The organism is Plesiomonas sp. PI-19, assembly GCF_021368255.1.
Lineage (GTDB): Bacteria > Pseudomonadota > Gammaproteobacteria > Enterobacterales > CAMTGL01 > Plesiomonas > Plesiomonas shigelloides.
The window spans coordinates 115,344-346,029 of record NZ_JAJNMQ010000001.1 but is presented as its reverse complement, the minus strand read 5'-3'; the positions used below and the strand labels follow the sequence as shown (position 1 = coordinate 346,029).

At 53.7% G+C, this 230,686-nt stretch carries 197 protein-coding genes, 13 tRNA genes and 1 riboswitch (2 of these 211 only partly in view); of the genes, 92 read left to right on the top strand and 118 right to left on the bottom strand.

What is annotated here, in order from left to right; genetic code table 11:
• The 7 genes from cdsA to rpsB form a co-directional block, all read right to left on the bottom strand.
• A protein-coding gene (gene cdsA / locus LQ901_RS01590) for a phosphatidate cytidylyltransferase (RefSeq protein ID WP_112865635.1) crosses the window boundary here: on the bottom strand, window positions 1-653 show its 5' portion. Its footprint begins 202 nt before the window's first position; 653 of the gene's 855 nt are visible here — the first part of the coding sequence; the start codon lies at window positions 651-653; the stop codon falls past the left edge of the window.
• 34 nt (window positions 654-687) lie between these two features.
• Complete coding sequence (gene ispU / locus LQ901_RS01585) at window positions 688-1,434, bottom strand: (2E,6E)-farnesyl-diphosphate-specific ditrans,polycis-undecaprenyl-diphosphate synthase (protein WP_039045874.1); 747 nt, start codon at window positions 1,432-1,434, stop codon at window positions 688-690.
• 288 nt (window positions 1,435-1,722) lie between these two features.
• Window positions 1,723-2,913, bottom strand: a complete 1,191-nt coding sequence (ispC, locus tag LQ901_RS01580; protein WP_064978510.1) for a 1-deoxy-D-xylulose-5-phosphate reductoisomerase — start codon at window positions 2,911-2,913, stop codon at window positions 1,723-1,725.
• 238 nt (window positions 2,914-3,151) lie between these two features.
• The gene (frr, locus tag LQ901_RS01575; RefSeq protein ID WP_010864530.1) at window positions 3,152-3,709 is read right to left on the bottom strand and encodes a ribosome recycling factor; all 558 of its coding nucleotides are present in this window, start codon (window positions 3,707-3,709) and stop codon (window positions 3,152-3,154) included.
• Between the two features lie 85 nt (window positions 3,710-3,794).
• Window positions 3,795-4,517, bottom strand: coding sequence for a UMP kinase (gene pyrH, locus LQ901_RS01570; protein ID WP_010864531.1), 723 nt, complete (start codon window positions 4,515-4,517; stop codon window positions 3,795-3,797).
• Window positions 4,518-4,663: 146 nt separating this feature from the next.
• A complete protein-coding gene (tsf, locus tag LQ901_RS01565) occupies window positions 4,664-5,518 on the bottom strand; it encodes a translation elongation factor Ts (RefSeq protein ID WP_010864532.1) in 855 nt (284 codons plus the stop codon).
• Window positions 5,519-5,647: 129 nt separating this feature from the next.
• A complete protein-coding gene (rpsB, locus tag LQ901_RS01560) occupies window positions 5,648-6,373 on the bottom strand; it encodes a 30S ribosomal protein S2 (RefSeq protein WP_010864533.1) in 726 nt (241 codons plus the stop codon).
• A 315-nt stretch (window positions 6,374-6,688) separates the two neighbouring features.
• Between rpsB and map the strand changes: the two genes are divergently transcribed.
• The 4 genes from map to LQ901_RS01540 all read left to right on the top strand — a co-directional run bounded on the left by map (window position 6,689) and on the right by LQ901_RS01540 (window position 11,765).
• The gene (map, locus tag LQ901_RS01555; protein WP_010864534.1) at window positions 6,689-7,474 is read left to right on the top strand and encodes a type I methionyl aminopeptidase; all 786 of its coding nucleotides are present in this window, start codon (window positions 6,689-6,691) and stop codon (window positions 7,472-7,474) included.
• Window positions 7,475-7,567: 93 nt separating this feature from the next.
• Complete coding sequence (gene glnD, locus LQ901_RS01550; protein ID WP_152135713.1) at window positions 7,568-10,189, top strand: bifunctional uridylyltransferase/uridylyl-removing protein GlnD; 2,622 nt, start codon at window positions 7,568-7,570, stop codon at window positions 10,187-10,189.
• Window positions 10,190-10,286: 97 nt separating this feature from the next.
• Window positions 10,287-11,111: a 2,3,4,5-tetrahydropyridine-2,6-dicarboxylate N-succinyltransferase gene (gene dapD / locus LQ901_RS01545; protein ID WP_010864536.1), complete on the top strand. Its 825-nt coding sequence runs from the start codon at window positions 10,287-10,289 to the stop codon at window positions 11,109-11,111.
• Between the two features lie 234 nt (window positions 11,112-11,345).
• On the top strand, window positions 11,346-11,765 hold the full coding sequence (locus LQ901_RS01540; RefSeq protein WP_039045872.1) for a DUF3461 family protein: 420 nt from the start codon (window positions 11,346-11,348) through the stop codon (window positions 11,763-11,765).
• Between the two features lie 101 nt (window positions 11,766-11,866).
• On the opposite strand, the gene speB is transcribed toward LQ901_RS01540, so the two are convergent.
• A complete protein-coding gene (speB, locus tag LQ901_RS01535) occupies window positions 11,867-12,787 on the bottom strand; it encodes an agmatinase (protein WP_010864538.1) in 921 nt (306 codons plus the stop codon).
• Window positions 12,788-12,878: 91 nt separating this feature from the next.
• Window positions 12,879-14,777 carry a biosynthetic arginine decarboxylase gene (gene speA, locus LQ901_RS01530; RefSeq protein WP_010864539.1) on the bottom strand — a complete coding sequence of 633 codons (1,899 nt, stop codon included), beginning with the start codon at window positions 14,775-14,777 and terminating at the stop codon, window positions 12,879-12,881.
• 996 nt (window positions 14,778-15,773) lie between these two features.
• On the opposite strand from speA, the gene metK reads away from it, so the two are divergent.
• From metK to endA, 3 genes are all read left to right on the top strand, one after another.
• Window positions 15,774-16,928, top strand: a complete 1,155-nt coding sequence (gene metK, locus LQ901_RS01525; protein WP_010864540.1) for a methionine adenosyltransferase — start codon at window positions 15,774-15,776, stop codon at window positions 16,926-16,928.
• Between the two features lie 214 nt (window positions 16,929-17,142).
• Window positions 17,143-17,751 (top strand): SprT family zinc-dependent metalloprotease, encoded by a 609-nt coding sequence (locus LQ901_RS01520; RefSeq protein WP_233671926.1) that lies wholly within the window; start codon window positions 17,143-17,145, stop codon window positions 17,749-17,751.
• 90 nt (window positions 17,752-17,841) lie between these two features.
• Window positions 17,842-18,570: a deoxyribonuclease I gene (gene endA / locus LQ901_RS01515; protein WP_152136896.1), complete on the top strand. Its 729-nt coding sequence runs from the start codon at window positions 17,842-17,844 to the stop codon at window positions 18,568-18,570.
• Window positions 18,571-18,697: 127 nt separating this feature from the next.
• Here endA and LQ901_RS01510 read toward each other — a convergent pair whose 3' ends face one another.
• The 4 genes from LQ901_RS01510 to LQ901_RS01495 are packed head-to-tail and all read right to left on the bottom strand — an operon-like array spanning window position 18,698 to window position 22,123.
• Window positions 18,698-20,362, bottom strand: coding sequence for an FUSC family protein (locus LQ901_RS01510; RefSeq protein WP_152136895.1), 1,665 nt, complete (start codon window positions 20,360-20,362; stop codon window positions 18,698-18,700).
• 3 nt (window positions 20,363-20,365) lie between these two features.
• A complete protein-coding gene (locus tag LQ901_RS01505) occupies window positions 20,366-21,373 on the bottom strand; it encodes an HlyD family secretion protein (RefSeq protein ID WP_152136894.1) in 1,008 nt (335 codons plus the stop codon).
• 31 nt (window positions 21,374-21,404) lie between these two features.
• The gene (locus tag LQ901_RS01500; RefSeq protein WP_152136893.1) at window positions 21,405-21,614 is read right to left on the bottom strand and encodes a DUF1656 domain-containing protein; all 210 of its coding nucleotides are present in this window, start codon (window positions 21,612-21,614) and stop codon (window positions 21,405-21,407) included.
• The gene (locus LQ901_RS01495) at window positions 21,611-22,123 is read right to left on the bottom strand and encodes a MarR family winged helix-turn-helix transcriptional regulator (protein ID WP_010864546.1); all 513 of its coding nucleotides are present in this window, start codon (window positions 22,121-22,123) and stop codon (window positions 21,611-21,613) included. Before LQ901_RS01495 ends, LQ901_RS01500 begins: the two co-directional genes overlap by 4 nt.
• 181 nt (window positions 22,124-22,304) lie before the next feature.
• Here LQ901_RS01495 and rsmE point away from each other — a divergent pair, with 181 nt between their 5' ends.
• The 4 genes from rsmE (at window position 22,305) to ruvX (ending at window position 25,223) form a co-directional block, all read left to right on the top strand.
• Window positions 22,305-23,039, top strand: coding sequence for a 16S rRNA (uracil(1498)-N(3))-methyltransferase (gene rsmE / locus LQ901_RS01490; RefSeq protein ID WP_010864547.1), 735 nt, complete (start codon window positions 22,305-22,307; stop codon window positions 23,037-23,039).
• Between the two features lie 9 nt (window positions 23,040-23,048).
• A complete protein-coding gene (gene gshB / locus LQ901_RS01485; protein ID WP_084976508.1) occupies window positions 23,049-24,002 on the top strand; it encodes a glutathione synthase in 954 nt (317 codons plus the stop codon).
• A 213-nt stretch (window positions 24,003-24,215) separates the two neighbouring features.
• Window positions 24,216-24,779 carry a YqgE/AlgH family protein gene (locus LQ901_RS01480; RefSeq protein ID WP_152135716.1) on the top strand — a complete coding sequence of 188 codons (564 nt, stop codon included), beginning with the start codon at window positions 24,216-24,218 and terminating at the stop codon, window positions 24,777-24,779.
• Window positions 24,780-24,803: 24 nt separating this feature from the next.
• Window positions 24,804-25,223, top strand: coding sequence for a Holliday junction resolvase RuvX (gene ruvX, locus LQ901_RS01475; RefSeq protein ID WP_010864551.1), 420 nt, complete (start codon window positions 24,804-24,806; stop codon window positions 25,221-25,223).
• Window positions 25,224-25,239: 16 nt separating this feature from the next.
• Here ruvX and npr read toward each other — a convergent pair whose 3' ends face one another.
• The 3 genes from npr to LQ901_RS01460 form a co-directional block, all read right to left on the bottom strand.
• On the bottom strand, window positions 25,240-25,515 hold the full coding sequence (gene npr, locus LQ901_RS01470; RefSeq protein WP_010864552.1) for a PTS phosphocarrier protein NPr: 276 nt from the start codon (window positions 25,513-25,515) through the stop codon (window positions 25,240-25,242).
• Window positions 25,516-25,751: 236 nt separating this feature from the next.
• Complete coding sequence (locus tag LQ901_RS01465) at window positions 25,752-26,861, bottom strand: PilT/PilU family type 4a pilus ATPase (protein ID WP_010864553.1); 1,110 nt, start codon at window positions 26,859-26,861, stop codon at window positions 25,752-25,754.
• Complete coding sequence (locus LQ901_RS01460) at window positions 26,845-27,945, bottom strand: type IV pilus twitching motility protein PilT (RefSeq protein WP_152117714.1); 1,101 nt, start codon at window positions 27,943-27,945, stop codon at window positions 26,845-26,847. Before LQ901_RS01460 ends, LQ901_RS01465 begins: the two co-directional genes overlap by 17 nt.
• Before the next feature lie 22 nt (window positions 27,946-27,967).
• Here LQ901_RS01460 and LQ901_RS01455 point away from each other — a divergent pair, with 22 nt between their 5' ends.
• The 7 genes from LQ901_RS01455 (at window position 27,968) to hemW (ending at window position 32,964) form a co-directional block, all read left to right on the top strand.
• On the top strand, window positions 27,968-28,675 hold the full coding sequence (locus LQ901_RS01455; RefSeq protein WP_233671925.1) for a YggS family pyridoxal phosphate-dependent enzyme: 708 nt from the start codon (window positions 27,968-27,970) through the stop codon (window positions 28,673-28,675).
• An 82-nt stretch (window positions 28,676-28,757) separates the two neighbouring features.
• On the top strand, window positions 28,758-29,576 hold the full coding sequence (gene proC / locus LQ901_RS01450; protein WP_152136891.1) for a pyrroline-5-carboxylate reductase: 819 nt from the start codon (window positions 28,758-28,760) through the stop codon (window positions 29,574-29,576).
• Between the two features lie 28 nt (window positions 29,577-29,604).
• Window positions 29,605-30,159 carry a YggT family protein gene (locus tag LQ901_RS01445; RefSeq protein WP_010864557.1) on the top strand — a complete coding sequence of 185 codons (555 nt, stop codon included), beginning with the start codon at window positions 29,605-29,607 and terminating at the stop codon, window positions 30,157-30,159.
• Between the two features lie 11 nt (window positions 30,160-30,170).
• Entirely contained in the window at window positions 30,171-30,458 is a 288-nt protein-coding gene (gene yggU, locus LQ901_RS01440; protein WP_152106355.1) for a DUF167 family protein YggU, read from the top strand.
• A 68-nt stretch (window positions 30,459-30,526) separates the two neighbouring features.
• Window positions 30,527-31,030 carry a DUF4426 domain-containing protein gene (locus LQ901_RS01435; RefSeq protein ID WP_152117715.1) on the top strand — a complete coding sequence of 168 codons (504 nt, stop codon included), beginning with the start codon at window positions 30,527-30,529 and terminating at the stop codon, window positions 31,028-31,030.
• A gap of 193 nt (window positions 31,031-31,223) precedes the next feature.
• Complete coding sequence (locus LQ901_RS01430) at window positions 31,224-31,829, top strand: XTP/dITP diphosphatase (protein ID WP_152107026.1); 606 nt, start codon at window positions 31,224-31,226, stop codon at window positions 31,827-31,829.
• Complete coding sequence (gene hemW, locus LQ901_RS01425; RefSeq protein ID WP_152106346.1) at window positions 31,822-32,964, top strand: radical SAM family heme chaperone HemW; 1,143 nt, start codon at window positions 31,822-31,824, stop codon at window positions 32,962-32,964. The genes LQ901_RS01430 and hemW overlap by 8 nt, the downstream gene beginning before the upstream one ends.
• Before the next feature lie 103 nt (window positions 32,965-33,067).
• Here hemW and LQ901_RS01420 read toward each other — a convergent pair whose 3' ends face one another.
• Window positions 33,068-33,361 (bottom strand): hypothetical protein, encoded by a 294-nt coding sequence (locus tag LQ901_RS01420; RefSeq protein ID WP_010864562.1) that lies wholly within the window; start codon window positions 33,359-33,361, stop codon window positions 33,068-33,070.
• Between LQ901_RS01420 and LQ901_RS01415 the strand changes: the two genes are divergently transcribed.
• Window positions 33,360-33,773, top strand: a complete 414-nt coding sequence (locus tag LQ901_RS01415) for a hypothetical protein (RefSeq protein WP_233671924.1) — start codon at window positions 33,360-33,362, stop codon at window positions 33,771-33,773. The two genes, LQ901_RS01420 and LQ901_RS01415, sit on opposite strands and share 2 nt — an antisense overlap.
• Here LQ901_RS01415 and LQ901_RS01410 read toward each other — a convergent pair.
• The 4 genes from LQ901_RS01410 to trmB form a co-directional block, all read right to left on the bottom strand.
• The gene (locus tag LQ901_RS01410) at window positions 33,759-34,496 is read right to left on the bottom strand and encodes a DUF2884 family protein (protein WP_233671923.1); all 738 of its coding nucleotides are present in this window, start codon (window positions 34,494-34,496) and stop codon (window positions 33,759-33,761) included. The genes LQ901_RS01415 and LQ901_RS01410 overlap by 15 nt on opposite strands.
• A 67-nt stretch (window positions 34,497-34,563) precedes the next feature.
• A complete protein-coding gene (gene glsB, locus LQ901_RS01405; protein ID WP_039045862.1) occupies window positions 34,564-35,484 on the bottom strand; it encodes a glutaminase B in 921 nt (306 codons plus the stop codon).
• A 198-nt stretch (window positions 35,485-35,682) separates the two neighbouring features.
• Complete coding sequence (locus LQ901_RS01400) at window positions 35,683-36,009, bottom strand: YggL family protein (RefSeq protein WP_010864565.1); 327 nt, start codon at window positions 36,007-36,009, stop codon at window positions 35,683-35,685.
• On the bottom strand, window positions 36,009-36,725 hold the full coding sequence (gene trmB / locus LQ901_RS01395) for a tRNA (guanosine(46)-N7)-methyltransferase TrmB (protein WP_010864566.1): 717 nt from the start codon (window positions 36,723-36,725) through the stop codon (window positions 36,009-36,011). Before trmB ends, LQ901_RS01400 begins: the two co-directional genes overlap by 1 nt.
• A 188-nt stretch (window positions 36,726-36,913) precedes the next feature.
• On the opposite strand from trmB, the gene mutY reads away from it, so the two are divergent.
• The 4 genes from mutY (at window position 36,914) to LQ901_RS01375 (ending at window position 39,755) form a co-directional block, all read left to right on the top strand.
• Entirely contained in the window at window positions 36,914-37,999 is a 1,086-nt protein-coding gene (gene mutY, locus LQ901_RS01390) for an A/G-specific adenine glycosylase (RefSeq protein WP_233672381.1), read from the top strand.
• The gene (locus LQ901_RS01385) at window positions 37,996-38,268 is read left to right on the top strand and encodes an oxidative damage protection protein (protein ID WP_010864568.1); all 273 of its coding nucleotides are present in this window, start codon (window positions 37,996-37,998) and stop codon (window positions 38,266-38,268) included. Before mutY ends, LQ901_RS01385 begins: the two co-directional genes overlap by 4 nt.
• Before the next feature lie 55 nt (window positions 38,269-38,323).
• On the top strand, window positions 38,324-39,403 hold the full coding sequence (gene mltC / locus LQ901_RS01380; protein WP_047708176.1) for a membrane-bound lytic murein transglycosylase MltC: 1,080 nt from the start codon (window positions 38,324-38,326) through the stop codon (window positions 39,401-39,403).
• Window positions 39,404-39,679: 276 nt separating this feature from the next.
• Window positions 39,680-39,755, top strand: a tRNA-Asn gene (locus tag LQ901_RS01375).
• A gap of 403 nt (window positions 39,756-40,158) precedes the next feature.
• Here LQ901_RS01375 and LQ901_RS01370 read toward each other — a convergent pair.
• Complete coding sequence (locus tag LQ901_RS01370) at window positions 40,159-40,422, bottom strand: hypothetical protein (protein ID WP_233671922.1); 264 nt, start codon at window positions 40,420-40,422, stop codon at window positions 40,159-40,161.
• 87 nt (window positions 40,423-40,509) lie between these two features.
• Here LQ901_RS01370 and LQ901_RS01365 point away from each other — a divergent pair, with 87 nt between their 5' ends.
• The 9 genes from LQ901_RS01365 to LQ901_RS01325 all read left to right on the top strand — a co-directional run bounded on the left by LQ901_RS01365 (window position 40,510) and on the right by LQ901_RS01325 (window position 44,668).
• Window positions 40,510-40,923 carry a C40 family peptidase gene (locus tag LQ901_RS01365; RefSeq protein WP_052021631.1) on the top strand — a complete coding sequence of 138 codons (414 nt, stop codon included), beginning with the start codon at window positions 40,510-40,512 and terminating at the stop codon, window positions 40,921-40,923.
• Window positions 40,924-41,077: 154 nt separating this feature from the next.
• Window positions 41,078-41,153, top strand: a tRNA-Phe gene (locus tag LQ901_RS01360).
• A 37-nt stretch (window positions 41,154-41,190) separates the two neighbouring features.
• A tRNA-Asn gene (locus LQ901_RS01355) sits at window positions 41,191-41,266 on the top strand.
• Between the two features lie 110 nt (window positions 41,267-41,376).
• A complete protein-coding gene (locus LQ901_RS01350; protein WP_036769987.1) occupies window positions 41,377-42,570 on the top strand; it encodes a membrane protein in 1,194 nt (397 codons plus the stop codon).
• Between the two features lie 336 nt (window positions 42,571-42,906).
• Entirely contained in the window at window positions 42,907-44,091 is a 1,185-nt protein-coding gene (locus LQ901_RS01345; RefSeq protein ID WP_010864574.1) for a NupC/NupG family nucleoside CNT transporter, read from the top strand.
• A 111-nt stretch (window positions 44,092-44,202) separates the two neighbouring features.
• Window positions 44,203-44,278, top strand: a tRNA-Phe gene (locus LQ901_RS01340).
• Between the two features lie 81 nt (window positions 44,279-44,359).
• Window positions 44,360-44,435 (top strand) — tRNA-Asn (locus LQ901_RS01335).
• A gap of 38 nt (window positions 44,436-44,473) precedes the next feature.
• Window positions 44,474-44,549 (top strand) — tRNA-Phe (locus tag LQ901_RS01330).
• A gap of 43 nt (window positions 44,550-44,592) precedes the next feature.
• A tRNA-Asn gene (locus tag LQ901_RS01325) sits at window positions 44,593-44,668 on the top strand.
• Between the two features lie 289 nt (window positions 44,669-44,957).
• Here LQ901_RS01325 and LQ901_RS01320 read toward each other — a convergent pair.
• The gene (locus LQ901_RS01320; RefSeq protein WP_064978172.1) at window positions 44,958-46,340 is read right to left on the bottom strand and encodes an amidohydrolase family protein; all 1,383 of its coding nucleotides are present in this window, start codon (window positions 46,338-46,340) and stop codon (window positions 44,958-44,960) included.
• Window positions 46,341-46,901: 561 nt separating this feature from the next.
• Here LQ901_RS01320 and yfcC point away from each other — a divergent pair.
• The 7 genes from yfcC (at window position 46,902) to LQ901_RS01285 (ending at window position 54,470) form a co-directional block, all read left to right on the top strand.
• Window positions 46,902-48,377, top strand: a complete 1,476-nt coding sequence (yfcC, locus tag LQ901_RS01315) for a putative basic amino acid antiporter YfcC (RefSeq protein ID WP_010864576.1) — start codon at window positions 46,902-46,904, stop codon at window positions 48,375-48,377.
• A gap of 102 nt (window positions 48,378-48,479) precedes the next feature.
• Window positions 48,480-49,544: a succinylglutamate desuccinylase/aspartoacylase family protein gene (locus tag LQ901_RS01310; protein ID WP_197665209.1), complete on the top strand. Its 1,065-nt coding sequence runs from the start codon at window positions 48,480-48,482 to the stop codon at window positions 49,542-49,544.
• A 750-nt stretch (window positions 49,545-50,294) separates the two neighbouring features.
• Window positions 50,295-51,641, top strand: coding sequence for a histidine-histamine antiporter (gene hdcC / locus LQ901_RS01305; protein ID WP_152135722.1), 1,347 nt, complete (start codon window positions 50,295-50,297; stop codon window positions 51,639-51,641).
• 33 nt (window positions 51,642-51,674) lie between these two features.
• Complete coding sequence (locus tag LQ901_RS01300) at window positions 51,675-52,811, top strand: histidine decarboxylase (RefSeq protein WP_064978174.1); 1,137 nt, start codon at window positions 51,675-51,677, stop codon at window positions 52,809-52,811.
• A gap of 93 nt (window positions 52,812-52,904) precedes the next feature.
• Window positions 52,905-54,158, top strand: a complete 1,254-nt coding sequence (gene hisS / locus LQ901_RS01295) for a histidine--tRNA ligase (RefSeq protein WP_064978175.1) — start codon at window positions 52,905-52,907, stop codon at window positions 54,156-54,158.
• Between the two features lie 143 nt (window positions 54,159-54,301).
• Window positions 54,302-54,377, top strand: a tRNA-Phe gene (locus tag LQ901_RS01290).
• A 17-nt stretch (window positions 54,378-54,394) separates the two neighbouring features.
• A tRNA-Thr gene (locus LQ901_RS01285) sits at window positions 54,395-54,470 on the top strand.
• A 157-nt stretch (window positions 54,471-54,627) separates the two neighbouring features.
• Here LQ901_RS01285 and LQ901_RS01280 read toward each other — a convergent pair.
• From LQ901_RS01280 to LQ901_RS01245, 9 genes are all read right to left on the bottom strand, one after another.
• Window positions 54,628-54,939, bottom strand: a complete 312-nt coding sequence (locus tag LQ901_RS01280; protein WP_039045894.1) for a GIY-YIG nuclease family protein — start codon at window positions 54,937-54,939, stop codon at window positions 54,628-54,630.
• Window positions 54,940-55,249: 310 nt separating this feature from the next.
• Entirely contained in the window at window positions 55,250-56,629 is a 1,380-nt protein-coding gene (gene potE / locus LQ901_RS01275; protein WP_081995635.1) for a putrescine-ornithine antiporter, read from the bottom strand.
• A 146-nt stretch (window positions 56,630-56,775) separates the two neighbouring features.
• Window positions 56,776-58,938 carry an ornithine decarboxylase SpeF gene (speF, locus tag LQ901_RS01270; protein ID WP_233671921.1) on the bottom strand — a complete coding sequence of 721 codons (2,163 nt, stop codon included), beginning with the start codon at window positions 58,936-58,938 and terminating at the stop codon, window positions 56,776-56,778.
• A gap of 601 nt (window positions 58,939-59,539) precedes the next feature.
• Complete coding sequence (gene speFL / locus LQ901_RS16850) at window positions 59,540-59,641, bottom strand: leader peptide SpeFL (protein WP_071596488.1); 102 nt, start codon at window positions 59,639-59,641, stop codon at window positions 59,540-59,542.
• A 340-nt stretch (window positions 59,642-59,981) separates the two neighbouring features.
• Window positions 59,982-61,586, bottom strand: coding sequence for an ABC transporter substrate-binding protein (locus LQ901_RS01265; protein ID WP_233671920.1), 1,605 nt, complete (start codon window positions 61,584-61,586; stop codon window positions 59,982-59,984).
• A 199-nt stretch (window positions 61,587-61,785) separates the two neighbouring features.
• Window positions 61,786-64,908: an efflux RND transporter permease subunit gene (locus LQ901_RS01260; protein WP_152135725.1), complete on the bottom strand. Its 3,123-nt coding sequence runs from the start codon at window positions 64,906-64,908 to the stop codon at window positions 61,786-61,788.
• On the bottom strand, window positions 64,905-66,008 hold the full coding sequence (locus LQ901_RS01255) for an efflux RND transporter periplasmic adaptor subunit (protein WP_152135726.1): 1,104 nt from the start codon (window positions 66,006-66,008) through the stop codon (window positions 64,905-64,907). Before LQ901_RS01255 ends, LQ901_RS01260 begins: the two co-directional genes overlap by 4 nt.
• Before the next feature lie 106 nt (window positions 66,009-66,114).
• Entirely contained in the window at window positions 66,115-66,621 is a 507-nt protein-coding gene (locus tag LQ901_RS01250; RefSeq protein WP_010864587.1) for a GNAT family N-acetyltransferase, read from the bottom strand.
• Window positions 66,615-67,136: an SCP2 domain-containing protein gene (locus tag LQ901_RS01245; RefSeq protein WP_039045858.1), complete on the bottom strand. Its 522-nt coding sequence runs from the start codon at window positions 67,134-67,136 to the stop codon at window positions 66,615-66,617. Before LQ901_RS01245 ends, LQ901_RS01250 begins: the two co-directional genes overlap by 7 nt.
• Before the next feature lie 306 nt (window positions 67,137-67,442).
• On the opposite strand from LQ901_RS01245, the gene LQ901_RS01240 reads away from it, so the two are divergent.
• The 3 genes from LQ901_RS01240 to LQ901_RS01230 all read left to right on the top strand — a co-directional run bounded on the left by LQ901_RS01240 (window position 67,443) and on the right by LQ901_RS01230 (window position 71,471).
• Entirely contained in the window at window positions 67,443-69,476 is a 2,034-nt protein-coding gene (locus LQ901_RS01240; protein ID WP_233671919.1) for a bifunctional diguanylate cyclase/phosphodiesterase, read from the top strand.
• 106 nt (window positions 69,477-69,582) lie between these two features.
• Window positions 69,583-70,578 (top strand): peptidase U32 family protein, encoded by a 996-nt coding sequence (locus LQ901_RS01235; RefSeq protein WP_010864590.1) that lies wholly within the window; start codon window positions 69,583-69,585, stop codon window positions 70,576-70,578.
• Window positions 70,579-70,592: 14 nt separating this feature from the next.
• The gene (locus LQ901_RS01230) at window positions 70,593-71,471 is read left to right on the top strand and encodes a U32 family peptidase (RefSeq protein WP_010864591.1); all 879 of its coding nucleotides are present in this window, start codon (window positions 70,593-70,595) and stop codon (window positions 71,469-71,471) included.
• Window positions 71,472-71,618: 147 nt separating this feature from the next.
• Here LQ901_RS01230 and LQ901_RS01225 read toward each other — a convergent pair whose 3' ends face one another.
• From LQ901_RS01225 to rlmE, 16 genes are all read right to left on the bottom strand, one after another.
• Window positions 71,619-73,547, bottom strand: a complete 1,929-nt coding sequence (locus LQ901_RS01225; RefSeq protein WP_010864592.1) for a DEAD/DEAH family ATP-dependent RNA helicase — start codon at window positions 73,545-73,547, stop codon at window positions 71,619-71,621.
• Between the two features lie 156 nt (window positions 73,548-73,703).
• Window positions 73,704-74,582, bottom strand: a complete 879-nt coding sequence (nlpI, locus tag LQ901_RS01220) for a lipoprotein NlpI (RefSeq protein ID WP_010864593.1) — start codon at window positions 74,580-74,582, stop codon at window positions 73,704-73,706.
• 101 nt (window positions 74,583-74,683) lie between these two features.
• Complete coding sequence (pnp, locus tag LQ901_RS01215) at window positions 74,684-76,798, bottom strand: polyribonucleotide nucleotidyltransferase (RefSeq protein ID WP_010864594.1); 2,115 nt, start codon at window positions 76,796-76,798, stop codon at window positions 74,684-74,686.
• A gap of 448 nt (window positions 76,799-77,246) precedes the next feature.
• Window positions 77,247-77,516 carry a 30S ribosomal protein S15 gene (rpsO, locus tag LQ901_RS01210; RefSeq protein WP_010864595.1) on the bottom strand — a complete coding sequence of 90 codons (270 nt, stop codon included), beginning with the start codon at window positions 77,514-77,516 and terminating at the stop codon, window positions 77,247-77,249.
• Between the two features lie 160 nt (window positions 77,517-77,676).
• Entirely contained in the window at window positions 77,677-78,612 is a 936-nt protein-coding gene (gene truB / locus LQ901_RS01205; RefSeq protein ID WP_039045856.1) for a tRNA pseudouridine(55) synthase TruB, read from the bottom strand.
• Window positions 78,612-79,022: a 30S ribosome-binding factor RbfA gene (gene rbfA, locus LQ901_RS01200; RefSeq protein WP_010864597.1), complete on the bottom strand. Its 411-nt coding sequence runs from the start codon at window positions 79,020-79,022 to the stop codon at window positions 78,612-78,614. Before rbfA ends, truB begins: the two co-directional genes overlap by 1 nt.
• Window positions 79,023-79,106: 84 nt before the next feature.
• Window positions 79,107-81,821, bottom strand: coding sequence for a translation initiation factor IF-2 (gene infB, locus LQ901_RS01195; RefSeq protein ID WP_010864598.1), 2,715 nt, complete (start codon window positions 81,819-81,821; stop codon window positions 79,107-79,109).
• A gap of 25 nt (window positions 81,822-81,846) precedes the next feature.
• A complete protein-coding gene (gene nusA, locus LQ901_RS01190; RefSeq protein ID WP_039045855.1) occupies window positions 81,847-83,340 on the bottom strand; it encodes a transcription termination factor NusA in 1,494 nt (497 codons plus the stop codon).
• A gap of 21 nt (window positions 83,341-83,361) precedes the next feature.
• Complete coding sequence (rimP, locus tag LQ901_RS01185; RefSeq protein ID WP_071849703.1) at window positions 83,362-83,817, bottom strand: ribosome maturation factor RimP; 456 nt, start codon at window positions 83,815-83,817, stop codon at window positions 83,362-83,364.
• A 223-nt stretch (window positions 83,818-84,040) separates the two neighbouring features.
• Window positions 84,041-84,117, bottom strand: a tRNA-Met gene (locus tag LQ901_RS01180).
• Window positions 84,118-84,180: 63 nt separating this feature from the next.
• Window positions 84,181-84,269: transfer RNA gene (locus tag LQ901_RS01175), tRNA-Leu, on the bottom strand.
• A gap of 14 nt (window positions 84,270-84,283) precedes the next feature.
• Window positions 84,284-84,628, bottom strand: coding sequence for a preprotein translocase subunit SecG (gene secG / locus LQ901_RS01170; protein ID WP_010864601.1), 345 nt, complete (start codon window positions 84,626-84,628; stop codon window positions 84,284-84,286).
• Between the two features lie 242 nt (window positions 84,629-84,870).
• Window positions 84,871-86,208 carry a phosphoglucosamine mutase gene (gene glmM / locus LQ901_RS01165; protein WP_047707976.1) on the bottom strand — a complete coding sequence of 446 codons (1,338 nt, stop codon included), beginning with the start codon at window positions 86,206-86,208 and terminating at the stop codon, window positions 84,871-84,873.
• Between the two features lie 12 nt (window positions 86,209-86,220).
• The gene (gene folP / locus LQ901_RS01160) at window positions 86,221-87,051 is read right to left on the bottom strand and encodes a dihydropteroate synthase (RefSeq protein ID WP_064978179.1); all 831 of its coding nucleotides are present in this window, start codon (window positions 87,049-87,051) and stop codon (window positions 86,221-86,223) included.
• Window positions 87,052-87,141: 90 nt separating this feature from the next.
• Complete coding sequence (gene ftsH / locus LQ901_RS01155; protein WP_152135727.1) at window positions 87,142-89,184, bottom strand: ATP-dependent zinc metalloprotease FtsH; 2,043 nt, start codon at window positions 89,182-89,184, stop codon at window positions 87,142-87,144.
• 46 nt (window positions 89,185-89,230) lie between these two features.
• The gene (gene rlmE / locus LQ901_RS01150) at window positions 89,231-89,860 is read right to left on the bottom strand and encodes a 23S rRNA (uridine(2552)-2'-O)-methyltransferase RlmE (protein ID WP_010864605.1); all 630 of its coding nucleotides are present in this window, start codon (window positions 89,858-89,860) and stop codon (window positions 89,231-89,233) included.
• Window positions 89,861-89,972: 112 nt separating this feature from the next.
• On the opposite strand from rlmE, the gene yhbY reads away from it, so the two are divergent.
• Window positions 89,973-90,266: a ribosome assembly RNA-binding protein YhbY gene (yhbY, locus tag LQ901_RS01145; RefSeq protein ID WP_010864606.1), complete on the top strand. Its 294-nt coding sequence runs from the start codon at window positions 89,973-89,975 to the stop codon at window positions 90,264-90,266.
• A gap of 201 nt (window positions 90,267-90,467) precedes the next feature.
• On the opposite strand, the gene greA is transcribed toward yhbY, so the two are convergent.
• Complete coding sequence (gene greA / locus LQ901_RS01140; protein WP_010864607.1) at window positions 90,468-90,944, bottom strand: transcription elongation factor GreA; 477 nt, start codon at window positions 90,942-90,944, stop codon at window positions 90,468-90,470.
• Window positions 90,945-91,163: 219 nt separating this feature from the next.
• Between greA and dacB the strand changes: the two genes are divergently transcribed.
• Window positions 91,164-92,594 (top strand): serine-type D-Ala-D-Ala carboxypeptidase, encoded by a 1,431-nt coding sequence (gene dacB / locus LQ901_RS01135; protein WP_039045851.1) that lies wholly within the window; start codon window positions 91,164-91,166, stop codon window positions 92,592-92,594.
• A gap of 290 nt (window positions 92,595-92,884) precedes the next feature.
• On the opposite strand, the gene carB is transcribed toward dacB, so the two are convergent.
• From carB to murJ, 10 genes are all read right to left on the bottom strand, one after another.
• Complete coding sequence (carB, locus tag LQ901_RS01130) at window positions 92,885-96,103, bottom strand: carbamoyl-phosphate synthase large subunit (RefSeq protein WP_010864609.1); 3,219 nt, start codon at window positions 96,101-96,103, stop codon at window positions 92,885-92,887.
• A 29-nt stretch (window positions 96,104-96,132) separates the two neighbouring features.
• On the bottom strand, window positions 96,133-97,293 hold the full coding sequence (carA, locus tag LQ901_RS01125; RefSeq protein WP_036770580.1) for a glutamine-hydrolyzing carbamoyl-phosphate synthase small subunit: 1,161 nt from the start codon (window positions 97,291-97,293) through the stop codon (window positions 96,133-96,135).
• A gap of 43 nt (window positions 97,294-97,336) precedes the next feature.
• Window positions 97,337-97,531 (bottom strand): hypothetical protein, encoded by a 195-nt coding sequence (locus LQ901_RS01120; RefSeq protein WP_152136883.1) that lies wholly within the window; start codon window positions 97,529-97,531, stop codon window positions 97,337-97,339.
• Between the two features lie 207 nt (window positions 97,532-97,738).
• The gene (gene dapB, locus LQ901_RS01115) at window positions 97,739-98,548 is read right to left on the bottom strand and encodes a 4-hydroxy-tetrahydrodipicolinate reductase (RefSeq protein WP_152136882.1); all 810 of its coding nucleotides are present in this window, start codon (window positions 98,546-98,548) and stop codon (window positions 97,739-97,741) included.
• Between the two features lie 88 nt (window positions 98,549-98,636).
• On the bottom strand, window positions 98,637-99,581 hold the full coding sequence (ispH, locus tag LQ901_RS01110) for a 4-hydroxy-3-methylbut-2-enyl diphosphate reductase (RefSeq protein WP_010864613.1): 945 nt from the start codon (window positions 99,579-99,581) through the stop codon (window positions 98,637-98,639).
• Between the two features lie 11 nt (window positions 99,582-99,592).
• Complete coding sequence (gene fkpB / locus LQ901_RS01105) at window positions 99,593-100,039, bottom strand: FKBP-type peptidyl-prolyl cis-trans isomerase (RefSeq protein ID WP_039045891.1); 447 nt, start codon at window positions 100,037-100,039, stop codon at window positions 99,593-99,595.
• Between the two features lie 235 nt (window positions 100,040-100,274).
• Window positions 100,275-100,796 (bottom strand): signal peptidase II, encoded by a 522-nt coding sequence (gene lspA, locus LQ901_RS01100; protein ID WP_152136881.1) that lies wholly within the window; start codon window positions 100,794-100,796, stop codon window positions 100,275-100,277.
• Window positions 100,796-103,606, bottom strand: a complete 2,811-nt coding sequence (gene ileS / locus LQ901_RS01095) for an isoleucine--tRNA ligase (protein ID WP_152136880.1) — start codon at window positions 103,604-103,606, stop codon at window positions 100,796-100,798. The genes lspA and ileS overlap by 1 nt, the downstream gene beginning before the upstream one ends.
• Window positions 103,607-103,643: 37 nt before the next feature.
• Window positions 103,644-104,582 (bottom strand): bifunctional riboflavin kinase/FAD synthetase, encoded by a 939-nt coding sequence (ribF, locus tag LQ901_RS01090; protein WP_010864617.1) that lies wholly within the window; start codon window positions 104,580-104,582, stop codon window positions 103,644-103,646.
• A gap of 67 nt (window positions 104,583-104,649) precedes the next feature.
• Complete coding sequence (gene murJ / locus LQ901_RS01085) at window positions 104,650-106,233, bottom strand: murein biosynthesis integral membrane protein MurJ (protein WP_047707983.1); 1,584 nt, start codon at window positions 106,231-106,233, stop codon at window positions 104,650-104,652.
• A 210-nt stretch (window positions 106,234-106,443) separates the two neighbouring features.
• Here murJ and rpsT point away from each other — a divergent pair, with 210 nt between their 5' ends.
• On the top strand, window positions 106,444-106,704 hold the full coding sequence (gene rpsT / locus LQ901_RS01080) for a 30S ribosomal protein S20 (RefSeq protein WP_010864619.1): 261 nt from the start codon (window positions 106,444-106,446) through the stop codon (window positions 106,702-106,704).
• 474 nt (window positions 106,705-107,178) lie between these two features.
• On the opposite strand, the gene LQ901_RS01075 is transcribed toward rpsT, so the two are convergent.
• From LQ901_RS01075 to nhaA, 3 genes are all read right to left on the bottom strand, one after another.
• Window positions 107,179-107,559 (bottom strand): helix-turn-helix transcriptional regulator, encoded by a 381-nt coding sequence (locus tag LQ901_RS01075; RefSeq protein ID WP_081632920.1) that lies wholly within the window; start codon window positions 107,557-107,559, stop codon window positions 107,179-107,181.
• A 60-nt stretch (window positions 107,560-107,619) separates the two neighbouring features.
• A complete protein-coding gene (nhaR, locus tag LQ901_RS01070) occupies window positions 107,620-108,537 on the bottom strand; it encodes a transcriptional activator NhaR (protein ID WP_010864621.1) in 918 nt (305 codons plus the stop codon).
• A 90-nt stretch (window positions 108,538-108,627) separates the two neighbouring features.
• A complete protein-coding gene (gene nhaA / locus LQ901_RS01065; RefSeq protein ID WP_010864622.1) occupies window positions 108,628-109,797 on the bottom strand; it encodes a Na+/H+ antiporter NhaA in 1,170 nt (389 codons plus the stop codon).
• 307 nt (window positions 109,798-110,104) lie between these two features.
• Here nhaA and LQ901_RS01060 point away from each other — a divergent pair, with 307 nt between their 5' ends.
• A complete protein-coding gene (locus tag LQ901_RS01060) occupies window positions 110,105-111,256 on the top strand; it encodes a Na/Pi symporter (RefSeq protein ID WP_010864623.1) in 1,152 nt (383 codons plus the stop codon).
• Between the two features lie 316 nt (window positions 111,257-111,572).
• Here the strand turns inward: LQ901_RS01060 and thyA are convergent, their stop codons facing one another.
• The 5 genes from thyA to rppH form a co-directional block, all read right to left on the bottom strand.
• Entirely contained in the window at window positions 111,573-112,367 is a 795-nt protein-coding gene (gene thyA / locus LQ901_RS01055) for a thymidylate synthase (protein ID WP_010864624.1), read from the bottom strand.
• Window position 112,368: 1 nt separating this feature from the next.
• Window positions 112,369-113,178, bottom strand: coding sequence for a prolipoprotein diacylglyceryl transferase (lgt, locus tag LQ901_RS01050; RefSeq protein ID WP_039045843.1), 810 nt, complete (start codon window positions 113,176-113,178; stop codon window positions 112,369-112,371).
• 7 nt (window positions 113,179-113,185) lie between these two features.
• Window positions 113,186-113,974: a sulfite exporter TauE/SafE family protein gene (locus LQ901_RS01045; RefSeq protein ID WP_039045842.1), complete on the bottom strand. Its 789-nt coding sequence runs from the start codon at window positions 113,972-113,974 to the stop codon at window positions 113,186-113,188.
• Between the two features lie 71 nt (window positions 113,975-114,045).
• Window positions 114,046-116,310 (bottom strand): phosphoenolpyruvate--protein phosphotransferase, encoded by a 2,265-nt coding sequence (gene ptsP / locus LQ901_RS01040; RefSeq protein ID WP_039045841.1) that lies wholly within the window; start codon window positions 116,308-116,310, stop codon window positions 114,046-114,048.
• Between the two features lie 7 nt (window positions 116,311-116,317).
• On the bottom strand, window positions 116,318-116,848 hold the full coding sequence (gene rppH, locus LQ901_RS01035; protein ID WP_064978190.1) for an RNA pyrophosphohydrolase: 531 nt from the start codon (window positions 116,846-116,848) through the stop codon (window positions 116,318-116,320).
• A 781-nt stretch (window positions 116,849-117,629) separates the two neighbouring features.
• Between rppH and mutH the strand changes: the two genes are divergently transcribed.
• The 4 genes from mutH to LQ901_RS01015 all read left to right on the top strand — a co-directional run bounded on the left by mutH (window position 117,630) and on the right by LQ901_RS01015 (window position 121,430).
• On the top strand, window positions 117,630-118,319 hold the full coding sequence (gene mutH, locus LQ901_RS01030; protein WP_039045840.1) for a DNA mismatch repair endonuclease MutH: 690 nt from the start codon (window positions 117,630-117,632) through the stop codon (window positions 118,317-118,319).
• 132 nt (window positions 118,320-118,451) lie between these two features.
• On the top strand, window positions 118,452-119,195 hold the full coding sequence (locus LQ901_RS01025) for a TerC family protein (RefSeq protein ID WP_010864630.1): 744 nt from the start codon (window positions 118,452-118,454) through the stop codon (window positions 119,193-119,195).
• A gap of 87 nt (window positions 119,196-119,282) precedes the next feature.
• Window positions 119,283-120,317 (top strand): NADP(H)-dependent aldo-keto reductase, encoded by a 1,035-nt coding sequence (locus LQ901_RS01020; protein ID WP_152136879.1) that lies wholly within the window; start codon window positions 119,283-119,285, stop codon window positions 120,315-120,317.
• A 639-nt stretch (window positions 120,318-120,956) separates the two neighbouring features.
• Window positions 120,957-121,430: a Dps family protein gene (locus LQ901_RS01015; protein ID WP_010864632.1), complete on the top strand. Its 474-nt coding sequence runs from the start codon at window positions 120,957-120,959 to the stop codon at window positions 121,428-121,430.
• Between the two features lie 129 nt (window positions 121,431-121,559).
• Here the strand turns inward: LQ901_RS01015 and LQ901_RS01010 are convergent, their stop codons facing one another.
• The gene (locus LQ901_RS01010) at window positions 121,560-122,819 is read right to left on the bottom strand and encodes a dicarboxylate/amino acid:cation symporter (protein WP_152136878.1); all 1,260 of its coding nucleotides are present in this window, start codon (window positions 122,817-122,819) and stop codon (window positions 121,560-121,562) included.
• A gap of 475 nt (window positions 122,820-123,294) precedes the next feature.
• On the opposite strand from LQ901_RS01010, the gene nrfB reads away from it, so the two are divergent.
• From nrfB to LQ901_RS00995, 3 genes are read left to right on the top strand one after another with little or no spacing between them, the layout of a single operon-like run.
• The gene (gene nrfB, locus LQ901_RS01005) at window positions 123,295-125,514 is read left to right on the top strand and encodes a cyclic di-3',5'-guanylate-activated glycosyltransferase NrfB (RefSeq protein ID WP_233671918.1); all 2,220 of its coding nucleotides are present in this window, start codon (window positions 123,295-123,297) and stop codon (window positions 125,512-125,514) included.
• Window positions 125,514-128,510 carry a tetratricopeptide repeat protein gene (locus tag LQ901_RS01000; protein WP_233671917.1) on the top strand — a complete coding sequence of 999 codons (2,997 nt, stop codon included), beginning with the start codon at window positions 125,514-125,516 and terminating at the stop codon, window positions 128,508-128,510. The genes nrfB and LQ901_RS01000 overlap by 1 nt, the downstream gene beginning before the upstream one ends.
• Entirely contained in the window at window positions 128,507-129,448 is a 942-nt protein-coding gene (locus LQ901_RS00995; RefSeq protein WP_233671916.1) for a DUF4434 domain-containing protein, read from the top strand. Before LQ901_RS01000 ends, LQ901_RS00995 begins: the two co-directional genes overlap by 4 nt.
• Before the next feature lie 122 nt (window positions 129,449-129,570).
• On the opposite strand, the gene LQ901_RS00990 is transcribed toward LQ901_RS00995, so the two are convergent.
• On the bottom strand, window positions 129,571-129,909 hold the full coding sequence (locus LQ901_RS00990; RefSeq protein WP_010864637.1) for a cystatin domain-containing protein: 339 nt from the start codon (window positions 129,907-129,909) through the stop codon (window positions 129,571-129,573).
• A 37-nt stretch (window positions 129,910-129,946) separates the two neighbouring features.
• Here LQ901_RS00990 and LQ901_RS00985 point away from each other — a divergent pair, with 37 nt between their 5' ends.
• Window positions 129,947-130,189, top strand: coding sequence for a hypothetical protein (locus tag LQ901_RS00985; RefSeq protein WP_139799907.1), 243 nt, complete (start codon window positions 129,947-129,949; stop codon window positions 130,187-130,189).
• A gap of 577 nt (window positions 130,190-130,766) precedes the next feature.
• On the opposite strand, the gene LQ901_RS00980 is transcribed toward LQ901_RS00985, so the two are convergent.
• The 7 genes from LQ901_RS00980 to xerD form a co-directional block, all read right to left on the bottom strand.
• Complete coding sequence (locus tag LQ901_RS00980; protein ID WP_010864638.1) at window positions 130,767-130,979, bottom strand: cold-shock protein; 213 nt, start codon at window positions 130,977-130,979, stop codon at window positions 130,767-130,769.
• Window positions 130,980-131,563: 584 nt separating this feature from the next.
• Window positions 131,564-131,637: transfer RNA gene (locus LQ901_RS00975), tRNA-Gly, on the bottom strand.
• 264 nt (window positions 131,638-131,901) lie between these two features.
• The gene (lysS, locus tag LQ901_RS00970) at window positions 131,902-133,416 is read right to left on the bottom strand and encodes a lysine--tRNA ligase (RefSeq protein ID WP_010864639.1); all 1,515 of its coding nucleotides are present in this window, start codon (window positions 133,414-133,416) and stop codon (window positions 131,902-131,904) included.
• A 9-nt stretch (window positions 133,417-133,425) separates the two neighbouring features.
• Window positions 133,426-134,524 (bottom strand): peptide chain release factor 2 gene (gene prfB, locus LQ901_RS00965; RefSeq protein ID WP_106911789.1). Its coding sequence is split into 2 segments (ribosomal slippage): window positions 133,426-134,448 and window positions 134,450-134,524, totalling 1,098 coding nucleotides; the frame shifts between segments, so codons are not numbered across the junction.
• A gap of 86 nt (window positions 134,525-134,610) precedes the next feature.
• Entirely contained in the window at window positions 134,611-136,338 is a 1,728-nt protein-coding gene (recJ, locus tag LQ901_RS00960; protein WP_233671915.1) for a single-stranded-DNA-specific exonuclease RecJ, read from the bottom strand.
• Between the two features lie 114 nt (window positions 136,339-136,452).
• Entirely contained in the window at window positions 136,453-137,151 is a 699-nt protein-coding gene (gene dsbC / locus LQ901_RS00955; protein WP_112866566.1) for a bifunctional protein-disulfide isomerase/oxidoreductase DsbC, read from the bottom strand.
• A 55-nt stretch (window positions 137,152-137,206) separates the two neighbouring features.
• Entirely contained in the window at window positions 137,207-138,118 is a 912-nt protein-coding gene (gene xerD, locus LQ901_RS00950) for a site-specific tyrosine recombinase XerD (RefSeq protein WP_010864643.1), read from the bottom strand.
• 106 nt (window positions 138,119-138,224) lie between these two features.
• Between xerD and fldB the strand changes: the two genes are divergently transcribed.
• Entirely contained in the window at window positions 138,225-138,755 is a 531-nt protein-coding gene (fldB, locus tag LQ901_RS00945; RefSeq protein ID WP_152135733.1) for a flavodoxin FldB, read from the top strand.
• Between the two features lie 76 nt (window positions 138,756-138,831).
• On the opposite strand, the gene brnQ is transcribed toward fldB, so the two are convergent.
• Together brnQ and LQ901_RS00935 are read right to left on the bottom strand one after the other, a co-directional pair.
• Window positions 138,832-140,142 carry a branched-chain amino acid transport system II carrier protein gene (gene brnQ / locus LQ901_RS00940; protein ID WP_010864645.1) on the bottom strand — a complete coding sequence of 437 codons (1,311 nt, stop codon included), beginning with the start codon at window positions 140,140-140,142 and terminating at the stop codon, window positions 138,832-138,834.
• A 278-nt stretch (window positions 140,143-140,420) separates the two neighbouring features.
• Window positions 140,421-141,209 carry a tRNA1(Val) (adenine(37)-N6)-methyltransferase gene (locus tag LQ901_RS00935; RefSeq protein WP_152135734.1) on the bottom strand — a complete coding sequence of 263 codons (789 nt, stop codon included), beginning with the start codon at window positions 141,207-141,209 and terminating at the stop codon, window positions 140,421-140,423.
• Between the two features lie 114 nt (window positions 141,210-141,323).
• On the opposite strand from LQ901_RS00935, the gene srmB reads away from it, so the two are divergent.
• A complete protein-coding gene (gene srmB / locus LQ901_RS00930; protein ID WP_081995565.1) occupies window positions 141,324-142,736 on the top strand; it encodes an ATP-dependent RNA helicase SrmB in 1,413 nt (470 codons plus the stop codon).
• Between the two features lie 136 nt (window positions 142,737-142,872).
• Here srmB and yaaA read toward each other — a convergent pair whose 3' ends face one another.
• The gene (yaaA, locus tag LQ901_RS00925) at window positions 142,873-143,649 is read right to left on the bottom strand and encodes a peroxide stress protein YaaA (protein ID WP_084976465.1); all 777 of its coding nucleotides are present in this window, start codon (window positions 143,647-143,649) and stop codon (window positions 142,873-142,875) included.
• Window positions 143,650-143,818: 169 nt separating this feature from the next.
• Window positions 143,819-145,264 carry a sodium:alanine symporter family protein gene (locus tag LQ901_RS00920; RefSeq protein ID WP_036770007.1) on the bottom strand — a complete coding sequence of 482 codons (1,446 nt, stop codon included), beginning with the start codon at window positions 145,262-145,264 and terminating at the stop codon, window positions 143,819-143,821.
• Between the two features lie 492 nt (window positions 145,265-145,756).
• On the opposite strand from LQ901_RS00920, the gene tal reads away from it, so the two are divergent.
• Both tal and LQ901_RS00910 read left to right on the top strand, forming a co-directional pair.
• Window positions 145,757-146,710, top strand: coding sequence for a transaldolase (gene tal / locus LQ901_RS00915; protein ID WP_010864650.1), 954 nt, complete (start codon window positions 145,757-145,759; stop codon window positions 146,708-146,710).
• A 190-nt stretch (window positions 146,711-146,900) separates the two neighbouring features.
• On the top strand, window positions 146,901-147,080 hold the full coding sequence (locus LQ901_RS00910; RefSeq protein ID WP_010864651.1) for a DUF3545 family protein: 180 nt from the start codon (window positions 146,901-146,903) through the stop codon (window positions 147,078-147,080).
• A 91-nt stretch (window positions 147,081-147,171) separates the two neighbouring features.
• Here the strand turns inward: LQ901_RS00910 and LQ901_RS00905 are convergent, their stop codons facing one another.
• On the bottom strand, window positions 147,172-147,885 hold the full coding sequence (locus LQ901_RS00905) for a hemerythrin domain-containing protein (RefSeq protein ID WP_233671914.1): 714 nt from the start codon (window positions 147,883-147,885) through the stop codon (window positions 147,172-147,174).
• Between the two features lie 116 nt (window positions 147,886-148,001).
• Window positions 148,002-148,679, bottom strand: a complete 678-nt coding sequence (gene ung, locus LQ901_RS00900; protein ID WP_036770009.1) for a uracil-DNA glycosylase — start codon at window positions 148,677-148,679, stop codon at window positions 148,002-148,004.
• Window positions 148,680-148,866: 187 nt separating this feature from the next.
• Between ung and LQ901_RS00895 the strand changes: the two genes are divergently transcribed.
• The 4 genes from LQ901_RS00895 (at window position 148,867) to LQ901_RS00880 (ending at window position 152,350) form a co-directional block, all read left to right on the top strand.
• The gene (locus LQ901_RS00895) at window positions 148,867-149,181 is read left to right on the top strand and encodes a hypothetical protein (protein ID WP_010864654.1); all 315 of its coding nucleotides are present in this window, start codon (window positions 148,867-148,869) and stop codon (window positions 149,179-149,181) included.
• Window positions 149,182-149,370: 189 nt separating this feature from the next.
• Window positions 149,371-149,754 carry an autonomous glycyl radical cofactor GrcA gene (gene grcA / locus LQ901_RS00890; protein ID WP_010864655.1) on the top strand — a complete coding sequence of 128 codons (384 nt, stop codon included), beginning with the start codon at window positions 149,371-149,373 and terminating at the stop codon, window positions 149,752-149,754.
• A 228-nt stretch (window positions 149,755-149,982) separates the two neighbouring features.
• Entirely contained in the window at window positions 149,983-151,158 is a 1,176-nt protein-coding gene (locus LQ901_RS00885; RefSeq protein ID WP_039045833.1) for a dicarboxylate/amino acid:cation symporter, read from the top strand.
• Window positions 151,159-151,180: 22 nt separating this feature from the next.
• The gene (locus LQ901_RS00880) at window positions 151,181-152,350 is read left to right on the top strand and encodes an SPOR domain-containing protein (protein ID WP_152135737.1); all 1,170 of its coding nucleotides are present in this window, start codon (window positions 151,181-151,183) and stop codon (window positions 152,348-152,350) included.
• A 238-nt stretch (window positions 152,351-152,588) separates the two neighbouring features.
• On the opposite strand, the gene thrC is transcribed toward LQ901_RS00880, so the two are convergent.
• The 4 genes from thrC to LQ901_RS00860 all read right to left on the bottom strand — a co-directional run bounded on the left by thrC (window position 152,589) and on the right by LQ901_RS00860 (window position 158,561).
• Entirely contained in the window at window positions 152,589-153,872 is a 1,284-nt protein-coding gene (gene thrC / locus LQ901_RS00875; RefSeq protein ID WP_010864658.1) for a threonine synthase, read from the bottom strand.
• 3 nt (window positions 153,873-153,875) lie between these two features.
• Window positions 153,876-154,823, bottom strand: coding sequence for a homoserine kinase (thrB, locus tag LQ901_RS00870; protein ID WP_010864659.1), 948 nt, complete (start codon window positions 154,821-154,823; stop codon window positions 153,876-153,878).
• A gap of 1 nt (window position 154,824) precedes the next feature.
• The gene (gene thrA / locus LQ901_RS00865; RefSeq protein WP_152128674.1) at window positions 154,825-157,284 is read right to left on the bottom strand and encodes a bifunctional aspartate kinase/homoserine dehydrogenase I; all 2,460 of its coding nucleotides are present in this window, start codon (window positions 157,282-157,284) and stop codon (window positions 154,825-154,827) included.
• Window positions 157,285-157,862: 578 nt separating this feature from the next.
• Window positions 157,863-158,561 carry a tRNA/rRNA methyltransferase gene (locus LQ901_RS00860; RefSeq protein ID WP_116546219.1) on the bottom strand — a complete coding sequence of 233 codons (699 nt, stop codon included), beginning with the start codon at window positions 158,559-158,561 and terminating at the stop codon, window positions 157,863-157,865.
• Window positions 158,562-158,783: 222 nt separating this feature from the next.
• Between LQ901_RS00860 and aceK the strand changes: the two genes are divergently transcribed.
• Window positions 158,784-160,526 carry a bifunctional isocitrate dehydrogenase kinase/phosphatase gene (aceK, locus tag LQ901_RS00855; RefSeq protein WP_064978205.1) on the top strand — a complete coding sequence of 581 codons (1,743 nt, stop codon included), beginning with the start codon at window positions 158,784-158,786 and terminating at the stop codon, window positions 160,524-160,526.
• A 128-nt stretch (window positions 160,527-160,654) separates the two neighbouring features.
• On the top strand, window positions 160,655-161,251 hold the full coding sequence (locus LQ901_RS00850; RefSeq protein ID WP_133240545.1) for a hypothetical protein: 597 nt from the start codon (window positions 160,655-160,657) through the stop codon (window positions 161,249-161,251).
• A 131-nt stretch (window positions 161,252-161,382) separates the two neighbouring features.
• Here the strand turns inward: LQ901_RS00850 and LQ901_RS00845 are convergent, their stop codons facing one another.
• Window positions 161,383-161,922 carry a putative 4-hydroxy-4-methyl-2-oxoglutarate aldolase gene (locus LQ901_RS00845; RefSeq protein ID WP_064978206.1) on the bottom strand — a complete coding sequence of 180 codons (540 nt, stop codon included), beginning with the start codon at window positions 161,920-161,922 and terminating at the stop codon, window positions 161,383-161,385.
• 507 nt (window positions 161,923-162,429) lie between these two features.
• On the opposite strand from LQ901_RS00845, the gene arcA reads away from it, so the two are divergent.
• Window positions 162,430-163,146 (top strand): two-component system response regulator ArcA, encoded by a 717-nt coding sequence (arcA, locus tag LQ901_RS00840; protein WP_010864665.1) that lies wholly within the window; start codon window positions 162,430-162,432, stop codon window positions 163,144-163,146.
• A gap of 170 nt (window positions 163,147-163,316) precedes the next feature.
• Here arcA and arcB read toward each other — a convergent pair whose 3' ends face one another.
• Genes arcB through LQ901_RS00825 form a run of 3 tightly spaced genes read right to left on the bottom strand, consistent with a single transcriptional unit; the run spans window position 163,317 to window position 167,851 of the window.
• Window positions 163,317-165,698: an aerobic respiration two-component sensor histidine kinase ArcB gene (gene arcB, locus LQ901_RS00835; RefSeq protein ID WP_064978208.1), complete on the bottom strand. Its 2,382-nt coding sequence runs from the start codon at window positions 165,696-165,698 to the stop codon at window positions 163,317-163,319.
• Window positions 165,699-165,741: 43 nt separating this feature from the next.
• Window positions 165,742-166,869, bottom strand: a complete 1,128-nt coding sequence (locus LQ901_RS00830; protein WP_233671913.1) for a diguanylate cyclase domain-containing protein — start codon at window positions 166,867-166,869, stop codon at window positions 165,742-165,744.
• 55 nt (window positions 166,870-166,924) lie between these two features.
• Window positions 166,925-167,851: a TIGR01212 family radical SAM protein gene (locus LQ901_RS00825; RefSeq protein ID WP_047706795.1), complete on the bottom strand. Its 927-nt coding sequence runs from the start codon at window positions 167,849-167,851 to the stop codon at window positions 166,925-166,927.
• 596 nt (window positions 167,852-168,447) lie between these two features.
• Between LQ901_RS00825 and gltB the strand changes: the two genes are divergently transcribed.
• The 7 genes from gltB (at window position 168,448) to LQ901_RS00790 (ending at window position 178,124) form a co-directional block, all read left to right on the top strand.
• A complete protein-coding gene (gene gltB, locus LQ901_RS00820; RefSeq protein ID WP_233671912.1) occupies window positions 168,448-172,914 on the top strand; it encodes a glutamate synthase large subunit in 4,467 nt (1,488 codons plus the stop codon).
• Between the two features lie 17 nt (window positions 172,915-172,931).
• Window positions 172,932-174,347, top strand: a complete 1,416-nt coding sequence (locus tag LQ901_RS00815) for an FAD-dependent oxidoreductase (RefSeq protein WP_233671911.1) — start codon at window positions 172,932-172,934, stop codon at window positions 174,345-174,347.
• Between the two features lie 329 nt (window positions 174,348-174,676).
• Window positions 174,677-175,375, top strand: coding sequence for a 5'-methylthioadenosine/S-adenosylhomocysteine nucleosidase (gene mtnN, locus LQ901_RS00810; RefSeq protein WP_233671910.1), 699 nt, complete (start codon window positions 174,677-174,679; stop codon window positions 175,373-175,375).
• A 21-nt stretch (window positions 175,376-175,396) separates the two neighbouring features.
• Entirely contained in the window at window positions 175,397-176,356 is a 960-nt protein-coding gene (locus LQ901_RS00805) for a cobalamin biosynthesis protein (protein WP_064978212.1), read from the top strand.
• Window positions 176,353-177,195 carry a vitamin B12 ABC transporter substrate-binding protein BtuF gene (gene btuF, locus LQ901_RS00800; RefSeq protein ID WP_233671909.1) on the top strand — a complete coding sequence of 281 codons (843 nt, stop codon included), beginning with the start codon at window positions 176,353-176,355 and terminating at the stop codon, window positions 177,193-177,195. The genes LQ901_RS00805 and btuF overlap by 4 nt, the downstream gene beginning before the upstream one ends.
• 88 nt (window positions 177,196-177,283) lie before the next feature.
• Complete coding sequence (locus LQ901_RS00795; protein ID WP_010864674.1) at window positions 177,284-177,889, top strand: TRIC cation channel family protein; 606 nt, start codon at window positions 177,284-177,286, stop codon at window positions 177,887-177,889.
• Window positions 177,890-178,048: 159 nt separating this feature from the next.
• Window positions 178,049-178,124: transfer RNA gene (locus LQ901_RS00790), tRNA-Ile, on the top strand.
• Between the two features lie 77 nt (window positions 178,125-178,201).
• Here LQ901_RS00790 and cra read toward each other — a convergent pair.
• A complete protein-coding gene (gene cra, locus LQ901_RS00785) occupies window positions 178,202-179,239 on the bottom strand; it encodes a catabolite repressor/activator (protein WP_036770611.1) in 1,038 nt (345 codons plus the stop codon).
• A gap of 282 nt (window positions 179,240-179,521) precedes the next feature.
• On the opposite strand from cra, the gene LQ901_RS00780 reads away from it, so the two are divergent.
• Complete coding sequence (locus LQ901_RS00780) at window positions 179,522-180,208, top strand: GntR family transcriptional regulator (protein WP_010864680.1); 687 nt, start codon at window positions 179,522-179,524, stop codon at window positions 180,206-180,208.
• A gap of 86 nt (window positions 180,209-180,294) precedes the next feature.
• On the opposite strand, the gene ilvN is transcribed toward LQ901_RS00780, so the two are convergent.
• The 5 genes from ilvN to LQ901_RS00755 all read right to left on the bottom strand — a co-directional run bounded on the left by ilvN (window position 180,295) and on the right by LQ901_RS00755 (window position 186,504).
• Entirely contained in the window at window positions 180,295-180,789 is a 495-nt protein-coding gene (gene ilvN, locus LQ901_RS00775; RefSeq protein WP_010864681.1) for an acetolactate synthase small subunit, read from the bottom strand.
• Window positions 180,789-182,513: an acetolactate synthase 3 large subunit gene (gene ilvI, locus LQ901_RS00770; protein ID WP_152114138.1), complete on the bottom strand. Its 1,725-nt coding sequence runs from the start codon at window positions 182,511-182,513 to the stop codon at window positions 180,789-180,791. The genes ilvN and ilvI overlap by 1 nt, the downstream gene beginning before the upstream one ends.
• A 400-nt stretch (window positions 182,514-182,913) precedes the next feature.
• The gene (locus LQ901_RS00765; RefSeq protein ID WP_255697956.1) at window positions 182,914-184,698 is read right to left on the bottom strand and encodes a long-chain fatty acid--CoA ligase; all 1,785 of its coding nucleotides are present in this window, start codon (window positions 184,696-184,698) and stop codon (window positions 182,914-182,916) included.
• A gap of 178 nt (window positions 184,699-184,876) precedes the next feature.
• Window positions 184,877-185,983 carry an MJ1255/VC2487 family glycosyltransferase gene (locus LQ901_RS00760; RefSeq protein WP_233671908.1) on the bottom strand — a complete coding sequence of 369 codons (1,107 nt, stop codon included), beginning with the start codon at window positions 185,981-185,983 and terminating at the stop codon, window positions 184,877-184,879.
• A complete protein-coding gene (locus LQ901_RS00755; RefSeq protein ID WP_152110009.1) occupies window positions 185,980-186,504 on the bottom strand; it encodes a phosphatase PAP2 family protein in 525 nt (174 codons plus the stop codon). The genes LQ901_RS00760 and LQ901_RS00755 overlap by 4 nt, the downstream gene beginning before the upstream one ends.
• A 467-nt stretch (window positions 186,505-186,971) precedes the next feature.
• Between LQ901_RS00755 and leuA the strand changes: the two genes are divergently transcribed.
• The 4 genes from leuA to leuD are packed head-to-tail and all read left to right on the top strand — an operon-like array spanning window position 186,972 to window position 191,696.
• Window positions 186,972-188,540 carry a 2-isopropylmalate synthase gene (leuA, locus tag LQ901_RS00750; protein WP_010864686.1) on the top strand — a complete coding sequence of 523 codons (1,569 nt, stop codon included), beginning with the start codon at window positions 186,972-186,974 and terminating at the stop codon, window positions 188,538-188,540.
• 8 nt (window positions 188,541-188,548) lie between these two features.
• Window positions 188,549-189,646 carry a 3-isopropylmalate dehydrogenase gene (gene leuB / locus LQ901_RS00745; protein ID WP_233671907.1) on the top strand — a complete coding sequence of 366 codons (1,098 nt, stop codon included), beginning with the start codon at window positions 188,549-188,551 and terminating at the stop codon, window positions 189,644-189,646.
• Window positions 189,647-189,657: 11 nt separating this feature from the next.
• Window positions 189,658-191,067 (top strand): 3-isopropylmalate dehydratase large subunit, encoded by a 1,410-nt coding sequence (gene leuC, locus LQ901_RS00740; protein WP_233671906.1) that lies wholly within the window; start codon window positions 189,658-189,660, stop codon window positions 191,065-191,067.
• Between the two features lie 14 nt (window positions 191,068-191,081).
• Complete coding sequence (leuD, locus tag LQ901_RS00735; protein ID WP_010864689.1) at window positions 191,082-191,696, top strand: 3-isopropylmalate dehydratase small subunit; 615 nt, start codon at window positions 191,082-191,084, stop codon at window positions 191,694-191,696.
• A gap of 125 nt (window positions 191,697-191,821) precedes the next feature.
• On the opposite strand, the gene LQ901_RS00730 is transcribed toward leuD, so the two are convergent.
• Entirely contained in the window at window positions 191,822-192,136 is a 315-nt protein-coding gene (locus tag LQ901_RS00730; RefSeq protein WP_010864690.1) for an SMR family transporter, read from the bottom strand.
• Window positions 192,136-192,486, bottom strand: a complete 351-nt coding sequence (locus LQ901_RS00725; protein ID WP_010864691.1) for an SMR family transporter — start codon at window positions 192,484-192,486, stop codon at window positions 192,136-192,138. Before LQ901_RS00725 ends, LQ901_RS00730 begins: the two co-directional genes overlap by 1 nt.
• A gap of 179 nt (window positions 192,487-192,665) precedes the next feature.
• Here LQ901_RS00725 and LQ901_RS00720 point away from each other — a divergent pair, with 179 nt between their 5' ends.
• Complete coding sequence (locus tag LQ901_RS00720) at window positions 192,666-193,547, top strand: LysR family transcriptional regulator (RefSeq protein ID WP_010864692.1); 882 nt, start codon at window positions 192,666-192,668, stop codon at window positions 193,545-193,547.
• On the opposite strand, the gene LQ901_RS00715 is transcribed toward LQ901_RS00720, so the two are convergent.
• The 5 genes from LQ901_RS00715 to rapA all read right to left on the bottom strand — a co-directional run bounded on the left by LQ901_RS00715 (window position 193,536) and on the right by rapA (window position 199,872).
• Window positions 193,536-194,126, bottom strand: coding sequence for a cytochrome b/b6 domain-containing protein (locus LQ901_RS00715; protein ID WP_112866589.1), 591 nt, complete (start codon window positions 194,124-194,126; stop codon window positions 193,536-193,538). The two genes, LQ901_RS00720 and LQ901_RS00715, sit on opposite strands and share 12 nt — an antisense overlap.
• A 288-nt stretch (window positions 194,127-194,414) precedes the next feature.
• Window positions 194,415-194,885 (bottom strand): Dps family protein, encoded by a 471-nt coding sequence (locus LQ901_RS00710; RefSeq protein WP_152137956.1) that lies wholly within the window; start codon window positions 194,883-194,885, stop codon window positions 194,415-194,417.
• A gap of 366 nt (window positions 194,886-195,251) precedes the next feature.
• Complete coding sequence (locus tag LQ901_RS00705; protein ID WP_207541846.1) at window positions 195,252-196,160, bottom strand: manganese-dependent inorganic pyrophosphatase; 909 nt, start codon at window positions 196,158-196,160, stop codon at window positions 195,252-195,254.
• Between the two features lie 28 nt (window positions 196,161-196,188).
• Complete coding sequence (gene rluA, locus LQ901_RS00700) at window positions 196,189-196,938, bottom strand: bifunctional tRNA pseudouridine(32) synthase/23S rRNA pseudouridine(746) synthase RluA (protein ID WP_071596491.1); 750 nt, start codon at window positions 196,936-196,938, stop codon at window positions 196,189-196,191.
• A 21-nt stretch (window positions 196,939-196,959) separates the two neighbouring features.
• Window positions 196,960-199,872: an RNA polymerase-associated protein RapA gene (gene rapA / locus LQ901_RS00695; RefSeq protein ID WP_010864697.1), complete on the bottom strand. Its 2,913-nt coding sequence runs from the start codon at window positions 199,870-199,872 to the stop codon at window positions 196,960-196,962.
• A gap of 234 nt (window positions 199,873-200,106) precedes the next feature.
• On the opposite strand from rapA, the gene LQ901_RS00690 reads away from it, so the two are divergent.
• Both LQ901_RS00690 and LQ901_RS00685 read left to right on the top strand, forming a co-directional pair.
• Window positions 200,107-201,486: a PhoH family protein gene (locus LQ901_RS00690; RefSeq protein ID WP_106911766.1), complete on the top strand. Its 1,380-nt coding sequence runs from the start codon at window positions 200,107-200,109 to the stop codon at window positions 201,484-201,486.
• Window positions 201,487-201,717: 231 nt separating this feature from the next.
• The gene (locus tag LQ901_RS00685; protein WP_152135747.1) at window positions 201,718-202,485 is read left to right on the top strand and encodes a DedA family protein; all 768 of its coding nucleotides are present in this window, start codon (window positions 201,718-201,720) and stop codon (window positions 202,483-202,485) included.
• 177 nt (window positions 202,486-202,662) lie between these two features.
• Here LQ901_RS00685 and thiQ read toward each other — a convergent pair whose 3' ends face one another.
• Genes thiQ through thiB form a run of 3 tightly spaced genes read right to left on the bottom strand, consistent with a single transcriptional unit; the run spans window position 202,663 to window position 205,980 of the window.
• Window positions 202,663-203,370: a thiamine ABC transporter ATP-binding protein ThiQ gene (gene thiQ / locus LQ901_RS00680; RefSeq protein ID WP_152135748.1), complete on the bottom strand. Its 708-nt coding sequence runs from the start codon at window positions 203,368-203,370 to the stop codon at window positions 202,663-202,665.
• On the bottom strand, window positions 203,354-205,027 hold the full coding sequence (thiP, locus tag LQ901_RS00675; protein WP_064978221.1) for a thiamine/thiamine pyrophosphate ABC transporter permease: 1,674 nt from the start codon (window positions 205,025-205,027) through the stop codon (window positions 203,354-203,356). Before thiP ends, thiQ begins: the two co-directional genes overlap by 17 nt.
• A complete protein-coding gene (gene thiB, locus LQ901_RS00670; protein WP_064978518.1) occupies window positions 205,003-205,980 on the bottom strand; it encodes a thiamine ABC transporter substrate binding subunit in 978 nt (325 codons plus the stop codon). The genes thiP and thiB overlap by 25 nt, the downstream gene beginning before the upstream one ends.
• A 167-nt stretch (window positions 205,981-206,147) precedes the next feature.
• Window positions 206,148-206,238: riboswitch (TPP riboswitch) on the bottom strand.
• 215 nt (window positions 206,239-206,453) lie between these two features.
• Here thiB and LQ901_RS00665 point away from each other — a divergent pair.
• A complete protein-coding gene (locus LQ901_RS00665; RefSeq protein ID WP_152135749.1) occupies window positions 206,454-207,212 on the top strand; it encodes an enoyl-CoA hydratase in 759 nt (252 codons plus the stop codon).
• A gap of 347 nt (window positions 207,213-207,559) precedes the next feature.
• Window positions 207,560-209,770, top strand: coding sequence for a GGDEF domain-containing protein (locus LQ901_RS00660; RefSeq protein WP_233671905.1), 2,211 nt, complete (start codon window positions 207,560-207,562; stop codon window positions 209,768-209,770).
• 112 nt (window positions 209,771-209,882) lie between these two features.
• On the opposite strand, the gene djlA is transcribed toward LQ901_RS00660, so the two are convergent.
• Window positions 209,883-210,704, bottom strand: a complete 822-nt coding sequence (djlA, locus tag LQ901_RS00655; RefSeq protein ID WP_010864707.1) for a co-chaperone DjlA — start codon at window positions 210,702-210,704, stop codon at window positions 209,883-209,885.
• Window positions 210,705-210,934: 230 nt separating this feature from the next.
• Here djlA and lptD point away from each other — a divergent pair, with 230 nt between their 5' ends.
• From lptD to apaH, 6 genes are all read left to right on the top strand, one after another.
• Window positions 210,935-213,259, top strand: coding sequence for an LPS assembly protein LptD (gene lptD / locus LQ901_RS00650; RefSeq protein ID WP_064978224.1), 2,325 nt, complete (start codon window positions 210,935-210,937; stop codon window positions 213,257-213,259).
• Between the two features lie 62 nt (window positions 213,260-213,321).
• A complete protein-coding gene (gene surA / locus LQ901_RS00645) occupies window positions 213,322-214,623 on the top strand; it encodes a peptidylprolyl isomerase SurA (protein ID WP_039045763.1) in 1,302 nt (433 codons plus the stop codon).
• 71 nt (window positions 214,624-214,694) lie between these two features.
• Window positions 214,695-215,690: a 4-hydroxythreonine-4-phosphate dehydrogenase PdxA gene (pdxA, locus tag LQ901_RS00640; protein WP_064978225.1), complete on the top strand. Its 996-nt coding sequence runs from the start codon at window positions 214,695-214,697 to the stop codon at window positions 215,688-215,690.
• Window positions 215,687-216,523: a 16S rRNA (adenine(1518)-N(6)/adenine(1519)-N(6))-dimethyltransferase RsmA gene (rsmA, locus tag LQ901_RS00635; protein ID WP_010864711.1), complete on the top strand. Its 837-nt coding sequence runs from the start codon at window positions 215,687-215,689 to the stop codon at window positions 216,521-216,523. Before pdxA ends, rsmA begins: the two co-directional genes overlap by 4 nt.
• A 27-nt stretch (window positions 216,524-216,550) precedes the next feature.
• Window positions 216,551-216,943 carry a Co2+/Mg2+ efflux protein ApaG gene (gene apaG / locus LQ901_RS00630; protein ID WP_010864712.1) on the top strand — a complete coding sequence of 131 codons (393 nt, stop codon included), beginning with the start codon at window positions 216,551-216,553 and terminating at the stop codon, window positions 216,941-216,943.
• Window positions 216,944-216,949: 6 nt separating this feature from the next.
• A complete protein-coding gene (gene apaH, locus LQ901_RS00625) occupies window positions 216,950-217,780 on the top strand; it encodes a bis(5'-nucleosyl)-tetraphosphatase (symmetrical) ApaH (RefSeq protein ID WP_047706726.1) in 831 nt (276 codons plus the stop codon).
• Window positions 217,781-217,862: 82 nt separating this feature from the next.
• On the opposite strand, the gene folA is transcribed toward apaH, so the two are convergent.
• The 7 genes from folA to rplU all read right to left on the bottom strand — a co-directional run bounded on the left by folA (window position 217,863) and on the right by rplU (window position 222,668).
• Window positions 217,863-218,354 (bottom strand): type 3 dihydrofolate reductase, encoded by a 492-nt coding sequence (gene folA, locus LQ901_RS00620; protein ID WP_064978226.1) that lies wholly within the window; start codon window positions 218,352-218,354, stop codon window positions 217,863-217,865.
• A 75-nt stretch (window positions 218,355-218,429) separates the two neighbouring features.
• The gene (locus LQ901_RS00615) at window positions 218,430-218,894 is read right to left on the bottom strand and encodes a threonine/serine exporter family protein (protein ID WP_036770028.1); all 465 of its coding nucleotides are present in this window, start codon (window positions 218,892-218,894) and stop codon (window positions 218,430-218,432) included.
• On the bottom strand, window positions 218,891-219,673 hold the full coding sequence (locus tag LQ901_RS00610) for a threonine/serine exporter ThrE family protein (RefSeq protein WP_010864716.1): 783 nt from the start codon (window positions 219,671-219,673) through the stop codon (window positions 218,891-218,893). The genes LQ901_RS00615 and LQ901_RS00610 overlap by 4 nt, the downstream gene beginning before the upstream one ends.
• Before the next feature lie 165 nt (window positions 219,674-219,838).
• Window positions 219,839-221,020, bottom strand: a complete 1,182-nt coding sequence (gene cgtA / locus LQ901_RS00605) for an Obg family GTPase CgtA (RefSeq protein ID WP_010864717.1) — start codon at window positions 221,018-221,020, stop codon at window positions 219,839-219,841.
• 29 nt (window positions 221,021-221,049) lie between these two features.
• Window positions 221,050-222,003 carry a DMT family transporter gene (locus LQ901_RS00600; RefSeq protein ID WP_039045759.1) on the bottom strand — a complete coding sequence of 318 codons (954 nt, stop codon included), beginning with the start codon at window positions 222,001-222,003 and terminating at the stop codon, window positions 221,050-221,052.
• Between the two features lie 77 nt (window positions 222,004-222,080).
• Window positions 222,081-222,338 carry a 50S ribosomal protein L27 gene (rpmA, locus tag LQ901_RS00595; RefSeq protein WP_010864719.1) on the bottom strand — a complete coding sequence of 86 codons (258 nt, stop codon included), beginning with the start codon at window positions 222,336-222,338 and terminating at the stop codon, window positions 222,081-222,083.
• A gap of 18 nt (window positions 222,339-222,356) precedes the next feature.
• Window positions 222,357-222,668, bottom strand: a complete 312-nt coding sequence (gene rplU / locus LQ901_RS00590; RefSeq protein WP_010864720.1) for a 50S ribosomal protein L21 — start codon at window positions 222,666-222,668, stop codon at window positions 222,357-222,359.
• Between the two features lie 261 nt (window positions 222,669-222,929).
• On the opposite strand from rplU, the gene ispB reads away from it, so the two are divergent.
• Window positions 222,930-223,898, top strand: coding sequence for an octaprenyl diphosphate synthase (gene ispB, locus LQ901_RS00585; RefSeq protein WP_010864721.1), 969 nt, complete (start codon window positions 222,930-222,932; stop codon window positions 223,896-223,898).
• Window positions 223,899-224,114: 216 nt separating this feature from the next.
• On the opposite strand, the gene mdh is transcribed toward ispB, so the two are convergent.
• Together mdh and LQ901_RS00575 are read right to left on the bottom strand one after the other, a co-directional pair.
• Window positions 224,115-225,056 (bottom strand): malate dehydrogenase, encoded by a 942-nt coding sequence (gene mdh / locus LQ901_RS00580; RefSeq protein WP_064978227.1) that lies wholly within the window; start codon window positions 225,054-225,056, stop codon window positions 224,115-224,117.
• A 142-nt stretch (window positions 225,057-225,198) separates the two neighbouring features.
• Window positions 225,199-225,966, bottom strand: coding sequence for a transporter substrate-binding domain-containing protein (locus LQ901_RS00575; protein WP_233671904.1), 768 nt, complete (start codon window positions 225,964-225,966; stop codon window positions 225,199-225,201).
• Between the two features lie 98 nt (window positions 225,967-226,064).
• On the opposite strand from LQ901_RS00575, the gene argR reads away from it, so the two are divergent.
• Together argR and LQ901_RS00565 are read left to right on the top strand one after the other, a co-directional pair.
• A complete protein-coding gene (argR, locus tag LQ901_RS00570) occupies window positions 226,065-226,538 on the top strand; it encodes a transcriptional regulator ArgR (RefSeq protein ID WP_010864724.1) in 474 nt (157 codons plus the stop codon).
• A 123-nt stretch (window positions 226,539-226,661) separates the two neighbouring features.
• Window positions 226,662-227,108 (top strand): universal stress protein, encoded by a 447-nt coding sequence (locus tag LQ901_RS00565; RefSeq protein ID WP_233671903.1) that lies wholly within the window; start codon window positions 226,662-226,664, stop codon window positions 227,106-227,108.
• 127 nt (window positions 227,109-227,235) lie between these two features.
• Here the strand turns inward: LQ901_RS00565 and LQ901_RS00560 are convergent, their stop codons facing one another.
• Together LQ901_RS00560 and mpl are read right to left on the bottom strand one after the other, a co-directional pair.
• Entirely contained in the window at window positions 227,236-228,693 is a 1,458-nt protein-coding gene (locus LQ901_RS00560) for a TrkH family potassium uptake protein (RefSeq protein ID WP_010864726.1), read from the bottom strand.
• A 252-nt stretch (window positions 228,694-228,945) separates the two neighbouring features.
• Window positions 228,946-230,310 carry a UDP-N-acetylmuramate:L-alanyl-gamma-D-glutamyl-meso-diaminopimelate ligase gene (mpl, locus tag LQ901_RS00555; protein WP_064978228.1) on the bottom strand — a complete coding sequence of 455 codons (1,365 nt, stop codon included), beginning with the start codon at window positions 230,308-230,310 and terminating at the stop codon, window positions 228,946-228,948.
• 180 nt (window positions 230,311-230,490) lie between these two features.
• Here mpl and fbp point away from each other — a divergent pair, with 180 nt between their 5' ends.
• Window positions 230,491-230,686 carry the 5' end (the start) of a class 1 fructose-bisphosphatase gene (gene fbp / locus LQ901_RS00550; protein WP_010864728.1) on the top strand. The gene runs 821 nt beyond the window's last position, so the window shows 196 of its 1,017 coding nt (coding positions 1-196); the start codon lies at window positions 230,491-230,493; its stop codon lies off the right edge, out of view.

Here is a 230,686-nt window from a genome sequence, read left to right as displayed (position 1 = left end):
CCGGCTTGCAGTGGCGAGAAGTGATCGAACACCACCGCAATCACGGCAGATGTTGTCAGGCCGCCAATCACGCCTTCCCAAGTCTTCGCTGGGGACACTTTCGGTGCTAGCTTGTGCTTACCAAAGGCCTTACCGGTAAAGTACGCCCCCGAGTCAGCGCCCCAGATCAGGAACAGCAGATACAAAATCCACACAGCCCCAAAAGAGCTGTCTACGCTGTACGAGTACATGCGCAGCACAATTAAGCCCCAGAAAAACGGCACCAGCGTCAGCAAACCGAAGAGAACTTTCAACCGTTTGGCGTTATGCCACCATTTAGCCGAACTCGGGTAGCCGAGCACTAACCCCAAGGCCAGCAGCCACCACAACGGGGCAATAATCAGCACCGTCTGGATAAAGGTGTTTTGCAATAGAATCGAGGTATCCTGCACCGGCACTGCCAGTAAGGAGGCGCCCAAGCCCAAACCACAAATCACCGCGATACCCGCGCGTACAGCTTTATTTTCAAAGCCAGCCAACAATGCCCACTCCCAGGCTGCCAGCATACTCAACGCCAGCGCCAGCAAGGCAAAATGCAGCGGCGACAGTAAAAATAAGCCTGCAATGACTAAAGGAACCAAAATCAGTGCAGTAATAATACGTTGCTTGAGCAATGAAACCTCCTAAGCTCTACTCATCCGCCGTTGCTCAACGGCCGTTGTCGCCAGTACCACCAAAACGTCTGTCGCGACAGACAAAGGATGAAACAGCACGGTCAAATTCTTGTTCATCAAAATCTGGCCATAGCACCTCAGAAAAGTAGAACTCGGCATAGGCTATCTGCCACAACAAAAAGTTGCTGATCCTATGCTCGCCACTGGTTCTGATGACCAAGTCTACTGGAGGTTGATCCCCCATGCATATCACCTTACTGAGCAAGGTTTCGTCGATATCATCAGTGTGAAGTTTACCCTCTTGTACTTGGGCAGCAATCTGCCGAGTGGCTTGTACGATATCCCAGCGCCCACCATAGTTAGCTGCCACATTTAACACCAAACCGGTGTTGTTGGCGGTGAGCGCTTCCACACTGGCGATGCGCTCTTGTAACCGGGTGCTGAAACGGGAGATGTCACCGATAATCCGCAGGCGGATATTATTCTTGTGCAGGCTCTTAGCTTCATTATCGAGTGCGCGCATAAATAATTCCATGAGCGCGGAAACTTCCTGCTCAGGACGGCGCCAGTTTTCACTGCTAAATGCGTACAAGGTCAAGGATTGGATATGGTTGCGGGCGGCATAACTGACTGAACGGCGTACAGCTTTAACACCTGCTTTATGTCCAAAAATCCGCATTTTGCCTTGTTGCTTGGCCCAGCGTCCGTTGCCATCCATGATAATAGCAACGTGTTTAGGCATTTGTTCGGCTGTAAATGCTTGCGGTTGCGGCTCTGCCATAGGTGTCTAAGTCATTCCTGTCAAAGTCTTACTGCGCTTTTTGCTCCGCGGCGCCAGTGGCTGCCCGCGAAATTCTGGCCGGCGTCGAGGGCCGGATCGTAAAAAAGCCGTGTTAACACACGGCCTTGCGCAATCTCTTTTTTGCCTTTCTTACTTTTTGTTCGCGATCACTGTGTTATTTACGACCAACGTCAAAACGTGACCGAGAAAAAGCGACAGCTTAAAACATCACTATATCACTTCGTGAATAGCGGAACAAACCTGCCGTCGCGCCGCGGCAGGCCGCATTTAACACGCAGTGATCTGCTGCGCGGCGCACGCGCGGGCGCGGCGGTCAATCTCTAGGACATCCTCAACCGAGGTAGGTTCCGGTAACGTCAGCGTATCCAGCACCTGTCGGTTCACGGTGGCAATCTGGGTAAAGCCGATTTGCCCCTGCAAAAAGGCCTCAACACTGATTTCGTTAGCCGCATTCAAGGCGGTCGTCGCCATCTGCCCCTGCTGGCATGCTTCGATAGCCAATTGCAGGCACGGGTAGCGGTTAAAGTCAGGTTGCTCAAAGCTCAGGCCCGATAAGCGGAAAAAGTCGAGCGGCGCTACACCGGTTTGAATACGCTCAGGATACGCCATCGCATGGCCAATTGGGGTGCGCATATCGGGATTGCCCATCTGCGCAACCACACTGCCATCGCTAAAACGCACCATCGAATGGATGATCGACTGCGGGTGGATAATCACTTCCATCTGCTCGGCACTGGCGTTAAACAGCCAGCGCGCTTCGATGTACTCCAGCCCTTTGTTCATCATGGTGGCCGAGTCCACCGAGATTTTGCGCCCCATGGACCAATTAGGATGGGCGCAGGCTTGCGCCGGTGTCAGCGCAGCAAACTCGCTCAGTGGCGTAGTGCGAAATGGCCCGCCAGAGCCGGTCAAGACGATTTTATCGACCCCCGCCGCAGCCAGATCGCAAAAGCCCAGCTCACGCTGCACATTTTCAGGCAAGCACTGAAATATCGCGTTATGTTCGCTATCCACCGGCAGCAACTGCGCCTGATGACGCTGCACTTCCTGCAAGAACAGGCGACCACAAGTGACCAGCGCTTCTTTGTTGGCCAGCAAAATCCGCTTACCTGCGCGAATCGCGGCCAGAGTTGGCAGCAGGCCCGAGGCGCCGACAATGGCCGCCATCACCTGATGGGCTTCTTCTTGCGCGGCCACCGCCAACACGCCCGCTTCACCACTGAGCACTTCAGTGTGGCAGCCGTGCTGTTGCAGTTGTGCACGCACAGCCGCTGCAGCATCGGCATCGGCCATCGCCGCCAGACGGGGGCGAAATTGCAGACATTGCTGCACCATGACGCTGACATTACGACCCGCGGCCAACCCGACCACCGAGAAACGCTGCGGATTACGTGCCGCGACATCAAGAGTGCTGACACCGATAGAGCCGGTGGAGCCCAAAACGCTTAAATTCACCATCAGTTGATTACTCATGATCTGCTTGGTATCACTTGCTGGGAGCTGGATAACATCGTTGCCAATCTGCCGAGATGAACCGCAGGGTTAGCGGTTAGCAGTATGTTTGAAAGTCGATGACTTACACGGCGGGTTAAAATGATACGGCGAATACCGCAAGGTTAATAGTGTTTAACACCAAAATCTGACGCATCCATAAAACAAAAGCGTCGCCGAGGCGACGCTTTTCTGCGCGAGGAGATTAAAACTCCATCAGCTCTTTTTCTTTCTCAGCCAGCGCTTCGTCCACTTTTTTCACCATCAAATCGGTGATTTTCTGGATTTCGTCCTGTGAACGACGCTCGTCGTCTTCGCTGATTTCTTTGTCTTTCAGCAACGCTTTGATCTTGTCGTTCGCATCACGGCGTACGTTACGTACCGACACACGACCTTGCTCAGCTTCAGCACGCACGATCTTGATCAGATCTTTACGACGCTCTTCGGTCAGCGGTGGCAACGGAACACGGATAGTCGCGCCGGCGGAGCTTGGGTTCAGACCCAGATCAGAAGTCAGAATGGCTTTTTCTACTGCGGCACCGATGCTACGGTCAAACACAGTGATCGCCAGGGTACGGGCGTCTTCCGCAACCACGTTGGCCAGCTGGCGCAGCGGAGTTGGTGAGCCGTAATATTCAACGGTGATCCCTTCCAGCAGGCTAGGATGCGCACGGCCGGTACGGATTTTGGAAATATGGTTATTGAATGCTTCTACGCATTTTTCCATGCGCACTTGCGCATCTTGCTTGATTGCGTTGATCACGATGTAACCCTTCAATTCTGCTAGTGAACAGGTGGTAAGATACCGCGCTTTGCCCCTTTGAGGCAAAAACTTAACGTGGGCAATATCAGGAAATTACTGTGCCTTCACGTTCACCCATTACCACTCGGCGCAGTGCACCTGGTTTGTTCATGTTAAAGACACGGATTGGCATACCGTGGTCACGCGCCAAGGTAAAGGCGGCCAGATCCATCACTTTCAATTCTTTTTCCAGTACTTCCTGATAGCTCAGGGTTTCGTACAGGACTGCATCCGGGTTTTTCGCCGGATCATCGGTAAACACACCGTCAACCTTGGTGGCTTTCAGCACCACATCGGCTTCAATCTCGATACCGCGCAGGCAAGCGGCAGAGTCAGTGGTGAAGAACGGGTTACCGGTACCGGCAGCGAAAATCACTACTCGGCCGTTACGCAGCAGACTGATGGCCTCAGCCCAGCTGTAGTTGTCACACACGCCGTTCAATGGAATGGCTGACATCAGACGGGTATTTACATACGCGCGGTGCAGCGCATCACGCATAGCCAGACCGTTCATCACGGTTGCCAGCATGCCCATATGGTCACCGACCACACGGTTCATCCCCGCTTTCGCCAGACCCGCGCCACGGAACAGGTTACCACCGCCGATAACGACACCAACCTGAACGCCGAGCTCGACCAACTCTTTAATTTCTTGAGCCATGCGATCGAGGATACTCGGGTCAATACCAAATCCTTCTGCGCCCTGAAGAGCTTCTCCACTCAGTTTCAAAAGAATACGTTGATATGCCGGTTTTGCATTGGTGGTCATGGTTTTCCTTCCTGACACGCTGTGGATGAATAGTCTGACGGATATAAAGACGCGGCTTACGCCGCATTACTAGCAATTATATGCCGGTAATTAAAACTGAACCGCAGATATCCGCGGTTCAGTGGGGTTCTCATGTAAAGAGAGAATTAATGCTTAGCCATCGCCGCTACTTCAGCAGCAAAGTCAGCTTCAACTTTCTCGATACCTTCACCTACTTCGAAACGTACAAAGCTAACTACGTTTGCACCTTTCTCTTTCAGCAGATCGCCAACAGACTTAGAAGGGTCCATTACGAAGGCCTGACCGTACAGAGACACTTCGCCGGTGAACTTCTTCATGCGGCCTTCAACCATTTTCTCAACGATTTCACGTGGCTTGCCAGATTGCATACCGATTTCAACCTGGATTTCGCGCTCGTGAGCAACAACGTCAGCTGGAACGTCTTCTGGCTTCACGTACTCTGGCTTGCTAGCAGCGATGTGCATAGCGATGTGCTTGATCAGTTCTTCGTCAGCACCGGTAGCGGCAACTACAACACCGATCTTAGCACCGTGCAGGTAGGTACCTACTTGCTCGCCTTCAACGATGGTTACACGACGGATGTTGATGTTTTCGCCGATCTTAGCAACCAGGTTGGTACGGGTTTCTTCGAACTTCGCTTGCAGAGCAGCGATGTCAGCGATGCGCTCAGCCAGAGCAGCTTCAACCACTTCTTCGCCGAATGCTTTGAAGCCAGCATCTTTAGCAACGAAGTCAGTTTCGCAGTTCAGTTCAACGATAGCGGCAACTTTGTTGTCAGCGCTAACTTTAACCAGAATCACACCTTCAGCAGCAACACGGCCAGCTTTTTTAGCCGCTTTGGCTTGACCGTTTTTACGCATGTTGTCGATTGCCAGCTCGATGTCGCCGTTAGCTTCAACCAGAGCTTTTTTACATTCCATCATGCCTGCAGCGGTACGCTCACGCAGTTCTTTTACCAGAGCAGCGGTAATTTCTGCCATCGTATTATCCTCGGTTATCTCGGGGGAGATCATAAAAAACAGGGGCCTCATCGGCCCCTGCTAACCATATCAGTCTAGTATCTGACGTGTACTATCTGGTTAATAAGGGCTCTGTTCGAGCGGGCCTTATTACTCGGCTTCTACGAAGCCTTCTTCAGCCTGAGCAACCAGATCCTGGCCACGGCCTTCGCGAATTGCAGTCGCTGCGGCAGACAGGTACAGTTGAACAGCGCGGATGGCGTCGTCGTTACCAGGGATGATGAAGTCTACGCCATCTGGATCAGAGTTGGTATCAACGATAGAGAATACTGGGATACCCAGGTTGTTCGCTTCAGTGATAGCGATGTGCTCGTGATCAGCATCGATAACGAAGATAGCATCAGGCAAACCGCCCATGTCTTTGATACCACCCAGGCTCTTCTCCAGCTTTTCCAGCTCACGAGTGCGCATCAGCGCTTCTTTCTTGGTCAGCTTGTCGAAGGTACCGTCTTGAGATTGGGTTTCCAGATCTTTCAGACGCTTGATGGATTGACGAACGGTTTTCCAGTTGGTCAGCATACCGCCTAACCAACGGTGGTTTACATAGAACTGATCGCAGCCGTGTGCAGCTTCTTTAACTGCATCGCTTGCAGCGCGCTTAGTACCAACAAACAGAACCTTGCCTTTACGGGCAGCGATTTTGCTCAGCTCAGCCAGAGCTTCGTTGAACATTGGTACAGTTTTCTCAAGGTTGATGATGTGTACTTTGTTACGCGCACCGAAGATGAATGGCTTCATCTTTGGGTTCCAGTAACGGGTCTGGTGACCGAAGTGTACACCGGCCTTGAGCATGTCGCGCATGGAAACAGTTGCCATGAGTTTTTCCTCAGAAAATAAATTGGGGTTAAGCCTCCACGTATCCCCTGCAACCGACTCTATCTCTCCATAAAGGGAAAACAGAGCACCCCGGAGCACGGTGTCGATACGTGTGTGATATTTCACATGAGTTCTTTAGGCGTTCCGGGTCAAAACTGACAATTCCGGAATCCGGCGCGCTTTATACCATAATTTAGCCGCGGACTCCAGATTCAATTGCTTTTTGTTGAGATTGGTTTTCAACTCGGGTAGCGCCCTGTTACCATACTCCCAGACTCTGATGCCGCCCGCGCGGCGAATACCGGAAAATTATTTATGGCTATTACAATCAAAACCGCAGACGAAATCGAAAAAATGCGCGTTGCCGGCCGTCTGGCGGCGGAAGTGCTGGAGATGATCGAACCGCACGTGAAAGCGGGCGTGACCACCGGTGAACTGGATAAAATCTGCCACGACTACATCGTCAATGTGCAGCAAGCAGTTCCAGCACCACTGAACTACCACGGCTTCCCGAAATCCACCTGCATTTCAGTGAATGAAGTGGTGTGCCACGGCATTCCTGGTGAGAAAGTGCTGAAAGACGGCGATATCGTTAACTTCGATATTACAGTGATTAAAGATGGCTATCACGGCGATACGTCTAAGATGATCATCGTCGGTAAACCGACAATTTTGGGTGAGCGCCTGTGCCGCATCACGCAAGAGAGCCTGTATCTGTCACTGAAAATGGTGAAACCGGGTGTGCGTCTGCGCGAAATCGGTAAAGCCATCCAAAAATTTGCCGAAGCTGAAGGCTTTTCTATCGTGCGTGAATACTGCGGCCACGGGATTGGTGCGGAATTCCACGAAGAGCCACAAGTGCTGCACTACGATGCCGATGACGGCGGCGTGATCCTGCGTGAAGGCATGACCTTTACCATTGAGCCGATGATCAACGCCGGTAAGCGTCAAGTACGCCTGATGGGCGATGGCTGGACGGTCAAAACCAAAGACCGCAGCCTGTCTGCGCAGTACGAGCACACCATTTTGGTTACCGCCGACGGTTGCGAGATCCTGACTCTGCGCAGCGACGAAAGTCTGCCGCGCGTGCTGCATAACTAAATTGCCGACGCGCCAATTTATGCTTTACAAAGCCGGAGATTTCCGGCTTTTTTTACATCTGTGATCTCGTGTTTTGCGGCCAAGGAACGTCTGATGCCCCACCTTCTGAACGATGCATGGCAAGACGCCGGTATGCAGTTGCCGGCGATGAAACTTATCCTCGAACAGCAGCGCCAGCGTATGGCGGACGATTTTGCCGCTGGCCGTCCGGTGGCCAACTTGGTCGCCGAGCGCACCGCCTTTATCGATACCCTATTGTGCCACCTGTGGCAGCAATTTGGTCTGGCAGAGAATCCGGCATTAACCTTAGTCGCCGTCGGCGGTTATGGCCGAGGGGAGTTACACCCACTTTCCGATATCGATCTGCTGATTTTAACCGCGCAGCCGGTCGATGAAGCACTGGCAGCGCACATCGGGCAGTTCATCACCCTGCTCTGGGATTTGCGTCTGACCGTCGGCCACAGTGTGCGCACTTTGCAAGAGTGTCTGGATGAGGGCTTGCACGATCTCACGGTCGCCACTAATTTGCTCGAATCGCGCTGGTTATGCGGCAATCCGGCGCTGTGCGATCGCTTACAGCAACATGTGTTCGCCGATGATTTTTGGCCATCGCCGGAGTTTTTCCGCGCCAAACAGCAAGAGCAGCGTGAACGGCACGCCCGCTATCATGGCACCAGCTACAACCTAGAGCCGGATATCAAAACCAGCCCTGGTGGCCTGCGCGATATCCATACTTTGAGTTGGGTGGCGCGTCGTCACTTCGGTGCGGCCAGCTTAGATGAAATGACCCGCTTTGGTTTTCTCACCGATGCCGAATACCACGAACTACTCGAATGTCAGGAGTTTTTGTGGAAGGTGCGTTTTGCGCTGCACTTAAGCCTCACCCGCTACGATAACCGTCTGTTGTTTGATCGCCAGTTTACCGTCGCCCAAATGCTCGGCTACCAAGGTGAACGCAACCAGCCAGTCGAGCGGATGATGAAAGATTTCTACCGCACCTTGCACCGGGTGCGTGAGCTCAATGAGATGCTGCTGCAACTGTTTGACGAAGCCATTTTGTCGCTCAGTGCCAATGAAAAGCCGCAACCGCTTGATGAGCACTTCCAACTGCGCGGTAATCGGATTGATGTGTGCGATCCACAGCACTTCATTACCCATCCAGAAACCATTCTTGATCTGTTTTTGCATCTGGCGCGCAATCGCCAAATCAGTGGGATCTACTCCACCACCTTGCGCCAATTGCGCTTTGCGCGGCGTAACTTACAAGGCTACCTGTGCGATAACCCGGCAGCGCGTGCACGCTTTGTTGCCCTGCTAGCTCAGCCGGGCGCCATTGCGCGAGCTTTTTTGCCAATGCACCATCACGGCGTACTGGCCGCCTACTTGCCGCAGTGGAGCCAGATTGTCGGCCAGATGCAGTTTGATCTGTTTCATGCCTACACCGTGGATGAGCACACCATTCGCGTGCTGCTAAAGCTGGAAAGCTTTGCCGATGAGCCGCAGCGCCAGCAACATCCCTTGTGTGTAGAGCTCTTCCCGCGCTTGCCTTCGCGTGAGCTGATTTTACTCAGCGCCCTATTCCACGATATCGCCAAAGGGCGCGGCGGCGATCACTCGCAATTGGGCAGCCACGATGCCTACCAATTTTGTCGCTTACATGGCTATGGCGAAGCTGATGCGCGTTTGGTGGCATGGTTAGTGGAGCATCATTTGCTGATGTCAGTCACCGCCCAGCGCCGAGATATTCATGACCCTGAAGTGGTGCGCACCTTTGCCGGTGAAGTGCGCCATGAAGAGCACCTGAACTACCTATTGTGTCTGACGGTCGCCGATATCTGCGCCACCAATGAAACCCTGTGGAACAGTTGGAAGCAGACGCTGCTGCGCGAGCTTTACTTCGCCACCGAGCGTCAACTGCGCCAAGGGTTAGAGAATGGGCTGGATGTACGCATTCGGATCCGCCACAACCGCGAGCAAGCGCTGGCGCTGCTGCGCATGGAAAATACCGATGAAACGGCGCTGCAAGCACTGTGGCAACGCTGTCGCGCCGATTACTTCCTGCGCCATACGCCGCGCCAGCTAGCCTGGCATGCCAAGGCCCTACTCAACGCGCCGCAAGAGCAGACCCAAGTTCTGGTCAGCCGCCATGCCAGCCGTGGCGGCACTGAGATTTTTATCTATTGCCCAGATCAACCGCGGCTGTTTGCCACCGTGGCCGGAGAGTTGGATCGGCGCAATCTCAGCATCCACGATGCGCAGATCATTACCAGTCGCGATGGCTACGCCCTCGATACCTTTGTGGTGCTGGAGCCAGATGGCTCACCGCTGGCTCCCGATCGTCACGACAGCTTGCGCCACGCGCTGGAAAAAGCCCTCAGCGAGCCAGATTGTCCGCAGCAGCGTACGCGCCGCCCTTCGCCGCGCTTGCGCCACTTCAGCGTACCGACCGAGATCAGTTTCCTACCAGCGCGTGGCAATAAGCGCACCCTGATGGAATTGGTCGCGCTCGATACCCCCGGCTTGCTCGCCCAAGTGGGCGCTGTGCTGGCCGATACCGGCGTGTCACTACGCGGCGCAAAAATCACCACCATCGGCGAGCGCGTGGAAGACTTATTTATCTTAAGCGATCACGAGCGCAAGCCGCTGGATGCAGCAACCTGCGAGGATTTACGCCAGCGCCTGATCGCCGCGCTCAACCAGAGCGAAAAAGTGTGATACAACTACAGGATTATTGATTTCGCTGGCTCACGGATTGACATATCCGGGCCAGCTTCAGCATGTGTTTACGGACTCAACTCAGACAGGATGAAGCATGAATCATTTGCAGACCATTATTGAACAGGCCTTTGAAGATCGCGCCCAGATCACGCCGGCCAATGCCACTGCCGAGCTGCGCACTGCGGTCGCTCAGGTGATTGACCTGCTGGATCACGGCAAACTGCGCGTGGCCGAGAAGATTGACGGTGAGTGGGTTACCCACCAATGGCTGAAAAAAGCGGTTCTGCTCTCGTTTCGCATCAACGAAAACCAAGTCATTGATGGCGCCGAAACCCGCTATTTTGACAAAGCGCCACTGAAATTTGCCGAATACGATCAGGCACGCTTCGAGCAAGAAGGCATGCGTGTGGTGCCTTCGGCCACCGTACGTAAAGGCGCGCACATTGCACGCAATACCGTGCTGATGCCATCTTACGTCAACATCGGTGCATTTGTGGATGAAGGCACCATGGTGGATACCTGGGCCACCGTTGGCTCATGTGCGCAAATCGGTAAGAACGTACACCTGTCCGGCGGTGTCGGCATCGGTGGCGTACTGGAGCCGTTGCAAGCCAATCCGACCATCATCGAAGATAACTGCTTTATCGGCGCGCGCTCTGAAGTGGTGGAAGGCGTGATAGTGGAAGAAGGCTCGGTGATCTCCATGGGCGTATTTATCGGCCAGAGCACCCGCATTTATGACCGCGAAACCGGTGAAATCCATTATGGCCGCGTTCCAGCCGGCTCGGTCGTGGTTTCTGGCAGCCTGCCTTCGAAGTGTGGCAAGTACAGCCTGTACTGCGCGGTGATCGTGAAGAAAGTCGACGCCAAAACCCGCAGTAAAGTGGGTATCAACGAGCTGCTGCGCAGCATCGACTAAATCTTGCCTACGCTCGCGTCATCTTTTTCTAAACCCGGCTGGTCCGGGTTTTTCTTTTTTGTCGTCCGCATCCTAGTCCCCCACCCGCTCACTATCACGTCAAAGCGGCGTTGATAACATCGTGATTACCTTTTTTCAGCATTCATTTTCCTTAACAGGATCACAGCAAAAAAAGTGCTACTGACGCATGCTGTTTGGTATGGATGACTGATAAAAAACAAAACGGTGCGTTTTATGTACGAGAATCTGAAAAAGCTTGGAATTACCCATCCGCACGAGATTGACCGTTACAGCCTGCGGCAGGAAGCTGACTTCGATATTCTGAAAATCTATTTTCAGAAAGAAAAAGGCGAGTTTTTTGCCAAAAGCGTCAAATTCAAATATCCACGTCCGCATAAAACCCTACCGGTCGATGGCCAGCCAGCGCACTATCAAGCGGTCAGTGAAATTAATCCGAATCTGCGTTTTTTGCTCGATGAATTAGAGCATGTCACCGGTAATAGCAGCACGAGCTTAACCAGCGCAGGGCGGACCTTGAGTGAAGCGGAATTGAAGCAAAAAATTCTGGGTGATTTGCGCCACCTAGAAAAAGTGGTGGCCAATAAGATTGCGGAAATTGAGGCCGATCTGGAGAAACTAACCGCGCAGCGCTAGTGGCTTATTGCGCTACAGCGCTACAGTGTGGCGCAAGACATCCCACCTCAAACAAAAAGCCCCGTCTAGACGGGGCTTTTTTCAGTCTCGCAAAAGCGTGATTACTCGCCTTTGTTCGCCGCTTGAACGTACAGCATTTCCAGCGCCAGAGTAGCAGCAGCCAGAGAAGTCATCTCAGCGTGGTCGTACGCTGGGGAAACTTCTACTACGTCCATACCCACGATGTTCAGACCTTGCAGGCCACGAACAATCTTCAGAGCGCGGTCAGAAGTGATACCACCGATAACTGGAGTACCAGTGCCTGGTGCGTGTGCTGGATCCAGACAGTCGATATCGAAAGTCAGGTATACCGGCATATCGCCCACGATGGATTTGATCTGAGCCACAACATCTTCCACAGTGCGATCATTCACTTGTGGCGCATCCAGTACGGTGAAGCCGTTGTCACGGTCATACTCGGTACGGATACCGATCTGTACGGATTTAGTTGGGTCGATCAGACCTTCTTTCGGCGCTGTGTAGAACATAGTGCCGTGGTCGAACTCTGCACCCCAAGCATAGGTATCAGTGTGCGCATCGAAGTGGATCAGCGCCATTTTACCGAAATGCTTCGCGTGAGCGCGCAGCAGTGGCAGAGTGACGAAGTGGTCACCACCGAAAGTCAGGCAACGCTTACCCGCGGCCAGCAGTTTCTCAGTGTGCGCCTGCAGGGTTTCGCTCATGTCACGGGCATCACCGAAGTTGAATACCACGTCACCACAGTCAACCACTTTCAGACGGTCACGGAAATCGAAGTTCCATGGGAAGCGGTTATGTTCCCACGCCAGATTGGTGGAAACTTGACGCATTGCACCTGCACCGTGGCGGGCACCCGCACGGCCAGAGGTTGCCATATCAAATGGAACACCAGTAATCACCCAATCGGCATCGCTGTCATATGGCATAAAGTTCAATGGCAGACGCAGGAAACCGAACGCGTTGGAAACCAGAGACATATCTGGTTTATTACCCAGGGTGCTCATAAATACCTCAACTTAAAAAGAACAGTGCGCCACGATCCCATCGCGGCTGGCAACCGTGGATTCTAATGGCAGGCAAGCCTGCCATCCAGCATTAAATTTCTTCTAAATATGTATAACCGTAAAGACCTGCTTCCAATTCCGTCAAGTAGGCTGCTTGCTCCTCTTCTGGCAAGCCAGACGCCGCCACTTGTTCGCGGTAACGGGTCAGTAAGGTTTCCGGCTCCAGACGCACGTATTCCAGCATGCCAGCCACGGTGTCACCGTCGCTGGAGGCATACACTTCCACGTCACCGTTGTCGAAAACCTGCACATCCATGCTGGCGGTATCACCAAACAGGTTGTGCATGTTGCCCAAGATTTCCTGATACGCGCCAACCATGAAAAAGCCCAGCAGCGGAGGATTTTCTGGATCGTACTCTGGCATCGGCATGGTGGTTTCCACCCCATCGCCATCAATGTATTGATCGATGGCGCCATCGGAGTCACAGGTGATATCCAGCAGCACGGCGCGGCGAGTTGGCGCTTCGTTCAGGTGCTCCAAAGGCAGCACAGGGAACAGTTGGTCAATCCCCCACGCATCAGGCATCGATTGGAACAGTGAGAAGTTGACGTACAGCTTGTCGGCCAAACGCTCTTGCAGCTCATCAATCACCGGACGGTGCGCACGGTTATTCGGGCTCAACAGCTCGTTAATCTTGATGCACAGCGCCAGATGCAACTGCTCGGCATAGGCACGCTGCGCCAGATTAAGGACGCCGACAGAATACTGGGTGTGCACGTCAGACAGGTCAAACTGGCTTTCGTGCAGCCACGCGCGCAAAGAGCGCTTATCGCGCGACTGGCACAGCTCCTGCCAGGTTTCCCACATGCTATGCAGCACGCGCGGCGCATCGGCCGCCGGCGGCAATGGCTCGCTCGGGTCATGACGCTCAATGCCAATCACGTTAGACACCAGCACCGCATGGTGCGCGGTAGTCGCACGGCCTGACTCAGTGATGATCAAAGGATGCGGCAAATTGTTCTGACGGCAGGCCTCACCGATGCCCCACACCACGGTGCTGGCATATTCGTTCAGGCCGTAGTTGACCGAGCAATCGGATTGGGTACGGGTGCCCTCGTAATCCACGCCCAGACCACCGCCGACATCGAAGCACTGGATGTTAACGCCCAGCTTGTGCAGCTCAACATAAAAACGCGCACTCTCACGCACTCCGGTGGCCACATCGCGGATGTTGCCGAGCTGAGAGCCAAGGTGGAAGTGCAGCAACTGCAAGCTCTCAAGGCTGCCGGCACTGCGCAACATCTCGACCAATGTCAGCACTTGCTCTGCGGATAAACCAAACTTGGACTTCTCACCACCGGAGGACTGCCATTTACCCGAGCCTTGCGACGCCAGACGCGCACGCACGCCCAGACGTGGGGTGACATTCAGCTTACGCGCTTCTTCCAACACCAACTGGATTTCCGACAGCTTCTCAATCACCAGATAGACTTTGTGACCCAGCTTTTCGCCAATCAGCGCAGTACGCACGTATTCACGATCTTTATAGCCATTACACACAATCAGGCTACGAGTCAGACCGGCATGCCCCAGCACGGCCATCAATTCGGCTTTCGAGCCGGCTTCCAGCCCCAACGGCTCACCGGCATGCACCAGTGATTCAATCACGCGACGATGCTGGTTAACTTTAATTGGGTACACCAGCATGTAATTGTTTTCATAACCGAAATCTTTGCGCGCACGTTTGAACGCCGCGTTAATCGAACGCAGGCGGTGTTGCAAAATTTGCGGGAAGCAGAACAGAGTCGGCATCTGCTGACCTTCGCTTTGCAGCTGGCGCACCAAATCGGCCAGATCAACGCGCGCTTCCGGACGCTCAGGGTTCGGGCACACCGTAATGTGACCTAGTTCATTCACATCAAAATAGCCACCGCCCCAGTGAGCGACGTTATAAGTACGGAGCGCTTTACCTGCGGTACGGCTAGGCATCGTATTTTCCTCATTTTGATGTGGGGCAACATAACTGCCGGTGGCAACCGGGCGTTCAACCAAAATATCTGTCATTGCGGTATTCCTGATCATGGCATGACAGTGGGACGGCATCCAGCGTGGCTGATGATAAGTTAACCAACACTGGGACGGTTCGGGGCAGTTTCCCCGTCAATTACTTCAACACCATGATTGCTGCGCTAGCGCTGATACCACGAACTGCTCACAGGGCAGATGATGACCAATCCGGTGCCTGTGATGCGGTGCAAGTACCGTACTGAGCCGATGAGGCTGAAAGGCCTATTCGCGCAGACTATTAGCAAATCAATACAAGGTGTTAAACGTAAGCGAAGCAAAACTCAGTACGCCAACATTCAGATATCTGGCTGTCAGACATCAGAAAGTAAGCGGCAATGAGCTCAAATACGACTGGCGCTGGGCATCGGCCTCGATAACAGCCTAAGAGCACAGCGGGACATAACAGGAGAATGAACGGTGCGCGCACGGGACGCGAAAGGACGGATGTGGCCGTTGTGGCCGGAAAACAGAGAAAAAGACATGTTACAGGTTCTCCATCTCCCCTTGGATGCATCTGAATCTCAGGTCCCAAGGGTTAAAAACCACCTCTTGCTTACGCATTTGGTTAATGAAAATAAAAGGGGTTTTGCCAACCTGGGATTCAGCAAGGCCAACTGCGCCGTCATGCAATCAGTGACATGGCGAGTGACATGACTGATGGACACGCTAGGCGGGCCGGGCTACTCCGTCCGGATGCGCGGCGAGTTATACCGGTAATTGTAACAAAATGCAAAGCTGAATTTTGCTGAAAATGCCACCGCAATCACAAGAAACGATTTGCAAAAAAATTTGCTGGCAATAGCAAGTGCGGGAAATTAGAATAGCCGTCCAGATGTGGATACATCCACAAGCAATCGGTTTGTGGATATATCTACAAAGTAGATTTTTATTTGATTGATTTTCGGAGCTTGGCATCCCATGACAAGACACCTGTTCACTTCAGAATCCGTTTCTGAAGGGCATCCTGATAAAATTGCTGACCAGATTTCCGACGCCGTACTGGACGCCATTCTGAAGCAAGATCCTAAAGCACGCGTGGCTTGTGAAACCTACGTGAAGACCGGTATGGTGCTGGTTGGTGGCGAAATCACCACCACCGCCTGGGTCGATATCGAAGAGCTGGCGCGTAAGACCGTCTGCGACATCGGTTACACCAGCTCACAAATGGGCTTTGACGCCAACTCTTGTGCGGTACTGAGCGCGATCGGTAAGCAATCTCCAGATATCAACCAAGGTGTTGACCGTAAAGATCCTCTGGAGCAAGGTGCGGGCGACCAAGGTCTGATGTTTGGTTACGCAACCAACGAAACTGACGTGCTGATGCCAGCGCCAATCACTTATGCGCACCGTCTGATGGAGCGCCAAGCACAAGTACGTAAAGACGGCACGCTGCCGTGGCTGCGTCCAGATGCGAAGAGCCAGGTGACCTTCAAGTACGAAGATCACAAGATTGTCGGTATCGATGCAGTGGTGCTGTCTACTCAGCACAGCGAGTCTATCGGTCACAAAGAGCTGCAAGAAGCGGTGATGGAAACCATCATCAAACCTGTGCTGCCAACCGAGTGGCTGTCCAAAGAGACCAAGTACTTCATCAACCCAACTGGCCGTTTCGTTATCGGTGGTCCTATGGGTGACTGCGGTCTGACCGGTCGTAAGATCATCGTAGATACCTACGGTGGTGCGGCGCGTCATGGTGGTGGTGCATTCTCGGGTAAAGACCCATCAAAAGTTGACCGCTCTGCAGCCTATGCGGCGCGTTATGTGGCGAAAAACATCGTGGCGGCCGGTCTGGCAGATCGCTGTGAGATCCAAGTGTCTTACGCCATCGGTGTCGCAGAGCCAACCTCTATCATGGTGGAAACCTTCGGTACCGCTAAAGTTGAGCAAGAGCTGCTGAACTCACTGGTACGTGAATTCTTCGACCTGCGTCCTTACGGTCTGATCAAGATGCTGGATCTGATCCAGCCAATCTATCAGAAGACTGCTGCCTACGGTCACTTTGGCCGTGAAGAGTTCCCGTGGGAAGCCACTGACAAAGCCGCGGCTCTGCGTGAAGCGGCCGGTCTGAAATAAGACCTCGGTCAGTCAGCCGCCACGCGAGTGATCTGCACAAAAAAACCGGGCTCAGCCCGGTTTTTTTATGTCTTTTTTATATCTTTTGGCCGTCTTGTTATCGTTAAGCACCTGTTTGCCTCCCTGCGTTACGGTTTGCACTGGCAGCCGGCTTTGGTCACAATGCCTCGCTCACCCTCCACTCTTGATTGGAAGTAACCCACCGAACTGACTTATGCCTAGCCCTCGACTGCCTACCACCTTACAACAAGAAGTCATGCAGTGCCTCCGCCATTATCTGGCCATGGCCGCTGACCACTTTGACAGCCCTTTTCCTGAGCCGCGAGTCAGCTATCGCCAGCGTGGGATGAGCGCCGGCAGCGCGCATTTGCAGCTCGGTGAAATTCGCCTCAATCCGGTTTTGCTGCAAGAAAACGGCAGTGCCTTTATCCAAGAAGTGATCCCCCATGAATTGGCGCATTTGCTGGTCTATTGGCTCTGTTGTCAGCCGATTTCACCGGCACTTAGCGCGCAGTTACCGGCCGCGTGGCGCAAACGGCGTAGCCGTATTGCCCCGCACGGCGCCGAATGGAGCTGGCTGATGGAAACGGTGCTGGGTCGTCCGGCACGGCGCACTCACCGCTTTGATGTCAGCAGCGTGCGTGGACGCACGGTGGCCTATCAGTGTGCCTGTCAGCAGCACGCACTCAGTATTCGCCGACATAATCGGGTGCTGCGCGGTGAAAGCCGTTATCTGTGCCGTCAGTGTCAGCAGGAGCTAAAACCGCTCGCACTAGCCACAACAACGACTACCGAAGAAAAGACAGAGGGAAATGCCAGCTAAGGGCACTCTGGCATTCATTACACAAAGTTTCTATTTCAGGTCTGGTCAATTACACTAATCAGTATGTTTGAACCACTGATTTCAACCACTATGTCTTTTTCTTTTGCTCGCCGCTCCGCCATCTGGCTGCTGTTACCGACCCTATTAGTGCCAGCCCTACCGGCCCTGGCCGCGGCGCCACAAAACTTTTCCCAAGCGAAAGCCGCTGGGGTAAAAATCGTGAAACAAAATCCAGTGACCTTTTACTGCGCCGCCCCCATTCGCTTTGAAGGCAAAAAAATGGTGCCGGAGCTGGATGCGATTGGCTATCAAGTACGTAAAAACGCTAACCGTGCCAACCGCATTGAGTGGGAGCACGTGGTACCAGCGTGGGAATTTGGTCATCAGTTGCAGTGCTGGCAACAAGGTGGACGCAAAGCCTGTGGTGAAGATGGCCGTTTCCGCAAAATGGAGTCTGACCTGCACAACTTGCAACCGGCCATCGGTGAGGTCAATGGTGATCGCAGCAACTTCCAGTATTCACAGTGGAATGGCGGTGAAGGCCAATATGGTAACTGTGAGATGAAGGTCGACTTTAAAGGCAAACGTGCCGAGCCACCAGCACGCGCGCGCGGCGCCATTGCCCGTACCTACTTCTACATGCGGGATAATTACGATTTGCGTCTGTCACGCCAACAAACTCAACTGTTTACCGCTTGGGACAAAACCTATCCGGTGACCGCGTGGGAATGTAAGCGCGATGGGCTGGTCGCCGGTATTCAAGGCAACCATAATCCGTATGTGCAGCAAGCCTGTGCGAAAGCCGGTCTGAAAGACTGACGAGTGCATATTGCTGGTCACAACACCGATAAAAAACGGGAGCCTAGGCTCCCGTTTTTGTACTTGCGAACATTAAACGCTGCGATGTCAGCCTGCGCGTATCGCTTAGCATCCTAGCGATATGCGTTTACTGGCGATGTGCCGTGACCGACTCGGTACGTTTGCTGTAGCTCCACTGCTGACAGGTGGCCATCAGCAGCGGCAATTGCGCCAGCTTAGCCTGCCAATTGGCCTGTTTGTTTTTCGGCAAACGGCCATACAGCGCCAGAATGATATCGGTGCGCCGCTCCATCTGCGCCGCCTTACGCGTCATATCGGTCTGGTACGGCTGCAACATCCAATGCCGCCATTCACGCTGCCACACCGCAAAGTGATTCCTCAGCCGTTGCTCGGTATCGTCCGGTAGCAAGATATGCTGCGCCACCGGAAATAACAGCCCCACCCCTAAACACGCCCAACACATCACGAAAAAGCGCTGCACATACAGCTCACTGGGGATGTAGTTGCTCGAGCCGGAGTTAATCATCACTGACATCAGCGAGCCGACCACCGCCAAGGTGCGGTTCGAGCCGTGCAGTAACCACGCCAACGGCAAGTACACCGCCACCAGCATGATGATCAGCGCATCATCGGAGCCCAACTGCGGCAAGACAAACACGAAGATCGGAAACAACACCAGGCTACCGATGAACAGCGGCAACATGAACAAGCGGGTCGGAACTTTCTCGGCATACTGCGACATCAACAGCGACACCGTGGCCAACAGCACCACCAGATTGCCACCCGGCCAGCCGGTGTAATGCCAAATCTGCAAGCTCGCCGCGCACACGCCGCCAATCACCAGTGCGCTCAGCAACGGTGAGTCCGTTCCGGCCTGAAACAGTCGATTTTGCCACTGCCAGCGCAACATGCTTTTCGAGCAGCTATGTCCGGCCTGCAACTGCTGAGCGTCTTGCTGCATCAACGACAATAACGAGCCACTGCGTAGTGCCGACGGCGGCACTGGTAATACCGCGCCCTCACTCAAGGCAGCGATCAGCGCGCGCACCCATTCCAGCTCGGCCGGCGTCGGCTGCGGGCATTTGACGCGCCATGCATACAGATGCCGCGCCAGCAGCTCCACGCCGTACAGACTGCCAATCGCTTTTCGCTGCGGATCGTGCAACACATGGTAGTCACCGTAGTTACGCGACAGGCGAAAGCGCAGCATGCGCAACTGTCCAAGCAAGCCAAAAAAGTGGCCCGGCAATGCCTCGGGGCTCGCATCCAGCCAGCCCTGTAACGAGCGCAATAGCGCTTGTTGCTGCTCCTGATGGCTACGCCCCACCTCCAGCGGCCACAAGATATGCAGCACATAGATGGTCGTCGCACCGATAAACACACAACCGATACGATCGACCATTACGCTGAACGATCCCATTGGGTTCAAAATGCCGTAGCACAGCATCACCAGCAGCCCCACCAGCACCCAGCGCCAGAAATCTTGCCAAGCAAAGTGGGTCAAGCTGGCATAGGCCAGCACAAATGCGCTCAGGCCACACAGGACAATCAACTGCTCTGGGCGCTGCACAAAGTGCCAGATCAGGAAAAAGCCCCACAGCACGCCGAGCACGGTGCCGGCAATCCGCTGCCACCAGCGCATCTGCGCTTCGCCGACCGTACCGGCCTCGACCATCAACACGCTGGTCGGTGCCCACAACGGGTTGTGCATCCCCAGCCCCATGGCAATAAACAGGCTGAGGATAATGGCCACCGTCAGGCGCAGCGAGCGCCAAAAACGTAACCGATTCATGGCTTACTGTGCCTGCAAGTTAACGGTAGCGGTCAGCCCGGGCAGGATTTCCATGTCGGCAGGACGCTGATCGAGCAATATTTTCACTGGAATATTCTGCGCCAAACGAACCCAGTCGAACACTTTCGGTAAGTTCGGGATCAGGCTGCTACCGCTGCCCATATCCTGTGGGTCAAGCGCACGGCCAATACTATCCACATGGCCGCGCAAGACTCGGTTCTGGTACGCCATCAGCGTAACCTGTGCCGGCATGCCGGCGCGGATATTGCCCAAATCGGTTTCTGAGAATGCCCCTTCCACCCACATATGCTCCGCATCCACTTGCGCGATCACCGGCTTGCCCACTTGGGCAAAATCACCACTGTGGATATTTACCGATGACACATAACCATCGGCCACCGCGTACAAACTGGTTCTATCCAGATCTAACTGCGCTTTTTCGAGCGCCACTCTGGCAGCGCGCAGCAAGGTGTTATTGGCTCCCGCACTGCCGAGCTGCGCATGCGCTTGTGCCAGCTTGCTCTGCGCCGCTTGCACATCCGAACGCGCCACATTCACATCGCGCTGCGCTTGATCATAAGTGCTTTGCGATAAGGTTTTTTGCTGCCATAAACGCTGCACCCGCGACATCTCTTTGACCGCATACTCATAGCGCGTTTGCGCGGCGGTGACATTGGCTTGCGCGCTTTTGACCTCTTCTTCTAATTGGCTGACTTGTTGCTGGGCACTGGCCAGATCCACGGTGGCTTTATCCACCGCTAACTGGTACGGACGCGGATCAATGCGCAGTAACAATTGCCCTTTTTTCACCGGCTGGTTATCGCTAACCACCACGTCCACAATAGCGCCGCTGACTTGTGGCGCCAGGGCAATAATATTGGCCCGTACCACCGCATGCCGGGTTTGCGGCGAGCGTTGGTGATATTTAAACGCCCCAGCAATCACCAGCAGTGCGGCGAACATAACTCCAAGGGATAACAGTACCTTACGGCGACGAGGATCGACTGACATATTCTTCTTAAACTTATCGTTAATTATACTTTTAGTGATACATCAGGCTTAACAGCGCCAATACACCACAACCGCTGAGCCACACCACTAAACGTGGATGCCATAATTTGGCTAGCCAGCCACGCCGGGCGGTAAACCGCAACACCAGCGAGACGAAGATAAACGCCAGTAACCCCAGCACCACCAGACGCGGGATGTAGACATCAAACAGCACTACATCTTGCGACAAAAACGTACTCATGCTTGCTCATTGACTCCGCTTAACTCTCGTTCTATACCGAGTTGTACTCGACGCAGCTGTGCCACCACCGCACTGAACTGCGTGGTTTCAAATTCCGTTAACCCTCGGTCAACCCGCTGTAGGTATAACGGCAATTCTCGGCGCATAAATTCGGCACCTGCCGGTGTCAGCTGTACATACACCGAACGCCGATCCTCAGGATTAATCCGGCGCGCCACCATGCCTTGCTGTTCCAGAATATCGAGCTGCTTACTGATAGAAGCTCGCGCCACCCCCAGAGCCTCAGCCAGAACACTCGGTAATAACGACTGCTCTGGGCTGACAAACAACATGCGCAAAATATAAAAACGACCTACCTGCAAGCCGGATAATTCCGCTATCTGCAACAAGCCACAGCGCAACTTATCGATCTCTTCAAAAAAATCGATCGAAAGGCGAATACGCTCCAAATCCAAGTCCGGTAAATGCTGTTCGCAATAGGCCAAAGTCAGCCGGTGCTGGGTAGACATACTGTAATCTCCGAAATTCTACTCTTGAAATCCTTTGAAGTTGATCACAATTGTAATTAGCTAGCTAACTAATTACCAGCCAAATTACCGTCTATTCGAAAACCCGATGCAAAGCAGCAGGAACTATTCAGGCATGGTAAGATGTTATGCATTAAAACTTTTTCAATGACGACACTGACCTATGCGCATTCCTCGTATTTATCACCCTGAACCACTGACTGTTGGCCAGCTGGTAACCCTGAGTGACGATGCGGCCAACCACGTGGGCCGGGTATTACGCATGACCGCGGACGATGAACTGGATCTGTTTGATGGCAGCAACCAAGTTTTTCGAGCGCGGATCACTGAAAGCAGCAAACGTCAGGTGACGGCCACCGTCACCGAAGCGAGCGAAGACAACCGTGAATCACCACTGCGCATCCATTTAGGGCAAGTGATTTCCCGTGGCGATAAGATGGAGTTCACCATTCAAAAATCGGTCGAACTCGGCGTCACCGAAATCACCCCGCTGATTTCAGAACGTTGTGGGGTTCGCCTCGATGCTGAGCGGATGGAGAAAAAAATCCAGCAGTGGCAAAAAATTGCAGTGGCCGCTTGTGAGCAGTGCGGACGCAACGCCGTGCCAGTGATCCGCCCAGCGATGAAGCTGGAAAACTGGTGCGCCGAAAACGATGGCAGCCTGAAGCTGAACCTGCATCCACGCGCGCGCTACAGCATCAATACACTGCCAACACTGCCGCCAGAAGGCGTGCGCCTGTTGATTGGTCCGGAAGGCGGTCTATCCGCAGAAGAAATTGCGATGACTGAGCAATATGCCTTTACTGAAATTCTGCTCGGTCCACGGGTCTTACGCACCGAAACCGCTGCATTGACCGCGATCACCGCATTACAAGTTCGCTTCGGCGATCTGGGCTAAGGAGTTTTTATGATCAAGTTGGGTATCGTGATGGATCCGATTGCATCCATCAACATCAAGAAAGATTCCAGTTTTGCCATGTTGCAAGAAGCGCAAAAGCGCGGCTATGAACTGCACTATATGGAAATGGCAGACCTGTATCTGGATAGCGGTGAAGCTAAGGCCCGTACACGCCTGCTGAACGTGCATGATGACAAGCAGCACTGGTTCAGCTTCGCGAGCGAGCAACATATGCCACTGGCCGATCTGGATGTGATCCTGATGCGTAAAGACCCGCCGTTTGATACCGAATACATCTACGCGACTTACATTCTGGAGCGCGCCGAGGAAGCCGGTACTCTGATCGTCAACAAGCCGCAAAGTCTGCGTGACTGTAACGAAAAGCTGTTTACCGCGTGGTTCTCCGATCTAACGCCAACCACTCTGGTAACCCGTAGCGCCGAGCGTATCCGCGCGTTCCACCAGCAGCATGGCGATATCATCCTCAAGCCGCTCGACGGCATGGGTGGCACCTCGATTTTCCGCATCAAAGCCGGCGATCCAAACCTATCGGTGATCATCGAAACCCTGACCGGTTATCAGCAGCATTTTTGTATGGCGCAGACCTTTATTCCGGCCATTACCGAAGGCGATAAACGCATTTTGGTGGTCGACGGTGAGCCGGTGCCATACTGCTTGGCGCGTATTCCGCAAAAAGGCGAAACTCGTGGTAACTTGGCCGCCGGTGGTCGCGGTGAAGCGCGTCCACTGAGCGAATCGGATTGGGCGATTGCTCGCGCCGTAGCGCCAGTGCTTAAGCAAAAAGGGCTGATTTTTGTCGGACTGGATGTGATTGGCGATAAGCTGACTGAAATCAACGTCACTAGCCCAACCTGCATCCGCGAAATCGAAGCCGCGTTCCCAGTTTCGATCACCGGTATGCTGATGGATGCCATCGAAAGCCGTTTAGGTAAACGCGCCTAAACTTGCTCAGCCGGCTTAACCGGCTGGCCGGATAGGGGAAAATTGCCGCATGATGCTTTTCTTCCCCTATCCGGCGCTATACTGCCATCAGATCTCCCGCCAGCGGGCGTGACGACAGCCCCACAAGGCTGGCATACTTGTCCACCTCGCTCCGCGGCCTTACGGCAGCGGTCCTGATTTTCGTGACTATCAACCTGGTGATTCCGACCTACCATGAACTTGCAAAACCATTTCCTCGTGGCCATGCCGGGCATGCAGGATCCGTTCTTTAAACGTTCGGTGGTGTATATCTGTGAACACACCGCGACTGACGGTGCTATGGGCATCACCCTGACTCGTCCGTCGGAAATGACGCTGGAAGAGATGCTGGCGCAGATAGAGATCACGCCAGAGCCGCGCGATCCAGCTATTCGCCTGAACCGTCCGGTATTGGCTGGTGGCCCGATCGCCAATGATCGCGGGTTTGTGCTGCACACCCCCAGAGATCAATTTGGCGCGAGCTTGCAGCTGACCTCCGATGTGATGATCACCACGTCGCGCGATATTTTAGAAACCCTCGGCACGCCTAATCAGCCTAAGCAAGTCTTGGTCGCGCTGGGTTATGCCGGCTGGGAAAAAGATCAGCTGGAAGAAGAGATCAAAGCCAACGCGTGGCTGACGGTGGAAGCCGATCCGGACATTTTGTTTAACACCCCGATCAATGAGCGCTGGCAAGCTGCCGCGCGCAAGCTGGGCATCGATATCCGCCAGATAGCACCACATGCTGGCCATGCTTAATTTTGTCTACGTGAGCCCGTATCTATGAGTCGAACCATGATGGCCTTTGATTTCGGCACCAAAAGTATCGGTGTCGCCATCGGGCAAGAAATTACCGCCACCGCGCGCCCTATCGCCTCGCTCAAAGCGCGCGATGGGATCCCAGACTGGGAGCAACTGCAAAAGCTGCTCAACGAGTGGAAACCGGATCTGGTGGTGGTCGGCCTGCCGCTGAATATGGACGGCACCGAGCAACCGGTCACCGCCTGTGCGCGCAAATTTGCCAATCGTCTGCAAGGGCGCTTTGGGCAAAAGGTCGTGCTGCACGATGAGCGCCTGTCTACCGTAGAAGCCCGTTCACATCTGTTTGCCAGCGGTGGTTTCCGTGCGCTGGACAAAGGCCGCGTCGATGCGGCCTCTGCCTGCGTGATTCTGGAAAGTTGGTTCGAGCAGAATTTGGGGTAATGAGGATTGAGGAGGATCAGACCTCCTCATCAAACCCACTTTCAAACAGCGCCACTACCGCTGCCATCGCTTCTTTTTCTTGTGGCCCGTCGACCTGCACGCTGATCTGCCCGCCTTGCGCGGATTCCAGCATCAACATGGCAATAATGCTGTTGGCCTCCGCTTCGGTACCCGCGGCGTTACGCAGTACAACCCGCGCATCAAACTTTTGTACCAGCTCAAACAGCATCATAGCCGGGCGCGCATGCATGCCCAGCTTGTTTCTGACCTCAACCGAGGTTTGCAACGTCATAGCCACTCCTACTTCGCCCACCAATAGGCCATAAAGACAACACGCCCCGCTTTGGCCAGCAAAACGGGGCGCAGTCATGTCACAGACATCATCAGCCGGTAACGATACACAATATCTCAGCACAGTGCTTACAGCGCGCATGTGCGTCTTGGCTTTATCTTAGCGCAGGGCAAGCTCACTGGCGAGATGCGCTGTCATACCGCTAGCAAGCCCTCCGCGCTCAACATCCTTTGGCATTAGCTTAAATCCACCGTCACATCATCGAAGGTGTTTGGTGAGAACGGTTCATCCCCGCTACTGCGGATCCGCAAACGCAAATCATTGGCCGACTCCGCATAATGCAGCGCATCGGTATAGCTAATCAGCCCGCGCCGATACAAACCATACAGCGATTGGTCAAACGTACACATGCCAATCTCGCTGTTACTGGCCATCACGTCACGCAGCTCATACAACTGATTTTTACGCAGCAAATCGGTCACGCGCGGCGTGTTGATCAAAATCTCGTGCACCAGCAAACGGCGCCCTGGGGTGATCCCCGGCACCAGCTGCTGCCCGATAATGGCGCGCAAGTTGTTGGATAAATCAAACAAGAAAGCTTCGCGGCTGCCTTCAGGGATCATGTGTACCATCCGCTCCAGCGCTTGGCTGGCGTTATTGGCGTGCAAGGTGGCGATACACAGATGGCCGGTTTCGGAAAAGCCAATCGCATGTTGCAGCGTATCGCGGGTGCGGATCTCACCGACCTGAATCACATCCGGAGCTTGGCGCAGCGCGTTACGCAAGGCGACTTCATAGCTTTCGGTATCCATGCCCACTTCACGCTGAGTGATCAAACAGCGTTTATGCGGATGGATAAATTCAATTGGGTCTTCCACCGTCAGAATATGCGAATGGTCAAACTCGTTGCGATAGCCGAGCATCGCTGCCAGCGTGGTGGTTTTCCCGCTGCCGGTAGCGCCGACCACCAAAATCAAACCTTTGCGCGTCATCGCCAGCTCACCGGTTAACATCGGTAAGCCCAGCTCTTCAATGGTCGGAATATCGGTACGAATATGACGGATCACCATGCCCGGCAATTCACGCTGCCAAAAACCGGAGACCCGAAAACGGGCAAACGGACGCACCAGCGCCATGTTGCCCTCTTTTTGCTGACAAAACTGTAAGAAGCGCTCGGCGCCCATCGCCTGCGCCACCAGCTCGGTGACCGTTTCAATCGACAGCGCCTCACCTAGTGGGTGCAGCTCATGATTGATGCGCAGCTGCGCGGGCACATCGACCGAAACATACAGATCCGACGCCTGCTGGCGCAGCATCTCCTGCAATAACTCATCCAGCGAAACCATAGCCCATCGCTCCTGCACCGGTGCCACCCGCGGCATTGCCGTTTTGGATCCCGCCATCCATCAACGAGTTCATCTTGCGCTGCGCCTCTTCGTAGCTAACCACGCCCTGACTGGTCAGCACATTCAGCGCCTGCTCCAGCGTCTGCATGCCTTGGCGCGAGCTGGTCTGCAAAATCGAATAGATCTGGTGAATTTTATCTTCACGGATCAAGTTACGAATGGCTGGCGTTCCCAGCATGATCTCGTGCGCCGCCACACGTCCGCCGCCTTCTTTACGCAGCAATACTTGCGAGATAACCGCTTTGAGCGATTCAGACAGCATCGAGCGCACCATGTCTTTTTCCGCGCCGGGGAACACATCCACAATACGGTCAATAGTTTTGGCCGCCGAGCTGGTGTGCAGGGTGCCAAACACCAAGTGGCCAGTTTCGGCGGCAGTCAGTGCTAGACGAATGGTTTCCAGATCGCGCAGCTCACCCACCAGAATCACATCGGGGTCTTCACGCAGCGCCGAGCGCAGTGCATTATTAAAACTGTGGGTATGCCGATGCACCTCACGCTGGTTAATCAGGCACTTGTTACTGGTGTGGATAAATTCGATCGGATCTTCAATGGTCAGAATGTGGTGATGCATGTGCTGATTGACATAATTGAGCATCGCCGCCAAGGTGGTCGACTTCCCCGAGCCGGTCGGGCCGGTGACCAATACCAGTCCACGCGGCTGCATGGCAATATTCCGAAACACTTCCGGTGCGTTTAACTGCTCCAGTGTTGGTATATCTGTAGGTATGGTACGCAGTGCCGCCGAAATTCCCCGTTGCTGCTGATAAGCATTAACCCGGAAACGGCCAACCCCGTTCAGTTCGAACGAAAAGTCCAGTTCCATCTCAGTTTCAAAGTCACGGCGCTGAACATCGTTCATAATGTCATACACCAGACGGCGCACTTCACGGCCATCCAGGACCGGCATATTGACCCGACGCACTTCCCCGTCGACGCGGATCAGCGGTGGGTTACCGGCAGATAGGTGCAGATCCGAGGCATTATGTTTTACACTAAAAGCCAACAGTTCTGTTATGTCCATTTAAGTCCCTTAAAACAACGACATGCAAAGTATTAAAGAGAACCTACACGCGATTAAGCAACAAATCGCCGACGCCACTGCAAAATGCGAGCGAGCTCCTGAATCCGTTACACTGCTGGCGGTGAGCAAAACCAAACCTGTGAGTGCGGTTCAGGAAGCCATCGAGGCCGGTCAACGCGCCTTTGGTGAAAACTATGTGCAAGAAGGGGTGGATAAAATCCAGCATTTTGCCACCACGCCGTATGCCGCCGAGCTGGAATGGCACTTTATCGGCCCACTGCAAAGCAACAAAAGCCGACTGGTTGCCGAGCACTTTGATTGGATGCACACGGTCGATCGCTTGAAGATCGCCCAGCGTCTCAATGAACAGCGCCCAGCGGATAAAGCGCCGCTGAACGTACTGATTCAGGTCAAAGTCAGCAGCGAAGAGAGCAAATCCGGTATCGATGCCAGCGAAGTACTCGCCTTGGCCGATCAGATTGCCCACTTACCGCAGCTACGTTTGCGTGGATTGATGACCATTCCCCAAGAAAGTCACGATTACGCAACCCAATATGCGGACTTTGCCAAGCTGACCGCGGTATTTGAGCAGCTCAAGCAAACCCATCCAGAAATTGATACCCTATCCATGGGGATGACCGGTGACATGAGCGCCGCAATTGCCGCCGGCAGCACTATGGTGCGCATCGGTACCGCCATTTTTGGCGCGCGCGATTACGGTCAGCACTGAGTTTCGCATTACGCTGACTCACGGCTGACACAAGTTACTGACAACGCGTTCAGGTTATGGAGCGACAACAAAAGAGATGAATATGGAGCAGCGTAAAATTACCTTTATCGGTGCCGGTAACATGGCGCAAGCGATCATCGCCGGTTTGTTACGTGCAGGCTATCCTGCGCCGCTGATCTGCGCCACTAACCGCACGGCAGAAACCCGCCATGCGCTGGCTGATCGCTTTGGGATCCATACCTCCGCCGATAACCTGAGCGCCGCCGCCGAAGCTGATGTCATCGTGCTCGGTGTTAAACCGCAAAATATGGCCGACACTCTGGCGCCGCTGGCGCCGCTGAATTGGCACGGCAAACTGGTGATCTCTCTGGCCGCCGGCATTTCCGTGGCGCGGTTACAGCAATTGCTGTCTGGCGCGCCACAGATTATTCGCGTGATGCCCAATACCCCAGCGCTACTGGGCGAAGGCATGAGCGGGCTGTTTGCCGCGCCAGCGGTGAATCAAGCCGATCGCCAATTTGCCGATACCCTGCTCAGTGCCGTAGGCAAAACCTGCTGGCTCGCGGCGGAAAGTGACATTAATGGCGTGATCGCCGCCTCAGGCAGTGCGCCGGCCTATTTCTTCTTGTTTATGGAAGCGATGCAAGCCGAAGCGCAGCGCCAAGGTTTTAGCGCCGATACCGCGCGTGCGCTGGTGCAGCAAGCCGCGCTCGGCGCCGCGCGCATGGTGGTGGAAAACCCGCACACCTCATTGCCAGAGCTGCGTGCACAAGTCACCTCCAAAGGCGGTACCACGGCAGAAGCTATCCGTGTGTTCAATGAGGAACATTTGCCAGAAATGGTTGCCAAAGCCATGCAAGCCGCGGTACAACGCGCACAGGAAATGGAAAAACTGTTTTAATCCTTTTATTTAACCGCAAGGCGTCATAATGCAATCACTGACTTTTTTGCTGAGTACTGTTATCGACCTGTATGTCTTCGTCCTGCTGTTGCGGGTATGGATGCAGGCTGCCCGTGCCGATTTTTACAACCCGTTCTCTCAGTTCGTGGTTAAAGCCACACAGCCGGTGGTTGCGCCGCTCCGTCGTCTGATCCCAGGCTTTGGCGGCTGGGATATCGCCACCATTTTGCTGGTGTTGGTGATCCAAATTATCAAATTCCCACTGCTGGCGATGGTGCAAACCGGCGCAGCATTCTGGAGCTTGGGTTACATTCTGTTAGGCGTGCTGGCGACCTTGAAAGCCGCCGGTAAGATGATCTTCTGGGTACTGCTGATCCGCGCCCTGCTGAGCTGGGTGAGCCAAGGCCGCAGCCCGATGGACTATGTGCTGTATCAGCTGACGGAGCCGATGCTGGCACCACTGCGCCGTATTCTGCCACCGATGGGCGGTTTGGATCTGTCCGTAATGCTGCTGTCTATCATCCTGATTGCCCTGAACTATTTGGGCGCGGATCTGTTCGGCTTCATGTGGATGCAGCTGTGAATCAGGACAACATGGCCGTTAGCCGTACCGAAGAGGCGCTGTTATTGCGCCTCTACATCCAACCCAAAGCCAGCCGCGATCAAATCGTTGGCCTGCATGGGGATGAGCTGAAAGTGGCGATCACCGCGCCACCGGTAGACGGACAAGCCAACGCGCATTTGACCAAGTTTCTGGCCAAACAGTTTCGTGTCGCCAAGGGCAATGTCTGCATCGAAAAAGGCGAGCTCGGACGGCACAAATATGTGCGCATCGAGCACCCGCAGCAAATCCCCGCGACTGTGCAAGCCCTGCTAAACTAACAACACCACGGATCATCGCTATCACCGTATGCTCTGAGGTGGTCATTCTCGGTTTCAAGGAGGAAACCATGCTTGCGTCTACCCACCATTGCGCTCATGCTTTGCTACGCCGTATTGCGCTGACTTGGCCATCAGTATCCCTGCGCGCTCTTGTCACGCTGTTGCTCGGCACTGTATTGCTGCTCAGTGCGCCAGCGGGCGCCGAACAATTACAGACCCTCGGTAATCTGGAAATCCACTACAGTGTTTTCCCGTCCACCATGCTAACGCCTGAGATAGCCAGCCGTAATGGCCTGACACGCAGTAACTACCGCGCCATACTGACCGTAACCGCACTGGATGCCAGCGTGGCCGGTAAACCGGCGGTAGATATCAACCTCAGCGGCCAAGCGCAAAACCTGATCGGTAACACCCGCCAACTGAGCTTTAAAGCGGTGCAAGAAGGCAGCGCCCGTTATTATTTAGCGGAAGTGCCTATCGTAAACGAAGAAACCTATCGCTTTACCTTAGATATTCAGTCCAAAACCGCCTCGGGCACCGTGCGTTTTCAGCAGACGTTTTATACTGACTAAGCGTGTTTGAATAACCTTAGCTGCATAACCTTGGCAGAATAAGCCCCATTCCCCATACGCGCCGGTCGTGCCCCGCGCAGGCGCGTATTTCATCCTCAACGTTTGGCTTCAAGACGCGCGCCACTGGCACCCAGCAGCCAAGCGCGCTACCATCTCGCCCACTGAAACTGATTTGATACAGGCGGATGACGTGATGCAAAAAGCACAACAAAAAGTGGTTTTAGCCACCGGCAATAAAGGCAAAGTGCGTGAGATGGCAGACTTGCTGGCCGCGTTTGGACTGAACGTAGTCGCACAAAGCGAATTTGGGATCGACTCTGCCGAAGAAACCGGCCTGACCTTTATCGAAAACGCGATCCTCAAAGCCCGTCATGCCAGCCGCCTGACCGGTTTGCCAGCCATCGCGGATGACTCCGGTCTGTCGGTGGACTGCCTCGGCGGCGCACCGGGCCTGTATTCCGCGCGCTATGCCGGAGAAAACGCCAGCGATGAAGAGAACCTGCAAAAGCTGCTGACTGCGATGCAAGACATTCCCGACGCTGAGCGCCGCGCCCGTTTTCACTGCGTGCTGGTATACTTACGCCATGCCGAAGATCCAACGCCGATCGTTTGTCACGGCCAGTGGGAAGGAATGATCACCCGCGCCCCAGCTGGACAAGGCGGCTTTGGCTACGATCCGATTTTCTTCGTGCCGGAGCTGGGTTGCACCTCAGCCGAGCTGACCGCCGAGCACAAAAAGGCTGTCTCGCACCGCGCACAAGCACTGAAAAAATTACAGGACGCCATGACGCATGCTTGAGTTACCTCCGCTCAGTTTGTACATCCATATTCCGTGGTGCGTGCAAAAATGCCCGTACTGCGATTTTAACTCGCATGCACTCAAGCAAGGGCTACCTGAGCAAGAGTATATCGGCCATCTGCTGAATGACTTGGAAGCTGACCTGCCGCTGACCAGTGGTCGCGAGATCAGTACCATCTTCATCGGTGGCGGTACGCCGAGTCTGTTCTCCGCTGAAGGGATGCAGCAACTGCTCGATGGTGTGCGGGCGCGTATTGCGGTAGCCGCCGATGCGGAGATCACTATGGAGGCTAACCCCGGCACCGTGGAAGCCGACCGCTTCACCGGCTATCAACAAGCCGGTATCAACCGCATCTCAATTGGCGTGCAGAGCTTTGCCGCCGACAAGCTGCAGCGCTTAGGGCGTATTCACGGGCCGCAAGAAGCGGTGCGCGCCGCCGAGTTAGCCACCGGTTTGGGTCTGCGCAGCTTCAATTTGGATTTGATGCACGGCCTGCCGGAGCAAAGCCTAGAAGAAGCGCTGGCCGATTTGCGCCAAGCCATCGCCCTCGCCCCGCCACATCTGTCGTGGTATCAGCTGACTATCGAGCCGAACACCTTGTTTAACTCGCGCCCGCCAGTGCTGCCAGATGAAGATATGTTGTGGCTGATCTTCTCCGAAGGGCACAAACTGCTGACCGAAGCCGGTTATGAGCAGTACGAAATCTCAGCCTATGCTCGCCCAGGTTACCAATGCCAACATAACCTCAACTACTGGCGTTTTGGCGATTATCTGGGGATTGGTTGCGGCGCACACGGCAAGCTGAGTTTTACCGATGGCCGCATTCTGCGCACGGTAAAAACCCGCCATCCGAAGGGCTATTTGCAAGGGCGTTATACCGATAATCACAGCGAAGTGGCGTTGGACGACCGACCATTCGAGTTCTTTATGAACCGTTTTCGGTTGCTAGAGCCAGCTCCGCGCGCCGATTTCCCACGCTTTACCGGCTTAAGCGAAGAGAGTATTCGTCCGGCCATCGAGCAAGCGCTACGTGCCGGTTACATCGAAGAAACCACCACGCATTGGCAGCTGACGGAACACGGCAAATTGTTCCTCAACTCCTTGTTGGAACTATTCATTACGCTCGATACATAAGAGAAAAGAGAAAAGAGAAAAGAGAAAAGAGAAAAGACAAAGCCCGGAGCCTCCCCGCACGGCGAGACTCCGAGCTTTTTCAAATTATGCAATCACGGCTAACTCAGAGCGACGGCACCCGACGCCAACGACTATTGAGCTCCGGTAACTTCTCCAGCCCTTGGCCATACAAGGATAACAGTAACGGCCAGCCTAACACCGCTACCGCCACCAGCGGGCTCCACTGCCAGCAATACATCGCCCCGACCATCGCCGGCAACGCAAACCAGCGCGGCAAAAACACAATCAGCGCAATGGCCGCCACATAAGACACACTCCAGCCGCCCAGCAAATCGCCAATCGCATACACCGACACCAACGCCAGCACTGCATTAATCGCCAGATACACCATCGCCATGCCCAGACTCCTTTCCGTTCATTACGCCCACATCGACGCCACCAATAACCATGTTATTTATATGGCTTTAATTGAATCGTGTCAGCTAAAGGCCGTAAACACAAGCGAAGCCGCCCGATTACAGCTAAGTGACAGTCTAAAATGTGACCAAAAACAGAAATGCAGAGTGGTAGCCGCCCGTTACGCCAGCACACTGGCGCCACGCTACATGCCAAGAGAGCATGCAGAAGAAAGCGCTAAAAAAGATAAAAAGAGAGACAAAGGGAAAGGGAAAGGGAAAAACAGGAGCGCAGGAAATCTCCTCGGCAATTCCACGGCGGCGGCAGCCAGCATTTGGCCGCCGCCGCCGGTAAGCTATAACAGATTAGCGATACGCTATGGGAAGATTAACGTGAGCTTACTGCGGCAGTAACTGCTCCAGTTTTTGCTGCTGCTGTTGCAAACGCCCTAAGGTATGACAAGCTTCAGTGCCTAAGCGGCGAAAGCCCTGCTCCTGACTTTTCCACTCGGCAGACAGCGCATTACGTAAGCTGGCTACCTGCGCCAACATCGCTTTGAGCTGACTGGCGGCATCGCCTTCACTTTGTCGGCTACTCAACTCCTGCAAGCCTTGCTGCAATATTTCGCCCAGTTTTTGCTGCACCAAACGCTCGGTTTCTTGCTGCTGGGCAGGCAATGCATCCGCGAGAACTGCCAGTCCACCGTTTTGATGCACCACCACTTTATCCAGTCGCGCCGTCAGCAATGCGTGCAGATCGCGCAGCTGCGCACGCACCTTACTGTTTCCCCCTAGCTGGCGGATCACCACATCATCGAGGCCTTGCTGCGCCTGCTGTAACTGCTGATGCGCCTGTTTATCCAGCGCCGGCAACTCTCGACGTAATTGCTGCTGCAGCGCAAATGCCTGCTGCTGAGCGGCCAGATCCAATGTTAATGGCTGCTGATTACGGCTCACCTCACCTTCTTTGCTGATGCGCAGCTGCGTGGTTTTGCCCTGCAACTCCACCGCCTCTGGAGTCAGGTAGATATTCTGGTTCAACGTGTACGGACAAGTCTCCGCCGCCAACACTGGCAGGGTCATCACACCGCCCACCATCGCCATCAGTAGCGCGACTAACATCGGTTTTGCTCTCATCGTTGTTCCTCGTTATTTTCCGCGCCACATTTGTCTGCGTGCTAACAACTTTGATTAAATACCCGGATTAAAAAATCGAGCGTCCTAAGCGCTGCGATAACAGCTCCAACGCTGAGATCCCCGCCAGCGAGTTGCCGTTTACATCCAGCGCTGGTGACCATACGGCGATGCTCATCTCACCTGGAATAACCGCCACAATGCCGCCACCGACACCGGATTTCCCCGGCATCCCAACGCGATAAGCAAACTCACCGGCGCCATCATACAAGCCACAAGTGGCCAGCAGCGCATTAATCTGCCGCGTTTGGCGACTGGAGATCACCGGCTCGAGCGCGCACAGAGACTGGCCGTGATTGGCCAGATAGGAAAAGGCGCGCGCCAACTCGGTGCAACTCATCTTGATAGCGCAGTAGTGGAAATAGGTTTGCAGTACGTCAGTCACATCATTATGGAAGTTACCGAACGATTTCATCAAATAAGCAATCGCCGCATTACGCGCCGAATGGTCAAACTCTGAACGCGCTACCACGCTGTCATAACCGATATCTGCCTGACACGCCAGTTGGCGCACCAGATCCAGCATCCGCTGTTTCGGCGCACTCAAGCGCGTTTGCAGCATGTCGCACACCACCAGCGCACCAGCATTGATAAACGGATTGCGTGGTTTTCCACGTTCAAGCTCAATTTGCACCAACGAGTTAAACGGCTGACCGGACGGCTCTTTGCCAACGCGCTGCCAAATCTCCTCTTCCGAGTAACGCGTTAACGCCAGCGTCAAGGTTAAAACTTTCGAGATTGACTGAATAGAAAAACGCTCCTGCGCATCACCAGCTTGATAGACAGTGCCATCATTCATGCACACCGCAATACCGAGCCGCTCCGCCGGCACACTGGCCAACGCTGGAATATAATCGGCCACTTTACCGCGACTGATTTGCGGGCGGACCTCTGCCAGAATCTCCTCCAGCAATGCGTTACTCAATATCACTGTCTTTTATCCTTACACCTAGATGTGCTGCCGGCTCGCAGGGCAAAACAAAAATTTCACGCCAAAAAAAACGGGCTCCGAGGGAGCCCGTTTCAGAGTGCAGATTCACTGAACTACATCATCCGATAACCTGCTACTACCCGACCACATCGAATTATCTCGAATGGGGCCAGATTATAGCGAAGTCAGCGCGGGGAATTAATCCCACCAGACGTCCAGCAGTGGGCTAACTTCAACTTCCAGCAGCCCTTGCTTCTCAGCCCATGCTTGAACCAGCGCACGGTGCTCATCAGTACATTTACCCACTTGCTGCAGCACCACCAGACCTTCCCAGTACAGGTAGCCGCTGCCGTCGTAGGACAGGCCATTTGGCTCAATCACTTCGGCGATAAAGGCATCCAGCGCGGCATCGATTTGCTCAGCACTGGTTCCTTCAGGAAACTGCCAATTAACGGTAAAGCCCAGTTCCTGAAACTCATCCACATGCAGCTTTTTACGCAGACGCGCACTACGGTGTTTTGCCATTACTCAGTCCTCTCGAACATCAGGTCCCACACGCCGTGCCCTAAACGGTGGCCACGCTGCTCAAATTTGGTCAGCGGACGGTGTTCAGGACGCGGCATAAAATCATTGCTAGCAGACAGGTTACGGTAACCTGGCGCAGCTTGCATTACTTCCAGCATATGCTCGGCGTAATTTTCCCAGTCGGTGGCCATATGGAACACACCACCGATTTTCAGTTTCACGCGCAGCTGCTCGGCAAACGGCAGCTGAACAATACGGCGTTTATGGTGACGCGCCTTATGCCACGGATCGGGGAAGAACAGTTGTACGGTGCTCAGCGAGCCATCCGCAATCATCTTCTCCAGCACTTCGATAGCGTCATGGCACATCACGCGCAAATTAGTCACGCCCGCTTCATGTGCCGAAGACAGGCAAGCACCCACACCCGGGGTGTGCACTTCAATACCAAGGAAGTTTTTCTCCGGTGCGTTTTTCGCCATTTCCACCAGCGATGCGCCCATACCAAAGCCGATCTCGAGCACCACCGGTGCTTCGCGGCCAAACAGCGCGGTAAAATCCAGCACCTGCTCTTGAAAATCTACGCCCATCTGCTCCCAGTAGTTCTCCAGTGCCAACTCCTGACCTTTGGTCAGTCGGCCCTGACGGCGTACAAAGCTGCGGATCTTACGCAGATAGCGGCCTTCTTCATCAAACTCTGGAATGGTAACCTCACCCATGGTCATACCCTGCTGAATTCATCGTCAATCAATCTTAATAGAAGGCGCATTATGCAAAGATGGCCCAACATAGCAAGCAGGATAGCACCGAAAGCCATGGTGAATGGCGATTCCCTTGCCGATTATCCGGTTTACAGCCTGCCAAGGCTGTGATGCAATCACGCTTCCTGCAATTACCCGAGTCAGTTATGCCAACCGCGCACTTCCCTGCAGCTGCCTTTTCCGAGGCCGTGTTGACCTGGTATCACGCCTTTGGTCGCAAGACCTTGCCGTGGCAGCGCCAGAAAACGCCGTATACCGTCTGGTTATCCGAAGTCATGCTGCAACAAACGCAGGTGGCCACGGTGATCCCGTATTTTGAGCGCTTTATGCAGCACTTCCCCACGGTCACCGATTTAGCGGCCGCGCCACTGGATCAAGTATTACACCTGTGGACCGGACTCGGCTACTACGCCCGTGCCCGCAACCTGCATAAAACCGCACAAATTGTTGCCGAGCAGTATCAGGGCGAGTTCCCGACCGATTTTGATGCCATTTGTGCCTTACCGGGGATTGGCCGCTCCACCGCAGGTGCCATCTTGTCGCTTTCGCTGGGTCTGCACTATCCTATCTTGGACGGTAACGTGAAGCGGGTCTTAGCGCGCAGTTATCGCGTCGCCGGCTGGCCGGGGCAAAAGGCGGTCGAAAATCGGCTGTGGGATATCAGCGCCAAGGTCACGCCGCAAGAAGGCGTGCAGTATTTCAATCAAGCGATGATGGATTTAGGCGCGCTGGTGTGCACCCGCAGTAAACCCAAATGCTCGCTCTGCCCGCTGGCACATGGCTGTGAAGCCTATGCCCACGCCGATTGGCAATCATTTCCCGGCAAAAAGCCTAAGCAGACGCTGCCGGAAAAAGAGGGCTACTTTATTTTGTGGTCGCCACCGGCCGAACTGCCCGATGCGCAGGTCTGGCTAGAGCAGCGACCACCCAGTGGATTGTGGGGCGGCTTATTCTGCTTTCCCCAATTTGCGACCCGCAGCGAAGCGGAACAATGGCTGGCCCAGCATGGTCTGACGGTACGTCGTCAATTAACGGCGTTTCGCCATACCTTCAGCCACTTCCATCTGGATATTATTCCGCTGTTGGTGGTGGGCGAATCCCATCACTGCATGGATGAAGGGCACGGTCTCTGGTATAACTTAGCCCGACCACAAGCTGTCGGACTGGCTGCACCGGTAGAGCGCCTATTGCGCTTGCTACCGGAGGAATTATCTAGCGAGGAATCACGATGAGTCGCACCGTATTTTGCGCCCGCCTGAAAAAAGAAGGCGCTGGACTGGCGTTTCAACTCTACCCAGGAGAGCTGGGTAAACGCATTTATGACCACATCAGCCAAGAAGCTTGGCAAGAGTGGCAAAGCAAGCAGACCATGCTGATCAACGAAAAAAAATTGAACATGATGAATCCAGAACATCGTAAATTCTTGGAGCAGGAGATGGAGAAGTTCCTGTTCGAAGGGCAAGATGTTCAGATCGAAGGCTACACTCCACCGAGTGAATAATATTCCATCTATTACCGAAGTGCTGCTGGCGCTTCGGTATGTATTGCCCTGACTTATGAAGAAAAAACTCACTTGGTGTGTGATCCTGCCTCTACTGGCTGCCTGTGCCAGTAAACCAAAGGAAGATCCTTCGCTATACGTTAAAGATACCAACGGCTTCGATATTTTGATGGGCCAGTTTTCGGCCAATATCGAAGATCTATGGGGTCTGAACGAGATGCTGGTTGCCAGCCGCAAAGACTATGTAAAGTACACCGATCGTTACTACACCCGCAGTCATATCGACTTTGAAAACGGGATGGTGACGGTGGAAACTATCGCCACCCAAAACCCGCTGGATAAGTTGCGTAATGCCATGGTGCATACCCTGTTGATGGGCGACGATCCAAACGGGATCGATCTGTTCTCCGACAGCGATGTGCCTTTTAGCAAGCATCCGTTTTTAGCCGGACAAGTGGTGGATGAGCAGAAAAAAGCCATCACCAACCAGATCCAAGCCGGTCGTTTTGCCGATTATCTGTTGCAAACCAAGCTGAAAAGTCGCCAAATCGGTGGCCGTACGGTGTGGTATGTCGATATTCCGATGATCGCTAACCACCTGAATTATCGCGCCAAGAAATACCTCCACATCGTGCGTAAAGCGTCACGTAACTACAATGTGGATGAGAGCCTGATCTTGGCCATCATGCAGGTGGAATCGAGCTTTAACCCGTATGCGGTCAGCTCGGCCAATGCGCTGGGCCTGATGCAGGTGGTGCAGCACACCGCCGGACGCGATGTGTATAATCTGGTCAAAAATAAAGACGGCACGCCAAGCCGTGATTATCTGTTTGATCCAGAAAAGAATATTGATACCGGTACGGCTTACTTGCATATTTTGCAGACCAACTATCTGGCCAATATTCGCAATCCGGTTTCCCGTCGCTATGCCATGATTTCGGCCTATAACGGTGGTGCTGGGGCGGTGCTGCGGATCTTCTCGCAAGATAAGCAAAAAGCGGTGGATATCATCAACAGTATGTCGCCGGATGAGCTGTACAACGTGCTGACAACTCGCCACCCTTCGGCACAAGCTCGTCATTATCTGTACAAGGTGAATACCGCGCAGCGTAACTATCGCGGCCGGATAGTCTAACCATCTTACTTAGCCATCAGGCTTAGCGGTAGCCACCGCGAAGCCTGAGCCTGCGTATCGAACTAAGGTTTACCGAACCCAAGGTTTACCGAGATCTGGTTTCGGCTACGCAGGCGCTTAAGCGCGATGAGATGCTCAGTGCAGAAATTATGCGCTAATGACTAAAAAGCAGTCAAACGCATGCCGATAGCGATAAAAAAGTGTCATTGACCGTTGACTCTGGCGAAAAAATCCGTTTAATAGCACTCCATTAGGCAGACACGTCTGCTACGCAATTCCTCTGTAGTTCAGTCGGTAGAACGGCGGACTGTTAATCCGTATGTCACTGGTTCGAGTCCAGTCAGAGGAGCCAAATTCGAAAGCCCTGCTCAATGAGCGGGGCTTTTTGCTATCTGCGGTTTATTGATTGGTTTATACGTTATTAACCCTCAGCGCCCTACTCTCAACTCTCTTGGCAAACCTTCAACTTTGCCCTCTTGGCTTCGCTATCACTGGGTAATAAATCTGCGCTCTGTCGGTTTTTATTCCAAATGCGTCTGCACACACACATTTTATGAAACTTTTTGACTAAGACATGTTCTGACATCTTACGTTGCCCTTTGTATGCCGAATCGGTATCCGTCACTGCATGAAGTGGCTGACACCGTATACCGTCCGGCAGGAACTCACCAGATAGTATTATGATGAGCTTCACTACCGCAGCTTTGCTGCGTCCCATATTGTTTTTTTTGTTTTTGTTTGGCTGCTCGCTGCCTTTAAGCTGCTACGCCGCGCATCATCAACGCGCGACGGGCCACCATCAGCTGACGCATCGTAAGCGCAAAGCGCGCCAGCAAAAACCCACACACCGGCATACACCGTCGCGCCAACACGCCAAGGCAACGCACGCGCCAGTGCTTACGCATGCACATTCGCATGTCTCGCATTCTGCGCATACCGTTCAGCATTCCCATACGCACACTGGGCATCACGCGCAGACCAACGCCACGCATCACTCTAATCACTCTCACCGCCGACATGCGGAGAAACACCTAGCCAGATCTGCCCATCTGAAACATCATCTGCGTAAACACATCGATAAGATTCGTATCGCCAAACGGCTAGTAGTGCGTAAAGCGATTCGCCAACTGGGGAAACCCTATGTGTATGGCGGCAGTTCACCGCGTACCGGTTTTGACTGCAGCGGCTTGGTCTACTTTATTTATGACAAGATGTTCACCCCGCACCTGCCGCGCACCGCGAACAACATGTTCCATATGCGCAGCGCCAGCCGAGTACGGCGCGGGCAATTAGAAACCGGCGATCTGGTGTTCTTCCATATCCATAGCCCGCAGCACAGCCACGCAGACCATGTGGGGATCTATTTGGGCAATAATCGCTTTATTGAAGCGCCGCATACCGGCAGCCGCATTCGCATCAGTCATCTGGATAATGATTACTGGCGTAAACACTATCTGGGCGCGCGTCGCTTGCTGGAAACGGCCAAAATCAGTTTGCCGCCGCAGCTGCATTGGGAGTAAGCCGTAAGGCCGCTAAGCAGGGCGAGCAACGCACCAGCCATTGACCGGTAAGCAAGGGCAACAGTGCTGTTTTTTACAGCACCCGATAATGGACGCTGATTTTTGTACTTGCTATCTGCCCTACTTCATGGCTTAATACGTCCCGCATTGCGCTGCCCGGATAGCTCAGTCGGTAGAGCAGGGGATTGAAAATCCCCGTGTCCGTGGTTCGATTCCGCGTCCGGGCACCATCGCCTTTTCGATGGTCGAGTGCATGCCACAATCAATTCCTCTGTAGTTCAGTCGGTAGAACGGCGGACTGTTAATCCGTATGTCACTGGTTCGAGTCCAGTCAGAGGAGCCAAATTCGAAAGCCCTGCTCATTGAGCGGGGCTTTTTTGTTGCGTCTATTGGTTGCCGCCAGCCCTGCGAAAGCGTTATCCTTCCCGCCTTAAAATCAACCAGAGATGTGATATGACTACGCAAATACCCGACGACAGCAAAATCCTTCAAAAATTAAGAATAAAACAGTGGGTTGAACCGGTATTAGTCTTATCTATTCTCGGCGTGTTGTTCAGCTATCTGGGTAACCAGATGGGGCTGTCGGCCATGGTGAACACCATTTTCAACACCGCCCACCAACTGCTGCTCAATACCGTGCTGTTCATTATGGGGATCACGGTACTTTCTGGCGCATTAAGCCAACTGCTGAGCGAGTTCGGTGTGATCCGCTTGCTGGAAGTGCTGCTCGCGCCATTGATGCGCCCAATCTATCGGCTGCCGGGACGCTGTGCGCTGGCCGGTCTGATGACCTTTTTCTCCGATAACCCCGCGGTGATTAGCCTAGCCAAAGACGCGCGTTTTCGTCGTGGCTTGCGCCCATGGCAGCTGATCTCGCTAACCAACTTCGGTACCGCCTTTGGCATGGGGCTGATTGTGGTGACCTTTATGGCCACCCTACAGTTAGGCCCTGAGCACAATACGGTGCGTGCCGCCCTGCTCGGTCTGGCCGGTGCGCTGATTGGCTCCGTCGTAACCACCCGCTTAATGCAGCGCATGGTGCGCCCACTGGTCGGTGATGAGCCGTTAGACTGCCAACAGCCAGAAGCCTCCGAGTTGGAGCAGTTTCAGGTGAGTCACGAAGAAAACAGCGAGAATACGCCAGTATGGCTGCGTATTTTGAACTCGCTGCTGGATGGCGGTAAATCGGGGGTCGAGCTTGGCATGGCGGTGATCCCAGGGGTGTTGATCATCAGCACCTTTGTGATGCTACTGACCTTTGGCCCAGGGCCTGAAGGCTACACCGGCGCAGCCTTCCAAGGGGTGGCGCTGCTGCCAGCTCTGGCGGCTAAAGCAGGCTTTGTGTTTGATTTCCTGTTTGGCTTTAAGCACCCAGAATTGGTGGCCTTCCCGGCAACCTCGCTCGGCGCGGTGGGCGCGGCCATGTCATTGGTGCCGCCGTTTATCAGCAAAGGGCTGATCACTGGTAATGAAATTGCGGTCTTCACTGCGATGGGAATGTGCTGGAGTGGTTTTCTCAGCACCCATACCGCGATGCTGGATGCGCTGGGCTATCGCTCGCTGACTTCACGCGCCATTGCCGCACACACCGTGGGCGGTTTAGTGGCCGGGATCAGTGCTCACCAGCTGTTTGTCCTGTTCGGCTAATGCGCTAAGCATTACCTCAATATACGATGACGCCCGACTCGCATTGCCGTTGCGAGCCGGGCGTTTTTGTTTGTGACCTTGAGCCTTCATACCGCATTCAACGCAAGTTCAAGCCGAGCGTGAAACGCATTCGGCCATCACGGATTGATAAAATTGCCAGATATCTGGCCAAACTTTCCCAGTTAAGCGCTATTTTTCACCGCTTGAATAGCCTTTGTCCGTGAGCTAACGCCATTCAAATGTAAGCATTCGTATTTTTGTAATACACTTCAAACTATAAATTCGACAATCCAGTATCTTGCTTCTCGTTTTGTGAGCCGACTCGGTATTTCATGTATGAAAATTATTCATTTTGTTCTAGGACTTGTTGTGGTCTTCGCCTTGGCTCTGCTGGCGAGCAAGGATCGTAAGAAGATAAAACTGCGTTACATCGCGCAGCTCATCGTCATCGAGCTGTTCCTGTCCTACTTCTTGCTGCACTCTTCAGTCGGCTTGAGCCTCGTCACTGGGCTGTCGGACGTCTTTAACAAACTGCTGGAATATGCCGGCGACGGAACCAACTTTGTGTTCGGCGGCCTGCTGAATAAAGGCGAGTTCAGCTTCTTCTTGCTGGTGCTGATGCCGATTGTGTTTATCTCGGTGCTGATCGGTATTTTGCAGCATATCCGCGTACTGCCGGTGGTGATCCGCTTTATTGGCTTAGTGCTGTCTAAGGTCAACGGCATGGGCAAGATTGAGTCGTTTAACGCCATCAGTGCCATGATCATCGGCCAATCGGAAAACTTCATCGCGTATAAAAACGTGCTGCATCGCATCTCTGAGCGCCGGATGTACACCATGGCGGCGACGGCAATGTCGACGGTTTCCATGTCTATCGTGGGCTCGTACATGCAGCTGATCGAACCACGCTATGTGGTAGCGGCGCTGATCTTAAACATGTTCAGTACCTTTATCGTGCTGTCGATCATCAACCCGTATGACAGCGAAGCCGAAGACGATCTGACCAATATCGAAACCGACGAGCACAAGCTGACCTTCTTTGAAATGCTGGGCGAATACATTCTGGCAGGCTTTAAAGTGGCGGTGATTGTTGCGGCGATGCTGATTGGTTTTATCGCGCTGATCTCGATGATTAACCATATCTTCAGCGCCCTGTTCGGTATTAGCTTCCAAGACACCTTGGGCTACCTGTTCTACCCTGTAGCATGGCTGATGGGCATTCCACACGCCGAAGCGCTGCATGCCGGTAGCATCATGGCCACCAAGCTGGTCACCAACGAGTTTGTGGCGATGATGGAGCTGAAAAAACAAGCGGCGACCTTAAGTGCTCACACCGTTGGAGTTATCTCCATTTTCCTGGTCTCTTTTGCCAATTTCAGTTCAATCGGCATTATTGCCGGCGCAGTGAAAGGTTTAGATGAAGAGCGCGGCAATATGGTGTCACGCTTTGGCCTGCGCCTGCTGTACGGCTCAACCTTAGTCAGCGTGTTGTCAGCTCTGGTTGCAGGTTTAATGCTATAAAATAACCATTTAGCTGAAAAATGAGTCAAACGGGCGTATTCTGACGGATTTATTGCAAAAGGGTGTTGACTCAGCTGCCCAAAACCCGTTTAATACGCCCCACAACGCGCTGCCCGGATAGCTCAGTCGGTAGAGCAGGGGATTGAAAATCCCCGTGTCCGTGGTTCGATTCCGCGTCCGGGCACCACTTCTCTTTGTCACTCAGTGAACTGTAGAAATGGTGGCTTGATAAGGCAACGTGTTGCGCTGTGTAAGCAGCAAGAACAATTCCTCCTTAGTTCAGTCGGTAGAACGGCGGACTGTTAATCCGTATGTCGCTGGTTCAAGTCCAGCAGGAGGAGCCAAATTAACGTCGAGTTAATTGAGTTAAAGCGTTTGGTGTGCCCGGATAGCTCAGTCGGTAGAGCAGGGGATTGAAAATCCCCGTGTCCGTGGTTCGATTCCGCGTCCGGGCACCATCTTTAATCTCGTATAACATTATCTCGGTGTGAACAATTCAATTCCTCTGTAGTTCAGTCGGTAGAACGGCGGACTGTTAATCCGTATGTCACTGGTTCGAGTCCAGTCAGAGGAGCCATACAAAAAAAGCCCTGCTCATTGAGCGGGGCTTTTTTCTTTGTACTTCTGTTCGTGACCTGTTTGTCCCCTTCCCTTTGCCTGTTCCCTGTTCATTATTGAATGGTAAATAGTGAATGTTGAAAACCTTCACTCTGCCACCGCTCTAGCGCAGTTCTACCGTAATGAAGCACAATTAACGTTGAGCGCAAAAAGGGACAACCATAGCGCGATCAGCCGATAAAAAAATGGCGTGTTGCCACGCCATCTCGGGTTAACCCACAATACCGCACGCCGTGAGGCGCAGTGGCTTAATCCATACTTTTGGCTTTTTGCGCCAAACCACGGGCGAACTCAGCAATATCAGCTTCAATCGCTTTCATCTGCTGACGATTTTGCTCGATGTCATAGGTTTTCAGCTGCTTGTCTTCTACCACAATGCGGCCATTGATAATGGTGGTATCCACATTGGCTGGATTGGCTTGGAACACCAAGGTGGCGAACGCATCATAGTTCGGCATCATGTTTGGTGAGCGGGTTTCGACCACAATCACATCCGCCAGTTTACCCGCTTCCAGCGAGCCCACTTTGTCGGCCATATTCAGTGCCTGCGCGCCGCCGATAGTGGCCATGCGTACCACCACATCTGGAGTCATGATGGTGCGATCTTGATATTTCAAACGCTGCATGTTGCTGGCGTAACTTAAGGTGCGGAATAGATCGACCTGATTGGAGCTCATCGGGCCATCGGTGCCTAAGCCGACTTTCACGCCTTTATTCAGCATCTCATAAGCGCGGGCAATACCGGTCGCGCCTTTGGCATTGGCCATTGGGTTGTAAGCCACCGCCGCACCACGCGCTTTGATCAAATCCAGATCGCCATCTTGCAGATGGATGGCGTGCGCCAGCAGTACGCGCTCATTAAGCACGCCAATCTCATCCATATACTCCACCACCGATTTATCGGTCAGCTTCAGGCGTTTGTCTTCATCATCAAACTCGCCCACATGGATCATCACCGGCACTTGGTATTCTTTGGCCAGTGCGGTGATCTGCTGCATTTTCTCTTTTGATACGGTGTACGGTGCGTGCGGCGCAAAGGCCGGCGTGATCAGCTCATCATTCTGATAGGCTTTAATCACGTTGACCGCATAGTCGATCCCGCCATACGGCTCTTTGGCATCCACCACCGGGAATTTGATCACCGTTTCCCCGAGTACCGCGCGAATGCCGACTGCTTTGCTGGCCTTGGCCATTTCATCAATGTGGTAGTACATGTCAGCATAAGTGGTCACGCCGGACATTGCCATATCAATGCTACCGTGCACGGTGGCTTTATAGATCAGATCGCGGCTGAGTTTTTCCCCTTCCAGCGGGAAGAAGTAAGCAAACAGACGGTTTTTGATCCCCTCTTCCCCTAGCCCACGAAAAGCCACCATCGGGATATGGTTATGGGTGTTAATCATCCCAGGCATGATGATGCCTTCTTCAGCATCAATCACTTTGGCGGCGCGATAACGCTCCAGCAACTTAGCATCGCCGACCGACACGATTTTGTTATCGCGGATCACCACCACACCGTTATCAATCACGGTGTTGTTCTGATCCATCGTCAGCACAGTACCGTTTTTGATAATAATGCTGGCCGCTTCGCGCGGCTCGCTCAGTGAGCTACAACCCGCTAACGCTAACATGCTGAGTAATATTGTTTTTTTAAAGTAATGTTTCACCACTGCACCTATCCATCTTCTTCACAAGCGATAAAGGTTGCCGAAATTCGGCGCGGCCATGGTAAGCAAATCAGGCTGGGAATACACAGAGCGGTGGTGGAAGCGTTGCCAAGATCTCTTTTTGGCCGGCTTTCCGCATACATATCGGTAGCCTCGATACTTGCCACCGATATAAAGAAAACTTGTTGTTGTGTTTTTACAGAGTCAGCCGCGCCTAGCGAAAAGCCACAAACCGGCAGCGAAAACGTGCATAGCCCGCCAGCCTCAAACCTCATCAATTCATACAATTTGGCAGCAAAATGGTTATAAATTACGCCGTAATTTTACAGGTGTGAATTTTATCCTGTTATGGCGATATTTTATGCTTTACGGCTGAAATAGAGTTGCCGTAGTATGCAAAACGCAAACGTATGCAAAAAGAGAACATTTCCATTCATAGATATTACGATAGCAACAGGGTAAGTTGAATTCATGAGCACGCCATCCTCCACCACTCAGCTCAAGGCCGCACCAAACCGCTGGCAGATGCCAGATACACTGGTGATTATTTTCTTTGTCGGCCTGTTGGCTGCGGCTCTCACCTACTTTATTCCGGTAGGTGCTTTTCAGGATCAAACCGTACATTACGTACTGGACGGCGTGGAAAAGACCCGCAAAGTGGTTAACCCCGACTCGTTCTCTTACGTGATGGATGCCGCCGGCGCGCCGGAGTACAAACGCATTGCGCTATTTGCCACCGGCGATGATGTCGGCCTGCTGAACTTCCCATTTGAAGGGCTGGTATCCGGCGACAAGTGGGGCTCGGCGATTGGCGTGATCATGTTCATGCTGGTGATCGGCGGCGCGTTTGGCATTGTGATGCGTACCGGCACCATCGATAACGGGATTTTGCGCCTGATCGACAAAACCAAAGGCAACGAACTGCTGTTTATTCCGGTGATGTTTACCCTGTTCTCATTGGGCGGTGCGGTATTCGGAATGGGCGAAGAGGCGATTGCCTTTGCCATTATTATCGCGCCATTGATGGTGCGCTTAGGTTACGACAGCATCACCACCGTGATGGTGACCTATGTGGCGACCCAGATTGGTTTTGCGACTTCGTGGATGAACCCGTTTAGTGTGGCCATCGCGCAAGGCATTGCCGGTATTCCGGTGCTGTCAGGTGCCAGTGTGCGTATCGGGCTGTGGTGCCTGTTTACGCTGGTCGGCATCGCCTTCACCATGCAATACGCAATGCGGATTCGTAAAAACCCTGAGCTTTCGTACAGCCGCCGCACCGATGCGCACTTTCGTAGCCAAACCGCCGATCTGCAAAACAGTCGTTTCGGTTTAGGCGATGTACTGGTACTGCTGACCGTGCTGGCCGTTACCGTGTGGGTGATCTGGGGCGTAGTGGTGCATGCTTGGTACATCCCCGAGATTGCGACTCAGTTCTTTACCATGGGTCTGGTCGCCGGTTTGATTGGCGTGGTTTTCCGCCTCAATAACATGACCTTGAACGATATCGCTTCGGCGTTTCGTGATGGCGCGGCGGTGATGATCGCCCCTGCGCTGTTGGTCGGTTTTGCCAAAGGGGTGTTGCTGCTGGTAGGTAGCGGCGGTACAGGGGAACCTAGCGTGCTGAACAGCATTTTGCACAGTGCCTCGGGCCTGATTGGTGGCGTACATGACTCGCTGGCCGCGTGGTTTATGTTTACCTTCCAATCCATCTTCAACTTCTTTGTGACCTCGGGCTCCGGTCAAGCCGCGCTGACCATGCCGCTGATGGCGCCGTTGGGCGATCTGGTGGGGGTAAGCCGTCAGGTCTCCGTACTGGCATTCCAGCTCGGTGATGGCTTTACCAACGTGATTGTGCCGACCTCGGCGTCCTTGATGGGCACACTGGGAGTCTGCCGTGTGGATTGGGGTGATTGGGCGCGCTTCTGCTGGCGCTTTATGCTGCTGCTGTTTGTACTGGCCAGTAGCGTTGTGGTGATCGCGCAGCTGTTTGGCTACCACTGATCCAACACGTTCTCTCGGCGCTGACCACAATATCAGCGCCCGTTTTTCGCGGGATGCCTAAGATGGCGTCCCGATTCTATTTTATGCTACGGGGATTATTGTATGTCCGTGAACACTGCTGCGGCCGCTCTGCCGACCACTGACACGCCCATGACCAACGCGCCAATGGCGACCTGCTTTACCGAAGATCGCATTGATGGCAAAGCGGTCGTCAGCCATCTCAATAGCGCCGATCTGCCGACCGGCCGTCATCTGTTCTACTTTCGTCCGCAAGACATGGCCAGCGGTCAGGGCTGGTATGTGCCGGTAAGCGTAATTCAAGGCGCGCGTCCGGGTAAGCGCCTGCTGATCACCTCAGGCGTGCACGGCGATGAGCTCAACGGCGTTTTGTGTGTGCAGCAACTGATGCGCGAGCTGGACCCGGCTCAAATCAGCGGTACCATCACGCTGGTCTCCGGCATGAACGTTCCGGGGATCTTAGCCGGTAGTCGCGATTTTATCCCCAGCGATCCGGATGCCTCGCCGGTCAACCTCAACCGTCTGTTCCCGGGCGATGCCAATCACCCAACTGCTGCCGGTCGCTATTTGAATGCGCTGTGGCAGCACCTACTGACCCCGAACGCCGATTTCACTCTCGATCTGCACACTCAGACCCGCGGCGCGGAATACCCGCTGTATGTGTTTGCCGATTACCGCATCGATGCCTGCGTGCGTATGGCGCACCTGATGGCGCCGGATTGCATTTTGGACGATCCGGGCGATGCCGGCGTGCTGGAAACCGAATGGAACCGTCGTAACGTGCCTTGTATCACCGTGGAAGTTGGTACCGCCAAGCGCTACCAACCGGCGATGGTGAGTCGCACGCTGCAGGGCATTTACAACATCCTGCGCGACCAAGGCATGCTAGAAGGCAACGTGATTGCGCCAGCCGCTGCGCCGGTGGAAGGCAAAGCCACCACCACCTTACGCGCTAAGCGCAGTGGCTACGCGCTCCCGCAAGTCATTCTCGGCCAGCAAGTGGTCGCTGGACAGTTACTGGCTATCCAGTGGAATGCATTTGGCGAAGAGATTGAGCGCTATCATGCGCCGTGCGCCGGTTATGTGCTGAGTATCAATAGCGATCCGCTACGCGAAAGCGGCAGCTTGCTGGTGCGCTTGCTGCACTAAAATTAGTTAGAAATATTAGTTAGGCATGAGTGAAGCTCATCTCATCTGACATATTTCGTCTCGCGACCGCGATATTGGTGTCAGGAGCTTCCGTTGGTGTTGCATGCCCTGCGTGGCAGGCAACACCAAGACCGCACCCACTGCACTCCGCTAATTCCCTCTCTTTCGTGCACAATTCTCTGCCCTTCCTACTCCTTGTCATCAATTTCCTCACCATCAACCACCAAAACTGAAATATCCCCCTTTCTGCGCCTATTTATTTTCCATGTCTTTCTGTGTCGTTTTATTTCTCTCGCCATCGCAATTAGCATAAAAAATCAAAATTAACGCAGTGAATGCATAATTAATGCATGTTAGTCGCATGATTAATGGGCCTGCGCCATTTTGCGATCTAAATCACAAAACTTATTTGTATGACGATTATTATTAGGAACAGGTAGCTTGTATTTGTTAAGTCTATTTTGGAACAAAAGATGGAACTTCTCAGTATTAATCAAAGCTGGTCAACTTACAGATTAAATCTCATCATTACCACCTATGGTAATGACTCTGATTACGCCTACTGCATCTCTAGCCTCTCTTGCTAATTCAAAAGCTATTTCTCTAATAGCTTTTATCCCATACAGCACAAATTTATCTTTTCATATCTATTGATCCGTGCGGCCTTATTACGTCTGTAAATTGGCTCACCGTTATCGATGGAATAAATTTGCGCACCCATAAAATCACAATTTAATCCAGGGAATAACAATGTCTGATATGAGTGTATCTCAGGCACACAAAATAGGTGTGCTCGCACTAACGTTAGTGACTGCATCAAACATGATGGGATCGGGTGTATTTATGCTGCCGACCAACTTGGCCGGTATCGGCTCCATTTCAATTTATGGTTGGCTAATTACCATTATCGGCGTAATGTCACTGGCACTGGTATTTGCCAAAACCAGTTTAATCAATCCGAAAGATGGCGGCATTGTGGCGTATGCGAATGATGCGTTTGGCCCATTTATTGGTTTTCAAAGCACCATTTGCTATTGGATTAGTGCTTGGATTGGTAACGTTGCCTTACTGGTTGCCGGTGTTGGTTATTTAAGTTTCTTCTTCCCCGAATTAAAAGACCCTACTATTGGTAGTGTTACCGCCATCTGTATTCTGTGGGCCTTTATTGCCCTCGCCAGCTTCGGTGCTAATGTGGCGACTAAAGCACAATCATTTACTGCCTTGTGTGGTCTGATTGTTATTCTGGGTGTTGGCTTAGTCGGTTGGGCTTGGTTTAACCCACAAACTTATTCCCAAGTTTATAACGGCACCGGTGGTAGCAATATGCATGCGATCTTATCCGCAGCATCGATTGCACTGTGGGGCTTCTTGGGGGTTGAATCAGCGGTGGTCGCCTCTGGCCAAGTTAAAGATCCAGAGAAAACCGTGCCGAAAGCCACTGTGTATGGGTTATTAATTACCTCCGTATGCTATGTCGGTAGCTGCGCAGTGATTATGGGTATTGTTCCTCACGAAGTATTAATTAAATCCCCTGCGCCATTTGCCGCTGCTGCTCAATATATGTTTGGCCCAATGGCCGGTAATATTGCATCAGCCTTAAGTATCATTGCCTGCTTTGGCTCTATCTCTGGCTGGTTAATCTTACAATCTGAAGCGCCAAAAGCCGGTGCCAAATCAGGGCTGTTCCCGAAATTCTTTGGTGAGGTGAATAAAAACAACGTGCCGATGAAGAGCTTGATCTTCACCGGTGTGCTGATGAGCATTGTGCTACTGATGACCGCGTCACCTAACCTGGCTGACCAATTCCAGATCATTATCTTGATGTCGGTATTCGCCTCACTGCTGCCGTACATGTACGCCATCATTGCTCTGCCAATCATCATGGCCGCCAAGAAACTGGATACTGGCCGTAAATTCTATGTTTATGCGCTACTGACCGCACTCGGTATGGTCTATTCCATCTTCGCGCTGCTGGGCTCCGGTAATGACTCCATCTTCTGGGGTGTTGTCATGCTGCTGTGCACTATTCCTCTGTACTCCTTTGTCGCGGCCAAAAAAGCGCACGCGGGGAAAGTGGTTGTTAACGCAGATATCTAATTCAGTTCTGAATCTAATAAGAGAGTAATTAAAATGACTTTATCTATCGAAAACCAAAACAAACTGGACGCTTTCTGGGCTCACTGTGTTAAAAATCAATATTTCAATATCGGCTACCCAGAATCTGCTGATTTTGATTACACCAATTTAGAACGTTTCCTGCGTTTCTCGCTCAATAACTGTGGTGACTGGGCTGAGTATTGCAACTACTTGCTAAACTCTTTTGACTTTGAAAAAGAAGTTATCGAGTATTTTGCTGATTTATTCAAAATCCCATTTGAAGATTCTTGGGGCTATGTCACCAACGGTGGTACTGAAGGTAATATGTTTGGTTGCTATCTGGCGCGCGAACTGTACCCGAACAGCACCCTGTATTACTCCAAAGACACCCACTACTCTGTAGCCAAAATTGTTAAGTTGCTGCGCATTAAATCTCAGGTTGTCGAATCACAAGACAATGGTGAAATCGACTATGACGATTTAATTGCCAAAATCAAAGCGGATGGAGAAAAACACCCGATTATCTTTGCCAACGTTGGCACTACCGTAAAAGGTGCCATTGATGATATCGCCGAAATCCAAAAACGGATCGCCGCATTAGGTATCAAACGTGAAGATTATTATATTCACGCAGACGCCGCATTAAGTGGGATGATTTTGCCATTCGTTGATCATCCACAAGCGTTTACTTTCGCCGACGGTATCGACTCAATTGGGGTGTCCGGCCACAAAATGATTGGTTCACCCATTCCATGCGGTATTGTGATTGCCAAAAAGAAAAATGTGGATCAAATCTCCGTAGAAATTGATTACATCGCGGCTCACGATAAAACCATTACCGGCTCACGTAATGGCCATACTCCACTGATGATGTGGGAAGCCATTAATAGCCACACCTTTACCGAATGGAAACAACGCATCACCCGTTGTATGGAGCTGGCAGAATATGCGGTGCAGCAATTCCAAAAAGCCGGTGTCAATGCTTGGCGGAATAAGAACTCCATTACCGTGGTGTTCCCATGTCCATCTGAAGACGTTTGGAAAAAACATTGTCTGGCCATTTCTAACGGTCTGGCGCACATGGTGGTTTCCGCTCACCATCTGACCCATGAAAGTATTGATAGCCTGATCAATGATGTGATTGCTGATGAAACCCAGCAAGTAGCGTAATTCACTCCCTCTAGCCAAGGCTGCGTGTCAGAAATGTCACGCAGCCTTTTATGTATCACCGTCTGAATAAGATGAGATAAGGAGTATCGAATAATGCAATTTCAATCGATTCGCGGCATGAAAGATATATTGCCCAGCGAAACACCGCAGTGGCAATGGGTGGAAGCAACCCTGCGCACTATTATGCGCCGTTACAGCTACCAAGAAATACGCTTGCCGATCTTAGAGCCGATTGAGCTCTTTCAACGCGCGGTGGGCGCGGCGACCGATATCGTCGCCAAAGAGATGTACGATTTTACTGATAAGTCTGGCGAACACATCACCCTGCGCCCTGAAGGCACCAGTGGCTGTGTACGTTCGATTATCGAAAATGACTTGTGCTACCACACCACACAGCGCCTGTGGTACCAAGGGCCGATGTTCCGCTATGAACGGCCGCAAAAAGGCCGTTTGCGCCAGTTTAACCAGTTTGGCGTCGAAACCTTTGGTATGGCGGGGCCGGAGATCGACAGCGAGCTGATCTTGCTCTCCCATGACATCTTCACCGCGCTAGGGATTGCGCAGCATGTACGGCTAGAAATCAACTCACTAGGCACCCCAGAAGAGCGTGCCGAACACCGCGCCGCACTGGTCAGCTACTTTGAGCAGCACCGCGAGTTACTCGACGACGACAGCCTGATCCGCCTCGATAAGAATCCGCTACGGATTCTCGATAGCAAAAACCCCGACATGCAAGGCATGCTGGAAGATGCGCCGCAACTGCTCGATTACTTAAGCGCCGAGTCGCGCCAGCATTTTCACTCTGTCTGCGCGACCTTAGAGCGCGCCGGTATTGCCTATACCATCAACCCACGCTTAGTGCGCGGCTTGGATTACTACACCCGCACCGTATTTGAATGGATCACCGATAAGCTCGGCGCCCAAAGCACGGTCTGCGGTGGTGGGCGCTATGATGGCTTGGTCAATTTGTTCTGTAGCTATCAGCTGCCGGCCTCCGGTTTTGCCATCGGCATCGAGCGTTTACTGCTGCTGCTCGACACCTTAGCGCTGCCAGCGCCCGCGCCAACACACCCGAAAATATGCTTCACTTGTGAAGACCCAGCACTGCTCAGCCAAATGCTGTTACTCGGCCATCAGCTGCACGCCTTGCTACCCGATTGCGAACTGCGCCATGACTATTCCGCCACCAAGCTGAAAAAACAGCATCAACGGGCCATCAAGGAGCACGCCAACATCATCCTGACCCTCAATGACGCCACCTCCTTAAGTATTTGGGTGCTGGCCAGCAATCAGAAAGCCACGATTTCACCACACGATCTGCATCACCTGCTGGCGTATCTTGGCTAAACGCTCGCCGCGCTAGAGCGTCAATGTACGTGCATTACGGGCAAAAAAACGCCACAAGAACACTATTTAATCAAACAGTTCGGGTAATTTCGCATATCGCTTGACTCTATAACGCGATTTTCGTTTAATACGCAGCACGAGCTGCCCGGATAGCTCAGTCGGTAGAGCAGGGGATTGAAAATCCCCGTGTCCGTGGTTCGATTCCGCGTCCGGGCACCACAGAATTTAAGATTTACGCTGGCTTAGCTCAGTAGGTAGAGCAACTGACTTGTAATCAGTAGGTCATCAGTTCGATTCCGATAGCCAGCACCATATAAGAAAGCCTCCGAATTTTCGGAGGCTTTTTTGTTATTGGCGTTATGAGCTTACCCATTTTCCTTTTTCATCTCGTTATCCTTCGCCGCCTTCTGCTCTATTTTTTTCGTTACTTCCCTTACGCACGAATCAGCAACCCAACACCGCGGCAGCTTCAAGTAGGAAGGGCATACTCCGATTCAAGCTGCGCCTGTAACTCAGCAAATAGCATCGGTGAGTTAATCAACGCCTCTTTGCGTGCTTTACGCCAGCGCTTAAGGCGATACTCCAGTTTTAGCGCCACACTGTGCGCGCCCACTTGCTGCTGCCACACTAGCGCCAACGGCCCTTTGCCGCGCAAAGCACGTGCCCCTTTGCCGTTCACATGCTGGCTAAAGCGGCGCGCCACATCGGTACTGATGCCGGTATATAGCCGCCCATCGGCCATCCGCACCATATACAGCCACCAGCAAGACGCCGCTGGCAGTGCTGCACTGAGCGCAGGCGAAGCCTCAACCAGCGCGCTCCCCGCAGTTAGCGGGTCAGAATCATCGGGGCAAGGCGACAGGGAATATTCAAAGGATGACACAGCGTTTCTCTTATCCGGCTTAAGTATGAGGGAGCTGCTGAGCATTGTGGCAAAAGTCGACCATTGGCGCACACAATAAAAAAGACCTGCATAAAACAGCAGGCATAAAAAAACAGGAGCCGCCGCGAAGCGTGCTCCTGTCCAAACCCGCCGCACCTGGAGAAAATAGGCAGGGCGAAATAGTGTATTGAATCTTGCTGTCGCGCGGTTACGCGGAAGTCACCGCACCGCTATTTTGCGCTGATGCATCACTATCGGTGTTGCTAGTTGCCATCTCGATAGCCGGCTGAATCTCGAAACGATCAGCGATAAAGCCATACAGAGTCCAACCGAAGAAGGTCGCAATCGCACCCCACATCATCGCCAGCTCACCGGATCCATACAGCGCATAGAAGCTGTAGATCGCACCGATGAAGGCAATAACGTTGGCAAAGCGCGCCTTAGAGGCCGGGATTTTTGCCAAACGCTGCATGATAAATACCGCCGCCATCGACAGGATATACGGGATCAGGTTGGTCACCACCGCCAAGTTTACCAAGATCTCAAACTGCTTGATCAGCGATGGACTGATGGTCATCAGCGCCAAACCAGTTTGGATCACGGTCAGCAAGATCATACCCTTAACTGGCGCATCGGCCTTGGTGACTTTGGAGAACAGTTTCGGGAAGTAGCCTTGGTCTGCAGAGCTCTTGAACACTTGCGCGATGGTGAACTGCCAGCCCAACAGAGAGCCAACACAAGCCAGCACCGCCAGTGCAGTTACAATCTTACCGACCATTGGGTTAAACATGTACGAGAAAGCCAGACCGAACGGCGCTGAAGAAGCCGCTAAATCAGCGTTTGGCAGCATACCGGCAATCACGTTAGTAGAAATGATATAGATAACTGCAGCCGCCAAGGTACCGCCCATCACCGCGATCGGCACGTTTTTCTCTGGGTTTTCTACCGCATCGGAGTTAGCACAGGCAGATTCTAGACCCAAGAACGCCCACAAGGTCATGGAGATAGACGCACCCACCGCTTCGAAGAATGGCTTATCGTGTGGGTTCCACGCCGCAGTATAGGTACTGCCGTTAAACCAGAACCAACCGATTACAGACACCCCCACGACTGGGATGATCACGCCCCACACGGTAACACCACTGATTCGACCGGTGATTTTCGCGCCGCCAAAGTTAGCCACTGTAGAGATCCACAGCACCGCGATAGTCGCAATACAGATCCCGACTGGACTTAAGGTCACGCCAAACAACTCAGTACCGTAGCCCACCGCGGTGATAGCAATCGCCACGTTAGCAATCAGCAACGACACCGCATAGGTGTAGTTCGCCATGAAGTTACCAGACTTACCGAAGGCATACTCAGCATAGCCGCCCATACCGCCACTTTTACGGCTCAGCATCCCGCACTTGGCAAAGGCGAACGCCAACGCCATCGAACCACAAGCGGTTACCAGCCATGACAGAATCGAAATGGTACCAACCTGTGCCAATTTGGCCGGCAGCATAATAATGCCCGAACCCATCATGTTCACAGCGGTCAGGATGGTTAATTGCACCACCCCCATCTTATTATTTTGTTTGCTCATAATACTGACTCTCAGGTAATACCCCGCCAAGGCAACAGCACACGCCATTGCCGAGGTAGGATTTGAAGAGTGAAGATTCTGAAGGGATTACCGGTCTGTGCCGGTAATCCGTGCACCTTACTTAGTACATCTCCCCTGACGACGGCTTACTGTTTCATTACATAGCCGTACGCACGTTTAGTACCGTCGTCCTCTTCTTGGATGTAGACACCTTGCAGTTCAGGCGAGAAGCCTGGCAGCAGGTTGATGCCCTCTTCGAGCGCCAGGAAGTAACGCTGTACCGCACCGCCCCACACTTCGCCTGGAACAACACACAGAACTCCAGGTGGATATGGCAGTGCACCTTCCGCCGCGATACGGCCTTCGGCCTTGCAAAGCGGAACCAGCTCCACGTTGCCGCGGATAAACTCAATGTTGGCATCCTGCGGGTTCATTACCGCTTTCGGGAAGTGAGCTTGACGGAACATCTCTTTTTGCAGCTGTTTCACATCATAGCTGACGTACAGGTTATGCATCTCCTGACACAGTTGACGAATAGTATAACCGCGATAACGAGCCTCGTTACTCCGATACACATTCGGCAACACTTCACTTAATGGAGCATCTTCTGCTACATAGCGCTCAAAACGTGCAATTTGTGCAATAAGGTGTTGCAACTTAGCCATATCTTCTGCTGGAGTCAGCAAGAAGAGAATAGAGTTCAAGTCACACTTCTCTGGAATGATGCCGTTTTCACGCAGGAAGTTCGCCAAAATGGTGGCTGGGATACCAAATTCAGTATATTCCCCCGTAGCAGCATCAATGCCCGGTGTTGTAAGCATAAACTTACAAGGGTCAACAAAGTATTGATGTTCTTGATAGCCTTCAAAGCCATGCCACTTCTCACTCGGCACGAAATTGAAGAAGCGCAGATCATTAGCCATCACCTCGGTATCGTGATCCTGCCATTTACGGCCATCCACGGTAACCGGTACGAACGGTTTGATCATGCTGCAAGTTTCCAGCAGCAATTTACGCGCTTCGATACCGTTTTTAACGCATTCCATCCACAGACGACGACCGCTTTCGCCTTCGTGCATCTTGGCGTTCACATCCAGCGCCGCAAACAGAGGGTAGAACGGGCTGGTAGAGGCGTGCATCATGAAGGCATTGTTAAAGCGTTTGTGGTTGCAATAACGGTCTTGGCCCTTGATGTGGCTGTCTTTTTTGTGAATTTGTGAGGTCTGAGAGAAGCCAGCTTGTTGCTTGTGCACAGACTGGGTCACGATGATGCCTGGGTCGTTTTCGTTCAGATCCAGCAGCAGCGGTGAACAGTCTTTCATCATTGGGATGAACTGCTCGTAACCTACCCATGCAGAGTCAAACAGGATGTAGTCACACAGGTGACCAATCTTATCCACCACTTGACGAGCGTTATAGATAGTACCGTCGTAAGTACCCAGCTGAATGATGGCTAAACGGAACGGACGTTTGGCCTTGGCTTTTTCTGGCGCAACTTTGCGGATTTCATCACGCAGGTATTTTTCGCTAAAGCAGTGCGCATCGATACCACCGATGAAACCAAATGGGTTACGGGCCGTTTCCAGATACACAGGGGTCGCACCGGCTTGCAACAGCGCACCATGGTGGTTGGATTTGTGGTTGTTACGGTCAAACAGCACCAAGTCACCACGAGCCAGCAGCGCGTTAGTGGCTACCTTGTTGGATGCAGAAGTCCCGTTCAGAACGAAGTAGGTTTTATCCGCGTTATACACTTTAGCGGCGTGTTTTTGCGCGTCGCATGGTGCACCTTCGTGGATCAGCAGGTCACCCAGTTTCACGTCGGCGTTACACATATCCGCACGGAACAGCGTTTCACCGAAGAACTCGAAGAATTGACGACCGGCAGGATGCTTACGGAAGAATTGACCACCTTGGTGACCCGGGCAAGCGAAGGTTGAGTTACCCATTTCCACATATTGCTTCAAGGTATTGAAGAATGGTGGCAGCAGGTTCTCTTCATAACGCTGCGCCGCAGACTCCAGTTGCTTACCGTAGAAGTCAGTATTCTCACCACACAGCTCGAACACCCCGGTCAGCTGTGGCAGCACCTCAGCAGACAGCTCTTCTTCACAGCACACCGCTGCAAAAGTCGGGATAGACAGGCCGGTCGCGTGGATTTTATCCAGAATACCGTCGTGGATGTCTTGAACAGAAACTACGATGGCCGCGATATCAGAGAAATCGGTGGTATGAACATTCGTAATTTCACGTTCCGTGTCGAAACAGGATAACACACTGTCACTGGCAGCTATTTTTAAAGTTTTCATGGCAACATTATCTCTATTTATTAAAAATGACATTGTTAAATTTAGGGTATGACGCAGCATGTTCGGTAAATAACATCTACCAAATAATCGTTACGGATATATTCCGATTATTGTTTACCGAGCCACGCGGTATTACGTTGCGATGTAGTCTTATTTTTGGCGTAAGAAATCCCGCAGTAATAAATAGGTTTATTACTGGACTGGTTTCAGTATGAAATTTTTACGCACTGTACTACAAACGCAATTAAACGTATGTCTTTTTAAAAGGCCAACTCCATAAACACCCCTTTATGGAACTACTTTTAATATCAACTAAAATTTAATTTTACGTATTATGTACACAGGCAGCAGATCACCGTGCGGATGAACCTATTTGTGCTGTATAAATTGTGTTATCAACGACAAGCCACTTCAGTTGTGATGCGACACCCAGCCCGAAGCAACGCGTTCAGGAGGTTAGTCTTAGGACAGACTGGCAGTCTGACCGGTACACACTGAGAGTAACTTTACTCCGGGCGAAAATGTCACGTTGACCTTTCCATGCCGGGTAATAGACGATGACACACCACAAACAGGCAGCAGCCACCGGATGAAGGCAGGATTATCTATAGTAGAAGAAAGCAAAAGAAAAATAGCTACGGTAGATAGGCATCATCAGATGTCTGGTCCGCCGAATATGTTTCATTATTGACAAGCCTTTCATTTCCAATCTCCCTTGCCATATTTGGCTATCTTCTTCTGGAAATAATATCTATAAATAATGGTGTATTGCATGAGGAATATATTACGCCTCGCAGTTGCAATTAACATGACACAGATCATCTTTCAAAATCAAGCCTAATTGATTTTGTATTACATGTGATTGCAGTCACGAATTGCGCATAGCGATTCACGAAGCCATTTATAATCAATAAGATAGCCGACACTTCATGGCGCGGATATTTATATATCGCAAAGCTAACACATATATGGAAATAGTTTTGTTATTAAATTAATCGTTGGAGGTAAAGAATATAACTTTACCTCCAAATTAATACAATTATTTAACCTTCGATCAAATACAAATTTTTACTTAACACAATGCCTCGCGGACTGATTTGCGGTAGCCCTTGCAAGGTGGCACTGACTAACCGTGTTTTAGTGTCATGGAATACCGGCACCAACGGTGTTGACTTGAGTAACAGCTCTTCGGCGCGGCGATACAGCACACCACGCTGATCGGCATCTGCCGATTGCGCCTGATCCAAGATCAAATCAAACTCTTTGTTGCAATAACCGCTAAGGTTCGACGGGTTATAGCAGCGAAAATCATTCAACAGCGCAGAGGGCTCGTTGTAGTCGCCATAAATATAGGTGCCGACCACATCATAGTGATTGGTATAGCGGCTGGCGCGAAACGCTGGATCGGTCAAACGATTCATCTCGACCTTCACCCCAATCACCTTCCACATTGAGGCCACGGTGTTGGCTAAACGCTCCTGCTCATCGTCATCGCGATATGACAGGGCAATTTGCAGCGGTTTTTCAGCGCTAAAACCGGCCGCTTCCAGCAACTTGCGCGCCTGATCTTGACGCATACGCAGCGGCTCACTGGCAAACTCCGCCGTCACCGGCAGGTATTGCGGTACATTATCGGGGATCACGGTGTAGGCCGGCTTCACCAACTGTCCGCTTAAGGTATCGGTGATCAGCTCACGGTTAACCGCCATCGACAGCGCTTGGCGAATATTGTTATCCACCAGCGGCGGACGGCGGTTGTTCAAACTGAACTGGTACAGCCCGAGCAGGTTAAACGCCCGCAGCGACTCCGGCACACTGTTCTGAATACGGCGATACTGACTGCCCGGCACATTGTCGGTCATGTGCAGGTTACCCTGCTCGATACGCGGAATATCGCTCTGGGCAAAACGCTGCGGCAAATACACCACTTTGGCCAGCACCGTATGGGCGTTGTCCCAGTAGTGGGCATTTTTCATCAGCTGTAACTGCTTACCGACCGTCCACTCTTCCAGCATGAAAGCGCCGTTACTGACCAATGGCCCAGCCGGATAAGCAATGCCTTGTTGCACCAGATGCGATGGCGCAGGCATAAACGATGGCAGTGAAAGCATCGACATAAAAAACGGCATCGGCTTATCAAAGGTCACTTGCAGCACCTTCGGCTCCAGTGCCGAGACGCCCAGTTTTTCTGGATTCAGCTTGCCTTTACCAATCAGCTCGGCATTGGCGACTCCCGCCTCGGCCAGATAATTGCGGTTACTGATGCGCAGCTTCGGGTTCACCGCCCGTTGCCAGCCCAAGACAAAATCCTGCGCCAAAACCGGCTGACCATCCGACCAGCGCGCGGCATCACGCAGCCAGAAGGTGATCGATTTGCCATCCGCCGAGGCTTCCCAACGCTCAGCCTGTGCCGGGATAATGGTGCCGTTATCATCTTCTTGCACCAGTCCTTCAAACAGATCCGACAGTACCGCCTGAGTGGCAAAATCCGCGTCTACCGTATTGGGATCTAACTGCTGCGGATCTTGGCCGTTTGCCCGCACCAACACCTGCTCACTGGCCAACGGCATCCCCAACGGCACTTCCGCCGCCTGGGTACATAACGACAGCGCCAACAGGCCCCATCCCCAACCACTCTTTCCCTGCATGACCACACTCCCCCCTGAAAAACCCTATTTTAAGAAGCGACCAGAGGTTAAGCGCCCGTAATTGCTCTGTTTTGGAGCTGCCTTACACATTCTTGCAACGTGTGCAGCCGCACGCTGACCAATAAAAAAGCCTGCTCGGAAAAGCAGGCTTTTTATCCCTCTAACTCAGCATCGCGTCAGTGGCGAGTTTTGAGCGCGGTTAAGGCAGCCGCCCTTTTTCACCGGCCAATTCGGCCAGCTCATCATCGGCCAACGCCTGCTCCAAACGGCGCGAAGCATCATCCGGTGAGCCGGTGCGCCGCGCCAGTAACGCGTACATGGCCGGTACGATATACAGCGTCAGCACCAACGCGATCGCCATGCCGAACACCACCACAATACCGATCGCCTGTCGCCCTTCGGCACCTGCACCAAAGGCGAAGATGAGCGGGATCCCACCAATAATCGCGGTCAGCGCCGTCATCATGATCGGGCGAAAACGGGTTTCCGCCGCATTCAAAATCGCCTCAGCAAAGCTTTGACCGGCATCGCGCAGCTGATTGGTAAACTCCACCAGCAAGATCCCGTTTTTGGTCACCAATCCCACCAGCATGATCATGCCAAGCTGGCTGTAGATATTAAGCGACATCCCAGTAACCCACAGGCCAAACAGGCCACCGGCTACCCCTAGCGGTACGGTCAGCATCACCACCAACGGGTGAACGAAGCTTTCAAATTGCGCCGCCAGCAGCAGATAAACCACCACCATCGCCATGCCGAAAGCAAACAGGATATTGCCCTGATTGGTGCGGTACTCCAGTGACTCGCCCTTGTAGTCAACAATCGCTTGTGCCGGTAACAAGGTGCGCGCTTGCGTATCGAGGAAGTCCAGTGCTTGTCCTAAGTCATACCCCGGCGCCAAGTTGGCGGACAAGGTGATCGACTTATTACGGTTGTAGTGATAATAGGTAGAAGCTGAAGCCTTCTCCTGACCATTAATCAACGTCGATACCGACACCAGCTGCCCATTTTTGGCACGCAGATAAATCTGCGCCAAGTCTTCCGCGCCTCGGAAGTTTTGCTTCAGGCCGCGCAGATAGACATCGTACTCTTCGCCGTCTTTGGCGAAGGTGGTGACATCACTGCCGCCGAGTACGGTTTGCAAGGTGCTGGCAATATCCGCCACCGGGATCCCCAGCTGGTTGGCCAGCGCACGATCCACATCCAGCATTAACTCCGGCGTGGTTTCGCGGTAATCGATATCGATATCGGTCAGCCCTGGGTTTTCACGGGCAGCTTTGAGCAGAGTATCCATCCACTGTTTGAGCTGCTCGTAATCCGGTCCGCCCAACACAAACTGTACCGGATTATCGGAGCTGCCACGCAAGCTGGATGGCAAAATCGGTACAATCCGCATCCCCGGTAAATCGGCCGTCGCTTTGGCAATAAAGCCGACTAAATCGGAGGCTTTCTGACTACGCTCTTCCCACGGTTTTAAGGTGATCATCGCCATACCGGAGTTCACCGCCCCACCAAACCCAGGAGTTCGCACCGTGATATTTTCCGCCACACCTTGCTTTAACAGCGGCTGCAAACGGCGCTCCAGCTCCAGCATGTTACGCTGCATCAGCTCTGGGCCTGCCCCTTCAGCCGCGCGGGTCATGATAAAGATGCTACCGCGGTCTTCTTTTGGCGTCAGCGCCTGCGGGATCTGCTGATACAGCAGATAGCTCGCACCGAGCAGCGCCACCAGCACCAATGGTGCCCACAGAGGGCGACGCTGAGTCACTTGCAGCGAACGACGATACAGCGCCGCAGCCGTGGTCACCAGATTGCCAAAGGCACGCGTCAGGCGGTTTTGCGGCATTTCAGAGCGCAACAAGCGCGCGCACATCACCGGCGTTAAGGTCAGTGCTATCACACTGGAGAACACCACTGCGGCGCTAAGCAGCATGGCAAATTCCGCGAAAATACGTCCCACAGTGCCGGTTAAAAACAGCACCGGCACAAACACCGCCACCAGCACCGCGGTGGTGGCGACCACGGCAAAGCCGACCTCACGGGTACCATGCCACGCCGCCGCCAGCGGCGAGCGCCCCATTTCCAGATGCCGGTGCACGTTTTCTAGCACCACAATCGCATCATCCACCACCAGCCCGATGGCCAACACCAGCGCCATCAAGGTGATCAGGTTGATGGAAAAACCGAACACCAATGCGGAGATAAAAGCCGCCACTAGCGACACCGGCACCGTAATCGTCGGGATCAAGGTGGCGCGCGGACTGCCCAAGAACAGATAAATCGTCAGCACCACCAGACCGGCGGTGATCGCCAAGGTGTTGTACACCTCATCAATGGCGCTTTCGATGAACTGGGCACTTTCATAACCGATGCTGATCGACACCCCTTGCGGCAGGTTCTGACGCAGGTTATCCAGCTCAGCCTTCACACGATGAGTCACATCCACGGTGTTGGACTGAGATTGGCGCACGATGCCCAGCCCCACCACGTTTTCACCATTGGCGCGATACAACGAATCGTTATCGCGCGCGCCCTCTTCGAGGGTTGCCACATCGCCCAGATAGACTGGCTCGCCGTCGGTGCTACGCACCACGATGCGCGAGAAATCTTCGGCGGAGTTAAAGCTGCGGGTGATCCGCGCCGACATCTGCAAATCAGCGGTACGCAGCTCACCGGCAGGTTGTTCGACGTTCTCTTTACGCAGGGCGCTGTTGATATCCGCCACAGTCACCCCACGCGCCGCCATCGCCGCCGGATCAAGACGAATATTCATCACCAGCGAGCGATAGCCGGACATGTTCACTGAGCTCACGCCATCAATCAGCAGCAGACGCTTTTCCAGTACTTCGGTGGCATAGCGCGACAACGCGACGGGGTCTAGCGTCGAACCCGCCAGCGTGATCCACATGATCACATCGTCGTTGTTACCGGACTTGGACACCACCGGCGGATCGGCATCGTCCGGCAGCTTACGCGTGGCGCGCGATACCGCTTCGCGCACGTCGTTGGCAGCGGAGTCCAGATCGCGGTCAGCGTCAAATTCAACATTGATGCTAGAACGGCCATAGCGCGAGCTCGACTGAATCGAGCTCAAGCCAGACAGCCCAGAAAGCTGGTCTTCGAGCACCTTGGTGACCTGACTTTCCATCACCGCCGCCGAGGTGCCGCTGTAAGAGGTACTGATGGAGATCACCGGCTTTTCGGTCTCCGGCATCTCACGCACTTCCAAACGCTGGAAAGACACCAGACCAAACACCAGCATCAGCAAACTGATCACCACCGCCAGTACCGGACGGCGTAATGATACGTCGGCCAAAATCATGGCAGCACCTTCCCGCTGGTATCCTTATTGGTTGCAGCCGGCGCCGATACGGCGGCCTTCGCTCCCGCCATCGGTAATGCCTGAACCGCCACGCCCGGACGCAGTTTGACCGTACCGTCAACCACCAACTGATCACCGGCGCGTAAACCGTCAGCTACGGCAACTTGGTCATCGTAAATGCGCTCAATGCGAATCGGCTTTTGTACTGCTTTCCCGTCTTCCACCACAAACACATAGCGCTGCTCACCTTGGAACAGCAACGCCCGCGATGGGATCAGCGGCAATTTGCGGGTATCTAATTGCAACTCGGCTTTCACCAACATGCCCGGCCGCAATAAATGCTGCGGGTTTTCAAACCGGATCCGCACCTTGCCGTTAAGGGTGATGTTATCCAAACGAATATCTTTGTGTGCCACCACGCCAGAGAACACCTCTCCCGGCAGCGCATCGGTGGTGGCCGAAACCGGCGAGCCAATGCTGAGCTGAGATAAAAACTTCTCCGGCACGCTGATATCCAGCGTCATCTGCGACAGGTCATCCAGTGAAGTAATGGCGGTATCTTTTTTGATCAACTGCCCCGGCGTCAGGGTATACAGGCCAACCTCACCGCTAAACGGCGCCACAATGCGGTAGTTATCCACGGTAGCCTGCGCCGAAGCGACTTTAGCCTTGGCGATCGCCACCGCCGCGCGCTGCGATTCCAGCTCAGTGTTCGATACCGCTTTCACCTTGGCCAAACGTGACAGCTCCTGCAGCTTACGCTCGGCATCGGTAGCTGTGGCACGCGCTTCGGCTAACGCCGCCTGCGCCTGTGCATCATCGAGCTGCAACAACACCTGACCTTGCTGTACCGGGCCACTTTGCGGCATGTTCACCCGTACTAGATTGGCTTCCACCTGAGACTGCAAGGTGATCCCTTGGCGGGCAATCAGGCTGCCGACCAGGGGCAATTTACGGCTCAGCACCGCCTCTTCCACCGGTTGGACGCCCACACTTACGGCCTTCACGGCCTGCGCATCAGGTTTCCCCTGCGCCAGCGCCGTACTGCTTAGCCAGCCCAGCATCAGGGCCACACTGCAACGAACAACGATACCTGTCATGAATTGAAGATCTCAGAGCACACAAAAAGAAATAGAGGTGACAGTCTAACGCCTGTCACCTCTATTTTGTGTCAAGTTATGTAAACCTTGTGCAAATAAAATCGTGCTACAAGTGGCTAAACGGCTCCGCATAATTGACCGCCTGCACCGGCGCTTGTGGCGCTTGGAAACTGTCCAGTTTCAGCAGTTGGAAAGCGCTTTGATACTCTGACCACGGGCAAGGCGCGACATCCGCACTGACCGGCGCAAAACCAAAGCGCGCGTAATAGCGTGGGTCACCCAGCACGACCGCCGCCGCATAGCCAAACTCATTCAGGCTATTAAGCCCCTCTTGCACCAGCGCTTGGCCAATGCCTTGCCCCTGATAGGCCGGATCCACGGCCAGTGGTGCTAACGCCACCCACTGGTAATCGTTGCCATCTAACAGCAGCGGGCTAAACGCCAGATAACCAATGCACTGACCTTCATCATCCACCGCCACCAGCGACAACGTCAACTGGCCGGCTTCACGCAGCGCCTGAACCAACTCGGCTTCCGCCGGAGAAGGAAAAGCGCGGTTAAGTAACTGAGCGACCGGTTGGGCATCCACCGGAATTTCAACGCGAATCAGCATGATGTTATCGCCTGAGTGTTCGCAGCCGGCTGAGCAGCCAGCCCTTTTTGAATAAACTGCGCCAGCTGTTGCAACAGCGCCTGTAACGGTTTTGGCATCTGCTCCATATCCAAAGCATCGAGCAGGTTTTTCACATACAGCCCAAGTTCGGTGTCACCCTCAATGGTCAACCGACGCTGGAAAAACAGCGTATCGGGATCTTCCACACGGGCCGCAATCAAGATCAGCTCATTGGTGTTACCCCGGAAAATCACATCCGGTTGGGCCTGCTTGGCCACCACCAACTGCGCATTTTGCACACTGACAAACCAGCTCAGGTTCAGATCCGGCACCTCGACTTGCAACCAGCGATGCTGCAGAAAATCCAGCTCGCCATCTTCCATCGCCTGACGGAACATCCAGCCCAGCAGTTGCTCCAGCGCCTGCTTTTGTACCCCAAATGGGACCCACTGCAGCGGCATGCGCAAAAAGCGCGGGGCCTCTTTAACCAGTCGTGCCTGTAATTGCGTCAGCACCTTGAACCTCTCTCCTCGCGTGAACTCGACTGGCCGTCAGCCAGTATCGTATCTTTTTAAACCAATCTCTGAGTGTATCCCAGCCAACGCTTCGGGATAACGGCCTGCGTCAAGAAAGTTGAAGTTTCGCAGCATGTCACGATATTGGCATTTATGCCCTTCCCTATTGGCGGTTCACATATTAATTTATTCGCGAAAATGCCGCTAAGTAATAAATAAGACAAAAAACTATAAACGTGACACCCGGCTAGAGAACCACTTTTTTGATGATTGCCGCCAAAGCTTGGCACTTGGGGATGATTTTACATGCTGCTTTCAACGTTGACGGCGGAACTCGCCCAGCTAACCCAGTACAGCTCGTTCATGTTTGCTGTATTCGATGCCAATTTGCGCCTGCAGATGGCCAATGAGCAGTTTTACCGCACCCTCGGCCTGACACCTGATGGCCAACTGCAAAAACCGCTAGCGCGCCTGTTACCGCGCGAACTGTACCAATCCATGCATCCGTATCTGGTGCGGGCGGCGACCGGGGCCACCGTACAAGGCGAAGTGATGCTGCAAGCCGCACTGCCAAACAGCTACCATTTTTGCATCACGCCGGTGCTCGGCCAACAGACGCACAACGAAGGCCAACTGTGTGGCTATCTGTTCCAAGGCGCGGATGTCACCGAAAAGCACCAGTTGCTCGATAGCCTGCAAGAGACGCAGCGCTACTGCCAAAATCTGATCTCCATGCTGGATGACGGATTTTGCATTCTGGAAGATGGCATCATTGTCTCTGCTAACGAGTCCACTGCGCGCATTCTTGGCGTTACCAATTCCCAGCAATTGCTCGGAAAGCCATTGCAGGAGTTTTTGCGCGACCCACACTCCGGCAACATCCCTGAGCAGCTGCACCAGCAGCTGAGCCACTGTCAGCAACATATTCTGAATACCGCGCCCGCAGTGGGCCAGCGTAAACGCATCAGTTTGCAATCGATGCCGATCACCGCGATGGGAAATCCGGCGCAAATGGTGATTATGCGCAGCGACAATCGCCTGCCAGACGACCTGCAACAGCGCGATCCGCTGACCGGCTTGCTCAATCGCCACAGCACCTTGCGCCAGTTGCAAAGCATGATCCGCGCCAATATCCCGCTGTCGATGCTGTATCTGGATCTGGATAACTTCAAGAATATCAACGACTCGTTAGGCCATCATGTCGGTGACAAGGTGCTGATCGAAATCGCCTCGCGTCTACGCAGTCACCTTCCCGAAAATGCCATCTTGGGCTATTTTGGTGGCGATGAGTTCGGCATCATCCTCCCGAACACTAGCCAAGATGCGGCCAAACAGTATGGCCACAGCCTGATCCGCGCGATTAAAAACCCACTCGATCTGCAACAGGTGCGCAAACAGCTCTCCTGCTCAATTGGCTGCGTGGTCTTCCCCGGTGATGGCCACGAAGCGCACCATCTGCTGCAGCACGCCGATACCGCCATGTATGATGCCAAAGCGCAAGGGCGTAACCGGCTGGCCTGCTACCAACCGCAGATGAATCGCGAAGCGCGCTTACGTCTGTGGCTGGAAGTGGAGCTGCAAAAAGCGCTGAGCAAAAGCGAGCTGGATGTCTATTTCCAACCGAAAGTGAATACCCGCGATTTTCGCCTGATTGGTATGGAAGCGTTAGTACGCTGGAAACATCCCACCGAAGGCTTTATCAGCCCCGCACGCTTTATTCCGGTCGCGGAAAAAGCCGGCCTGATTGACTGGCTTGGCCGCGTAGTGATGGAAAAAGTGTTTGCCACCGTGCAGCGCTGGCTCAAACAAGGGCTCAATCCCGGTCAGGTGTCGATCAACTTATCGCCGCAGCAATTTGCCAACCCAGGTCTGCTCAACGAAGTGCTGGCGTTACAACAGCACTACCAGATCCCGCCTGGGCGCATCATTTTAGAGATCACCGAAAACGCGGTGATGACCGATCAAGAGCATGCCGCACGGTTACTGCAAGAGCTACGCGCCCAAGGCTTTGTGCTGTCGATTGATGATTTTGGTACCGGATATTCCTCGCTCTCCTATCTGGCCAATTTCCCGTTTGATGAGCTGAAAATCGACCGCAGCTTTATCCTCGATATTCTGCATAATCCCAAACAAGTGGCGATTGTCGAGAGCATCATCAATCTGGGCAAATCGCTCAATATGCACGTGATCATGGAAGGGGTGGAAACTCACGAAGAGGCCACCTTGATTGCCGGTCTAAACTGCGATGGCATTCAGGGCTACCACTTCTTCAAACCAATGCCGGTCAAGGAGATCGAGCAACTGCTGCGCCCCAGCATGAAGACGGCGGCCAGCGGTTAACCGAACGGAAAAATGCGCGTGCTTACTGCGGCATATCAACATTATGCGCGGATAAAGCACGTAATATCGCGTTTTTACTCCGTTAGATTCAACAGGATAACGCAATATGGAATTGCTTTGCCCCGCAGGTAACCTGCCTGCTCTCAAAGCGGCAGTCGATAACGGCGCAGATGCGGTATATATCGGCTTCAAGGATGACACCAATGCCCGGCACTTTGCCGGTCTCAACTTTACCGAACGCAAGCTGGATGAAGCAGTAAGCTACATCCGCCGCCACCAGCGTAAGCTGCATGTGGCCATCAACACCTTTGCCCATCCTGACGGCTTCGCGCGCTGGCAGCGTGCGGTCGACATGGCGGCGCAAATGGGTGCCGATGCCCTGATCTTGGCCGATTTGGCGATGCTGGACTATGCCGCGCGCCGCTATCCGCACATTGAGCGCCATGTCTCCGTGCAAGCCTCGGCCACCAACAGCGAAGCGATCCGCTTCTACCAACAAGAATTTGATGTCGCCCGCGTGGTACTACCGCGCGTGCTCTCTATCCATCAGGTTAAACAGCTGGCGCGCAGCAGCAGCGTGCCGCTCGAAGTGTTTGCCTTTGGCAGCCTGTGCATCATGGCCGAAGGGCGTTGCTATCTGTCGTCCTACCTCACTGGCGAATCGCCAAATACTGTGGGTGCCTGTTCACCGGCTCGCTTTGTGCGCTGGCAACAAACCGAGCAGGGCCTCGAGTGCCGGCTGAACGATGTGCTGATTGACCGCTACGCCGATCACGAGCATGCCGGTTATCCAACCCTGTGCAAAGGCCGCTACCAAAGTGAAGGCGCACCGTTCCATGCCTTGGAAGAGCCGACCAGCTTAAATACACTCGATCTGCTGCCGGAGCTGTTTGCCGCCAACATTGCGTCTGTGAAAATTGAAGGTCGCCAACGCAGCCCGGCGTATGTCAGCCAGATCACAAAAGTGTGGCGTCAGGCAATTGACCGCTATCAAGCCGATCCGAGCAACTTCCGTCCAGAGCCGGCGTGGATGCAAGCGCTCGACGCCGTCTCGGAAGGTCGCCAAACGACCCTCGGCGCGTATCACCGCAAATGGCAGTAAAGGAGAGCCGACCGATGAAATATGCCTTAGGCCCTGTGTTGTACTTCTGGCCCAAAGCTCAAATGGAAGCCTTTTATCAGGCGGCCAGTCAGTCGGATGCCGACATCATTTATCTGGGCGAAACCGTCTGCAGCAAGCGCCGTGAGCTGAAATTCGCTGATTGGCTGGAGCTGGCGCGTATGCTGTCGGCCACCGGCAAAGAAGTGGTGCTCTCCACCATGGCGCTGCTGGAAGCCCCTTCCGAAATCACCCAACTGCGGCGCTTGGTCGACAATGGCGAGTTTCGTATCGAAGCCAATGATCTGGCTGGGGTCACACTGGCTGCCGAACGGCAACTGCCCTTTGTGGCCGGTCCTGCGCTCAATTGCTATAACGCCCATACCTTGAAAATATTGCAGCAAAAAGGGATGCAGCGTTGGTGCATGCCGGTAGAGCTGTCACGCGATTGGCTGTGCAACTTACTGACCCAATGTGACGAGCTCGGGATCCGCGATAAATTCGAGGTGGAAGTGTTCAGCTATGGCTATCTGCCGCTGGCTTACTCGGCACGCTGCTTTACTGCGCGCGCGGAGAATTTGCCAAAAGATGAATGCGCCACCTGCTGCATCAATTACCCAAATGGCCGCCAGATCTACTCACAAGAGCAGCAAAAAGTCTTTACCCTGAACGGGATCCAGACCCAAAGCGGCTACTGCTACAACCTCGGTAATGAACTGCAAGCGATGCATGGGCTGGTCGACAGTGTCCGCCTCTCGCCGCTGGGGCTAGATACCTTGGACATGCTGCGCCGTTTTCGCGCCAATGAACAAGGTCGTCAACCGCTGGCCTTAGCGCAAGCCCAGGAGTGCAACGGCTACTGGAAAGCCTTAGCCGGTTTAGTACTGCAAGAGTAAACGTAGCTCACTGCTTGCCGCCTGATCGCCACTGACGTTGTGATCTGATACTAGGCATAAAAAAAGCCCGTCACAGTGACGGGCTTTTTTATTTCTCGAACCTTACGGCGCTAGCCTTAGCGATGCATCGCTTAGACTGAGCAGCACTTAGTCTTGGCTGCGCTCGCGACGCTCACGACGCTCGCCGCTGTGGCTACGCTCACCGCTACGACGCTCACCGTTGCCGAAGCTACCGCGTGGACGGTCACCGCCTTCACGACGTGGACGATCACTGCCTTCACGGCGTGGACGATCACCACCTTCACGACGCGGACGATCACCGCCTTCGCGACGTGGACGATCACCACCTTCACGACGCTCTGGACGTGGAGACGCTTCACCCACCAGTTGCATACGGATTGGTTTGTTCAGAATGCGGGTACGGGTAAAGTGATCCAGCATGTCAGACGGCATACCACGTGGCAGTTCCACAGTAGAGTGGCTGTCAAACAGCTTGATGTTACCGATGTAACGGCTGCTCAGATCGCCTTCGTTGGCAATCGCGCCCACGATATGACGAACTTCCACGCCATCATCACGACCCACTTCCAGACGGTAAACGTCCATTGGGCCCACATCACGACGCTCACGACGCTCTGGACGATCGCCATCACGACGTGGACGATCATCACGACGACCATCACGGCTGTCACGACGGTCACGACCACCGCGCTCATCACGGTCACGGAATTCACGACGTGGACGACGCTCAATCACCGGATCTGCAGGCAGGATCAGTTTACGATCGCCTTGCGCCATCATCAGCAGCGCAGCAGCCAGATCCGCTGGATCTTGCTCTTCGCCCATCAGACCATTCAGCAGCTCACGGTAAGCGGCCAGATCGTGGTTTTCCAGTTGCAGCGCAATCTTAGACTTGAACTGCTCGATGCGGCGTTGTGCCAGCAGCGCGTTAGTCGGCAGATCCACTTCTGGAATGCTCACGTTCATGGTGCGCTCAACGTTACGCAGCAGACGACGCTCACGCGGCTCGACGAACAGCAGCGCACGACCGCTACGGCCCGCACGACCAGTACGACCGATACGGTGTACGTAAGACTCGGCATCCAATGGGATGTCGTAGTTTACAACCAGGCTGATACGCTCAACGTCCAGACCACGCGCCGCAACGTCAGTCGCAATCAGGATATCCAGACGACCGTTACGCAGGCGCTCCAGAGTTTGCTCACGCAGTGGCTGAGTCATGTCGCCGTTCAGCGCAGCACAGCTGTAGCCGTTACGCTCCAGCACTTCTGCCACATCCAGCGTTGCAGTACGAGTACGCACGAAGATGATAGCAGCATCAAAATCTTCCGCTTCCAGGAAACGTACCAGTGCATCATTTTTGCTCATGCCATACACGGTCCAGTAGTTCTGGGCAATGTTTGGCGTGGTGCGCACGGCAGCCTGAATCTTCACTTCTTGCGGATCACGCATGAAGCGGCGGGTAATACGACGGATTGGATCCGGCATAGTCGCGGAGAACAGCGCGGTCTGATGATCTTCCGGCAGTTCAGCCATAATGGTTTCAACGTCTTCGATGAAGCCCATGCGCAGCATTTCGTCTGCTTCGTCCAGAACCAGACCTTTCAGACCGGACAGATCCAGCGTACCACGCTTGATGTGATCCAGCAGACGACCTGGTGTACCTACCACAACCTGTGGGCCCTGACGCAGAGCACGCAGCTGGATGTCATAACGCTGGCCACCGTACAGGGCCAGAACACGCAGACCGCTCATGTGCTTGGAAAAATCACCGAATGCCTCGGATACCTGCACGGCCAGCTCACGAGTAGGAGCCAGAACCAGTACCTGAGGACGGGCTACTTCAGGCTGAATACGGGTTAACATCGGCAACGCAAAGGCCGCTGTTTTGCCGCTACCGGTTTGTGCCATGCCCAGAACATCACGGCCTTCCAGCAGGTGAGGGATACACGCAGCCTGAATTGGCGACGGTTTTTCATAGCCCATGCTCTCGATGGCGGTGAGGATCGGGGTCGGCAAACCCAGTTCAGCAAAAGTAGTCTCTAATTCAGCCATGACGTAGTCTCAATATAAAAAACGGGCGCCAGTCTACCTGAATTGGCGAGAAAATGCGCGAAGATTTTCAGCCAAAAATGTGAACTGACGCAATCACAATGACAAGACGAGCTTTGCCATTACCGGACGGTAATGGCAAAAACTCATAAATTTTAATTAGTTGGCTTCTGACGTGTCGCCTTGTCCCAGCAGGGACAGTTCCAGCATGGCATAACGGTGTTCGACAAAGTTATGCACATTATTGGCCATCGTCAGTTTAAAAAGGGATACCGCACCATCGACATCCCCCTTGCTTAGATAGCGTTTGCCCAAGTAGAAGTAAGCTTCACTTAGGTGCTCTGCCAGAGACGTGTTATCGGTGGAGTTATCCTGCAAACGACGCATAAATTCGGCTTCGGACATATCACCCAAGTACAGGGCAACGATGTTCCAGCCGACATTATCACGGCTTGCGGCGTTGTAACGCTGCCGCAGCGCCTTGAGCGCCTCATCCTTGTTCAACTCGCTTTCCGTCAAGTATAACCATAGCACCCGATACGGGTCATCGGGATCATCTTGATAGAAATTGAGCAGATCTTCTTGGGCCAGCTTATAGCGGCCACCGTAGTACAAGGCTATACCCCGGTTTAACAGGGCATAGCGATATTCAGGATCCAATTCCAGCACTGAATCGAACGCCTCATAGGCGGCATCATACTGGCCTGACTGGGTAAAATATACCCCCAGGTAGTTGAAAACCTCTGGCATATCCTGACGCAAGGCCAGAGCCTGAGTGAAATCATTACGTGCCAGCGCCTGCAGACCGAGGCTGTCATACAACACGCCCCGCTCATACAGCAACTGAGCGCGTTCTCCATCACTAAGCGCCCGACTGGAGAGAATCTGCTCCATCCGGGCCAGCATGACTTCCTGTTGCAGGCTGGGTTGCAATGGTATTGCCAGTACGGCACTCTGACGCCAGTCATAGCTTGTGCTGCTACATCCGGTCAGCAACACCACCATTACACCGCATACCCAGCGCGAGAATGGGTTCATTTCCAACTCCTGACCGCAAAAATCGGGGAGGCATCCGGCCCCCCGATGCTTTTACGAGATTGGCCTGTGCGATCTTGGCCGCAACGCGTCATCAAGCGGTATTATTCAGCCGCAGGTTGTTGCTCTGCGCCTTCAGAAGCCATCGCTTCTTTGATGCTCAGACGGATACGACCTTGACGGTCTACTTCCAGTACTTTCACGCGCACTTCCTGACCCAGTTGCAGGTAGTCAGAAACTTTCTCTACACGCTTATCGGTAATCTGAGAGATGTGTACCAGACCTTCTTTAGTACCCACCACAGAGACAAACGCACCGAAGTCAACAATACGGGTAACTTTACCAGTATAAATGCGATTGACTTCAACATCAGCAGTAATTTGCTCAATGCGCTCAATTGCTTTCTTCGCGGCATCGCCATCAGCAGAGGCAATCTTGATAGTACCGTCATCTTCGATTTCGATGGTGGTACCGGTTTCTTCGGTCAGCGCACGGATCACCGCACCACCTTTACCGATCACGTCCTTGATCTTCTCAGGATTGATCTTGATGGTGTGGATACGTGGCGCGAACTCGGAGATATCGTTACGTGGAGTATGGATCGCTTCTTCCATCACGTTCAGGATGTGCATACGCGCACCCTTCGCTTGGTTCAACGCGATCTGCATGATCTCACGGGTGATACCTTCGATCTTGATATCCATCTGCAGCGCAGTCACACCAGTACGGGTACCGGCTACTTTAAAGTCCATGTCACCCAGGTGGTCTTCGTCACCCAGAATGTCAGACAGAACTACAAAACGCTCGCCTTCTTTCACCAGACCCATAGCGATACCCGCTACAGAGGCTTTCACTGGTACGCCCGCATCCATCAGTGCCAGAGAAGCACCACACACGGAAGCCATGGAAGAAGAACCGTTGGATTCAGTGATTTCAGATACCACACGTACAGTGTACGGGAATTCCGCTGCGCTTGGCATTACCGCTGCCACACCACGCTTCGCCAGACGGCCGTGGCCAATTTCGCGACGCTTCGGTGAACCCATCATACCGGTTTCACCCACAGAGTATGGTGGGAAGTTGTAGTGCAGCAAGAAGCGATCGGTACGCTCACCGGTCAGCTCATCGATAGTCTGAGCATCACGCTCAGTACCCAGAGTCGCAGTTACCAGCGCCTGAGTTTCACCACGGGTGAACAGTGCAGAGCCGTGAGTACGTGGCAGCACGCCAGTACGGACGTCCAGCGCACGCACCATGTCTGGTTCACGACCATCGATACGTGGCGCACCGCTCAGGATGTTGTCACGTACCACACGGTACTCCAGCTCGCCCAGCAGATCGCTGATTTCGCCTTCGTCCAGTGATTCGTCTTCCGCCAGCAGCGCAGCAGTCACGTCAGCTTTAATCGCTGCCACTTGCTCGTAACGTACTTGCTTTTCTTTGATGTGGTACGCTTCGGTGATACGGGCCGCTGCCAGTTCCGCGATGCGAGACTGCAGAGTTTCGTTCACTGGCTCTGCGCTCCATTCCCACTTAGGAATGTTGGCTTCAGCAGCAAACGCTTTAATGTTCTCAATCACCACTTGTTGCTGATCGTGGCCAAATACCACCGCACCCAGCATCTGATCTTCGGTCAGGATGTCCGCTTCGGACTCAACCATCAGAACGGCGTTTTCAGTACCGGCAACCACCAGATCCAGACGGCTTTCAGCCAACTCTGCAGTCGTTGGGTTCAGTACATACTGATCATTGATGTAACCGACACGGGCAGCACCAATTGGGCCATTGAATGGAATACCAGACAGGGTCAGCGCAGCAGAAGCACCGATCATCGCCACGATATCCGGGCTAACTTGTGGGTTCACAGACACCACAGTCGCCACAACTTGTACCTCGTTCAGGAAACCTTCCGGGAACAGAGGACGGATTGGACGGTCAATCAGACGTGCAGTCAGGGTTTCGCCTTCAGACGGACGGCCTTCACGCTTGAAGAAACCACCTGGAATACGACCCGCAGCGTAAGTACGCTCTTGGTAGTTTACAGTCAGTGGGAAGAAGTCTTGACCTGGTTTGGTCTCTTTTTTACCCACAACGGTAACGAAAACGCAGGTATCATCCATGCTAGCCATCACGGCTGCAGTGGCCTGGCGCCCCATAACACCGGTTTCCAGTGTCACGGTATGCTGACCATACTTAAATTTACGTACGATAGGATTCACGTGTTTATCCTTCCAATAAATATCGACTGTCTAATGCGCTTCTGAGTATATCGAATAACCACTCATTACGCTTAGCCCTATCACCGTAATTGTTGAAAATACCCGCATTCTCGCGACTAACGGCAAACCACTGTCGACCAGTAACTTCCCGTTAGCCGCGCGAACTCATGCGCTGTATTGTCGTGCTCCGTTCAAGGAGCCATCACGGTGTGTGTATCAGACTCTCACTTCACTGACTATTCTGTCATATTTTTATGGTTACATGACATGTGTAATTTCACGTTGCCGATCATCACGACAGTGAATACTCACGCGCATGCATACATTATTCAATGTGGCCATCGCGGTGAGATAGCGGCATACACGAACTATGCCCAGAGTAGTTGGCGAGAGTAAGGCTGATAGAAGAAAGGGGCCATGCGGCCCCTTTCCTGAATCTCGCCAATAATTAGCGACGCAGACCCAGACGTGCAATCAGAGCAGTGTAACGCTCAGCATTTTTACGCTTCAGGTAGTCCAGCAGCTTACGACGCTGGGAAACCATGCGCAGCAGACCGCGACGACCGTGGTGGTCTTTTTTGTGCTCAGCAAAGTGACCTTGCAGGTGGTTGATCTGAGCAGTCAGCAGGGCTACCTGAACTTCGGTAGAACCAGTATCTTTCTCATCACGGCCAAATTCAGCAACGATTTTTGCAACAGCTTCAGTGCTTAGAGACATTGTGCGCTCCTAAAAGCATTAAGTTCATAAAACGCGGCGCCGATCTCTAATTCAGCACCGCAATAAGACTCGGCATTCTAACGGTAGCCGACCGGCAAAGCAAGATAACACCGCCAGTGGACGGCGAATATTTCTCCGCCCACGGCCAGCTGCGCAATGCTTACAGCACCATCATCCGACGCGGAGCCACGCGGCCCTGATCATCGATTTCGCCGAGGCCAAAAAAGACCTGCTCATCACCTTCGGTCATGCGAACCAGACCAGACGCTGGCGCGCCACTGACTTGTACCGCCTGCCCCAGCTTGGCATAACCGGCAACCACTGACGGCATGTTCACTTGTGGCAGATGTTGCACCGCGGTGTCGGCCGGTAACAGCAGTGGGTCTAACTCGATGCTCGGTGAAATGTCTTCCGCGCGCGCTTTTTCCAGTAAGGCTTCCACCTGCTCCAATGTCACCATACGCTCCATCGGATAGGTGGCAACAGCCAGACGGCGCAGGTAAATCACATGCGCACCACAGCCTAAACGCTCGCCCAGATCATCGACGATAGTGCGAATGTAGGTGCCTTTTGAGCAGTGAACTTCCAGCTCAACTTCATCACCTTCAAAGCGGATCAGCGTCAGCTCGTACACGGTAATCGGACGCGACTCGCGCGGCACTTCAATGCCTTGACGAGCATATTCGTACAGCGGCTTGCCTTCGTATTTCAGCGCCGAATACATGGACGGGATCTGCTGCAGATCGCCACGAAAATGGGTCAAGGCTTCATCCAGTTGCTCTGCGGTGACCTGCACCGGACGCTCTTGGATCACTTCACCATCCGAGTCGGAGGTGTCGGTACGCTGACCGAGTTTCGCAATCACGCGATAGCGCTTGTCAGAATCCAGCAGATACTGGGAAAACTTGGTCGCCTCACCTAGGCAAATCGGCAGCATGCCGGTCGCCAACGGATCCAGCGCTCCGGTATGACCGGCCTTGTTGGCGTTGTACAGACGTTTTACTTTCTGCAGCGCATCGTTCGAGGTGATGCCTTGAGGTTTATCCAGCAACAAAATGCCGTGTACATCACGACCGCGGCGGCGTGGACGAGACATCAGGCCTTCTCCTCGCTGTTGTCGCTATCGTCGGCGGCATTTTGCTGGCGCGCCTGATCGTCACGGATCACGCTGCTCACTAGGTTAGACATACGCATACCTTCGGTCAGCGAGCGGTCATATTCAAAGCGCAACTCCGGCACAATGCGCAGACGCATCGCTTTACCCACCAGAGTACGGATATAACCGGTCGATTCACGCAGTGATTTCAGACCGCTATCGATAGCATCTTGATCATCAAACAGGAAGGTAACAAAGATCTTGGCATACGCCAGATCGCGGGACACTTCCACACCGGATACGGTCACCATACCGATCTGCGGGTTCTTCACCTCACGTTGCAGAATCACGGCGATCTCTTTTTGCAGCTCTTGCGCCACGCGCTTACTGCGGCTGAACTCTTTTGCCATGGTACTATCCTCCAAGACAGATTGGGGGGCACAAGCCCCCCAATGGTGTATCAATACGACCGGTGAAGGTCTGTTGCCGCCAACTTAATCAATGGTACGTTGAACTTCAACGATTTCGTACACTTCGATCATGTCGCCGACGCGAACATCGTTGTAGTTCTTAACGCCGATACCACATTCCATGCCGTTACGCACTTCGCTAACGTCATCTTTGAAGCGGCGCAGAGATTCCAGCTCGCCTTCATAGATAACCACGTTGTCACGCAGAACGCGGATTGGGTTATGACGCTTCACGGTACCCTCGGTCACCATACAACCGGCAATCGCACCAATCTTCGGTGACTTGAACACGTCACGAACTTCGGCCAGACCGATGATCTCCTGCTTGAACTCTGGAGCCAGCATGCCGCTCATGGCCTGCTTCACTTCATCAATCAGCTGGTAGATTACTGAGTAATAGCGCAGATCCAGGTTTTCAGCGTCAATTACGCGGCGCGCAGTCGCATCGGCACGTACGTTGAAGCCCACCAGAATCGCGTTGGATGCTGCAGCCAGAGTTGCGTCGGTTTCGGTGATACCACCCACACCGGAGCCCACGATCTTCACTTTCACTTCGTCGGTAGACAGCTTGATCAGGGAGTCGCAGATAGCTTCTACGGAACCTTGAACGTCTGCTTTCAGAACGATGTTCAGCTCAGATACGTCGCCTTCAGCCATGTTAGCGAACATGTTTTCCAGTTTCGCTTTCTGCTGACGTGCCAGTTTGACATCACGGAACTTGCCTTGACGATACAGCGCCACTTCACGGGCTTTCTTCTCGTCACGCACCACGGTCACTTCGTCACCCGCTGCCGGCACACCGGACAGACCCAGAATTTCTACTGGGATGGATGGACCCGCATCGGTGGTCTCACGACCCAGCTCATCACGCATTGCACGTACGCGGCCATATTCAAAGCCACACAGTACGATGTCACCCTTATGCAGGGTACCGTCTTGAACCAGAACGGTAGCAACTGGGCCACGGCCCTTATCCAGATAGGATTCGATCACGACACCGCTCGCCATACCATCACGTACAGCTTTCAGCTCCAGCACTTCAGATTGCAGCAGGATAGCATCCAGCAGCTCATCGATGCCCTGACCGGTCTTCGCCGATACGTGAACGAACTGGCAATCACCACCCCAATCTTCGGACATTACGCCGTATTGAGACAGCTCTTGTTTCACGCGATCTGGGTTCGCTGCATCTTTATCGATCTTGTTCACCGCGACCACAAGAGGTACGCCGGCAGCACGGGCGTGCTGAATAGCTTCGATAGTTTGTGGCATCACGCCATCGTCAGCTGCAACCACCAGAACAACGATATCGGTCGCCTTCGCACCACGTGCACGCATTGAAGTAAATGCGGCGTGGCCTGGGGTATCCAGGAAGGTGATCATGCCGTTATCGGTTTCTACGTGGTAAGCACCGATATGCTGGGTAATACCACCGGCTTCACCGGCTGCCACTTTGGCAGAACGGATGTAGTCCAGCAAAGAGGTTTTACCGTGGTCAACGTGACCCATGATGGTCACAACCGGCGCACGTGGTTCACGTACTGCATCGGTGTCACGGTCATTCATGACGGCCTCTTCCAGCTCGTTTTCACGACGCAGGATAACTTTGTGGCCCATCTCTTCGGCAACCAGTTGTGCGGTTTCCTGATCAATCACTTGGTTGATGGTGGCCATAGCGCCCATACGCATCATCACTTTGATGACTTCGGAGCCTTTTACCGCCATCTTCGCGGCTAGATCACCCACAGTGATGGTTTCACCAATCACAACATCACGGTTCACAGGCTGTGCTGGCTTGTTAAAGCCATGCTGCTGCAGAGAGCTCTTACGCTTCAGCTTGCCGCCTTTACCGCGACGCGCTTCTTCGCGCTCAGCCTTAGACTCAGAGACTTTGCCTTTCTTGGTTGCTTTTGCTTTTCCGCCACGGCTGCGGCCGCGGGATTCTTCACGACGATCATCTTCGTCTTCCGCTTCACGTGCATAACGTGAGGTAGTGACATGATAATCGGCGCTGGTTTCTTCGGTGGTAGTCGTCTCGACGGGTGCCGTCGTGAGTTCGTTCTGTTCTGCCATCTTACGAGCCTCTTCTGCCATACGCTTTGCGTTTTCTTCGGCTTTGCGTCGTGCAGCCTCTTCCGCTTTACGTTTCAGTTCTGCGGCCTCGGCTTCGCGCTTCGCCTTCTCTTCGGCAGCACGCTTAGCTTTATCTTCCGCTTCACGTTGGGACGCAATCGTCGCCTCACGTTTCGCTGTATCCTCTGCGTCTCGTTTAGCTTTTTCTTCCGCTTCGCGTTTAGCTTTTTCTTCTGCCGCACGTTTCGCTGCCTCTTCAGCTTCACGGCGAGCTAACTCTTCTGCCTCACGTTTAGCCAATTCCTCTTGTGCTAAACGGGCAGCCTCTTCTGCCGCCTGAGCGTCAGCATTCTGCTGCTCCTGCGGGTCACGTTTTACATAAGTACGTTTCTTACGTACCTCAACCTGAACGGATTTACTCTTACCGCCGGTCGTTGGCACACTTAACGTGCTTCGGGTTTTGCGTTGCAAAGTCAGTTTGCTCGGCGCTGCGGCACCATCGCCGCCATGTTCACGGTTCAGATGCGCCAGCAGGGCTTCTTTTTCCTGCTGGCTGACGCTGTCGGCAGCGCTCTTAGTGATGCCCGCACTCGCAAACTGTTGCAGCAAACGATCAACCGGGGTCTGAATTTCTTCGGCCAGAGATTTTACGGTTACTTCAGTCATGCTGCTCCTTCCTGTTGCGGTTTAATTAGGCTTCGTTGCCAAACCAACAAATATTACGTGCGGCCATGATCAGCTCGCCCGCTTTATCTTCATCCAGACCGTCGATATTAGCCAGGTCATCAATACCTTGCTCGGCTAACTCTTCCAGCGTAGTCACACCACGAGCGGCCAGTTTGAACGCCATCTGACGCTCTAAGCCTGGCAGTGCCAGCAGGTCTTCTGCCGGCTCAGCGCCGTCCAGAGACTCTTCTTTGGCCAGCGCCAGCGTGGTCAGTGCCGCTTTGGCACGGTTACGCAGAGCTTCAACGATCTCTTCATCCAGACCATCGATGTCCAGCAGTTCATTCACTGGAACGTAAGCCAGTTCTTCCAATGTGGAGAAGCCTTCTTCCACCAGAACTTGGGCAAACTCTTCATCAACATCCAAATGCTTGGTAAACAGTTCGATAGCCGCCGACGCTTCAGCTTGGTGCTTAGCCGCCAGATCGGTCTCGGTCATCACATTCAGGTTCCAGCCAGTCAGCTGGGAAGCCAGACGCACGTTCTGGCCATTACGACCAATTGCTTGAGCCAGGTTAGAGGCTTCAACGGCGATATCCATGCTGTGAGAATCTTCATCCATCACGATAGATGCTACATCAGCTGGCGCCATGGCGTTAATCACGAACTGCGCTGGATTATCATCCCACAGCACGATATCAACACGCTCACCGCCCAGCTCACCGGATACGGCCTGAACACGCGCACCACGCATACCCACGCAAGCACCCACTGGGTCAATACGCTTGTCATTGCTCTTCACCGCAATCTTGGCTCGTGAGCCTGGGTCGCGGGCCGCGGCTTTGATTTCAATCAGCTCTTCGCCAATTTCAGGCACTTCAATGCGGAACAGCTCAACCAGCATCTCCGGCTTGGAGCGGGTCACGAACAGCTGCGCACCGCGCGCTTCTGGACGTACTGCATACAGTACACCACGGATACGGTCGCCAGGACGGAAGTTTTCACGTGGCAGCATGTCTTCACGCGCCAGCATGGCTTCAGCATTGTTACCCAGATCCAGGATAATGCTGTCACGGTTTACCTTCTTGGCCACACCGGTGATGATCTCACCTTCTTGCTCGCGGAATTGATCCACAACCATCGCACGCTCAGCTTCGCGCACTTTCTGCACGATAACCTGCTTCGCGGTTTGGGTGGTGATACGGTCGAAAGTCACAGATTCAATCTGGTCTTCAACGAAGTCACCCACTTGCAGAGCTGGGTTTTCTTCCAGCAGACGAGCGGCTTCCAGTTCCATTTCACGCGTTGGTTGAGTCACTTCTTCAACCACGGTCCAACGGCGGAAGGTGTCAAAGTCACCCGTGCGGCGATCGATGCAGACGCGTACGTCTACTTCGTATTCGTATTTTTTCTTGGTGGCAGTCGCCAGTGCAATTTCCAGCGCTTCGAAGATTTTCTCGCGTGGCAGCGCTTTTTCGTTGGAAACGGCTTCAACGACAGCCAGAATCTCTTTGTTCATCTCAGGTGCCTCATCCAGACCTTAAAACTTTGGTACCAGGTTCGCTTTCTGGATGTTGCTCAGTGCGAACACTTCATTCTTACCATCAACAGTAATGGTGATCATCTCGCCGTCAACGCCGGCAATGATCCCTTTCCAATTGCGACGATTTTGAATCGCCATGCGCAGCACAAAGCTGACTTCTTCACCGATAAAACGGGTGTAATGTGCGGCGCTAAAGAGAGGACGATCCAGACCCGGCGAAGAAACTTCGAGGTTATAGGCAACGGAAATCGGATCTTCCACATCCAGTACTGCACTGGCTTGGTGGCTCACCTCGGCGCAGTTCTCAACATTAATCCCATTTTCATGGTCAATGTAGATGCGGAGTGTTGAATGGTGGCCGGCACGGATAAACTCGACGCCTACCAACTCATAGCCCAGCGCCTGCACTGGAGCTTCAAGCATCTGTGTTAATTGCTGTTCTAACGTTGCCAAGACAACCCCCAAGAAATAAAAAAAGGGCCTAAAGCCCAGTTACATCGTCTAAGACGCCGTTTGCAGATAACAAAAAACCCCGAGATAATCGGGGTTTTTAGCAACTGGACCCTGATTGTCGCAATTGCGACGCGAGAAGAATAAACGGTCTGTTCTTCTCTTTCCCTGAAAGCAAGTATAGATGAAATCTGTACAGTTGTTATCATCGATACATTCAGGAAATTGGTTGCGGGGGCCGGATTTGAACCGACGACCTTCGGGTTATGAGCCCGACGAGCTACCAAGCTGCTCCACCCCGCGTCCGAAACGTGCAATATTCTATCTGGCGACCATCTTATAATCAAGATTTATCAGGTCTGTAATTGGTGCCGAGGGCGGGACTTGAACCCGCACGCCACTAAATGGGCACTACCACCTCAAGGTAGCGTGTCTACCAATTCCACCACCACGGCAAATTCGTTACAGCTTATTTGGTTGGGATATCGTTGTTGCTATCCGCAGCCTTCACCGGTTGTTCTGCTGCTTTTTGTTGTGCAGCGGCCGGTTGACTCAAATCTTCCCACTCACTGCCTACTTTGGTTTGGGTATGAGTAATGTTACCCAGCACCAAGCTAATAATGAAAAACAGTGTGGCTAAGATTGCTGTTGTACGAGTCATGAAGTTACCGGAGCCACTGGAACCGAATACAGTGTTCGAAGCACCTGCTCCGAATGAAGCTCCCATGTCCGCGCCTTTGCCCTGCTGGATTAATACCAAGCCGATTAGCCCCAGCGCGATTAACAAATATACTACGAGTAAGATTTCGTACATGGTCTAATCCATTTGTTAACGCTTTGCATTTGCTGGTCAGACTATCCGCCAGCGCGACATGCCGCTCCGTGAACCACGAAGCGGAGAGAATACTAGCGAAAGCGCCCCTGACAAGCAAGGTAATTTTCTGTTTTCACAGTCAATCGGTGAAATTTCAGGCAGCCGCCACAACCTGCTGTGACGGCCACCTTGGCTTACCGTGGCACAGTTAGTTGTGCCATTTTGATGGTCAGCGCGGAGATTTAACCGGCAGCCTGCACTTCTGCCGCAATCGCTTTGGCGTACTGGCGCACTTGCTCCAGATCTTCGCCTTCCACCATCACGCGGATCAGTGGCTCAGTGCCCGATTTGCGCAGCAATACGCGGCCACGGCCCTGCATTTTCTCTTCCACGGCAATCACGGCGGCTTTCACTGCCTCGGCATCCAGTGGATTGCCATTACCAGAGAAGCGAACGTTTTCCAGTACTTGCGGGAACAGTGTCATGCCGCTGGTCAAATCTTTCAGGCTCATGCGATTACCCACCATGGCTGCCAGCACTTGTAGGCCTGCCACAATGCCATCACCGGTGGTCGTCATATCCAGCGCAATCACGTGGCCGGAGTTTTCCGCCCCCAGACGCCAGCCTTTTTCCAGCATCATCTCCAGCACATAGCGGTCACCCACTTTGGCTCGTGAGAATGGAATACCCAGTTGCTTGAGCGCAATTTCCAGCCCCATGTTACTCATCAGTGTGCCCACGGCGCCGCCTTTAAGGTTACCGCTGCGCAGCGCTTCACGCGCCATGATGTACAGGATCTGATCGCCATCAACCACGTTACCCAGATGATCAACCATCATCAGACGGTCACCATCACCATCAAGGGCCATACCTACATCGGCTTTTTCAGCCAACACGCGCGCTTGCAGCGCTTTGGTATCGGTGGCGCCGCATTTTTCGTTGATGTTCATGCCATCAGGCTCGCAACCGATGGTGATCACTTCAGCGCCCAGCTCACGCAGTACGTTCGGTGCAATGTGATAGGTGGCGCCGTTAGCACAGTCGACCACAATCTTTAAGCCACTTAGGCTAAGCGCGTTCGGGAAGCAGCTTTTGCAAAACTCGATATAACGACCCGCCGCGTCGGTGATCCGACTGGCGCGCCCCAGCTCAGCGGAAGAAACGCAGGTCAGTGGTTTTTCCATCTCAGCTTCAATAGCTTCTTCCACTTCATCCGGCAGCTTAGTCCCGTCGATAGAGAAGAACTTGATCCCGTTATCATCGTACGGGTTGTGAGAAGCGGAGATCACAATGCCCGCTTCCGCACGGAAAGTACGCGTCAGATAGGCTACCGCCGGTGTTGGCATCGGACCGGTGAACGCCGCAGACAGACCGGCTGCCGCCAGCCCCGCTTCCAGCGCAGATTCCAGCATGTAACCGGAGATGCGGGTGTCTTTACCAATCAGCACCTTACGTGACCCGTGGCGAGCCAGCACTTTCCCTGCCGCCCAACCCAGCTTCAACACAAAGTCCGGAGTAATAGGAGCCTGACCTACCGTACCGCGAATACCGTCGGTGCCGAAATACTTACGCTTACTCATTGAATATTTTCCTTAATGGGCATTCATCATTGCCTGCATTACCCGCAGTACATCGGCCGTTTCTTGCACATCGTGTACCCGAATAATTTGCGCGCCCTTCTGGGCCGCCAACAGCGCACAAGCCAGACTACCAGCCAGACGCTGATCGGCTTGGTTGTTGAGTAGTTTACCAATCATTGACTTTCTCGACATCCCTACCAGCAACGGATAGTGCAGTGCATGGAATTTTTCGAGCTGATTCAATAATTGGTAATTATGCGCCAGGGTTTTTCCAAAACCAAATCCCGGATCGAGAATGATGTTATTCGCCGCGATCCCTGCCTGTTGGCATGCCATAGCGCGTTCGGCTAAAAAGTGCATCACTTCAGCAACCACATCCTGATAGTGCGGCTGCTCTTGCATTGTGCGGGGCTGGCCTTGCATGTGCATGATACATATCGGCACTTGCGCCTTTGCCGCCACTTCCAGTGCGCCGGGCGCTTGCAGCGCGTTGATGTCATTGATCAAATGCGCGCCCGCCAAACAGGCTTCACGCATCACAGCTGGCTTATAGGTATCGACTGACAGCCACACATCCAACTCACGACTCAAGCGTTCAAGCAACGGAATGACGCGCTCTAGCTCTTCGGCCTCACTCACCTCATCAGCGCCCGGACGGGTTGACTCACCGCCAATATCAATGATGCTAGCACCGGCGTTGACCATCGCTTCGGCATGACGCAACGCGCTATCTTGACCATAAAAACGGCCACCGTCAGAAAATGAGTCGGGAGTGAAATTCAAAATCCCCATAATTTGCGGTTGGCTCAGATCCAGCGTCCGACCACGGCTGTGTAGTTGCATGTTGTTATTCTCCTCACCGTTAGGTAATGCACAGACGGCCACAAATAGAAAACCCCGGGCAAGCCCGGGGTTTTAAGATTACCACATCAGTTACTGTGCAGGTTTATTGTCAGACGGATTCGCGTCTTTCTTCTCTGCATTCTCTGAAGCTGGCGCTGGAGCCTGCTCCGCAGTGTCAGCCACAGGTTGCGCGCTTGGCGCTTGCTCTGGTGCTGTAGCGGCAGGTTGAGCGGCTGAACTCACTACCGAATCAGTGACGGGTGCGCTAGCGACTGGCTCATTAACCGACGCCGCAGTGGCATGGTCACTCCAGCCTGCTGGCGGACGAATATCCGATTTCCGCGCCATCAGATCATCAATCTGCGGAGCATCAATGGTTTCGTACTTCATCAGCGCATCTTTCATGCTGTGCAGCAAATCCATGTTTTCAGACAGGATCTGGCGCGTACGCTGGTAGTTACGGTCAATAATGGCACGCACTTCGATATCGATGGCACGCGCGGTTTCATCCGACATGTGCTTGGCTTTGGCCATGGAGCGGCCCAAGAACACTTCGCCATCTTCTTCAGAGTACAGCAATGGGCCCATCTTCTCGGAGAAGCCCCACTGGGTCACCATCTTACGGGCAATTTCAGTAGCGCGTTCGATGTCGTTAGACGCACCGGTCGACACTTTATCTGCACCGTAAATCAGCTCTTCTGCCACACGGCCACCGTACAGGCTGGAAATCATGCTCTCCAGATACTGACGGCTGTGGCTCACACGGTCTTGCTCTGGCAGGTACATGGTCACACCCAGCGCACGACCACGCGGGATGATACTGACTTTGTACACCGGATCGTGATCCGGCACGATACGACCAACAATGGCGTGACCCGCTTCGTGGAAGGCGGTCGCTTCTTTTTGATCTTCGGTCATCACCATGGAGCGGCGTTCCGCACCCATCATGATTTTGTCCTTGGCTTTTTCAAACTCAACCATGGACACCACACGCTGGTTACCACGCGCCGCGAACAGCGCCGCTTCGTTCACCAGGTTGGCCAAATCTGCACCGGAGAAGCCTGGCGTACCACGAGCAATCAGCGAAGCGTTAACATCATTACCCAACGGCACGCGACGCATGTGAACCTTCAGGATCTGTTCACGACCACGCACATCTGGCAGCCCCACCACCACTTGGCGGTCAAAACGGCCCGGACGCAGCAGCGCTGGGTCCAGTACATCAGGACGGTTAGTCGCAGCGATAACGATGATGCCTTCATTGCCTTCAAAACCATCCATCTCAACCAGCATCTGGTTCAGAGTTTGTTCACGCTCATCGTGACCACCACCTAAACCGGCGCCACGCTGACGGCCTACCGCATCGATTTCATCGATAAAGATGATGCACGGCGCCGCTTTTTTGGCTTGTTCAAACATGTCACGTACCCGGGAGGCACCGACACCCACGAACATTTCCACAAAGTCAGAGCCGGAGATAGTGAAGAATGGCACTTTAGCTTCACCGGCAATGGCTTTTGCCAGCAAGGTTTTACCGGTACCTGGAGGACCCACCATCAGAACGCCTTTCGGGATCTTACCGCCCAATTTCTGGAAACGGCTTGGATCACGCAGGTATTCCACCAGCTCGGTCACTTCTTCTTTTGCTTCGTCGCAACCGGCAACATCAGCAAAGGTTGTTTTCACCTGATCTTCAGTCAACATACGGGCGCGGCTCTTACCGAACGACATCGCGCCTTTACCGCCACCGCCTTGCATTTGACGCATGAAGAATATCCATACGCCGATCAGCAGCAGCATCGGGAACCAAGAAATAAAGATAGAAGCCAACAGGCTTGGCTCCTCAGGCGGCTCACCGAACACCTTCACATTTTTATTGATCAGGTCGTCGAGCAGCTTAGGATCGTTCAGCGGCATATACGTTACTGAACGTGCACCATCAGTTTTGGTGAACTGAATTTCACGACCATCGATACGTACTTCACGGATCTGGTTCTGGCCGAGGGCACTCACGAACGCGGTGTAATCCACCTGACGGTCACTGGATTTGCTCGGTCCAAAACTCTGAAACACCGACATAAGCACGACGGCAATGACGAGCCAAAGAATTAGATTTTTCGCCATATCACTCAAGGGATTAACCTCGCATTACAACTGACTGTGAACTTTAGCTAGAGTACTACAGTTTGTACCCTGTAGCCACAATGTAAACTTCTCGCGATCGGGACCGCGAAGAGTCTGGCTTACGAATTTTTACAGTCGTAAACATTTTCCGTACTTCATTGAGGTAATCGTCAAATCCATCTCCTTGAAAAACTTTGACCACAAAGGCTCCCTTGGGTACCAATACCTGACGGCACATATCCAAAGCCAGCTCGACCAGATACATCGCGCGCGGTTGGTCTACCACCGAGTTACCGCTCATGTTTGGCGCCATGTCTGACATCACCACATCGACTTGACCCTGACCGGTACGCTCGAGCAGCGCATTGAGCACCGCCTCTTCACGAAAATCGCCCTGCAGAAAATCCACACCGACAATCGGATCCATCGGCAAAATATCACAGGCTATAACATGCCCTTGATCACCAATCTGATCAACGACATATTGTGACCAACCTCCCGGCGCAGCACCCAGATCCACAATGGTCATGCCAGGCTTGAATAATTTATCTGACTGCTGGATCTCTTTAAGCTTAAAATAAGCTCGAGAACGCAATCCCAATTTCTGCGCTTCTTGTACATACTTATCGTGGAAGTGTTCATCCAACCAACGGGATGAACTGCCTGTGCGCTTCTTCTTAACCATATTCTATCCAAATACGCAAACAAACTACGCGGAATTGCCTCGCACGCTTGGTGATAAACCCTAGATGGCGTTAGAATGCCGCGTTTTCAACCTTAAGAGTGAAAAAAGCACCATGACGCTCACGAACAAACAAAAGCAGCACCTCAAAGGGCTGGCCCATCCACTGAAACCCGTGGTACTGCTTGGCGCTAACGGCCTGACCGAGGGTGTGCTGGCTGAAATCGACAACGCCCTGAACCACCACGAGCTGATCAAAGTGAAGGTTGCCGCCGAAGAGCGTGAAACCAAAGCCCTGATCGTTGATGCTATCGTACGTGAAACCGGTGCCCTGAAAGTTCAGGTGATCGGTAATATTCTGGTTCTGTTCCGTCCAAGCGAAGAACGCAAAATCGTTCTGCCTCGCTAATAACCAGCCGTACCGCACATTACCGAAACCGGTTCATGGCAACGGGTAACCGTTTCATTCCGGTACGTGATACCAAAAAGGCCGTATAACGGCCTTTTTTATTATACCGTCTTGGTATCAGCCACCCGCTTCGTGCTGGCGCAGCCGAACCTCAGTGTAACACCGAGTCCCAAACGGTAAGTGTAGCGAAAAGTGCCAGACTCAGAGGTACTGCACGTTCAAAATTTCGAACTCGACTTCGCCACCTGGGGTGCGGATCACCACCACGTCGTCTTGCTCTTTGCCAATCAGGCCACGTGCAATCGGCGAGTTCACTGAGATCAGGTTCTGTTTGAAATCAGCCTCATCATCACCCACGATACGGTAGGTCAGCTCTTCTTCGCTGTCAGTGTTAAAAACGGTCACTGTCGCACCAAAGATCACGCGGCCATTGTTTGGCATCTTAGTGATATCAATGATCTGGCAATTAGACAGTTTGCCTTCAATTTCTTGAATTCGACCTTCGCAGAAACCTTGCTGTTCACGAGCTGCGTGGTATTCGGCGTTTTCTTTCAGATCACCGTGTTCACGGGCTTCGGCAATGGCATCAATGATTTCGGGACGACGCACGTTTTTCAGGTACTCGAGCTCTTCGCGCAGCTTCTCTGCACCACGCACGGTCATTGGAATCTGGTTCATAAAGCTAATTACCCCTTACAAACGAACTGTTTTTTTATCTTGAGGCGTATGAAAACGCAAAAAGACACCTGACCCTGACTGTGAAGCCGGGACTGGTATCCGTTAAACTGTTCTTCTATTCTAGCCTGTATTCTAACTTGGAGTGAACGATGGGTCATCGTTTACTTTTTCACGCTTTATTCATAGTATGCCAGTACATCTACTCACCTGTTGTTTATCATGCGTTTTTTGACTTCTGCGGCCGTGGCCGCCTGTGTATTCTCGCTGCCAGTGGCAGCCAGTGTCATTCCGGTTACCGACTATGAGCAGGCGTTGCCCCCTGGTACCCAGCTTTCTCTTTTAGTACAACCCACTAACGGCGCGCAGCCTCTGGTGGCCTATCAGGCTGACAAGCTGGTGTTACCGGCCAGTACACAGAAAGTCTTTACGGCGCTGGCCGCCATGCTGGAATTAGGCCCCGATTTTCGTTTCCCAACCAAGATGGGCACCGCGGCGCAAGTGCGAGAAAATAAGGTGTGGGGCGATCTGGTGGTCAGTTTCAGTGGTGATCCGCGCCTAACCCGCGATCAAATTCGACTGATGGCGAACCGTTTAGCCCAGCAAAACATCAAACAGGTGATGGGCAATCTGGTGATTGATACCTCCGTTTTTGGTAGCCACGATAAGGCTCCCGGCTGGTCGTGGAACGATTTGACCCAGTGCTTTAATGCCCTACCTGCAGCCGCCTCCATTGACGGCAACTGCTTTTATGCCGTGCTCAATAGCGCAGCGACACCGGGCAATCTAGCTACTGCCTCGGTAGCCTCTCGGTATCCAGTGACCGTGGTCAGCGAAGTGAAAACGGTGACGCGTAAAATGCCGGAAGCACGCTACTGTGAGTTGGATGTTCAGCCACGTGATAACAACCGTTACGTGCTCACCGGTTGTTTGGTGCAGCAAAAAGAGCCGTTTGGCTTGAGTTTCTCGGTACAAGACCCTTCCGCCTATGCCGCCGGTATTGTGCGCCAAGAGCTGACGCGCGCGGGGATCAGCATCAGCGGGCAAACCAAAATCAGTAACGATCCGGTAGCGATGCCAACCGTGCTGGCGGAAAACAACTCCAAACCACTGCCTGAGCTGCTGAAGATCATGCTCAAAGAATCGGACAACCAGATTGCCGATGTGATGTTCCGCACCGTCGGTCACCACTACTTTAATGTGCCGGGCACTTTCCGCGCCGGCTCTGATGCAGTGCGCGCGATTTTGTCCAAGCAAGCTGGGGTGCGTTTTGGTAACACCGTGATGGCCGATGGCTCCGGTTTGTCGCGCCATAACTTGGTGTCAGCGCAAACCATGATGGATACCTTGCAGTACATCGCCAAACACGACGATCAATTAGGGATCATTGCGATGCTGCCGGTTTCCGGTACGGATGGCACGTTGCGCTATCGTGCCAGCGTGCGTGAAGCGCCGCTCAAAGGTCAGGTACACGCCAAAACGGGCGCACTGCAAGGGGTATACAATCTGGCCGGTTTCATGCGGACCGCCAGTGGCCAACAGGTAGCGTTCGTGCAGTTTGTCTCCAGCTATTCGGCGCTGGATCACCGCACCCGCCGTGCTGGGCTGAACAAATTTGAAGGTCAGCTGTACAAGGCGATTTATAACCAGTAATTCCGCCGCTGGAATGCCAGCACATCGTCATTACTGTGCTGGCTTGCAACTGCCGGCAGCGTACAAAATTGTAACCAATCCTCTGCCCAGACTGAGTGTCAGCAGAGGTAACAAGGCGCGACAAGCTGTAAAACGCACGCCTACCAGTGAGATTATTGGTCAACTGCGCCGCCGCGAGAAAGCGCATCGGCTGATATGCAGCATAAAAAAGCCCGCCATTTGGCGGGCTTTTTGTTTCTTCATCGCTTATCGGCAAGTTTTCGATAAGTGCGATGTACGGATTATCGCGCTTATTTCACCAACTGGTGCATTTCCTGCACCGAAATCACGCTTGCGGTTGGGTCTGCTGCCATCGCCATCGCGGTGGCAAAGGCACCGTTCAAAGTGGTGTCATAGTGCACCTTGTACTGCAGGGCGCTACGGCGCAGCAACTTAGAGTCTTCAATCGCCTGACGACCTTCGGCGGTGTTGATGATGTAGGTGTACTCACCGTTTTTGATGCGGTCTTGAATATGCGGACGACCTTCGTGCACCTTATTCACCAGACGTGGGTTAATCCCCGCCTCACCCAGTACCACGGCGGTACCGTGCGTCGCATCCAGCTCAAAGCCCAACTTCAGCAACTTGGCCGCCAAGTCAATCACACGTTTCTTGTCACCATGACGCACCGACAGCAGCGCACGTCCTTGACGCGGCACTTTGTAGTTCCCGCCCAGCAAGCCTTTACCGAACGCTTCGGCGAAGGTGTTACCAACGCCCATCACCTCACCGGTAGAGCGCATTTCTGGGCCTAACAGTGGGTCAACGCCAGGGAACTTGTTAAACGGCAGCACCACTTCTTTGACGGAGTAGTATGGCGGGATCACTTCGCGCGTCACACCTTGCGCTGCCAGACTTTGACCGGCCATGACACGCGCGGCAATCTTCGCCAATGGCACGCCAATCGCCTTGGAAACAAACGGCACGGTACGCGCGGCACGCGGGTTCACTTCAATCAAGTAAACTTCGTTGTTCTTCACCGCAAACTGGGCATTCATCAGACCGCGAACACACAGCTCGAAGGCCAGTTTTTCCACTTGCTGGCGGATCACATCCTGAATCTCTTGGCTCAGGGTGTAAGCTGGCAGTGAACAGGCAGAGTCACCGGAGTGCACCCCCGCTTGCTCGATGTGCTCCATGATGCCGCCAATCAGCACTTGCTGACCGTCGCAAATGGCGTCCACATCCACTTCAATCGCATCATCTAAGAAGCAATCCAGCAGTACTGGCGCATCGTTAGACACACTGACTGCCGTGGTGAAGTAGCGGCGCAGGTCAACTTCATCGAACACGATTTCCATCGCGCGGCCACCCAGCACATAAGAGGGGCGCACCACCAGCGGGTAACCCAGCTGTTTAGCCTGCTCAACCGCTTGCTCCATCGCTGTCACGGTAGCGTTCTTCGGCTGCTTCAGACCCAGACGGTTTACCGCTTGCTGGAAACGTTCACGGTCTTCGGCGCGGTCAATCGCATCCGGGCTGGTGCCAATTACCGGTACCCCGGCCGCTTCCAGCGCACGCGCCAGTTTCAGTGGCGTTTGACCACCGTACTGAACAATCACACCTTTTGGCTGTTCAACACGGACGATTTCCAGTACATCTTCCAGAGTCACTGGCTCGAAGTACAGGCGATCGGAGGTGTCGTAGTCAGTGGACACCGTTTCTGGGTTACAGTTGACCATGATGGTCTCGTAACCGTCTTCACGCAGCGCCAGTGAGGCGTGCACGCAGCAGTAGTCAAACTCGATACCCTGACCGATACGGTTTGGACCACCGCCCAGTACCATGATCTTGTCACGGTTGGTTGGGTTCGACTCACACTCTTCATCATAGGTGGAGTACAGGTACGCCGTATCGGTGGCAAACTCGGCGGCGCAGGTATCTACGCGCTTGTAGACTGGGAAAATCTCATGGCGATAACGCAGTTTGCGCAGCTCAGTTTCTGACACACCAACCAGTTTAGCCAGACGCGCATCGGAGAAACCTTTACGCTTAAGCACGCGCAGGAAGTCAGCATCCAGACCGGCAAAGCCCACCTCGGCCACTTTCTCTTCCAAACGCACCAGCTCTTCAATTTGCACCAAGAACCAGCGGTCGATATTGGTCAGGTTATGCACGCCATCCACTGACAGACCCGCACGGAAGGCATCGGCCAGATACCAGATGCGGTCAGAGCCAGCTTCTTTCAGCTCATAGCGGATGCGCGTCAGCGCGTCAGCATCATCCAGATTCACCTTCGGATCGAAACCGGTCGCACCCACTTCCAGACCACGCAACGCTTTTTGCAGCGACTCTTGCTGGTTACGACCAATCGCCATCACCTCACCCACCGATTTCATCTGGGTGGTCAGGCGGTCATTGGCGCCGGCAAATTTCTCGAAGTTAAAGCGTGGGATCTTGGTGACGACATAGTCAATCGACGGCTCGAAGGACGCCGGAGTGCGACCACCGGTGATGTCGTTCATCAGCTCATCCAAGGTGTAGCCGACTGCCAGTTTGGCTGCCACTTTGGCAATCGGGAAACCCGTGGCTTTAGACGCCAGCGCCGAGGAGCGCGATACACGCGGGTTCATCTCGATGACAATCATGCGGCCATCTTTCGGGTTCACCGAAAACTGCACGTTTGAGCCGCCGGTTTCCACGCCGATTTCACGCAGTACCGCCATCGAGGCGTTACGCATCAGTTGGTATTCTTTGTCGGTCAGGGTTTGTGCCGGCGCAACCGTAATGGAGTCACCGGTGTGGATCCCCATCGGATCTAAGTTTTCAATCGAGCAAACGATGATGCAGTTGTCGTTCTTATCCCGCACCACTTCCATCTCGTACTCTTTCCAACCGATCAGCGATTCGTCAATCAGCAGCTCGTTGGTTGGTGACAAGTCCAGACCACGAGTACAGATTTCCTCGAACTCTTCACGGTTGTAAGCAATACCGCCACCGGTGCCGCCCATCGTAAATGAAGGGCGAATGATGCACGGGAAACCCACTTGTTCTTGTACGCCGTAAGCTTCTTCCATGGAGTGTGCGATACCACAACGCGCGGTATCCAGACCGATTTTCTTCATCGCCTGATCAAAGCGGCGGCGGTCTTCGGCTTTATCAATGGCGTCGGCGGTTGCACCAATCATCTCCACCCCGAACTCCGCCAGCACGCCATGACGCTCCAGATCCAGCGCACAGTTCAGTGCCGTCTGACCGCCCATGGTTGGCAGCACCGCATCAGGGCGCTCTTTTTCAATGATTTTGCGCACGACTTGCCACTGCACCGGCTCGATATAAGTCGCATCAGCCATTTCAGGGTCAGTCATGATGGTCGCCGGGTTGGAGTTAACCAGAATAACGCGGTAACCCTCTTCACGCAGCGCCTTACAGGCCTGCGCGCCGGAATAGTCAAATTCACACGCCTGACCGATAACAATCGGACCCGCACCCAGGATTAGAATACTTTTAAGATCAGTACGTTTTGGCATTGCTTAACAACTCCTGCTGCTGCGGCTGATTATTGCTGGTTTGCGTTTTGGTTCTGACGATATTGCTCAATCAATTCGATGAAGTGATCAAACAGCGGTGCGGCATCGTGCGGGCCTGGGCTTGCTTCTGGGTGACCCTGGAAGCTAAATGCTGGCTTGTCCGTACGGTGAATCCCCTGCAACGAGCCATCAAACAGTGACACGTGGGTTGCACGTAAAGTGGCTGGCAACGTGGCTTCATCTACGGCAAAACCGTGGTTTTGCGCGGTGATCATCACCACATTACGGTCTAAATCTTTCACCGGATGGTTGCCGCCGTGGTGGCCGAACTTCATCTTCACGGTCTTGGCACCGGAGGCCAGTGCTAACAGCTGGTGACCTAAGCAGATACCAAAAACAGGGATATCGTGCTGCAGCAGCTCTTCAATAGCACTGATCGCGTAATCGCACGGCGCTGGGTCGCCTGGGCCGTTGGACAGGAACACCCCATCCGGATTGAGCGCCAGCACATCCGCCGCTGGCGTTTGCGCCGGAACAACAGTCAGGCGGCAACCTCGGTCCACCAACATCCGCAGGATATTGCGCTTCACACCGTAGTCATACGCCACCACATGGAATGGCAGGTCATCATTGTTTGCCGCCTGTGGCAGGCCGTTTTGCAGCGTCCAGCTACCTTGCGTCCAGTTGTAGGCTTCGGCTGTGGTGACTTCTTTGGCTAAATCCAGACCACTCAAACCGCCAAAGGCGCGCGCTTTTTCCAGCGCCAGCGCGGCATCTGGCTGTGCGCCGGCAATGATGCAACCATTTTGGGCACCTTTTTCGCGCAGAATGCGGGTCAATTTGCGGGTATCAATATCAGCGATGCCGACAACGTTGTGGCGTTTGAGATAATCAGAAAGGGTTTCGGTACTGCGGAAGTTACTGGCAATCAGGGGTAAATCACGAATTACAAGACCTTGAGCATGAACGGCGGGGGATTCTTCATCTTCTGGGTTGGTGCCGACATTGCCAATATGAGGATAAGTAAGAGTAACAATCTGGCGGGAATACGAAGGATCAGTAAGAATTTCTTGGTAACCGGTCATCGAGGTATTAAAAACAACTTCGCCGACCGCCGAGCCTTCTGCGCCGATTGCGGTACCTTTGAAGACTGTGCCGTCTTCGAGAACTAACAGTGCCGACCTACTCAAAACAACCTCCATGAATATTTAATCTTTTTTACCACATAACCATTCATACATGAGAGCCAAAAGCGCTGTCAATCATGTTAAATAATGAATTTTTGGCAAATTGCGCGAATTCTATAGACGGGCTTACCGCTTGTCCAGAAAAAACTCCCACTTTAGACACAAAAACCGCCAACACAGCGAAATAACGCCACGCCAGCGCTAAAAGTAAGATAAAAACACAAAAGATAACCGTTTGCATGAAGAGATAACTTTCACCCGCAGTAAAATACGCAGTAAAAACGGCAAAAATCTCGACAAAGGGGAAAAGACAAAAAAAAACCGCACAAGACACCAACTAATGATATCAATAGTGCGATTTCGATGTGAAATGCTTATTTTAACAAGAAAAGTGCACAGCAATATGCATGCTTACGAACGTGTCACTCGATCCGTTAGTAACACGACATTAAAGGTTGTGCAACCCAAGCACATCCTTCATGTCATACAACCCCGCTGGCTGATTATGCAACCAGTTTGCCGCGCGCACAGCGCCATTAGCAAAGGTCATGCGGCTGGATGCCTTGTGTGAAATCTCCACTCGCTCACCGATATCAGCAAATATCACGGTGTGCTCACCAACGATGTCGCCTGCTCGCACGGTCGCAAAACCAATGCTGTCGCGTGGGCGCTCACCGGTGTTCCCTTCACGGCTGTACACGGCGCATTGTGATAAATCCCGTCCTAGCGTGTCGGCAATCACTTCCCCCATCGATAACGCAGTACCGGATGGTGCATCAATTTTATGACGATGGTGCGCTTCGATGATTTCGATATCGGTGTAATCGCCCATCACCTGCGCCGCTTTTTCCAACAGCTTGAATACCAGATTGACGCCCACACTAAAGTTAGAGGCAAACACGATCCCGATGTCGGCACTGGCATCGGCAATCGCCTGCTTACCGTCAGCATCAAAACCAGTGGTCCCGATCACCATATGTTTGCCGTGCTGACGGCAATAAGCCAAATGGGTCAAGGTGGCGGCCGGTACGGTAAAGTCGATCAGGATATCGAAGTCACTGCCGATAGCATCCAGTGACTCTTGTACCGTCACCCCCAATGGACCAACACCGGCCAACTCGCCAGCATCCGCACCAATCAAGCTGGAGCCGGAGCGCTCAAGGGCCGCGCCCAGCGTAACGCCGGAGGCGGCATACACGGCTTGAATCAGTTGACGTCCCATACGACCGGCGGCGCCGGCAATTGCGATTTTGATCATGTCTCTTCCTTTTTTGTTGTAATCCGCTGCCGACCCTGAGCCGGTAAACACAAAAAAGGAAGCCCGTGGCTTCCTTTTTATTTAACCTTTAATCAATTTGCTGCACCCGCAATTCGCGTGGTACCTCAAAGGTGATGTTTTCTTCTCGCCCTTCGGTTTCTGTGACCGTTACCGCACCGAGGTCTTGCAAGCGGGCAATCACGGCCTGCACCAACACCTCTGGCGCTGATGCGCCCGCCGTAACGCCGACAGTGTCCACGCCCTGCAACCAGGCTTCATCGATATCTTCCGCACCATCAATCAGATAGGCAGCTTTCCCCGCTCGACGCGCCAGCTCAGCTAAGCGATTCGAGTTAGACGAGTTTTTCGAGCCGACCACCAGCACCACTTGTGCCTGCTCGGCTAACTGGCGTACCGCCTCTTGCCGATTGGTGGTGGCATAACAGATGTCGTCTTTGCGCGGACCGATGATGGCCGGGAAATGCTGACGCAGTGCATCAATCACTTCTGACGTATCATCCACCGACAGCGTAGTCTGGGTCATGAAGCACAGATTTTCTGGGTTTTTGACCACCAGTTTCGCCACATCCTCGGGCGACTCCACCAAATACATGCCGCCTTGCGGATTGCTGTACTGGCCCATGGTGCCTTCCACTTCAGGGTGACCAGCATGGCCAATCAGCACCGCCTCCATGCCCTTGCGGCTAGCACGCGCGACTTCCATATGCACCTTCGTCACCAGTGGACAGGTAGCATCAAACACGCTCAGATCGCGTGATTTGGCCTCGGCGCGCACCGCCTGCGAGACACCGTGTGCCGAGAAGATCACGATGCAGCCATCCGGCACTTCATGCAAATCTTCGACAAACACGGCCCCGCGCTGGCGCAATCCTTCCACAACATAGCGGTTATGCACCACTTCATGGCGAACATAAATCGGCGCGCCATATAACTCAAGCGCCCGCTCGACAATGCTGATCGCACGGTCAACGCCGGCACAAAAACCACGGGGATTGGCTAACAGGATCTGCATGCAGTTGTCTCTTAGTCAGCGGCCGGATGCACTGCCATTACCTCAAGATCGAAGGTAACAACTTGTCCAGCCAAGGGGTGGTTAAAATCAACGGTGACCGATTCGCCGGCAACCGCCTTAATCATGCCCGGGATCTCCTGCCCGCCCGGCTGGGCAAACAGCATGATCATCCCTGGTTGCGGCTCGGTTTCAGTACTGAACCGGCTACGCTCAAAATGGTACACGTTATCAGGACTTGGCAGGCCAAAGGCCTCTTCCGGTTGCAGCGTAAAGCGCTTAGTATCGCCGGCTTTCAGGCCTTGCAACTGAGCTTCCAGTGCCGGTGATAACGAGCGGTTGCCGAGCTGAAACAGTGCCGGCTTGCCCTGAGTGCGAGTCGAGTCTGCGGCACTGCCATCCGCCAACCATAAATCAAAGTGGATCAGAACTTGGCTATTCGGTCCAATGCGGGCTTCCATACTGCTTGCGTCCATACTGTCATTTCCTTATCGCGGCGCTTGATCCCTAAGCCTTGGATGGTCTTTTGGTGGCGATGATGCGTTCATCGCCACACGTAAAAGCTACAAGGTCGTTTGCTTAAGCAACAGGCCGGCCGAAGCCAGCCTGTTGGCCGGTCGCCGACCTATGTTGACATAAGCCGACGCCCTATTTTCATTTTCACACCTAAGTCAAAAACCTAGGTCAGGCGCCGAATTAGCGCGCCTGATCGGATTTCCCTGAAGATGCACTGTCATCGGTCGGAGCCAGAAAGCCTTCCAGCACCACCAGCGCCGCACCGACACAGATGGCGACATCGGCCAGATTGAAGGCCGGCCAGTGATAGCTTCCCCAATAAAAATCGAGGAAGTCGACCACAAAACCATGGACCAGTCGGTCAAACAGGTTACCCAGCGCACCACCGATAATCAGGGCGTAGGCACCGTTGGCCAGCTTGTGGCTGGCCGGAGTGCGATACATCCAGACACTCAGAGCACCGGTTACCAACAGGGCGATGGCGGCAAAGAACCAACGCTGCCAACCGCTGTGTTCGGCTAAAAAGCTGAACGCTGCGCCCGGATTTTGTACATACGTCAGATTAAAAAATGACGTTACCGGGATCAGCTCATACAGCGCTAAGTGGTTCATAAACCAGAGTTTGCTACCGATATCCAGTACAAACACCAATGCCGATAGCCACAACCAGCGCAATCCTGTCGATAATAAAGGTTTCTTCATCAGGCAAACTTACGTGTTTCGCCGTCACCGGCAATGTTAGTTACACAACGACCGCACAGTGTCGGGTGCGCAGCAACGCTACCGATGTCTGCCGCGTAGTGCCAGCAACGTGGACACTTGGCATTCTCGGAGCGGATCAGCTTGATCGTCAGTCCTTTGTTTTCGGTCGCTACGGCTTCAGCCGGTGCATTGTCCAGTGCCGCCACATCGGCCTTAGAGGTCAGCAGCACGAAGCGCAGCTCGTCACCGAGCGCAGCCAGTTTCTGCTGCAAAGAGGCATCGGCAAACAGGGTCACTTCCGCTTCCAGCGAGCCACCGACTTTCTTGTCGTTACGCGCCTGCTCAATCACCTTGTTCACTTCGCCACGCACGTTCAGAAGCTCAGCCCAGTACGCGTCGTTCATCACTTCGCCTTCCGCCAAACCGAACAGACCGTCGTACCACTCTTCAGTGAATACAAACTCTGAACGCTCACCTGGCAGGAAGTTCCAGATTTCGTCGGCAGTGAAGGACATGATTGGTGCCATCCAGCGAACCAATGCTTCAGCGATGTGATACAGCGCGGTCTGGCAGCTACGACGAGCGATGCCATCGGTCTTCGCGGTGTACTGGCGATCTTTGATGATATCCAGATAGAACGAACCCATCTCCACGGAGCAGAACTGCATCAGACGCTGCACCACCATGTGGAAATCATACTCTTCGTAGGCTTTGATGATTTCAGCCTGCGCCGCTTGCGCACGACCTACCGCCCAGCGATCCAGTACCACCATCTCTTCTGGTTGCACCATATGCAGTTTCGGATCGAAACCGTTCAGGTTAGCCAGCAAGAAACGTGCGGTGTTACGGATACGACGATAAGCATCGGCAGAACGCTTGAGGATCTCATCCGATACCGCCATTTCAGCGGTGTAGTCGGTTGAGGCAACCCACAGACGCAGAATATCGCCGCCCAGTTTGTTCATCACATCCTGCGGGCTCACCACGTTGCCCACGGATTTAGACATCTTGCGACCTTGACCATCTACGGTGAAACCGTGGGTCAGCACTTCGCGGTATGGGGCGGTGCCTTTCATCGCGGTGGAGATCATCAATGATGACATGAACCAGCCACGGTGTTGGTCAGAGCCTTCCAGATACAGATCGGCGCTGTGGCCGTTGAATTCTGGGCGCGCATCAACCACGGAAGCATGGGTTGAACCGGAGTCAAACCACACATCCAATGTATCGGGCACTTTCACGTAATCGGCGGCATCGCTACCTAAGATCTCAGCCGGGTCCAGATCCCACCACGCTTGAATGCCTTTTTCTTCAACGCGTTTCGCCACTTCTTCCATCAACTCGACCGAGCGAGGATGCAGTGCTTCGGTGTCTTTATGCACGAACAGCGCAATTGGCACGCCCCACGTACGCTGACGGGAGATACACCAGTCAGGACGGTTGGCTACCATGGTCTCGATACGTGCCTGACCCCAATCTGGGATCCACTTCACGCCTTTGATTTCGTTCAGTGCTTGCTGACGCAGACCGGCTTGTTCCATGCTGATAAACCACTGCGGGGTAGCACGGAAGATGATCGGCGTTTTATGACGCCAGCAGTGTGGGTAGCTGTGCAGGAATTTCTCAAAGTGCAGCAGCGCGCCGCGCTCACGCAGCACGTCCAGCACAGAATCATTGGCTTTGAACACTGACTGACCGGCAAACAGCGGGGTGTCTGGCAGGTAAGTGCCGTCCGGCGCAACCGGGTTGGCCACTTCCAGATGGTATTTCTGGCCGACCACGAAGTCTTCCTGACCGTGACCTGGCGCTGTGTGTACCGCACCGGTACCGGCATCAGTGGTCACGTGCTCACCCAAGATCACCGGTACGGTGAAATCATAGAATGGATGTTGCAGCATCAGCAGCTCCAGATCCGAGCCACGGCATGTACCCAGCACTTGCGCGCCTTCGATACCGGCACGCTTAAGCACGCTTTCGGCCAAATCGGCAGCCAAAATCAGGCGCTCGTCACCGGCTTGGATCAGTTGGTATTCCAGATCGGCATTCAGAGCAACCGCGCGGTTGGCTGGCAGCGTCCACGGAGTGGTGGTCCAGATCACCACCGAGATGGTGCCGTGACCGGCGTCAGTACCGAACTTAGCCAGGAACGCCGCTTCGTCCGCGACGTTGAATCGTACGTCAATGGCTGGAGAGGTCTTGTCGTAGTATTCCACTTCGGCTTCTGCCAGCGCAGAACGACACTCGGTACACCAGTGCACGGGTTTGGCACCTTTATGCAGGTGACCGTTACCGACAATCTTGGCCAGTGAACGGATGATGTTGGCTTCGGTGCCAAAATCCATGGTCAGGTACGGATGATCCCAGTCACCCAATACGCCCAGACGGATAAAGTCTTTCTTCTGACCTTCCACCTGCTCGGCAGCATACTTACGGCACGCCGCACGGAATTCAGCCGCAGACACTTTTTCGCCCGGCTTACCGACCAGTTGCTCTACTTTCAGTTCAATTGGCAGGCCGTGACAGTCCCAGCCCGGAATGTACGGAGAATCAAAGCCGGACAGTCCTTTGGACTTAATAATAATGTCTTTGAGGATCTTGTTTACGGAGTGACCAATGTGAATGTTACCGTTGGCGTACGGTGGGCCATCATGCAGGATGAAGGACTTCTTACCCTTCTTCGCCTGACGAATAGCGCCGTACAGATTGTTATCATACCAACGTTGCAACATACCAGGTTCGCGTTTGGCTAAGTCGCCACGCATCGGAAACCCTGTATCCGGAAGGTTCAGAGGGTATTTATTGTCACTCATTGATTCTCGATTCCGTATTTTCGGCAAAAAGAAAAAGTCAGCTTGCGACCGGCAGGTGGAAATAGTGGCGGGCGGTCCGGGCATCCTGCGCAATCTGCGCGGTGAGCGCTTCAAACGAACTGAAACGCATTTCCGGACGGATTTTTTCCCGCAGCACAACTTCGAGCTGACGGCCGTAGAGATTTACATTTATATCAAACAGGTGAACTTCCAGTTGCTGGCGCACACCATCAACTGTCGGGCGGGTTCCGATATTCGCCACGCCCGGTAAGGGGGTATCACCAATCCCCAGCACTTCCACCGCATACACACCATTGACCGGCGCGACGCGGCGCTTCAGTGGAATGTTGGCGGTCGGGAAACCAATGGTTCGCCCGAGCTTGTTACCGTGCGCGACGCGGCCACTGATACTGTACGGCCGACCGAGCAGGCTTTCCGCCTGAGCCAGATCATCTTGGTATAACGCCTGACGGATAGCGGTACTGCTCACCCGCAGCGCATCAACGCAATAACTGTGGTTGTTGACGACGGCAAAACCGTGTTTCGCGCCAGCCTGCTGCAACAAGGCATAATCACCATGCCGCCCAGCACCAAAGCGAAAATCGTCACCTACCCCCAGAAACTTAACACCCAACTTTTCAACCAGCAACTCTTCGACAAAGCGCTCTGCGCTCATCGCCGCGAAATGGTGGTTAAAACTGACGCACAGCAAGCGGTCAACACCGGCGCGCGCCAGATGGACATACTTGTCACGCAGACGCATCAACCGAGCCGGTGCCAATTCCGGGGTAAACAACTCCTGCGGCTGTGGCTCAAACACCATCGCCGTCAGTGGCAAACCGAGCGCAACAGCATGCGCCTTCACTTGCGCCAAGACTGCCTGATGCCCCAGATGCACCCCGTCAAAGTTACCAATCGTCAGAACACAGCCGTGATGCTGTGGCTTGATGTTCTGAATACCGCGGATCAGCTCCATGGGCACGTTACCCTGTCAGATCTTATACAAAATTGCCGCCGATTATACCGCATCCGCCCCGATTGTCTTAGTGCGAGATGTCAGTATCTGCGCGTAAATGGCGCGGGCGCACGCCCAGCAGCAAAAGGGCGGCAAAATAGACCACGGCTGCGAGCCCAATCAGGCCAGCCAACCACAGCATCCGCATACCATTATGCTGCGCTTGCCATAGGCTCAGCGCCGGCATGCAATAACTTACTGCCGCTGCCATCGCCAGACCGGCCAACGCCACTTTACCGATGAAAATCGCGCTATTGCGTTGAATGCGGTACACCCCGCTCACCGCCAGACCGCGATACAGCAGCCACGCGTTGAGGGTACCGGACATCGCCGAGGCCATCGCCAAGCCGACATAACTGAACGGGATCGCCAGCAGGTTAAAGCCCATGTTGCTGATCATCGAGATGATGCCGTAGCGTACTGGGGTTTTGGTGTCTTGCCGCGCGTAATAGCCCGGCGCCAGCACTTTGATCAGCATGAAACTCACCAAACCTGCGTTGAAGGCCAGCAGGGATAATGAGGCGGCATTCACATCGGCAAAGGTAAATTCGCCGCGCATAAACAGCACCATCATCATCGGCTTGGCCAACACCATAATGCCAAACATGGCGGGAATGCCGAGCAGGAAAATCATGCGCACGCCCCAATCCATGGTCTGGCTAAAGCGTTCGCTGACCGTCTCGCCTTCCTCTTTTTCGCTATGACGACGCGACAGCGCCGGCAAAATCACCGTCGCGATGGCAATCCCGAACAAACCGAGCGGGAACTCCAGCAGGCGATCAGAGTAATACAGATAACTGATCGAGCCGGTCATCAAGAAGCTGGCGATGAAGGTGTCGAGCAGCAAGTTGATTTGACTCACCGATACCCCGAACAGCGCCGGGATCATCAGGGTGCGAATTTTTTTCACCCCCGGATCATGCCAAGCCCATTTCGGCTTCACCAGCAATCCGGCTTTTTTCATGTACGGCAACTGGAATAAAAACTGCAGCAGACCGCCTAAAAAAATACCGATCGCCAAGCCCACTTCTGGGTATTGGGTGTGCGGGGCAATCCAAATCGCTGCGCCAATCATCGCCACGTTCAGCAGCACCGGCGAAAACGCCGCCACCCCAAATTGACCGATGGTATTGAGCACCGCGCCGGATAAGGCCACCAAGGTGACAAACCACAGATACGGGAAGGTAATACGCAGCAAGAATGACGCGAGCTCATATTTACCAGCATCAGGGCCGCCATTGAGCCAATCCAAGAACCAGCCGGTACCGAAAATGGCCGCCACCACCGGCGAGCCAATCATCGCCAGCAAGGTCACAATGGTGACCAAACCGCCTAACGTACCGGAGACCTTAGCGATAAATTCGCGCGTCTTCGATAAATCACCGTCTTTTTGATACTCGGTCAGTACCGGCACAAAGGCTTGCGAGAACGCCCCTTCGGCAAACAGACGGCGTAAAAAGTTAGGAATTCGGTTAGCAAACAGGAAGACGTCTGCGGCGGCACCGGCGCCAATCATGTTGGCAATAACGACATCCCTGACCAAACCCAGTACCCGGGATAACAAGGTCATCGAGCTGACAACCAACCCAGATTTCAACAATCGCTTACTCAAGATTTACTCACTCGTTGAAATACGTCTCTGACGCTGTATTCCAGCATTAAAAGCTGTTAAAATTACCCGTCATAATAACCGTCATGCGCTGCTTGCACCAGCCTTGGGAAAGCGGCGTTTATTTGCACAAATCCATTGACAAAAGAAGGCGAAAAAGGCATAGTCCTCGGCCTTTGAAATGTCCAAAAAGTTATATTTGGGAGTTGGACCTTGGCTAATATCAAGTCTGCTAAGAAGCGCGCTGTCCAAGCTGAGAAGCGTCGTCAGCATAACGCTAGCCGTCGCTCCATGATGCGTACTTTCGTTAAGAAAGTTTACGCTGCGATCGCGACCGGTAACAAAGAAACTGCAATGACCGCATTTGCCACCATGCAACCAGTTCTGGACCGCATGGCAAGCAAAGGCCTGATCCACAAGAACAAGGCTGCACGTCATAAAGCAAACCTGGTAGCTCAAATCAAAGCAATGTAATCATTGCCTGATTTAAGATACCGAGAAAAACCGGCTTGATGCCGGTTTTTTTTTTGCCTGTCATTTACCTCTGACTGCGCTTTACGCACATTTCTCCCCGCTCTGCTCATCCCTTCCCTGATGCTTTAACTTTAACTTTGGCTTTGGTTTTGTCTGTGCACTTATCTGGGCTGTTGTGCTGGATGGTGGTTCGAGACCGTGGCTCTGAATTGTTGTGGTGCTAAATGAAGTAAAGAAGAAGAAGAAAAATAAAAGAAAGAGTAAGAAAATGCCGGCGAGACAGAAAATCAAAGGCGAACAGCCGTGCACCAACCTATTATGGCGACGCACAGCCTTCAAACTATACCCAAACAACGTGAAGTTGCAGGTAGGCGGCAAGTGAGTGAATCCCCATGAGCATAGACAAGCTATGTGATTGGGGTGAACGAACGTAGCCAACACCCCTGCAGCTTCAAGTAGGAAGGGTATATGAGTTTAACCGACCGAATGCGATGCCGCGGACGGCTCACTATGCCGCTCTGGCACGTCGCTAGCCAGCTCAGCCTCTGAAGGCTGCTCCGCCGCGCAATACAAGCGATGCAAGGTACGGATCACTTCCGCCACTGCATGGCTGCTTAACGAGTAGTAGACAGTTTGCGCTTCTTTGCGCGTTTTCACCAGCCCATCGCGCCGCAACCAGGCAAGGTGCTGTGACAGTGCCGACTGGGATAAGCCAAGGCGTTCGCTCAAAACGCCGACCGACACTTCTTTATCCTGTAAATGACATAAAATAAACAACCGGTGCTCATTGGCCATAGCCTTCAGCAGCGTGACGGCCTGACCTACATTACGCTCCATGTGTGCAATTTCAGACATATCTTTCATCATAGGATCACGAATACACCCGTTGTGGTGCTGCTCTATGCAACACGATGACTACTCTTCACCGAGCATAACGCCGAGTTGACCGGAAAACAAATCCGTGAAATCCTCACTACAGACCCGTTTTACCGCCGGATGCTGGATCATACGATCCGCAAAAATGGCGTAATACTCTTCACATAATGTGGGCACTTTACCCAGCTCGACGGTCTGCCCGTCACTGCTCAGTTCAGCCACATACAACGATGGCGCGACAAAAATGGCATTGTGGTAGTGACCAAACGCCTTCATCAGTGCCGCATCATCAAACTCACCCAAGATCTGCACCTGCAGCCCTTGCTGATCCAGCCAAGTAAGCAGCTTGCGCCCCAACGCCGAGCGACGCCCCGGCATCAGCAGCTTGCGCTCTTGTAGACAGGCCGGAAACGGTGCCTGTGGCGCGGGTTGGCGACACAGAAAGCTGATCCCGCACTCACCCAGTTTGACCGAGAACAGCCCTTCGCTTTGCGAGGAGTCCACCGGACAATCAGACAAGATCATATCCAGCTTGTGCTGGCTCAGCTGCTCCAAGAGCAGTTCGTGGGTGGATTCAAAACAGCGTAGATGGATTTGCTCACTCGGCGGCACTGCGGTTTGCAGTACCCGACTGACCAAACGCTTCGATAACGCATCCGCTACCCCAACATCAAACAGGATATTGGCTTCTTTGCGGTAATTGACGATATCCAGCATCTCTTGGCTAAGAGAGAACATCCGCTCGGCATAGCGATAGACCAGTTGCCCCAGCTCAGTAGGCTCCAGACCACGGCCACTGCGTTTAAACAGTTTGCCATCCAGGCGCTGCTCTAGCGCGCGGATCTGCCCGGTCACGGTTTGTGGGGTAAGGAAAAGAGTTTCGGCGGCTTTGGCCACCGAGCCGTGTTTGCACACAGCCCAGAAGTAGTACAGATGATTAAAATTCAGGTGCGACATACGCTTCTCACTTCATTAGCGGCTGCCGCACCAGTATGCCGCCGGTCATGCTCTCTGACCAGCGACATCTCGGTTCACTGCTCCGCAGTTTTAACGCTTAGGCTGCGCGGGCAACACCATCCGCAGCAGGCAATAACCCACTACCGCCGCCGTGGTCGAGCCCATCAGGATCCCCAGACGGGAGAATACCCCATACTCCAAACCGGCATGCTCAAAGGCCAGTGAAGCGATGAACATCGACATGGTAAACCCAATACCGCACAGTACTGACACCGCAAAGATATGGCGGAAGTAAATCCCATCCGGCAGTTTGGCCAGACCCAGTTTCACTGACAGCCAGCTAAAGGAGAAGATCCCGAGCGGCTTACCGACAAACAAGGCAACCGCAATACCCAGCGGCAGAGCCGAGGTCAGTACATCCAGCGAGATCCCTTTCAGTGACACGCCCGCGTTGGCAAAAGCAAACAATGGCAGGATCAGATAGGCCACCCACGGATGCAAACTGTGCTCCAGATGCTCCAGAGGACGCTTATCTTGCGCTTTCAACGGAACACAGAAGCCCAAGATCACCCCGGCCAGCGTGGCATGCACACCCGATTTAAGCAGGCTTACCCACAGCACCACACCCAACAACATGTACGGGCTAATGGACGCCACGCCACGGCGATTCATGTAAATCAGACCGGCTGTGGCCGCCAGCGCAATCGCCAACGCCATCACAGACAACTGGCTGGTATAGAACAGGGCAATAATGACAATCACGCCCAGGTCATCAATGATCGCCAACGCCAGCAAGAAGACCTTTAGGCTGACCGGTACACGCTTACCGAGCAGCGCCATGATCCCCAGCGCAAAGGCAATATCGGTCGCGGCAGGGATAGCCCAGCCTGCCAGTGCCACATCATTGTTACCGTTAAACGCCAAATACAGCAGCGCCGGAGCCAGCATACCGCCCAATGCCGCAATGGCAGGGAACACGGCTTTTTCTTTGCTGTTTAGGGCACCGACCAGCATCTCACGTTTAACTTCTAACCCGACCAGCAGGAAGAAGATGGCCATCAGGCCGTCATTAATCCACAGCAGCAGCGGCTTATTTATCAGCAGGCTGCCGAACTGCACCGCCACCGGTAGCGCGAGGAATTGATCATAAATTCCTTCTAGGCTGGTGTTGGCAAGCAGCATCGCCACAGCGGAGGCGATGATCAGTAAAATCCCCCCCGCTGACTCCAGTCGTAAAAACTGACGAATCATATCGGTCATGATGGAACTCCAAAACTTTTACGTACGCTATGCAATAGCTATGCAATCTGTCGCGTGTGAACTCTTATCTCGCAGTCTAAAACAGAAGGTTTGCTCGATAAAATCGTTTCTATTGATGTTAATCATCGGAAATACCGAACTTAATCATACCACTCACTCTTCACATACGCTCCTTGATCAGGGGTTCTGTTTTAACATTCTGTGCGGCCACCCGCTTTTCTGGCCCGATGAAATATATCTGTAATATTTCACCGCTAGGATCTGCGGCAACCAAACTTTTGTAACAAATCTGACATCAGAGAGTCATATGAACGAGATGCCCAACGCTCAAACCGGCACCAGCCGCTCACCGCTGACGACGCTGTTTTCCTGGTTGGTATTGCTCTTCGCCCTTTATCTGCTTTTATTGGCCGTGGCCATGGTTGGCGACGGCTTTAAACTGGCGGCAGGAACCCAAGCGCAGGCATTGTTTGCCTTCGCCGAACATCCGCTGGCCGGACTGATGGTGGGCCTGCTGGCCACCGCCTTAATTCAATCTTCCAGTACGGTGACCTCCATTATCGTTGGTCTGGTGGCAGGCGGCCTGCCGATTGCTACCGCCATCCCGATGATTATGGGTGCCAACATTGGTACTACCCTGACCAACACCTTGGTGAGTTTAGGCCACCTGCGTTGCAATAATGAGTTTCGCCGTGCCTTTGCCTGCGCCACCATCCATGACTTTTTCAACTTGCTGGCGGTGGTGATCTTCCTGCCACTGGAAATGGCGTTCGGTATTCTGGCGCACATCAGCGAATGGCTGGTCGCTCCGCTGTCGAACTCCGGCAACCTGAACTATGTTGGCTTTGATTTCATCAAACCACTGACCAAGCCAGTCGTGAGCATGGTGAAGAGTATGCTGAGCGGTATGTCTCCGACCTTGGCCGGTACCCTGATGGCGCTGATTGGTATTGTGCTGATTATGGCGGCGATCACCGGTATGGGTAAGCTGCTCAAGCGTTTGATGGTCGGTCGTGCCCAAGAAGTTCTCAAGCACGCTATCGGTCGTGGTCCGCTGCACGGGATTACCTCTGGCGCCGCAGTAACCGTTCTGGTGCAGTCTTCCTCGACCACCACCAGCTTGATGGTACCGTTTGTCGGTAATGGTCTGCTGAGCCTGCGTGAAGTGTATCCGTTCACACTGGGCGCGAACATCGGCACCTGTATCACTGCGCTGCTGGCGGCCACCGCGATCTCTGGCCCGAATGCGCTGCTGGCACTGCAAATTGCCTTGGTACACTTAAGCTTCAACGTACTGGCGGTGTTGGTCATTTACGGGATCCCGGCGCTGCGTCGTCTGCCGCTGCGCGCTGCGGAAGGTTTGGCTTCCCTCGCGATTAAAAACCGGATGGCGGTACTGGGTTATCTGAGCGGGGTGTTCTTTGTCCTGCCAGGGATACTGCTGCTGGCTACCCGCTAATACAAAAAGCGACCAGAACCCCTCTCCCTTTTGAACGGCCTGCTAATGCAGGCCGTTTTTTTATTGTTGAGTGCCTTTGTTTTAGCGTTGTTTTATCGTTATTTTATCGTTGTGGTAGCGCTGCTTGCTCATGGTGTGGCGTGGGGTGAAGAAGATGACAATAGAAGATGAAGATAAAAATAAACTCAAGTCACTCCACACACACCACGCGATAATGGCCAGTCGTTCCCCAAGGTAAGCGCCCCATGCAAGGCACAAAAAAAGCGCCCTACAGGACGCTTTTTAGTAGCTGCTAAACACTAGCGAAACAGCGTAATTACACCGCGACCGGCGCTTTAATCGCCGGATGTGGGTCGTAACCAACAATCTCAAAGTCTTCAAATTGATAATCGAAGATAGACGCTGGTTTGCGCTTGATCACCAGCTGTGGCAGTGCACGTGGCTCACGGGATAACAGCAGCTCAGTCTGCTCCATGTGGTTCATGTACAGGTGCGTATCCCCACCAGTCCAAACGAAATCACCGACGTCCAAATCACACTGCTGCGCCAACATGTGAGTCAGCAACGCGTAGCTAGCAATGTTAAACGGCAGACCGAGGAAGACGTCACAAGAGCGCTGATACAGCTGGCAAGAGAGCTTACCGTTGGCCACATAGAACTGGAACAAGGCATGACATGGCATCAGCGCCATCTGATCCAGCTCGCCCACGTTCCACGCGGATACGATAATACGACGAGAATCGGGGTCTTGCTTCAGTTGCTGCACCACGGTGCTCAGCTGGTCGATAGTGCGGCCATCGGCGGCGCCCCACGCGCGCCACTGCTTGCCATACACCGGCCCTAAATCGCCATTTTCATCTGCCCACTCATCCCAAATACTGACATTGTGGTCGTGCAGATAACCGATGTTGGTATCGCCTTTTAAAAACCACAGCAGCTCATGGATGATAGAGCGCAGGTGACAACGCTTAGTGGTCACCAGCGGGAAGCCTTTGGACAAGTCAAAACGCATCTGATGGCCGAAAATCGAGCGGGTACCGGTTCCGGTACGATCGTCTTTGGATGCGCCTTCCGCCAAGATTTTGCGCATCAGATCTTGATATTGTTGCATGTTATCCCCGTACAGCAGTCACAGGATGACGACGGTATGCCCACAGGATCAGGCCCAGTCCACCCAATACCATCGGTACAGACAGGATCTGTCCCATCGTCAGCCAGCCATCGAAAAAGCCCAGTTGTGCGTCCGGCTCACGGAAGAACTCACAGAAGATACGGAACAGGCCGTAAAACAGCAGGAACATCCCGGAGACACTGCCGGTAGGCCGCGGGCGGCGCACAAACAGGTTCAGAATAATAAACAGCACCAGACCTTCGAGGAATGCCTCATACAGCTGTGACGGATGACGCGGCAGCGGACCGCCGTCCGGAAACACCATGGCCCACGGCACATCGGTCACCCGTCCCCACAGTTCACCGTTGATGAAGTTACCAATACGGCCCATGCCCAATCCAAACGGGATCAGCGGGGCGATAAAATCGGCCACGGTGAAAAAAGTCCGCTTAGTACGGTACGCGAAAACCAGCATCGCAACGATGACCCCGATCAGGCCACCGTGAAATGACATCCCGCCATCCCACACTTTGAACAAGTACAGCGGGTTATCGAGGAACAAGCCGAAGTTATAAAAAATCACATAGCCAATCCGGCCACCGAGGAATACCCCGAAAAAGCCCGCATACAGCAGATTTTCGACTTCATCTTTGGTCCAGCCACTGTTGGGCTTGGCCGCGCGGCGGCCGGCCAGCCACAGGGCAAACACAAAGCCTACCAAGTACATCAGGCCATACCAGCGCAGGGCTAACGGTCCGACATGAAAAATGACCGGATCGATTTGCGGAAAGGTCAGATAGCTATTATTCATCAGCGTGTTACCACAACATTTTTAATGCGACAAAAACCAAAAGAACGGCAAATCCCTTTTTCAGGATAGGTACCGGTAAACGGCTGACCAAATTCGCGCCAACCTTGGACGTTTGTACCGACGTCACGGCAATACAGGCCAGTGCGGGCAGATAGACATAACCCAGACTGTAGGCCGGCAAATCACTGACATGCAATCCGCTGACGATCAGGGTCAGTGATCCCCCTACGCCCAGCATCATACCGCACACCGCCGACACCCCGATGGCAATGCGCATCGGCACCGAGTGCCAGTTCAGGTACGGCACAGTTAAGCTGCCGCCGCCAATGCCGGCCAAGCTGGAGAAGATACCAATCAAGCCCCCAGCAGTAAACAGCCAGCCTTTGCTGGGTAACGGATGCTCGGCACGGGTCTTCACCGACAGCGCCATTTGCAGCGCCAACAGCAGCACCAGCACTCCGAACACTTTGCTGATCATGTCAGACGGAATTAAGGTGATTACGTGTGCCCCGATCACCGCGCCAATAATGCCGCCCGGCACCATCGCTTTGACAATCGTCCAATCCACATTACCCAACTGATGATGACGCCAAGATGACGACACCCCGGTCAGCACAATCGAGGCCAGTGAGGTACCCAAGGCAATCGGCATCAAATGCTCTGGCAATACGCCCGCCAACGGTAACAACCCCACCAAGGCGGGTACGATAATCAAGCCACCGCCAATCCCGAGCAATCCGGCCAAGATCCCAACTACACCACCCAAAATCAGGCAGGCAACAACAAACAACAGCATGATTGCCTCAACTCATTTTCCTGTACAGTCATATCCATGTATGACTCTGTGCGAATACGTAAAAACGCGACTTAGTAAAACGAATTACCGCCGCGGATAAAACCGCCCAAGCCACGTCGCTCCATAAACGCTGCGGTCAGATGGCGCACTTCGGTGGTCAGGCGCGCACTGAGCGCCCGCTCCGCCAAGGTTTGTAAATCCGCCAGCTCCACGGCGCGTAACAGGTATTTGATGCGCGCGACGTTGCGCCCGTTCATACTCAAACGGCGATAACCCATCCCCACCAGCAGCAATGCACCGATCGGATCGCCCGCAAGCTCACCGCACAGGCTGACGGGCAACTGATGCTGCTCGCCTTCGCGGATCACCTGATACAACGCGCGCAATACCGCCGGATGCATGGCATCGAAGATATCCGCCACACGGGCGTTATTGCGATCCACCGCCAGCAGATATTGAGTCAGGTCATTGGATCCTACCGAAAGAAAATCGATCTTGCCGGCCAGAAAGTGTAACTGATACAACATCGACGGCACTTCAACCATGATGCCGACCTTCGGCATGCTGAGGGTTTGCCCGTCTTGCGCCAGTTGCTCGCTGATTTCGCGATACGCCCGATCGATTAATGCGCGCGCTTCATCCACCTCGCCCAAGCCCGACACCATCGGCAGCAAGATAGCTAAATTGTTATGGCTCACGCTGGCGCGCAGCATGGCGCGCACCTGAGCGATAAAAATATCGGGGTGATCCAGCGTCAGGCGAATACCGCGCCAGCCTAAAAACGGGTTGTCTTCATGGATAGGCAAGTACGGCAGCGGTTTATCCCCACCGACATCAAGGGTGCGCATTACCACCGGTTTATCCGGATAGCTATCTAAAATCAGCTGATACAGGCTGACTTGCTCATCTTCAGACGGGAAACTGCCGTGCAACAAGAAAGGCACTTCCGTGCGGTACAAGCCAACCCCATCGACGCCCTGATTGATGGCAATATGGCAATCGGCACTTAAACCGGCGTTCAATAGGATCTCGATGCGTTGTCCACAGGCGGTGAGCGCCGGTTTATCCAGATCGTCGGCTACCCGCTTATCAAGCTCTTGTTCTTCTAAAATCAGCCGCAGGTATTCGGTGCGCACCGCCGGATCCGGATCGACAATCACGTTACCGCGATAACCATCAATAATCAGCTCACGCTGCTCCAGTCGCCCCGGCTCGATGTCCACGCCCATGACAGTCGGCACGCCCAAGGCGCGCGCTAAAATCGCGGCATGGGAATTGGCCGCGCCGTCTCGCACCACGATCCCCACCAGCTTATCGCGCGGCAGTTCAGCAATCAGGGTGGCGGTCAGCTCGTCGGTCACCAGCACAAACTGCTCGGGCAGGTTCCACTCGCTTTGCGGTACATCCATCAGATGAAACAGCAGGCGCTGCGCCAATGCACGCATATCGTTGGCACGCTCACGCATGTAAGGATCGGGCAAACTGGCAAATTGGGTCGCAAAGTGTTCAAACACCTTACGTACCGCCCATTCAGCAACCACGCCGGTATCGAGCTGGGCAGACAGGGCATTACGCAAGGCGACATCGGACAACAGGTGGGTATAGAGATCGAAAATAGCGGCCGAATCGGAGCTGAGATCGACATTAAAGCGCTTACTGTGGCGACGAAACTCGTTGACCGCCGAATCAATCGCCCGTGACAGCCGCTCGCGCTCACTGTCTGGCTCAAGGGTGGAGGCTTCGGCGATATCCTCCAGCGTCAGATGGGTTTGATCCAGCCAGCCGGTACCAATCGCGACCCCCGGAGCGGCACCTTGTGCCCGAATACGCCGCTGCTGGGTGTCGGATAACAAGCCCTGCTCTTGGGTGTGAGCCAAGATCCCGGCCAATTGGGTGGCCAGCGTAACCAGAAACGACTCTTCGCTCTCGTCAAACTCGCGCACCACTTTTTGTTGCACCACCAGCACGCCCAACAAGCGGCGACGGTAAATAATCGGGGTGCCTAAGAACGCGCGGAAACTCTCTTCACCCACTTCGGGCAAATATTTAAAGCTCGGGTGCTGGCGCACATCGGCCAGATTAATCGGCTCGGCACGCGCGCCAACTAACCCCACCACCCCTTCATCGAAAGCCAACAGTACCGGTTTACCGGCCGGTTTGGCCAAACCGCGGGTGGCCATCAGCCGATAGCAACGGTGAGTGTGATCGGCTAAATAGACCGAACACACTTCGGTTTTCATAATCTGGCAGGTTTTGCTGACCAACAGCTCCAACGCCTGCGGTAAATCGGCGGCCGCAGCAACCTGTTCAACAATTTCCCGCAGTTTGGTCAACATAATCAGGTTATCCTTTCCTTCTTACATGTCGGGTGGCTTTATAGGGCGGCTTGACTGCCTCTTCCGCCGGCATCACCACCGGCGCGAACTCTTTCATCACCCGCCGGTACACATCGCGTTTAAATGACACCACCTGACGCACTGGATACCAATAGCTTACCCAGCGCCAATCATCAAATTCCGGATTCCCGCTGGTCTGCATATTCACTTTGGACTCATCACACATCAGCTGCAATAAAAACCAGCGTTGCTTTTGGCCAATGCAAACCGGCTTGGTATCCCACCGCACCAGACGTTTTGGTAATTTATAGCGTAACCAATTCCGGGTGGAACTGAGCAGCCGGACATCCTTTTTGGTCAGGCCCACTTCTTCAAACAGCTCCCGGTACATGGCCTGTTCAGCCGTTTCACCGGGATTGATGCCGCCTTGCGGAAACTGCCACGAGTGCTGCCCATAACGGCGCGCCCACAGCACCTGTCCCGCTCGGTTACAAATCACAATTCCCACATTCGGGCGGTAGCCATCGCCATCAATCACAGGACTACCTCAATACTGAAAAGCGTCAGTTATCCTTTGATTGTTTCACACAACCCCTGACCGGTAAACTGGTGAACGTCGTGGCGCGCAGTCTGTGTGTCATATATCAACATTCAGCGCCTGCATTGCTGTTTTATTCGCCACTCTTTGGATAACTTTTGCTTTGCGGAGAAGTTATAAACACCTTCTGCCAAAATTCGGCGAATTTATTCACTTTTTCTGTGGATATCACTGTGAAAAAATATCTCGCTTGCATATAAATCGCCGTACTGATCAGGCCGCAAAGCGCCAACAACAATCAATTTAATACCTTAAAAACAATAAATTACACAAGCAAAAGTAAAACAATCCACAAGCAGACAAACAAAAAGGATCGTAAAGATCCATGATTGAGCAAAGATCCGCCAGCGCCGAATTTATCCACACATACCGCTGACAAGATCGACAGTTTTGTGCACCCTCGCACGGAACCTTAACCACAAACCCCTGTTCATCCAGCCAGTATCGGTTGGTTATCCACGGTTATCCAAGATTTCTGTGGATAACTAGTGGGGAGATCCTGTTCATTGTCGGTGATTTATCCAGCAATAATTTAGTCTCGGCGATCTTAGCCTCCCTAAATTATTTAATATTTCCTTATAAATCATTGCATTATAAATAGGCGGATCGTGAGCTCGTGAAGGATCCCATAAATAACGATCTTGCTGAGCGAAAAATGAACAGCGAGTAACCTCTGTGCCGTGGATCACCACAAGGCATAAAGGGTGGTAAGATAATGAGCATGAACACTGACATGATTCCTGTTTCTCGCCAGGCGTTGTTTGACCGCGCCCGTGATTTGGCGGGGTATTCGCTGGCCGAATTAGCCGCGCAGCGTGGATTGCCCGTACCGCCCAACCTCAAGCGCGACAAGGGGTGGATTGGTACGCTGATCGAACAACATCTAGGCGCGTGCGCTGGCAGCAAGCCGGAGCAAGATTTTCCGCATCTGGGGGTGGAGCTAAAAACCATCCCCGTGGATCGTCACGGCCAACCGCTGGAAACCACCTTTGTGTGTGTCGCACCGCTGACCGGTAACTGTGGTGTGAGCTGGGAAACCAGCCATGTGCGACACAAGCTGGCCTGTGTGTTGTGGCTACCGGTGGAAGGTGAACGCACGATCCCGCTCGGTGAGCGCCGGATCGGTATGCCGATTTTGTGGACGCCGTCTGCCGAAGAAGAAGCCTTGTTGCGCCAAGATTGGGAAGAGTTGATGGACAAAATCGTGCTCGGCGAGGTGGAAAGCATCACCGCACGCCACGGTGAAGTGCTGCAACTGCGGCCCAAAGCCAATAATGGCCGCGCACTGACCGATGCAATTGGCCGTTATGGTCAGCCAATCAAAACCTTGCCGCGTGGCTTCTACCTGAAAAAAGCCTTTACCCGCGCCATCTTAAATCGCTATTTCGGGTTAACGCCGCCGGCGCTGTAAACCAGCAGGCGTGCGTGGGCTTCTTTGCATTGTCAGACAAGCGAAATCATATGCCTGACATAATGAAAAAAAACGCCAGATACGTTATCCTATACGGCTTCTTATTCTCCGCTCTTCAGATGGTTTAGTTTCATGGAATGGCTTGTAGATCCGCATGCATGGGTGGCGTTGCTGACGCTGACCGCACTCGAAATTGTGCTTGGCATCGATAACATTATTTTTCTTAGCATCATCGTTAGTCGCCTGCCCGAACAGCAGCGCCAAAAGGCACGGATCTTGGGTCTGGCTCTGGCGATGGGCACCCGTATCCTGTTGCTGATTTCCTTGGCGTGGATCATGCACCTGACCGCTCCGCTGTTTACGCTACTGGATCATCCGGTATCAGGGCGCGATCTGATCTTGTTCTTCGGTGGCCTGTTCCTGATTGCCAAAAGTACCCATGAGATCCACGACAGCTTGCAAGCCGGTAACGGCGGCGAAGACGCGCCGCACATTCGTGCCACCACCAGCTTTGTGATGACGCTGGTGCAAATTGCCGTGCTGGATATCGTGTTCTCGCTCGACTCGGTGATCACCGCGGTTGGCTTAGTGAATGACATTCCGATTATGATCATCGCAATTGTGATTGCAGTGCTGATCATGATGATGGCGGCCAAGAGCATTGGCGATTTTGTGGATAACCACCCGCCAATCAAGATGCTGGCGTTGTCCTTCCTGATCTTGGTTGGTTTTACTCTGCTCGGCGAAAGCTTTGGTATGCATATTCCGAAAGGCTACATCTACTTTGCGATGGGCTTTTCTTTTGCCGTGGAGCTGCTCAATATCCGTATGCAGCGTGGAAAATCGCTACAACTGCACAAAAACATCCCAGAATAAGCGCATTAAGCGGCGGAGAAATTTACTTTCCTCGCCGCGCCCCCTAAGTTATAGGCATCCCGTTATGACGTCATCACAAGGATGCCTATGCGTTATCATACCCTTCCCCACTCCACTCTGGAGGTCAGTGCCCTGTGTCTTGGCACCATGACCTTTGGCGAGCAAAACAGTGAGCAGGATGCCCATCAGCAACTGGATCTGGCTTTTGAGCAAGGCATCAACTTTATCGATACCGCCGAGATGTATCCGGTGCCCCCCAAACAGGAAACCCAAGGGCTAACCGAACAGTACATCGGCTCTTGGCTGAAAAGCCGTAACTGCCGCGAGCAGGTGATCTTAGCCACCAAAATCGCTGGACCTCACAATGTGCCCTATATTCGCCCCGATATGGCGCTCAATCACCGCCACATCCGCCAAGCGGTGGATGATAGCTTGCGCCTCCTCGGCACCGATTATATCGACCTGTATCAAGTGCATTGGCCACACCGCAACACCAACTGTTTTGGCAAACTGGGTTACCAGCAGCAAGAGCACGAAGATCAGGTGCCGTTGATTGAAACGCTGGAGGCGCTAAGCGAGCAAGTCCGCGCCGGTAAGATTCGCTATCTGGGCGTGTCGAACGAGACGCCGTGGGGGCTGATGAGCTATTTGCGTCTGGCGGAAAAACATGGCTTGCCGCGCATGGTGTCGATTCAAAACCCGTACAGCCTGCTCAACCGCAGCTTTGAAATCGGTCTGGCCGAAGTCAGTCACCGCGAGCAAGTGCCGCTGTTGGCCTATTCGCCGCTGGCATTCGGGATCTTAAGCGGCAAATACCTCAATGGCGCGCGTCCTGATGGGGCACGCTGCAGTTTGTTCAGCCGCTTTAAGCGTTACTTTAATCCGCAAGCCGAAGCCGCCACCGCTGAGTATGTAGCACTGGCACGGCAATACAACTTAGATCCGGCGCAAATGGCGCTGGCCTATGTGCTCAGTCGTCCTTTTGTGGGCAGCACTATTATTGGCGCAACGACGCTAGCGCAGCTGCACGCCAATATTGCCAGTCAGCATCTCAGTTTGCCGGATGAAGTGTTGCAAGGTATCGAAGAAATCCATACGCGCTACCCTAACCCAGCGCCTTAAGCCGCTAGCACGCCGGAGCAGAAAAATGGGCGAGCGCGGGACAGCGCCAGAGAAACGATAAACACGGTGCTACATTAAAAAATCGGTTAAAAGAAGCGGATAAGGAAAAGGTAGGCAAAAAAAAACCTGCGACTCCGCGCAGGTTGGTGCAAATAGAGCTTTATCTCAAGCTCTCAGAAGTAAATATCTCTTGGGATTGAGAATACGGACTCCGGCTGGATCACTCCAGCCGGGATTGGCAACAATCCGGCTCATTGCGTAACGAAGCTTGTCGGCGCAGATACATTTGCGCCTATTTCCTGTACATCGCCGCCTGCCTACGCCTGCTCCTGCGCCATTCGCCACATTGAATAGCAACATTACAGCGTTACATCTTCTGTCCACCTTCCCTTTTCTACGCGGCTTTGCCGCTCGGTTTTCACGCTTGCCGATGCATCACAAGATCGCCACTACGAACAATGCGCGTCAAATTACAGATGGTTTTACCTATTACACCTATAAATACAATGGTTTTTCCCTCTGCGCGCGGCCTGCCTATACTTAACCTCAATGACACAGACCACGCTGGTCTGCTGCTGACTTCGTGCCGCATCGAGTCAGGTATAACGAATTTTAAATATGGGTAATAAGGAGTTTGCTATGACAACATCTAGCATCGGCTTGGCAACAGAAGATCTGGTTAAATTGGCACCGGAGCTCAACATTCTGCTGGCGAACTACCAGATCCTGTACATGAACACCCGTGGTTACCACTGGAACATTACCGGCCCGCAATTCTTCCAGCTGCACGTCAAATTTGAAGAGATGTATAACGATCTGCTGCTGAAAGTTGACGAAATCGCCGAGCGTATTTTGACCGTGGAAGCGCAACCGCTGCATACTTTCAGTGATTATCTGGCACACGCCGAAATTAAAGAGCACAAAAATGTGCACGATGCTAAAAGCTGTATCGATGGTCTGTTAAGTGGTCTGCAAACCTTGCTGATCCGTCAACGCAAGATTTTGTCGATGGCGGCAGATGCCGGTGATGAGGGGACGGTGGCCCTGATGAGTGACTACATCCAACAGCAAGAAAAAACCGTGTGGATGCTGCGCTCTTTCCGTCAGGCCTAAGCATTTAGCCACTGACTTTCTTTTTAGTCAGTCAGTGTCTAGTCAGTAAAAATAAAGCCGTTCGCAGCTAAAAGCGAACGGCTTTATGGTCTTTTAAGTCTCTAAAACTCACTCAGGCACTGGCAGCCGTTATGACTGAGTGCTCGCCAAGCCCGTTTTATGCTGCAACCAGTTTTTCCCTTCCACAAAACGGCTAACCAACATGGCACATACGGTATTACCGGTGGAGTTCAGCAAAGTGGCCGGCGCATCAATAATGGTGCTGATAATCATCACTGTACCAACCAGCTCCGGTGAAAAACCAAACACAGCGCAGATCATCAGCTCGCCGGTCATGCCGCCACTTGGAATGGCACTCATCACCGCGCCAACCAAGAAGGCCACGCCGATAATCGCCGCCAGCATGGCTGGATCGCTCATGTCACGATGGAACAGGGTAAACAGGAACACGATCTTCAAAATCCCGCCAATCACCGAGCCATCTTTGTGCGTGTTAGCCCCTAACGGGATCACGGTTTCTGCGATATCGTCCGGCACGCCCATCTTTTTGGTCGCCACCAGATTCACCGGAATACAAGCTGCACTGGATGCGGTGGCTAACGCGGTCACCGCTGGAGTGGCCACGTTGGCCCAGAAGATGCGCACGCCCGCCATCCCGCCAGCAATAAAGGCATACAGGGTATTCGCCCCGAAGAAATACACCACCGTCAGCGCCAGATACAAGAAGAAGGCATTGAGATAGCCACTGATAATTTGCGGCCCCAGCGCACCGACAGTAGCGGCAAAGTAGCAACCTAAGCCCACCGGCGCGATGTACATGATGATGCTCACCATGCGCAAAATAATGGTAGTACCCGCGGACAGCAGCTGCGCCACCGGACGGCCTTGCTCGCCCGAGAACGCTGTCGCCAGGCCAAACAAGATGGAAAACACGATCAGCGGCAACAGACTCGAACGGGTAAAGAGTTGCAAGAAATCCGGCACGGTAAACGTGCTCACCAAGATCTGGCCAATGCTTTTACCCGACTCCGTTTCGGCTACCGGCGGCAACTGCGCCAATAAACTCTGGGTATCCACATTTTGGAATGGATTGAACAGGTGCGTGCCAATCAAACCAATCACCGCTGCGAATAACGCGGTGCAGACAAATACCGCAAACACGGTCCCCATGATTTTACCCAAACGGGTCATCTGCTTCATTTCAGCAATCGACGAGGAGACGCTGAAAAACACCAGCGGCACGATCACCATAAACATCAGGTTCAAAAACAGATCGCCCACCGGTTTCACCAGTAGCGCTTTTTCACCAAAAAGCAGGCCGCCCGCGCCGCCCAGAACAATCCCCGCTAGCAAGCAGAGGGTAAAGGCATAATGCCGCAGAATTTTCATTTTGTATGGTATCTCAGTTGTTCGGATTTCCGTCCGGGAAATGCCGGCATGCGGTCAGATGATGCCGCCGCATGTCGTAGAGTAAGCGGCAGATTTTACCTAAGGCTGGGGGTTAGGGGTAGCAGATCTCCGGTCAGTTGAGTGCCTGATGGCGTTTTCGCAGTGCGTGCTGGGCCTAGCTAAAGCGAAAACTTGCATTGGTATGACATTTGTTTAACAAGCCATTTTTATACTGCTCATTTTCATCGCCTCTCTCGGTCACACAATGAAGCAAAAAAGCCTTTGAGCGCTTTTTTGGCTAAATGCTACCATGGTCAAAATTACAGCAAAACGGCTATTTAGTGCATCAAAAAACCAATCAAATGCACATTTAGCAAAGGAATGCTCCCATCTATTACAATAAAGCCGGATAAAATACTAAACACATTCTCCATCTGTTCTCTATTTTCCGGCATATAACCCAAGGCAATGACGAATGATTGATGCATTCATCACCTATTTGTATGGTCTAAAACTGATCGCCATAACTCTCGCCGTGCTGATGTTAATCAGTGGCCTCGACGATCTGTTTATCGATATCACGTACTGGACGCGGCGTATCAAGCGTGCACTGACGGTGTATCAACGTCACCCACGTATGCACCACGATGCATTATATAAACCGGATGAAAAGCCGCTGGCCATCATGGTACCGGCGTGGAATGAAACTGGGGTGATCGGCAATATGGCTGAATTGGCCGCCACCACGCTCGACTATGAGAACTACCATATTTTTGTCGGGACCTACCCCAACGACCCAGATACCCAGCGTGATGTGGACGCCGTGTGCGCACGCTTTGTAAATGTGCACAAAGTGGTGTGTGCCCGACCCGGCCCCACCAGCAAAGCCGATTGCCTGAACAACATTCTCGATGCGATCACCCAGTTTGAGCGCAGCGCCAATTTCACCTTTGCCGGCTTCATTTTGCATGATGCCGAAGATGTGATCTCTCCGCTCGAGCTGCGCCTATTCAACTACTTGGTTGACCGCAAGGATCTGATCCAGATCCCCGTCTATCCGTTCGAACGGGAGTGGACGCACTTTACCAGCATGAGTTACATCGATGAGTTTGCCGAATTGCACGGTAAAGATGTTCCGGTGCGCGAAGCGATTGCCGGTCAAGTACCGAGCGCGGGTGTCGGTACCTGTTTTAGCCGCCGAGCGGTGATGGCACTGCTTAAAGACGGTGACGGGATCGCCTTTGATGTGCAGAGTCTCACTGAAGACTATGACATCGGATTTCGTTTAAAAACCAAAGGGATGGAAGAAATTTTTGTCCGTTTCCCTGTGATCCCAACAGAGCCCACCGGTAAGCGCCCGTGGCTACAAAGCCAGCGCTCGGCCAATACCATTTGTGTACGGGAATATTTCCCCGATACCTTCACTACCGCCATGCGGCAAAAATCACGCTGGATTATCGGGATTGTCTTTCAGGGCTTCAAAACACACCGTTGGAGCGACAACCTGACCATTAACTACTTTCTCTGGCGTGATCGCAAAGGCGCCATCAGTAACTTTCTCAGCTTTGCCGCCATGATCTTGATGCTGCAGTTGATTGTGCTGTATCTGTACCAACATTTTTGGCCGGATGCGTGGCAGTTTTTATCCATTTTCAGCGGTGGCCCTTGGCTGAAAACCTTACTCTGGCTCAACTTTGCCTTGATGCTCAACCGGATAGCGCAGCGGATTATTTTCGTGACCGCGTATTACGGCATTAAGCAGGGGCTGTTATCGGTATTGCGCCTGTTTTGGGGTAACCTGATCAACTTTATGGCCAACTGGCGTGCCATTACTCAGGTCATTCAGCACGGTGATCCGCGGCGCGTGGCGTGGGATAAAACCACCCACGATTTTCCAAGTGTCACCGGAACCAATCGCGCGTTACGGCCACTCGGCCAAATCTTAGTAAGCCAAGGCGCGCTAACCGATGCCCAATTGGAACAAGCGTTGACCAACCGGATTGAAGGGTTACGTCTGGGCGGGATGCTGGTGCATCAAGGCATCATCACGTGTCGCCAACTGGCGGCCGCATTGGCCGAGCAAAGTGGTGTTGAGATGGAATCCATCGATGCATGGTCTTTAGATCCCGCGTTAATTGCGCAAATGCCGGCGTCTGTGGCATTGCATTATGCCGTACTGCCGGTGCGTTTAGAGCACGATACGCTGGTGGTAGCCAGCGAATACAATATTGACCCCGTCTCGCTGGCCGCGTTGGGGCGCAAGATGCAGCACCCGATCCGCTATGTCATCGTGCCACGCGGACAAGTGGTGGTGGGTTTACGCCACTGGTATGCCCGCCATCCTGGCAGCGATGAGCGCGCGTTACTCACGCACGCAGAACAACAAGGCTGGCTTAGTCGTGACCAAAGCGCACAACTTTGGCAGCGCTTTGTTTCACAGCAAATTCTGTTTGCCGAAATTCTGACCTCACTTGGCCATATCAATGCAGCCGCGATGAAGGCTTTGCTCCTGCGTCACGAACGCTGTGAGCAACCGCTGGGCGCATTTTTAGTCAATGAAGGCGTCATTAGCCCACAAACACTAACGCGAGCACTGGAATTACAGGACGAATTACAGGTATCTATGACGCAGCTGTTGCAACAATCCGGTCTCAGCCATCAGCAGTTACAGCAATTGCAACAGGAGGTGGCCTGATGTCTCTTCCCTATGCACGCTCCACATTCGCGGTCATGCTGTACTGCGCCCTGAGTGGCACATTACTGGCCGCAGAAACACCGGATGCCAAGGGCAGTGAGCTGTCCGCGCCGAATTGGGGCATGAGTGACTACCACTACTTCATCTCCTATCCACACCTGCAAAAAGCCATGCAGGCGATGAAGAACAATGATGCTCATACGGCAATTACCCAGTTTGAGCATGTGCACCGTGAAGTGCCGGATAATATAGCGGTAACACTGTACTTGGCCGAAGCCTATCGCCATTTTGGGCGCAATGAACAAGCCGTACAGTTACTGCAACATCAATTAAAGCGCGCGCCGGACAACCGCGCATTACGCCAAGCGCTCGATGCCATCCCGCTCCCCCTTGATAAGCAGATCACCCGTACCGAACTGCTGACGCAGCAAGCAAGGTGTGACCAAGTGCCTACACTGCGTTGCCGCGCTGCCGTAGGACAAGCTGCATTACACCTGAGTGCCCTCAATATTGCTGCAGCTCAACTGCAAGACCCGAATTTTGCCAACAGCGCCGTAGGGCACACGCTACGCGCCGACTTACAGCAACGCGCTATTTATCTCAAGCAATGGCAATATGTAGAGCCTGAGTTCAATGCGTTACGCCAGCAAGGCAAACTTAGCGCGGCACAAGCAGAGCAATGGTTTCAGATCCTACTACTGACCCGTGACTATAACCGCCTACAGCAGTTGCAAGCGCAAGGCGTGATGGATAGCCCAGCACAACGCTTAGCCTATGCCAGCGAATTAGCCCAACAAGGACAACACGCTCGCTTACGCCACTATTTAGCACAAACGCCTGCACCCGCCTTTACGAATGCTCAACAAGAGCAAGGCTGGCTGTATCTGCTGTCACGCTACAGTACCAATCCGCAGCAAGCAGTACTGAACTTCCCGGCCCGTTTTAGCGCTAACCAACAGTGGATTGCCCAGCGCCGCTTAGAAGGGCTAATGCAAGCCAAAGACTATTCGGCCGCACAAACCTTCTTAGCCAACTATCCGGCCAACCAATGGTTAGAGACTCGGTTTAGCCTCAGTTTGCAGCAACCGGGGAATACCCATAGCCTGGCGTTAGCCCAGCAGCTATATCGGCAGCAGCCGAACAACAGCCAGCTGCTCGATACGCTGTCCTACCGTTTACTGCAAGCGGGCAAATCAGCGGCGGCCATTGAGTTGCTGCTCCAGCACTATCCATTCCAAGGTCCATATCACGGCCCATATAACAGAACCGTGCGTTCACAGCTGGCCGCCCGTCTGTTTGAGTTGTTGGATCGTTATCCGCAATACGTCACACCGGCCGTTTTGGCGCGATTATCCCGACCACAACCGGATGTGAATTTACGTTTGCAACAAGCAAGCTGGCTGGCATCACGCCATGACTGCGCCGCAGTCACTACGCTGTTGGGAAATCTGTCGCCAGCATACCCTGCAGCCAGTTGGGATTTGCTGGGTAACTGCTACCAAAAACAGCTGCCAGGGCTCGCGCTGTATGCTTATCAGCAAAGCGAGCAACGTCGACCATCCCATTACAATCAGTTGGCAATCGCCTACCAAGCCGCCGCAGTACAAAACTATCCGCAGGCCGAACACTACTGGCAGCAGTTACCGACCAACACACTTAGCGATGAAGATTTACTGGCTGCGGCCAGCACCGCGCAAGCCGCTGGCAATGCTACGGCGCTCGGCCACTGGCTATCGCTGATGCAGCAACGCAGTATGGGCGGTTATGCCGGCTACTGGTGGTTAACCGCGCAGCATACGCCAAAATCCGACCCACAGAGCGCGCTTAGCGCCCTGGATAAGGCAATACACCTAAAACCGCTCGCACGCTTTTACGCGGCGCGCGCCGTGATCTGGCAACAGCTCAAACAACCTCAATCGGCGCTGGCCGATTTGCGCCAAGCGCACCGTATGGAGCCGGATAATGCCGATTACCAAGCCGCGCTCGGCTATGCGTTATTGGATGAGGGCGATTTTGCAACCGCTCGAACGTTGATGCGGCAAGCCTTGCACACCATGCCGGACGATCCGGGCTTAATTCGCCAACTCGCCTACGTAAACCAACGTTTAGGCGATGACCCACAAACCTTGCGCTATGCCGCGCAGGCGATTGCCGATATCAGCAACGCAGCCGCACCGTATCCGCTAAGCCCGGCACAGCAGCAAGAGCAATTTGCTCTACGCCGCCTGTACACTGACACCACTCAACGTTGGACGTTCAGTGCCGACAGTCTGTTGGGCCTGCAATCCAGCGCCCTGACGAGCACGAATAGCGGCAGCGCCCAGCCCGGTCGAAGTTATCGCAGTTATGGCCAACTGGAAGCCAGCTACCGCATTGGCCGCAATCAACTGCGCAGTGGCGATACGCTGTTTGCTTACTCGCGTATATTTGCTGGCAGCGGCGAAAACGGTAATCTGCTACCGGTGAACGATCCCATGCTCGGCGCGGGGATCCGCTGGAAGCCGTTTTTCAGTCACACCTTCTATCTGGCGGCAGAGCAACAGATCCCCCTCACCGCACAATCAGGTAAGGCCGATATCATGCTGCGCGCCAGTGCCTCATTACTCAACGGCGGTAAATTTAGTGATGACTGGCATCCCAACGGGAAAGGCTGGTTTGCGCAAAACCTGTATCTGGACGCGGCCTACTATGTCCGCCAACATCAGCAATCGTATACCGCCGATTATCGCGCCAGTTGGCATCAAAAAATTGCCGCAGGGCAAACCGTTGAGCCGTATGCGCATATCCAATACAACAGCTTCCACGATGAGCTGAGCCACAGTACCGGTTTAACCGGTGTGGGTGTACGCTGGAATATCTGGAGCGGCCAGACCCGCGACAAAGCTTGGCCGAATAAGGTCAGTGTCGGCTTGGAGTATCAACATACATTCAGTAGCCATAATCCATTCAATGATGATAATAACAGCGTATTTATGACCCTAGGAGGCCGCTGGTGATCGCACAGGTTCGCACTCTTATCGCCTCACTCCTGCTCGGGGGATTACTGCTGATCGCCCCATCGGCGCAGGCCATGAATGCCGTTATCTACCAACCACAAAATCGCGATCGCCAAGTCTCCACGGCTCAATGGCAAACGTTGATGCAACAGCTCAAAACCATGGGGATGGATACGCTCGTTTTGCAATGGACGCGCTATGGTGATGCCTTTGTCAGCGAAGAAGATCAGCAATGGCTACAACGCCAAGCGCGGCTAGCCCACGCTGCGGGATTGCAGATAGTGGTTGGCTTGTACGCCGATCCCGATTTTTTTGCCCGCCAACAGCAGCCGGATGCAGCACTGGGTAACTACCTCAACCGGCTGCGTAGCGAAGATCGGGCCCAAGCCCAGCGCTGGCTGGAGGCCGCCGATAGCGTGCCGGTCAGTGGCTGGTATATCAGCGCGGAGGTTGATGGTGTAAATTGGCGCGCTCCCGAGCGTCAAGCATTGGCCAAGAATTGGCTACAGCGGGAGCGACTGGAGCTCCAGATGCTGTCACGCCAACCGGTATATATCAGCAGCTTTTTTGCCGGTAACATGTCGCCGCAAGGCTATAGCGCCTTGATCAGTGAGTTATCAGGCAGCGGCGTACAATTTTGGATCCAAGATGGGCGCGGCGTCGGCAAACTCTCTGGTGCTGAGCGAGCCTTGTATCTACAAAGCAGTGCTGGCTGCCCCTTGGATAACCGCGCAACGTCGGCCTCGACCACAACCCCAGCCGCTGGCGTGGTGTATGAAATTTTCCGCGCACTACCCGGCCAGCAATTTCATGCTGAACCAGCTTATCCTTCGGATGCCGCGGTATTACGCAGTATCCCGCCTTGCGCAGGAAAAGATAGCGTGTTGTTCTCACTGCGTTACTTACCGGCCGCCAAAGGTGTGCTGAGTTATCAGTAAGGCGTAAAGAATGGCATTTGCTCGCCTCACATAAAACCACCACGCAAAATAGCAAAAGGGCGCACTACACAACGTAGCGCGCCCTTCTCAATGATAGTATTGCCTATGTGGCAATATGGCCGTTACTGATTAGCCGGAATACGGTTCAATGCATGCAGCTCTTCATGTCCATCCAGCGCACGGTAAACCTGCGCCTGCCAACGTGAACCGTCAGCCAGCTGGTAGATCACTTTGTAGTTCATTCCTGATACTACCTGCTGCTGCACCGCAATCACTTTGTCCAACTTGGAAGATACATTGGACGCTTTAAATGCAAATTCAGCGGCCTGCTTGGCTTGTGGAGTTACCTCGGCTGCACTCCAACCGCCCATCAAAGGCTTTTGCGCAGGCGCAGCATAGCTACTAAGGCTTACGCCGCTCAAACCGGCGCACAGTGCCGCAACCATCAGCATTTTCTTCATCTTGTCTCTCCGTGTTAACGCTCATTTTGAGCCATACATGAATAACACTAAAAGTGTGATTTATATCACCATGCCACATTTACACGCCAAATACAAATCAGCTACAGCCGTAACAATTGAGCGTGCCGTGCACTGTATCCACGTATTGCAGGTGATATCGAGTCCCACTCATCTAATGCGCACCAGCAGAGAAAAAAGATCAGTTGAGAGGCAACTAAACGCCATGCTGCAAGGGAATATTATTATTTTTCGTCAGCAACGCGTTTATTGGCAAAAATGAGAGGTTAATCGGCGCAAAGAGAGTAACGCTCAATCATTGCGATAATTAACTGATGTAGGGATATTAAAAAGACCATCAAACGCCAACGCCGGCACGCATCATGCCGTGGCATGAATTATTACGATAGAACAGCGAAATTACCGACTAATGCATCGCGGGAATAAATATTACCCCGACTGGTACTTTCACAATAGTTGATACTGATGCCAACACCGCTATGACCACTATAAAAATGGATGTGACGAATAAGCGCATCACTATTTAATTGATGCAATGAGGATTCCCAAGAGAAATCACCCACAGTGAATTTTATAATCATTATTTTAATTCTTCAGTTATTTTCTTAATAATTTCTTTATTTTGGTAAAACCAAAATCTGCTTCTGCCATTAACTTTAGCCATAAAAAACCTTATATATTATTCAACGCTGAATTTCTGTAGCCTTTCAACGTCAATATAAAGTTGATTTAAAGCAATCAATAACAGAAATAACAGGATAGGAAATCGAACGGGTATCGAGGATAACGGTGACAAGGAAAACGGGCGGCGGGCGCCCGCTTTCTGGTATCAGAGAGGCTTACAGCGCGGTAACGTTAGACGCTTGTGGGCCTTTGGCACCTTGCTCAACATCAAAAGAAACCTTTTGGCCTTCTTTCAAGGTTTTGAAACCTTCAGAGATAATGGCACGGAAATGTACAAATACATCTGCGCCGCCGTTGTCTTGAGCAATAAAGCCAAAACCTTTATCTTCGTTAAACCATTTTACTGAACCAGTGCTTTTAGTAGACATAATACGTCCCTTTTCTTAATTAAATTATTGTGTTGCGCTGAGGAAACGAATTATTTATGAGGCAAGAAGCTAAGGGAAACACTAAGGAATAACAACGGTTACGCGGGAATTCTGAGGGTTTTTCTTTTACTTTACGCTTTATTAATAACTCTCTTAACAACAGAGCCATTGCATTATGGCTGGGTTAGCTACCTAAGTAAAGGTTTATTTTTCATTTAATTTTCTTTTTCGCTAAACGCCCCGCCCTACGCATCATTTATTTTTCTCTCATCTTTTCTCTTGTCACCGCGCATCAGCAATCAGAGCCACGCCAACAGGATGTAAAGGTGCTTTTTCATGGCCATGCTGAATGACAATAGTGCGTGATGAATGTTGAGCCGTCTTAATGCACCTCGTTGCATTGCCGTTTATCGCCAATGGCAACGCATTCCTATTTCATCATGTCAGCGAAAATGGGAATGATGACTAAACGCCAAAGCACTAAAAAGCAATTGATACAGTAACCCGATGAAAAGCAAAAATAAAAAAGCTAGAGGGATATGACACAAAATAACACGTAGGAGAGTGACTCAAGAAGGCATGAATGGAGCGGGTGAAGGGAATCGAACCCTCGTATGCAGCTTGGGAAGCTACCGTTCTACCATTGAACTACACCCGCACACGCCGTAATTCGAAAACGATTATAACCCCCTGCCTGCGCACTGCAAGCCTAAAGAGGCTTAACTGATTGAGAATTAAGCAGGAAAAAGTATGGATAATTGTTTCCGTGCAGCATATCGCATTTCTGCGTCATCACTCGCAACCGTGATGTCTAGCGCCACCCTCACCACCGGCGCGCCACTTCAGAGACCAACCGTTGCTACCCATAAAAAAACGGAGCCCATAGGCTCCGTTTTCTGGTTCTTAGCGTAACGCGTCTAACTTATTTTTGCAGACGCATCGCAGGGAACAGGATCACGTCACGGATGCTCGGCGCGTTCGCGAAGATCATCGCCAGACGGTCGATACCGATACCTTCACCGGCTGTTGGTGGCAGGCCGTATTCCATCGCCATGATGTAGTCAGCATCGTAGTGCATTGCTTCGGCATCACCGGAGTCACGCTCTACCAGCTGCTGACGGAAACGACGATCCTGATCTTCTGGGTCGTTCAACTCGGAGTAAGCATTCGCGATTTCACGCGCACCGATGAACAGCTCGAAGCGGTCAGTTACGGTTGGATCTTCATCGTTAGCACGTGCCAGCGGAGAAGTTTCTGCTGGGTGCTTGGTGATGAAGGTTGGCTGAATCAGGCAATGCTCAGCCAGCTCTTCGAAGATCTCAACTTGCAGACGACCTACGCCCCACTGTGGCTGGTACTTGATACCGTGCGCATCACAAGTCGCACGTGCAGCTTCCAGCGTATCCAGTTGATCCATGGTCAGCTCAGTGTACTTCACAGTCGCTTCCGCTGGAGTCAGACGGTCGAACGGCTTACCGAAGTCATACACGTGGTCACCGTAATGAACGGTGGTGCTGCCCAGAATGTTCATGGCCAGTGTACGCAGCATGTCTTCGGTCTTGTCCATCAGATCGTTGTAGTCAGCATACGCCTGGTAGAATTCCAGCATGGTGAATTCTGGGTTGTGACGAGCAGACAGACCTTCGTTACGGAAGTTACGGTTAATCTCGAACACACGCTCCATGCCACCGATCACCAGACGCTTCAGGTACAGCTCTGGCGCGATACGCAGGAACATTTCTTGATCCAGTGCGTTGTGGTGAGTCGCAAATGGCAGTGCAGTGGTACCACCCGGAATTGGGTGCAGCATCGGGGTTTCCACTTCCACGAAATTCTGCTCTTCCAGATAACGACGGATGCCGCTGATCACTTTAGAGCGGATTTCGAAAGTACGACGAGATTCCGGATTGGTGATCAGATCCAGATAGCGCTGACGATAGCGCATTTCCATGTCTGACAGGCCGTGGAACTTGTCTGGTAACGGGCGCAGTGCCTTGGTCAGCAGACGTACGTCTGAACAGTGGATTGTCAGCTCGCCGGTCTGAGTCTTAAACAGCTTACCGCGTGCCCCGATGATGTCGCCCATGTCCCATTTCTTGAACTTCTCGTTGTAAACGCCCTCTGGCAGCTCATCACGAGATACATACAGCTGGATCTGACCACCCATATCCTGCAGGGTAACGAATGCAGCTTTACCCATGATACGACGAGTCATGATACGGCCCGCAACAACCACTTCTTTACCCAGTGCTTCCAGCTCTTCCTTAGACTTATCGTCGAAGGCAGCATGCAGGTCACCGGAGATGCTGTCACGGCGGAAATCATTCGGGAAAGCAATCCCTTCTTCACGCAGAGCTGCCAGCTTCGCGCGTCGGGTTGCCATCTCGCTGTTCAGATCTAATGTACTTTCTTGCTCAAGATTTTGTTGTTCAGACATGGGAGTTCCTTACAATCCGGCTTTCAAACTGGCCTCAATAAAGCGATCTAAATCACCGTCCAATACCGCTTGTGTATTGCGGTTTTCGATTCCTGTACGCAAATCCTTGATGCGGGAGTCATCCAGAACGTAAGAACGAATCTGGCTTCCCCATCCGATGTCAGACTTAGTGTCTTCCATCGCTTGCTTTTCAGCATTTTGTTTCTGCAGTTCCAGCTCATACAATTTGGCTTTCAACTGCTTCATACACTGATCTTTGTTCTTGTGCTGGGAACGGTCGTTCTGGCACTGAACCACGGTGTTGGTTGGCAAGTGAGTAATACGTACCGCCGATTCGGTCCGGTTTACGTGCTGACCACCGGCACCCGATGCGCGATATACGTCAATGCGCAGATCCGCCGGGTTAATCTCGATATCGATATCGTCATCAATTTCCGGATAAATAAACACGGAGCTAAATGACGTATGACGACGACCGCCGGAGTCAAACGGGCTCTTACGTACTAAGCGGTGCACACCGGTTTCGGTACGCATCCAGCCGTAAGCATACTCACCGCTGATCTTAATGGTGGCAGATTTCACGCCTGCCACTTCACCGTCTGAGACTTCCATAATCTCAGTTTTAAATCCTTTGCTTTCGGCCCAGCGCAGATACATGCGCAGTAACATGCTGGCCCAGTCCTGTGCTTCGGTGCCGCCAGAGCCGGCTTGCAAATCCAGATAGCAATCAGAACTGTCGTTCGGACCGGAGAACATCCGGCGGAACTCGAGCTTGGCGAGTTTGGCTTCCAGAGCGCTTAATTCAGCGACAGCTTCGTTGAAGGTCTCTTCATCGTCCGCTTCAACGGCCAGCTCCAGCAAGCCTTCCACATCTTCCAGGCCCTGATCTAATTCGTCGATGGTGTTAACCACCGCTTCCAGTGCGGAGCGCTCTTTACCCAGCGCTTGAGCACGTTCCGGCTCATTCCACACATCAGGTTGTTCTAACTCAGCATTGACTTCTTCTAGACGCTCTTTCTTGGCATCGTAGTCAAAGATACCCCCGAAGGGTATTGGTGCGCTCAGTCAGGTCTTGAATACCGTTTTTTACAGGATTGATTTCAAACATAGTGATTCGCGTCTTTACTCATCATTTTCGGGCTAAAACAGGTGAAGTCTAGCGGATTCAGGGCCTAAGTTACAGGCCGAGTTACCTTAATGCGGCTCCAGATGCTCCACCAGCAATTGCAGGCTACGGTTACCCCGAAACTCGTTGATATCCAACCGATAAGCCAGGGTCACTTTTCGCACTGACGGATCCGGCCAAATCTGAGTATCGACGTTAAATGCGATCCCATCCAGTAATGGGCCACCGTCTACCGGCTCTAGCAACATTTTCAGGTGTCGCTCACCCACTTTACGCTGCTGCAACAGGTTAAATTCCCCGTCAAACAGTGGCTCGGGGAAGTTTTGTCCCCACGGCCCAGCGGCGCGTAGCAATTCAGCGGTATGCATGCTCATCATCTCTGCCGGCAACGGACCATCAGTCCAGATTTTGCCTTGCAGTGCCGAAGGCTCGAGCCACTCGGTGACAATGTCGGCGAAACAGCGCTGAAAATCGTCGAACCGCTGTTCATGGATGGACAATCCCGCGGCCATCGCATGACCACCAAAGCGTAAAATCAATCCGGGATGACGCGAGTCAATTCGCTCTAACGCATCACGCATGTGCAGTCCGCTAATCGAACGCCCCGAGCCTTTGATAATCCCATCGCCTGCTGGTGCAAATGCAATCACGGGACGATGAAAACGCTCTTTTATGCGTGAAGCCAGAATCCCTACCACTCCTTGATGCCACTCTGGGTGAAACAGTGCAAGACCGAAAGGTAACAAATTATGATCTTGATCTAGTTTCTGGCAAAGATTTAATGCTTCCTGCTGCATACCCTGCTCAATTTCGCGCCGAGTCTGGTTTAAAACGTCCAAATCACAGGCTAACTGACGGGCTGTTGCCATATCGTCACACAAGAGTAATGCAACACCTAATGACATGTTGTCAAGACGTCCTGCTGCATTTAAACGCGGGCCCAGTGCAAACCCTAAATCGGACGCCACTAACTGAGTACGATCTTTGTTAGCGATTTCCAGCAGCGCAGTGATCCCCGGACGACAACGCCCAGCGCGAATGCGACTTAAGCCCTGCCAGATTAAAATTCGGTTATTGGCATCCAGCGGCACCACATCGGCCACGCTGCCCAGCGCCACCAAATCCAGCAGCTCGGCCAGATTCGGCTCAGCTAATTGGCGTTCACTGAACCAATTGGCTTCACGCAGGCACGTACGCAGCGCCAGCATCAGATAGAACGCGACCCCAACCCCCGCCAGCGCTTTGGACGGAAACGCGCATTGCTCCAGATTCGGGTTCACAATGGCATCGGCATCCGGCAGGGTATCGCCCGGCAGGTGATGATCGGTAACCAGCACCTGAATACCGCGCCGATGCGCTTCTTCAATCCCACTATGCGACGAAATACCGTTATCCACGGTCATGATCAGCTCTGCGCCCAGCGCTTCGGCTTGCACCACCACTTCCGGACTTAAGCCATAACCATCTTCAAAACGGTTCGGCACCAGAAAATTGACCTTGTTCGCCCCCAGGCTGCGCAGTGCCAAGACGCTCAAGGCGGTACTGGTGGCCCCATCGGCATCAAAGTCACCCACAATCGTGATCTGACGCTCGGCCAGCATGGCCTGATACAGCAACTCCGTCGCCGCATCGACACCGTGCAGCAGACGATAATCCAGCATCCCTTTTACTGAGCGCTCCAGCTCTGGCATCGATTGCACGCCACGGCTGGCATAAATTTGCCGCAGCAGCGGCGGCTGCACGGCAGACAGGTGGGCGTCATCCACATGAGGACGCCGGCAAATCTCAACGTTCATCGCTTTCTCGGATCACATAACAGTAGAGAGGGAAAACCAGCCGGATAGCCGACTCAGTCTTACACCTAAGCATGGTGCGCATTGCCGATAGGACAATGCGCAGCCGAAGGGAGTTTATTTATACGCTTTCAGCACTTCCAGCAGGCCTTTCGGATCGCGATAGCCCGGCAGCAGATCGCCATTTGGCAACAAAATCGCTGGCGTGCCCTGCACCCCAAATTGGTGACCTAAAGTAAACTGCTGCGCAATCACCGATGCTTTGCTGTCTTGCGCCGGCACCTCTTTACCCGCCATAGCATCGCTAAAGGCTTGCTTGCGATCGGCGGCAGCCCAAATACCGGCCATTTGGTTGGCCGAGTTCGAGCCAATGCCGTAACGTGGGAAGGCCAGATAGCGCACGGTAATGCCCAGATCGTTGTACTCTTTCATCTCATCGTGCAACTTGCGGCAATAGCCACAGGTGGTATCGGTAAAGACGGTGACCACGTACTTCTGATCTTTAGCCTTGTACACGATCATCTCGTTGTCCATCTTGGCCAGTTGTTCCATCAGCAGCTGATTGGTCACGTTCACCGGCTGTTGGCCGGTCAGCTGGAACATCGGCCCTTGCAGGATAAACTCACCGTTATCGCTGACATACAGAACACCGCTGTCGCTGAGTACGGTTTTCATGCCCGCCAGTGGCGATGGCTTGATCTGCGCATTGGTGATCCCCAGCGCACTCAGTTTGCTTTGGATCTGAGCATCATCAGCCTGAGCACCCTGCCAGACAAACAGACTCAGTACAGCGGCAGCAGTAAACGTCTTTTTCATGTAAGTATCCTGTTTCCGTTATTCGGTGATGCCCGCACCAGCAGGCAGCTTAAAATTAAGCACGCGGATGATGCTCTTGATGCAGCTGTTTCAAACGCTCGGTAGCCACATGCGTATAAATCTGGGTGGTGGATAAGTCCGTGTGCCCCAGCAGCATCTGCACTACCCGCAAATCTGCGCCATGATTGAGCAGATGAGTGGCAAACGCATGGCGTAATACGTGCGGCGACAACTGTTCGCTATCAATGCCTGCGCGCACGGCGTAATGTTTTATGCGGTGCCAGAAAGTCTGACGGGTCATCCGGTTACCGCGCTGGCTCGGGAAAACCACATCCGAAGACTGCTCTCCCAGCAAGCTGGCACGGCCATAGGTCAGAAACTGCTCCAGCCAGTATAAAGACTCTTCCCCCATCGGCACCAGTCGCTCTTTGTTTCCTTTACCGATCACCCGTACCACACCTTGGCGTAGGCTCAGACTATCCATGGTCAACCCGACCAGCTCAGACACCCGCAGCCCACAGGCATACAGAAGCTCCAGCATGGCTTTATCACGCAGCTCCAACGGCAATTGCGGATCGGGCGCAGCCAGTAAACGCTCCACCAGCGCTTCGCTCAAATCTTTCGGCAAACGCTGCGGTAATTTGGGCCGCATCAAGATGGCGGTCGGATCATCGGCGCGCAATTTCTCACGATACAAATACTGGAATAACCGGCGTAATGCACTCAGTAAACGTGCGGTACTGCTGGCTTTGTAGCCCTGATCGACCCGCTCGGCCAACAGCGCCTGCAAATCCAGACTACTGACGCTCAGCAAAGAAGCGTTACTGCGCGCCAAACGCGCCAACAGCGGGTTGATGTCATGCCGGTACGACGCCAGTGTATTCTCCGACAGATTGCGCTCCATCCAGATGGCATCGAGAAATTGTTCAACCAGTGCGATATTTTGTAATGCGTGATCCTGCTGCACGGCTCCTCCTGTATCGGTATGGGGCTCTACGTTACCGCGCTGTGGCACAATGGCAAGCAAGATCTGCTACACTCGCGGCATTCACCACCCGGATACGGTATGTCACATGAAAATCGGCTTATTCTACGGTTCAACCACCTGCTATACCGAAATGGCAGCAGAAAAAATCCGCGATACGATCGGGGCAGAGTTGGTGACCCTGCACAATATTAAAGACACGCCACTGACCGATATGGCGCAGTACGATGCGTTGATCCTCGGCATTTCGACCTGGGATTTCGGCGAGCTACAAGAAGATTGGGCTACCCGTTGGGCGGAGTTCGACACCCCAGCGCAAACCGTCGCCCTGCAAGGCAAACTGGTCGCCTTGTATGGCTTGGGCGATCAGCTCGGTTACGGCGAATGGTTCTTGGATGCCCTCGGTATGCTGCATCAGAAAGTCAGCGCCTGTGGCGCCCGCAGCATCGGTTACTGGCCCGCTGAAGGCTATGAGTTCAGTGCTTCACAAGCCCTTACCGACGATCAGCAGCATTTCGTTGGGCTGGCGCTGGATGAAGAGAGCCAGTACAGCCAAAGCGATGAGCGTATCCAACGCTGGTGTGAGCAGATCCTCACGGAAATCGCCGAACAGCTGTAAGCGGCGAGCACCAAAACAAAAACGGCGCCCAAGGCGCCGTTTTGCATTCTAAACTTTCACTTTTTTTGGCTAGTAATTAAGCCGTTTGCACCTGTGAGGCTTGCTCACGAGCAGGCAACATCAGTGCCACTACCAACGCGATTGCGGTTGGCAGTACCCACGCCATGCTCTTGCTAAACAGTGGCAGGAAGCTCATCACCGACAGATTGACACCCGCCGCCACTGCCGCATCCATCAAGCTGAACACCAGTGCAACCCCCAGAACCAAGCGATAGCTCAGCGCTGGATTTCTCAGCCATGGGCGCACGAAAGTCAGCATCACCAGACCAATGGCCAGCGGATACAGCGCGTACAGTACCGGTACCGACAGGCTGATCAAGGTGCTCAAGCCAACGTTCGCTACCACTGCGCAGATAACCCCTAAGATCAGTACCCACTGACGATAGCTCAGTGCAGTCAGGCTAGAGAAGTAATCAGAGCACGCACTGATCAGGCCAACCGCCGTGGTCATACAGGCCAGAATAACGACTGCAGACAAGATCCACTGACCCGGCTGACCGAACAGAGCTTGTACATAAGCAGCAAAGATAGCGCCACCGTTATCCAGACCACCGGCAATCGCACCAGAAGTGGCCCCCAGACGGAACAAGGACACGTACACAAACGCCAGACCCGCCGCCGCAATCAGACCGGCAATGATCAAGTAGTTACAGGTTTGCTTGGTATCGGTGATGCCTTTGCTGCGGATCACATCCACAATCAGCATGCCGAACATCAGCGCCGCAAAGGTATCCATGGTGTTATAGCCATCCAAGAAACCTTTGGTAAACGGTGTTGCGATGTAATCGCCTTGCGCAGCTTCTACCACGCCTTGCGGCGCAACGACCACGGCAACCGCCAGCACCACCAGCAGCAGGAACAGCACCGGCGTCATCACTTTACCGATGCTGTCGATCAGCGCACCACGGCTCCACGACAGCGCCATCGCGATAGCAAAGAAACCGGCAGTCACCAGCATCTGCACCGTGGCATCCGGCGCAGCAAAATACGGTTTGAGCGCCATTTCATAAGCCACCAGACCGGTACGCGGCGCGGCAAACGCAGGACCAATCACGATGAACAGCAGCACGGAAGCAAAAGTACCGAACCCAGCCGGCAGATCGCGGGTCATGTTCGGCAGACCGCCGCCCGCACGGGCCACGGCAATAATCGAAATCAGAGGTAGGCCGACAGCGGTCGCCAAAAAGCCCAGGGTGGTATACAGCGCATGGTCACCTGCCAGTTGGCCAGCCAACGGAGGGAAAATAATGTTGCCTGCGCCCAAAAAGAAGGCAAAGGTCATCATGCCCAATCCCATCACATCTTGCCATTTTAATGTCTGCTTCACGGCAATACCTCTTATTCACAAAAGTCTGTCGGTCAACACATTTACCAGAATTCAGGCAACAGAAGGCAGTGGCGAAGAAATCACCATAAAAAACAGTCTGAATAATAAATTGGCTGGTAAACGTGAAAAGTAGTGATGCTTATTTGTCAGGATTCTGCGCCGTATCAGATCGGTAGTACACCCTGTCCGGCTGTTGATTAATTGTTAATCAGAATAACCCGCTATTTACTGTTCACTTACCAGCATCATGTATGATCCGCTTAGGCTGTGCAATGCGATCACATAAAAAGGTAAAAATCTTTTGTGAGATCCTGATAGTTGCAGTGATAACTTCCGTCATAGCTATTTATAACCAGTGTATTGTTCTGAGTTTTTTGGGGCGATAACCCAAATTCCAGCAGAATCCGTTGAGGTGCTTTCCCCTCGCGACCACTTACGCTTACATTTTGATAACAAAACCAGCCCTGTTGTTCCGCCGCACTTTGCAACGCCAAACCGGCGCTGTATGGCAGCACCAAACACAAGCGTCCGAGCGGGTTTAACAACGGCCGCGCGGCGTCCAGCAAGGCTTGGTGAGTCAAGGTATCGGTATAACGTGCTTGCTCACGCTGGTTATCACGGCAGGCTACCCCAGGGGTAAAATAGGGCGGATTGGAGACAATCAAATCGAACCGCTCGGCCGGCGCTTCGGCGGCCAGCTGCTGCAGCGGTAAGTGCTGAATCAGAATTTTATCCGGCCACGGCGATGCCGCGACATTCTCAGCCGCTTGCTGACAAGCATCGGCATCAATATCGATGGCGGTAATCTGTGTGTCAGATGGCGAGCGTTGTGCTAACATCAGCGCTATTAGTCCCGTTCCCGTTCCGATATCCAGAACCTTTGTCACGCCTTGCAGCGAAGCCCAGGCTCCCAGCAGGATCCCGTCCGTGCCGACTTTCATCGCGCAACGATCGTGTGCCACAAAAAACTGCTTAAAGGTAAAGCCATTACGTGGCAATGCTGCTCGCGACGGCGTTGCCGACGCATTAAGTGGCGCAGTGACAGGGGATGAGGATTTATCAGACATGGCAGACTCCGTATTGCGGGCTGCCAAGAATAGGCGAAATACATTAACGCGTGAAGGGGCGTGAAGCAAAACGCCGGCAAGGGTATAATCCCTTCCTCGCAAAAGAGGTGAACCATGGTAGCGACACAATTTTCCGAATTAGATCTTGATCCACGTCTTCTGGCTGCACTGAAGGACAAGGGCTACGAACGCCCAACCGCCATTCAGAGCGAAGCCATTCCTGCTGCCATGGAAGGCCGCGATGTAATGGGCTCGGCCCCTACCGGTACCGGTAAAACCGCCGCGTTTTTGTTGCCGGCGATCCAGCACCTGCTGGACTACCCACGTAAAAAGCCCGGTGCCCCACGCGTACTGGTCTTAACACCAACCCGTGAACTAGCTATGCAGGTCGCCGATCAGGCCCGTGAGCTGGCCGCCAATACCCATTTGGCGATTGCGACCATCACCGGTGGTGTGGCGTACTTGAACCACGCTGAAGTGTTCAGCAAAAACCAAGATATCGTGGTAGCGACCCCAGGTCGTCTGCTGCAGTACATCAAAGAAGAGAACTTTGACTGCCGTGCCGTTGAAATTCTGATCTTTGACGAAGCCGACCGCATGCTGCAAATGGGCTTCGGTCAGGATGCCGAGAAGATCTCTGCCGAAACGCGCTGGCGTAACCAGACCTTCTTGTTCTCCGCTACGCTGGAAGGTGATGCGCTGCAAAACTTTGCCGATCGTCTGCTGAACGATCCGGTGAAGATCGAGGCTGAGCCGAGCCGCCGTGAGCGCAAGAAGATCCTGCAGTTCTACTACCGCGCCGATAATCTGGAGCACAAGACTGCGCTGCTGGCGCACCTGCTCAAGCAAGACGATGTTACCCGCGCGATCGTGTTTGTGCGCAAGCGTGAGCGAGTTCGTGAGCTGGTGGATAACCTGCACCGTCAGGGCATTATTGCCGGTTATCTGGAAGGGGAAATGGCGCAGACCCAGCGTACCCGCGCCATTGATAAGCTGAAAAACGGCGATATCAAAGTGCTGGTAGCGACCGACGTCGCCTCCCGTGGTATCGATATCGATGACATCAGCCACGTGTTTAACTTCGACCTGCCACGCACCGCCGATGCTTACCTGCACCGCATTGGTCGTACCGGTCGTATTGGCCGTAAAGGTACCGCTATCTCGTTGGTCGAAGCGCACGATTTTGACCTGCTGGGCAAAATTACCCGCTACATCAACGAAGAGCTGAAGTACCGCGTGGTCGACGAATTGCGTCCACAGACCAAAGCGCCGAAGCACGAAGGTCGTAAAGGGCCATCGAAGAAACAAAAAGAGCGGCAGAAGAAAAAACGCGCCGAGAAGCTGGAGCAGAAGACGGAAGAGAAAACCAAAATCCGGGTTCGCGACAAGAAAAACATCGGTAAGCGTCGTCAAGCGAGCAGCGAAGAGAACGTGGCCGCGAAGCAAAAGCTGGAGGCCGCTGCACGCGCCGAGCGTAAACGCGCTCTGGCTGCACAACGCGCCGCCGAGGATGAGTACGACGATTAATCGGTCAACGTACCCCACATCCCCATACACAGCCCGCCTTGCGCGGGCTGTGTGCTATTTGGCGCTTGCTTGCATTAGAGCTTACGTGAATTAACGTTAGGGTGAACCCCATCCTAGCGCCATCACTCACTACCACTTACAGCTCCGCATCGCGGCGGAACACCCACTCCAATTCGGTGGACGCCTCTGGGCAGTACGCATAGCCCTCATAATCAAAATCTTTGAGCTGCTCAGGCTCGGTTAAACGCTCGGTGATGATAAAACGGCTCATCAGGCCGCGCGCTTTTTTGGCGTAGAAGCTGATGATTTTGTACTTACCGTTTTTGCGGTCTTGAAACACCGGCTTGATAATCGTCGCACGCAATTTGGCCGGTTTCACCGCTTTGAAATACTCATCCGATGCCAGATTAATCAGCACCGCATCGCCCTGCTCTTGCAAGGCCTGATTCAATGTCTCAGTGATCTGCTCGCCCCAGAATCGGTACAAATCGGCACCTGCTGGGTTGGCCAAGCGAGTCCCCATCTCTAAGCGATACGGCTGCATCAAATCTAACGGCCGCAATACGCCATACAGACCGGACAACATACGCAGGTGCTGCTGGGCAAAATCAAAATCCGCTTCACTAAATTGCTCGGCCTGCAAACCGGTATACACATCGCCTTTAAAGGCCAAAATCGCTTGCCGCGCATTCTCTGGGCTAAACGGCGGTTGCCATTCGGCAAAACGGGCCGCATTCAGGCCAGCCAGTTTGTCACTGATGCTCATCAAGGAAGCAATTTGTGCCGGAGTCAGCGCACGGCAGATGTCAATCAGCTCAGCGGCCGGTGCCAAGAGCGTTGGCTGGGTAAAACGGGTGGTAGCCAGCGGACTGGTGTAATCCAGCGTTTTGGCCGGCGAGATAACAATCAACATAGCGCGCTCATCCTCATGCGACAAAATAGGGCGACAGGCCACTCGATGCGCCTTACCGCGGCGAGCCTCAACACTCGCTCCAATCTGATAGGTTACTGTAACAAAAAAGCCACGCGGGGTTGAAGAACTCCCCGCGTGGCTTTTTCAATGGCTGCAATAGCTGAATCTGTTATTCGGCCATTTTACGCAGCGCGTCTGGATCATCCCAAATGCCCGGCTCAAGCTGGCTGTGCAGCTCAGGATACTTACGCACATCGAATACTGGCAATTTGCCAGAGTCGAGCTGTTCGTTGTAATCCTTGGCCAGCTTGATAGCGGTGCCTGACAGCAACAAGATAGCAATCAGGTTAGTCAGCGCCATCAGGCCCATAGAGATATCCGCCATCGCCCAAACAATTGGCAACTCGGCCACGGCGCCGAAAATCACCATGCCCAGAACCATGCCACGGAACATCAGCAGACGCTTATTGCCGTTATGCTCCAAGAATACCAAGTTGGTTTCTGCGTACGCATAGTTGGCGATGATAGAGGTAAAGGCGAAGAAGAACACCGCTACTGCGATGAAGATTGCGCCCCAATCACCCACCGCAGTCGACAGCGCACGTTGCGTCAGATCGATGCCGCTCATGCCCTGACCAGTTTCCAGCGTGCCGGAAGTCAGGATAATTGCCGCGGTGGCGGTACAGATAACGATAGTGTCCATAAACACGCCCAGCATCTGCACATAACCTTGTGAAGCTGGATGTGGCGGATACGGCGAAGCGGCCGCGGCGGCGTTTGGCGCCGAGCCCATACCGGCCTCGTTAGAGAACAGACCGCGTTTCACGCCGTTAATCATCGCTTGGCTAATGGTGTACGCCAAGGTACCGGCCGCCGCTTCCTGCCAACCGAACGCACTTTTCACGATCAGTGCAATCACATCCGGCAGCTTGCTGATGTTGATACCCACGACATACAGGGCCAGCAGCAGATAAACCAGCGCCATCACCGGCACAATCAGCTCTGCCACGCGGGCGATGGTGCGCACACCACCGAAGATGATCACCGCGGTCAGCACCACCAGACCAATCCCCACGCCCAGCTGCGGCACACCAAAGGCCACATGCATCGCTTGCGCAATGGAGTTGGACTGAACCGCGTTAAACACCAGACCGAAGGCGATGATCAAGAAGATGGAGAACAACACCCCCATCCGACGCATGCCAAGGCCCTTTTCCATGTAATACGCCGGACCACCACGGTAGTTGCCCTGATCATCTTTGGTCTTGTACAGCTGCGCCAACGTACTTTCGACGAACGCAGTCGCCATACCGATGAAAGCGACCACCCACATCCAGAAAATGGCACCCGGGCCACCCAGTGTCAGCGCCACGGCAACACCGGCCAGATTACCGGTCCCGACACGGGCGGCAAGACTGGTACATAAAGCTTGGAAAGAGGAGATACCGGAATCATCGGAACGACGGCTGCGACGCAAGATGGAGAACATATGACCGAAATGACGGATTTGCAGAAAACCCAATCTCAGCGTGAAAAACAGTCCAGCACCCAACAAGAAATAGATAAGCACCGATCCCCATAGGAGATCGTTAACAAACGAGATTAAGGCATTCACAGCAAACCCTCTGAAAAATAGTTATGAAATCAGATATTTAATATTAAAATTATTATAGTTGCTCCGTTTCTTCAGAGCTTATTTCTGCTGCCGTCACTGCAGTTGGCACTGCTGCGGAGCAGATTGTTCTGCCGTAGAACCAAAACAGGGTAACGGTGTATAGATAAAAAGGTCAATTTGCAATTGCTAACCAAACGATTGCGCAAAAATAAGATAGCATACACTGAAAATTGTTACAAAGATCACACCGGATAACCGTTTCCGCAAAAACCTCTGCCCTTACTCAGGTATGCCCCCACGTGCTATTATCACAAGCCAACCAGGAAGGATCTGCATATGCAATTGATGCCAGTGCAACACAGAGGTTGGGTCTGCCACCTCTTCTATTGTCTGCTGCCCTGACACCGACTGGCTTATGCAGCCGTGTACTGAATTATCCGGATAATCCGAGAACCGGTTTTTCCACGCACACCAACGTCGAGATAACTACAAATGGCTGACAAACTCTCTGCTCTACGCAAACTCACCACAGTTGTAGCGGACACTGGCGACATCGAAGCCATCAAACGTTACCAACCGGAAGATGCCACCACTAACCCGTCACTGATCCTCAACGCCGCCCAGATCCCGGAGTACGCGCCGCTGATCGATGATGCCGTTCGTTATGCCAAGGCACAGAGTCAGGATAAAGCCCAGCAAATCGTTGATGCCGCCGACAAACTGGCTGTCAACATCGGCCTGGAAATTCTGAAAATTGTTCCAGGACGCATCTCCACTGAAGTAGATGCGCGCCTGTCTTATGACACCGAAGCCAGTCTGGCTAAAGCTCGCAAGCTGATCCGTCTGTACAACGAAGCCGGGATCAGCAATGACCGTATTCTGATTAAACTGGCCTCGACTTGGCAGGGTATTCGCGCGGCAGAAATCTTAGAGCAAGAAGGGATCAACTGTAACCTGACCCTGCTGTTCTCCTTCGCTCAAGCTCGCGCTTGTGCGGAAGCCGGTGTGTTCCTGATCTCCCCATTCGTGGGCCGCATCATGGACTGGTACAAAGCCAACACCGAACAGAAGAGCTTTGCGCCGCATGAAGATCCGGGCGTCATCTCCGTGACCTCTATCTACAACTATTACAAGCAGCACGGCTACCACACTGTGGTTATGGGTGCGAGCTTCCGTAATATCGGTGAAATCACCGAGCTGGCCGGTTGCGACCGCCTGACTATCGGCCCGAACCTGCTGCAAGAGCTGGCGGAAGCCGAAGGCGAACTGCCGGTGAAACTGGCGTACCACGGTGAAGTTCTGCCGCGTCCTGCACGCATGACCGAAGCGGAGTTCTACTGGCAGCACAACCAAGATCCAATGGCCGTAGAAAAACTGTCTGACGGTATCCGTAAGTTTGCCGTCGACCAAGGCAAACTGGAGCAGATGATCGAAGCGCGTCTGTAATCGCCCAGTTGCTGTGCAACTATCTGCAAAAAGGTGCGTATATCGCACCTTTTTTGTTGCCGATCACAGCCCAGAAAATAATTCATCGCCACACAACAAAACCGTCACCAACTTGTTCTATTTTCAACCTTGCTGTGCTATTACCAAAACCGATTAACCACGTAGCACTAACACGTAGCGAGGTAACACCATGGAAGGGTATTTCTTCGACGAAACTGACACGAGTGAGAAAACTTCACGTGGAGGGAAACAGCAGAAGAAAAGGAAATGGCGTGAAATCGAAGCACTGAAAGACAAGTACCGCCTGCAACGCGAACTGAAAAGCATCGATATTCTGAACGACTACTCACTGGAAGACCTGCGTTTCTAAGCCCCTTTTCAGACCCGCCGCTGGCGGGTCTGCCGTTTCTCAGCATCTCTTAGCGTTTATCAACACAGAGTCTTGGCCACCCGCCGAAGCCTTAGCTCACCGCACTTTGTAAACGGGTCGCCAGCTGCACATATTGAGCAGTGATCGCATCGCCGAATAACGGATCGGCAGTTAACGGCTGTAATTGCCCCATCAACTGCTGCCAGTCCGCCGGTTGCAAGGTGGTTTTCAGCAAAGGAAAGATCTGTTGCTCTTCCAACACGATATGCTGACGCTGCAATGCAATGAAATAGCGTACTTTTTCCGTTAACAGCGCGGTTGGAATAATCTGGTCCGCCATCACCATCTGCAGCAGGGCATAAAACTGCTGACACGCCGCCGACAACATCTCATGGGCCTGTGCCAGTGACGCTATCTGCGCCGCCTCATCCGGATACTGGGTGCTGAAATAGGTATAAATCTGATCTTCGAGGCAGTGGTGGTGCTGTTCGGCATGTGGGATCAGGTACTCCGCCACATCGCGCAGCAGACGGTAATTTACCCCGTCGCCACGCTCTAGCCCGGCTAACTCTTCTTCCAGAACCGCCAGTAACCGGCTGATATTGGTATGCTCACGCGTCAACTGGGTCAGCAGCATGATCTTCTCCTTGTCCGTGGATATCGTCCTTGGCTTGGGGCCACACAGGACGCCCTTCCCTTCGCGATAGAAAGGCGGCGCTTGATGACCCAGACCACCGGTACTGACAATCCCCGCAGGCGCTGGTCTTCTCTGGCGTGTTATCCCCAATGCTCCTTGTTGTACCACTCTCGGCCAACACTGCTGAGGATAAATGCTGATTTTTTAATCAACCTCACACACTTGAAGTGACGCGTTTCAGCTATGCAACACGGCTCGCGCTTGTAGCACGTAGCTAACTCGATTTAGAGCACCGGTTGCCAGTCAATGGCCGGTAAATTTTGCTGTGCTAACAGCTGATTCGTTTGTGAAAAGTGGCGACAACCCAAGAAACCACGGTGTGCCGACAATGGCGAAGGATGCGGCGCCGTCAGCACATGGTGACGCTGACGGTCAATAATGCGGCCCTTTTTCTGGGCATGCGCGCCCCACAGCAAGAAGACCACTCCTTGGCGATGTTCGTTGACGGCGGCAATCACGCGATCGGTAAAGGTTTCCCAGCCCAACTTGGCATGCGAATGCGCTTGACCACGCTCCACGGTCAGCACGGTGTTGAGCAGCAACACGCCCTGATCGGCCCAGCTTTTCAGGTAACCGTGCTGCGGGATCTGAAAGCCCGCAATATCCTGCGCCAGCTCTTTGTACATATTGACCAGTGAAGGCGGCACCGGCACCCCTGGCAGCACCGAGAAACACAAACCATGCGCCTGATTGGGGCCGTGATACGGGTCTTGCCCTAAGATCACCACTTTTACCTGCTCAAACGGGGTGTAGCGAAAGGCATTGAATACATCGTGCTCCGGCGGATAAATCTCTTTCCCCGCCGCGCGCTCAGCCGCTACATAGGCCATGGTGTCCAGAAAATAGGGTTGCTGCTTTTCAGCGCCAATCACATCGCTCCAGTTCAGCTCGGGCATGTGCATCTCCACTCAGATAATCGTTAACAAGGCGTAAGCTTACCCCCTTCGCTACTGGCTTATCCAGCCTTGCACGCGCCTATCTGCGCCAGATCTGCGCTAAGGTCGCATTTTAGCGCCGGCGGTTTGGCGCAGTGCTGCGCTTGTTGCTAAACTGTTAACACCACTCCTCTGACTGTGCGTGAGGCAACTTATGTCGATGATCAGCGCAAAAGAGTTTGCTCACTGGCTGTTTGAGCGCTTTAAAAACAATAAACAAGGCGTCTACCTGACTCGTAAGGACATCAGCCAACTCAGCGGACGGACTAAATTCAGCGTGGACTTTGTGCACGACATTCATCATGAGCTGATGCCGCTCGGTATGGCCTTTGTGACTGACACCGCGCGCGAATACTTTTTCCTGCTTCCACTCTCCAATCAATACTGGCGCCATTCACTGGAAGAGCAGTATCAACACGACTTCTTAAACGTTCTGCAGTTCGACAAAATCGAAAAGCGCCAGCCATAAAACCGAATCCAGATCAATTTTCACATTTCAGCGCGCATCTCACGATGTGCGCGAGATCATTTTTATACATTTGAATAAACCTTACTTTGAATCAGGATATTGACATACATCAAACAAGGTCACACAATAACCATCAACAAAGGTTGTAAACTATCAACTCTTTCTATAATTACCTTGCGGGAGATCGCTATGATTACTGGGATTCAGATCACCAAAGCTGCCAATGATGCACTGCTGAACTCTTTCTGGTTGCTGGATAGCACCACCGGTGAAGCGCGTTGTGTATGCGCCAAGAGCGAATACGCTGAAGATCAAATCGTTCCAGTTAACGATCTGGGCGAAATCGAATACCGTGAAGTAGCACTGGACGTACAACCGACTGTACGTGTAGAGGGCGGTCAGCACCTGAACGTTAACGTTCTGCAGCGTGAAACGCTGGAAGATGCTGTTAATCATCCAGAAAAATACCCGCAGCTGACTATCCGTGTATCTGGTTACGCGGTACGTTTTAACTCTCTGACTCCAGAGCAGCAGCGCGACGTTATCACCCGTACTTTCACTCAGAGCCTGTAATTGGCAGCGGGAAAAATCCCCGCCGGATGTTCACATCCACTCTGATGCTTCTCTCCAGCAGGCGGTTTCTAACCGCCTGTTTCATTTACATGAAGTCTCCTGATACTCCCCGTAATTAGTCACAGAAATCTCTAATTCATTATGGTATTTTGTTTGATACAGCTACACAGTTCGTAACTGTTAGCAATAAAAAATATAGCCATTAGAATTTAGTACAGGATTCTTCTCATGAAACTTATCGCCAAGCTCATCGCCGGGATACTGGCCGGGCTACTCTTGGGCTTTTACGCCCCCGAATGGGTTATCCGCCTACTATTGACTGCCAAGTCATTGATCGGAGAACTGATTAACTTCACCATCCCACTGATTATTTTGTTCTTCATCACCAGTGGGATCGCCAGCTTGCCGCGTAACTCAGGGAAAATCCTGGGTAAAACCGTGATCTTGGCTTATGCCTCGACCATCGTGGCGGGTACCTGTGCATTCCTGATTGCCGGTCAGGTTATTCCACTGCTCGCCGAAAACGCAGTGAACACAGAAGCCGTTGCCAACAAGCTGACGCCGTTTATTCAACTGTCGATCCCGCCACTGTTTGGTGTGATGACCGCGCTGGCGACCGCTTTCCTGTTCGGGATCGGTATCAGCAAGACCCAGAATAAAACCCTGAAAGAAGCCAGTGATGGCGGCCGCGATATCATCGACGGTCTGCTGGCCAAGGTGATCATTCCAGTACTGCCGTTCTACATTGCCGGGGTCTTTGCCGAAATGACCATCGAAGGCACGGTATTCACTACCCTGAAAACCTTCGGAATCGTGCTGGCACTGGCCATCGTAATGCATTGGCTGTGGCTGACCGTGCTGTATGTCGGCGCAGGGATCATCTCTGGTCGTTCACCACTGTTCCTGCTGCGCACCATGCTGCCAGCTTACTTCACCGCGGTCGGTACCATGTCTTCTGCCGCCACCATTCCGGTCACTCTGCGTCAGACCAAAGCGATGGGCGTGAACGAAGGCGTGGCGAACTTCACCATCCCACTGTGCGCCACCATCCACCTGTCAGGCTCCACCATTACACTGGTAACCTGTGCTACTGCGGTGATGTATCTGGCACAGCACATGGATATCCCAAGCCTGATGACCATGTTGCCGTTCATTCTGATGCTGGGGATCACCATGATTGCTGCACCAGGAGCTCCGGGTGGCGCGGTGATGTCAGCACTGGGGCTGCTGGGTTCAATGCTGGGCTTTACCGAAGCGCAACTGGCGCTGATGATTGCCCTGTATCTGGCACAAGACAGCTTCGGTACCGCCTGTAACGTAACCGGTGATGGCGCCATCAGCCTGCTGGTCGATACTGGGTTTGAAGCGGAAACCGAAGCCAGCAACAAGCCTGCTGAAGCCTAATTGATGCTCAGTTAAGCAAACCATGCATAACCGGCACGGATGCCAGCTCAACTCACACACGCTGTACCGTTATCTGACGTACAGCGTGTGTTGTTTATTGTTGCTCCTGTCCGGTTGCGCCGCACCACTCAAACCGACCACTTGCACCCCACGTCTGACCCTACATTTGCTGTACCCATCCGCCAGCGCGCAGGCCCTCACCTATCGCAATCCCGAAGGCGAGCAGTTATACCTTTCGCCGACACTGCTGCAATGCCAGCACATTGATGATGTGTTTTATATCTATTCGATGGATGGCAGCGGGCCGACACTGCGCCTTGACCTCGCGCCGCAAGGGCAAGCGATTCTCTCGCAGCAAACCAGTGAACACGTGCGTGGCAATTTAGCGATTTTGATTGATGGCCAACTGCTGGCAACGCCCATTATTCAAATGCCGATTGATGGCAACTCACTCCTGATTAATGGCATCAATGATGAAGTGGTGGCCAAATCATTGGTCAGTAGCATGAAAGCGCAGAGCAATATCGGTCGTTATCAGGTTTCCGCACATCGGCGCGCCGAAACGCCGGTACTGTTTCAAGCCGGCATGCAATTGCAGCCTCTGATAGCACAAACCACGCTTCCTACGTCCACTGATGTTGAAGCTGAAGCCTCGAATCCAGACAAATCCCCTCGCGCGGCGCAAACGGCTGACTTAGCCGTAGCCGACACGACCGAGCCAGACCACCAGCGCCAAGCGCCGAGTGCCAACCATGAAGCGCAATTAGGCATAGCGCTGAACAAGGCCGAATTGCTGCAACAAACGCTGCCTAAATTACGGGCCATGAATAACAGCAATTACACCATCCAACTGCTGGCCACGCGTAACTACCCGATCGCACAAGCCTTACTGCAAGAGCCGGGGATCAAAAGCCCACTCTATCTGTATCGCACTTGGCGCAGCGGCCAAGACTGGTATTTGGTGGTCACCGGTGAATTTGCCACCCTGAGCGAAGCGCGCAGCGCGGCAACCAGCGAAAAAATGGCGCAGCTATACCACGATGCGTGGGTCAAAAGCGTACGTAAAGTGCATCAAGAGCTGAACGCTAATGCGCCCAGCGCGGCCAAAACCAACACGCCACAAAAGAGCGCAACACCCGCTAGCCGAAAATCAGTCACCCATAGCGCAATCCCCACCACCGCCGCACGCTAGCGCGCACCGGCGCGATATTCTTGCCCATAACGTCAACACTGAAATATCAGCTCCTTTTTAGTCCCCGCCCCAAAACCAAAAAAACAAAAGTAAGCTTAGGCATAAAAAAACCGCCTCCCAAGGGAGACGGTCTTCATAGCGACAGCTACATCGCTGTTCACGCAGCAGCCGAGTAGCGCAATAGCAAAGTAAAAACGCGTTTTATCCCGCTCGCTTATGCCCTGCTAACAGCCAGCACTTACAACAAATGCTGCTGTAACCACTGCTTTAATGCAGCGAAATCCGCAGGCATGGCCTGCGACAGCAGTGGCAATTGCGCGCGCTCGGCCAATGCTGGCGGCAGGTCAATGTCGCGCGCCAAGATAGCTTCAACACTCTCTTTAAACTTAGCCGGATGCGCAGTACACAAAAAGACGCCAGTTTCGCCCGGACGCAACTGCTCCGACAGCACTTGATAGGCAGTGGCGCCGTGCGGCTCACACAGATAACCTAACGCATCCAGTGTGCGCAGCGTGTCGCTGACCGCCTCATCACTAACCGCGCCATAGGCCAACAGCGGCATCTGACACTCTTTGCGACGATACAGCTCTTCAATGCGCGGCCAGTTGTTTGGCCGGCTCACATCCATCGAGTTAGACAACGTGGCAACTGTCTCACGCGGTGCCCACTCTTTGGTAGCCAGATAACGCGGGACGGTATCGTTGGCATTGGTAGCTGCAATAAAACGTTTTACCGGCAGCCCCATCGCTTGAGCCAGCAAACCGGCGGTTAAGTTACCAAAGTTTCCGCTTGGCACCGCCACCACCAACTGATTGCGCGCCGCCTGCGGCAACTGCGCCACCGCTTCGAAGTAGTAACAGATTTGCGCCAGCAAGCGGCTGATGTTGATGGAGTTTGCCGAATTCAGGCCAATCGCCTGACGCAGCGCTTCATCATCAAATGCTTGTTTCACTAAGGCTTGGCAAGCATCAAAATCGCCATCCACGGCCAACGTGGAAATATTGCCGCCCAGTGTACAAAACAGTTTTTCCTGCAGCGGACTGATCTTGCCTTGCGGATACAAGATCACCACTTGGATCTGCTCGATGCCGGCAAAAGCATGCGCCACTGCTGCACCAGTGTCTCCTGAGGTCGCGGTCAGGATGGTGATCTTTTCATCCCCCGCCACTTCAGCCAACACCTGCGCCATAAAGCGGCCACCGAAGTCTTTAAATGCCAGCGTCGGGCCATGGAACAGCTCCAGCGCATAAACCGAGTCAGACACCTGCTGCAGCGGGAGCGGGAAATCAAAGGCCGTCGCCACCATCTGCTGCACCTGCTCCGGCGTCAGCTCATCGCCAATCAGGCGACTTAAAATACGCGCACTACGCTCGACAAACGGCAATGCCAACAGCTCATCGATATTGGCCAATAGCGGCACATCAAACGGGAAAAACAGCCCCTGCTGGCGACCCAATCCCTGACGCACCGCCTGTGCGAAGCTTACCTGCTCGTTGTGATCCTTGATGTTATACAGTTTCATGCGTTACCCCAGTATGCGTGCCCCTGCCCGATCCATGCGGCAGATATGGACAAATCCTTCGTCATTTTGCAGATAGTTATCACTTAACCAGCGCGCGACACGGCTGGCCACCGCGTAATCGGCGCACACCGAGAACAGGGTTGGACCAGAGCCAGAAATGCCGGTCGCCAGCGCGCCGCAATCGCGCGCCTGACGGCGCGCTTCGGCAAAGCCTGGCAATAGCCGCTCACGATACGGCTCGGCAATCACATCTTTGATCATCTGCGCAGCCAGCCGTGGCTGATGGCTGTAACAAGCATGGATAAACCCAGCCAGATGACGACCATGAGCAATACAATCTTGGCGACGGTATTGCGCCGGTAAAATTGCGCGCGCTTCCGCAGTCGATACCTTGATGCCCGGATAGGCCATCACCCAGTACCACTCGTCAAAACAAGGCACTGACTGACTGATGATCCCCATCTCTTCCAGCATCAGCTGCAAGCCGCCCAAATAGCACGGCGCCACGTTATCGTAGTGCACGCTGCCGGAGATGCGTCCTTCCAGTTCGCCCATCATGGCCAGCATGGCATGTTCGTCAAACGGGCGGTCATGCCACTCATTGAGCGCCACCAGCGCCGCCACAATCGAGCAAGCACTGGAGCCTAGCCCCGAGCCAATCGGCATGTTCTTTTCCAACACCAGCCGCACCGGTTTGACCTTGCCGCCTTGTAAGCGCAGGCGCTCACTGAACAGCACCCAGCACTGATAGACGATATTTTCCTGCGGATTAACCGGCAATTTATCGACAAACCGCCCGCGACACGCCAGCTCAAACGGTTCGCTGCAAGCCTCGGCACTGACCACATCCCCGAGCAAGGTACCGTCCACCGGACTGACCGCCGCGCCCAGCACATCGAATCCGACACTCACATTCCCAATCGAGGCCGGGGCATACACTTTGATTCCCATCTTAGACTCCCCGTTTCCACGGCAGGGTACGCAGCAGATCGGCGAAGATCCCGGCAGCGGTCACATCGTTGCCCGCGCCATAGCCACGCAATACCAGTGGTAGCGGCTGATAATAGCGGCTGTAAAACGCCAGCGCGTTCTCGCCATCTTTGACTTTAAATAACGGATCATCGGCCCCCACCGCCTGAATTTCAGCGCGGCACTGACCTTCTTCAATGACCCCAACATAGCGCAGCACTTTGCCTTCACTGTTGGCGGCCGCCACTCGCGCGGCAAACTCCGCATCCAACTGCGGTAAACGCGCCATGAACGAGGTGGTATCGCCACTGGCATCGAAACTGGCTGGCAACACGCCTTGCACCTGAATATCGCTCAACTCCAGTGGGTAACCGGCTTCACGAGCGAGGATCAAAAGCTTACGCGCCACATCCATCCCCGAGAGATCATCGCGCGGATCTGGCTCGGTATAACCGTTTTGGCGCGCCAGCGCTGTGGCCGCCGACAGGCTCATGCCCTCTTCCAATTTACCGAAGATAAATGACAAGGAGCCTGACAACACGCCGCTAAAGCGGCTCAACTCATCACCGGCATTGAGCAAGTTTTGCAGGTTTTCAATCACTGGCAAACCCGCGCCGACGTTGGTTTCATACAGAAACTTACGACGGCTGCTTTGTGCGGTACGGCGCAGCAAACGGTAATAATCGAGCGATGACGTATTGGCTTTCTTGTTCGGGGTGATGACATGGAAACCGGCTGCCAAGAAATCGGCATACTGATCGGCAATTTTCTGATCTGAAGTACAATCCACAATCACCGGATTGAGCAGATGATACTGATTGACCACCCGGATCAGGCGGGCAAAGGAATAAGGCTCATTGGCGGCGCTGATTTGATCGCGCCAGTGCTCCAGCTCAATGCCATTAACATCCAACAGCATTGAGCGTGAATTGGATAAACCGCAAACCCGCAGCTGAATATTTTGCGCCAGCAAACGTGGCTGCTGACGGCGAATTTGCTCGACCAGCGCGCCACCAACACCACCGACGCCGATGATAAACACATCCAGCACCTGACGAGAGTTAAACAGCGCCTCATGGCAGGTCCGTACCGCTTCGGTGACCTTCTCATCGGCAATCACCGCGGAGATAGAGCGCTCAGACGAGCCCTGCGCGATCGCCACGATATTGATGTTGGCCTGTGCCAGCGCAGTAAAAAAGCGCGCTGAGATGCCACGCGCAGTGCGCATCCCATCACCGACCACCGACACCACCGCCAGTTTTTCCTGCACATCTAACGGCTCTAACAGACCATTTTTCAGCTCCAGATAAAACTCATCGTTCAGCGCACGGCGCGCTTTGGCTAACTCGGCTTGCGGCACACAAAAACTGATGCTGTATTCAGAAGACGACTGGGTGATCAGCACCACGGAGATCCCCGCGCGTGACATCACCGAGAACACCCGTGCCGCCATGCCGACCATGCCTTTCATGCCAGGGCCTGACACGTTCAGCATCGCCACATTGGATAAGTTAGTGATGCCTTTGACTTCCAGCTGCTCGGCGCCACTTTCTGCGCCAATTAAGGTGCCTTCGGCTTGCGGATTGGCGGTGTTTTTAATCAGGCACGGGATCTGGAACTGAGCAATCGGTAAAATGGTACGCGGGTGCAAAACCTTCGCGCCAAAGTACGACAGCTCCATCGCTTCCGGATAGGACATGGATTTGAGCAAACGCGCATCCGGCACCAAACGTGGGTCGCAGGTATACACACCATCGACGTCAGTCCAAATTTCGCAGCACTCGGCACGCAAACAAGCGGCCAGTACCGCGGCGGAATAGTCGGAGCCATTACGCCCCAGCACCACCAGCTCACCTTTTTCATTGCTGGCGGTAAAGCCCGCCATCAGCGCCACCGCGCCTTGCGGAATAGGATCGGCCTGAAAACGGGCGGTCGATACCTCAATATCCACAGTCGATTCCAGATAGCCACCGCGCGCCAGCAGTTTTTCCACCGGATCCAACACCTTAACCGGATAGCCACGCGCCACAAACAGCGCGTCCATAATGGCAATCGACATCTTCTCGCCACGGCTGATAATGCTGGCATTGATGCTATCTGGGCACTGCCCCAGCAAGCTGATCCCATGCAGTAGCTGGCGCAAATTGGCAAACTCGCGCGCCAACATGCTCTTGACGCTCTCCAGCGCAAACGCTGGCAACTCGGCATGCAGTCCCTGCACTAAATCGGCAAAAATCTGCTCGGCATCATTGAGGTTCGGTTGGATATCCTGACCGGCCACGGTTTTATCAATCATGGCCACCAGATGGTTGGTGATTTTGGCTGGAGCCGATAACACCGCGGCGACCTGCCCCTGCTGGGCATTGCTCTCGATGATATCAGCGGCACGTGCAAACCGTTCGGCATTGGCCAGAGAAGTGCCACCAAATTTCAATACCCGCATCGTTGTACTCCCTTTACAAGTCCATCTCCGTTACCGTATCGCTCAGGATAACGGTTCCGTTAACTTTATGTTTTGCCGTGTTATGCAGGGCGATCACGCTCTGACATGTAACAGCAAACAATCCATCGTATCCATTCCGTGTTACCGCATGACACCGAGTCGCGCTGTGAAAACGGGTAGCAAAAAAAAGGCCCGTTCCGGTGAGGGTAACGGGCCTGGATATCTGATTTGCGCGCGTCAGCCAGCCCCGTTACCGATGGTGGTAATGGTGGTGGTTGTAATCGTAATCAGGGTAACCAGCTGAGCGTTCATCATAGTATTACGTCTTCTCGTTGTAAGCTGTCGTAAGAGAACTGTTGTTGGTGATCCGTGATTGCCATAGCCTGCTAGGCAGACTTTTCGCGCAGTCGTGACTCTATTGGTTAAAGCAAAATTGCGCTAAAGTCAATCAATCGGCTGATTTTCTCTCCGCAGCCACCACTCAATCCACACCAGTAATAGCCATTTTCACCGGATAAAATCCTGCCAGCTTTAGCTGAATCGGTTAATTCGAGAAACCCACAGCGCCAATCTGATAATTACGCGTTGTTTTTCGGCGCGAGCATTTTTTCGATATCATGCAGCAAGGTGTGCAGCATCGCGGTATCGCGCTGAGCCAACATCCCCAAGCGCTGATCCAGCCAATCGGCCAGTTTCTGATCGTCGGCCACCTGCAAGGTTTGCAGTAAACGCTCGACGCGGGCGCGTAAGGCGGTTAACTGCCCCGCATCGGTCGGGGTTTCTTGCTCTTGCTGCAACTGATTTAACTGCGACAACTGATAGCAGTACACCATCACCGCCTGTCCCAAATTCAATGAGGGATAATCGGCCTGCATCGGCACGCAGGTCAGGATATCGGCCAGTTCTAACTCGTCATTGGTCAGGCCGGAGTCTTCCCGCCCGAAAACCAGTGCTGCGGAGCCCATCCACTGCTGCTTTTCTTGCAGTTGCGTCAGCACTTCAGCGGGGGTCGCGTAATAATTGAAGCGACCGCGCTCACGCGCCGTGGTTGCTACCACCAATTCCACATCCGCCACCGCGTCGGCCAGCGTGGCATACGTACTAGCCTCGGCAAGGATTTCTTGCGAGCCATGCGCAACCCATCCGGCCGCCGGCTGACGATGGGCATCACTGTTCACGATGCGCAGTGAGCTAAACCCCATGGTTTTCATCGCCCGTGCTGCCGCACCCACATTTTCTGCCCGCGCGGGCTCTACCAGTACGATATGAAACTGCATTGTTTTGTTCCTGATTCATTCACCGCCGGCAACTGTAACGAGTTTAGCCAGAAATGCAATTTCCCCCAGTTGCGCATTGGTTAAAAGATCGCCATAGTGAATCCATGCAGTGCATATATTCACCTAAATAAAAGCACGGACGATCGCCCGCAATGAGCCAGCACCGCGATGCGACATCAGCTGGTCAGAGAACAGATCGCAACAGGCAGAAGGAATGGCATGATGACCTCGGCACTGGAACACCTGATCGCGCATACGATCCTGCAAGGATTCGATGCCCAATACGGACGCTTTTTAGAGATCACCGCCGGTGCCCAGCAGCGCTTCGAACAAGCCCAATGGGCCGCGGTGCAAGACGCCATGAAGCAGCGGATCAATTTGTACGATCATCATGTCACCTTGGCCGTCGCTCAGCTCAAAAGCATGACCGGCAACCTGTATACCGATGCTCACTTTGTGATGCGGGTCAAACGTGCCTACGAAGATTTGCTGCACGACTATCCGCGCTATGAAATTGCTGAAAGTTTCTTTAACTCGGTGTATTGCCGCATCTTCTCGCACCGCAACCTCAATCCGCATAAGCTGTTTGTGTTTAGCTCACAACCGGCGCGCTTTGATCTGCCGCAGCGCCCATTAGACAAAAGCTATCCACTGACCGAACAGTCAGGCGCTAGCGTCAGCACGCGCCTTGAACAGGCATTGGCGCAATTGCTGAATGACACCCCGTTTACCCTGCCATGGGAAAACCTCACGCGGGATATCGAGCAGCTGCAGCGCCGGCTGCGCGCACGTTTTCGTGAAGAGGCGCTAGCACAAGCCAGTCTGACCATGCTGCGCGAACCTTTCTTTCGCAATAAAGCCGCTTACCTGATTGGCCGCATTGAATGGCCGGATGCGCCGCCCACGCCCCTCATCCTGCCGATTCACCATAACGAAGCCAGCGGGATATTTGTGGATACCTGCCTGACCGAGTTTGACGAAGCCAGCATTGTGTTTGGTTTTGCCCGCTCTTACTTCATGGTGTATGCCCCCGTGCCTTCTGCGGTTGTGCGCTGGTTACACACCATTTTGCCAGGCAAAAGCCACGCTGAGTTGTACACCGCCATCGGCTGTCAGAAGCACGGGAAAACCGAGTTTTACCGCGAATATCTGCACCATCTGGAGCACTCGGACGATCCTTTTATCATCGCCCCCGGCGTGAAAGGGATGGTGATGCTGGTGTTTACCCTACCCTCCTATGACACGGTGTTTAAGGTGATTAAAGATCAGTTTGCACCGCAAAAAGAGATGAACCGCGAGATGGTAAAAGCCAAGTACCGCTTGGTAAAAGAGCACGATCGGGTCGGGCGGATGGCAGATACCCAAGAGTATGAGAACTTTATCCTGCCACGCGATCGGGTCTGCAGCGAGCTGCTGGATGAGCTGCGCCGTGAAGCGCCTTCGCAGTTGGAGGAAAACGGTGACCAGCTGATTATCCGCCACCTGTACATGGAGCGACGCATGACGCCGCTGAACCTCTATCTGGAGCAGGCCAATGACGAGCAACTGCGCGCCGTCATTGAAGAGTATGGCAGCGCCATCAAACAACTGGCCGCCGCCAACATCTTTCCCGGCGATATGCTGTTCAAAAATTTCGGCGTCACCCGTCACGGTCGCGTGGTGTTTTATGATTACGATGAAATTAACTACATGACGGAGATGAATTTTCGCGAAATCCCCCCACCACGCTATCCGGAGGATGAGATGTCGGCTGAGCCGTGGTACAGCGTCGGGCCGAACGATATTTTCCCTGAGGAATTCCGTACGTTCTTGTGTATCAACCCCCAGATTCGCCAGATCTTTGAAGAACTGCATGGGGATCTGTTTGAAGCGCGTTACTGGCGAGAGATCCAAGATAAGATCCGCCACGGCCACATTGAAGACGTCTTTCCTTATCGCAGAAAGTTACGCTTCTCGCGAAATTAAAAAAGTTCCGCTATTAAACGGATATTTTGTCATTTTTTAGCCATACTGAGAGACACGCAGCAAACCGGCGTGGTAAAAGCGGACACACTATTGGCGCACGGTTTTCGTGCGAGTCTTTGGCTATTTACATGAATAGTCGTTATACGCCACAGGGAGAGGCTATGTTGTCATTGTCATCATTGCTGCTACACGGCCGCCACGCCAATCCTCTTCGCGTGATGCGACTCTCCCTGCGCCAAGCGTTATTGGCAAGCGTGAGTGCCACTTTACTGCTGAGCACGCCAGCGCATGCGCTGTCGATGGCCGATATCTCGGTGCGTCCGTATTTTGATGCCGGTAACGAAATGACTGCCTTTGATGAATGGCACGTGGCCAGTGGCGTCAGCGTCAGCATTACCCCGGAATGGCAATGGTTTATTGCCAACCAAGTCGGTACCTCGCAAACCGCCGCGCAAGCCTATAATGGCGGAGATACCGGCGCGGCCAACAGTAATGGGGTGGTCAGTGGGGTAAGCTATCAATGGAGTCAGAATCTGCGCTTGGAAAGTCGTATTGGCCGCGAAAATCGCCCCAATGCCCAACAAAGCAGCATTGCCTTTGGTAGCGCCTTGAGCCTGACCCGCTCTTTGGCCGTCAAAGCGGGGATGAATGTGCAAACCACCACCTTACCAAGCAATCCGCAAACCGATGTGCAGCTCGGTCTCGGTCTGGGCGTAACTTTTTAAACGCCATCTCGATAAACATCCACGCGTAAAACCTTATGTATCAAACAAATCAGTGAGCACCTAGCAATCTTGGCGGCTCACTGACTGTAAGTTGTGGGTTGTGGATGGTAGGGTGTGGTTGCGGATGCGCGTTATAACGTCGGATCGGTATTGCTTGGCGGATTAGCCGCTTGCATACAAGGCAAACAGCGCAAATTCAGCTCTTCACGGGCAATGGCAATGCCGTTCAAATCTGCATACAGCCAATCGCCGGGATGAATGCGGATCCCCTGAATCTCCACGCTGATGCCCAGCTCGCCCAAGCCTCGTTTATCGGTTTTCACAGGACAAGCTCCGAGCGCTTGGATCCCCAAAGGCAACTGCGCCAGCTCCCCCACATCACGCACTGCGCCAAACACCACAATACCGGCCCAGCCATTGGCAACCGCTTTGTGCGCCAGCTGATCGCCTAACAAGGCGCGGCGCAATGAACCCGCCCCGTCGACCACCAGCACCTGTCCATAGCCAGGTTTAGCCACCAAATCACGCACCAGTGAGTTATCTTCCGGGCAACGCACGGTCACCACAGGGCCAAAAAAGATGGCGCGCCCGCCATAAGAGCGAAACCACGGCGGTAACACAGTCAGTGACTCAGCGTACACATCGCATAAATCAGGTAAAAGATCCAACATCGTCCGATCCTTCTGTTATCCATCATCTAAACTTTATTAACATACGCGATCTTTTTGGCTAAATCTGTGTGCCGCTCCACTGGCGGCAAAAATCCCTGTTAACAATTAACTGATAATCCGCACAGATCGATAAACAGTTTATTGATAAATAATGATATTTTATAAAACATTGCAGCCAGTAGCAGACAGATCGGCTAAACTTGACATATATCAAGCAAATTTACGTTATTTCAACTAGTCTGACATAGCCCATTGTTATAAGGCTGTTACATAGATAGAATATTGCGCACCTAGAAGGTATCCTGCCATTAAGAGTCATTGACGACATCTGCGGTGTTACGGCGAGCATCAGTGCCGCATCGCTCCTAAGGAAGGCGCAAGCAGTTGAATTCTACGTTAATTCCTGTGCATTGATTCGTAAACACTTACCGATAAAATATGTTAAGTTTTAATGCACAACATTGCACAACAAGATTCATATTTTTGGTATTGTCTTAGGTAGCATACATGCAAACCCCGCACATTTTGATCGTCGAAGACGAGCTGGTCACTCGCAACACTCTGAAAAGTATTTTTGAGGCCGAAGGCTATATCGTTCACGAAGCCAACGACGGCACCGAAATGCATCAGATGCTGTCTGACCACGATATCAGCCTGGTCATTATGGATATCAACCTGCCGGGCAAAAATGGCTTACTGCTGGCGCGCGAACTGCGTGAGCAGGCCAATATCGCACTGATGTTCCTGACCGGACGTGATAATGAAGTCGATAAGATTCTGGGTCTGGAAATCGGCGCTGATGACTACATCACCAAGCCATTTAACCCACGCGAGTTAACTATTCGTGCCCGTAACCTGCTGTCTCGTACCATGAACATCGGTGGTGGCAGCGAAGAGCGTCGTCTGGTGGAAGAGTACTGCTTTAACGGCTGGACTCTGGACATCAACAGCCGTTCTCTGGTTAGCCCGGCTGGCGAGCAGTTCAAACTGCCACGCAGTGAATTCCGTGCCATGCTGCACTTCTGTGAAAACCCGGGCAAGATTCAGTCGCGTGCCGAGCTGCTGAAGAAAATGACCGGTCGTGAACTGAAGCCGCATGATCGCACCGTTGACGTAACTATCCGCCGTATTCGTAAGCACTTCGAATCCGTGGCAGATACGCCGGAAATCATTGCCACCATTCACGGTGAAGGTTACCGCTTCTGCGGCGAGCTGGAAGAGTAATTCCACGCCTACGTAATTGACCAACAAAAACAGGGCCATCGGCCCTGTTTTTTTATTGCGCATTTTTTAACTACATATAGCGATACTACATATCGCCCACTACATTTTTTACTGCATCTTGTTGGCTGCATATCGCTAGTGTGTTGGTTAACCTTAACCGACCCATATACTTAGCGCGGCTTTTTGCCCTGCTCTGCGGGCGTTTGGCTTTGCAGCCAGCCGCGCAGTAACTGCACGTCATTACGCCACTCACGATGGATCTCATCCACCCAATCCGCCACATTGTCCCACCACGCCGGCAGATCCGGTGATTGTGCCTGCTGCGCCAATTGCTGAATATGTTTAAGCCCCACTGAACCTGCGGCGCCTTTGATCTTGTGCGCTTCCGACACAATGCCTTTTTGATCCTTGGCGGTCATGTTGGAGTCGAGGATCGCCAGATAATCTGGCATCACCTTCTCAAACAAGTCCAGATTGCTCAGCATCAAGGTTGGCCCCACCAACTCCAGATATTGCTCGAGCATGGTCAGATCTAACAAGGCCGACGGTGCCGGCGCGGCTTTGTCATCGGCTGTCGGCGTTGGCTGCGGAGCACTGACTGGCAGCTCTGCTGGCTGCGGTAACTGACGTTGCAACATCGCCTGCAGCGCCTGTACTGACAGCGGCTTACTCAGCGCATCATCCATCCCACCAATCAAGTATTCGCTCTTGTCTTTCAAGACATTAGCGGTCAAGGCCACCAATGGCGGCAACTGGGTATAGGTTTCACGCCAGCGCCGAGCGATATCAAAACCGGTCATATCCGGCAGCTGAATATCCAGCAACACCAAGTCATAACGCGATGGATCAAACAGTGAAAACGCGTCGGCGCCGGTCATCGCCACATCCAGTGTGTGTCCCAACTTTTGCAGTACCGAGCGCGCCACAATGACGTTCAGCTCAATATCTTCGACCAGCAGAATGTGCAATGGCCGTTGCACACACTCCGCCACCGGTGCATCTTCCGGCTGCGCCGCCGCCAGCTCACGCACGGTGACAGTCAGGGTAAAGCAAGTACCCTTGCCTTCTTCACTGGTGACTTGAATATCACCGCCCATCATCTGCGCCAACTTGCGAGATACCGCCAATCCAATGCCGGTACCGGTTGGATTAAGCCGCCCATCTTGGCCTTTGACCTGATAGTACATGGCGAAAATCTTATCCAACTCGGCAGCCGGAATACCAATGCCGGTATCCTGCACCGCAAACGACAAGCGGGTTTGCGCCGCGTCCCGCTCGGCATGCACGCTGACAGTCACCCCCCCTTCGCGGGTAAATTTCATCGCGTTGCCCACCAGATTCCACAGGATCTGACGCAAGCGGGTGCCATCGGCCTCAATGCAATCCGGTAATGGTTCATGCCGGATCAACTGGAATTTCAGCCCTTTTTGTTCAGCCTGCAAACCGGAGAGGTTTTCCAGATCGCTTAATAAGCCGGTGAAGTCGACCGGTTTAGCGGCCACATCCAGACGACGACGATCGAGTTTGTCCATATCGATGATGTCATTGAAGATATGACCTAAGGTGATCGCACTTAAGTGAATGGTTTTCAGATATTTTTGCTGCTCCGGACTCAACTCGGTATCCAGCAAGATCCGACTAAGACCCACAATCCCGTTCAGCGGGGTACGCAGCTCATGACTGATTGTAGAGATAAAGGTGGTCTTATCGCGGCTGGCTTTTTCTTGCGCCTCTTGATAACGCTTACGTTCGGTAATATCGCGCCCGAAGCCCATCAGGCCGCAGCGCACGCCATTACGGTCATAAAACGGGACTTTACGCAGCTCGAAACAGGCTTTGCGCCCATCGGGATAATCCAGCCACAGCTCATAAGTCAGCGGCATATTGTGCTGGAACACATTGGTATCGGTTTCCACCACTTTGGCCGCGATATCTTTGCTGTACACCTCCCATGCCGTCAGACCAATTAGCTGCTTTTCACTCTTACCGGTGAGCAGCTCCATCGCCCGATTACAACCAGAGAACTGGCCATTTTCGTTGCGGTAATACACCAGATCGGGGGAGGCATCGAGAAACGAGCGTAACAGCGCACTTTGCTGGGCCAACTGGATTTGCGCCTGTTCACGCTCGAACACTTCGTTTTCCAGATCTTCAATGGCCAGCTGCCGCGCATGCTCAGCCTTGCAGCGCTCTTCGTTTTCGAGGCTCAGCTGCTGGATTTTTTCTTGCAACTGGGCATTTAGCTGCAAGTCACGCGCACGCATCTCTTCGAGCTTACTGACCAACGCTGACAAACGCTGGCGCGACTCTTCTTGCTGCTCAACTACCACCGATAAAAAGTACACCGCCCACGGGGTGATCAGCAGCCCGAAAAAAACCGAGCGCACCACATCGATGCCATGCACCTGCCCTTGTAAAAACAAGGTGACCCCGATTTGCACCAACAAGGCCAGCGCCACCAGCGCGGTTGCCAGCAACAGCGAAAACCGGACAATGCCCAGCTTCACCATCAAATCCACATAATATTGCGCAAGCAGCTTGATCCGGTTCATACCGCCGATCCGTTTTTTTAAAATGATATCCTAGGGCGGTATCTTACTGTGTGTCGTCCTGCAGCTCCACCTTGACGCTGTGGGCTGTTTCACCGGTCACACAGATCCGGTTACGACCGAGGGATTTAGCCTGATACAGAGCCAAATCGGCCTGTTGCACCAGCTCGCTACAATGCACCAGTGGTGAGGGCTGCATCGCGGCAATGCCAATACTGCAAGTGAGGTGGCCGTTGATATCCGACGCCGAATGTGGAATATCCGCTTGACGCAAATTGATCTGGATACGGCGCGCCACTTCTTCTGCACCACGCTCATCAGTTTCCGGCAACAAGATCACAAACTCCTCGCCACCGTAACGCGCCACCAGATCTTGCGGTCGCCACAGTGAGTGAGTAAGCACTTCGGCAAACGCCTGCAAGCCGCAGTCGCCTTGCTGATGGCCATAGCGATCGTTGTAAGCTTTGAAATAATCGATATCAATCAACAGCAGTGCCAGCGAGCGCTGATTACGTTGATGGGTACGCCACTGCTGATGTAGCTGCTCTTCAAAATGACGCCGATTGGCAATGCGGGTCACACAATCGAAATAGCTTAAGGTGTGCAGATCCATAATCGCATCGGCCAATTGCTGCTCGGTGCGCTTACGCTCCGTAATATCGCGCCCCACAATCAGCACCGCACGCTCCGCGTATTCTGGGCCGTTACAGGGTGATTTGGTGATCTCCAACCAGCGCACCGTGCCATCGGGGGTGCTGAAGTAGTCCTCATAACACACCGGCAGGCCACTATTGAGCACTTGCTGCTCTTGTGACGCCCAAAACGCCACCCGATCTTCAGCGCTCCACGCCACAGGCCGAGTACCACAAATCTGCGCTACCGTGCACTGCGGCCCACCGAGCATATGGGCAAAAGCTTGATTGCAGGTGAGATAAACGCCGCGCTCGCTGATCACCGCCACCGGATCGGGGCTGGCATCAAACAGCTGTTGCATCAGGCGTCCAGAGTGACGGTAGGGCTGGCTACGCCAGCGGTAGCGACAACGCTCCCAGCAAACATAGCCCGTCAATACGCCGGCCGGACGATGCCGCGAGGCACGCATTCCCAACAGGAGCAGGGTTAACCCCAGTCCTCCTAGGATAACCCCTAACATAAACAGTGCAGAGATGGTCATTCACGTACCGGCAATTGATGAAAAGTCGTATAAATAAGCAGCGAAACGTCCCACTTTACCCGATTAATTGAAAAGGGGAACCTAAAGCCGAACCTTGCGCGCCTCTTTGCGCCAAAATGCGATTTATCTCTACCATTCCCGTCCAGCGGTTTTCACACCACAGCGGCGCTAACAGCGTCGGACGGCGCGCACTGGCCGACACCCGATGATAAATAATCTCTGCCGGCGTGTGGCGGATCATCTCCGCGGCGATATCCACATAAGGCTCCAGCTCAATCGCCTGCTGCCGCCCCGCTTCCCACGCTTTCGCCATGGTGCTACCGGTGACAATGTGCAGTGGATGTAACTTGATCCCATCCGTACCGGCAGCGACAACCTGCGCCAAGGTTTGCAAGCAATCTTCTTTGTCTTCGCCCGGCAAGCCAACAATCAGGTGAGTACACACTTTCAGGTTACGCGCCCGCGCCGCTTGGGCCGTTTTGACATAACACGCAAAATCATGCCCACGGTTGATGCGTTTTAAGGTGCGATCCTGCGCCGATTGCAGCCCCAGCTCCAACCAGACTTCATAGCCTTGCTGCTGATAACCGGCCAATAAATCCAACACCGCATCAGAGACACAATCAGGCCGCGTACCGACACACAACCCTACGATATCCGCCTGCTGCAGCGCCTCTTCATACATTCTTTTCAGCAAGCATAATTCGGAATAGGTGCTGGTATACGCCTGAAAATAGGCCAAATAACGACGCGCACGGTGAATTTTAGTCGACTGTTCAGCAATTTGCTCAGTAATGCTTTTATATTGCGCATTTTCATCGGAAAACGAGGCCACATTACAAAAGGTGCAGCCACCACGCCCCAACGTACCGTCGCGGTTCGGACAACTAAAGCCGCCATGCAGGGTCAGTTTGTGGATTTTCTCCCCGTAGCGGCGGTGTAAATCGCTGCCAAACATATTTACCAGTTCATTCAGTTGCATCAGCGTCTATATTCCACGATCGAAACCATTCAGATTACAGTGTTGCGCAACCTCCGATCCTGACTCGGATCAAAGCCTTGCCCAACCTGACATTGACTCATTTTTATGACGCACTCATCCCGCCCAAGATCTCTGCCCCCGAGCAAGAATAAATAACGAATAATTGTTCATAATCATGCAGTGCGCCGTACGCGGTTTATGCTCCGCGCTATCCATAAAGAACGACGTTCTGACCTGTTTTTTATTTTACAACAGGATAGAAAAACAGAGCGAAATTTTACCTGTCACCCCCACCACCCACGAATTACTGGCCTAGTGGCCAGAAAAACTCACGCCGTGCTACCGCAAGCCCAATCGACAGAACAGCCGTTTGCCGCCTAATTTGTGCAACTAGCTTAATAACTCGATGAATACTAAGTAAAAATAGTCTGTTGTATCGCGAAATTAGATGTTGCTGACCAATTACAGAATGTTTGACCTATGTAACATTTATCGCTAATTTGGGAAGTCGGCTGGAAGCTGTGAGGTGAGCATGGAGCTCACCGGATTTATGCAAATAATTTGTCGTTCGGTACAGGCAAGGGAGGAAGGCAATCATGCTGTACGATTCATCCCAGGAAAGGGATAACTGTGGCTTCGGGCTGATCGCCCATATCGAGGGTGAACCCAGCCACAAAGTGGTACGTACCGCTATTCATGCGTTAGCCAGAATGCAGCACCGTGGTGCGATTTTAGCCGACGGCAAAACCGGCGATGGCTGCGGCCTGTTGATGCAAAAGCCGGATCGTTTTTTTCGCATGGTGGCCGAAGAGCGCGGTTGGCATCTGGCTAAAAACTACGCGGTCGGCATGCTGTTCCTCAATCCTGACCCTAGCAAAGCGGCCCTTGCTCGGCAAATTACCGAAGAAGAATTACAGCGCGAAACCCTCTCTTTAGTCGGTTGGCGTGTAGTCCCGACCAATCCTGATGTACTGGGTGAAATTGCACTCAGCTCACTGCCGGTGATCGAGCAAGTCTTTGTCAACGCCCCTGCCGGTTGGCGTCCACGCGATGTGGAGCGACGTCTGTTTGTGATGCGTCGGCGCATTGAAAAGCGTCTGCAAGACGACCCACACTTCTATGCCTGTAGCTTCTCTAATCTGGTGAACGTGTACAAAGGGTTGTGCATGCCATCCGATTTGCCACGTTTTTATCTGGATCTGGCCGATTTACGCATGGAATCGGCGATTTGCCTGTTCCACCAACGTTTCTCCACTAATACCGTACCGCGCTGGCCGCTAGCGCAGCCATTTCGTTATCTGGCCCACAACGGTGAGATCAACACCATCACCGGTAACCGCCAATGGGCGCGGGCGCGGGCGTATAAGTTCAACACGCCACTGATCCCCGATCTGCAAAATGCCGCGCCGTTCGTCAACGAAACCGGCTCAGACTCTAGCTCACTGGATAACATGTTGGAGCTGTTTTTAAGCGGCGGGATGGATCCGTTTCGCGCCATGCGCCTGCTGATCCCGCCGGCTTGGCAAAATAACCCCGATATGGACGACGATCTGCGCGCCTTCTACGACTTTAACTCCATGCACATGGAGCCGTGGGATGGTCCTGCAGGGGTGGTGATGAGCGATGGCCGCTACGCCGCCTGTAACCTCGATCGTAACGGCCTGCGTCCGGCGCGTTATGTCATAACCAAAGACAAGCTGATCACCTGCGCATCCGAAATTGGGATCTGGGATTACCAGCCGGATGAAGTGGTAGAAAAAGGCCGTGTTGGCCCTGGCGAGCTGCTGGTGATCGACACCCGCAACGGAAAAATCCTGCACTCACTGGAGATCGATAACGATCTTAAGCAGCGCCATCCTTATAAAGAGTGGATGCAGAAAAACGTTAAACGCCTGATCCCGTTCGAGCAGCTGCCCGACGATCAGGTTGGCAACCGTGATTTTAACAATCAGCAGCTGGCAACCTACCAAAAACTGTTTGGCTACAGCAATGAAGAGCTGGAGCAGATCCTGCAAGTGCTGGGGGAAAACGCGCAAGAAGCGGTCGGCTCCATGGGTGACGATACCCCGTTTGCCGTACTGTCGCGCCAAAGCCGCAGCCTGTATGACTACTTCCGCCAGCAGTTTGCGCAGGTGACCAACCCACCGATCGACCCGCTGCGTGAAGCGCATGTGATGTCACTCTCCACCTCCATTGGTCAGGAGATGAACGTCTTTTGTGAGGCCGAAGGACAAGCGCACCGCGTCAGTTTCAAATCGCCGATCCTGCTGTACTCCGATTTCCATCAGCTGCTGGCGCTCGACACGAAATATTACCGTCACGATGTATTGTCTTTGAGCTTCGATCCGCAGCAGACCGATCTGCAACAGGCCGTGCAAGCCCTCTGCGATCAGGCCGAACAGCTGGTGCGCAGTGGCTGCGTATTACTGGTGCTCTCAGATCGCCAACAACGCGCCGATCACTTACCGATCCCGGCTGCTATGGCGGTCGGTGCGGTGCAAACCCGCTTGGTCAATAACAGTTTACGCTGCGATGCCAACATCTTGGTAGAAACCGCCAGCGCGCGCGATCCACACCATTTTGCAGTGCTGCTCGGGTTTGGCGCCACCGCCATCTACCCGTATCTGGCCTACGAATCACTGGCCAAACTGGTGGATGACGGCGCGATCAACAAGCCGTACCGCACGGTAATGCAAAACTACCGCAACGGGATCAACAAAGGCCTGTACAAGATCATGTCCAAAATGGGCATCTCTACCATTGCCTCTTACCGCTGCTCGAAGCTGTTTGAAGCAGTAGGGATCGGCTCTGACGTGATTGATCTGTGCTTTAGTGGCGTACCTAGCCGCATCGAAGGGGCCAGCTTTGCTGACTTCCAGCAAGACTTGGTCAATCTATCTCGCAAAGCCTGGTTAGTACGTAAACCGCTGGAGCAAGGCGGCCTGCTCAAATACGTTCACGGCAGTGAATACCACGCCTACAACCCTGATGTGGTGCAGACTCTGCAACAAGCCGTGCACTCCGGTGACTACCGTGATTATCGCCGCTATGCCGATTTGGTGAACCAGCGTGCGCCCGCGACCTTACGTGACTTGCTGCAACTGACCCCAAATCCGGCCACATCGGCGGTTGCATTGGAGCACGTCGAGCCGCAAGAAAGCCTGTTCCGCCGTTTTGATACGGCGGCCATGTCAATCGGCGCCTTGAGTCCAGAAGCCCACGAGTCATTGGCGCAAGCCATGAACACCTTGGGCGGATATTCTAACTCCGGTGAAGGTGGTGAAGATCCGGCGCGCTACGGCACCAATAAAGTCTCGCGCATCAAGCAAGTCGCTTCTGGCCGCTTTGGTGTCACTCCGCACTATCTGGTTAACGCCGATGTCATTCAGATTAAAGTAGCTCAAGGCGCCAAGCCGGGCGAAGGCGGTCAGTTACCGGGGGATAAAGTCACCCCGTACATTGCCCGTCTGCGTTACTCCGTCCCCGGCGTGACCCTGATTTCGCCGCCGCCGCACCACGATATTTACTCTATTGAGGATCTGGCGCAGCTGATTTTCGATCTCAAACAGATCAATCCGAAGGCGCTGATTTCGGTCAAGCTGGTCTCTGAGCCGGGCGTTGGCACCATCGCCACCGGCGTTGCCAAAGCCTATGCCGACCTCATCACCATCGCCGGCTATGATGGCGGCACCGGTGCCAGTCCATTGGCGTCGGTTAAATACGCTGGCTGCCCGTGGGAGCTGGGCTTAGTCGAAACGCAACAAGCACTTGTCGCCAATGGCCTGCGCCATAAGATCCGTTTGCAGGTCGATGGCGGACTGAAAACCGGTCTGGATATCATCAAAGCCGCCATTTTGGGCGCCGAAAGCTTTGGCTTTGGTACCGGTCCGATGGTGGCTCTGGGTTGTAAATACCTGCGGATCTGTCACCTGAACAACTGCGCCACCGGCGTGGCAACCCAAGATGAAAAGCTGCGCCGCGACCACTACCACGGCCTGCCAGAACGAGTAATGAATTACTTCCGCTTTATTGCGCAGGAAACTCGTGAGCTGATGGCCGAATTGGGGGTGACCCAGCTGGTCGATTTGATTGGCCGCACCGATTTGCTGACCGAGCTGGACGGCTTTACTGCACGCCAGCAAAAACTGGACTTATCCGCGCTGCTGGCCACCGCTAAGCCACATCCGGGCAAAGCGGTGTACTGCACCGAAGGCAACCCGCCATTTGACCAAGGCGAGCTTAATGCCCGTTTGGTCGCGCAAGCCCAAGAGTGCTTAACCCAGCGTAAGAGCAAGAAATTGTTCTTCGATATCCGCAATACCGATCGCTCGGTTGGCGCACGCTTGTCCGGTGAAATTGCCAACCAGTTTGGTGAAGCCGGCATTGCCAGCGAACCGCTAAAAGTGCAATTCAGCGGTACTGCCGGACAAAGCTTTGGCGTATGGAATGCCCCTGGCGTTGAGCTGTCACTGACCGGTGATGCCAACGACTATGTCGGCAAAGGGATGGCCGGCGGCAAGATTGCCCTGCGCCCACCGATAGGCTCGGCGTTCAAAGCCCACCACGCCACCATCATTGGCAACACCTGCCTGTATGGCGCCACCGGCGGCAAACTGTTCGCTGCGGGCCGCGGCGGGGAGCGTTTTGCCGTGCGTAACTCTGGCGCGATAGCAGTCGTCGAAGGTATTGGCGATAACGGCTGTGAATACATGACCGGCGGCATCATCTGCGTACTGGGTCGTACCGGCGTGAACTTCGGAGCCGGGATGACGGGCGGCTTTGCCTATGTTCTGGATGAACAGGGCGATTTTGCGAAACGGGTTAACCCCGAGCTGGTCGAGCTGCTGGATGTCACCGAGTTGCCTATCCACCAAGAGCACCTGCGCGGTTTGATCACCGAGCACGTGCAGGCCACCGGCTCGGCACGCGGCGAAGAAATTTTGGCGCACTGGGAAAGCTGGGCCGACAAGTTCACGCTGGTGAAACCAAAATCCAGCGATGTTAAAGCATTACTTGGTCACCGTAGCCGCTCTTCGGCGGAACTCCGGGTTCAGGCGCAGTAACAGGGAGAGAGTAAGCCATGAGCCAGAATGTGTATCAGTTTATTGACTTGCAGCGGGTCGATCCGCCGAAAAAACCGCTGAAGATCCGCAAAATTGAGTTTGTTGAGATCTACGAAAACTTTTCCGAATCACAGGTGCATGCCCAAGCCGATCGCTGCTTGGGCTGTGGCAACCCTTATTGTGAGTGGAAATGTCCGGTGCATAACTACATCCCGAATTGGCTCAAGCTGGCCCATGAAGGACGTATTTTGGAAGCGGTGGAATTATCGCACCGCACCAACAGTTTGCCGGAAGTCTGTGGCCGCGTGTGCCCGCAAGACCGTTTGTGTGAAGGAGCCTGCACCCTGAATGACGAGTTCGGGGCGGTGACCATCGGCAACATTGAAAAGTACATCACCGATAAAGCCTTTGAGATGGGCTGGCGACCGGATCTATCCGGCGTGGTGGACACCGGTAAGAAAGTGGCGGTAATTGGCGCCGGCCCAGCCGGACTTGCCTGCGCTGACGTATTGGTGCGTAACGGCGTGAAACCGGTGGTGTTCGATCGCCATCCAGAAATTGGTGGCCTGCTGACCTTCGGCATCCCGGCCTTCAAGCTGGAAAAAGAGGTCATGATCCGCCGGCGCGAAGTGTTCAGTGAAATGGGCGTCGAGTTTCGCCTGAACACCGAAATTGGCAAGGATCTGGCGTTCACCGAATTGCTGTCTGAGTTTGATGCTGTCTTTTTAGGCGTAGGCACCTACCGTAACATGCGCGGTGGCTTGGAAAACGAAGACGCCGCCGGGGTGTACGATGCGCTGCCCTACCTGATTGCCAATACCAACCGTTTGATGGCCTTTGAGCGTCAAGCGGATGAGTATATCGACATGGCCGGTAAAAAAGTGGTGGTGCTCGGTGGTGGTGATACCGCGATGGACTGCGTGCGTACGGCGATCCGCCAAGGGGCAGCCCATGTGGTGTGTGCTTACCGCCGCGATGAAAGCAATATGCCCGGTTCACGCCGCGAAGTGAAAAACGCCCGTGAAGAAGGGGTGGAGTTCATGTTCAACCTGCAGCCACTGGGGATTGCCCTCGATGCCCATGGCCGCGCGTGTGGCGTGAAAGTCGTGCGTACGGAGCTCGGCGCGCCCGATGCACAAGGCCGTCGCAGCCCCCAAGTGGTGGCCGGCTCTGAGCATGTCCTACCCGCCGATGCGGTGATCATGGCGTTTGGTTTCCAATCACACGCCATGCCATGGCTCGAGACCTGTGATGTCGAACTCGATGGCAAAGGGCGAATTGTCGCGCCGGCCGAGCGTGAGTTCGCCTTCCAAACCAGCCATGCCAAGATTTTCGCAGGCGGGGATGCCGTGCGCGGCTCCGATCTGGTGGTCACCGCGATTGCCGAAGGTCGTCAGGCGGCAGAAGGGATCATGAACTATCTGGGCTGTTAATCCGCGCAGTGCGCTACGCCTGAGTTAAGTTACATTAAGTTATCCGCTCGCGTCGCAGGCCATCATTAACCGGCTCGCGAATGCACTCTCCACGGCCAACCGGCATCAAGTTTTTGCTCGGTTGGCCGTTATCTTTGCAACGCCGTTTCTATACCAATTCTACACATACGCGATACCAACAGGATTGCCGCCTTTATTCGGCTGGCGCGGTCATGACAAGCATGCCGGCTCGCAGATGCTTCATGCTAGACTAGGCATCACTGAAATGCTGCGATTGGCGGTTAAGCCGCTTCGCAGTGCGTGTTTTCTTTTTTTGCAGGCCCGATCCCATGAAAGTAGGCATTATTGGCGCAATGGAGCAGGAAGTCGCCATCCTGCGTGACCAAATCAGCAATCTGCAGGTGTTCAAACGCGCCGGTTGCGAAATTTACAGCGGTACTCTGCACGGTACTGATGTGGCGCTGCTCAAGTCCGGCATCGGTAAAGTGGCCGTGGCACTCGGCACCACCTTACTGATTGAACATTTTGCCCCAGATGTCATCATCAATACCGGCTCGGCCGGTGGTCTGGATAGCCGCCTGAACGTCGGTGATATCGTTGTCTCCAGCGAAGTGCGCTACCACGATGCCGATGTCACCGCTTTTGGTTATGCCTATGGCCAACTGCCTGGTTGCCCGGAAGCCTTTGCTGCTGATCCTAAGCTGATCAACGTAGCAGAAAGCTGCATTCGCAGCGCCGGTCTGAACGCGGTACAAGGCCTGATCTGTAGCGGTGATGCGTTTGTACACGGCGCGGATAATCTGGCTCGCATCCAACAAAACTTCCCGCAAATTGCCGCAGTGGAAATGGAAGCCGCTGGCGTTGCCCATGTGTGTAACCAGTACCAACTGCCATTTGTGGTGGTGCGTGCCATTTCGGATGTGGCCGATAAAGAAGCCAGCATGAGCTTTGAAGAGTTCCTGCCGGTCGCCGCCCAGCAATCATCGGTCATCGTGGCCGCGATGCTCAAGCAACTGAACACCTACTAATCGTCCACCACGGAGCCTGACGTGATCCAGCCTGCTGTTACTGAACTCAACTTCCGAGAACTGGCTTTCTGGTATCCGCTGCTGGCGTTGTGGGGCGGCGTGCTACTGCACCTGCTGCTGCCACAACCGGCGCGCGCATTGCGTCAGGGGTGGACTCTGCTGGCCAGCCGCTTGCTGGCCCGCATGCTACACGCGAAAAACCCGCCCGCTCAGCAGCGCCTATCCGGTGCGCTGAGCTGGTTATTGCTGCTGTTACCCCTGCTGATTTTATTACCGGCGCTGCAGATTTTGGCCTGGTCCGAACCGGTGTTTGATGCCGTGCTGCTCTGGCTGGCATTCAGTTGGGCGGCTTTATGGCCGGATAACCAACGTTTTGCCCGCGCACTACAAGGTGAACAAAAACATCTGGCGCGCACCATCTTAGACGAACAAGTGCAACGTGATACCACCGAGCTTTCCCTGCTCGGGTTAGGTAAAGCCGGTGCGGAAACCCTGTTGATGGGCTATTTGCGCGGCTTAATTCATGTCCTATTTTGGTATCTGCTGGCCGGAGGCTGTGGCGCGCTGTTTTATCGCTGCTGCGAACTGACCGCGCGCTGCTGGTCGCCGGCACAACCGAAAAATCACGCCTTCGGCCTCTTTGCCGCCCGCATGCAAAGCGTACTGGAGTTGCCGGGCAATCTGTTGTTATTGCTGCTGCTGCTCCCTGGGCGTCATCTGCGCCAACGCTGGCAACGCATGCAAATACAAGCCAAAGGCTGGAGCCACTGGCTCACCGGCGCTCTGTATACCCAAGTCGGTTTACGTTTGGATATCGCGATGGGTGGACCGGTACGCTATCAAGGCATACGTGTAGGACGACCAACGCTAGGCGGCAGTCGACCGGTACACAGCCGTGACCTGTACCGACTAGCACGCGATTTAAACCTGTATGCGTTTATCCTGTTATTGCTAAGCTCGGCCGGAGTGCTGCTGCGATGAAAAAGACGCTGACATCACGCTTATACCGCGTCTTATCTCGCTCGTTAGCGCTGTGTCTGCTGCTTGTAAGCTGCAACCTGCTAGCGGCGGCACAACGGGTGATCTCCCTTTCGCCCTCTACCACCGAATTAGCCTACGCCGCCGGCATGGGCGAGCAGATGGTGGCCGCCAGTAGCTATTCCGATTACCCTGCCGCTGCGCAACAACTCGAGCGGGTTGCCGATCACCGCGGGATCAATGTCGAGCGGATCTTACTGCTAAAGCCAGATCTGGTGTTGGCATGGAAAGGCGGGAATCCCACGCGCCCACTGCAACAGCTCGAGCAACTGGGGATCCCGGTATTTTATGCAGACCCTCGCCGCTTGGACGATCTGGCCATTGAGCTAGATCAGCTCGCCGCCTACAGTGCCCATCCAGACGAAGCGCGTGCCAACGCCCAAGCGCTGCGCCAGCAATTCAGCACTCTGCAGCGTACCTATCAACGTCAAACGCCCATTCCAGTATTTATCCAATACGGCACGCAAGCGATGTTTACCCCCGGCGTCGATACCCTGCAATCGCAAATCGTCAGCCTGTGCGGGGGTAAAAATATCTTTGCCGATAGTGGCCTGAGCTGGCCAAAAATCAGCCGTGAGCAAGTTCTGCTGCGTAAGCCACACGCCATTATCGTGCCCGGCAATGCCGAAACGGTGGCTGAAGTTCGCCGCTACTGGCAAGGAATGTTAGACGTGCCTGTTATCGCCGTGGAGGAGAGTTTGTTAAGCCGCAGCGGGCCACGTATGCTGCAAGGCGCACAGCACATTTGCACCGCACTGGCGAAACTCTCACCTGCGTCATAATTCAGTAAAAAGCCCGTTGCCAGCAGGCCGCTAAACGCTACAATCGCCGGCGTTTTAAAACTGACTGACTCTGAGGGCTTTCCATCACATGCTGTATTTCTTCGACATGCTGGGCACCGCTGTTTTTGCCATCTCCGGTGTACTCCTTGCCGGCCGTTTGCGGATGGATCCGTTCGGGGTGGTCGTTCTGGCCGCAGTAACTGCCATTGGCGGCGGTACTATTCGCGATATGGCGCTGGATGCCGGCCCGGTATTTTGGATCCGCGATCCCTTCTATCTGACGGTGATTTTTATTACCTGTGCCCTGAGTATGCTGCTGATCCGTCCTGCTCGTCGGATCCCGTGGTGGGTGCTGCCGGTACTGGATGCGGTGGGTCTGGCAGTATTCTTAGGGATCGGGGTGAACAAGGCCTTGCTGTGTGGTGCTAGCCCAATGGTCGCAGTGGTGATGGGCGTGATCACCGGCGTAGGTGGCGGGATCATTCGTGATGTATTGGCTCGTGAAGTGCCCATGATCTTGCGTACCGAGATCTACGCTACTGCCTGCATTATCGGTGGGATCCTGCATACTGGCGCACTGAGCCTGGGTGTCGGTGCACAACATGCGATGCTGCTGGGTTTATTCAGCACCTTAGGGATCCGCTTGGCGGCGATCCGCTGGAACCTGAAATTGCCGACCTTTCGTATTGACTGATGATCCCCGATTTGGATAGTCTGGGATGTAGGATCAATGATTTTTTCTATCAGATCCTCAAAATGTGACGCTATTTATAGAAAGTTGTATTAAAAAACAGCAAGTAACTCGATGAAGAGTAGACTCGTCCCCCCCGATTTCCTATAATTGCGCCCGTCAGGCCCCATAGCTCAGTGGTCAGAGCAGGCGACTCATAATCGCTTGGTCCCCCGTTCAAGCCGGGGTGGGGCCACCAAATCCAACAAAAAAGCCAGCAGATTGCTGGCTTTTTTGTTTTGTGCGTCTTGCCGTTAGCGCGTTAGCGACAACAGATTACTCCGCCGCAGCTGACGCATCCTGCGCGTGCAAACGGCTCAGAGTGCCACGCCACGTCAGCTGACGCTGCATACGGGTCATCCCCGGTTGCGGCTTCTCGGTACCGTCCAAGCTATCCAATACCAGCTTCAGCACTGTCTCCGCCACATCGCGGTGACGCTGCGACAGCGACATCACTTTACAGCCGAGAAAATCCAGCAACTCGTGGTCACCGAACGTGGCAATGGTCAGCGAAGGAGGGATCTTGCCAAAACGAGCAATAATCTCATCCAACACCCCCTGCAACAGGGCAAACGAGGTGGTAAACAACGCATCTGGCAGCGGGTTCTCTTTCAGCCACGCCGCAAAACGGCTTGCCGCCGCTTCCCGCTCATAGCTGGCCGCATGCAAGAAGGTGACCTGACGCTTATCCCCTTCACAGGCCTGACGGAAGCCCTGCTCACGCAGCTGACTCACCGACAGCTCCGGCAATGCGCCGACATACACAATCGACTTCACATCCGGCTGGCTGAGCAGCTCATGGCACAACACTTCCGCATCAGCGCGATCAGCACCGACCACGCTAATAAAGTGCTGCGGATCGAGCGCACGGTCGAGAGCGATGATCGGCAGATCACGCCCTGCCCACTGCTGATAAAACTCATGTGTCGACGACAACGCGGTCGACACAATCAGTGCATCTACCTGACGCTGCAGCAAGTGACTGACGCAGCGCATTTCGTTTTCCGGTTTATCCTCGGAGCAGGCAATCAATAACTGATAGCCATGCTGACGCGCACGACGCTCCAGATGATTGGCGATACGGGTATAACTGGTGTTCTCCAAATCTGGGATCACCAGGCCAATAGAGCGAGTCCGACCGGCACGCAGACCCGCAGCAACGGCGTTCGGCTGGTAGTTGTGCTCACGCACCACTGCCATCACCTTCTCGACCGTTTTATCGCTGACACGATACTGTTTTGCCTTGCCGTTAATGACATAACTTGCTGTAGTGCGTGACACGCCAGCCAGTCTGGCTATCTCATCCAGCTTCACTACCATCCCCTTCTGATGAGATCGATGAATAATCAAGATCTAACCGTATAACATAGGCCGGATGCAATACCTTTTTCCGGCGAGAAACTGCCTTAGATCATGCTTTATGGGTATCGTAATAACAGCGGTTCACACGGCAGAAAATTAATTATTCGTTGCTCACATTTTTTATGTAATTTTTTGATATACCCGCGCCCCCCTGCTATAAGACAGGGAAGTTATGCTTGTCGTACAAAGTAAAGCAGTATTTTATCACACAAGTATTGCTTTCAGGGGGGAAGAGTGTCAAGTCCAACAATTACGGATCAAATTTTTCAGGTCATCAAAAAAGATATTCTCTTAGGAATATTAAAGCCAGGTCAAAAACTGGTTGTCGCGGAATTAAAAGAACGTTATGGCGTCGGCGCTTCACCAATTCGCGAAGCCTTAATTAAATTATCGTGGAATAAATTCGTTTATATTGAGCCACAAAAAGGCTGCTGGGTAGCCCCAGTTTCGATTGCCGAATTGGAAGATATTCTGGATACCCGCTACACCCTCGAACGCATCCTACTGACCAAATCCATTGAACAAGGGGATGAGGAGTGGGAGCTCAATGTAATCACCAGTCACCACAAACTGGCACGCATTGATGATCCGGCCAACCCGGACATCGACTATGATGAGTGGGAAGAGAGACACAACCACTTTCACCTTTCTTTGCTCTCCGGTTGTAACAGCCCCAAGATGCTGGAATTTATGGAGAATATATTGGAGCAGATGGCGCGTTATCGCCATATCTGGGTCAATATTCGTCTCGATTACGCTCAGCGCTATCACGACAATGGCGAACATGAAAAATTAATGCAGGCCGTACTGGATCGCAATATCCCTCTGGCGATTGAATTAACGGAACGACACTCACAGCGCGCACTCGAATTAATGAAAGAATCTATTCATTATTTGGAAAAAATAAACGCACTGGCCTAACAGAATAAATGAATAAAGGGGAATGATTTCCCCTTTATTGTTTGCGCTACCGCATAAAACGACAGCCAATGTTGTGACAATACGTATTAATTATGTACTGACCGCTCACCGCGTGATATTCCAACCACCCCAGAACGCGCCACTTCCACAATATCGGTATGCTCTTTAACCGCCGCTAAAAAAGCATCGAGTTTGTCACTGGTTCCGGCTAATTGCACCGTATACAACGTACCGGTCACATCCACAATCTGGCCGCGGAAAATATCACTCATCCGTTTGAGCTCATCACGCACGCTCGCGGGCGCTTGCATTTTAACCAGCATCAACTCACGCTCGACATGTGCGCCCTGACTTAAGTCACTGACTTTCAACACATCGATCAGCTTGTGCAGCTGCTTTTCGATCTGCTCTAGCACGCTTTGATCGCCCGCGGTCACGATAGTGATCCGCGATAAGGTCGCATCCTCGGTCGGCGCGACAGTCAGGGTTTCAATGTTATAACCACGCTGAGAAAACAGCCCAACCACCCGTGACAACGCCCCGGACTCGTTCTCCAGTAATACAGACAAGATTCGGCGCATCAGGTTCTCTCCGTTTTACTTAACCACATTTCATCCATGGCACCGCCACGCACCTGCATCGGATAGACATGCTCGGTCTCATCCACGGTGATATCCACAAACACCAGACGATCTTTCATTGCCAGCGCCTGAGCCAGTTTGCTTTCCAGCTCATCAGGCGTGCGGATCGCAATCCCCACATGGCCATAGGCTTCGGCGATTTTGACAAAGTCCGGCAACGACTCCATATACGAGTGCGAATGGCGACCGCTGTAGATCATGTCCTGCCACTGCTTCACCATACCTAAGAAGCGGTTATTCAAGTTGATGATCTTAACTGGCACGTCATATTGCAGCGCGGTGGACAGCTCCTGAATATTCATCTGAATACTGCCATCGCCGGTCACGCACACCACCTGCTCTTCCGGCAGCGCCATCTTGACGCCAATCGCTGCGGGGAAGCCAAAGCCCATGGTGCCAAGACCGCCAGAGTTGATCCAACGACGCGGTTTGGCAAACGGGTAATACAGAGCGGCAAACATCTGGTGTTGACCAACGTCAGAAGCCACGTAGGCATCGCCGCCGGTCAGTTTATGCAGTGCAGCTATCACCGCCTGCGGCTTGATTTTTGGCCCACTGGTATCAAAGTTCAGGCACTCACGGGCGCGCCACGTAGCAATCTGATGCCACCAGTCACTGCGCGCCTGCGCTTGCTGAGCGACCGCATCATCACTCTCATCCAGCAACGCCAGCATTTTGTTCAGCACGTTATCGGCACTGCCAACGATCGGAATATCGGCACCGACCGTTTTCGAGATCGAGGTCGGATCGATATCGATGTGCAAGATGGTGGCGTGTGGGCAGTACTTGGTTAAATTGTTGGTGGTGCGATCGTCAAAGCGCACGCCGATACCAAAGATCAGATCCGCATGATGCATCGCCATATTGGCTTCGTAGGTGCCGTGCATACCCAGCATCCCTAAACACTGCGGATCATCGCCCGGAAATGCCCCCAGCCCCATCAAAGAGGTGGTGACCGGCAAGTTCAAACGCTTGGCCAACGCCGTCAATTGGGCGTGACAGTTGGCGCTGATCACCCCGCCACCGGCATAGATCACCGGCTGACGAGCGGCCAGCAATGCCTGCAGCCCTTTTTTAATCTGCCCTGTATGCCCCTTAACGTTCGGGTGATAAGAGCGCAGCTCGACGCTCTGTGGATATTCATACGGCAACTTGTTGGCGGGATTGAGAATATCTTTCGGCAAATCCACCACTACCGGACCCGGGCGGCCGGAGCTGGCCAGATAAAAGGCCTTTTTCATCACTACTGGGATATCTTCGGTGCGCTTGACCAGAAAACTGTGTTTAACCACCGGACGGGAGATCCCGACCATATCGCACTCTTGGAAGGCATCGTTACCAATCAGGCTAGTCGCCACCTGACCGGACAGCACGACCATCGGCACAGAATCCATATACGCAGTCGCAATACCGGTGATGGCATTGGTGGCACCGGGACCGGATGTGACTAGCACCACCCCCACTTCGCCGGTGGCGCGGGCATAACCATCGGCCATGTGCACGGCAGCTTGCTCGTGCCGGACCAGCACGTGCTGGATCCCACCAAGGGTATGCAGTGCATCATAAATATCGAGCACCGCACCACCCGGATAGCCGAAAACATGTTTGATCCCCTGATCGTGCAATGCACGCACGACCATTTCGGCCCCTGACAACATCTCCATACGTCTGCCTCCCGGTTGGATTTTTTGTGTCGTAAGTCCCTCTGACGAATGACTTGTCGCTGTATTCCCTGCTCCGCCTGATAACGAAGACGGATCCGTATCCACTTTAACGTTGATTTTGTAACAAAGTCCATCATCACAACCAATTAATCCAAAACAAAACGCTCACCAAAGCAATATTTACGATTAACAATTGCGATAAGAGTAATTAGCAGTGAAATACACTAACAAAGGTGAAAATTGCGGCAGGTTTAATGGGGGGAAGGCGCAGAGAAAAGACAATCGAAAAACAGGCACAAAAAAACCACCGCGTGAAAACGGTGGTTTTTAGTCAGCCGCGCGCCACTCAAGAATGAGTGGCGCCGACATAGGCAAATTAGCGACGTAGTTTAAACGTGGTTTAGTCGTACATCGCCTCAATTTCACGCTCATAGCGCTGCGTGATGATCTTACGGCGCAACTTCAGCGTTGGTGTTAACTCACCGCGCTCCATCGTGAAGGCTTCTGGCAGCAGCGTAAAACGCTTCACTTGCTCAAAACGAGCCAGCTCTTTTTGCATCGCTTTCAGGCGCTGCTCAAACATCTCCATCACTTGACTATGGCGCAATAGCTCCATGCGATCTTGATACTTGATGTTGACGCTACGCGCGTAATCTTCCAGCGATTCAAAGCATGGCACGATCAGCGCCGACACGAACTTACGTGTATCGGCGATCACCGCGATCTGCTCGATGAAGCGATCTTGGCCCAAGGTGCCTTCGATCATCTGCGGCGCAATGTACTTACCACCAGAGGTTTTCATCAAATCTTTGATGCGCTCGGTAATGAACAGGTTGCCCTGCGCATCCAGCTGACCGGCATCACCGGTTTTCAGCCAGCCATCTTCGGTAAAGGTACGGGCGGTTTCTTCTGGCTTATTGAAGTAACCACGCATCACGGTTGGACCGCGCACCTGAATCTCGTTTTCCTCACCAATGCGCACTTCAACGCCCGGCAACGGCGTACCAATTGAGCCAAAGCGGTATTCGTCATCTTCCCAGCACGAAACGGTGGCACAAGTTTCGGTCATGCCATAGCCGTACTTGATGTTGATACCGATGGATTGGAAGAACAGGTTAATCTTGTCATCCAACTTGGCGCCAGAGGTTGGCATAAAGCGGGTACGTCCGCCCAACGCGCCGCGCAGTTTGCTCAGTACCAGCTTGTCCGCCATACGGAAACTGGCCGCCAACAATGCCGACGGTTGACGATTTTCACGCTGACACCAGTAATGACGCTCGCCGGTTTTCACCGCCCAGCGGAACATCAGACGACGCAACAGCGGCGCTTTGGCCACTTTGTCTTGGATTGCGCTGAACACTTTCTCGTAAAAACGCGGTACGGCGCACATCACGGTCGGCTTAACAGCGCCAATAGCGGCCTGCACTTTGTGTGGATCACGCAAGAACACGTTCACCGCGCCACGGTGCAGCACGTAGAAACACCACGCCCGCTCAAACACGTGTGACAGCGGCAGGAAGCTCATGGAGACATCCTCTTCGCTCAAGCTTAAGCGCTCATCGTGCAAATGCAGCTGAGTCGCGATGCTGCGGTAATCCAGCATCACGCCTTTTGGCTCGCCGGTGGTACCGGAGGTGTAGATCAGGGTGAACAGATCGTCTAACGAACGCTCGGCCATCCGCTGCTCTAGTACGCTGTCCCACTCAGGGCAGCCTTGCTGACGGAAATCGGCCAGATGGCAGGCGATGCTGCAACCTTTAAGATCAACTTTCGGATCTAGCGCGATAATGTGCGCCAGTTGTGGACATAGCGCCTGCAGTTCGATGGCGGCATCCATTTGCGCCTGCTCGCCCACAAACAAAATTCGGATTTCAGCATCATCCAACACATAAGCCGTTTGGGCAGCGGTGTTAGTAGCATAAATAGGTACCGTGATTGCACGCAGGTGCAAGATGGCCATGTCAGTGATGGTCCACTCGGCCATGTTCTGGGAAAAAATTGCGACGCGCTCTTGCACGCCAACACCGAGGCTCAGTAACGCTCGGGTGGTGGCGCGCAGACGCTGATTGACATCCTGCCAGCAGATATCAACCCAGCTCTTGCCCTGCTGATCACGCATGGCAACCTTGGCTGGGTTACGGGTAATCTGATCCTGAATTCGCTCGATCAGGTGATAACCTTGCATTTTCCACCTTATTCAGTTCTTAGGATTTCAGCGTACAAGTGTACGCTTAGCTGACAACAAGTGTAACTGAACTTATCTGTGGAAGAAAAGGATTTAAACGTCTGTTTATGCCTTATCCCTCACAATATGAGGGATATGCAGGATAAGATTTTGTCATCCAGCTGATTTGTATAGCTTTTTAAGTAGAAGATAGCGGTGAAGTCATCACTGCCGACGAGTCCGGCAGCCAACTCTGTACGTTTTCCGCTACACCACATGGAAAGCGCACCGCTTGCCATAACTGCTGGCTCAGTCGGGCGGGAAAATCCCAATGCCCTTCCGCCACCCAAGCGGCGACCGCCTGCGCCACATCGGGAAAGCACACCCGCCCTGCGTCGGGGCTGGCTAGCCAGCGCAGTAACGACGGCGTATCCAACGTAAACAGACGCGTAGCCAGACCGAGTAATTCCAACGCCAACACATTGCTTTGCTGCTCGAATTGGCCGTACAGCGGCTTTAGCAATAACTTTTTTCCCAGCACCATCGCTTCCGACGGCAGCTCAAAGCCGGCATTGGCGATCACGCCATGGCACGCCGTTAAGGCGCGGCGAAATCCATGTAAAGAAAGTGGTTTTAACCTGATGTTTTTTATTACAATCTCACTCTTTACCTCAGGATGAAAACAATCAAAGCCCGTCTGCGGACACTGCTGTAACCACGCGCTGATTTCGCTCAGCGATTCAAAAGGCAGATACACCAGAATGCGGCCATTGTCTGTCACCGCATCGGTACAGCGCGTGGCGATAATCGGCGGTAAAATGGGGTGATTGTAGTGAAACCAGTGCAGGCCGACACTGTGCTGCACCGGAGCAAACTGCCGCATCAATAGGCGATTGAACGCGTTATCGCCTTCGGTGGGAATCGGCGCTAAAAAAGCGGCCTGATGGCTGACACTCAAACTCGGCACCCCAGCACGGCGCGCAGCCCAAGCACTTATCGGCTCAAAATCACTGAGTACCGCATCGTAACTGCCGACATCCAGCGCACGAACATCGCGCATAAACTCGCGCAGCCGATTATGTTGCCAAGTCTGCAGCATATCCACGCGCCCGGCGCGGGTGATGAAACTGAGGCCTCGCCGCACCTGATACGCACCAAACACCTGCATATCAAAATAGGCGTCGGCAGCGCGCCCAGAGCACAACACATCCACCCGAATCCCCTGCGCGCGCAGCGCCGGCACCAACTCACGCGCCCGCGACAAATGCCCATTGCCGGTGCCCTGAATGCCATATAACAGTTTCATAACCACTCCAGCGCCAGTTTGGCACAGCTCAAGCCGAGCAGTGCGCCGGCCACAATATCGGTCAGGTAATGCACGCCCAGTAACACACGTGACAGCCCAATCAACGCCGCCCAGCACAAGGCCGGTAACAGCCACAGCGGGTAGTACGCCGCAATCAAACCGCAAACTAAAAAGGCGGCCGCAGTGTGACCGGAGGGCAAACTGTATTTATCGGAAGGGACAATAAAACAAGGCAAATCCAATGGCCGATGACGGCGAATGGCATTTTTCAGCAGCCAGTACAGCGGCAGTTCGATGGCAAATGCCAGCAGCAGCGCGGTAAAAAACGCCGCGCCATGCACGGGCTCCCAGCGCAGCAAAACCAGCGCCAACAGCAGATACCAAGGGCCATCGCCGGTACGGGAAATCAGGCGACACACCCGCGCAACCTGGTGATTAAAACGGTGACACAGACAAAACGTGGAGAGCGCCAGATCCAACTGTTGTAGACGCCAGCGCGGCGACAAGCGTGAAAAGGCCATATTCAGCTCCCGGATAATCAATGCGGCACCGCGCGCAATACGCAGTTTCAGCCTGTGTTCACCCTATAAAGCGGACATGACATTTGTTTGATGTTTTTGCAGCAGTTTAATTTCCGCTGCAGCAAACGGTTGACACGGATACAACATCTGAAGTATCACATAACACAAGCGATTAAATTTCCGCCGTTTGCATACCCGTGCCAGCGTTACCCGAAACGATATAACCTGAGCACGCCAGCCACGGCCACAATATAGACCGAGATACGTTAATAATGATGAACATCCGCGCCCTGTTTCTAAACCTACTGCTACTCGCTGCCCACCAGCGCGGGTCCGCTCGAGGTTTGTCTTAACGTTACAGTGCCGCAAGTTCAGACATCCACCTCCAAGCCCGCGCCGTCTGCGCGGGCTTTTTTTTCCGCGTGACGACAGGGATTGAACGCAACTTAAGGAAGGAGAGCGCCACCATGAGCAATCAGGTGATCATATTCGATACCACGCTGCGCGACGGCGAGCAGGCTCTGCGAGCCAGCCTGAGCGTGAAAGAAAAACTGCAGATCGCCTATGCCCTCGAGCGCCTTGGGGTTGATGTGATGGAGGTCGGTTTTCCGGTCTCATCGCCAGGCGATTTTGAATCGGTGCAAACCATCGCTCGGCATATCAAGCACAGCCGCGTCTGCGCCTTGGCCCGCGCGGTAGACAAAGATATCGATGTCGCTGCCGAAGCCCTGAAAGTGGCTGAGGCCTTTCGTATCCACACCTTTATTGCCACCTCGACGCTGCATATCGAGTCGAAACTGCGCCGCAGTTTTGATGATGTGTTGGCGATGGCGGTGCACGCGGTAACCCGCGCGCGTCGCTATACCGATGATGTGGAGTTTTCCTGCGAAGACGCTGGCCGCACCCCGATTGATAATCTGTGCCGCGTAGTGGAGGCGGCAATTAAAGCCGGTGCTCGCACCATCAATATTCCTGACACGGTCGGCTACACCATCCCCAGCCAGTTTGGTGGCATCATCGAGACTCTGTTTAATCGGGTGCCGAATATCGATCAAGCGGTTATTTCGGTACACTGCCATAACGATCTGGGGCTGTCGGTGGCGAACTCGATTGCGGCGGTGCAAGCTGGCGCGCGCCAAATTGAATGTACCGTCAACGGCATTGGTGAGCGCGCCGGTAACTGCTCGTTGGAAGAGATCGCCATGATCATCCGCACCCGCGCCGATCTGCTGAATGTGCACACCAACATCCATCACCAAGATATCTACCGCACCAGTCAGCTGGTCAGTCAGCTGTGCAACATGCCGATTCAACCGAACAAAGCGATTGTCGGTGCCAATGCCTTCGCTCACTCATCGGGTATTCACCAAGATGGCGTGCTGAAGAACAAGTCGACTTACGAAATCATCACGCCAGAGTCGATTGGCCTGAACCAAAATCAGCTGAACCTGACGTCCCGCTCCGGCCGCGCTGCGGTTAAACACCGCATGGATGCCATGGGCTACAGCGAAGGCAGCTACGATCTGGACAGCTTGTACGCCGCGTTCTTGAAGCTGGCCGACAAAAAAGGTCAGGTGTTTGACTACGACTTAGAAGCGTTGGCCTTCATCAATATGCAGCAAGAAGACCCGGAGCATTTCCGCTTGGATTACCTGAGCGTGCAATCGGGCGGCAGCGTGATGGCCACCGCTTCGGTGCGTCTGCGCTGTGGTGAAGAGGCCGTGTCTGAGGCGGCCACCGGCAACGGGCCGGTGGATGCAGTGTATCAGTGCATCACCCGCCTAACCGGTTACGAAATCCAAATCGTCAATTATCAGCTGTCGGCCAAAGGCCAAGGCAAAGATGCTCTCGGACAAGTCGACATCGTGGCCGATTATCAAGGACGACGCTTCCACGGCGTGGGTCTGGCCACCGATATCATTGAATCCTCAGCGCAAGCGTTGGTGCATGTGTTGAATGCCATCCACCGCGCCGGTCGAGTTTCAGAAGAAAAACAACGAATTCAGCAACGTAATATTGAGGCCTCACAACCATGACAGGGACTATGACTGAAACGAAAGGGAATTACCGGATCGCCGTTTTGCCAGGCGATGGGATTGGCCCCGAAGTGATGCAAGAAGCGCGTAAAGTACTGGCCGCGGTGGCGCAGCGCTTTGCGCTGCAATTTGAGCTGCAAGAATTCGATGTCGGCGGCATTGCCATTGATCGCCACGGCACGCCACTGCCAGCGGCCACCATCGCCGGTTGTGAAGCGGCGCAGGCTATTTTGTTTGGCTCAGTAGGCGGCCCGAAGTGGGAGCACCTGCCACCGGCCGAGCAACCCGAGCGTGGCGCGCTGCTGCCGCTGCGTAAGCACTTCCAGCTGTTTTGTAACTTGCGCCCCGCTACTTTATACCGCGGTTTGGAAAGCTTTTGCCCGCTGCGTGCCGATATCTCTGCCCGCGGCTTTGACATCCTGTGTGTGCGCGAGCTGACCGGTGGCATTTATTTTGGCCAACCGAAAGGCCGTGCCGGCAGCGGCGCGCAAGAGCATGCTTTTGATACTGAAATTTACTACCGCCCCGAAATTGAGCGCATCGCTCGCATGGCCTTTGAAGCGGCGCGTGTCCGCCGCAATAAAGTGACTTCGGTGGATAAAGCCAACGTGCTGCAAAGCTCATTGCTGTGGCGCGAAGTGGTCTGCCAAGTCGCCCGCGAGTATCCGGATGTACAACTCGAACACATCTATATTGATAACGCCACGATGCAGCTGATCAAAGCGCCGGATCAATTCGATGTACTGCTGTGCTCTAACTTGTTCGGCGACATTCTGTCGGACGAGTGCGCCATGATCACCGGCTCCATGGGCATGCTGCCGTCAGCCAGCCTCAATGCCAGCCGTTTTGGTCTGTATGAGCCCGCCGGTGGCTCGGCGCCGGATATCGCCGGTAAGAATATTGCCAACCCGATTGCTCAAATTCTGTCGGCTGCCTTGATGCTGCGTTACAGCTTGGGCGAAGAAGCGGCGGCGCAAGCCATCGAGCTCGCGGTGACCCAAACGTTGGCCAGTGGGATCCGCACCGCCGATCTGGCCGGTAACGGCCCTGCGGTGAGTACCGCTGAAATGGGTAGCTGCATTGCCGCTGCCATCACCAATGCCTAAGGAGTGCTGAGATGGCTAAAACCTTATACCAAAAACTGTATGACGCCCATGTCGTCCACGCCGCCGAAGGCGAAACGCCACTGTTGTACATTGACCGTCATCTGGTGCATGAAGTGACCTCGCCGCAAGCCTTCGATGGCCTGCGCGCGATGCAGCGTCCGGTTCGCCAACCGAGCAAAACCTTTGCCACCATGGATCACAACGTCTCCACCCAGACGAGGGATATTGCCGCCTCTGGTGAAATGGCACGTATTCAGATGCAAGAGCTGGCGAAAAACTGTGCCGAATTTGGCATCACCCTGTACGATTTGGATCACCCTAATCAAGGGATCGTGCATGTGATGGGCCCGGAGCAAGGGCTGACCCTGCCGGGAATGACCATTGTGTGTGGAGACTCCCACACCGCCACCCACGGTGCGTTTGGCGCGCTGGCTTTCGGTATTGGCACCTCGGAAGTCGAGCATGTGTTGGCCACCCAAACCCTGAAGCAGGGCCGTGCCAAGACCATGAAAATTGAGGTGCAAGGCCACACCGCGCCGGGGATCACGGCGAAAGATATCGTGCTGGCGATCATTGGCCGCATCGGTCATGCCGGCGGAACTGGTTATGTGGTGGAATTTTGTGGTGAGGCGATTCAAGCACTGAGCATGGAAGGCCGCATGACGGTGTGCAACATGGCCATTGAGCTGGGCGCTAAAGCTGGCCTGATTGCGCCGGATGACACCACCTTGGCCTATCTGCAAGGGCGTCCATTTGCGCCGCAAGGCAGCGATTGGAATGCTGCGGTCGCGTACTGGAACACCCTGCACTCCGATGCCGATGCCCACTTTGATGCCATCATTACCTTGCAAGCAGCCGAGATTGCCCCGCAAGTGACTTGGGGGACAAATCCGGGGCAAGTGATCGCTATCGACCAGCCGGTACCAACGCCAGAGAGTTTTGCCGATGCCAATGAGCGCAGCTCGGCGGAAAAAGCGCTGCGCTATATGGGATTGCAGGCCGGCGAAAAGCTGTCTGAGGTACGCATCGATAAAGTCTTTATCGGCTCGTGCACCAACTCACGCATCGAAGATTTACGCGCCGCGGCCACCATTGCCAAAGGGCGTAAAGTGGCCGACGGCGTGCAGGCGCTGGTCGTTCCCGGCTCCGGCATCGTGAAGGCACAAGCAGAAGCCGAAGGCTTGGATCAGATCTTTATCGATGCCGGTTTTGAGTGGCGTTTACCGGGCTGCTCAATGTGTCTGGCGATGAACAATGACCGACTGGCCGCCGGTGAGCGCTGCGCTTCCACCAGTAACCGTAACTTCGAAGGCCGACAAGGGCGCGGTGGCCGTACCCATTTGGTCAGCCCAGCGATGGCAGCCGCTGCGGCGGTGACCGGTCGCTTTGCCGATATTCGCACTTTGAACGAGTCACACTGAAGCGGAGAGTCAAGATGACAGGATTTACTCAACATTGCGGCTATGTGGCTCCGCTGGATACCGCCAATATCGATACCGATGCCATCATCCCTAAGCAATTTTTGCAAAAGGTCACCCGCGTCGGCTTTGGTCGCCACCTGTTCCATGATTGGCGTTTTCTGGACGATGCCGGTGAACAGCCCAATCCAGACTTTGTGCTGAACCAACCGGAGTTTGCCGATGCCACCATTTTGCTGACCCGCGAAAATTTCGGTTGCGGCTCCTCGCGCGAGCATGCGCCGTGGGCGCTGGCCGACTACGGTTTTCAGGTGATCATCGCGCCAAGTTTTGCCGATATTTTCTATGGCAACGCCATCAACAATCAGCTGTTACCGGTGCGACTGCCGGAGGCCGCCATTGAGCAGTTGTTTGCCCTGCAGCGCGCCCATACCCGCTTGCAGCTGTGCGTGGATCTGGCCTCGCAAACGGTGCGCGTCAGCGGCGCGGCCGAAGAGTTTAGTGTCCACTTCCCGATTGATCCGTTCCATCGCCACTGCTTATTAAATGGGTTGGACAGCATCGGACTGACGTTGCAGCATGCGGACGCGATCACGCGTTATGAACAGGCTCAACCGGCGTTTTTACGCTAATGGGTGATGGGTGAATCAGGCCGGACCGTGGCTGATAGCCCATGCACTGGATAATAAACATGCGCTAGATAATAAAAAAGGTAACCGCAGGGTTACCTTTTTTATCGCCATCATGTGCATTGAAATCATGCGGTATGCATAATCACCACGGCCGATGCGATCACGGCAATACCAGCCCAGCCAATTGGCTTTAATTTTTCTTTGAAGATCAGCCAACTACCAATGGCAGTACCCAGAATACCGATCGCGCCCCATGAAGCATAGGCGACCGCCAAATCCATCCCACGTACCGCTTCGGTCAGCAGAGTAAAGGCACTCATCACCAATACCAGCGACAACACGCCCCAGCGTTTACGCTTAAAGCCACGTGATTTATTCAGCGCCATATTGGCGGCCACATCCAGCAGCGCCGCCGCGAGTACAAATCCGATATGTACCATTATGCGCCCTCCTCTGCCTGCTCTGGATGACTCTCACCGGCATTCACCATCACGATCCCCGTAACGGCCAGCCCCAGACCTACCATCTCTTGCAACGACAGGTCGTAGCCAAAATAAAAGACAGAGACCAGTGTAATCAGGGTGACACCGACACCTTCCCACAGCGCATAGGCAATGCCAATTGGGATGCGCTTAATGGCTTTAGACAGGAAGAAATACGACACCGAAATGCCCAGCCACATTGGGAGATAACTTGCTAATGAACCGTTTTCGATAATTTTGTTGATAGACGATGTTCCCGCCACTTCGGTCATGATGGCCAGTAGTAAAAACATCCACGCGAATAACATGATAGTACCCTTTGATTTCCTTAGCGCCTTACTCTCGTCACTGAGATGTTCCGGCACAGGAATTACTCTACCGGTGCCACCACGCAAATTCCAATCGCTCAGCGTCGATTTTTCCGACGCTAACATTTGACACATTATTTACATTCTCTACTATCAGCGGGAGGCTCCCGGAGACACATATGAAACTCTCGCAGTTAGAAATGTTTGTAGAAGCGGCAAATAGCGGTTCGATCACCGAAGCTGCGCGCCGTCTGAACAAAAGTCGTAGCACCGTCAGTACCGCCATCAGCGCGCTGGAAGATAGCTTGGGCGTCAGTCTTTTTGAACGCGGCTCCAACCTCACCGAGCTCACGGTGATCGGTGAGCAAATTTTGGATGACAGCGAGCGCATCCTGCAGATTGCCTACATCATCGAACAAAAATGCCAGCACTACGCCTCGGGAGCAGAAGCGGTGCTGCGTATTGCCCGTGATGATGCGCTATCGGAAGTCTTTTGGCGGCGTCTGCTGGGGGATCTGAAACACACCTTCTCCGGTACCAGTGTCTCTTTAGTGTTGGCCTCTCCGCCGGAGCTACCGCAATTGGTGGAAGATGGCATTGTGGATGCAGCCTTTGGCCTGTTGACCGAAGAGCAAGAGAGTACCTCGCTCAAAATCGAGGTATTACACCCGCTGCGCACTATGATGGTGGTAGAAAAGCAGCACCCACTGGCACTGCTCAAGCGCGTGCAACACAGCGATCTGGAATCGCATACCCAAATCACCTTGTCGTATGCCGACCATGAATCGGTGAAAACCTTACTGCCAGTCAGTGGCGATCACATTGGTTTATCGTGCTTTGAGATGATGCGTGATGCGGTAATGGATAAGCTCGGCTGGGCGATTTTGCCCATCCCACTGATTAAAACGCAGCTACGCCAAGATCAGTTGCGGGTGCTAAAACACAAATTCAGCATGCAGTGGCGTGACTACGCGGCCTATGCCTCACCGGCCGCGTATCACGGTAAGGTGCTCTCGTGGATCCAGCAAGAGATCCAAAAAGAGCTCGAATCATACGACTGACGAACCGGTTTTCGTTTGGTTACGCCGCCAGAAGAAAAAGTGCAGTAACGCCATGCCACCGTGACCGACCAAATAAGCTTCAATCAAACCGGTCAGTGCTTTATGCACGGATTTCAGATCCGGCGCCCACACGGAGCCAGTGCGCCACAGTAAAAACCATGTAAATCCAGAGCCAGCCACCAGCAAAATCGCGCCTAAGCCTAAGCCTTGAATACAAGGCGCTAAGCCACCGGCGGCGCTTTCGGGCAGTCGACGTTGCCACAAGGTGCGCAAATCTGCTTTCAGCTGAGAAAAATCCCCCCACAAGTAGGGAAAGAAATAGCGCAACCCACGCGAAAACAGACAATGTAGGGTCAGTAACAGCCCCAGCACTAACGCGGTACAGCCCATGCCGATGTGCATCCACACAAACAGCGGAGCGACTACCCCTGCGCTAATCGCGCCTTCGGCGGTAAATTGCATCCCGTTACTGTTGAGGATTTGCAGAATGACCAGCGCCGCCAGTGTCAGGTGTAAAACGCGCAGAAACCGATGCTGGTATTGCCCCAGGTAGCGCCAAAAATCAGAAAGTAGCCGCATGAGAGTTCATCCTTAATCCGGGCAATGCCGGTCTGTATTTCTTGTTTTGAATTGCTCGAAAACACCGTGTCATCTATTCGTGATTATGACCTAATCCGTTCGAATAAGTCGCTAAGAAAAGTTGAGATCCTGACGAGCAAAGATGTTACCTGTTGTCAGCGAGATCAACGCTGAGCGCAAAAGCGCGAACAAATAAATAAGCGCAGACAACAAAACGCCGGAACGCACAAGCGTTCCGGCGTAATCGCGTTGATGAGCGATACAAGGTAGTCAGTCAAACGATGCTGATTACTCTTCCAGCATGCTGCGCAGCATCCACGCCATTTTTTCATGGGCGCTACAACGGTCATCCAGCAAAGAGCCGGTAGCCCCATCGTTCACTTCACCGGTCAGTGGGTAAATCCCACGAATACGTTCGATCACTTGGCCGTGGCCTTTGACCAAGAACTCCAGCATTTCGGCGTTGTTCATGCCGCTACGCGCCTCTGGCAAGGTGCTCATTTTGCTGTACGCACTCAGTGAGCCGGGTGCTTCAAAGCCCAGTTCACGGATACGTTCAGCGATTTCATCCAGCGCATTCCAGATTTCGTTATATTGTTCTTCCAGCATCTGATGCATTGGGCGGAAACGCATGCCTTTCACGTTCCAGTGGAAATAGTGGGTGGTCAGATACAGGCTGAAAGTATCGGCCAGCAGATGGGATAAGCTGTCAGCAATTTTTTCTCGGCTGGCATCGGGCAGTGAAATATCAACTTTCATAACCAATCTCCATGTTCAAATAACTTAACGGTAATGCCGTTCGTTGTTAATAAACATAGACCTGTTACGCATGTTTATCTGTCAGCAAATGCCGCCAATTGCCTCGTTGTGCAAGCAAATATGTCCTGCTATATGCGCGTATTTGCACTATCGATAAAAAAAGTGCGGTTTATAGCGAGACTCGATAAAAACTTAATAAAATCATATCGATTAGCACTGAGTGAAAATCCAAGTCCTCGTGCGACAGCGCGGTTGCGCCAATAAAAAGGCAGCCCGTAGGCTGCCTTAAACCGAAGTGACGATGGCTATACCGTCACGCTATAGAGTCACTCGATACTGGCCACTCGATACAATCACGCAATGCGATCAGGCCAGAACCTGCTGCAGCCACGGCCAACCTTGCTTTTTACGGCTCAGGGTGTTTTGCATCATCAGCACGCCGTTGTCAGCATGCGCATCCAGCTTGGCAGACCATTCGCCTTTGTACAGCAGACGGGTAGTCGCGGTGGTGATGTCAGTCAGCATCAGCGCGGCCAGTGCCAGACCTTCGTTATCACAACGCGCTTGCAGATCCGCATTCAGCGCATCCAGCATGCCGTCCACTTGCTCCAGTGTCGCCAACTCAATCTGACCGACAACTACGTCACGGCCGTTCAGTGGGTAGCCTTTCAGATCTTTTTCTACCAGCTCCGCCGCAGACAGACCTTCGATGTCAGTCTTAGCAATCAGCAGGTCTTTGATGAACAGATCCAGATCAGCGATATCAGCCAGCTTAGCCAGCGCATACACCGCTTCTTTGTCTTTCTCGGTGCAAGTTGGTGATGCAAAGCCCACAGTGTCGCTGATGATGGCAGACATCATCAGGATCGCCAGCGGACGGGTGATCTCGGCCTGCTCCATACGGAACAGATTGAACAGGATGGTGTTGGTGCAGCCTACCGGCCAGATCCACGCTTCCAGCGGCTGCGCCGTGGTCACGTCGCCCAGACGGTGGTGGTCAACGATACCCAGAATTTCTGCCTGCGCCAGATCGTCTGGACCTTGCGCCAGATCGGAGTAATCCACCAGCCACACTTGCTGACCGGCAACACCGGTGCACATCTCTGGCTGCTCAACCCCAGCACGCTCCAGAATAAAGCGGGTTTCGCGGTTGATATCACCCTGACGCACGGCTTTCGCCTGCAGGCCACGGGCTTTCAGCAGTTCAGCAGCTACCAGTGCAGAACAGATACTATCGCTATCAGGGTTTTTATGACCAACTACTTGAATCATCATCTTTCCTTTCAGTACGTCTGGCCTGCACTTAAAAGTCAGGCTCACAGCAAAAGTGCATCGGCTCGCCGGTTTTCGGATGCGTGATCGACAGCTCACGCGCGTGCAGTTGCAAACGCGGCGCCATCGCTAAGGCATCGGGATGCGCGTAGAAGCGATCGCCCAAGATAGGGTGTCCCAACGCCAGCATGTGCACCCGTAACTGGTGCGAGCGTCCGGTTACGGGGGTCAGTTTAACACGGCTCGCGCCATCCGGATCGCGACTGAGCACCTGATACAAGGTCAGCGCCCGCTTACCGGTTTCATGGCAGACTTTCTGTTTCGGCCGGTTTGGCCAGTCACAGATCAGCGGCAGGTCGATTTCGCCAGCATCTTGTGCCAGATGTCCCCACACGCGCGCCACATAGGCTTTTTTCGGCTCGCGCTCACGAAACTGGCGCTTCAGCTCGCGCTCGGCTTGCTTGGTCAACGCCACCACCATCACGCCACTGGTGGCCATATCCAGCCGGTGCACCGATTCGGCCAACGGGAAGTCGGCCTGAATGCGCTGCATGATGCTATCGCGGTGCTCTTCGGCGCGCCCTTGCACCGACAGCAACCCACTCGGCTTATTCACCACCATGATGCTCGTGTCCTGATACAGGATCTGCAACCAGGGATCGGTCGGCGGGTTATAGGCCTCCAGCGGTGGCGCGCCACTTGGAATGGCCCGCTCTTCGGCGGTCGGCTTGCGCACTTTACGCGGCGCCGTATCGGTTGGTTTCACAGGCTCATTCCTCATAATGTGCTCCGCTCGCAGCACTTACTGATGCGTCACTACGACCACGCGCAGGGAATCCAGACGCCAGTTGGCTTCGTCCAGATGCTGCAGAACATGCTTACGACCCAGCTCCAGCATGCTGATTTCATCCTCACGGATGTTCGGGTTGACCGCTTTCAGGGCCAACATCCGATCCAGCTCGGCGGTCATCACGTCGTCCGCCAGCTTACGCGCGGCATCAATTTCCACCCGTGCCAGCTCATTAGCCTTCGGCTCGGCCATGGTCAGCATCGCGTGGATCTCTTTTTGCACCGCGTTCACCAGCTTACTGCCGGTATGACGGTTCACAGGGCTCAGCTGGCGGTTCAATGCTTCAAAACCAATCGATTTTGAGAGATCGTTACCACTGACATCCATCAGCAAACGCACCGGTGTTGGCGGCAGGAAGCGCGTCAGTTGCAGGTGCTTCGGCGCCTGCGCTTCCACCACATACACCAGCTCCAGCAGCAGTGTACCGGCTGGCAAGGCTTTATTTTTCAGCAACGACATCGCGGTCATACCGGTATCACCGGACAGGATCAGGTCAATACCGTTACGCAAAATCGGGTGCTCCCACGTCAGGAACTGCGCATCTTCACGCGACAACGCCACTTCGCGATCGAAGGTCACCGTACAGCCATCAGATGGCAGACCTGGGAAGTCCGGCACCAGCATGTGGCCGGTTGGCTCCAGCACCAAGGTATTCTCGCCGCGATCTTCTTGATGCACGCCTATAATATCGAACAGGTTCAGGGCAAAGCTCACCAGCTTGGTATCGCCATCTTGCTCGGCAATTTCGTTGGCCAATGTCTGCGCTTCCTCGCCACCGTTGGAGTGCATCTCCAGCAGGCGATCGCGGCCGCTTTCCAGCTGCGCTTTGAGTTTATCGTGCATCGCGCGGCTATCGGCCAGCAGCTCATCAAAGCCTTCTTGATTATCCGGCTCCGCCAAATACGGGATCAGGCGCTCGACAAACGCATCGTAAACCGGACGACCGGTCGGGCAGGTATGCTCGAACGCATCCAAACCTTCGTGGAACCAGCGTGACAGCAGAGCCTGCGAGGTGCCTTCCAAGCACGGAACATGGATCTGGATATCCTGACGCTGGCCGATACGGTCCAGACGGCCAATACGCTGCTCCAGCAGATCTGGATTCATTGGCAAATCGAACATCACCAGATTGCTAGCAAACTGGAAGTTACGGCCTTCGGAGCCAATTTCCGAGCACAGCAGTACCTGCGCGCCCTCTTCCACTTGGGCAAAATAAGCCGAAGCCTTGTCGCGCTCGATGATAGACAAGCCTTCGTGGAAGACTGCCGCGCGAATCGCTTCACGCTCACGCAGCGCTTGCTCCAGATGCACGGCCGTTTGCGCCTTGGCACAGATCACCAGCACTTTGGCATCGCGGTTGTTCTTCAAGAAGGTCAGCAACCACTCCACGCGTGGGTCAAAGTTCCACCAAGTGGCATTTTCGCCTTCGAACGCTTGGTAGATTTGCTCTGGGTACAGCATCTGCTGCGCGCGATCATCCACCTTCGACGCGCCCATCAGGCGTGCCACGCGGATCGCGGTTTGGTACTGGCTTGGCAGCGGTAACGTGATCTGGTTTAAGCTGCGCTGTGGGAAGCCTTTCACGCCCTGACGAGTGTTACGGAACAGCACGCGGCCAGTGCCGTGGCGATCCATCAGGTTATTGATCAGAGTTTGCCGCGCCAGCAGGCGCTCGGTTTCATCCACGTCGGCCGCGTTGATCACTTTCAGCAGCGGCTCCACATCCTGCTCACTGAGCAGTTCAGTCAGCAGATTTTGCGCTTCCACGCTCAGCGGCTTACCGGCGGTGATATCGGCGACCGCATCGGCCACCGGCTGGTATTGCTGTTGCTCGGCCACGAACTCTTCGTAATCGTGGAAACGATCAGGATCCAGCAAACGCAAGCGCGCAAAGTGGCTTTCTTGACCCAACTGCTCCGGGGTGGCGGTCAGCAACAGCACGCCCGGGATATTTTCAGTCAGGGTTTCCACCACTTGATATTCGCGGCTTGGTTTATCTTCGCTCCACACCAGATGGTGGGCTTCGTCGACCACCAACAGATCCCATTCTGCTTCCGCCGCTTGTTCACAGCGCTGGCGCTTTTTACGAATGAAATCCAAGGAGCAGATCACCAGCTGTTCGGTCTCGAACGGGTTCTCCGCATCCAAACCTGCTTCGGCGCAGCGCTCTTCGTCAAACAGCGCAAAGCGCAGGTTAAAGCGACGCAGCATCTCCACCAGCCACTGGTGTTGCAAGGTTTCCGGCACGATCACCAGCACGCGCTGAGCACGGCCAGACAGCAGTTGCTGATGAATGATCATGCCCGCTTCAATGGTCTTACCCAACCCCACTTCATCGGCCAGCAATACGCGCGGCGCATAACGGCAACCCACTTCATGGGCGATATACAGCTGGTGCGGGATCAGGCTGGCACGGGCGCCGCGCAGACCGCGCAGCGGCGAGCGGAATTGTTCACGCTGATGGTTCAGCGCGCGATAACGCAGGGCAAAACGATCCATTCGGTCGATTTGACCGGCAAACAGGCGATCCTGAGGTTTGCTGAAGGTCAGCTTGTTATCCAGCATCACTTCGCGCAGGCTGATGCCCTCTTCCTCAGTATCCAGACGGGTACCGACATAAGTCAGGACACCGTGTGCTTCCAGCACTTCATCGACACGCATCTGCCAACCTTCGTGGCTGGTGATGGTATCGCCTTGGTTGAACATGACGCGAGTCACCGGGGCGTCCACTCGTGAATAAACACGGTTTTCACCGGAAACAGGGAACAGAATGGTGATGGTACGGGCTTCAATAGCGACAACCGTACCTAGACCTAACTCACTCTCAGTATCACTGATCCAACGTTGACCAAGTGCAAAAGGCATAGTGCTGACTCAACTCTCTTCTTTGTTTGGCGTGGGTGCGGGAAAGGGCGTTATGGTAATTCAAGGTGTGTTCCTCGTCACGGATTTATCCGTCCCTCATCGCGTTAAATCTCTGTAGTTGTCACAAGCTTGTCATCAAGGATGCGTTTGATTGTAAAAGTGTTGCTACACTCGGATTAAGGCGCAACACCGGTGCCAACCAGGCACAGTTTTTACGCTTACAAGGAGGTCCGTATGGGCTCAGCCGAACGAAAAATCTTCGTCCTCGATACCAACATCCTACTGCATGAACCTCAGTCCATCTTTTCCTTTCAAGAACACAATGTCATCGTGCCGATGACCGTCCTCGAAGAGCTCGACCGCATTAAGGATAGTAAACGCGACGTTTCACGCGAGGCGCGTATCGCTATCCGCATGCTCGAAAGTGTGTTTCTCGATGCCAGTGCCGAAGAGATTGCCGCGGGCGTTCCGCTCAGTAAACACGGGGCGCAAGCGTCCGGCACGCTGGCGATTTTCGCCGACTACCTGTTAGCCGAAGAGGTGCATGCCTTCCCCAGCAAAGAGGGCGATAACCGCATTCTGAACGCGGTGCTGTACTTGCAAAAATTGCATGCCCCTGTGCCCGTGGTGTTGGTCACCAAAGACATCAACATGCGCCTGCGCGCCAAAGGCGCTGGGGTATTGCGGGTCGAAGATTATCGCACCGATCAGCTGATCGACGATGTGCGCTTCCTCACTAAAGGCTTTCGTCATCTCGACGGCGATTTTTGGAAAAAAGTGGAGGTGTGCCAAACCCAGCACGAAGGGCGCGAAACCTACCATGCGGTGGATGCGGCGCTGATCCCCAAAACCCACATCAACGAATACCTGTTTGACGATACCGAAACCTTTGCCGGTCGCGTCAGCGCCATCGGCAGCGATCGCATCACGTTTCGCGATTTAGGACGGGAAAAACTGATGCACCGGCAAGCGTGGGGCGTGCATCCGAAAAATATTTATCAGGCGATGGCGTTACACGCCTTGCTCGACCCGAGCATCGATCTGGTGATCCTCACCGGCCCAGCCGGTAGTGGCAAAACCTTGCTAGCGATGGCGGCGGCGCTGGAGCAAGTGGTCGAGAAAAAGATGTACGACAAGATTATTGTCACTCGCAACACGCCGGATATCGGTGAGTCGATCGGCTATCTGCCGGGCACCGAAGAGGAAAAAATGCTGCCGTGGCTGGCGGCAATCACCGATACCTTGGAAGTGCTGCATAAAAACGACCACAACACCGAAGCGTCGATCAAATACATTCAGGACAAAGCCAACATCCAGTTTAAATCGATTAACTTCATGCGTGGCCGCTCGATTCAAAATGCCTTTGTGCTGCTGGACGAGTGCCAAAACTTAAGTGCCTCTCAGCTGAAAACCATCATTACTCGCTGCGGGGAAGGCACCAAAATTATCTGCTCCGGTAACTTGGCGCAAATCGACAGCCCTTACCTGACGCCGGTCACGTCGGGGCTGACCTATATTGTGGAGCGCTTTAAAAACTTTGAGGGAAGCGTAAACCTGTATCTGAACGGGGTGGTGCGTAGCCGATTAGCCTCATTCGCCGAGGAAAACCTGTAACCGCGCACTGACTTAAGATTCAAAACAAAAGACGTAAAACAAGGGCTGAGACAATAAAGATTGAGACATCGTCATGATTGACGCTCCCTCAGCCCTTCTGCACAATCAGCCTCACTGGCCGGTCAGCTCGCCTTGCGGTTGACCGGCTGAACACTGTGCGTCTTGTACTCAGGTACGCAGACTCCACCAGTATCGCGATTTCGGCTTGCCGCCCCGTTTAAAGAGGTTCCGATGGAGGCATTACTTAACCATCTTCAGCTGTATGCCATGCACTATGCGCTCAGTGCTGCGTTCTTGGCGGCGTTGATTGAATCCATTGCGCTCATCGGTCTGTTGGTGCCGAGCTCGGTCATCATGACCTCGATTGGTCTGCTGATTGGCCACGGCGAAGTGAATTTCTGGCTGGCATGGTTGGCCGCTACGTTGGGCTGCATGGTGGGCGATTGGGGCTCATATCTGGCCGGCCACTATTTCCAAGCGCCACTACGCAATTTTCGTCCGCTGCAGCGCTATCAAAGCACCATTAACAAGATTGAATATGCGCTGCACCAGCACAGTATGCCAACCATTTTCTGGGGCCGGCATATCGGGCCGACACGCCCGATTGTGCCGCTGGCGGCAGGCATGCTGAACCTGCCACCGCGCAGTTTTGCCCTGCCGAATTTTCTGGCCTGCGCAACTTGGCCACCGGTCTATCTGCTGCCGGGGATTTTAGCTGGGGTCGCGCTGGGGATCCCACAAGGACAGAGCGTCGGCCTGTTCCGCGTGCTGCTGCTGTTAAGCGCGGCGGGGATGTTCTTCAGTGTCTGGCTCGGCTGGCGCTGGCTGCGCCATGATCAACGCCCAGCGGACTGGTTTAGCAAGTACCTGACGTTACCGCGCCTGCGCTGGCTGACCATGGTCAGTCTGCTGCTGGCGGTGGTCAGTACGCTGTGGCTGTTGCAACAACCGTTGATGCCGCTGTACGCGGATCACCTGCGCGACGTGCTCAAACTCTGACGCACTGACCTGCTTAGCTCTCTTTAAAAAACGCCCAGCGTCTGCACCGATTGCCGCGCAGGGCGTTTTTTTTATCTTCTCGCGTTTGCGTCTTCTTCCTGCCGTCAGCGCTCTCGCTACTCTCCGCGTCTCTGGCCACATCTCTGGCCACCTTTCTGGCTTGCCGCTATGACTTGGCTATTGCGGCTTGACCGTGACGCCCAGAATACGCGCCTGTGGCGCCGCGCCACTGAGTAAATCGGCGGTCGGCCCGTCATAACAGATGCAACCATCGTCAATCAGCAAGGTACGCGGTGCGATACGGGCGGCATCATCTAAATTGTGCGACACCATCAGTAAGGTCAGATTCAAGCGCGCACACGCCTCTTCCACCAGCGCCAGCATGTCACTGCGCAGCGCCGGATCGAGAGCGGAAAACGGTTCATCCAGCAGCAAAATCGGCGTATCACGCACCAAACAGCGCGCCAAGGCCACTCGCTGACGCTGACCGCCCGACAAGGTATCGGGCCGACGCGTCAGGTAATCGGCAAGCCCCACCGACTCCGCGACCGCCACCAGGCGCGCCTGCTGCTCGGCAGTCAAACGCAAACCAGGATCTAACCCCAACCCGATATTTTGCCCGACGGTCAGGTGCATAAATAAATTGTGCTCCTGAAACAGCATCGACACCGGCCGCTGCGCCACCGGCAAGGTGGTCGCCTCTTGGCCATTGAGCCACAACCGACCACTGTGCAGCGGACAAAATCCGGCAATTAAGTTGAGCAAGGTACTTTTCCCCGCCCCGCTCGGGCCCAAAATGGCCACCCGTTCACCGGCTCGCACCTGCAAGTCAAAGCGCATCGGCTGATTTTGGTAAAGAAAAGTCACATCATCGAGATACAGCATGTTTCTCACGATCCTTAGCGGCAGAGGTGTCAGACGGCGAGCCGGTTAGCGCAGCCGACGACGATGAAGGACGATGCTCAAACAGGCTAAATAAGCCAAAACAGAGCAGCAATAACAAGAGCGCCGTCACGCCACCATCTTGGCTGCGATAAGCGCCAATTTGCTGATACAGATACAGCGGCAAGGTGCGAAAATCTTCGCTGCCAAACAGCGCAATCACACCAAAATCTCCCAGCGACAGCACGCAGGCAAAGGAAAACGCCAACGACAAAGGACGGCGCAGCGCCCGCCACTCGACCCAATAGCAGCGACGCCAGCCGTGCATACCGAGTGACGCGCACAAACGATCGTACTGCGCCGCGCAGTCCAATACCGGCACGCTCAGCGTTTTTAGTACATACGGCAGCGCCATCATGGCGTTACACAGCACCACGATGGCAAACGGGTGAGCACGCAGCGCCGGATAAGGCTGCAGCAGTAAAAATAGCCCCGTGGCGAGCACCAATCCCGGCATCGCCAAAATGAGCATGCCACTAAGCTCCAGATAGCGTGCACTACGCAGCCAGCCATCAAGACGCATCCGGCTGCTACTCCACGCAATCATCAAGCCCAACCCTAACGCCAACGCGCCGGCGCACAGGGCAATACTCAATGAGGTCAACGTGGCTTGCCACAACGCCGGCTGACTGACCACCGACCAAAACGCACGGCTAATTCCGCCCACCACCACCGCCAGTAATGGCGGCACCAGCAGCAAGATCGCCGCCGCGATCAACACGCCATCGGTTAGTCGACTGGCGAGATTGTCCGGCAACCAACGCACGCCGTGGCCACGCCCCGCTGGTGCCGCCAGTGAACCGGCCAGCTTTTGGCTAGCCAGCACTAAGGCCAGACAAACCCCCATTTGCAGCAGTGCCAGCCATGCCGCCATCCCTAAATCGAAGTCATAGGTTAGCGCCTGATAGATAGCCACTTCCAGTGTCGAGGCTTTTGGCCCACCACCGAGGGCTAACACCACGGCAAAACTGGCAAAACAGAGCATAAAGATCAAACTGGCCGCCGGCAGTAACTGACGGCGCACTTGTGGCCATTCCACCCAACGCCAACACTGGCGCTGGTTCATGCCGAGCTGCGCGGCGATCTGGTATTGCTCTTGCGGAATAGACTCTAAACTTTGCAACAGTAACCGCGTGGCCAGCGGCAAGTTGAAAAAGACATGCGCCAGTAAGATGCCCTGCAAGCCATACGGCGAAAAGCGATACGCCAGCCCCAGAGCGCGACACAGCTGCGCCAGCCACCCTTCTTGCCCGTAGACACTGATCAGACCAAACACCGCCACCAACACCGGCAACACCAGCGTCATCGAGCACAAACGCAACAACAGGCGGCGGCCAACAAACTGACGACGCGCCAACGCACGCGCCAAAAACAGTGCCGGTAGTACCGACAACAACGCCGACAGCGCCGCTTGCCAGAAGGTAAAACGTAAGAGGTGCCACACATACGGATCGTGCAACACCTCCAGCCCCGCTTGCTGCGGCGCTTGCCACAGCAAACTCAGCAGCGCCGCCGCCGCCAGTACTAACAGTAATCCACCGGCGACAATCCCTGGCCAGCGACCGCGCGCCATCATCAGCGGCTTACCGCCATCTGCCACTCACGCACCCACGCCTTGCGATTTTGCTCGACTTGTTGCGGAGTAAACTCCAGCGTCTTGACCGGTTTTTCCACCTGCTCAAAGCCTTTTGGTAACGCCACATCCGTCACCGGCAGCATCCAGTTTCCGGTGGCCATCTGATCTTGGAACGCTGGGGTTAGCATAAAGCGTAAGAACTCTTGCGCCAGCTGCGGCTGCTTGCTGGACGCCAACTGACCGGCCACTTCCACTTGCAAATAGTGACCTTCGGCAAAGTTAGCGGCTTTATAGTCTGGATTGTTTTCGCTGATCAGGTGATACATCGGCGAGGTGGTGTAACTCAGCACCATATCTGCCTCTCCTTTAAGAAACAGTCCGTAGGCTTCGCTCCAGCCTTTGGTCACGGTGACGGTCTTCCCCGCCAACTTCTGCCATGCCTCGGCCGCCTGATCGCCATACACCGATTTCATCCACAGCAACAGCCCCAGCCCCGGTGTACTGGTGCGCGGATCTTGATAAATCACCTTGATCGGCTGCTTGCTATCCACCAAGTCATGCAAGCTTTGCGGCGGGGTTTTCAAACGTTTTTGGTTGTACACGAAAGCGAAGTAACCGTAGTCATACGGCAGGAAGTGGGTATTGTTCCAGCCACCCGGTAGGGTGAGCTTGGTTTGCGGTGCAGGAAGCGGGGCGAACAGACCGGTTTTCTCGGCGTCTGCGACCAAATTGTTATCCAGCCCCAACACCACATCGGCCGGACTGTTTTTCCCTTCCATACGCACGCGATTTAAAATCGACACGCCATCATCCAGCGCCACGAATTTCAGCTCACAATCACCGCACTCAGCCTCAAAGGCTTTTTTGATCGCCGGGCCCGGGCCCCAATCAGAGGCAAACGAATCATAGGTATACACGGTGAGCGTGCGCTCAGCTGCTTGCGCCAACGGCAAGCTACTTAACGCGCCCAGCGCCAGCCATGCGCCAACACCAAAACGCGAACGAACACAGCGAGAGAACAACGAAACAGGGGTCACAGACACTTTGCGCTCCTTAACAACCTTGTGGGAGTCGGCAAAGGTTTTTGAGTGCTGTCGGAAGATGGTCGGCTTACCGCATCTTTCACCTTGATGCGCGCCGGCGCCAAACAGCAGATCTCAAATCCCTCCGCCGGTATAAACCGGATCAGGTTCGACGGGTGTTATCTCAGCCTCGCGGCACCCCGTTGAGAACGGCGCTTATTGTACTCGCAATCGCCCCTTCAGTACTAGCCACACACCGAGCACAGGAGTGACAAACGGTGTGATTTGATTTCCAACTGCCAGCCACTGGTTTATGCTGCTATTGTTAACTGGTCGTACCAACAACGTTAATGAGGATGGCAAATTGTCCCTCTCCCCGACTCCGGCCGCACTGTTGTCACGTGCGCCCCTGATAACAAGGATTTTGCATGGATAGCCTGTTAATCACTCGGTCTGACGAAGGCGTGCTGTGTCTGACCTTCAATCGCCCAGAAAAGAAAAATGCCCTGACGCTGGAGATGTACCACTCGCTGGAGCAGGCGCTGCGTGATGCGACGAGCGACAATCGCGTACGCTGTGTGGTGCTGCAAGGTAGCGAGCGCTGCTTTACCGCCGGTAATGATCTGGCGGTCTTTCTCGAAAGTGGCAATCTGGATCACGAACATCCTGCCATTCGGATGCTACACACGCTAGCCGCCTTCTCGAAACCGGTGGTCGCAGCGGTATGTGGTGTGGCCATTGGTATTGGCACTACGTTATTATTGCATTGCGATCTGGTTTACGTCGCTGATGATGCGGTGCTGCAGCTGCCGTTTATCGATTTGGGGTTAGTCCCCGAGTTTGCATCGAGCTTACTGCTACCGCGTACGCTCGGCCATGTGCGCGCCTGTGAGTGGTTGCTGCTGGGCGATACGTTTTCTGGCGCGCAAGCCGCGCACGCTGGGCTCGCGAATCGCAATTTGCCAGCTAATGAGGTGTTGGCCTTTGCCCATTCGCAAGCGGTACGGCTAGCACACAAACCGCCACACGCCTTACGTAACAGCAAAGCCTTGCTGAAAAACGAATTAAAGCAGGCGGTGCCCTTTACCATCGATCTGGAAGCGCGCGCGTTTTCGCAAGCGCTGCACAGCGAAGAGAGTCGCCAACGGGTCAGTGCTAAGCTAAGCGCGATCAGCGCTAAGAAATAAAACGCGAAAGCAGGATAAATATCACCACGAAAAGCTGATATTAGGCTACACAACCACATCTTTCGCTAGTCATTGCATTACTGAGCGGTAAAACCCTCGCCTAACTCACGGCGGTGGTTTTACCGCCCTTATCTAGGGCATCTATTGCGTCATTCTCGGCCTAATTGTCGACGTGATCAACGCCACGCCTTCGCGACTGTACGGGGAAACTTCCCCGCAGATCAACCGGTTAAAAATCGACTTACCACTCAAAATCAGCATTGATTTTACGGATGTAATCGACTCGTTGTTCTATTTAGATAATGCTATCGCATGTTTTGCGCATTGTTTGGTGTTAAGGATACGCGATGCTCCCGCACGGAATGCTTCAGCAATGGATATTAGCCTACGATCAGCCCTCACTGCTGGATTCAGCATTGCCAGAACTGGCACTGGTCCTGAACGCCTCCCACTGCTGGTTATTTGTCGGACTGGAAGAGTCACAGCCACTGGCCAGTTGGCCTCAAGACGCCGATCATCAGGCGTTATTCAGTCATGCCGATTTGTTGCTGAAAAATCACGTCTTAGTGCAAAGCGGGATCTTGCATACCCTGAACAACCAGCCCAATCTGCATATCTGCCGTTTAAGCGGTAACAGCGCACAACCGCGCATTCTGGTATGGCAAACACCAGAGAATCCGAATAGCGATAGCGCGCAAGCGACCGATCTTCCAACGACCGAGCTGTCGACCACCGATCTGTCAACGCAAGTGGCGGTATTGCTGTTTTTTGGTCAGCTACTGCAAAAACACCATGATGACAGCCAAGCGACCAGCGAACGTGGGCGACGCGATCTGCAAGAAGCCATGTTAGCTAATCAGCTCAATGACTTACGTAATCAAGTCAATACCATCCGTGAGCTACAGCAGTTGATGAGCGCCATGATGCTATGCCGCGAACCGGAAGAGCTGTACAAGCTGGCAGTCGAGCAACTGCGCACTATCCTACCCGGCTGTCGCAGCGCCTTGATGCTGTACGATCCGGCTACTGGTCAAGTCCAAGGCACCTTCGGCACCGACAATGAAGGTAACACCGCCGATGAGCGGCATATCATCTACAACTATCACGATCAAACCAGCGAATTTAATCAAGCACTGCGCAGCCAAGATCAAGAATTGGTGATCAAAGACAACGCCCCGCTGTACACCCAGCACACCATCGTCGGCGTGGGGTGGAATGCGATGGTGATCTTGCGCGATGAGAACGGCCCGATCGCGTGGTTTGCGTTGGATAATTTGTTGTCGCAGCGCCCGCTCACCGCCGCCCAGCAAGTGCTACTGATCACCTTCAGCCGCATGGTGTCCTCGGTGCTGGTGCAGATGCTGCGCGAAAAACAACTGCGCTTTTTGCACGAAGGACTGTTGGCGATGGCCGAAGCCGATAATCTGCTGCTGGCCTGTAAAGTAGCAGTCGAGAAGATCAAAGCTCTGGGCGTTGATCGGGCGGCGATCTTGCTGTGGGATCCGGAGCAGCAGATGCTGCGCGGCACGTACGGCTGTGACGAGATTGGCCAACTGCGAAATGAACAGGCGCTGACTATCGATCCGTATGCCGATCCGGTTATCGTGCCGATGCTGACCGAGCAGGATTACTTTAAAGTCCGCCGCGACGCACCGCTGTTTAACGATTTGCACTTAATTGGCATCGGCTGGCACTTGAGCGCCGGCCTGTGGCACTGTGGCCGTTTCTACGGCGCGATTTTTGCCGACAACCTGCTCAGTCGCCGGGTAATGACCAGCCACCAGCAAACTATTTTGCATCTGTTTTCAGCGGTAGTGGCCAGTTTGATGGCCCGTTTTCAAAGCGAGCAACAACTGCGTCAGCTGAACTTATCGCTCGATAATCAGGTGCAAACTCGCACGCAAGAGTTGAACGAAGCCAACCAACGTTTGTTGGAGCTGTCGTACCACGATCCGCTGACAGGGTTATTTAACCGACGTTACTTTGATCAAGTGATCAGTGAATGGATGGCGCAAACGCCGGCTCCGGGCTTAATCCTGATCGATATCGATGCTTTCAAAGCCTTTAATGATATCTATGGCCATCCGGCCGGTGATGAGTGTCTGCGCACCTTTGCCGACGCGCTGAAAGCGGCGGGACGCGGCTGCGTGGTATCACGCATGGGCGGCGAAGAGTTTTCGATCCTGATCCCCGCCGCTCTGTTGCCGCAGCTAGATATCTTAATTGGCGAGTTGATGAACCTGACCGAGCAGATCTCGATTCCACATCGCGGTTCACCGTTTGGGATCCTTACGTTCTCGGCCGGCTATGCCAGTGGAGAAGGCAAAAACAGCACCGAGCTGTATCGCAGCGCCGATCAAGCCCTGTACCAAGCCAAGCAGCGCGGACGTCACTGTCTGGTACAAGCGGGCACTGCGCGCAGCGGACAAGCGAAACTGGCGCATACCCATCGGCCTGCCACCTTAACGGATAGCAACCCGCAGCAAGCGAATCAGCGGCAAAGCGCGGCGCTGACTGACGGGCAAGAAAATGCCCTCCCGCTGGCCAGTGGCACCTAACTGCGCACGCTGAACACAAACATTAATGTACATCGGTTGGTAAACTCCGCCGGAGAGCGAAAGTAGAGACAAAAAAAGCGGCGCTATTGCGCCGCTTTTTTTATTAACTGTGTTAGCGAAAACCGCGCTCGCGACGTAACAAGTCATACGCTGCTTGGATGTCCTGCGCCTTTTGCTTGGCCAACTCCATCATCTCCGGCGGTAAGCCTTTAGCCACCAACTTATCTGGATGATGTTCATTCATCAGTTTGCGATAAGCGCGCTTGATGGTTTGATTATCGGCATCGGCTGGCACTCCCAGCACTTTACACGCATCTTCCACCGTAGGACCCCGTGTTGCCGAACGCGGTGACCAGCCTTCCTGATGCGATTGCTGATGACCGCGAAACTGAGTACTGCCCTCCAACATCGACAGCAACTGCTCGAACTGATGACGCGAAAAACCCAGCTCTTCGGCAATCACATACAGCACTTCACGCTCACTCGGGTGCAAAGAGCCATCGGCAAACGCCGTTTGCAGCTGGATCTCCATAAACATCTGCAGCAAGTCAAAGCGACCAAAACAGGCGCGACGAAAATCGCGTAACGTCTGGCGTAAGGCAAAATCAGCCGACTTACCGGCACGAAACGCCTCTTGCGCGGCGCGACGCGCCTCACCGTGCAGATTCATTCGGTCCATCATGGCATTGGCCATGTGGATATCGGCTTCGGTCACCCGTCCCTTGGATTTGGTCAGATGCCCCATGGTAGAAAAGGTGGCCTGAAAAAACAGAGACTGCCGGGCCTGTTGATTACTGAAATAACCCTGTAAATGGGATTGTGCCGCCAGTCTTTTGTCCACTTGATGGCCGATTAACAGGCCAAAAAACGCACCAATCGGTCCGCCGACCAGTACGCCCAGCACCACGCCCAGAAGTTTGCCCCACAATTGCATTCAAGCCCCTCTTAAACCCGTTATTCAGGCTGCGCAGCATCGCGCCCACGCATTATTTTTTCTGTTATTGCCAGCCAGCTGGTTCCGCTCGAGGCATACATCTGCGGCCGGAATCATACAAACAATCATATAAGTGCCGAGAAAGGCAATTTGCTTTATCATACTCTGCATTAAGCTCAATTGCTTGCGGGCAACGGTGCCCGCTCAGGTTGCAGGACCCACAATCTGGTATGAAAAAATTTTTCCCGACAATTCTGGCTTCCGCCATCAGTGCGATTCTGTTCAGTCCGCACAGTTATGCTGACCTGCGCAGCCAGTGTCTGGCCGGCGTGCCTCATTATACAAAGCCGCTGGTAAATGGCGATCCGAACAATTTACCGGTCACCATCTTATCTGACGATGCGGATGTCGATTATCCGAACCGTGCGCTGTATACCGGTAACGTCAATGTCGAACAAGGTAACCGTCAACTGACCGCGCATGAAGCGCAAGTGACACAAAAGCTGGTCGATGGTAAACCGGTCAAACGTGAAATGACCGCCAGTGGTAATGTGCACTATTTTGACCCCACCATTACCCTCAAAGGTCCGCGTGCCTGGTCCGATCTGGATAGCAAAGATACCGATGTGGATGACGCCAATTACCAGTTGGTGGGCAAGCAAGGGCGCGGTACCGCACGTCAATTACAGCTGCGTGACAATAACCGTTACAGCATCATGAAAAGTGGCGTATTTACCACCTGTCTGCCGGATGATGACAGTTGGAGTATTGCCGCTACCACCATGGTGCAAGACCGCGATGAAGAAGTGGCGGAGCTGTGGAACGCGCGTTTTCGCGTCGCTGGCGTCCCGGTCTTCTACACGCCGTACCTGCAAATTCCGATTGGCAATAAGCGCCGCTCCGGTTTTCTGGTGCCGTCATTTGGCTCATCGACCAAATCCGGCTTCCAAGTGGAGCTTCCTTACTACTGGAATATCGCGCCTAACTACGACGCCACGATCACGCCGCGTTACATGACTAAACGTGGCACCGAGTGGATGACTGAGTTTCGCTACCTGACCACACCAGGTACTGGCACGCTGGCCTTTAACTATCTGCCCGATGACCCGCTGTATAACAATGAAGCGCGTTACCTGACCTACTGGAATCACAGTGGCGTCATGAATCAGGTATGGCGTTTTAACGTCGATTACACCAAGGTCAGTGACCCGCAGTACTTTAATGACTTAAGCTCACCGTACGGTAACACCACCGACGGCTATGTCACGCAAAAAGCCAGTGTTGGTTATGCCGACCCGAACTGGATGGTGAACCTGTCTGCCACCCAGTTCCAGTTGTTTAATACCCAAGTCGCCAGCGCCTATCGTACCGCGCCGCAGCTGGATATTAACTATTACAACAACGATCTGATCAACGAGCAGCTCAACACGCATCTGTATGGTCAGGTCGCGCGGTTCGATAACGATAATCCGGCGATGCCAACCGCTACGCGGGTGCATTTTGAACCGACCGTGAGTTATCCCATCGCCAACCGCTGGGGGAGTCTGGAAGTGAGTGCCAAAGCTTATGCCACGCACTACCAGCAGGATATTCCAGTGCAATACCGCAACCAGATGGAAGAGTCGGTATCGCGCTTTATTCCACAAGGCAAAATTGACGGCAAAATGGTGTTTGAACGCGATACCAAGTGGCTGGATGCCTATACCCAGACCTTGGAGCCGCGCATTCAATACCTGTATCGCCCGTACCGAGACCAAACTGGGATTGGTGCGCCGAACAGCCTAGGCTATGACTCCACCGCGCTGCAGATGGATTACTTAGGCATGTTCCGCGATCGCCGTTACAGCGGTCTGGATCGCATCGCCTCCGCCAATCAGGTGACCACCGGTCTGACGACGCGCTTCTTTGATTCATCCTTGAATGAACGCTTTAACTTTGCGGTCGGGCAAATTTTCTATTTTGAAACCCCGCAAGTAGCACCGATTAACGATGATGAAAAACAGCGAACTTCTGCCTGGGCCGCAGAGTCTAACGCCGTGTTCTCGCAAAACTGGAGTGCCAAGGCCGGAATACAGTACGATACCGAACTCAATCAAGCGTCTTTGGGAAATGCCGTATTGGAATACCGCAAAGATGCCGAACGACTGGTACAGCTGAACTATCGCTATGCCAGCCAAGAGTACATCAACGATGCACTGCCGAATAAAAACTACCCGACCGACCTGTCACAGGTTGGGGTCGTGGCAGCATGGCCGGTCACTGACCGCATCGGCGTGGTGGGTCAGTACTATTACGATACCAAACAGCAGCAACCGGCAACCCAACTGCTCGGTTTGCAATACAACACCTGCTGCTGGGCCGTTAACTTAACTTACGAGCGTAAAATCATCGGCTACGACGCCAGCGTTGGTGAAACCGGTGGCGGTATCTACGACAACGGAATCTCCTTTAATGTGGAAATCCGCGGTCTGGGCAATAACTACTCCACCGGCATCGGTAGCATGCTGGGAGACGGTATTTTGCCATATCAACGCCCGTTTAACCTGAATAACTGATGGCCTCAGGTTCAGGCTTTCTTACTCAATTGCATACTTCAAAACGCAGGATGGATAGGCGAATGAAGAACTGGAAAACATGGCTTTCTCTGCTGGCAATCGTCAGTACCAATGCGGTTGCGGCTCCGCAGTCACTGGATCAAGTCGCCGCCATCGTCAATAACGGGGTGGTACTGCAAAGCGAAGTGAATAATTTGGTGCATTCAGTCAAGCTGAATGCCCAGCAAGCCGGTCAACAATTACCGGATGCCGAGGCTCTGCGCCATCAAGCGCTGGATAAACTGATCCTGGATCAAATCCAGCTGCAACTGGCCACGAAAATGGGCATTACCGTCAGCGATGCCGATCTGGACAACGCGATTGCTGGCATTGCCGCGCAAAACAAGATGAGCCCAGCACAGCTGCAGCAAGCCTTGAAAGCGCAAGGCATCAACTATGCCGACTACCGCGAGCAGATCCGTAAAGAGATGCTGGCGACCGAAGCGCGTAACTCACAGGTACGTAGCCGCATCAACATCCTGCCACAGGAAGTGGATAATCTGGCCAAGCAGATCAGCTCACAAGCGCAAAAAGGCGAAGAGATTAATCTCAGCCATATTCAAATTGCGCTGCCAGAAAATCCAACCCAAGATGAAGTGGATGCCGCACGTCAACGCGCCGAGCAGCTGGTCAAAGAGCTCAAGCAAGGCGCGGATTTCTCCAAACTGGCGATCGCTAACTCTTCCGGCCCACGGGCACTGGAAGGCGGTAATTTAGGTTGGGTGCGTCCACAAGCCATCCCGAGTATTTTTGCCGAGAAAGTGGCCGGCGCGCAGCGTGGTCAGGTGATTGGTCCGTTTCGCACCGGTGTGGGTTTCCACATCCTGAAAGTCAACGAGCTGCGCGGTAGCGAGCAAAGTGTTAAAGCCACCGAAGTGCATGCCCGCCACATTCTGCTGAAAACGTCGGTGATGCAAGATGACGCGCAAGCGCGGGCTAAACTGCTGCAACTGCGTAACGATATTCTGAATAAGAAGATCGATTTTGCCGCCGCTGCGCGCGAATATTCACAAGATCCGGGCTCCGCGGCGCAAGGCGGCGATCTGGGTTGGACTACGCCGGACGTGTTCGTACCGCAGTTCCGTAACGAGCTGGACAGCCTGAAACCGGGCCAAATCAGCCAGCCGTTCCAAAGTCCATTTGGCTGGCATATCGTGCAATTGCTGGATACCAAGCAAGTGGATCGCACCGATGCGGCGCTCAAAGATCGCGCTTACCGCATGTTGTTTAACATGAAGTTTGCCGAAGAGATGCCGGTGTGGCTGCAAGAGCAGCGCGCTGCTGCCTACGTTAAAATCGTCGACCCGCAAGACGACGCCCATTAATCGTTGCCGTCACGGGCACCTTCGGGTGCCCGTGCTGTTTTTAGCGCCATATAGCACTAAGGTAGGATGTCATGACGCTGCCTGTATCACGTCTGGTTATCACACCCGGAGAGCCGGCCGGTGTCGGTCCGGATCTCATCATCAAATTAGCGCAGCAGGCATGGCCAGCGGAACTGGTGGTCTGCGCCGATCCGGCGCTGCTGCAAGCGCGCGCCGCGACGCTGCAACTACCGCTGACCTTGTTGCCGTATCAACCGGAGCGCGCGCCACAAGCGCAAGCCGCTGGTACCCTGACTTTGTTACCGGTCAGCTTGTCCACGCCCGCCATTCCCGGTCAGCTCGATAGCGCCAACGCACACTACGTGTTAGCGACACTGGCGCGCGCCGCTGACGGTTGTCAGCAGGGGGAGTTTGCCGCTATTATCACCGGTCCGGTACACAAGGGGATCATCAACGATGCAGGGATCCCATTCAGTGGCCATACCGAATTTTTTGCCGACCGCGCCGGCTGCCACAAAGTGGTGATGATGCTGGCGACCGAGCAAATGCGGGTCGCACTGGCGACAACCCACCTGCCACTGCGTGAGGTGGCTGACGCCATTACCGCAGAGAGTCTGCGTGAAGTGATCACCATTTTGCATCGCGATCTGCAGCAAAAATTTGCCCGTCCGCAACCGCGTATTTACATCTGTGGGCTAAACCCACATGCCGGTGAAGGCGGACATATGGGGCATGAGGAAATCGAGGTGATCGAACCTTTGCTCGCCCAATTGCGCAGTGAAGGGATGGATCTTATCGGCCCACTACCGGCCGATACCCTGTTTCAAGACAAATACCTGCGCGACGCCGATGCTGTACTGGCCATGTACCACGATCAGGGCCTGCCGGTGCTTAAATACCAAGGCTTTGGCCGCGCAGTCAATATTACGCTAGGGTTACCGTATATCCGCACGTCGGTGGATCACGGAACGGCACTGGATCTTGCCGCTACCCCATTTGCCGACGAGGGCAGCTTCCGGACTGCGCTAACCCTCGCCATTACTATGACGGATTCACAAACACAATGAATGACAGTGTTCACCTCGGGCACCGCGCCCGTAAACGCTTTGGTCAAAACTTCCTGAACGATGTGTTCGTTATCGACAGCATCGTCAGCGCGATTAACCCGCGCAAAGGCGAAGCTATGCTGGAAATCGGCCCAGGTCTGGCGGCGCTGACCGAGCCCGTAGCCCGCGATCTGGACCACATGACCGTAATCGAAATCGACCGCGATCTGGCCGAGCGTCTGCGTCATCACCCTCAGCTGAAAGACAAGCTGACCGTGCGTGAACAAGATGCCATGAGCGCCGATTTCTCGGCGATCTCCGCAGAGTTAGGGCAAAAGCTGCGCGTGTTCGGTAACCTGCCGTACAACATCTCCACCCCACTGATGTTCCACCTGTTCGACTACACTGACAGCATCAGTGACATGCACTTCATGCTGCAAAAAGAAGTGGTCAACCGTCTGGCCGCCGGCCCGGGCAGCAAAGCCTATGGCCGTCTGAGCGTAATGGCGCAATACTATTGTCAGGTGATCCCGGTACTGGAAGTGCCACCGCACGCCTTTAAGCCTGCGCCAAAAGTTGACTCCGCCGTAGTCCGTTTGGTGCCGCACGCACAAAAGCCATTCCCAGTGAAAAACCTGCGCTGGCTGAGCCGTGTCACCACTGATGCGTTTAACCAGCGTCGTAAAACGCTGCGCAATGGCTTAAGTCATCTGTTTAGCGTTGAACAACTCGAAGCGCTGGGGATCGACCCGACCCTGCGCGCCGAGAACATCACGGTGGAGCAGTTCTGCCGGTTAGCTAACTGGTTGTCCGACAATCCGCCACAACCGGAGCAAAACCGCAACGCCGAGTAACCCTTGGCCTTGCACAAGGAGTCAGGTATGCAGGAGCCCACCGAACAGGCCCGTGTCGCAGTCAGTGTTGAAGTTCAACCTGCGTATGTGGAAGCCCAGTCCGCGCCCGAGTTGGCGCGTTTTGTGTTCACCTACACGGTCACCCTGCATAACCAAAGTGCGCTAACGCTGCAATTGCGCCGTCGTTATTGGTTGCTGACCGATGCTAACGGTCAGCAAACCGACATCGAAGGCGAAGGTGTGGTCGGCGAACAACCAGTACTGGCTCCGGGCTCTTGCTACCGCTACACCAGTGGCACTGTCTTGCCCACTCCGGTCGGCACCTTACAAGGGCACTACCTGATGAGCACCCCTGACGGGCACACCTATCAGGTGCCGATTCCGGTGTTTCGACTGGCCATCCCTCATCTCATACAGTAAAGCGTTATGGCGACTTATGTTGTTGGCGACCTGCAAGGTTGCTTTGATGAACTGCAAGCCCTGCTTGAGCAGGTGCATTTTGATCCAGCCTGCGATCAACTGTGGCTGACCGGCGATCTAGTGGCGCGCGGCCCGCGTTCATTGGACTGTCTGCGTCTGGTGCGTGATTTAGGGCCTGCCGCGCGTACCGTGCTTGGTAACCATGATTTGCACTTACTGGCCATTGATGCGGGGATCGCCAGCGCCAAGGCGCGCGATTACTTGCAACCGGTACTCGATGCCCCCGATCGCAGCGAATTGATGCACTGGCTGCGGCACCAGCCGCTGCTGCTCACCCACCCCGAGTTTAGTTTTGTGATGGCCCATGCCGGGATCTCGCCACAATGGGATCTGGCGACCGCTCAGCAGTGCGCCGCCGAAGTCGAGCATGCGCTACAGCAAGACGACTACCCGACACTGCTACGCGCTATGTATGGCGATCAGCCCGATCGCTGGTCAGAATCCCTTCGCGGGATGGAGCGCCTGCGCTACAGCATCAACGCCCTGACCCGGATGCGCTATTGTCACCCTGATGGCCGGCTCGATATGCACTGTAAGTTGGCACCAATGGAAGCGCCGGGCGAGTTACAACCTTGGTATCGCCTGCCGAATTCTTTGTTGGCTCGCCACCGCGTGGTGTTTGGCCATTGGGCGGCCTTGATTGGTGTCACCGAGCAACCGGCAGTGTATGCGCTGGATACCGGCTGTGTGTGGGGAAATTACCTGACCTTACTGCGCTGGGATGACCAACGTTACTTTACCCAACCGGCGCTGCGCGCCTACGGCAGTGGTCTGTAAACGGGTTTCTCAAGTTTATCGACTCACCCGCGACAACCTTGGGTGAGTCGAACTCACGCGTGAGCACTAAGCCAACCAAGCGCTATGCCGGCTGACGCTCCCAGATAGTAAACGCGCAGCGATACGCATTGGCGCTATCGGCAGGACGCTCCTCGCGAAACGTTTCGTGCCACTCTCCCGCCGCTTGCCAGTCAGGAAAGCGGGTATCGCCATTCACCTCAGCATCAATCAGCGTGAGATACAGATGAGTCGCCAGTGGCAGCGCCTGCTGGTACACATGACCGCCGCCAATAACCATCACTTCCTCAACGCCGGCCACCAACGCCAGAGCCTGCTCCAGTGAGCTACACCACTCGACCCGTGGGTCATCCCCGCACTGGCGCGACAGCACGATATTGCGCCGTCCCGGCAGTGGTCGGCCAATCGAGGCAAAGGTATGACGGCCCATGATCACCGGTTTACCCAAGGTCTGCGCCTTAAACCAAGCAAAGTCAGCCGGCAGATGCCACGGCATCTGGTTATCCTGTCCGATGATCCGATCGTCGGCCATCGCCGCAATTAAACTGATTTTCATGGCTGTCTCCTGCCTCTACATCGCTATCAGCACTGTTATCTGCACGGCTAGCGGTAATACTGCTTAAAACCGGCACTATACCACTGGACGACGGCGGTAGAATAACAATCCCGGTACCGCCAAGCCGAGGGCCAACGCGCCGACAATAAAGAATGTTTGCAGGAAATGGGTCACCATTTGCGACATCAGCTCATGGGTATAGCCGCGGTGATTGATCTCCACCAGTGCCAGCATCGCCTTGTAGGCTTTGACTCCCGGCACCATCGGGATCACCGCCGCCACCGTAAACACTTTCGGGTGCGCCATATAGCGATGTGACCAATGCACGCCGATCATGCCAATCGTGGTTGACGCCAGCAACGTGCTCCATTCGATAGGCCAGCCATAATGCAGCAGCAAAAAGCGCAGCCCATGCCCCAACGCGCCGAGCATCGCGCAGTAACGCAGCGCACGTACAGGCACGTTAAACAGCAAGGCAAACCCCACCGCCGGAATAGCAGCAAAAAACATATCCTGTAGTAACGCCGGTAATAAGGTCATGACCACCCCCGCACATCCCATAGCGCCATCGCCAGCACAATCCCCGCACAGGTTGCAAAGGTCAGCAAGGTCGCCATGGTCCAACGCGCCAGCCCCATGTTGACGTGCCCTTTGACCATATCGGACAGCGCATTAATCAGCGGAAAACCGGGCACCAGCAGCAGCACACTGGATGCCATCGGCAATGACGGCAAATTGCCAATTTGATACGAGATCCCGAGCGAAGCAATTGAGCTGGCCACAAAGGCGGTGACACAAAAATTGACCAGCGGATTAAAGTGGCGATGCGCCAGCTCTTGGCGCACCAACATGGCAATGGCACTGGCCACAAACGTCAAGGCAAACACCGCCGCATCACCACCGGATAAATGTGAGAAACTGGCGCACGATAACCCCACCATCAGCACCACTAAGCCACGTGGATAGCGGAGCGGTTTGATCTTATCCAATCGTTTGCGTACATCGCCAATTGACAGCAAACCGCGTTCAGCCATGATCATGGTGTGCTGCACCGCAGTAACCACCTGCATGTTGATCCCACGATCCACATTGCGCCGCGTGGTGGTGATACAGCGTTGTCGGCTCAAGGTCGACAGCACAATAGCATTAGCCGAAATCGAAATTTCCACACTGTCAGCCCCAAGCGCCAACCCTAAGCGCTCCGACACTTGCTCGACCAGCGTACTCTCCGCGCCGTGCTGCAACAGCATCAGGGCGCTTTGAATGCATAAACGGGTCACTTCCCGCTGCGCCGGCTCGTTCAGATCTCCTTGTTGCATCTGCTTTCTCGCTTCACCACACATAATGTGACATTAAAACCGTTTTCATGACAAAAAAGGCTGATTTTACGCAAGAAAAAAGCCGCTTTCTGCGAACAGAAGCGGCTTCTTTACTATGCCGATACGATGGCGATGCGTAAGTAAGGCAATACTTACCTCAAACGATTACGGCTTGTAGATGATCTCTACGTCGTACTCGTCTTCATCCCAGTCATCATCGTCGAGATCGTCATCATCATCTGAACCTTCCCAGACTTCGTCCAGTTGCTCACGATGATAATCATCCCACTTGAACTTCACATCTTCGGTGCCCGCTGGCGCTTGCTGCTCGCTTTCCTTCGGCAGGCTTTCGATCAGCTGCATGATGTCCCAGCACAGTGGCGTCACGTTCTTACCGGTGGCCGCAGAGATGGTGTAGTAATCACCCTCCCACTCCAGATCGGCAACGATCTTCGCGATCCGCTCGTTGGCTTCTTCTTCGCTCATCAGATCGACTTTGTTAAACACCAGCCAACGCGGTTTCGCGGCCAGCATTTCACTGTACTGCTCCAGCTCTGACACGATGATCCGCGCGTTCTCGGCCGGATCAGAGCCATCGACTGGATTGATGTCGATGATGTGCAGCAGCACACGACAACGCTCCAAGTGCTTGAGGAAACGGATCCCCAGACCGGCACCGTCTGCCGCACCTTCAATCAGGCCTGGAATATCGGCCACCACGAAGCTGCGCTCGCTGTCCATCCGTACCACACCGAGGCTTGGCACCAAGGTGGTAAACGGATAGTCCGCTACTTTTGGACGCGCTGCGGATACCGCACGGATAAAGGTAGATTTACCGGCATTCGGCATCCCCAACATCCCCACGTCAGCCAGCAGCATCAGCTCTAAACGCAGTTCGCGTTTCTCACCCGGTGTACCCGGCGTTTTTTGATACGGGGTACGGTTCACCGAGGATTTAAAACGGGTGTTACCCAAGCCGTGGAAACCGCCCTTGGCCACCAGCATCTTTTGGCCGTGCTGGGTCAAGTCACCTAAGGTTTCTCCGGTCTCTTCATCCACCGCGCGCGTACCCACGGGCACCTTCAGGGTGATATCCTGACCACGCTTACCGGTACAGTTACTGCCACGGCCATTCTCGCCGCGCTCAGCACGGAAACTGCGCTCAAAACGGTAATCAATCAGGGTATTGAGGTTCTCGTCCGCCAGCAGATATACGTCACCGCCGTCACCGCCGTCACCGCCGTCCGGGCCACCTTTTGGAATATATTTTTCACGGCGGAAACTGGCACAGCCATTACCGCCGTCACCAGCTTCGACGCGGATCACCGCTTCATCGACAAACTTCATGAACGTCTCCGAGCAAAATGCCCACCGGCTCAGTCACTTTCCGTGGCCACGGGCTTCACAGCGCGCGGTGGCAACAAACGATGGCCGATGGCAGAAAACATGGCGCCGGCAACCACCACCAACGCACCAATATAGCCAAGCAGGTTAAGCGGCGCCGCAGTAAACAGGGCCGGATAACTCACGCTCAACAGATCTAAAAACAGTATGGTAAACAGTGGCGCCAACGTCACGATAGCACTCACTTTTGCCGCTTCCCAGCGCGCCATGGCCTCGGCAAATGCGCCATAGCCCACCAGCGTATTCAGGCAGCAAAACAGCAGCATGCCCCATTGGCGCATATCCATCGCCGCCGCTTGTTGCGGCTGCGCCATCGGCGTAAATAACAAGGCCGACAAGGTGTAGAGCACCAGCAAAATCTGCGGGGAAGATAACCGACGCAGTAACAGCTTTTGCGCTACGCCATAGGCTACCCAGACTACCGCCGCAGCCACCGCCAGCAACACCCCAAGGGTATAGCTGCTTAAGCTGGTAAACAGCTCATACAGGCGCTCATTGAAAAACAGCAGCATGCCGCCCAGTAACAGTAACAGTCCAATGCCCTGATGGCGTTGCAGTGGCTCTTTTAAAATCCACACACTGGCCAGCAACAGCAACACCGGTGCCAGCTGGATCACCACCTGCACCACGGCCGGACTTAAATATTGTAGGGCAGAATTAAATAACAGGAAGTTACCCGCTAAACCCAGCGTAGCAACAAGAAGCAGGGCGCGATAATTACGCCAGAGTAGCACCGGAGAAGGCAATCCCCGCCGCCATGCCAGCCACAGACCCAGCCCCAGCGTTGCGCTGACAAACCGGAACCAGACAATGGTGTAAGGATCCAACACCTCTAGCGCCTGTTTCATCGCTATCGGCAATGCACCCCAGAATACTGCCGTCAGCAAAGCTAATAAACATCCTATTGTGGCCTGCTGTCGCAACATCCAACCTCCCGATGGCTGATATAAAAAAGCCCCGCAACTGCGCGGGGCTCTTCCTGTGAACCGGTAAAGGTCAGTAATTACTCAGCAACGATGCTTACGTATTTACGGTTGTTTGGACCTTTAACTTCGAATTTCACTTTACCGTCTGCAGTTGCAAACAGGGTGTGGTCTTTACCACAGCCAACGTTTACACCAGCGTGGAACTTGGTACCGCGCTGACGAACGATGATGTTACCTGCCAGAACAGATTCACCACCGAAACGCTTAACACCCAGACGTTTGCTTTCGGAATCGCGGCCGTTACGAGTGGAACCGCCAGCTTTTTTGTGTGCCATTTATCCGTTCTCCTAAACTTACGCGCTGATAGCAGTGATTTTGATTTCAGTGAACCACTGACGGTGGCCCTGCTGCTTACGGCTGTGCTTACGACGACGGAACTTAACGATCTTAACTTTATCGCCACGACCGTGAGTTACCACTTCAGCCTTAACCACACCGCCTGCAACGAAAGGTGCACCGATCTTGATATCTTCGCCGTTAGCGATCATCAGCACATCTTTGAACTCAACTGCTTCGCCAGTTGCTACGTCCAGCTTCTCCAGGCGAACGGTTTGGCCTTCGCTCACTCGGTGCTGCTTACCACCACTTTGGAAAACCGCGTACATATAAAACTCCGCTCTTTTCGGCACCGCAGGCTCCATTAAAATCAGCCAATCAGGGTGCGCAATAAAACTATTCAATAGGGCGCGAATTCTACGCAAAAAGCCGCTCGATGACAAGAGCTCTTCTGGCAATATCGGAGAAAAATTCTCCAACTTGCCCTTACGCGTTTCCGTCCCACGTTTTTGAGGTACAATCCATACCGACAGGGTTTTATTATGGACTGCGCTTCCCCCATGATACCAAAATTAGAAGACTGACGGACTATGACGCTTGAAGAGATTCGCGCCCTGAGCGATGCCGACATGGCAGAAGTGAATGCGGCGATTTTGCAACAACTCAATTCCGATGTGGCGCTGATCAATCAACTGGGCTACTACATCATCAGTGGCGGGGGAAAACGGATCCGGCCAATGATTGCGGTGCTAGCCGCACGGGCGCTCGATTATCAAGGTCATGGTCATATTACCGTGGCTGCGCTGATTGAATTTATCCACACCGCCACCTTGCTGCACGATGACGTGGTGGATGAGTCTGATCTGCGCCGTGGCAAAGCCACCGCCAATGCGGCATTCGGTAATGCCGCCAGCGTATTGGTGGGGGATTTTATCTACACCCGCGCATTCCAGATGATGACCAGCCTCGACTCGATGCGCATTTTGCAGCTGATGGCTTCGGCCACCAACGTGATTGCCGAAGGGGAAGTGCAGCAGCTGATGAACTGCAATGACCCGGACATCAGCGAAGATAATTACATGCAGGTGATTTACAGCAAAACCGCTCGCCTGTTTGAAGCCGCCGCGCAGTCTTCGGCTATTTTGGCGGGAGCCAGTGAGCAGCAAGAGCTGGCGATGCAAGATTATGGTCGTTACCTCGGCACGGCTTTCCAGCTGATTGACGATCTGCTCGATTACAGCGCAGGAAACGAGCTAGGAAAGAATTTGGGCGACGATCTCAACGAAGGTAAGCCTACCCTGCCGCTGCTGCATGCGATGCACAATGGCACGCCTGAGCAAGCCGCGATGATCCGTAAAGCGATCGAAGAAGGGAACGGACGCGATCTGTTGGATCCGGTATTGGCCGCCATGCAAGCCTGTGGATCGTTGGCCTACACCCAGCAGCGCGCCGAAGAAGAAGCCGACAAAGCGATCCAAGCCCTGTCTTGCATCCCAGACTCGCCTTATCGCGAGGCATTAATTGGCTTGGCACATCTGGCGGTGCACCGTAACCATTAATGGGATCTACGGATAACGGTAGCCTTGGTGGCATTCACACACTGAGTTATGCCGCCATAAATGCTGTCATTGACACGGCCAGCGCACCGAGAGGCCAATAAAAAATTCCCACAAAAAAAGCCACGCTCTGCGTGGCTTTTTTATCGGTGGTCAAAACTTGCTGCTTGCGCCAAACGAAAGCGTCAAACGCAAGCCGCAAGCCAAAGCGCGCTGCGCTTACTGGCCGTTAACGAATTTCTCACCCAGCACAATCTCTTCACGCAGGGTTGGCAGCATGCTTTCCAGCGCCTGCTGTTCAAACGCGCTCAGCTTGCCCACTGGCAGGTACTCTTCAATACCGTTGACGCCCAGCAGTACCGGTTGAGCAAAGAAACGGGCATATTGGCCATCACCTTCAACATAGGTGCATTCCACCACGTTCTTCTCGCCCTGCATTGCACGCAGCAAAGACAGACCGAAACGCGCCGCCGCTTGACCCATCGACAAAGTCGCGGAGCCGCCACCGGCTTTAGCTTCCACCACTTCGGTACCGGCGTTTTGGATCCGCTTAGTCAGCGCCGCGATCTCAGCGTCGGTAAAGGAGATCCCGTCAAGTTGTGACAGCAGAGGCAGGATGCTCAGACCGGAGTGACCGCCAACCACGGAAACATTCAGTTCTTCTGGCTGCTTACCTTTCAGCTCAGCCACAAAGGTATTGGAGCGGATCACATCCAGCGTTGAAATACCAAACAGCTTGCGTTTGTCGTACACGCCGGCTTTTTTCAGCACTTCTGCCGCAATGGCAACCGTGGTGTTCACCGGATTGGTGATGATCCCAATGCAGGCTTTCGGGCAAACGTGGGCGATTTTTTCCACCAGATTGCGCACGATCCCCGCATTCACATTAAACAGATCGGAGCGATCCATGCCTGGCTTACGCGCCACACCGGCAGAGATCAGCACGATATCGGCCCCTTCCAGCGCAGCAGAAGGATCTTCGCCGCTAAAGCCTTTGATCTTCACGGCAGTCGGAATATGACTCAAATCCACCGCCACACCCGGAGTCACTGGGGCGATGTCATATAAGGAGAGCTCTGAACCAGCGGGAAGCTGGACTTTTAACAGTAAAGCCAGTGCCTGGCCGATGCCACCTGCAGCACCTAAAACCGCAACTTTCATCCTTTAATGCTCCTTTATAAAATCCTATTGTGTTGGGTATCAGACAAACAGACACTAATCCAACAACTGCAGAAACACAAATTAGTAACACACAGATTGAGAGTTCGCGCACCCTGCGGGTCATTGCCCATTACATTGTCTATTAATGGTGCAGATATTTTTTCTGAAGGGCCTGCAAAGTCCCGTCGGCGCGCAGCGCATCGAGGGCATTATCCAGCGCTAACTTCAGGCGATAATTCTGTTTAGACAGCGCAATGCCAAGCCCCTGACCAAAATACTCCGGCGCGGTGTAAGGCTCGCCCAGCACTTGCCAGCGCCCTTTCGGATGCTGACTGAGCCAGTTCAAGGCGACCGCCTGATCGGTAAACACCGCATCAATATTGCCCGCTTGTAAGTCACCGAACGCCTCTTCATAGCTGGCATACGGCAGTGGCGTCACGTCAGCACCTAAACGGCCATCCACCACAAAGTTCATCAAGGTGGTGCCGGTCTGCACGCCGACTAAATTCTCTTTACTGATGGAGTCACCGGTAATGACATCGCGGTTAACCAGCAGCACTGCGGAGTTGGCCAGATAGGGCTGGGTAAAGCTCATCAGTTGCAAGCGGCTATCATTAATATCTAGCGCCGCAATCGCAGCGTCATAGGCACCGAGGCGCAAACCGGATAGAATAGTGTTGAATGGCTGCTCCACAAATTCACAGCGTCGCATCAAGCGATCGCACAACGCCTGTGCTAGGGCGATATCAAACCCGTCTAGCTGCCCCTGATTATTGTGGTATTCAAACGGGGGATAAGTCGGTTCGGTGGCAAAGCGTAAGGGCGCAGAAACCGTGACACTTTCCGCCTGCACCATAAAACAGGTGAGAAAACCGGCTATGAAACTAATTGAAACAAGAAAACGGCGCATTTTTCATCCTCAACCGGCTATCCGTGTTGTTTGTGTATTGAAAAAAAGTGAATTTTTATGCAATATGAGCGCTGTTTTTTTGCATTTGGGAGCCCATAATGCGTAGCTCAGACAAACAAGAGCAACTTATCCGCGCGTTCAAAGCCCTGCTGAAAGAAGAGAAATTCAGCTCACAAGGTGAGATAGTCCAAGCATTATCAGACTTAGGTTTTCGTAATATCAACCAGTCTAAAGTCTCACGGATGCTCACCAAATTCGGCGCCGTACGGACACGCAATGCCAAAATGGAGATGGTTTACTGTCTGCCGGTAGAACTTGGCGTCCCAACCACCTCCAGTCCGCTGAAAAATCTGGTGCTGGACATCGACTACAACAGCGCACTGATTGTGATCCACACCAGCCCAGGTGCTGCGCAGCTGATTGCGCGCATGCTGGACTCGCTCGGCAAAGCCGAGGGTATTTTAGGCACGATTGCCGGTGATGACACGATCTTTATCACACCAACTCGGGATACTCCGATTGAAGATCTGTTTGCTGCGGTGCTGGATCTGTTCGAACAGCACGCCGCCTGATCCTCGCGCGACGGGCCAATAGCTTGATCAAAGCCGCATTGCGGCTTTTTTTTCGTGCTGCATCCGCCGAGTGGTGCGCTTTTTTTGTATAGTAAACAAAAAACTGCGCACAAGGATTTCGCGATGTTCCAGCGTATTTTAGTCCCGATCGATCTGAATGAATGTGATGTGATTGACCGTACCATGCAGATGGCGGTCGAACAGGTTCTCCTGTCCGGTGGAGAGCTGCATCTGGTGCATGTCTTGCCGGTGATCCATGTCGCGATTGTCTCGAACTTTTTCCCGCCGGATGCCACCGCGCGCATGCGTGAAAGCAGTGAGCAACGCTTACAACAGCTGCAAGCGCAGTATGTGCCAAGCGATATCCGCTGCCATCGCCATGTGGCCGAAGGCAAAACCTACGAAGCGATTATTGATGTGGCCGTAGCGCAAGGTTGCGATCTGATCATGATGCCAAGCCAAGAGCGCTCGCAGTTAGACCGCGTGATGCTCGGCTCGGTGGCCGAAAAAGTGGTGGCCTACTCACCGGTGCACGTACTGGTGATCAAGCCAGACAGCGATAGCGAGTAAACTCGCTACCTAAGACAAAGAAACCCACAAAAAGGCCGCCCGATGATAGTTATTAATAGTTATCATCGGGCGGCCTGATTTTAGCGCTTATCGCGTCATGCCGGGCATGAGAGCGTTAAAGTGGCTCTTAATTACGCCAGTAGGCTGGCGACATCAGTACCAAGAACGGGAAGATTTCCAGTCGGCCAAACAACATGGCCAGCATCATCACGTACTTAGACGGCTCTTTCAGACCACTGAAGTTCGAGCCCGAAGCGCCATAACCAATCCCCATGTTGTTGATACACCCGGCAGTAGAGCCAATCGCGGTATCCAGCGTCTCGCCAAAGGTGGTCAGCAAGAAGATAAAAATCATCGTCATCATCACGTACAAGAAGAAAAAGCCCAACACCGCCAAACCTTGTCGGTCATGGATCGGCTTACCGGACATCTTCAGTGATACCACCGAGCGCGGATGAATCAGCAGCTTAACCTCTTTCACGCTCTGCGCGATCAGCACCAAAATCCGCAGCGCCTTAATACCCCCACAAGTTGACCCGACACAGCCACCAAAGAAGCTGGCGCCAATCAGCAAGAAGGTGACATCCACCGGCCAATCCGGGTATCCGGCAGTACCGAGGCCGTTATCGGTCATCACCGACATGGACTGGAAAAAGCCGTGATAAAACGCTGGCCATAATTCAAAGGTGCCCGAGCGATACAAGCCCCACACGGTATATGCAATCACGCAGGCACAGACCAGAATAAATAAACGGAATTCGGCATTGCGGCTGATGACTTTTAAATTACGGCGTTGGAAGGCAATAAAGTAGAGGGCAAAGTTGATACCGGCCAGAATAGAGAATACCCCAGCCACCAGCTCGACGCCGGCACTGTTGAAATAGGCCACGCTTTCCGTGTAGGTGGAAAATCCGCCCAGCGAAATGGTGGCAAACGCATGGCAAATGGCGTCAAACCACCCCATTCCCACCGCTTTAAAGCTGGCAATGCAGGCGAGCGTCAGTGCGCAGTACACCACCCACAAGCTTTTGGCGGTATCCACGATGCGCGGCGTCATCTTCTCATCTTTCATCGGCCCCGGCATTTCGGTTTGCGCCAACATGCCGCCGACCCCGATAAATGGCAGTACGGCGATGGCCAATACGATGATCCCCAAACCACCGAAGAAATTGAGCTGCGCCCGATAATAGAGCAAGCTTTTCGGCGCATTGGTGACGTCACTGAGAATGGTCGCTCCGGTGGTGGTGATCCCTGAGATACTCTCAAACAGCGCATCGGTAATGCTGATATTGATACTTTTTAGCATCACCATCGGCAACATACTGAATAGCGAGAACACCACCCAGAAGATCAATACCACTAGGTATCCATCTTTGGTGCCGAGTTGCGATTTATTATTTTTGGTCAGGTAATAGGTTACCAAACTGAGCAATAAGGAGATCACGAAGGATTTAAAATAGGCGGCAGATTCGCCATCCCCTTCGTAAATAGCGACAAAGATGGGAATAATAAAAGTGACAGAATAAAGGGCTAACAGATAACTGTTAATCTTTAGAATTGCCTTGAATTTACCGGAGGTAATCATACCAGCGCCCTGAACTGAATGGGGTAAACACAGGCAATACGCTGACTTCCCGAACCATACAACATGGCGCAGTGATCCTTAACTGTGTTGACGTTTTATCTTATGAATGATCCTACCGCACAAAGTGCTAATCGCCAATAATGCCTGTCAGCGGCGCATCAACTGACAGGCATTACAGACTGTTTTATCGTAAGCGGTTCTGTCAGCCAACCCCAAACTCGAATCAGCCGACCGGCGCTGCTGAGCAGCAAATTAATGCACTAACTGCGCCAATGCGTGCAGCAGCTTGTCATGGATCCCGCCAAAGCTACCGTTACTCATCACCAGAATATGATCGCCTGGGCGCACCACACGCATGATCTGCGTGACCAATGCATCCACATCCCCCGCCCAATGGGCTGGCTGTACACAGGCTTCCGCCACTTCAGTCACCAGCCACGGGATATTGGTCGGCTGCAACAAGAACACTTCATCGGCGCGCACCAGTGATGGCGCTAAATCTTGCTTTTGCACCCCGAGCTTCATGGTGTTTGAGCGCGGCTCCAGCACCGCCAGAATACGCGGCGTGCCGCCCACTTTGGCGCGCAGCGCCGACAAGGTGGCCTCAATGGCAGTCGGGTGATGCGCAAAATCGTCGTACACGGTCACGCCATTGACTTCCCCACGCACTTCAAGGCGACGTCGGGCGTTGATGAATTGGCTCAGCGCGGCACAGGCATGTGACGGCTCAACGCCAACATGGCGCGCCGCTGCCAAGGCCATCAGGCCGTTATGCATGTTGTGCTCGCCAACCAATCCCCAATGCACTTCGCCGACATAGTTGCCATCCAGATGCACGCTGTATTGCGATGCATCGTGGCACAGTTTCTCGGCATGCCAATGGCCGTCATCGCCAACGGTTTCTTGCTCGCTCCAGCAACCCATCTGCAGCACCGCTTTCAGATTATGATCGTGCTGCGGGGTGATGATCTTGCCGTTACCCGGCACGATGCGTACCAGATGGTGGAATTGTTTTTGGATCGCTTTGAGATCGTCAAAGATGTCCGCGTGATCAAATTCCAAGTTATTTAAGATCAAAGTGCGTGGGCTGTAGTGGACAAACTTGGAGCGCTTGTCGAAAAAGGCGCTGTCATACTCATCGGCTTCAATAACGAAGAACGGGCTGTTACCCAAACGCGCCGACACACCAAAGTTGCCCGGTACGCCGCCAATCAAAAAGCCTGGTTCGTAACCGCACGACTCCAAAATCCACGCCAGCATACCGGCAGTGGTGGTCTTGCCGTGGGTACCGGCCACCGCCAACACCCAACGCTCACCCAGCAGGTGATCGTGCAGCCACTGTGGACCGGAGGTGTACGGCAGGTTGTTATTCAGCACGTACTCCACACACGGATTGCCACGCGACATGGCATTGCCGATCACCACGCAATCTGGGCGTGGCTCGAGCTGCGCCGGATCGTAACCTTCGATAATCTCAATGCCCTGCTCTTGCAGCAACGTGCTCATCGGTGGATAAACATTGGCATCTGAACCGGTCACCCGGTGTCCCTGTGCCCGTGCCAGCAGCGCCAGCCCGCCCATAAACGTCCCGCAGATACCTAATATATGAATATGCATAACCCATCGGTCCTACAAAAATGCGAATACTGGCATTCTACTCTGACCGGCTGACGAGAGGAAATCCTCAACAAAACAGGACAATTGTCCCGATTGCCGCTAAAATTGTGAACAAGTACGCAAACGTTTGGTTTGCGACTGGTCCCAACCCTACATAACTAAAATATCAGGAAGATAACAATGAAAACACTTGGCGAATTTATCGTCGAGAAACAGCAGGACTTCCCACACGCGACTGGGGAGCTCACCTCGCTGCTGGCGGCCATCAAACTGGCGGCCAAAATCATCCACCGCGACATCAATAAAGCCGGCTTGGTCGATATTCTCGGTGCCAACGGCCTGAGCAACATTCAGGGCGAAAGCCAGATGAAGCTCG

What these genes read in the sequence shown, in the direction of transcription:
- lptD (WP_064978224.1), top strand. Translation starts at nt 210,935, where the DNA reads ATGAAAAAATTTTTCCCGACAATTCTGGCTTCCGCCATCAGTGCGATT.
- LQ901_RS00660 (WP_233671905.1), top strand. Translation starts at nt 207,560, where the DNA reads ATGCTCCCGCACGGAATGCTTCAGCAATGGATATTAGCCTACGATCAG.
- folA (WP_064978226.1), bottom strand. Translation starts at nt 218,354, where the DNA reads ATGAAAATCAGTTTAATTGCGGCGATGGCCGACGATCGGATCATCGGA.
- speB (WP_010864538.1), bottom strand. Translation starts at nt 12,787, where the DNA reads ATGAGCACCCTGGGTAATAAACCAGATATGTCTCTGGTTTCCAACGCG.
- potE (WP_081995635.1), bottom strand. Translation starts at nt 56,629, where the DNA reads ATGAGCAAACAAAATAATAAGATGGGGGTGGTGCAATTAACCATCCTG.
- LQ901_RS01045 (WP_039045842.1), bottom strand. Translation starts at nt 113,974, where the DNA reads ATGCTGTTGTTTGTTGTTGCCTGCCTGATTTTGGGTGGTGTAGTTGGG.
- map (WP_010864534.1), top strand. Translation starts at nt 6,689, where the DNA reads ATGGCTATTACAATCAAAACCGCAGACGAAATCGAAAAAATGCGCGTT.
- LQ901_RS01445 (WP_010864557.1), top strand. Translation starts at nt 29,605, where the DNA reads ATGCAATCACTGACTTTTTTGCTGAGTACTGTTATCGACCTGTATGTC.
- rbfA (WP_010864597.1), bottom strand. Translation starts at nt 79,022, where the DNA reads ATGGCAAAAGAGTTCAGCCGCAGTAAGCGCGTGGCGCAAGAGCTGCAA.
- LQ901_RS00825 (WP_047706795.1), bottom strand. Translation starts at nt 167,851, where the DNA reads ATGCAACTGAATGAACTGGTAAATATGTTTGGCAGCGATTTACACCGC.
- LQ901_RS00910 (WP_010864651.1), top strand. Translation starts at nt 146,901, where the DNA reads ATGGAAGGGTATTTCTTCGACGAAACTGACACGAGTGAGAAAACTTCA.
- LQ901_RS01410 (WP_233671923.1), bottom strand. Translation starts at nt 34,496, where the DNA reads ATGAGAGCAAAACCGATGTTAGTCGCGCTACTGATGGCGATGGTGGGC.
- LQ901_RS01250 (WP_010864587.1), bottom strand. Translation starts at nt 66,621, where the DNA reads ATGCTGATTCGCGTTGAAATTCCGGTGGATGCCCAACCGGTCGCTCAG.
- dapB (WP_152136882.1), bottom strand. Translation starts at nt 98,548, where the DNA reads ATGATCAAAATCGCAATTGCCGGCGCCGCCGGTCGTATGGGACGTCAA.
- LQ901_RS00880 (WP_152135737.1), top strand. Translation starts at nt 151,181, where the DNA reads ATGCATAACCGGCACGGATGCCAGCTCAACTCACACACGCTGTACCGT.
- folP (WP_064978179.1), bottom strand. Translation starts at nt 87,051, where the DNA reads ATGCAACTACACAGCCGTGGTCGGACGCTGGATCTGAGCCAACCGCAA.
- LQ901_RS00600 (WP_039045759.1), bottom strand. Translation starts at nt 222,003, where the DNA reads ATGTTGCGACAGCAGGCCACAATAGGATGTTTATTAGCTTTGCTGACG.
- dapD (WP_010864536.1), top strand. Translation starts at nt 10,287, where the DNA reads ATGAATCATTTGCAGACCATTATTGAACAGGCCTTTGAAGATCGCGCC.
- thrA (WP_152128674.1), bottom strand. Translation starts at nt 157,284, where the DNA reads ATGCGGGTATTGAAATTTGGTGGCACTTCTCTGGCCAATGCCGAACGG.
- nhaA (WP_010864622.1), bottom strand. Translation starts at nt 109,797, where the DNA reads ATGACCGATATGATTCGTCAGTTTTTACGACTGGAGTCAGCGGGGGGG.
- thrB (WP_010864659.1), bottom strand. Translation starts at nt 154,823, where the DNA reads ATGGGAATCAAAGTGTATGCCCCGGCCTCGATTGGGAATGTGAGTGTC.
- LQ901_RS01520 (WP_233671926.1), top strand. Translation starts at nt 17,143, where the DNA reads ATGCCTAGCCCTCGACTGCCTACCACCTTACAACAAGAAGTCATGCAG.
- mtnN (WP_233671910.1), top strand. Translation starts at nt 174,677, where the DNA reads ATGAAAGTAGGCATTATTGGCGCAATGGAGCAGGAAGTCGCCATCCTG.
- dsbC (WP_112866566.1), bottom strand. Translation starts at nt 137,151, where the DNA reads ATGAAAAAGACGTTTACTGCTGCCGCTGTACTGAGTCTGTTTGTCTGG.
- LQ901_RS01320 (WP_064978172.1), bottom strand. Translation starts at nt 46,340, where the DNA reads ATGTTAGCGTTAGCGGGTTGTAGCTCACTGAGCGAGCCGCGCGAAGCG.
- apaH (WP_047706726.1), top strand. Translation starts at nt 216,950, where the DNA reads ATGGCGACTTATGTTGTTGGCGACCTGCAAGGTTGCTTTGATGAACTG.
- yaaA (WP_084976465.1), bottom strand. Translation starts at nt 143,649, where the DNA reads ATGTTGATTGTTATCTCGCCGGCCAAAACGCTGGATTACACCAGTCCG.
- glnD (WP_152135713.1), top strand. Translation starts at nt 7,568, where the DNA reads ATGCCCCACCTTCTGAACGATGCATGGCAAGACGCCGGTATGCAGTTG.
- LQ901_RS01420 (WP_010864562.1), bottom strand. Translation starts at nt 33,361, where the DNA reads ATGGCGATGGTGTATCTGGCGATTAATGCAGTGCTGGCGTTGGTGTCG.
- leuA (WP_010864686.1), top strand. Translation starts at nt 186,972, where the DNA reads ATGAGCAATCAGGTGATCATATTCGATACCACGCTGCGCGACGGCGAG.
- yfcC (WP_010864576.1), top strand. Translation starts at nt 46,902, where the DNA reads ATGCCAGATACACTGGTGATTATTTTCTTTGTCGGCCTGTTGGCTGCG.
- LQ901_RS00755 (WP_152110009.1), bottom strand. Translation starts at nt 186,504, where the DNA reads ATGGCCTTTTCACGCTTGTCGCCGCGCTGGCGTCTACAACAGTTGGAT.
- gltB (WP_233671912.1), top strand. Translation starts at nt 168,448, where the DNA reads ATGCTGTACGATTCATCCCAGGAAAGGGATAACTGTGGCTTCGGGCTG.
- LQ901_RS00985 (WP_139799907.1), top strand. Translation starts at nt 129,947, where the DNA reads ATGAATAACACTAAAAGTGTGATTTATATCACCATGCCACATTTACAC.
- LQ901_RS01265 (WP_233671920.1), bottom strand. Translation starts at nt 61,586, where the DNA reads ATGCAGGGAAAGAGTGGTTGGGGATGGGGCCTGTTGGCGCTGTCGTTA.
- LQ901_RS00850 (WP_133240545.1), top strand. Translation starts at nt 160,655, where the DNA reads ATGAATAGTCGTTATACGCCACAGGGAGAGGCTATGTTGTCATTGTCA.
- LQ901_RS01240 (WP_233671919.1), top strand. Translation starts at nt 67,443, where the DNA reads ATGCTGCTTTCAACGTTGACGGCGGAACTCGCCCAGCTAACCCAGTAC.
- LQ901_RS01235 (WP_010864590.1), top strand. Translation starts at nt 69,583, where the DNA reads ATGGAATTGCTTTGCCCCGCAGGTAACCTGCCTGCTCTCAAAGCGGCA.
- carB (WP_010864609.1), bottom strand. Translation starts at nt 96,103, where the DNA reads ATGCCAAAACGTACTGATCTTAAAAGTATTCTAATCCTGGGTGCGGGT.
- LQ901_RS01260 (WP_152135725.1), bottom strand. Translation starts at nt 64,908, where the DNA reads ATGATTTTGGCCGACGTATCATTACGCCGTCCGGTACTGGCGGTGGTG.
- ruvX (WP_010864551.1), top strand. Translation starts at nt 24,804, where the DNA reads ATGAGTCGAACCATGATGGCCTTTGATTTCGGCACCAAAAGTATCGGT.
- pdxA (WP_064978225.1), top strand. Translation starts at nt 214,695, where the DNA reads ATGACGCTGCCTGTATCACGTCTGGTTATCACACCCGGAGAGCCGGCC.
- ptsP (WP_039045841.1), bottom strand. Translation starts at nt 116,310, where the DNA reads ATGTTGACCAAACTGCGGGAAATTGTTGAACAGGTTGCTGCGGCCGCC.
- rpmA (WP_010864719.1), bottom strand. Translation starts at nt 222,338, where the DNA reads ATGGCACACAAAAAAGCTGGCGGTTCCACTCGTAACGGCCGCGATTCC.
- argR (WP_010864724.1), top strand. Translation starts at nt 226,065, where the DNA reads ATGCGTAGCTCAGACAAACAAGAGCAACTTATCCGCGCGTTCAAAGCC.
- speF (WP_233671921.1), bottom strand. Translation starts at nt 58,938, where the DNA reads ATGAAAACTTTAAAAATAGCTGCCAGTGACAGTGTGTTATCCTGTTTC.
- LQ901_RS01505 (WP_152136894.1), bottom strand. Translation starts at nt 21,373, where the DNA reads ATGTCAGTCGATCCTCGTCGCCGTAAGGTACTGTTATCCCTTGGAGTT.
- ribF (WP_010864617.1), bottom strand. Translation starts at nt 104,582, where the DNA reads ATGGAGCTGATCCGCGGTATTCAGAACATCAAGCCACAGCATCACGGC.
- LQ901_RS00885 (WP_039045833.1), top strand. Translation starts at nt 149,983, where the DNA reads ATGAAACTTATCGCCAAGCTCATCGCCGGGATACTGGCCGGGCTACTC.
- LQ901_RS00990 (WP_010864637.1), bottom strand. Translation starts at nt 129,909, where the DNA reads ATGAAGAAAATGCTGATGGTTGCGGCACTGTGCGCCGGTTTGAGCGGC.
- LQ901_RS01000 (WP_233671917.1), top strand. Translation starts at nt 125,514, where the DNA reads ATGTCTCTTCCCTATGCACGCTCCACATTCGCGGTCATGCTGTACTGC.
- lysS (WP_010864639.1), bottom strand. Translation starts at nt 133,416, where the DNA reads ATGTCTGAACAACAAAATCTTGAGCAAGAAAGTACATTAGATCTGAAC.
- glmM (WP_047707976.1), bottom strand. Translation starts at nt 86,208, where the DNA reads ATGAGTAAGCGTAAGTATTTCGGCACCGACGGTATTCGCGGTACGGTA.
- npr (WP_010864552.1), bottom strand. Translation starts at nt 25,515, where the DNA reads ATGACGTTGCAAACCTCGGTTGAGGTCAGAAACAAGCTGGGCATGCAT.
- pyrH (WP_010864531.1), bottom strand. Translation starts at nt 4,517, where the DNA reads ATGACCACCAATGCAAAACCGGCATATCAACGTATTCTTTTGAAACTG.
- LQ901_RS00725 (WP_010864691.1), bottom strand. Translation starts at nt 192,486, where the DNA reads ATGTTATTCGCGTGGATGTTTTTACTACTGGCCATCATGACCGAAGTG.
- LQ901_RS01495 (WP_010864546.1), bottom strand. Translation starts at nt 22,123, where the DNA reads ATGTCTACCCAGCACCGGCTGACTTTGGCCTATTGCGAACAGCATTTA.
- LQ901_RS00980 (WP_010864638.1), bottom strand. Translation starts at nt 130,979, where the DNA reads ATGTCTACTAAAAGCACTGGTTCAGTAAAATGGTTTAACGAAGATAAA.
- gshB (WP_084976508.1), top strand. Translation starts at nt 23,049, where the DNA reads ATGATCAAGTTGGGTATCGTGATGGATCCGATTGCATCCATCAACATC.
- hdcC (WP_152135722.1), top strand. Translation starts at nt 50,295, where the DNA reads ATGTCTGATATGAGTGTATCTCAGGCACACAAAATAGGTGTGCTCGCA.
- LQ901_RS01430 (WP_152107026.1), top strand. Translation starts at nt 31,224, where the DNA reads ATGCAAAAAGCACAACAAAAAGTGGTTTTAGCCACCGGCAATAAAGGC.
- hemW (WP_152106346.1), top strand. Translation starts at nt 31,822, where the DNA reads ATGCTTGAGTTACCTCCGCTCAGTTTGTACATCCATATTCCGTGGTGC.
- ispC (WP_064978510.1), bottom strand. Translation starts at nt 2,913, where the DNA reads ATGGTGAATTTAAGCGTTTTGGGCTCCACCGGCTCTATCGGTGTCAGC.
- fkpB (WP_039045891.1), bottom strand. Translation starts at nt 100,039, where the DNA reads ATGGAAGCCCGCATTGGACCGAATAGCCAAGTTCTGATCCACTTTGAT.
- ispB (WP_010864721.1), top strand. Translation starts at nt 222,930, where the DNA reads ATGACGCTTGAAGAGATTCGCGCCCTGAGCGATGCCGACATGGCAGAA.
- LQ901_RS00610 (WP_010864716.1), bottom strand. Translation starts at nt 219,673, where the DNA reads ATGCAACAAGGAGATCTGAACGAGCCGGCGCAGCGGGAAGTGACCCGT.
- thyA (WP_010864624.1), bottom strand. Translation starts at nt 112,367, where the DNA reads ATGCAACAATATCAAGATCTGATGCGCAAAATCTTGGCGGAAGGCGCA.
- yggU (WP_152106355.1), top strand. Translation starts at nt 30,171, where the DNA reads ATGGCCGTTAGCCGTACCGAAGAGGCGCTGTTATTGCGCCTCTACATC.
- nlpI (WP_010864593.1), bottom strand. Translation starts at nt 74,582, where the DNA reads ATGAACCCATTCTCGCGCTGGGTATGCGGTGTAATGGTGGTGTTGCTG.
- LQ901_RS00830 (WP_233671913.1), bottom strand. Translation starts at nt 166,869, where the DNA reads ATGACCATCTCTGCACTGTTTATGTTAGGGGTTATCCTAGGAGGACTG.
- metK (WP_010864540.1), top strand. Translation starts at nt 15,774, where the DNA reads ATGACAAGACACCTGTTCACTTCAGAATCCGTTTCTGAAGGGCATCCT.
- leuB (WP_233671907.1), top strand. Translation starts at nt 188,549, where the DNA reads ATGACTGAAACGAAAGGGAATTACCGGATCGCCGTTTTGCCAGGCGAT.
- LQ901_RS01540 (WP_039045872.1), top strand. Translation starts at nt 11,346, where the DNA reads ATGTACGAGAATCTGAAAAAGCTTGGAATTACCCATCCGCACGAGATT.
- LQ901_RS00730 (WP_010864690.1), bottom strand. Translation starts at nt 192,136, where the DNA reads ATGGTACATATCGGATTTGTACTCGCGGCGGCGCTGCTGGATGTGGCC.
- LQ901_RS00615 (WP_036770028.1), bottom strand. Translation starts at nt 218,894, where the DNA reads ATGACCTTATTACCGGCGTTACTACAGGATATGTTTTTTGCTGCTATT.
- LQ901_RS00765 (WP_255697956.1), bottom strand. Translation starts at nt 184,698, where the DNA reads ATGCAAGGTTATCACCTGATCGAGCGAATTCAGGATCAGATTACCCGT.
- LQ901_RS01025 (WP_010864630.1), top strand. Translation starts at nt 118,452, where the DNA reads ATGGAATGGCTTGTAGATCCGCATGCATGGGTGGCGTTGCTGACGCTG.
- rsmA (WP_010864711.1), top strand. Translation starts at nt 215,687, where the DNA reads ATGAATGACAGTGTTCACCTCGGGCACCGCGCCCGTAAACGCTTTGGT.
- LQ901_RS00575 (WP_233671904.1), bottom strand. Translation starts at nt 225,966, where the DNA reads ATGCGCCGTTTTCTTGTTTCAATTAGTTTCATAGCCGGTTTTCTCACC.
- ispH (WP_010864613.1), bottom strand. Translation starts at nt 99,581, where the DNA reads ATGCAGATCCTGTTAGCCAATCCCCGTGGTTTTTGTGCCGGCGTTGAC.
- mutH (WP_039045840.1), top strand. Translation starts at nt 117,630, where the DNA reads ATGAACACTGACATGATTCCTGTTTCTCGCCAGGCGTTGTTTGACCGC.
- apaG (WP_010864712.1), top strand. Translation starts at nt 216,551, where the DNA reads ATGCAGGAGCCCACCGAACAGGCCCGTGTCGCAGTCAGTGTTGAAGTT.
- LQ901_RS01230 (WP_010864591.1), top strand. Translation starts at nt 70,593, where the DNA reads ATGAAATATGCCTTAGGCCCTGTGTTGTACTTCTGGCCCAAAGCTCAA.
- LQ901_RS00845 (WP_064978206.1), bottom strand. Translation starts at nt 161,922, where the DNA reads ATGTTGGATCTTTTACCTGATTTATGCGATGTGTACGCTGAGTCACTG.
- LQ901_RS01480 (WP_152135716.1), top strand. Translation starts at nt 24,216, where the DNA reads ATGAACTTGCAAAACCATTTCCTCGTGGCCATGCCGGGCATGCAGGAT.
- arcB (WP_064978208.1), bottom strand. Translation starts at nt 165,698, where the DNA reads ATGAACCGGATCAAGCTGCTTGCGCAATATTATGTGGATTTGATGGTG.
- LQ901_RS01460 (WP_152117714.1), bottom strand. Translation starts at nt 27,945, where the DNA reads ATGGACATAACAGAACTGTTGGCTTTTAGTGTAAAACATAATGCCTCG.
- secG (WP_010864601.1), bottom strand. Translation starts at nt 84,628, where the DNA reads ATGTACGAAATCTTACTCGTAGTATATTTGTTAATCGCGCTGGGGCTA.
- LQ901_RS01415 (WP_233671924.1), top strand. Translation starts at nt 33,360, where the DNA reads ATGCCCAGACTCCTTTCCGTTCATTACGCCCACATCGACGCCACCAAT.
- rplU (WP_010864720.1), bottom strand. Translation starts at nt 222,668, where the DNA reads ATGTACGCGGTTTTCCAAAGTGGTGGTAAGCAGCACCGAGTGAGCGAA.
- grcA (WP_010864655.1), top strand. Translation starts at nt 149,371, where the DNA reads ATGATTACTGGGATTCAGATCACCAAAGCTGCCAATGATGCACTGCTG.
- btuF (WP_233671909.1), top strand. Translation starts at nt 176,353, where the DNA reads ATGAAAAAGACGCTGACATCACGCTTATACCGCGTCTTATCTCGCTCG.
- rluA (WP_071596491.1), bottom strand. Translation starts at nt 196,938, where the DNA reads ATGAGGAATGAGCCTGTGAAACCAACCGATACGGCGCCGCGTAAAGTG.
- aceK (WP_064978205.1), top strand. Translation starts at nt 158,784, where the DNA reads ATGACCTCGGCACTGGAACACCTGATCGCGCATACGATCCTGCAAGGA.
- ileS (WP_152136880.1), bottom strand. Translation starts at nt 103,606, where the DNA reads ATGAGTGACAATAAATACCCTCTGAACCTTCCGGATACAGGGTTTCCG.
- ilvI (WP_152114138.1), bottom strand. Translation starts at nt 182,513, where the DNA reads ATGGAGATGTTGTCAGGGGCCGAAATGGTCGTGCGTGCATTGCACGAT.
- LQ901_RS01010 (WP_152136878.1), bottom strand. Translation starts at nt 122,819, where the DNA reads ATGAAAATTCTGCGGCATTATGCCTTTACCCTCTGCTTGCTAGCGGGG.
- rapA (WP_010864697.1), bottom strand. Translation starts at nt 199,872, where the DNA reads ATGCCTTTTGCACTTGGTCAACGTTGGATCAGTGATACTGAGAGTGAG.
- LQ901_RS00705 (WP_207541846.1), bottom strand. Translation starts at nt 196,160, where the DNA reads ATGATGATTCAAGTAGTTGGTCATAAAAACCCTGATAGCGATAGTATC.
- LQ901_RS01370 (WP_233671922.1), bottom strand. Translation starts at nt 40,422, where the DNA reads ATGTCGGCGGTGAGAGTGATTAGAGTGATGCGTGGCGTTGGTCTGCGC.
- LQ901_RS00690 (WP_106911766.1), top strand. Translation starts at nt 200,107, where the DNA reads ATGGGCTCAGCCGAACGAAAAATCTTCGTCCTCGATACCAACATCCTA.
- mdh (WP_064978227.1), bottom strand. Translation starts at nt 225,056, where the DNA reads ATGAAAGTTGCGGTTTTAGGTGCTGCAGGTGGCATCGGCCAGGCACTG.
- speA (WP_010864539.1), bottom strand. Translation starts at nt 14,777, where the DNA reads ATGCCTAGCCGTACCGCAGGTAAAGCGCTCCGTACTTATAACGTCGCT.
- LQ901_RS00565 (WP_233671903.1), top strand. Translation starts at nt 226,662, where the DNA reads ATGTTCCAGCGTATTTTAGTCCCGATCGATCTGAATGAATGTGATGTG.
- rpsB (WP_010864533.1), bottom strand. Translation starts at nt 6,373, where the DNA reads ATGGCAACTGTTTCCATGCGCGACATGCTCAAGGCCGGTGTACACTTC.
- LQ901_RS01465 (WP_010864553.1), bottom strand. Translation starts at nt 26,861, where the DNA reads ATGGTTTCGCTGGATGAGTTATTGCAGGAGATGCTGCGCCAGCAGGCG.
- LQ901_RS01455 (WP_233671925.1), top strand. Translation starts at nt 27,968, where the DNA reads ATGCAAAGTATTAAAGAGAACCTACACGCGATTAAGCAACAAATCGCC.
- truB (WP_039045856.1), bottom strand. Translation starts at nt 78,612, where the DNA reads ATGTCTCGTCCACGCCGCCGCGGTCGTGATGTACACGGCATTTTGTTG.
- surA (WP_039045763.1), top strand. Translation starts at nt 213,322, where the DNA reads ATGAAGAACTGGAAAACATGGCTTTCTCTGCTGGCAATCGTCAGTACC.
- LQ901_RS00710 (WP_152137956.1), bottom strand. Translation starts at nt 194,885, where the DNA reads ATGAAAGTTGATATTTCACTGCCCGATGCCAGCCGAGAAAAAATTGCT.
- mltC (WP_047708176.1), top strand. Translation starts at nt 38,324, where the DNA reads ATGAAGAAAAAACTCACTTGGTGTGTGATCCTGCCTCTACTGGCTGCC.
- LQ901_RS01060 (WP_010864623.1), top strand. Translation starts at nt 110,105, where the DNA reads ATGAACGAGATGCCCAACGCTCAAACCGGCACCAGCCGCTCACCGCTG.
- srmB (WP_081995565.1), top strand. Translation starts at nt 141,324, where the DNA reads ATGGTAGCGACACAATTTTCCGAATTAGATCTTGATCCACGTCTTCTG.
- dacB (WP_039045851.1), top strand. Translation starts at nt 91,164, where the DNA reads ATGCGTTTTTTGACTTCTGCGGCCGTGGCCGCCTGTGTATTCTCGCTG.
- LQ901_RS00795 (WP_010864674.1), top strand. Translation starts at nt 177,284, where the DNA reads ATGCTGTATTTCTTCGACATGCTGGGCACCGCTGTTTTTGCCATCTCC.
- rsmE (WP_010864547.1), top strand. Translation starts at nt 22,305, where the DNA reads ATGCGCATTCCTCGTATTTATCACCCTGAACCACTGACTGTTGGCCAG.
- recJ (WP_233671915.1), bottom strand. Translation starts at nt 136,338, where the DNA reads ATGAACGTTGAGATTTGCCGGCGTCCTCATGTGGATGACGCCCACCTG.
- LQ901_RS01255 (WP_152135726.1), bottom strand. Translation starts at nt 66,008, where the DNA reads ATGACAGGTATCGTTGTTCGTTGCAGTGTGGCCCTGATGCTGGGCTGG.
- mpl (WP_064978228.1), bottom strand. Translation starts at nt 230,310, where the DNA reads ATGCATATTCATATATTAGGTATCTGCGGGACGTTTATGGGCGGGCTG.
- leuC (WP_233671906.1), top strand. Translation starts at nt 189,658, where the DNA reads ATGGCTAAAACCTTATACCAAAAACTGTATGACGCCCATGTCGTCCAC.
- lgt (WP_039045843.1), bottom strand. Translation starts at nt 113,178, where the DNA reads ATGAATAATAGCTATCTGACCTTTCCGCAAATCGATCCGGTCATTTTT.
- LQ901_RS01120 (WP_152136883.1), bottom strand. Translation starts at nt 97,531, where the DNA reads ATGCAAACGGTTATCTTTTGTGTTTTTATCTTACTTTTAGCGCTGGCG.
- LQ901_RS01310 (WP_197665209.1), top strand. Translation starts at nt 48,480, where the DNA reads ATGTCCGTGAACACTGCTGCGGCCGCTCTGCCGACCACTGACACGCCC.
- tsf (WP_010864532.1), bottom strand. Translation starts at nt 5,518, where the DNA reads ATGGCAGAAATTACCGCTGCTCTGGTAAAAGAACTGCGTGAGCGTACC.
- LQ901_RS00815 (WP_233671911.1), top strand. Translation starts at nt 172,932, where the DNA reads ATGAGCCAGAATGTGTATCAGTTTATTGACTTGCAGCGGGTCGATCCG.
- LQ901_RS00895 (WP_010864654.1), top strand. Translation starts at nt 148,867, where the DNA reads ATGTCGATGATCAGCGCAAAAGAGTTTGCTCACTGGCTGTTTGAGCGC.
- LQ901_RS01510 (WP_152136895.1), bottom strand. Translation starts at nt 20,362, where the DNA reads ATGAATCGGTTACGTTTTTGGCGCTCGCTGCGCCTGACGGTGGCCATT.
- nusA (WP_039045855.1), bottom strand. Translation starts at nt 83,340, where the DNA reads ATGAACAAAGAGATTCTGGCTGTCGTTGAAGCCGTTTCCAACGAAAAA.
- djlA (WP_010864707.1), bottom strand. Translation starts at nt 210,704, where the DNA reads ATGCAATTGTGGGGCAAACTTCTGGGCGTGGTGCTGGGCGTACTGGTC.
- LQ901_RS00665 (WP_152135749.1), top strand. Translation starts at nt 206,454, where the DNA reads ATGGATAGCCTGTTAATCACTCGGTCTGACGAAGGCGTGCTGTGTCTG.
- fldB (WP_152135733.1), top strand. Translation starts at nt 138,225, where the DNA reads ATGAAAATCGGCTTATTCTACGGTTCAACCACCTGCTATACCGAAATG.
- yhbY (WP_010864606.1), top strand. Translation starts at nt 89,973, where the DNA reads ATGACGCTCACGAACAAACAAAAGCAGCACCTCAAAGGGCTGGCCCAT.
- tal (WP_010864650.1), top strand. Translation starts at nt 145,757, where the DNA reads ATGGCTGACAAACTCTCTGCTCTACGCAAACTCACCACAGTTGTAGCG.
- LQ901_RS00685 (WP_152135747.1), top strand. Translation starts at nt 201,718, where the DNA reads ATGGAGGCATTACTTAACCATCTTCAGCTGTATGCCATGCACTATGCG.
- rlmE (WP_010864605.1), bottom strand. Translation starts at nt 89,860, where the DNA reads ATGGTTAAGAAGAAGCGCACAGGCAGTTCATCCCGTTGGTTGGATGAA.
- LQ901_RS01400 (WP_010864565.1), bottom strand. Translation starts at nt 36,009, where the DNA reads ATGGCAAAACACCGTAGTGCGCGTCTGCGTAAAAAGCTGCATGTGGAT.
- ung (WP_036770009.1), bottom strand. Translation starts at nt 148,679, where the DNA reads ATGCACATGCCCGAGCTGAACTGGAGCGATGTGATTGGCGCTGAAAAG.
- cgtA (WP_010864717.1), bottom strand. Translation starts at nt 221,020, where the DNA reads ATGAAGTTTGTCGATGAAGCGGTGATCCGCGTCGAAGCTGGTGACGGC.
- LQ901_RS01500 (WP_152136893.1), bottom strand. Translation starts at nt 21,614, where the DNA reads ATGAGTACGTTTTTGTCGCAAGATGTAGTGCTGTTTGATGTCTACATC.
- ilvN (WP_010864681.1), bottom strand. Translation starts at nt 180,789, where the DNA reads ATGCGCCGAATCTTGTCTGTATTACTGGAGAACGAGTCCGGGGCGTTG.
- LQ901_RS00860 (WP_116546219.1), bottom strand. Translation starts at nt 158,561, where the DNA reads ATGCAGTTTCATATCGTACTGGTAGAGCCCGCGCGGGCAGAAAATGTG.
- proC (WP_152136891.1), top strand. Translation starts at nt 28,758, where the DNA reads ATGGAGCAGCGTAAAATTACCTTTATCGGTGCCGGTAACATGGCGCAA.
- LQ901_RS01015 (WP_010864632.1), top strand. Translation starts at nt 120,957, where the DNA reads ATGACAACATCTAGCATCGGCTTGGCAACAGAAGATCTGGTTAAATTG.
- speFL (WP_071596488.1), bottom strand. Translation starts at nt 59,641, where the DNA reads ATGAAAGGCTTGTCAATAATGAAACATATTCGGCGGACCAGACATCTG.
- LQ901_RS01300 (WP_064978174.1), top strand. Translation starts at nt 51,675, where the DNA reads ATGACTTTATCTATCGAAAACCAAAACAAACTGGACGCTTTCTGGGCT.
- thrC (WP_010864658.1), bottom strand. Translation starts at nt 153,872, where the DNA reads ATGAAACTGTATAACATCAAGGATCACAACGAGCAGGTAAGCTTCGCA.
- LQ901_RS01020 (WP_152136879.1), top strand. Translation starts at nt 119,283, where the DNA reads ATGCGTTATCATACCCTTCCCCACTCCACTCTGGAGGTCAGTGCCCTG.
- hisS (WP_064978175.1), top strand. Translation starts at nt 52,905, where the DNA reads ATGCAATTTCAATCGATTCGCGGCATGAAAGATATATTGCCCAGCGAA.
- LQ901_RS00935 (WP_152135734.1), bottom strand. Translation starts at nt 141,209, where the DNA reads ATGTCTGATAAATCCTCATCCCCTGTCACTGCGCCACTTAATGCGTCG.
- mutY (WP_233672381.1), top strand. Translation starts at nt 36,914, where the DNA reads ATGCCAACCGCGCACTTCCCTGCAGCTGCCTTTTCCGAGGCCGTGTTG.
- arcA (WP_010864665.1), top strand. Translation starts at nt 162,430, where the DNA reads ATGCAAACCCCGCACATTTTGATCGTCGAAGACGAGCTGGTCACTCGC.
- LQ901_RS00720 (WP_010864692.1), top strand. Translation starts at nt 192,666, where the DNA reads ATGAAACTCTCGCAGTTAGAAATGTTTGTAGAAGCGGCAAATAGCGGT.
- LQ901_RS00560 (WP_010864726.1), bottom strand. Translation starts at nt 228,693, where the DNA reads ATGATTACCTCCGGTAAATTCAAGGCAATTCTAAAGATTAACAGTTAT.
- endA (WP_152136896.1), top strand. Translation starts at nt 17,842, where the DNA reads ATGTCTTTTTCTTTTGCTCGCCGCTCCGCCATCTGGCTGCTGTTACCG.
- LQ901_RS01350 (WP_036769987.1), top strand. Translation starts at nt 41,377, where the DNA reads ATGACTACGCAAATACCCGACGACAGCAAAATCCTTCAAAAATTAAGA.
- trmB (WP_010864566.1), bottom strand. Translation starts at nt 36,725, where the DNA reads ATGGGTGAGGTTACCATTCCAGAGTTTGATGAAGAAGGCCGCTATCTG.
- LQ901_RS00760 (WP_233671908.1), bottom strand. Translation starts at nt 185,983, where the DNA reads ATGAAACTGTTATATGGCATTCAGGGCACCGGCAATGGGCATTTGTCG.
- LQ901_RS01385 (WP_010864568.1), top strand. Translation starts at nt 37,996, where the DNA reads ATGAGTCGCACCGTATTTTGCGCCCGCCTGAAAAAAGAAGGCGCTGGA.
- infB (WP_010864598.1), bottom strand. Translation starts at nt 81,821, where the DNA reads ATGACTGAAGTAACCGTAAAATCTCTGGCCGAAGAAATTCAGACCCCG.
- LQ901_RS01225 (WP_010864592.1), bottom strand. Translation starts at nt 73,547, where the DNA reads ATGGCTGAATTAGAGACTACTTTTGCTGAACTGGGTTTGCCGACCCCG.
- lspA (WP_152136881.1), bottom strand. Translation starts at nt 100,796, where the DNA reads ATGAAGAAACCTTTATTATCGACAGGATTGCGCTGGTTGTGGCTATCG.
- LQ901_RS01075 (WP_081632920.1), bottom strand. Translation starts at nt 107,559, where the DNA reads ATGTCTGAAATTGCACACATGGAGCGTAATGTAGGTCAGGCCGTCACG.
- greA (WP_010864607.1), bottom strand. Translation starts at nt 90,944, where the DNA reads ATGAACCAGATTCCAATGACCGTGCGTGGTGCAGAGAAGCTGCGCGAA.
- rpsO (WP_010864595.1), bottom strand. Translation starts at nt 77,516, where the DNA reads ATGTCTCTAAGCACTGAAGCTGTTGCAAAAATCGTTGCTGAATTTGGC.
- nhaR (WP_010864621.1), bottom strand. Translation starts at nt 108,537, where the DNA reads ATGTCGCACCTGAATTTTAATCATCTGTACTACTTCTGGGCTGTGTGC.
- LQ901_RS01345 (WP_010864574.1), top strand. Translation starts at nt 42,907, where the DNA reads ATGAAAATTATTCATTTTGTTCTAGGACTTGTTGTGGTCTTCGCCTTG.
- leuD (WP_010864689.1), top strand. Translation starts at nt 191,082, where the DNA reads ATGACAGGATTTACTCAACATTGCGGCTATGTGGCTCCGCTGGATACC.
- LQ901_RS00715 (WP_112866589.1), bottom strand. Translation starts at nt 194,126, where the DNA reads ATGCGGCTACTTTCTGATTTTTGGCGCTACCTGGGGCAATACCAGCAT.
- ispU (WP_039045874.1), bottom strand. Translation starts at nt 1,434, where the DNA reads ATGGCAGAGCCGCAACCGCAAGCATTTACAGCCGAACAAATGCCTAAA.
- thiQ (WP_152135748.1), bottom strand. Translation starts at nt 203,370, where the DNA reads ATGCTGTATCTCGATGATGTGACTTTTCTTTACCAAAATCAGCCGATG.
- LQ901_RS01435 (WP_152117715.1), top strand. Translation starts at nt 30,527, where the DNA reads ATGCTTGCGTCTACCCACCATTGCGCTCATGCTTTGCTACGCCGTATT.
- nrfB (WP_233671918.1), top strand. Translation starts at nt 123,295, where the DNA reads ATGATTGATGCATTCATCACCTATTTGTATGGTCTAAAACTGATCGCC.